This is a genomic window from Novosphingobium sp. NDB2Meth1 (assembly GCF_900117425.1).
Taxonomy (GTDB): Bacteria; Pseudomonadota; Alphaproteobacteria; order Sphingomonadales; family Sphingomonadaceae; genus Novosphingobium.
Window position 1 is genome coordinate 324533 of record NZ_FPEH01000014.1, and the last position, 187413, is coordinate 511945.

Genomic DNA, 187413 nt, shown 5'->3' on the forward strand with positions numbered 1-187413 from the left:
GTTCTGGCCGAAGCGGGTGAGGAACATCTTCATCTGCATCGGCGTGGTATTCTGCGCCTCGTCGAGGATGACGAAAGCATCCGCCAGCGTGCGCCCGCGCATGAAGGCGATAGGTGCGATCTCGATTTCGCCCGAAGCGAGCCGCCGCTCGACCTGTTCGGGCGGCATGCAATCGTAGAGCGCATCGTAGATCGGGCGGAGATAGGGATCGACCTTCTCCTTCATGTCACCGGGCAGGAAGCCCAGCCGCTCGCCCGCTTCGACCGCGGGGCGTGAGAGGATCAGGCGCTGGACGCTGCCGCTGATGAGCTGCGCCACCGCCTGCGCGACCGCCAGATAGGTCTTGCCGGTGCCCGCTGGCCCCAGCGCGAAGATCAGATCATCGCGGACCAGCGCGCGCATGTATTCGATCTGCGTCGCCGAGCGCGGGACAATCGTCTTCTTGCGGGTGCGGATCATGATCGGCGGCGCGCCATCGGGCGCGCCGGTGATGATCCCCTCGAGCGTCGGCTCGTTCGACATCATGATCAGCGATTCGACAGCGCCCGAGTCGACCTCATGCCCAGCGAGCAGCCGTTGGTGCATGCCTTTCAGCACATCGCGCGCGCGGGCGACAGCATCGTCCGGCCCTTCGATCACCGCCTTGTTGCCGCGCGCCGAGATATAGACGCCCAGCCGGTTCTCGATCTGCACCAGATTCTGATCGAACTGGCCGAACAGCGCGCCGAGCACGGTCTGTTCCTCGAACGCGATCTCGATCCTTGCCCTTCGTTGCTGGTCGCTGCGCGCGGCCTCGCCCTTTTGCGGATCGTTGCGGAAGGCGCCCTGCCAATCGCTGCGGGGACCTTCATCGTGCGAGCGGGAAAACTTGCGGGCCATGCGCTCCTTTCAGGATAGCTGTGCCCAGATTAGGCACCGATGCGACAGGCGCAAGACAGGTGGGGCCGAAATCGGATGATTTGCACTGTCCTGTGTCCGCAGGGGCTGATCTTGCGACACTTTGCGACCAAGATAACGGCTCGCTTAAGCAGCTGTTCCCGGCCTGTTAAGCTGATCAGGGGCAATGTGCATCGGTGGTCGCAAGCCATGCGAACCCGCTTGAAGGAGAATCCGATGCGCAAGTTTCTGCTGGCAGCCGCGTTCCTCGCGCTGACCCCTGCCATTGCCCCCGCTGCCGCCTCGGCTCACGCCGGTCCGGATGCGCGAGTCCATGCCATCCACCGCGAAGTGGTGCAGGACCGCCGCGAAGTGCGCGAGGAGCGCCGCGAGCTTCGCCATGCCCGCCGCGAGCTGCACCGCGATCATCGACAGCTTCACCGGGCCCGGGTTGCCCGTGCCCGAGCCTGGCATCGCCACCACCACGGCTGATCCTTGAGGTCCGTGCCGCCGTTCAGGCGGCGGCGCGCGCCACGAGCCGTCCACCCATCGAATTGGGTCCGGCTTCGACCAGATCGACCTCGACGAGGTCGCCCAGCGCGGCATCGCCGGTGAAGTGAACCGATTGCAGCCAGGGCGATTTGCCGAGCCACTGCCCGGCATGACGGCCCTTGCGCTCGACCAGCACTTCGCAGCGCGTGCCGACGCTGGCCTTGTTGAACGCGAGGCTGTCACGTTGGAGTGCCGCAATCAGGCGCTGCAGGCGGTCGTCCATCACCTCGGAGGCGATCTGGCCGCCCATCGTGGCGGCGGGCGTGCCGGGCCGGGCGGAGAACTTGAAGCTGAAGGCCTGCGCGTAGCGGGCCTCGGCGACGATCTGCAGCGTTTCCCCGAACTCGGCCTCGGTCTCGCCGGGGAAGCCGACGATGAAATCGCCCGAGAGCGCGATATCAGGCCGGGCGGCGCGGACGCGCTCCAGAATGCGCAGGTAGCCCGCGGCGGTGTGGCTGCGGTTCATGGCTTTCAGCACGCGGTCGCTGCCCGATTGCACCGGCAGGTGGAGAAACGGCATGAGCTTGGGATTGAGCCCATGCGCCTCGATCAGCGCGTCGTCCATGTCCATCGGGTGGCTGGTCGTGTAGCGGATGCGGGCGAGTTCATCGATCTTTGCGAGTTCCTCGGCGAGGCCCGCGAGGCCAACCTTGCGGCCCTTGTCGTCTTCACCCGACCACGCATTCACATTCTGACCCAGCAGCGTGATCTCTCGCGCGCCGCCTTCGACGAGGGCGCGCGCTTCGCTGACGAGATCGGCCCAGGGGCGCGAAAGCTCGGCGCCGCGGGTATAGGGGACGACGCAATAGGTGCAGAATTTGTCGCAGCCTTCCTGCACGGTGAGGAAGGCGGACGCGCCCACCTTGCGGCGCTTGGGCAGCGCGGCAAACTTGGCTTCCGCCGGCATGTCCGTCTCGGTCGCGCGGCCACCGGCGGCGGCCTGCGCGACCATCGCGGGCAGGTGGTGATAGGCCTGCGGGCCGACGACGACGCGCACCGAGGGCGCGCGGGCCATGATTTCCTCGCCCTCCGCCTGTGCCACGCACCCGGCGACCGCGATCAGCGGCACGGCGCCCGCCTCGCGGCCATCCTTCACGATGCGGCCGATATCGGAATAGACCTTTTCGGTCGCCTTCTCGCGGATGTGGCAGGTGTTGAGGACGACGAGATCGGCCGCAGAGCCTTCGTCCGCTGCGCGCATGCCTTCGGCGGTGAGCAGCTCGGCCATGCGCTCGCCGTCATAGACGTTCATCTGGCAGCCGAAACTCTTGACGTGGAAGGTGCGGGGCGGGGTCGCGGTCATCGTGGGCGCTTACGCCAATTTGCCCAAGGATAGAAGGGGGTCAGGCGGCCACGACGGCGCGGACCAAACGGTCGATCCTAGTGGTGAGCACATCGGCATCGGCCGCGCGATTGGCGATGCCGTTCGCGGCGGAAAACAGCAGCTGTGCGGTCTCCGCAGCCCATGCGCGTTCTTGTCCAGCTCGGACCAAAGCTTCGGTCAGGCCGGTCAGGATCGCCTCATCAAGCGCGGCGAAGCGGCGGGTGACGTGGGCGGCCTTGGCCTGAAACAGCTCGCCGGCGAAGGCGGAGCGCTGGACCCGCTCCTGCACGATACGGTGCTTGGCGGTGAGCGCGGCGGCGAGCGGCGCGGGGAAGGGCGCGTCTGCCGCGAGCGCGGTATGGACCGCGCTTTCCAGCGCATCCGCGATGCGTTCCGCGACCGCGACGAACACCGCCTCCTTGTCGCGGAAATAGCCGTAGAGCGTTACTTTGGACATGCCCGCCGCCTCGGCGATGGCTTCGATCGAGGTGGCCCGGAAACCCTGGGCTACGAACAGCGTTTCGGCGGCATCGAGCAGCCGTTCCCGGCGCGCGGCGCGGACCGGGGTGAGGGTGTCTTGCGCATTTGAACGAATAGGCATAGAAACGTTCATATCGTAAGAATCATACTCCTGCAAACGGGATTGCTGCCATGGTCCGGGTTCTGCTGCGTATCGTTGCCGTGGTCGGCATTCTCCTCGGCCTCTTCGTGGTGTGGTTCTATGCGAGCTATGGCGGGACAGGGCAGCCGTTCCCGCGCATCGGCGATCCGAAACCGCGCCTGCAGGCCGAACTGATCGCAACCCTGCCCGAACCGCCCGGCAACATTGCCGTCTCCGCGACGGGCCGCGTGTTCTTCACCTATCACGCCGAGGGGCACCCGGCGATCAAGGTGCTCGAGCTGGTGAACGGCAAGCCGATCCCCTACCCGAACATGGAAATGCAGAGCGGGGACCGCAGCAAGCCCTCCTACGGCGCGGTGTTCAACATCCGCATCGACAGCCGGAACCGCCTGTGGAGCATCGATCACGGCGAGCACGGCCTGTTCGGGGCCCGGCTGGTCGCGGTCGATCTGGGCACGAACAAGCCGATCAAGCAGATCTGGCTGCCGCGCTCGGTGGCGGGGATCGGCTCCTACGTGCAGGACATGCAGATCGATGCGGCGGGGCGGATGATCTACATCGCCGATATCGGCGTGTTCAGCGGGCATCCGGGACTGATCGTGGTCGACAGCGAGACCGGCAAGGCGCGCCGCTTGCTCGACAGACATCCGGCGATCATGCCGGAGCCTTATGCCGTCAAGGCGCAAGGGCGGTTGATGCAGCCGCTTGGGAACAGCCTGTTCTGGTTCCACCCCGGCTTCGATCCCATCGCGCTCGATCGGCAGGGCACGTGGCTCTACATCGGCCCGATGTCGGGCAAGATGCTTTCGCGCGTGCGGGTGGCGGATTTGGGCAATGAAAGCCTTTCGCCCACTGAGCTTGCGGCCCGCGTCGAGCCCTATGCCGAGCGCCCGCAGGCGGACGGCCTGACCATCGACAATGAAGGCAATATCTACCTCACCGGAATCGAGGACGGTGTGGTGTGGAAGCTGGGGCCGGACCGCAAACTGACGGCACTCGCGGGGCATCCGAAGATGCGCTGGCCCGATGGCCTGAGCTTCGGGCCGAACAACATGATCTATGTGGCCGACAGCGACATCCCTGATGTGATGATGCAATCGAACGCGCACATGCGGGAGAAGGCGCCCTACTACCTGTTCCGATTCCCGGCGGACGGGACCGCAGTAGCGGGGCAGTGAGCATGCCGGTGCGACACTGTGTCGCTTTCAGCGTCACGCTCGAAGCAATTGTTCCAGAAGGATAAAATCTCCAAAAATGGTCAAAGGCGACACCTGCCAGAAAAGCGCTGCGGATGATCTGGCCAGACGATGTGAAAGAGCGACCAGCCCCGTGAAGGGGCCTGCGCACTGATCGCAGATCATGGTGATGTAGGAAACTCTTGCCTTGCCGCAGTGCCGCACGGCAGCGCGCGGACCAGGTCCGGAATCTGGCAGAAAATGCTTCAAAATCAAACAGTCTGAGCAGATGCAGCAGCCGAAGTGAACACGATATGTGGCGCCGTGTGCGGAATCCGGCTTGTAATCCAAACTAAATAAGTAGAGTTTTGGCAAACCCCATAGGGAGGTTTGCCCATGCATCGCCAAGTCGTTGTTCGGAGCGTTTCCACCATCATTCTGGGAGGCAGCCTGCTGGCACTGGCCGCCTGCAGCGAAAAGGCGCCGGAGTCTGCTGCTGCGCCACAGAACAAGTATGCCATTGCAGCCGAAGAGCCCGCCACCGATGTTGCAGCGGCGCCGCCGCCAGCGATGATTCCGGCACCGCGCGCGGTCACGAAGAAATCGGAATGGAATGTCGGCGGCCTGGTCACCGGCAAGACCGAGACGACCACGACCGAACCCGTCGCCCCGCCGCCGGTCGTGATCGAACCGCCGGCCATGCCCCGCAGCAAGGTCCAGCCCCAATCGGGCCTGCTTACCGCAGGTGATGTCGATGATCTGCTCAATCCGCAGCAGTATGCCGCCTATGCCGGGCGCTTCCTGCAGGCGAGCGGGCAATCGCTGCCGTTCTACGATACGCGCAGCCGGGTCGTGATCCGCGTGGTCGATGCGCGCGGGCGGCCGGTTCCTTTCGCCAGGACCGAAGTGGGCCGCCCCGGCGCACCGCTCCGCCTCGTGACGGCGGCGGACGGGACGGCCTCGTTCTACCCCCGCGCGGACCACATTCCGCAAAAGACGACAGTCGCCGTCAACGGCAGTGCAGGTGCGGCGCGCAAGGCCGTCGCCTTGTCCAACGGACGCCTCATCGACGTGACACTGCCCGGCCTCGCCGCCGCGCCGCGCGCGATGGATCTGGCGCTGGTGATCGACACCACCGGCAGCATGGGCGACGAAATGGACTACATCCAGGCCGAGCTCGACACGATCGTCGCGCGGCTCAAGCGCAATGCCGGCCAGCTCGATCTGCGCATCGGCGTGGTGCTCTACCGCGATCAGGGCGATGACTATGTCGTCCAGTCGGCGCCCCTCACCGAAAACATCGGTTCGATCCGCGCCCTGCTTGCCCGGCAGGACGCGAATGGGGGCGGCGACATGCCCGAGGCGATGGACCGCGCCGTGGCGGAGGCGGGGCGCCTGCAGTGGCGCCCGGATGCGGCCAAGGCGGTGCTGCTGGTGACCGACGCGCCGCCGCATTAGGATGCGATCGGCGCCACGCTCGACGCGACGCAAGTGCTGCGCAGTCGGGGCGTGCAGATCGTGCCGGTCGCGGCGAGCGGGGTGGAAGACAGCGCGCAATATGTCATGCGTTCGATGGCCGCGCTGACGCAGGGGCGCTACATCTTCCTCACCGACGACAGCGGCGTGGGCGACAGCCATGCCGAACCCGATGTCGCCTGCTATCTGGTCAGCCGGCTCGATACGCTGGTTGCCCGCGTGCTTTCCGGCATCGCGACCGGGCGGCGGGTCGAGCCTCGGGAGGGCGATGTCATCCGCGCGGTCGGCGATTATGATCGGGGGCGCTGCGCCATCGCGCGGCAAGGCGATGACAAGCAGCGGCGACAGCAGGGCTGAACGTGCCGATCAGTCCCGAACGATGCGGTAAACCGAAGCGGGGGGCACGTTGCGCCAGATGCGCGTGGTGCGCTGCGCCGACAGTCCCAGCTCTGCACGGATCGCCTTGCTGACCGGGCACTTCGGGCCATACGTGAACTGGTAGAGTGCCGCTTCGGGCGTGCAGACCGCGAAGGCGGCGGCGATGATCCGCTCGACTTCCTCATCCGGGAAATTGAGCAGAGGCAACCCGCTGACAACGGCGGCCGGGCGGCGGCCTTCGAGGAGGTCTGCCGTCACGCTTCCGGCCTTGCGGCACAGGACGAGCGCCTCGGGGAAAGCGGTTCGCAGGCGCTCGGCCAGCTTGGGATCGAGCTCGACGAGGATGAGGTCGCGTTCCGCCACGCCGCGGGCGATGAGGGCGCGGGTGAACACGCCGGTCCCGGGGCCAAGCTCAAGCACGGGGCCGGCGGCCGGTTCGATCTCGCGGGTGATCGCCTCGGCGAGGGCTGGGCCGCTGACGAAGCCGCCGAAGCGGCGGGGATTGGCGACGAAGCGGCCGAAGCCAAGCAGGGCCTCGGGCGGGCCCTTGCGCAGCGGCTTTGGCTTGCCGCGGCGAAGGGGCTTCTTGAGCGTGATCTTGCGGCGCACCGCGCTCGCCAGCTTGCCCACGACCTGGCGCGGCTTCTGCGCGATGCCGGGCTTCAGCTTCAGCTTCACGCCGCGCTCTTGGCCGCTTCGTAGCGAACCGGCGCCACATCGAAGGCGAAGGGCCGCAGCGGCTCACCCAAAGCGGCTTCGAGCGCGGGCTCGATCCGGCGGCGGGCTTCGGCAGCAATCGCCTTGCGCCCGGCGAGGCCCTGCGGATCGAACGGTTCGAGGAAGTGCACCTCGAGCCGGAACGAGCCGCGCCGCGACATGATGCGCTTGCCGTTGGAGACGCCGTCCTCGGTGCCGATCCAGCCGATCCATTCGGCGACCCGGCCGTAATCTAGCACCACCGGCTGCACCATCACGCCCGGCGGCGGCGGCTCGAGCACGCGCAGCATCGAGGTCTTGAACGGCAGCAGCGACTTGCCATCGGTGCAGGTGCCTTCGGGGAACACGGTGATCGACCAGTTGTCGGCCAGCGCTTCCTTGAGGCGATTGATCTGGTCGGCCACGCCCATGCGGTCTTCGCGGCTGACGAAGACGGTGCGGTTGATGCGGGCAAGCCAGCCGACGACCGGGGCCTGCGACAATTCGGCCTTGGCGACGAAGGCGGTCCCGCTTGCCCCGCCCAGTGCGAGGATGTCCACCCACGAAAGATGGTTGGAAATGTAGAACACGTCGCGCTTGAGCGGCACGCCGTGGACCCGCACCCGCGCGCCGATGATGCGCGCGGCGCAGAACAGGAACAGTTTGGGGAAGGGCGAGCCATAATGCACGATGCGGTAGAGGTAGTGCAGCGGCACGCAGACCAGCATCAGCAGCACGAGCAGCACGCCGCGCAGGCAAATCCGGCCCCAGCCCATCCAGGTGACGGGAGCACCGCGTTCCGGGCCGACCTTGCGGCGGGCCCTACGCCTCGCGATCAGACTTGACACCATAGAGCTCCATGCGGTGGTCGACGAGGCGGTAGCCGAGCCGTTCGGCGATCTGGCGCTGCAGCGCTTCCAGCTCGGGATCGACGAATTCGATGACCTTGCCGGTCTCGACGTCGATCAGATGATCGTGATGAGCCTCGGGCGTCGCCTCGTAACGGGCGCGGCCATCGCCGAAATCGTGGCGGTCGAGGATGCCTGCCTCTTCGAACAGGCGCACGGTGCGGTAGACCGTGGCGATGGAAATGCGCGGATCGCGCGCCGAAGCCCGCTCGTGCAGCTTCTCGACGTCCGGGTGGTCGTCGCTCTCCGAGAGCACCTGCGCGATCACGCGGCGTTGCTCGGTGATCCTCAGACCCCGCTCTGCGCACAGCGCTTCAATGTCGATTGCCTGATGCAAGCTTGCGGCCCATCCCGGTTAGGTTGCGCGCAGCATAGTTTGCTGCGCCAATTCTTCAACCGCTGCGCAGCCGATTTGCCGGATGGATCGCGCCCGGATCGGGGAAAAGTGGACTCAGCGAGGCCCTTAGCAGATGCCGTTCAGGCCTCGCTGGTTCCAGACCGCGTGCCGTTTGTTCAGCCGGCGGCCTTGGCGGGGCGGCCGCGCTTGGGCGCAGGCTTGCGACCGAGGCCGATCTTCTTGGCCAGTTCGCGGCGCTTTTCGGCGTAGGCGGGGGCGACCATCGGGTAGTCCGCCGGCAGGTTCCAGCGGGTGCGGTACTGTTCCGGGGTCATGTTGTAGCGCGTCATCAGATGACGCTTGAGCATCTTGAGCTTCTTGCCGTCTTCCAGACAGACGATGTGGTCGTTCTTGACCGAAGCGCGGATGGACACCGCAGGTTCAGGGGCCGGTTCTGCAGCCGGTTGCGCGGGATTGAGACCAGAGAGCGCGGCATAGACGTTGCTGATGAGCACCGGCAGGTCGTTTACCGCGACACTGTTGTTGCTCACGTGAGCGGCGACGATGTCCGAAGTGAGCGTGATCAGCGTTTCCCGCATATCGTTTTCGATTTCACTCATTGTACCCATACCTTTTACGGTTGTTATCTTCTTGTTTGCCCAGTCAAGGCTCGGTGAGTCTAGAGTAGACTGGTCCGCATATACGCTTGTGCAACAGGGATACAACCATTCCGGAGCATTCCGGTCCCTTTTCTGTCAGAAACTTCACAAATAAGGCTTCTGACAGGTAAATATGCCTAGTTATCTGCAAGATGCAGTTCCTGACTGAGGGCGTCGAGGCGTTCTCCGCTCGCTGTCCGATAGTAGCCGGGGCGAACACCTACCGTCCTGAAACCAAATCCTGTGTATAACTTGCCGGCAGGATTGTTCCGCCGCATCTCGAGAAAAAGGCGCCGAATGCCGCGCAGGCGGGCGCGAGCGATCACTTCGGTCAGCAGCGCGGCGCCGAGGCCCCGGCCACGGTACTGGGGCAGGACTGCGAAGAGCAGCAGTTCTTCCTCGTCGAATATTGATCGGGTCAGCGCAAAACCCGCAGTCGCTGCTTCGGGATCGGGATCGATCGAGCCCTCGGCGCCAATCAGACAATAGGCGGTGCCGGTGAGCAGCAGCGAGTCCGAAACCTGACGGCGGTTCCATGCCTCGCCGAATTCGGGAGCAAAGGCACCGGCCATGACTTCCATGATCCGGTCGATATCATCGCTGCAGTCGGGTGGAACGCGGCTCATCGCGGGGCGGACCTCAGGCTGCCGCCATCATGCTGCCGGCAGCCGCGCATCGGGGGCACGGCCATAGCGGGGTACGGGATCGGCGCGCAGGCTGTCGCGGCCGAGAAGGCCAAACGCGCGCGCATCAGGCCATAGCGGATGGGCCGAGGGTTGGCTGCCACGCCGCGCTGCGAGCGCTTCGGCCTGGCTGCCGACCACGACGGGAGCCTGCGAGCGCGCCGCGACGGCCTCCGGCAGCAAGGACGCCGGATCTGCCAGCGCCGTGCCATCGGCTGCGAAGGGCTGGAAGAACCATTCGCCGTGCCCGCCGCTCATCACCACGTCGATCGCCGCGCCGCGATGCGCCGCGCGGGCCATCGCGCCGACGAGGGCAAGGCAGGCATAGCCTTCGATCGGCACGCGCCATGCGAGCGACAGCGCGCGGGCAGCGGCAAGCCCGACGCGGATGCCGGTGAAGCTGCCGGGACCGGTGTTTACGGCGATGCAATCCGCGCGGCCCTTGCCGGGCAACGCGGCGATCATCGGCACGAGTTGTTCGGCATGCCCGCGCCCGAGCATCGCGTGGTTGCCGGCAACCATGTCGCCATCATCGAGCAAAGCGACCGAACAAGCCTCTGTCGCGCTGTCGATCACCAGCCTGCGCAACCCGCGTCTCGCCTCAGGCCAGCGTGTTGAACGTGGCGAAATCGGGGCGGGGGCTGCGCGGGAAGATGGTTGCCGGATCGCCGTAGCCCAAAGTCGAGATGAAGTTCGACTTCACGCGCGTGCCCGCGAAGAAGGCCTCATCGACAGCAGCATTGTTGAAGCCCGACATCGGACCCGTATCGAGCCCGATCATGCGCGCGGCGATGATGAAGTAGGCGCCCTGCAGCGTCGCATTGCGCATGGCCGATACTTCGCGCAGCGCTTCGTTGCCTTCAAACCAGCTCTTTGCATCGACATGGGGGAACAGCCAGGGCAGCTGCTCGTGGAAATCGATGTCCATGCCGATGATCACGCTGACGGGAGCCTTGCGGATCTTGTCCGGATTGGTGCCGCCGGCGCAGGCCGCCAGCTTTTCCTTTGCCTCGTCGCTCACGCACCAGACGAGCCGCGCGGGCATCTGGTTGGCCGAGGTCGGCCCCATCTTCATCAGGTCCCAGATCGCGTGGAGCTGCACCTCGCTCACCGGCTTGTCGAGATAGCCGTTGTAGGTGCGGGCGGTGCGAAACACCTGATCGAGCGCGGCGTCGTCGAGCGGCTGGGACATCGGTGGAAACTTTCGCGGGAGAAGGCGGATCAGGCGGCGCGGACTTCGCTCACTTCGGGCACGTAGTGCTTGAGCAGCTGTTCGATGCCGTTCTTGAGCGTCGCGGTGGACGAAGGGCAGCCCGAGCAGGCGCCCTGCATCTTGAGGTAGACCACGCCCTCGCGGAAGCCGCGGTAGGTGATGTCGCCGCCGTCGTTCGCGACGGCGGGGCGCACGCGCGTCTCGATCAGGTCCTTGATCTGCTCGACGATGTCCGCGTCGGCGGGATCGTCGCCGTAGTCCACCTCGTCGTCGGCCTCTCCGGGGACCACGAAGTCCGCGCCTGCCGACGTGAACAGCGGCGCCTGCGCCACGAAATGATCGAGCAGCAATGCCAGCACCTGCGGCTTGAGCGGCGCCCATTCCGATCCCGGCGCGATCGTCACCGCGATGAAGTCGCGCCCGTAGAGCACGCCTGTCACATCGCCCAGCGCGAAGAGCGCTTCGGCCAGCGGCGAGGCGGCGGCAGCTTCGGGCGAGGTGAACTCGCGCGTGCCGGAGGCCATGACGATTTCGCCCGGAAGGAACTTCAGCGTGGCGGGGTTCGGAGTGGTTTCGGTTTCGATGAACATGCCCCAGCATGTAGGCCGCCAAGGCCGGGGGTCAAGGGTTCAATCGGCCCGGTTTCACGCGCTGCGGGAGACGAGCGAGCCGCCTGAGGGCGCCAGCGCGCCGGCATAGGCGGCAGCGATGGGCGAGACAGGGGCGGCGCGCCGTTCGCGGTAGAGCGCTTCGAGGCGCTCGGCATCGCGGGCTTCGGCGGAAAAGTGATTGGCGGGTTTTGCGGCCTTGCCCGGCTTGTGGCTGCCGTTGACGCCGAACGGGCCGGCGGCGGGGTCCGCCGGATCGATATGGCGCTTGGCCCGGTCGACGTCGCTGCAATTGCGGCAGACGAAGCCGTTGACCGTGACCGGGGAGGAGTAATCGCCACTGATCGCCATGTCGACAGCAGTAGCATGCCCCTTGTCGATGGTCGGTTGGCAGGCCTTAGGCGTTAATGCGTAGGCTCTTGGCGGCGTGCAGCGTTCCGTGCTGGCACGTGTAACAAGCCTCGATTAAAGAAGCGCGCCATGATCATCATCCCTCGCGGCCTCAGCCGAATCGCCCTTTCCCTGTCCCTTGCCGCGCTGGCAGCCGTGCCGGCGCTGGCCGCGCCCGCGCCTGCCGCGCCCGCGCCGGATCCCGCTGCCGAGATCCTGCCGGTGCCGCTCACCCCGGCGATTCCTGCCGTGCAGCGCGTGTGCAATGCCGCCACCGCGTCGGGCCTCGGCACGCGCGTGCTCAAGGATGCCCAGGGCCCCAAGCCCGGCGCGACGGACTACGTGCTCGTGAATTACATCGGCTACCTTTCCGCGAACGGCAACGTGTTCGATCAGAACACCTCGCAGGCGTTCCGCGCCTCTGGCGTGATCAAGGGCTTTTCCGAAGGCCTGCAGCTGATGAGCAAGGGCAGCGTGTGGCGCTTCTGCATCCCGGCCGCGCTTGGCTATGGCGACAAGGGCACCGGGCCGATCCCCGCGAATTCCGATCTCGTGTTCCAGGTCGAACTGGTCGATTTCAAGACCGAGAACGAAATCGAGGCGATGCGCGCCGCAGCTACCAAGCAGGCGGAGCAGCAGGCCGCAGCGCAGCAGGCGGCCGAGAAGCAGGCCGCTGAAGCACAGGGCGCCGCTCCGGCCGCTCCGGCAGCAAAGAAGCCCGCTCCGGCGGCGAAAAAGCCGAAGACGTAATCTTCGCTAGGGCACGGGAATGAGGGACCAATTCACTGGTCCTTCATTTCTTGCCGTCCTATACAGCGTTCATGGCTTTTCTGTCCCGGTTCGCCCCGCGTTCGCCCCGTGCTCTCGCTCCCGTTGTTTCCGCCGTCCTGATCGGCCTGCTCGGGGTTCCTTCACAAGTCCTTGCCAAGGCCCCCGCACGGCCCGCGGCGGCCCCGAAAGCGGCGACCGGCTCCGTCCCCTGGCTCTATCGCGGCAGCGATGTGCCGCAGGACAAGGCGTGGATCTTCGGCGTCCTCCCCAATGGCCTGCGCTATGCGGTGCGGCGCAACGGGGTGCCGCCGGGCCAGGTCTCGGTGCGCGTGCTGGTCGATGCGGGCTCGCTTTACGAGACCGATCCGCAGCGCGGTTATGCCCACCTGATCGAGCACCTCACCTTCCGCGATTCGAAGTATCTCAAGGCGGGTGAGGCGATCCCGGCATGGCAGCGGCTGGGCGCCACCTTCGGCAGCGACACCAATGCCGAGACGAGCCCGACGCAGACCGTCTACAAGCTCGACATTCCCGATGTTTCGCCCGCCAAGCTGGATGAAACCTTCCGCCTGCTTTCGGGCATGATCACCGCGCCCATCTTCACCGACGTGGGCGTCAAGACCGAAGTGCCGATCGTGCTCGCCGAGATGCGCGAGCGCTCCGGCCCGCAGACGCGCATTCTCGACGGCACGCGCGCGGTGTTCTTTGCCGGGCAGCCGCTTGGCGTGCGTTCGCCCATCGGCACCGAGGAAACGCTGAACGCGGCGACCCCGGCCAAGGTCAAGGCCTTCCACGATGCGTGGTACCGGCCCGACAATGCGGTGGTCGTCGTCGCCGGCGATGCCGATCCGCAGGCGCTGATCGCGCATATCAAGCAGTGGTTCGGCACGTGGAAGGGCACTGGCAAGCGCCCGCCGCTGCCCGATTTCGGCGCGCCCAAGCCCCCCGTCGGCGGTGATCCTGCCAATCCGGTGGGCGAGGCCAAGGTCATGGTCGAGCCCGACCTGCCGCGCGTGTTCAACTATGCCGTGCTGCGTCCGTGGCACAAGGTGAACGACACGATCGTCTACAACCAGGGCCTGATGATCGATCGCCTCGGCATCGCGATCATCAATCGCCGGCTCGAAGGCCGCGCGCGCGCCGGGGGCAGCTATCTGGCCGCCTCGGTCGAACAGCAGCGCATCAGCCGCTCTGCCGATGCGACGCTGGTGACGGTGACGCCGCTGACCGACGACTGGAAAGCGGCGGTGAAGGACGTGCGCGCAGTGATCGCCGATGCGCTCGCCACCCCGCCGACCGAGGAGGAAATCGCCCGCGAAGTCGCGGAGTTCGACGTTGCCTTCAAGGTGCCGGTCGAAACGCAGGAAACGCTCGCCGGATCGAAAGTGGCCGACGACATCACCGATGCGGTCGATATCCGCGAGACGGTGGCCAATCCTGATACGGTCTACAGCATCTTCCGTTCGTCGATCCCGCTGTTCACGCCTGCCGCCGTGCTCGAACACACCCGTACATTGTTCAAGGGTACGGTCGTCCGCTCGGTGATGATCACGCCCAAGGCGTCGGACGGGACCGAGGCGGACTTGCGCACCGCGCTGCTGGCGCCGGTCGCGCCTTCGTCGGCCAGCCGTCTGGCGGCGAGTTCTTTGAGCTTCAAGGATCTCCCGGCGATCGGCACGCCGGGGACCGTGACCAATGCGGAAGGCACCGGCTTGCTCGGGATCGAGCGGATCGAGCTTTCCAACGGGGTCAAGGCGCTGCTCTGGGCCAATCAGGCCGAACCGGGCCGCGTGATCGTGCGCGTGCACTTTGGCGGCGGCTATGCGGTGATCGATCCCAAGGATGCGGTCTATGCCTCGCTGGGCGAGACCGCGCTGATGGACAGCGGCTTCGGCAATGTCGGCCGCGAGGATCTCGACCGGCTGGCGACGGGCCGCAAGCTCAGCCTCGATTTCGATATCGACGATACGAGCTTCAAGTTCTCGGCCGATACGCGCCCGGCAGATCTTGCCGACCAGCTGTACCTGTTCGCCGCCAAGCTGGCGATGCCGCGCTGGGACCCCAATCCGGTCGTGCGCGCGCAGGCGGCGGCCCGGCTGGGGTACGAATCGACCAATGCTTCCGCGGCCTCTGTGCTGCAGCGTGATCTGGGCTGGCTGCTCAAGGACGGCGATCCGCGCTATGCCGTGCCCAATCCGGCGGAGATTGCCAAGGCGAGCCCCGAAGGCTTCCGCCGCGTGTGGTCGGCGCTGCTCAAGCAGGGGCCGATCGAGGTCGATCTGTTCGGCGATTTCAACCGCGAGGAAGCCGTCGCTGCGCTTGAGCGGACGTTCGGAGCGCTGCCGCAGCGCGATCCGGCACCGGCCACCGGCTTTGCGCCCAAGGTCCCCGCACCGGTCGGCGATCCGTTGACGCTGAACCATCACGGCGATGCCAACACGGCGGCTGCCCTCGTTGCCTGGCCCACCGGCGGCGGCAGCGCGGGTTTCCATGAAGCGCGCCAGCTCGAACTGCTCAGCCAGGTGTTCAACAACCGCCTGTTCGATGCGATGCGCGAGAAGATCGGCGCGAGCTATGCGCCGCAGGTCAACTCGAGCTGGCCGCTCGATCTGCCCTCGGGCGGCTATCTCGCGGCGACCACCCAGCTGCGCCCCGGTGATCTGACGGCGTTCTTTGCCGCCTCCGACAAGATCGCCGCCGATCTCGCCGCCACCCCCGCGACGCCGGACGAGATTGCGCGCGTGACCGAGCCGATGAAGCAGCTGATCACCCGCGCCAGCACCGGCAACGGGTTCTACATGTACCAGCTTGAGGGCGGAGCGCTGGAGCCGGAGAAGTTTGACCAACTGCGCTCGATCCTGACCGACTACAGCGCGATCACGCCCGAGCGGCTGCAGCAGCTGGCCAAGCGCTATCTGGTGCCGGGCAAGGCGTGGCGGCTGAGGGTCGTGCCGGGGAAATGACGCAGCGCCGCGCCACGTGCCGGTGCGGCCAGTTGACCGCGACCTGCACGGGCGAGCCGGTGCGGGTTTCGGTGTGCCACTGCCTCGAATGCCAGAAGCGCAGCGGCAGCGCGTTTGCGGTGCAGGCGCGCTGGCCGCAGGAGCAGGTCGTGCTTGCCGGCACGTTCCACGAATGGACGCGCGTGGGGGAGAGCGGCAAGCCCGCCACGTTCCGCTTCTGCCCGACCTGCGGGGCGACATTGACGTTTGTCTCCGCCAGCATGCCCGAGCTGACCGCCGTTCCGGTGGGCGCCTTTGCCGATCCCACCTTCCCGCCGCCGCGGTTCTCGGTCTACGAAAGCCGCAGGCATCCGTGGACCTGCGTTGCGGGTGAGGACGTGGAGCGGTGGGACTGATGCGTGCTGTCCAAGGGGTTGCTTGACCTGACAGAGGCGCCGGTTAGGCATGGCTGCCATGGTCTTCAGGGAGCATCCTCATGCAGCGCTTCGTCCTTCTCGCGGCGATGGCCTTGGCAGCCACGACAGCCCGTCCAGCGCTGGCGCAAGCCGTGGCTGAGGCGCCCGATCCCTATATCTGGCTGGAGGAGATCGACTCCCCGCGCGCGATGGCGTGGGTGGAGGCGGAGAACGCCCGCTCGCTCGCCGTGCTGGAACGCGATCCGCACTACGCCGGGTTCTATGCCGATGCGCTGAAGATCGCGGAAGCGACCGACCGTATCGCTATGCCGCGCCTGATCGGCGGGCAGATCGCGAACCTGTGGCAGGATGCAGGGCACGTCCACGGCTTATGGCGCATGACCAGCCCGGCCGACTACGAGAAGGCGGAACCTGCTTGGCAGACGCTGCTCGATCTCGATGCGCTGTCCGCGGCGGAAAAGGCGAACTGGGTCTGGGCCGGTGCGAACTGCGAGCCGGTGGCCGAGAAGCGTTGTCTTGTCGCGCTGTCGGACGGGGGCGAGGATGCCAACACGCAGCGTGAATTCGATCTGGCGAGCCGCACGTTTGTCGATGGCGGCTTCGTGCTGCCCAAATCGAAGCAGTGGGTCAGCTGGGAAACGCCGGACAGCCTGATCGCCGCGCGCGACTGGGGCGCGGGGACCATGACGGCGAGCGGCTACCCGTTCGTCGTCAAGCGCGTGCGGCGCGGGGCGGCGCTTTCCGCCGCGACCGAAGTGTTCCGGGGCAAGCCGGACGACGTCTTCGTCATCCCGCGCAGCTTCGCCGATGGCGCCGGCCATACCGAAGTCGTCATCACGCGCGGGATTACTTTCTTCGAGGCGGAATTCGTGCGGGTGACGCCCGGCGGCACCGCCCGCATAGCGGTCCCGGCCAAGAGCGAACTCAAGGGCCTGCTCGATGGACGCCTGATCTTTCAGGTCAACGAGGACTGGACCCCTCAAGGCGCAGCGCCCGTCAAGGCGGGGGCACTCGTCGCGGTTGATCCCGCCGGCAAGGCCGCGCCGGAAGTGATCTTCACGCCCGGTCCGCGCCAATCGGTTGACTCGGATGAAGTTTCGGTCACGCGCGGACATGTGCTTGCCGCCGTCTACGACAACGTGCGCGGCCGGGCGATGCGCTTCACCCGCACCGCGAACGGCTGGCAGCAGGCCGTGCTCCCGCTGCCGGACAATGCCGCCGTCAGCATCGTCGCCAGCGACCGCACCTCGGACACCGCTTATCTCTCGGTGCAGAGCTACCTGCTGCCGACCTCGCTCTGGAAGGTCGACGCTGCCGCCGCCACGGCGGTCCAGATCAAGCAGACCCCGGCGCGCTTTGCAGCGGACGGCCTCGTCACCGAGCAGTTCGAGGCGACTTCGAAGGACGGGACGAAAGTACCCTACTTCATCACCCACCGCGCCGACATGAAGCTCGACGGCTCGACGCCGACGCTGATGACGGCCTATGGCGGTTTCCAGGTTTCCTACACGCCGCACTACAGCGGAACCACCGGCAAGCTCTGGCTCGAGCGCGGCGGCGCGTTCGTGGTCGCCAATATCCGCGGCGGGGGCGAGTTCGGCCCGGCGTGGCACGAGGCGGGGCTCAAGACGAAGCGGCAGGCGATCTACGACGATTTCGCCGCGGTCGCCGAAGACCTCATGGCGCGCAAGATCACCAGCCCGAAGAAGCTCGGCATCTATGGCGGCTCCAACGGCGGACTGCTGATGGGGGTGGAACTGACCCAGCGCCCGGACCTGTTCGGCGCGGTCAGCATCCAGATCCCGCTGCTCGACATGCTGCGCTATGAAAAGCTCTCGGCCGGGGCCTCGTGGGTCGGCGAATATGGCACGATGGCCAATCCGGACGAGAAGGCGTTCTGGCTCAGGACCTCGCCCTATTCGAACCTCAAGCGCGGCGCGGCTTATCCCGAAACGCTGATCTGGACGACGACCAAGGACGACCGCGTCGGCCCGGTGCAGGCGCGCAAGTTTGCGGCGCGGATGAAGGAGTATGGCCTGCCCTATCTCTACTACGAGAACACGGCGGGCGGGCACGGCGCCGGGGCCAATCTCAAGGAGTCGGCACGGACCATCGCGCTCGAAATGGTCTACTTCCAGCACCGCCTGATGGAACATTGATTCAAGGCCGCCCCCAAACCTTTGCATTTGTGTCCCGGTACCGCTAAACGCGCGCGTCTTTACGAAAGCGAGTACCGTGGCAACGAACTGGAATGCGAACAGCTGGCGCGCGGCAGAGGCCAAGCACCTGCCCACTTATCCCGATGCGGCAAAGCTTGCCGCGGTCGAGGAAACGCTGACCCGGTTTCCCCCGCTGGTGTTTGCCGGTGAAGCGCGCGCGCTGAAGGCCGATCTTGCGGAAGTCGCGGCCGGCCGTGGTTTTCTGCTCCAGGGCGGGGACTGCGCCGAGAGCTTTGCCGAGTTCCACCCGAACAACATCCGCGACACGTTCCGCGTGCTGCTGCAGATGGCGGTTGTCCTCACCTTCGCCAGCAAGCAGCCGGTGGTGAAGGTGGGCCGCATGGCCGGCCAGTTCGCCAAGCCGCGCTCCTCGCCGGTCGAGAAGATCGGCGATCTGGAGCTGCCAAGCTACCTCGGCGACAATATCAACGGCATCGAGTTCAACGCGGAAAGCCGCATCCCGGACCCGGAGCGCATGCTGCGCGCCTATTCGCAGGCGGCGGCCACGCTCAACCTGCTGCGCGCGTTCTCGACCGGCGGCTATGCCAACTTGCGGCAGGTCCACCAGTGGACGCTCGATCACATCGGCAAGAGCCCGTGGGCGGCAAAGTTCGGCGAGATGGCCGACAAGATCGGTGAAAGCCTCGACTTCATGGAGGCTTGCGGCGTCAATCCCGCCACGGTCCCGCAGCTGCAGGGCACCAAGTTCTACACCAGCCACGAAGCGTTGCTGCTCCAGTACGAACAGGCGATGACGCGGCAGGATTCGCTCACCGGCGAGTGGTACGACACTAGCGCGCACATGCTGTGGATCGGGGATCGCACGCGCTTCGAAGGCTCGGCCCATGTCGAATTTCTGCGCGGCGTGGGCAATCCCATCGGCATGAAGTGCGGGCCGAGCCTGACGCCCGATGCGCTGCTGCGCATGCTCGATACGCTGAACCCGGGCCGCGAGCCGGGCCGGATGACGCTCATCAGCCGCTTCGGGCATGACAAGGTCGAAGCCGGCCTCCCGCCGCTCGTCCGCGCCGTCGCGCGTGAAGGCCATCCGGTGGTGTGGTCCTGCGATCCGATGCATGGCAACGTGATCAAGGCCGACAATGGCTACAAGACCCGCCCGTTCGACCGCATCCTCAGCGAAGTGAAGGGCTTCTTCGCCGTCCACCGCGCGGAAGGGACGCATGCCGGCGGCATCCATATCGAAATGACCGGGCAGGACGTGACCGAGTGCACCGGCGGCGCGATCGCCATCACGCAGGACGCGCTGGCGGACCGCTATCACACCCACTGCGACCCGCGCCTCAACGCGGCGCAGTCGATCGAGCTGGCATTCCTGCTGGCCGAGGCGATCAACCTCGAACGCGCCGAGCGCAAGGCCGAAGCCGCCTGACTTTCAGATCCTCCCCATTTTCACGAAGTGCAAATGGGGAGGTGGCAGCGCGAAGCGCTGACGGAGGGGTGTGTCTAAACCGGCGGCAGCGGGGGCCTGAAATCCCCCTGCCGCCACGGTGCGCCGGGCATCTCCTCCGCATCGGGCACGGCGAACCGCACATAGCCGAAGAACGTCGCGATGGTCCGTTCCGTGGCATCCACGATGGCGCGGCGGCCGTGGAGGAAGCGGGTGTTGTCGAGCACCAGCACATCGCCCGCCTGCCAACGCACCTCGGCGGTCAGCGCCTCGCCTGTGGCATGGATGGCCTGCAGCCAGTCTTCCGGAACCGGGGTGAGATCATCGAGCAGCGGGAAGTTGCCGCGTCCGTTGTTGAAGCGGGCAAACAGCAGGAAATTGCCGAAAGCAGGCCCTTGCGCGAACATCGGCTTGTGCAGCGCGGGCCGTGAGAATTCGCGCGCGATGCGGCCGTCCGGCACGCGGAAGAAGCGGTAGGGCAGGGGGCGCGGCGGGCTGGCCAGCAGCGCATCGTCCGGCGTCTCGGTGCCGAACCAGAAGCGCAGCAGTTCGGGCCAGACGCCCATGACATGCACCAGCCGCCGCCCTTCCAGCCCTTGGCGCACGGCTTCAGGCAAGGCAGCGGCCAGTGCGATGCCGTCGCACAGCGTCGTCTCGCCGCCTGAACCCGGCGGGCTGAGGCAGCCGAACAGCGCGGCATCGGGCTTCCATGGTTCGCGTGCGAGTTCGGGGTGGAGCGCAAAGGCATTGGTCCCGCCGTCGACGCCCTGAATGGCCTCCACCGCATCGAGCACCGCGCGGCCCGGCGTTTCGTTGATCACGGCGGTGGCGCAGAGGCTGCGGGCAAAGCGCCGGAAGCTGTCGAGATCGGCGCCGAAACCGCGCAGCAGCATGGCGCCGTGGGCTTTGTAGGTCGCTTCGATCAGCGCCGGATCGACTGTGCCCAGCGCCTCGGTGCCCGAAGGCGTGACGACCGCGTAGGGGCGTCCGGGGGCGGGGGGATCGATCTCGGCCATTGTGTCTGCGGCCTAACCCACCCCCGACCCCTCCCGCAAGCGGGAGGGGAGTGCGGTCAGCAGCAAACGCGGCTAAGGCAGTGCGATGCGACTGACCCCCGCCATCATCGCGGCCTCGCCCGATCACTACCTCCATTCTTTCGAGGCCGCGAATGCGGTGATCGTGCCGATGGACCGGGCAGCCTATGCGCGCTCGATCTTCCTCGATGCGCGGATCTCGCCGGCGCGCGACGGCGCCGCGCTGGTGCCTGCCGCGCAGCTTGCCGATGCCGCTCCGCAGGCGGCGACCACCGCGTGGATCTTCCACGTCGCCCATTGCGGCTCGACGCTGCTGGCCCGCGCGCTGGAGGCGATGTCGAACGGCCTCGTCCTGCGCGAACCGATGGCGCTGCGGCAGCTGGCCCTTGAGCCCGATCCCGCCCGGCTGCGGCTGGTCCTTGCCATGCTGTCGCGGCGCTACGGCGGTGAGGAGCCGACGCTGGTCAAGGCCAACGTGCCGGTCAATGCCTTGCTCCTACAGATCGCGGCGGCTGATCCGGCTGCGCCTGCGGTTCTTCTCCATCTTGGCCTGGAGGACTATGCGCTGGCCGTGCTGCGCAGCCCGCAGCATCGCGGCTGGGTCCGCGATATTGCGGCGCGCTTTGCCGGCGCCCCTGCTGCTGCGAGCGATGCGGAATGTCTGGCCGCGCTGTGGCTGTGGCAGATGCGCGCTTTCCTCGCCGCGCTGGAAGCCATGCCGCAGGCGGTCATGCTCGATGCCGAACGGTTCTACGCCGACCCTGCCAGCACGCTGACCGCGCTCGCCCCCCGGCTTGGGCGGCCTGCAGTCCCCGCGCGGATCGCCGAGGTCGTGGCCGGGCCGCTGTTCAGCACCTACTCCAAGCGTCCCGGCGTCGCGTTCGACAATGCGGCCCGGCTGGAGCGGCGCAGCGCCTTGCTGCGCGAGATGGCGGGCGATCTTGCTGAGGTACGCCGCGCCGCGCGGTCCGCCGCGCCGGATCTGGCCGAGCTGGAGCACCGGATCGCCGCCGCCGCCTTGTAGTCCGCGCGATCCGGCCAATTCCGATGCGTCACGGACTTGAGTGCTGCCGCAAGAGGGCATAGCCTATCCGCTCCGGAAGGAAACGCGGGGGCGTCATGGTGGTGGGCAAAAGTCTTGTGGTGGGCCTCGTCCTCGCCGCCTGCGCGGGGCTGGCGCCGGTCGCTGCGCTGGCAGCCGATCCGCCCGCGGCGGCCGCGCCAGCCGCTGCCGCCAGCGCGCCTGCCGGACCGGTCGAGCGGATTTCGACCGACGTGTTCTCGCAGCTGTCGTTCATTTCGGATCCCAAGCTCTCGCCCGACGGCAATCTGATTGCCGCCAAAGTCGCGCTTGATGGCAAAACCCTGATCGGCGTGTTCGATCCGGCCACGGGCAAGAACAAGATGCTCAATCCCGGCAAGGTGGTCGAGCTCAACTGGTTCCGCTGGGCGGGCAATGACCGCATCCTGATCAGTCTCGGGCAGACCGTGAAGCTGTTCGGCGACGAATACTGGTCGACCCGGCTGCTGGTCTATGACGTCTCCACCCAGGCGCAGCGCTTCATCGGCTCGAAGCAGGAGGGCCTGATCGGGGATGACGTGCTCTGGGTCGATCCCGAGGGCAAGACCGCGCTGCTCTCCTACGCCCAGACCATCTTCGATTACCCCAGCGTCTCGCTGGTCGATCTGGCCACCAACAAGGCCCGCGAGCTCATCCGCGAGCGCGACGGGGTGCTCAAGTGGATCGCGGACGATGCCGGGGTGGTGCGCGCCGGGCTGCAGTTCGGCGGGCAATCGTGGAAACTGCTCTACCGTGCCAAGGACGGCGAGACATTCCGCACCGTGGTCAAGGCCGATTACGACGATGACGACGCGTTCTATGACGTCGCGCGCATCTTCCGCGGCAGCGACGAAGGCTATCAGAAGCTGCTGAACGAAAAGACCGGGCGCTATGCGCTGTGGCGGTTCAACTTCGCGACGCGAAAGCCCGGCGAGATGGTGTTCGAGGCACCCGGCGTCGATATCGATGATTTCGATACCAAGCCGGACAGCCCCGATCTCTGGGCCGCCTACTACACCACCGATCGCCCGCGCGCGCACTGGTTCGATCCCGAACTCGCCAAAGTGCAGGAATCGATCGACAAGGCGGTGGCCGGAGCGGTGGGGGACCGCGCCGCGACCATCGTGAGCTATTCGAAGGATCGCAACCGGATGCTGGTCCGGCTCGGCGGCTCGAACGATCCCGGCCGCTATTACCTGTTCGATCAGACCGACGGCGTGATGCAGCTGTTCGCGCAGGCCAACGAGCAGCTGAAGCCCAGGATGCTCGCGCTGACCCGCTACACCTCCTACACCACGCGCGACGGCCTTGAGGTGCCCGCCTATCTCACGCTGCCGCCCGGTCGTCCGGCCAAGGCGCTTCCGCTGGTGATCATGCCCCATGGTGGACCCTACGGCGTGCGCGATGATGGCACGTACGATGTCGAGGTGCAGTTCCTCGCCAACCGCGGCTATGCCGTGCTGCAGCCGGAGTATCGGGGCTCGGGCGGCTACGGCAAGACGTTCAGCGAGAAGGGCGAGGGCCAATGGGGCCGCGCGATGCAGGACGATCTCGATGACGGGATGGACTGGCTGGCGAAGCAGGGCACCATCGATCCGAAGCGCGTCTGCATGGTGGGCAGTTCCTATGGCGGCTACGCGGCGCTGTGGGGCGCGGTGCGCAATCCGGAGCGCTATCGCTGCGCGGCCAGCTTCGCCGGGGTGACCGACCTCAAGCGGCAGATGAAGTTCTGGGATGGCAACGCGAGTTCGAGCAAGGATCGCACCGCGTGGCGCAAGACGATCAAGGGCGAGGATGCCAAGTTCGATCTCACCACCGTCTCGCCGCTCTATGCCGTCGAGCAGCTGAAAGTGCCGCTGCTGCTGGTCCACGGCGATGAAGACCAGCGCGTGCCCTACCAGCAGTCCAAGCTCTATGCCGATGCCCTGGCCAAGGCTGGCAAGCAGCACGAGTTCGTGACGCTCAAGGGCGAAGGGCACGGCTTTTCGAGCAATGCGAACCTGAAGCTCTGGCTCGACAAGCTCGACGCGTTTCTGGCCAAGAACAACCCGGCGGGCTGACGCGCAAGCTTGCTCTCGCCAATGCGGTCCGGATCGGGCAGGTTGGCGGGCATGATCCGCATCCTGTTTGCCGCCGCCGCGCTGGGCCTGCTCGCCAGCCCTGCTCATGCCGAAACGCTCTATGTCCGCGCCGGGCATCTCGTTGATCCGGAAGCGGGCACGGTGCTGGGCGCGCGGCTGCTCCGCGTCGAGGATGGCCGGGTGGCGGCAGTATTGCCCGCTGGCGCGGTGCCCAAGGGCGCGAGGCTGATCGATTGGTCCGCCTTCACCGTGCTGCCGGGCCTCATCGATTGCCACGTCCACCTTGCCGATACCGGGCAGACGTCCAACGTGGCCGAACCGCTGCTCCATTCGGCGATGGAGATCGCCTATATCGGCGCGCGCAACGCCCGCACGACGTTGATGGCCGGCTTCACCACGGTGCATGATGTCGGCTCGTTCCGCGCCTTCGCCGATGTCGAGCTGCGCGAGGCGATCAACCGGGGTGACGTGATCGGCCCGCGCATGCAGGCGGTCGGCGCCTATGTCACGGTGCCGGGCGGCGGGGGCGAGGTGACGGGTTTCTCGCCCGATGTACGCATCCCCGAGGACTTGCGCGCGGGCGTCGTCACCGATGCGGCGGATGCGCGGGCCAAGGTCAACTACCTGTTCCAGCACGGCGCCGACTCGATCAAGCTGATCGCTACCGGTGCGGTGCTGGCAAGCGGTACCGAGGCGGGCCAGCAGGAACTGACCGAGGACGAAATGCGCGCGGCGGTCGAGGTGGCGGCGGCGCGCAAGTCCTGGGTGACGGCGCATGCCCACGGGGCGGAAGGGATCAAGTCCGCCATCCGCGCCGGGGTGCGCGCGATCGAGCACGCCAGCCTGATCGACGACGAAGGCATCGCGCTCGCCAAGGCGAGGGGCGTGTGGCTCGACATGGATATCTACAACGGCGACTACATCGCCGATGTCGGACGGCGCGAGAAGTGGCCCGAGAACTACCTGCGCAAGAACGACGAGACGACCGAGGCGCAGCGGCAGGGCTTCCGCAAGGCGGTGAAGGCGGGCGTGAAGCTCTCGTTCGGGACCGATGCCGGGGTGTTCCCGCACGGCGAGAACGCGCGGCAATTCGCCTACATGGTGCGCTACGGGATGACGCCGATGCAGGCGATCCAGGCGGCCACGACCAGCGCGGCGGAGCTGATGGGCTGGAGCAAGGATGTCGGCGCGCTGTCTCCGGGGCACTATGCCGACATGATCGCGGTACCGGGCGATCCGACAGTGGACATCACGGTGTTGCAGAAAGTCACTCACGTGATGAAGGGCGGCGAGGTGGTGCGCTGACGGCGCGATCACAGTTAATGCCCCTCTCAGGGTAATTCTACACAGGCCGGTTACCGCCGCACGGCTACCCCTGCCGGGCGGCGGGTCAATATCGAATGCCAATACATCTGAAATGGTGAGGACGTTCTTCTTGATGTCGTTTTGATGACATCACCAAGGATCGAATTCGCTGCGATGGAAAAGGCGTCTAGGGGTAGAATATATGAAGTATAACAATAAAAGTGCCGCTCTGCGCCGACAGGTCAGCACATCCACAATCATCGCGCTCGCCGTGGCGGCGATGACCTGTGTCGGGGGCGTCGATCCGATGCCGGCGGCCGCACAGAGCGTCCCGGCGGCGTCTGATGGCTCGGCCACCTGCGCCGCTGTCGGCACGCGCAGCGGCACGAGCAGTTCCACCAACGTGACCTACGCGGCCTATGCGGGCGGGGGCTCCAGCGATGCGCTGAATGTGGCGCAAGTGGCGGACAATTGCCACGTCTATGCGGGAGGCAAGATCAGCACCGCTGTGCCGGTCGCGGCGCGAAAGATCGGCGCGGCGACCACGGACAAGTCGACCGGCGTGCTCACGCTGGCATGGCCACAGAACGGACAGATCGTGGCGGCAGTGCGCTTCGGCAATGCGATCAACGATGCGCAGCTGCGGCGCAGCAACGGCGACATCGTGGTGGCGTCGGATGCCGGCCTCGCCGTGCTGTCCTCCGATCTTGCCACGACGCGCTGGCGGCAGGACGGCAACTTCACCCGCGCCGCGGTCGGTACGGACGGCACCGTCGCCGGGCTTTATGGATCGGGGGGCAAGCAGCTTGCCGTCTATTCTGCCGGCGGCACGGCGATCTTCAGCCGGACGTTCACGGATTCGATGGTGAACGATGTCGCGGTATTTACCGGCGCCACGGCAGCAGACACCCGCGTCATCGTGACGGGCATGGCCCAGCGTGACGGCGGCGGCTGCACCAAGCTGCAGGTCGCGTGGATCCGGGCCTACAACCTCAAGAACGAACTGGTCTGGAAGAGCTACGACTGGACCCATGCGCAGGCCTTCGCGCGGTCGTCGTCGTGCGCCGACACGCGGGGGTACCGGGTCGAGGTCGGGCTGGACGGCAAGCTCTACTTCGCCGGCGAGGCGGCCGGGGGCAACAGCATCTACCGCTTCGGCAGCGCCGATCTGCAGGCCGCCGCGCCCAATGTCACCAGTGATGCCTACAACAATCCCTACAATACCCGCTCCAACCACATCACCTACTTCACGCGGCTCGACCCGCTGACGGGTGCGCAAAGCGCGGGGTCGTTCCTGCTGGCGCGGCTGACCAACGGATCGGGCAATACCATCCGCCCCCGCGCCATCACCGCCGACCAGAGCGGCGCGGTCTATGTTGGCGGCATTTCGGCGGCGCATATCCAGAACCGGCCGAACATCGTGCTCAATGGCAAGAAGCTGCAGGTCTACACCGGCGGCGACCCGTGGCTGCTGATCCTTTCGCCGGACTTGCGCCAGCGGCGGCTGTGGATCGCGCTGGCCGATGGTGGGCAGGGCGAAGTGCAGGCCATCGGGGTCGGTGGCGGCGCTGTCGCAGTGGCGACGCGCGCGGACAAGAAGGACGTGAACGGCTTCGCGCTCTACACCACGCCGGGCGCGGCGACGACCTACAGCGGCACCAAGGCGGGGCATCTGACGGTCATCCCAAGCAACTGATCGGTCGAGGGGGCGGCTGGGCACCGCCCCCTTGCTCCGGCGAGCGGGTCGCGCTGCGATTTTTGTGGGGGGCGTTCCCTCGCGCCTTGCCCTACCCTCCCGCCAAACCACGCTGGGAGGGAGAACCCAATGCAGGACGTGATCATCCGGGGCGGCAGGATCGTCGACGGTTCGGGCGCCGCGCCGTTCATCGGTGACGTCGCGTTCAAGGACGGGGTGATCACCGAAGTCGGGACCAGGATTTCCGGCACGGCGAAGCGCGAGATCGACGCGGACGGCCATATCGTCACGCCGGGCTGGGTGGACATCCACACCCATTACGACGGGCAGGTGAGCTGGGACGACGAGCTGGCGCCCTCCTCGCACAACGGCGTGACCACGGTTGTCATGGGCAACTGCGGCGTGGGCTTTGCGCCGGTGCGTCCGGGGCAGGAGAAGGACCTCATCGAGCTGATGGAGGGGGTGGAGGACATCCCCGGCACCGCGCTCTACGAAGGCATCGAGTGGGGGCGGTGGGAAAGCTTCCCCGAATACATGGACTACATCGCCTCGCGGAAGTACGCGATCGATGTCGGCGCGCAGATTGCCCACGGCGCGGTGCGCTACTACGCGATGGGCGAGCGCGGGCGGACCAACGAGGACGCGACGCCGGAGGACATCGAGCGGATTGCCGATCTTGTCGAAGAGGCCGTGGCGGCGGGTGCGGTGGGCTTTTCCACCTCGCGCACCATCGGCCACCGCGCGCTGTGGGGCGAGCCGGTGCCGGGCACTTTCGCGCCGGAGGAGGAACTGCTCGCCATCGCCCGGCGGTTCAGGAAGCTCGGCAAGGGCGTGATCGAGGCGATCCCGGCGGGCACGGTCGGCAAGCTGGAAGCGCTCGGCGGAGAACGCAGCGAACCGCTGGCGGAACTGGAGCTGTTCCGCAAGATTTCCGAAGAAAGCGGGCGGCCGCTGACCTTCACGCTCGTCGAGATCCGCGAATATGCGCCCGACTTGTGGCGGCAGATGCTGGACCGCTGCCGCGAAGCGAACGAAGGCGGGGCGCACCTGTTCCCGCAAGTGCCTTCACGCATCATCGGGTTCATCCATGGGCTTTCGAGCTACCACGTGTTCATGCGCCGCCCGACTTATCTGGAGAAGCTGGCACACCTGCCGCTGGCCGAGCGCGTCAAGGCGATGCGCGATCCCGAGATCAAGCGGCAGATCCTCTCCGAACGCGATGTGCCGCATGAGGCGCCCGGTTCGATGCAGAACGTCTACGGCCTGTTCCGGCGCGGGGCGGCGAGCCTCTATCCGCTGACCGAGCCGATCAATCTGGAGGCGGAAAGGTCCGCCTCGATCGGCGCGAAGGCCAAGGCCGAAGGGCGCGACGCGCTGGAGTATCTCTACGATGCGATGCTGGAGGACGAGGGGCGCAGCTTCCAGGCGCTGACCCGCGACAACCAGCCCAAAAGCCTTGCCGTGCTGGAGGAAATGCTGCGTCACCCGGACACCGTGACCGGCCTTTCCGATGCGGGTGCGCACGTGACGCTGATCTGCGACGCGACGATGCCGACGACGCAGCTGAGCTACTGGACCCGCGACCGCAAGAGCGGGCCGACCCTGCCGCTGGAGTTCCTCGTCCACAAGCAGACCGCGCGCAATGCCGCGCTCTATGGCTTCAACGACCGCGGGCTGCTGCAGCCGGGCAAGCGGGCGGACATCAACGTGATCGACTACGCGGGGCTGACCGTCTCGCCCCATGTCGCGCACCATGACCTGCCGGCGGGAGGCACGCGGCTGATGCAGCCGGTGAAGGGCTACCGGGCGACGTTCTGCAACGGCGCGATGATCCGCGAGAACGACGCCGATACCGGTGCGCGGCCGGGGCGGCTGGTAAGGAGCTGACGGGCGGCGTGGGCGGACAAGTTGACGGTGTTGACACAGTCCAGAGCGAAAACTCCGGGGCCCGGTGTGTGCCGTTTCGGCACCCTCGGAGGGACCAGAGAACGGCGGAATTGCGTTGGATTCGGCGGGCATGTCGGGAACATGCCCGAAGGCGGTGCTTGTAGGACAGCGCTTTATAAATAACAGACGCGTCTGTTATTTATGAGCAGGCTCTCCTGCTTTCGCAGTATCTTTACCCGGTCCCGCTAGGCAGCCGACGTGTGCCTTTGCCGGGGAGTGGATCATGTCGGGACTTGTCAGCGGTCTGATCGCCGCGGTTGTCGTCTATGGCGCCTACCGTTTCCTCAGGCCGAGCGCCGGTGTGGCGTTCGAGCGGGACGATCCGCGCCTGCTTGCCGCCAAGCAGGAGGCGGTTGGAGCATTGCCGGAGTTCTGGGCCGCGCTGGAGGCGAAGGCGCAAGGGGACGAGGACTTCGCGATCAAGTTCAACCTGTTGCATGGGACAGACAGCGCGAACAACGAATCCATCTGGGCGGGGGACGTGGTGCGGCGCGAGGGGCGGATTTTCGGGCGGCTGCTCAACCGTCCTGTGAGCCCGGGCTTTGCCGAGGGCGACGAGGTGGAAATCGCACCCGAGGCGATCGACGACTGGGGGTTCTATCGCGGCGGCGTGGCGCAGGGCCATTTCGTGACGCGGCTGATGCTGGAGAGCGCACCCGCCGGGGTAGCGCGGCAGCAGCGCAAGGTGCTGGGCTGGGATTGAGGGGGGCGATTGGGGGTTGGGTGGGAACCCCCCAATTTCCAGCCATCATGGCTTACAATCGCCAATAGAAACCTACCGTCGCCCCGTGCTTGACACGGGGCTTGGCTAACTTTGGGCCTCGCCGCTCGGCACCGCGCCTGCCGGATACCACTGATCCCAAAGGTCGAGCCAATCAGGATTGTCTGCCTCGATCAGCGCAAACTTCCATTCGCGGCGCCATTTCTTGACGAGCTTTTCCCGTGCAATGGCTGGTTCGATTTCCTCGTGCCGTTCGGCGAAGACGGGCTTGGTCTTTCCGAAGTCCTTGACATGCATCGAGCCTTTATTCTCCCGATGCTGCCAAACCCGCCGGAACAAATTGGAAGTAACGCCGACATACGTCCCGCCACGATAGCGGTTCGCCATAATGTAGACCCAGCCGCCCTTCTCCATTGCTACCTTATGCCAACGCGAGGCTGCGAGGAAAGCCAAGCCCCGTGTCAAGCACGGGGCGACGGACAGGGAAGTGGCAGAGAAGTCCACGCTCCACTCGATCATCGTCATTCCTGACCGCTGGCCCACCCCAACCCCTCCCCCCTTCGACAAGCTCAGGATGAGCGGGAGGGGCGTTAGGGCCTTGCGCCGACTGAACCCTCGCGCTTCAATGCGCCGATGGTGCAAACTCCCCGCCTGACACGGCGATCCGCTCTGGCGCTTGGCGCTGCGTCTGCTGCTGTGCTGGCGGAGGCGCGTGTTAGGGCCGCGGCGCCTTCCGGCGAGATCACGGCATTGCCCGCGCACCAGCTGGCCGGGATGATCGCGGCGCGGCAGGTTTCGGCGGTCGAGGTGATGGCGGCCTATCTGGACCGGATCGAGCGTTTGAACCCCAAGGTCAATGCGGTGATCGCGCTGCAGGACCGGGCAGGGCTGCTCAAGCAAGCGGCTGCGGCGGATGCGGCGGTTAAGGCTGGCGGGCCGCTGGGGGCGCTCCATGGGTTGCCGCATGCGGTGAAGGACCTCTCCGCCGTCGCGGGGCTGCCGTTCACGATGGGCTCGCCGATCTTCAAGGATCAGATCGCGGCGGCGGACGGGCTGATGGTCGAGCGGCTGCGGAAGGCGGGCGTGGTCTTTATCGGCAAGACCAATTCGCCCGAGTTCGGCCTTGGCAGCCATACCTTCAATCCGGTGTGGGGGACGACGCGCAATCCGTGGGACCTGACGCGATCGGCAGGCGGGAGCACTGGCGGCGGGGCGGTGGCGCTCGCGCTCGATCTGGTGCCGCTGGCCGACGGCAGCGACTATGGCGGATCGCTGCGCAATCCGGCGGGGTGGAACAGTGTGTTCGGGCTGCGGCCGAGCCTCGGCAGGGTGCCGAACGACACGCAGGACGACTGGCTGGTCTCGATGGGCGTGGCGGGGCCGATGGCGCGGAATGCGGCGGATCTGGCGCTGCTGTTTTCGGTTCAGGCGGGGTTCGATGCGCGAAAGCCGATGATGCTGGAGGGTGGCGGCGAGGCCTGGCGCGCGATCCGGCCCGAGGCGATGAAGGGCAAGCGGATCGGCTGGGCGGGCGATCTGGGCGGGGCGGTACCCTACGAGCCGGGCGTGCTCGAGACCTGCCGCAAGGCGCTCTCGCGGTTCGAGGACATGGGCGCGGTGGTCGAGGATGCCGTGCCCGACTTTCCGGTCGAGCAGGCATGGCAGGCTTTCGTGAAGCTGCGGCACTGGCAGCAGGGCGGCAATCTGCTGGCATTCTACCGCGACCCCGCCAAGCGGGCGCTGCTGAAGGAGGCGGCGGTGTGGGAAGTGGAGGGGGGCCTCGCGCTATCGGCGTTTGATGTGAACGCTTGGAGCGCGGTGCGCTCTGGCTGGAGCCGGGCGGTGGCCAAGCTGTTCCGGCGCTATGACTACTGGGTCATGCCCAGCTCGCAGCTGTTCCCGTTTCCTGCGGAGTGGACTTATCCGAAGGACATCGGCGGGCGGCAGATGCGGACCTATCACGAGTGGATGATGGCGACCTGTCTCGTCACACTGACTGGCTGTCCGACTGTGGCGGTGCCGGCGGGGTTTGGTCCGGCGGGGCTGCCGATCGGGTTGCAGATTGCAGCGCCTGTGCATGCCGATGCGGAATGCCTTGGGGTGGCGGCGGCATGGGAAGCCGCGAACGGGGACCTGCTGAGGCGCAGGCCGGTGCTGGCCTAGTGCCCGCCCTTCACCACATGGAGCACGCCCGCAATCACTGCACCTAAAGCAAGGCCGATGGTGCCGCTGATCGCGACGTCTGCCAGCCACGCAGTGAAGCCTTCGTGGAGGCCGAGCCATTCAGGCGGATGCATCCCCGCGCCGTGGACCACGATCTGGCCGCCGACCCACAGCATCGCCGCCGTGCCGATGGCGGCGAGCGCGGTGAGGACATGGGGCATCGCCTTGACGAGACCGCGGCCGAGCGCGCGCGTGGCGGCGCCTTCGCGCTTGGCGAGGTGGAGGCCGATATCGTCCATCTTCACGATCAGGCCGACGACGCCGTAGACCGCAGCCGTGATCGCGATGGCGACGATGACGAGCGCCGAGGCGCGCAGCGCCAGACCCTTGGCGGCGACTTCATTGAGCGCGATGACCATGATCTCGCCCGAGAGGATGAAATCGGTGCGGATCGCGCCCTTGACCATGGTTTCCTCGTGGCCGGGCGCGGCCATTTCCTGCGCTTCGGCGGCGAGATCTTCCTTGTGGGTGAGCGCGTGGATGACCTTCTCGGCGCCCTCGAAGCAGAGGAAGGCGCCGCCGGCCATCAGGATCGGGGTGATGAGCCAGGGCAGCAGAACGGAGAGCAGCAGGATCACCGGGGTGATCACCACCAGCTTGTTGAACAGCGAACCCTTGGCGATGCGCCAGATGATCGGCAGTTCGCGGTCAGGTGTGAAGCCGGTGACGTAGCGCGGGGTGACCGCGGTATCATCGACCACCACGCCGGCGGACTTGGCGGCCGCCTTGCCCGCCGCGCCGCCGACATCCTCGAGGCTGGCGGCGGCGACTTTGGCGATGGTGGCGATATCGTCGAGAAGGGCTGCTAGTCCGCCGGGCATGTTCGGTCCTGTTGTGGTCAGGCCGGACGGTAGCGGGGGCTCGGGGGCGAGGGCAAGGGGGCGGTGTGCCTGATCAGCACCACCCGCGGACCCCCTCCTCTGAAGAGGAGGGGGCTCTTCGGTCAGATGCGCAGCTGGCTGCCGAGTTCGATCACGCGGTTGGTGGGGAGCTTGAAGAAGTCCATCGCGCTTTCGGAGACCTTGAGCATCCATGCGAAGAGGTGTTCGCGCCACAGCGCCATGCCGGGGATGGCGCGGCAGGCGATCAGCTTCTGCCGGCTGAGGAAGTAGCTGGTGTGGAGCGGCTCGAAGGTGAGGTCGGTGCCGGTGCAGGCGGCGGAAAGCTCGCGCGGGATGTCGATGTCTTCCATGAAGCCGTAGTGAAGCACCATGCGGTAGAAACCGTGGCCTTCCGGGTGGAACTCGGCGCGGCGCTCGGGGCTCACTTGCGGCACGTCCTCGACCTGCACGGTGAGCAGCACGATCTTCTCGTGAAGCACCTGGTTGTGCTTGAGGTTGTGCAGCAGGGCGGCGGGCAGCGCGTGGGTCGAGGCCGAGAGGAACACGGCCGTGCCCTGCACGCGCTTCACCGTGGTTGCGACCGACTTGATGAAGACGCCGAGCGGCAGGCTGTCTTCCAGCATGCTGGTGCGCATCAGACTGCGGCCGGTGGCCCAGGTGGTCATCACGGTGAAGATGATCAGGCCGATGAAGATCGGAAACCACGCGCCTTCGAACAGCTTGGCGAGGCCCGAGGCGAGGAGGACGGAGTCGACCGCGACGAAGGTCACGAAGCCGGGGATGCTCTGCCACAGCGGCGCGCGCCAGATGCGGAAGACGACGATGTATTGCATCAGGGTGGTGATCAGCATGGTGCCGACGACGGCGAGGCCATAGGCCGGAAGCATCGCGGCGGAGGCCTGGAAGCCGATCACGAGGACCGCGACCATGAAGGCAAGCGCCCAGTTGATCGCGGGCACGTAGATCTGGCCCTGCGCGTGGCTGGAGGTGTGGAGGATGCGCAGGCGCGGCAGGAAGCCGAGCTGGATCGCCTGCTGGGTGACCGAGAAGGCGCCGGATATGACGGCCTGGCTCGCGATGATCGTGGCGAGCGTGGCGATGATCAGGAGCGGGATGGTCAGGCTGGGCGGGACCATGTGGAAGAAGGGGTTGTCGGCGAATTCGGGGTGCTCGATCAGCATTGCGGCCTGGCCCATGTAGTTGGCCATCAGTGCGGGGACGCAGATGGCGAGCCATGCGGTGGTAATCGGCACGCGGCCGAAGTGGCCCATGTCCGCATAGAGCGCCTCGGTGCCGGTGATCGCGTAGACGATGGCGCCCAATGAGAGGAACGAGAACAGCGGGTGGGCCTGGAAGTAGCTCACCATGTAGAGCGGATTGAGCGCCATGAGCACGGCGGGGTGCTGGATGATGTGGTGCACGCCCATCGCCGCGATGGTCGAGAAATAGACCAGCATGATGGGGCCGAACAGGCGGCCGACCTTCTCTGTGCCGCGGCTCTGGATGGCGAAGAGGCCGATGAGGATGGCGAGCGCGATCCACACGATCCACGGCTTGAAGGCGGAGCTGACGACACCGAGGCCCTCGACAGCCGAGATGACGGAGATCGCCGGCGTGAGCATGGCATCGGCAAAGAACAGCGCAGTGGCGAAGAGCGCGCCGGTGAGGAGCCAGCGCTTGGGCGCGTTTTCGCCGAGCTGGCGGTGGATCAGCGCATAGAGCGCAAGGCTGCCGCCTTCGCCCTTGTTGTCGCAGCGCATGACGATGAAGACGTACTTCACCGTCACCACGAAGACGAAGAGCCAGAAGATCAGGCTGACCACGCCGTAGAGGTCCGTGACCGAAGTGGCGAGGCGGTAGCGCGGATCGAGCGTGGCCTGCAGCGCATAGAGCGGGCTGGTGCCGATATCGCCGAAGACGACGCCAAGCGCGCCGAGGGTGAGCGCGGCGCGGTTGGAGGAATGGGCGGGTGATGCCGCAGAGGCGGCGGAGTCCGGGGCTGTCATGCCGCGCCAAGTGCGCCTGAAGGGCATTAAGTTTCCATGTGGATTGCAAACGCAGGGCGCGACATCGCGGCGCGGCGGGCCTAGGATGGCGCCATGAACCCCGGCCCCTTCACACCCGCTGCTCCGCCGCGCCCGACATGGCTGGGCGCGGGCGCGGTGCTGGTGATGTTCGCGCTGGCGACAGCGGCAGGGCTTGCCATGGCGCCGCGCTGGGAAAGCTTCCCGGTGGTGCTGGTCTATCTGCCGCCGGTGCTGGCGGCGGCGGCCTTTGCCGGGCGCTGGCTGGCGCTGCTGGCGGCAGTGGCGGCGACGCTGGCGTACAATTTCTTCTTCACCGAGCCTTACTATACGCTGCTGGTCCACGATACCGGCGACATCGTGACGGTGGCGATGCTCCTGCTGGTGGCGCTGGTGACGAGCCATCTGGTCACTTCGCTAAAGGCACAGGGCGAGATCGCGGCGTTCCATGCCGGGCGCAATGCGACGATCGCGGGGTTCGCGCGGCGGCTGCTGTCCTGCGCGGATGAAGTGGCGATTGCAGAGGTCGCGGCGGGGGAACTGGCGCGGATCTTCGATTGCCATGCCTGCGTGGTCTGCGGCGTGGGCGAAGTGCGGATGATCGCGGGGACGGCGGGAGTCGGCCGGCTGACCGCTGCCGATCTGGCGGTGGCGGCGGGGACGCTGGAGCATGGGGTGACGGCCGGGCGCAACGTTTCGGGCGGGAGCCTGACGGACTGGCAATTCCATCCGGTCTGCGGCGCGGCGGGCACGTTGGCGGCGGTAGGTCTCGCCCGCAGCGACGGGATGGTGCCCGTGGAAGCGGAGCGTATCTCGCTGCTGGAAAACCTGCTCGATCAGGTGGCGCTGGCGCTGGCGCGGGCGCGGCTGGAAAGCGCAGGCCGCGAGAATGTGGTGCTGCGCGAGCGGGATGCGCTGCGCTCGGCACTGCTTGGTTCGATCGGCAGCGATGTGCGACCGCATCTGAACAGCATTGCCGCCGGTCTGCGCAAGTTGCAGCGGGCGGGCGGCGGTGATGCGGAAGTGCTGCACGAGGTTGCGGGCGAAGCGGCAAGGCTGACCGGCTTTATCGACAATCTGGCCGATCTGGACCTCACGCAGAATCAGGACCCGGTGACAGTCGGCGCGGTGGCCATCGATCTCTATCGGCGGACGGTGACGCTGGGCGGCGAGCCGGTGAAGCTGACGCCCAAGGAATTCGCGGTTCTGGCCGAGCTCGCGCGCAATGCGGGCCGCGTGTTGACACACCGTTACCTGCTGCGCGCGGTGTGGGGGCCGGCGCATGAGGACCATGTCGATTACTTGCGCGTGGCGGTGAGCGCGCTGCGCAAGAAGCTGGGCGAGGGCGTGATCCTCAATGAGCCGGCGGTGGGCTACCGGCTGCCGGTTCAGTCGGACCAGTAGAGCCGCATCGGGTTGTCGACGAGGAGTTTGCGCTGGAGCTCCTCGGTCGGGGCGATGCGCGGGATCATGTCGACGAGATGACCGTCGTCGGGAATCTCGGTTTCCATATTGGGGTGCGGCCAGTCGGTGCCCCAGAGGCAGCGGTCCGGATAATCGGCGACGAGTGGGGCGACCGCGGCGGCGAAAGCATCCCACGGATCACCCGCGCCGCCTTCCTTGATCGCGTCCAGACGGTCGGGGCAGGTGGCCTTGAACCAGATGTCCTGACGCGCATCGAGCAGGGCGCGGAAGGCGCGCATGTCGGGGCCGTCGGGGCCCTGGCGGACATCGGGGCGGCCCATGTGGTCGATGACGAGGGGGACGGGAATGGCGTCCATGAAGGGGCGCAGTTCCTCGAGGATATCGGCCTCGAAATAGATCACCACGTGCCAGCCCCTGGGCAGGCGATTGGCGACTTCGAGGAACTTGTCCTTGGGCGCATCGTCGACGAGGCGCTTGAGGAAGTTGAAGCGGATGCCGCGAATGCCGCCTGCATGAAGTGCTTGGAGCTCGGCTTCAGAGATGGCGGGGTCGACGACGGCGACGCCTCTTGCGAGCCCGTTCGACTTGGCGATGGCATCCAGCGTGGCGGCGTTGTCGGTGCCGTGGCAGCTGGCCTGCACGATGACATTGCGCGCAAAGCCGAGATGATCGCGCAGGGCAAAGAGCATGTCCGGCCCGGCGTCTTCGGGCAGGTACTTGGCCTTGGCGCTGAAGGGGAACTGGGCCATCGGGCCGAAGACGTGGCAATGCGCATCGACCGCGCCGGGGGGCGGGGTGTAGCGGGGCTTCGAGGGGGCGGCGTGCCAGCTGGTGATGCGGTTGGTCATTGTTGCAATCTCACTTCTTGAACGCTGGCGCGGCGAATGCCCACCCCGCTGCGACTAGGCTCACTGCGTTCGCCAAGTCTCGCTCCCCTCCCGCATGCGGGAGGGGTTGGGGGTGGGTTTCTGCCTCAGCCAAAAACCACCCCGTCCATCAGCTTGCGCGCGGTGCGCAGGAGGGCAGCGGTGCGGACGGCGCCGGTCTCATCCACTTCGAGGACGCAGCTCATTTCGCCGGTGGGGTGCTCGACCGAGAGGGTCTTGCGCGGGCCTTCCGGAATCACGGCAACCTCGGCGGCAGGGGAGCCGGGGATCAGGCACGCGGTCGCAACACTGACCGCGCCGAGGACGCCGATCGTGGCGTGGGCGCGGTGCGGGATGAAGCTGCGCACGGTGACCGCGCCGCCGTTTTTGGGTGGGGCGACGAGCATCATCTTAGGGACGGATTTGGCGGTCACGTCGCCGAGGTTCATCCGTTCGCCGACGGTGAGGCGGATGGCTTCGATCTTCGCTTTCAGGTCGGCCGCGTTGTCCAGCCAGTCGCGATCCTCATAGCCGGTGATGCCGACATCTTCGGCCTTCATCACGACGCATGGCATGCCGTTGTCGATGAGGGTGACGGCGACGCCATTGACGACATCGAACGCATTGCCGGTGGGGAGCAGCGCACCGCAGGAAGAGCCGGCGGTGCCCGTAAATTCGAGGGGGACGGGGGCGTGGGTGCCGGGGACGCCGTCGATGGCGGCATCGCCCTTGTAGGTCACTTGGCCGCCCGGGGTCTGCACAGTGGCGACGGCAACTTGCCCGGTGTTTTCCATGTAGATGCTGACGCGGGTTTCATCGCCGGTGGGGGCGACGAGGCCGCGCTCGATGGCGAAGGGGCCGATCCCGGCGAGGATATTGCCGCAGTTCTGGGCATCGGTGACGATGGCCTGATCGACGAAGACCTGCAGGAACAGGTAATCGACGTCGATCCCGTCGCGGGAGGATTTGCTCACCACCGCGACCTTGCTGGTGAGCGGATCGGCTCCGCCCATGCCATCGATCTGGACGGGATCGGGGCTGCCCATCATCGCGAGGAGGAAGGCGTCGCGATGCGCGGTGTCCTGCGGCAGATCGTCTTTCAGGAAGTAGCCGCCCTTGGACGTGCCGCCGCGCATCCACATGCAGGGGGCGGAATGGGAACTCATGCGAACTGCTCCGTTCGTGTCGAGCGAAGTCGAGACACCTGCGCGCCCGTGTCTCGACTTCGCTCGACACGAACGGATGAGGGGCGTTCCCCCCTTTGTTACACGTACTTCAGCCCTTCCTTCTCCAGCCGTTCGCGCATCTTGTACATGTCGAGGCCGAGGACGCCGGTCGCCAGCTTTTCGCGCTTTTCGCCTTCGTTGGCTTCGCGGGCCTGTGCGGCTTTCAGGACGGCCTCGGCATTGGCGCGGGGGACGACGCAGACGCCGTCGTCATCGGCTACGATCACATCGCCGGGGTTCACGAACTGGTTGGCGCAGACGACGGGGACGTTGACGCTGCCCAAAGTGTTCTTGACCGTGCCCTGCGCGTAGATCGCCTTGGACCAGACGGGGAACTGCATTTCCGTGAGATCGCGCACATCGCGCACGCCGGCGTCGATGACGAGGCCGCGGCAGCCGCGCGCCTGCGCGCTGGTGGCGAGGAGATCGCCGAAGTAGCCGTCCTCGCACGGGGAGGTGGGAGCGAGGAGGAGGATGTCGCCTGCCTTGAGCTGTTCGATGGCGACGTGGACCATCCAGTTGTCGCCCGGAGGGGCGCTGATGGTGAGCGCGCTGCCTGCCACGCGCGCGCCGCGGTAGATGGGGCGCATGTAGCTGGCGAGGAGGCCGGTGCGCCCTTGCGCTTCGTGGACCGTGGCGACTCCGCAGGCGGCGAGGCCGTCGATCACGGCGGGATCCGCGCGTTCGATGTTCTGGACGACGATACCGGACATGGGCTTCTCCCGTTCGAACTGGTTTGGGCTTCCTTCGGCTTCGTGTGCGCGGGGGGCCAATGCAATGTTTGGCGCAGGCCATAAGGAAATGCTAAGCGAGTGCAGTGACCGAGCCTGCCTACAATATCCGGCACTATGCCGCGTTCGCTGCGACAGTACGGCATGGGAGCGTGACGCGCGCGGCGCGAGCGGTGAACCTGACGCAGCCGGCGCTCACGCAGGCGATCGCGCGGCTGGAGGCGGAACTCGGCTGTGCGCTGTTCGAGAGGGGGTCGGGCGGGATGGCGCCGACCGAGCCGGCGCGGTTGCTGGCACCGCGGGCTGAGGCGGCGATTGCGCAGATCGGTTCGCCCAGGGTGACGGGCACGCAGGTGCGGGCGTTTCTGGCCCTGGCGCGCAGCGGTTCCTATGCGGGGGCGGCGGAGGCGACGGGGCTTTCGGCGGCTTCGCTCCACCGCGCGGTGGCCGATCTGGCGGTGGCGCTGGGCACGCGGCTGGTCGACCGGCGCGGGCGGCGGGTGCTGCTGACGCCGCAGGGCGAGCGGCGCGCACGCGGGTTTGGCCTTGCCATGGCGGAGCTGCGCAGCGGGCTGGCGGAAGTCGCGGCGTGGCAGGGCAAGGCGGCGGGGCGGATCGTGGTCGGGGCAATGCCGCTCTCCCGCGCGCGGTGGCTGCCGGAGACGATCTTGCGGTTTCATGGGGCGCATCCCGGGGTGGCGATTGCGGTGGTGGAGGGGAGCCATGCCGAACTGGCGGGACCGCTGCGGGACGGCGAGATCGATCTGATGCTGGGGGCATTGCGCGAAGGCGTGGTGCTGGAAGACCTGGCGCAGGAGCCGGTGTTTGAGGACAGTCCGCAACTGGTGATGCGCAGCGGGCATCCGTTGACGCAGGTGGCTGATCCGGTCGGCGCGCGGCTGGCGGACTATCCCTGGGTGCTGCCGGCGCGGGGGACGCCATTGCGGCAGTATTGGGAGGGGATGATGCGCGCGGCGGGGGCGGAGCCGCCGGAGGTGGGGATCGAGTGCGGTTCGGTGCTGACGGTGCGGCAATTGCTGCTGGGATCGGATGCGCTGACCTTGCTCAGCCCGGCGCAACTGGCGGTGGAACTGCAGGCAGGCGTGCTGGCGAGCCTGCCGACGCCTGCGCCGGTGCGGCGGCGGATCGGGATCACCACGCGTGAGGGGTGGGCGCCGACCGGGCCACAGGCGGCGTTTCTGGAATTGCTGCGCGAGGTGGCAGCCGAGGAATTCGCATAAAGTTATGGCAGGTACGTGAATTGCATTTGTTTGCCCCGGCGCCGCGACGCAGGAGGGCGGGCATGGAGAGTCTGATTGCCCTGATCGGTTTCGGCGAGGCCGGATCGACCTTTGCGCAAAGCGCTGGCTGGGAAGCTGGGGCTGCAGCTTACGACATCCTCACGGCACGGCGCGCGGCGATGGAAGCGGCGGGGGTGCTGGTCTGCGCGACCGCGGAATGCGCGCTTTCGGATGCCGATCTGGTGCTCAGCCTCGTGACGGCGGATGCGGCGCTGGCGGCGGCGAAGGACTACGCGGCGCTGCTGAAGCCGGGTGCGCTGTGGTGCGACATGAATTCGGTGGCGCCCGATACCAAGCGCGCGGCGGCCTTGGCGGTTGAGGCAGCGGGCGGGCACTATCTGGATGTGGCGGTGCTGGCGCCGGTGAACCCTGCGCGCATGAATGTGCCGCTGCTGGTTTCGGGCGCGGCGGCGGAGGAAGCGGCGCAGGCCCTGCGCGGCGCGGGCTTTGCGAACGTGCGCGTGGTGGGGGCCGAAGTTGGCCGGGCCAGCGCGATCAAGATGATCCGCTCTGTGATGGTCAAGGGCATCGAGGCGCTGACGGCGGAGATGATGCTCGCGGCGGAAGCGGCGGGCGTGACCGATGAAGTGCTGGCCTCGCTCGATGCCAGCGAGAAGGCGCAAGGCTGGGCGGCGCGCGCGGCCTACAATCTGGAGCGCATGACGACGCATGGGGCGCGCCGCGCGGCCGAGATGGAGGAAAGCGCCAAGACGCTGATTTCGCTCGGCGTGGCGCCGGTGATGACCAGCGGCACCGTCCAGCGCCAGCGCGACATGGCCGGGAAGGCCGCACCAGTTTCCGCAGAAAAGGTAGCTGCAGAATGACGATGATTATCGACTGCCACGGCCACTACACCGTGCTGCCACGCGCGCACGACGAATGGCGCGAGGCGCAGAAGGCGGCCTTCAAGGCGGGGACGCCGTGCCCGCCCTATCCGGAGATTTCCGACGACGAGATCCGCGCGACGATCGAGGCGAACCAGCTGCGCCTGATCAAGGAGCGCGGGGCAGACATGACGATCTTCAGCCCCCGCGCGAGCGCGATGGCGCCGCATGTGGGGGACCAGTCGGTGGCGGTGCCGTGGGCGCAGGCGTGCAACAACCTGATCGCGCGGGTGGTGGGGCTGTTTCCCGAGACCTTTGCAGGCGTGTGCATGCTGCCGCAATCGCCAGAAGCGGACCTGACCAGCTCGATCGCCGAGCTGGAACGCTGCGTGACCGAGCTCGGCTTTATCGGCTGCAACCTCAATCCCGATCCGGGCGGCGGCTTCTTCAAGCATCCGCCGCTGACCGATCCCACCTGGTTCCCGCTCTACGAGAAGATGGTGGAGCTGGACGTGCCGGCGATGATCCACGTCTCGGGATCGTGCAATCCGGCGCAGCACGCGACGGGGGCCTATTACATCGCGGCGGATACCATTGCCTTCATGCAGCTGCTGGAAGGCGACCTGTTCAGCCGGTTCCCGACGCTGCGCTTCATCATTCCGCATGGCGGCGGCGCGGTGCCCTATCACTGGGGGCGCTATCGCGGCCTCGCGGACATGCTCAAGAAGCCGGACTTGCAGAGCCACCTGATGAACAACGTGTTCTTCGATACCTGCGTCTACCACCAGCCGGGAATCAACCTGCTGGCCGACGTGATCGAGACCAAAAACATCCTGTTCGGCAGCGAGATGGTCGGCGCCGTGCGGGGCATCGATCCCACGACCGGGCACTATTTCGACGACACCAAGCGCTATGTCGACGCGCTCGATATCAGCGACGCGGCACGCCACGCGATCTTCGAGGGCAATGCCCGCCGCGTCTATCCGCGCCTCGACAAGCGCCTCAAGGAGATGGGCAAGTGAGCGAGCAGACCAGGCCCAGCACGGATATTCATGCCTATCTGGCCGAGCTGGAGGATATCCCGGGCACGCGCGTCTATACTGCGGCACGGGCGCGCAAGGGGTACCACATCAACCAGTTCGCGATGAGCCTGATGACGCACGAGAACCGGGAGCGGTTCAAGGCGGACGAGCGGGCCTATCTCGACGAATGGCCGATCTCCGAGGAAGCGAAGCAGGCGCTGCTGAAGCGCGATTACAACACGCTGCTCGACCTTGGGGGGAACGTCTATTTCCTCTCGAAGCTGTTCTCGACCGATGGCCTGAGCTTTGCCGAGGCGGTGAGCACGATGACCGACATGACGTTCCCGGAGTATCGGGACATGATGCTGAAGGGCGGGCGCTCTCCCATCGGCAATCGCTCGATCAAGGGAGGGTATTGAGATGGCGCGTCTTACTGCTGGCGTCGGTTCCAGCCACGTGCCCTTGCTGGGTGTGGCGGTCGATCAGGGCAAGACCGGGGACGACTATTTCGGCCCGATCTTCGCCGGGTATGAGTGGACCCGCGAATGGGAGAAGGCCGAGAAGCCGGACGTGGTGGTGTTGGTCTACAACGACCACGCGAGCGCCTTCGACATGAAGATCGTGCCGACCTTCGCAATCGGCTGCGGCGAGCGCTACAAGCCGGCGGACGAGGGCTGGGGCCCGCGCAAGGTGCCCGATGTGGAGGGCCATGCGGACCTTGCCTGGCATATCGCGCAAAGCCTGATCCTCGATGATTTCGACATGACGATCATCAACGAGATGGACGTCGACCATGGCCTGACCGTGCCGCTCTCGATGATGTTCGGCCAGCCGGACAAGTGGCCGTGCAAGGTCGTGCCGCTCGCGGTCAATGTCGTCACCTACCCGGTGCCCTCGGGGAACCGCTGCTGGGCGCTGGGCGAGGCGATTGCCCGCGCGGTGGCGAGCTTTCCGGAAGACCTCAATGTGCAGATCTGGGGCACGGGCGGGATGAGCCACCAGCTGCAGGGTCCGCGCGCCGGGCTGCTGAACCGCGAGTGGGACAACAGGTTCCTCGACATGCTGGAAAGCGAGGACGACGCGGTGCGGTGGATTCCGCATATCGAATACCTGCGCGAGACCGGCAGCGAGGGCATCGAGATGGTGATGTGGCTGATCATGCGCGGCGCGCTGGGCAAGAAGGTCAAGACCCTGCACCGGCACTACCACATTCCGTGCAGCAACACGGCCATCGGCCATATCGTGCTGGAGCCAGCGGACTGACCAAATGGGGACTGTCCCCTTTTTATTGATCGAGAAACAACAAGTTGATCGCCAAACGGGCCTTCCCGAAAAATAGGGACTGTCCCCATTTTGTGAGGGTGAAATGAGAATAGCACTCGCTGGTGCCGGCGCCTTTGGCGAGAAGCACCTTGATGGCCTGAAGAAGATCGAGGGGGTGGAGATCGTCTCCATCATCTCGCGCACCGCCGAGCAGGCCGCCGCCGTGGCCGCGAAGTATGGCGCGAAGCATAGCTCGACCGAGCTGGATGATGCGCTGGCGCTGGGCGACGTCGATGCGGTGATCCTCTGCACGCCGACGCAGATGCATGCGAGCCAGGCGATTGCCTGCATGGATGCGGGCAAGCACGTGCAGGTGGAAATCCCGCTGGCAGACAGCTGGGCGGACAGCGAGGCGGTGCTGGCGAAGCAGAAGGAAACGGGGCTGACCTGCATGGTCGGCCACACGCGGCGTTTCAATCCTTCGCACCAGTACGTGCACAACAAGATCAAGGCGGGCGAGTTCAACGTCCAGCAGATGGACGTGCAGACCTACTTCTTCCGCCGCCGCAACATCAACGCCAAGGGCGAGCCGCGTTCGTGGACCGACCACCTGCTGTGGCACCACGCCGCGCATACGGTGGACCTGTTCGCCTACCAGGCGGGCCGGATCGTCAAGGCCAATGCGCTGCAAGGGCCGATGCATCCCGAACTGGGCATCGCGATGGACATGTCGATCCAGCTCTTGAGCGAGAGCGGCGCGATCTGCACGCTTTCGCTTTCGTTCAACAACGACGGACCGCTGGGGACGTTCTTCCGCTACATCGGCGATACCGGCACCTATATCGCGCGCTACGACGATCTGGTGAACGGCAAGGAAGAGCCGATAGATGTCAGCAAGGTCGACGTTTCGATGAACGGCATCGAGCTCCAGGACCGCGAGTTCATTGCTGCCATTCGCGAGGGGCGTGAGCCCAATTCCTCGGTGGGCAAGGTGCTCGATTGCTACCGCGTGCTGGGCGAACTGGAGACGCAGCTGGCGGGGTAGAGACATCCCGGGCTTCGTCACCCGCGAGCGGAGCGAAGCAATCCAGAGCGGTTGCTCTCTGACGCTCTGGATTGCTTCGTCACTCCGCTCCTCGCAATGACGAGGGGTGAGTGTTGGCGCCGGGTTTGGGGAGTCTGAGCGATGGAAGCCCTGATTGCCTATTCAGGACGCAAGTTTGCCCGCCCGCGCTATTACGCCAATGCCCATGAACGGGATGAAGTCGATATCGCGCCGGTGATGATGCCGGTGCTTGATGGGCGCGCGGCTGGTACGGGCATTGATCGCGAGGGGTTCCAGCTCGTTTCGCATCGGAGCGCGGTGCGCGATTTCCGGGATCGCGACGAGGTTGCGCGCGTGCACATGCGCGAGATCGAGGAACTGGTTCAGGCGGAGACGGGGGCCGACTTTGTGCATGTCGGCGCGCCGGGGCTGCTGCGTTTTTCAGAGCGGTCGGGGCTGGCGGGCAGCCTGAACAATTCAATGCCGGCGCGCTTTGCGCATATCGATATTTCGGATGGAACGGCGGCTCAGTTCGCCAAGCGGGGCGCTGAGGGCCGTCCCTATGTCCGCTGCGCGCACTACAACGTGTGGCGCGCGCTTTCGCGGGCGCCGCAGGACGTGCCGCTGGCGCTGTGCGATGCGCGTTCGCTGGCACCCGAAGACCTGATTGCGGCCGATGCGGTGTTCGACGAGCCGGGCAAGCCCGAATGGTCGTTCGAGGGGCTGGTGGTGGCGCACAATCCGGCGCACCGCTGGCATGCGTTCCTCGATCTGAACCCCGACGAGGCGATCCTCTTCAAGACGCATGACGGCGATCCGGCGCGGGCGCATCACGTGCCCCATGTCGCTTTCGACCTGCCCGGTTGCCCCGCCGATGCGCCGCCGCGGGTGAGCATCGAGATGCGCGCGACGGCGTGGTGGTGGCGTTAAGGCAACAGTTTGTGTTGCATACGACCAGGCTCGCAGAAGCCTGTTGCGCTACCTAACAGAATTGTTATGAGTCATACCAGATCGGCCGGGGAGCCCGGGCGACACAAGGGAGGGTGACCATGGCCAGATTGATGGCCGCGCGGCGCGTTGCGCGCTTGCTCGGCATGACCGCAGCTATTGTTTCCGTGCCTGCCATCGCGCAGGAAACCGCTCCGCAGACGGCGGGCGATGCCGCTGCCAAGGACGTGACCACGCAGGAAATCGTCGTCACCGCGCAGTTCCGCGCGCAGAAGCTGCAGGATACGCCGCTGGCGATCACGGCGGTCAACTCCGCAACGCTTGAGGCGCGTGGGCAGACCGACATTTCGCAGATCACCAACCAGGCACCGAACGTGGTGCTGCGCAACCAGCCGCAGAGCGGCGGTATCGGCCTGATCGCGTTCATTCGCGGCATCGGCCAGACCGACTTCAACTACGCGCTCGAGCCGGGCGTCGGCATCTATGTCGACGACGTCTACATCCCGACGCTGTCGAGCTCGCTGCTTGACCTGATGGATCTGGAGCGCGTCGAAGTGCTGCGCGGTCCGCAGGGCACGCTGGCCGGGCGCAACTCGATCGGTGGTTCGATCAAGCTGTTCTCGAAGAAGCCGACCGGTGATGGCGGCGGCTTCCTGCAGGCGACGTATGGCGCCTACAACCGAATCGACGTGCGCGGCATCGCGGACTTCAAGATCACCGACACGCTTTCCGCGCGCGTTTCAGGCGCGACCAAGAACACCGACGGCTATGTGAAGCTGCTCGATTATGGCCTGTCGCACCCCAATTCCAACGTGCCGGCCAACAATGCCAAGGGCGACGGGATCGAGCGCGGCACGCTGGGCGGTCGTTCGTTCGCGGCGGGGCGCATCGCGCTGCGCTGGGAAGCGACGCCGGATATCGAAGTGAACATTGCGGGTGATTACACCCGCGAACGCAACGATTCCGGCGCGCAGGTGCTATTGTTTGCAGGTGCACGGGACGACAAAGGGAGGGAAGTCCCAAGGCCTGCCACCACGCCCGACGGCATTCCGTGGCTGGTTGGCAAGGATGGTACTTCGGTGCCGCTGAGCAACGCGTTCGTTCCCTTCACCACGCGCTTCGGCACCGCGGGCAGCACCACGCCCGCCGGCTATGACCCGCGCTTCATCAACTACGCCAACTTCCTCGATGCGCGCACGCCGACAAGCCAGGCACCCTACAAGCCCTACTCGGCGACCAACGGACAGAACTTCGACGGCTGGGGCGTGACGGGCAACGTCACGGCGAAGCTTGCCGACAATCTGAGCGCGACGTGGATTTCCTCGTTCCGCCGCTACAAGATGAGCTTCGGCTTCGATCAGGACGGCTCGCCGATCCCGGTCGCGCAGCTCGACAACGTGCTGCGCCACCGCGCGTGGAGCCAGGAACTGCGTCTCAACGGCAGCTTCATGGACAAGCGCATCGAGTACACCGTCGGCGGGTTCTACTTCGACCAGAACGGCACCTACAATGCGCGCGTCGACCTGAACTACGCGGGCATCGACTTCATCCACGGGCCGGACAGCACGCCGTCGACCTCGAAGGCGCTGTTCTTCAACGGCACGTTCCACATCACCGACGCGTGGGGGATCACCGGCGGCGTGCGGCATACGTGGGACAAGAAGGACTACACCTACTTCCGGTCCAACCCGGATGGCACGGTGCCGTTCGCGAACTGGACTCCGGCGGTATCGCCGGCTCCGATCTGCGAATTCTTCCTTGGCGCACCGACGGCTGGTCCTACGGGCATCGGCAATACGCCGAACTGCCTGCTGACCGGGCTCTACAACGTGACCGGTTCGTTCAAGGGCCAGCGCACCGACTGGCGCATCGAGACCGACTACCGGTTCAGCCCGGAAGTCTTCGTCTATGCTTCGGTTGCGACCGGCTACAAGGCGGGCGGTGTGAACCCGCGTCCGTTCTTCGGGCCTTCGGCGGGCGAATGCTCGGCTCTGCCGCCGGGCGTGCTGGCGCCGTGCAACCAGATCAAGTCGTTCCAGCCCGAAACGCTGACGACCTATGAAGCGGGCATCAAGACCGACCTGTTCGATCGCAGGCTGCGCTTCAACGCATCGGCCTTCTATAACAAGTACGACAACATCATCCTTACGCTGACCCGCTGCCCGGACGCGCCGTGCCTGCTGCCGGCCAACGTCGGCAAGGCCAATGTCTGGGGTCTGGAAGGCGAGACGACGATCCGCCCGGTCGAGGGCCTGACCATCGACGGGTCGATCAGCTACATCAACTTCAAGTACACCGACACCGGCACGACCAATGTTCCGCTGAGCAATGTGACGCCGTTCACCCCGAAGTGGAACTGGAGCTTCGGCGCGCAGTACGACTACGCGATGAAGTCCGGCAGCGTGATCAGCGCCCGCTTCGACGGAGCGTACCAGTCGTCGATGTATACCGAGGCGTTCAATGCGCCGACCAATCTGGTCGACGGCCGCTTCCTCGGCAACGCACGGGTCAGCTACACCAGCCCGGACAAGGGCTGGCAGCTCGCGGTCGAAGTGCAGAACCTGTTCAACAAGTACTACTACAACACGGTCGAGGACGTGAACGCCGCGCTGGGCGTGATCACGGCCAACCCCGGCCTGCCGCGCACCTGGGCGGTTTCGATCAAGCGCACGTTCTGATCGTAGCGCTCTGACCAAGGCTTGAGGGCCGCTCCACTCCGGTGGGGCGGCCCTTTTGCTTGGGGTTGAAATCGGCTTCGCGCGTGGTAGACCTATTCTAACAATTGATAGAATGGGGTGAGGCTGATGGGCGCGTTTCCGCAGACCCAATTTCCGCAGACGATGTATTTCACCGGCCTCAATGCGCCGGTGGGCGAGGAAGTGAGCCTGACCGGGCTGCCGGTCGAAGGGGCGCTGCCGCCGGAAGTGCGCGGCAGCTTCTACCGCGCGGTGCCCGATCCCGCCTATCCGCCCAAGTTCGAGAATGACCATACGCTCTCGGGCGACGGGATGGTGAGCCGACTCTCGTTCAATGATGACGGGACGGCGGATTTCGCGATCCGCTTCGTGGAGACGGCGCGCTATCTGGCGGAGAAGGAAGCGGGGCACGCGCGCTTCGGCAAGTATCGCAATCCCTTTACCGATGATGCCGATGTTCGCCACGTGGACCGCACCGTCGCCAATACCACGCCGATCTGGCATGCGGGGCACTTGCTGATGGCGAAGGAGGACGGGCGGCCCTACCGCGTCGATCCGAGGACGCTGGAGACGCTGGGTTCCCATGACTTCGGCGGGGCGCTGAAATCGGAGACGATGACCGCGCATGTGCGGATTGATCCCGTCACGAAGGAGTTGTTCTTCTATGGCTACGAGGCGGATGGGCTGGCTTCGACCAAGGTGGCCTACTGCGTCGTTGGGCCGGACGGTGCGCTGAAATCGGAGCAGTGGTTCGACGCGCCCTATTGCGCGATGATGCACGATTTCACGATCAGCGAGAACTACGCGCTGTTTCCGATCTATCCGACGACGGCGGAGCTCGAACGGCTCAAGGCGGGCGGCGAACACTGGCACCACGAGCCGGACACGGATTCGTGGCTGGGCGTGATGCCGCGCTATGGCGACGTATCGGAAATCCGCTGGTTCAAGGGGCCAAAGGGCGTCCATTCCTATCACATGATGAACGCGTGGGAGGATGCGGACGGGCTGCTGCACTTCGATGCGTGCCTCAATTCGACCAATGCTTTCGCCTTTATCCGCGAGCCTTCGGGCATCTTCCTGCAGCCGTGGGAAGTGCAAGGCGCGCTGACGCGCTGGACGGTCGATCCCAAGGCCGATGGCGGCGAGGTGAAGGAGACCGTTATCGGGCCTCCGGGCGATTTCCCGGTCATCCCGGCAGCGTGTCAGGGTCGGCCTTATGGCCATGGCTGGATGCTGACGATGAACCCGCAGCTGCAAGGACCGCCGCTGCTCGGCGGGCCGGTGGGGGCTATGTTCAACCTCCTGCTGCGGCTCGATATGCGAGGGGGGCCACCGCAGGCTCTGGCGCTGCCGCCGATGGCGGGGTTCAACGAGCCGGTGCATGTGCCTGCGAGCAATCCGGGGCATGAGGGCTGGCTGGTGACCATCGTCGACCAGCAGATCGGTGAGGCCGCGTTCCTCCATCAGGCGTGGGTGCTGGATGCGGGCAATGTGGCGGCCGGGCCGGTCGCCAAGGTGACGATCCCGCATCGCCTCCGCCCGCAAGTCCACGGCTGGTGGGTGCCGCAGGCCGAACTGGATGCCGCCGCATGAGCCGCATCGTCATTACCGGAGCTTCGGGAAACTATGGCCGGGGGCTGACCGACTTGCTGATCGAGGCGGGGCGGGCCGAGGACCTTATCCTGATCACGCGCTCGCCCGAGAAGCTGGCGGACCGCGCGGGGCAGGGCTGCACGGTGCGCTATGGTGATTTCGACAAGCCGGAGACGCTGGCCGAGGCGGTGCAGGGCGCTCAGAAGATGCTGCTGATTTCCGGCACACGGGTCGGCGCGCGCGTGGTGCAGCACAAGGCGGCGATCGATGCGGCGGCGGCGGCAGGCGTGAAGCACATCGCCTATACGAGCTTCATCGGCATCGACGATCCGGCGAACCCGGCCGAAGTGCGCCACGACCATATCGAGACCGAGCGGCTGATCCGCGCCTCCGGCATGGCATGGACCATGCTGCGCGATGCGCATTACGCGGATTCGATGATCGTGATGGCCGGGCCCGGCGTGATGCAGAGTGGCCAGTGGGTGAGCAATTCGGGCGAAGGCTTGGAAGCGATGGTCTGGCGGGACGACTGCGTCGCCAGTGCTGCCGCCGTGCTGCTCGGCGAGGGCCATGAAGGCAAGATCTACAACATCACCGGGCCGGAACTGCAGACCTTCCGCGAAGTGGCGGCGATCATGGCCGAAGTGACCGGTCGGCCGGTGACCTACGTTGCGACCACCGACGACGAGCAATACGCGATGTTCGATGCCATGGGCATCCCGCGCCGCCCGGTCGACGACCAGAGCGTGGGCGGCATCCCGTGGAACAGCGACGACATGGTGAGCTTCGGCCGCGCGATCCGCGAAGGGTTCCTCGAGCTGTGCACCGACGATGTCGAGCGGCTGACGGGGCGCCCGGCGCGGTCGGTGCGGGCGCTGATCGAGGCGAACGCGGAAATGCTGCGCAGCGCCTGAGCGCGTGGTAGAACGGCACTCTCTGGCAAGGGGGCGCTTCTTGAAGCTTTCGACGCGGTTCGGGCTGGTGGGGCTTGGCGGACTGGCGCTGCTTTCGGCGGTGCAGTGGGCGCGCCAGCACCACCTGCAGCACGGCGCAGCGCTGACCTATCTGATCGGCGTGGGCCCCAATTTTGCCGCCGCCATCGCGATAACCTTCGTCCTGCTGGCAGCATGGCTCGATATGCGGCCGGTCGCGGATGCGGCGGCAGTGGGGCGGCGGTTCCGGATCAGCGCCGCGGTGAGCGCACTGGGATTGATCGGCTGGGAATGCGTGCAGATGACCAGCCATGCGCTGGTGTTCGACTGGCACGACGTGCTGGCGACACTGGCCGGGATTGCGGTTTCGGTTGTGCAGTTTCGGATAGTTCGCGGCACCACCCCCAACCCCCTCCTCTGAAGAGGAGGGGGCTTTCGGCTCAGTGCCAGGTCGCCTTCATCGCGCGCACGACGTCGGCGGTCTGCTTGAGGATGTCTTCGAGCTGGTCGGCAATGAAGGATTTGGGATCGCGGTACGACATGGCCAGCCCGCCATAGCGGCGCGCCACCAGCGGTCCGTCGGCGAGCACAGTCAGGCCACGATGGCGCGGATCTCCGATGATGCGGCGGAGCACCGTGTGCACCGCGTCTTCCGGACCTTCGAGCACTTGCGCGAAGCGGCCCTTGTGCACCGTTGCGATGCTGGAAATGCCGACCAGCGCGTTGCGTTCTCCAGAGCGCGCGCAGATGTCCCGAAGCTGCCGCAAGGCTTCCTCAGGCGCGGCTACCGCAGTGCTGATGTAGGACAACTTCCACAGGCGCATGGGCGGAACGGTCCCTTCCGGACATCTTCGGCTCCTATGCGCCTGCGCCGGTTCATTGCACGATTAATATTGCAGCCTGCTGATGGAATGTGTCTGCACTGTTGCCGAAGCGCCGCAACAGACGTACGTCAGAGGCTCGCCGCGTAGAGCGCCAGCATCCGGCTTCCGGCCTTCTCGGCTTGCACCTTGTCGTAGATCGGGGCGTCGATCGTGCACCAGCCGTGCTGGGCGGGATAGACTTCGACCTCGGCCGGGCGGCCCGCGGCCTTGGCGGCGGCGGCGAGTGCGGTCTTGTCGTCCGGCGCGCTGGCGTCGTCGTTCTGGGCAATCGCGAAGAGGAAGCTGGCCTTTGTTTTCGCAAGGAGATTGACCGGGCTGTCTGCCTCGGAACCGACAAGGCCGCCCCCATGGAACGACGCGGCGGCGCCGACGCGGTCCGGCACGGCAGCGGCGGTGCGGACGGTGTAGGGGCCGCCCATGCAATAGCCGCAGGTGCCGATCTTCTTCGCGGTATCGACTTCCGGCTGGGCATCGAGCCACCCCACGAAGGCCTTCGCATCGCTGGTGGTGGCGGCGGGCGTGATCGCGGCGATCAGCGGCTTCAGCTTGGCCTGCCCCTCGGGCGTGCGCCAGGCCACCAGCGAATCGAGCACCGGGGCGACCGCGCCGCGGTAGTAGTGGTTGACGACGAGGACCGCGTAGCCTGCCGAGGCAAGCCGCGAGGCCATGGTCTTGTATGCTTCGCGCAGGCCGGCGATGTCGGGCCACATGATCACGGCGGGGTGCTTGCCGGTCTCGGGTGCGTAGAACCAGGCATCGGCCTTGCCATCGGGCGTGGTGACGGTGACGGCGCGGCCCTTGACCGCGAGGTTGCCGGGGGCCGATTGCGCCTCGCTGCAGCCGGGGATCGTCGCCATCACCACCAGCCCAGCGCCCGCCGCGCCGAACTGGCGGCGGCTGAGCCAGGCGGCGTTCTGGGCTTCGGTCTGTTCGTCACACATGGGTCTGGGCCTTTCGCTGGGGGCGCTCGCGAGGTGCAGACTATCGTGGCCAGCGAGCCTTGCAAGCGCCTGTCAGCTCGGTTCGTCACGTCAGCTCATGCGGGTTCCTGCAAGCGTTTGCCTGCCGTCTCGGGCAGGCCGAAGATCGCGACGACGGCGGCGAAGACGACCATGATGAAGGGATAGGCAAATCCGGTCATCACGCTGCCGGTCGTGGCGACGGTGGCCTGCACGATGAACGGCATGAAGCCCGCGAAGATGCCGACGCCGAAGTTGTAGCTGGTGGCGAGCGAGGAATAGCGCGTGCGCGCGGGGAACTGCTCGCACAGCCATGCGCCCATCGGGCCATAGGTGAGGATGCCGGGAAGGCCGACGACGACCATGGCGATGACGATGACCACGAGATTGCCGAGCGGCGGGCTGACCGGCGCGGTGGTGTAGCCTGCGGCCTTCAGCGCGGCATCGAGCGTTTCGGGCGTGGTCGGCTGGCCGGCGATGGTGACGACAGGGGCCGAACCGGCGGGGGCGTCCTGCTTGGTATAGGGGACCCCGGCGCGGGTGAGGGTATCGAGCACCTTGCCGCAGGCGCTGGCCTGGCCGCGCTGCGCGAAGGGATTGAAGGTGCAATTGGCGCCGGAAACGACGACGGGGCGCTCCTTGGCGGCGCGGGCGAGGGCCGGGTTGGCCTGATCGGCGATGAGCTGGAAGCCGGGAAACAGCACCACCAGCATCATCGCATAGCCCGCGAGCACGACCGGCTTGCGCCCGACATGATCGGAAAGCCAGCCCGCGAGCACGTTGGTGAAGGCAAGGACAGCGAGCACGCCGATCAGCAGCGTGCGCGTCAGCACCGGGTCCATGTGGACCGAGACCTGCATGAAATTGAGCAGCTGGATCATGCCGATATAGCCGCAGATCGATTGCCCCACCGCGCCGCCGAACGTGGTGGCAAACAGGCGGCGCAGCTGCTTGGGCGTGGCATAGGCTTCGCGCAAGGGGGTGCGGGCAAGCTCGCCGGCCTTCTGCATCGCGGCGAAGACCGGGCTTTCGGAAAGCTTGAGGCGCATCCACACCGAGACGGCGAGGAGCACGAGGCTGGAGATGAAGGGCAGGCGCCAGCCCCATGCGATCCACGCTTCCTCGCCGACGAGGGTTTCGGTGGCGAGCACGACGAGGAGGCTGAGCGAGAAGCCCGCCGAGGCGCCGATCTGGATCCAGCCGGTGTAGAACCCGCGCTTCTTGAGCGGGGCGTGTTCGCAGACGTAGATCACCGCGCCGCCATATTCGCCGCCGACCGCGAGGCCCTGCAGCGCGCGCAGCACGACCAGGAGGATCGGCGCGGCGATGCCCCACTGCGCATACGTGCCGAGCAGGCCGATCGCGGTGGTGGCAAGGCCCATCAGCGTGATCGTGACGAGGAAGGTCACCTTGCGGCCAAGGCGGTCACCGAGCGTGCCGAAGATGGCGGCACCGATGGGCCGCACCGCAAAGCCGACGCCGAACGTGGCGAGGGCGAGGAGGAAGCCCGCTGCTGGGCTGGAGCCGGGGAAGAACAGCTTGCCGAACAGCGGGGCGAGCGTGCCGTAGATGTAGAAATCGTACCACTCGAACGCCGTGCCCGCCGCCGAAGCCGCGATGACCGTGCGGATATCGGCGGGCGTAGGCTCCCCTTTCGAATCCATTCTTCTCTCCCCTTTTGCGCAGCATGGCGCGGCGGGAGGCGATTGCCAATCGTTTCGAGAATTGTTAGCCTTACTTACAAATTTCCGCGGAGGCGGATTGGAGGGGAGTGGGATAAATGTCTGATCTGGAAGCGCGTCTTGCCGCGCTGGAAAACCGCGTCGGCGAGCTGGAGGACATCAACGCGATCCGCCGCCTGCAGTGGGCCTATGGCTATTACATCGACTACAACCGGCCCGAGGAAGTGGCAGGCCTCTTTGCCGAGGACGGCGCGGTGGTGTTCCTTTCGGGCGAGTATCGCGGCCACGCCGGGATCATGCGGCTCTACGGAACGTGGTTCCAGAACCTGTTCACCGGCGGGCGGCGCGGGCCGGTCAAGGGCCTGCTGCTCGACCATTTCCAGCTGCAGGACGTGATCACCGTGGCGCCCGACCGGCAGACCGCGAAGGCGCGGTTCCGGGGCATTCTGGCGGGCGGCTGGCACGATGACGTGCTGCACGAAAAGCCCGAAGGCCCGCCGCAGCAATTCTGGGAAGCGGGCATCTACGAGAACGACTACGTGCGCGAGAACGGCGTGTGGAAGATCAAGCGGCTCGACTACCTGATGCAGTGGCAGGGCGACTATGAGACCGGCTGGGCGCACACCGTGGCGCACCTGCAACCGGCGGTGGTGTGCTATCCCGAGAACCCGCTGGGGCCGGACGTGATCCTGCCCGGCGACAACTACCGCCCGACCTGGCCGCACCGGCAGGAAGTGCCGATGAGCTTCGCGCACCCGGTGCTGGCGGAAGCGTTCCGGGTGGAGGCGTTTTCGGGGCTGATGGGGAAGTAGGGGGTTTCGCCTAGCCGGGACCGCCCTTGCAATCGGCAAGGACTTGGGCCTTCAAGCGGATGAGATCGGCCTGTGACGAGGCGACGAGATTGACGAAGGTCTTCCCTTTGTAGAACTGATCATGAAAGTCGAAGTGTTCCTTGTAATAGAGATCTTCGTCGTCCTGATTGATGAAGACAAATGAGCTTCCGCCGAGAAAGCGTTGAACTTCATAACCTCCGCCATCATCAAACGGGATGATGAAGTAGCCAATCTCACCCTTCAGGCAGACGTTCAGTGATCCGACGGTCCTGTCATACAAGAAAAAGAAGCGAAAGGCGTAAGCGCAGAAAAGAAGTACGGCGACTGTAGCCAAAGCGCGGATAGCAAAAGATCCAATCGCAGAGTTCCGCATGTAGCAATGGTTGCATGGTTGCGTCGTCTCGGCAACCTCAGCCCTTCACTCCGGCCTAACCCCCCGTCATCCGCGCCAGAATCGCCTGTGCCGCTGCGTGGAACACCGCGCGTTGCTTGGGGGTGAAATCGGCGAACAGGTGCCCGCCGATCTTTGCCATCGCGGGGATGGTCTGGCGGAACAGGTCCATCCCAGCATCCGTCAGGCGCACCGGTTTGCGGCGGCGGTTGGTGGCGTCGGGGGCTTGTTCGACGAGGCCGCGTTCGGAAAGCGCGGCGATCGCGCGGCTCACGTTCATCGGGGGCAGGCCCATGATGTCCGACAGCTCATGGCCCGCCAGTTCGCCTTCGCCGCCGAGCGCGAGGATGATCTTGAGGTCGTTCTGGCTGAGCCCCATCGGCTCGGCCACGCCTTCGCGCATGGGGCGCGCGATGAAGGTGCCGAGCTTCAGCAGATCGACGAGGAGGGCGGCGTCCTCGCCCAGATCGAGTTCGGGGCGGGCGGCTTGGGGCGCGGCTTGGGTTTGGGCAGAGGTGGTGGCCATCGCGCGCTTATCGCGCTCGTCGCACGGGACGGCAAGAGGGGCTTGCCAAGCGCAAATTTGTATGTCTAACTAACAATCGGTACGATCAATTGTTACGATCAGGCCGTACCGGCAAAGCTTATCGGGCCTCGCAGAAGGCCGTGCACGGAGAGGGGATCACCCATGGCAAAGTCACCTACGCTATCATTGCGTCTGCTCGCCGCCGGCAGCATGAGCGCCCTTGCGCTCGGCATGGCCGGGCCTGCCCTTGCCCAGACGGCTCCGCAGGATGCGGCGCAGGCCTCGGACGATACCGGTGCGATCAAGGAAATCGTCGTCACCGCGCAGTTCCGTTCGCAAAAGCTGCAGGATACGCCGATCGCGATCACCGCAATCACCGGCGACGCGCTCGAGCAGCGCAGCGCCAATGCACTGACCGATATCGCCAACTCGGCGCCGAGCGTGGTGCTGCGTCCGGCTTCGGCGGCGTTCGGCAACTCGATCACCGCGAGCATCCGCGGCTTTGGCCAGATCGACTTCAACCCGGCCTACGAGCCTGGCGTCGGCCTCTACATCGATGATGTCTATTATCCGCGCCTGACGGGTGCGAACTTCGATCTGCTCGATGTCGAGCGCGTCGAAGTGCTGCGCGGTCCGCAGGGCACGCTGACGGGGCGCAACTCCGAAGGCGGCGCGATTCGGTTCATTTCGCGCAAGCCGACCGGCGACGGCAGCGGCTATCTCTCGGCCACGTACGGCATTCGTAACCGCATCAACCTGCGGGGCAGCGCCGATTTCACGCTGGCCAAGGATCTCTACGCGCGCATTTCGGGCACCTTTGCCGAACAGCAGGGCTTCGTGAACGTGCTCGACTATGGCTGCGCCAATCCCGGCAGCGGCCAGCCTTCGACCACCGGCGGCACCAAGTGCACGCGCTACAAGCTTGGGGATGTCGGATACCGGGCGCTGCGCGGAATCCTGCGCTACAATCCGTCCGACAAGCTCGATGTGATGATCAGCGCGGACTACACCAAGGACAGCCACAACAACGGCGCAGAAGTGCTGCTCTATGCGAACAACCCGAACCCCAACGTGCGGACAGTGGGCGGGCTTCCCTATGATTCGCGGTTCATCTGCGGGCGCTGGTGCAACTACACCTCGACCGGGCAGGAAGCGGGTTCGTTCGTCGCGGGGCTGATTCCGCCGCTCAACGGCCTGCCGCTGGCGGCGACCACCGGGCAGCAGTCTTCCGACTACGAGGGCTGGGGCGTTTCGGGCAACATCGATTTCAGCCTGAACGATGCACTCAAGGTGCAGTCGATCACCGCCTATCGCGGCTGGAAATCGAGCTTCTCGATCGACAACGACCTGTCCCCGGCGCGCGTGGGCTTCGGCAACAACGAGCTGACCCACTGGTTCTGGAGCCAGGAACTGCGGCTCAACGCCAAGCTGGGCGAAATCGCCGACGCGACGGTGGGTGGTTACTACTCGGACGAGAAGACGACCTATTACACGCTGCAGGATATCCGCTATGTCGCGGCGAACATCCCGGGCGTCGGCCTGCTGCCGATCTTCCCGCTGCAGTTCATCGGCAACGACCCGGTACGCACCAAGTCGAAGGCGGTGTTCGGAACGGTGATCGTGCGGCCGACCAGCGCGCTGACGCTGACGGCCGGCGTGCGCTACACCAAGGACGAGAAGGCCTACACGTTCTTCCGCTACAATCTGGACGGGACGACCATCAACCCGTTCCTCGACCGGGTGGGCGCGCTCAACGGGGCGGGGTATGACGGCCCTAACGGCACCGCGCTGACGGGTCGTACTGCGCTGTTCAGCGGCGACCGGGTCGATTACCGCGTCTCGCTCGACTACCGCTTCTCGCCCGAAGTGCTCGCCTATGCGACGGTTTCAACGGGCTACAAGGCGGGCGGCGTCGGTCCGCGTCCGTTCAATGCGGCGCAGGCGCGCGGGTTTGGGCCGGAAAAGCTGACCTCCTATGAAATCGGCCTGAAGACCGACTTTTTCGACCGCCGCGTGCGCCTGAACCTCGCGGGCTTCTTCAACGACTTCAAGGATGCGCAGCTCACCTTGCTCTCGTGCCCGCAGTTCGGTGGCCCTGGCCCTTGCGCGCTGCCGCAGAATGCCGGCAACGCTCACGTCAAGGGTGTCGAGGCCGAACTGTTTGCCCGTCCGATCGACGGGCTCCAGATCGATGCGTCGGCCAGCTACATCGACTGGAAGTGGAAGTGCGTGAACCCGGCCGTGGTTGGCGGCGCTTCGGGGCCGTGCTCGAGCGATCCGGCGGTTGTCGGCCTGCTTTCGCCCAAGCCGCGCGGGCTGATCAAGACCAAGTGGAGCTTCGGAATCCAGTATGACGCCGAAGTGAACAACATCGGCACGTTCACGCCGCGCTTCGACATCTCGTATCAGTCGAGCCTTGCCGGCGGTGACGTGGCGCCGACGCCCGGTTCGCCTTCGGAGCTGTTCGGGCAGGTGCCGGGCTTCACCATCGCCAATGCGCGCCTGACCTGGCAGAACGTGAAGAAGGACCTGTCGATCGCGTTCGAAGTGACCAACCTGTTCGACAAGTACTACTTCCTCAGCAAGTTCGACCTGACGGGTGCGGGTGCCGGTGCGATCACCGGCCAGCCGGGCCGTCCGCGCGAGTGGGGCGTGACGATCAAGAAGAAGTTTTGAGCTCAGAACTCAGTCCCGATCATGGGGGGAAGGGGCGGTCCCGCGCGGGCTGCCCCTTTTTCATGAAGCTGCCGGGCGTGCTTGCGCTGATCGTATCATTTGTTAGTGTTTATGGGAGCCGAATCCGGCCATAGCCAAGGGAGAGTCAGCGAGATGCTCGATAGAGCCGCCTACGACCGCTATCTCACCGCGTTCAACGCACGCGATTATGACAAGGTCGCGGACTTCTATGTCGATCCGCCGCGCATGGAATTCTTCGGGATCGTGATCACCTCGCGGCAGGAACTGAAGGACTTCTACGCCTGGCTGCACGACAATGTGGACGAGCATGTGCGCGTGTTGAACTTTGCGGCGGGCGAGACCTGCACGGCGATCGACGCGATCGTGCGGATCACCGCGAAGAAGGACCTCACCCGCGAGGCGCTGGATGCCAAGGGCGCGACGGGGTTCTTTCCGATCACGGCAGGTGAGAGCCAGGAAATCCGCCAGTTCATTTTCTACACCACGCGCGGCGGGCTGATCGAGAAAGTCGAATGCGCCTTGCCGCCGCCGCTTGATGCTTCTGCCTGAAAGGACGTTTTCTCCATGACTTTGCTTCCGCAGGGCGTTTCCATTGCGCATCCCGAGATGCTCTACATCGGCGGCGCGTGGGTAGCTGCGAACAGCGGGCGGCTGATCGAGCTGATCTCGCCCGATACCGAACAGGTCGTGGCGCGGGTGGCCGAGGCGGACACAGCCGATATGGACGCGGCGGTCATGGCGGCGCGCGCGGCGTTCGACCATGGACCGTGGCCGATGATGGCACCGGCGGAGCGGATCGCGGCGTTCCGGCGCATGGTGGGACACCTGCGCGCGCGGGTGGACGAACTGGCGAAGTGCTGGACGGCGCAGATGGGCGGCCTCGCCAGCTTTGCCGGGCCGATGCATGCGGGTTCGGTGGCGGTGCTGGAGGGGCTGGCGGCGATGGCGGAGGGCTTTGCGTTCGTCGAGCAGCGGCCGAGCATGGGGGCGGCGGCGGGGTTCGTCGCCTATGAGCCGGTCGGCGTGGTGGCGGCCATCGCGCCGTGGAACGGGCCGTTCGGGATCATGGCCAACAAGGTCGCCTATGCGCTGCTGGCGGGCTGTCCGGTGATCATGAAGCCTTCGCCGGAAACGCCGCTGGAGGCCTATATCATTGCCGAGGCGGCGGAAGCGGCGGGACTTCCGGCGGGGGTGGTGAACCTCGTCACCGGGCACCGCGAGGCGAGCGATCACCTCGTGTGCAATCCGGGCGTGGACAAGGTGAGCTTCACCGGATCGACCGTGGCGGGGCAGCGCATCGCCTCGGTCTGCGGGGAGCGGATCGCGCGCTGCACGCTCGAATTGGGCGGCAAGTCGGCCGCGCTGGTGCGGGATGACTTTCCCATCGATGTGGCGGCGAAGATGCTGACGGGCACGATCACGATGATGAGCGGGCAAGTCTGCGCCATGCTGAGCCGTGTCATCGTCCCGCGCGCGCGGCATGACGAACTGGCCGAGGCGATTGCGGGCGAGATGGCGAAGGTGGTGATCGGGCATTCGGATGACCCGGCGGCGCACCTGGGGCCGCTGGCGATGGAGCGGCAGCGGGACCGCGTGGAGATGTATATTGCAGAGGGGCGCAAGGTGGCCGATCTGGTCAGCGGTGGCGGGCGGCCCGCGCATCTCAACCAGGGCTTCTTTATCGAGCCGACGCTGTTCGCCAATGTGCCCAACGACAGCCGGATCGCGCAGGAAGAGATCTTCGGACCAGTGCTCAGCCTGATCCCGGCGGAGGACGAGGAGGACATGATCCGCATCGCCAACGAGAGCCGCTTCGGGCTGAATGGCTCGGTGCTGACGCACGATGTCGATGCGGCCTACCGGATCGGGCGGCGGGTGCGCACGGGCGGCTTCGGGCAGAATGGCCTGAGGATGGATTTTGGCCTGCCTTATGGCGGGTTCAAGCAGTCCGGCATCGGGCGCGAAGGCGGGCGCGAGGGGTTCATGGCCTATCTGGAGGTGAAGACCTTGCTGCTGGATGGGGTGCCTTCCAGACTCTAATTGTACCCCGTTCGTGTCGAGCGAAGTCGAGACACCGCACGCCGCGCAAGGTGTCTCGACTTCGCTCGACACGAACGGAAGTGAGTGGGTCAGCCCAGTTCGACGCAGCCGCCGTCGACGTACAAGTCCACGCCGTTGATGAAGCTGGCTTCCTTGCTGGCGAGGAACAGGACGGCGCGGGCGACTTCTTCCGCCTCGCCCATGCGGCCCATGGGGACCACGCCGCCGAGCATCGCTCGGGTGGCCTCGATTTCGGCCTCGCTGGCGCCGCGCTTGAAGATTTCGGTTTCGGTCGGGCCGGGGCTGACCATGTTGACGCGGATCTGGCGGGGGAGGAGCTCTTTGCCCACCGTCCGGGCCATCGCGCGCAGGCCCGCCTTGGCCGCAGCATAGGCGACGTTCCCCGCCAGCGCGAGTTCGCTGCCGATCGAGCCGGTGATGACGATCGCGCCGCCGTCGCGCAGCAGTGGCAGCGCGGACTGGATCGCGAAGAACGCGCCGCGCAGATTCACGTTGTGGATGCCGTCCCAGAAGTCCTCGGTCACATGCGGCATCGCGGCGAACCCGCCAACCCCGGCGTTGACAAAAAGGACGTCGATCCCGCCGAGGCTGTGCTCGATTTCGGCAAGCGCGGCCTGCGTCTGCACCACATCGCCCATGTCGCTGGCTATGCCGAGTGCGCCCAACTCTTCGGCGGCGGCGGCCAGGGTATCGCGGTTGCGGCCGGTGATCGCGAGTTTGGCGCCCTCGGCGGCGAACATCCTTGCGGCGGCGAGGCCGATCCCGGCATTGCCGCCGAGGATGACGACGCATTTGTCGGTAAAGCGCATGGGCCCCCCTCAGAACATCGTGTTGGTGTTTGCGGCGGTTTCGGGGACCGGACTGATCACGTCCCAGTGTTCCATGACCTTGCAGCCCTCGACGCGGAAGATGTCCACCACCGCGAAGCCGCGCTTCTGTTCGGGGGTGCCATCCTCCTGCCAGCCATGGCTGTGCACGGCGACGAGGTTGCCGTCCGCGATGATGCGGCGGATATCGGTTTTCTGACCCCGATTGCCTTCGACGAACTTGGTGAGGAATTGGATCGCGGCTTCGCGGCCGGTCTGGGCGTAGGGATTGTGCTGGATATAGCCCGGATCGACCCACGTCTCGAACGAGGAGCGCACTTTCTTCTCGATGTAGAATTCCTGCATGAACTGGGTGACGACCTGCTTGGGGGTGAGCTTGCAGGTTTCCGCGTGGGCAGAGGGGGCAGCGAGCAGGGCGAGGGCGATGAGGGCGCGGCGCATGGGGTTTCCTTTCAGAACATCGAGTTGGGATTGACGGGATGGGCGGGTACGTCCTGCAGCACATCCCAGTGCTCGACGATCATGCCGCCTTCGCAGCGGAAGATATCGACAACGGCAAGGCCGGGATCGCCAGGCCAGCGTTCGACATGGGTGTGGACGATGACGTGGTCGCCGTCGGCAAAGCTGCGGTGGATGGTCTGCTTCGCATCAGGGGATTCCACCTTCACATGATCGAGGAAATCCTTGAGCGCCTGCACGCCGGGCGGTGCGAGCATCGAGTGCTGGATGTAGTCCGGCGCAATGTAACGATCGACCGCGCTGCTATCCATCGCGATGAGGACCTTGTGGTACATTGCGATCACGAGGTCATGGTTGGCCTGTTCGGCGGCGGTTCGCGCCATCGACTCTCTCCCCTTTTATTCTAACATTTGATACGGTATGCCGGAAAGCGAAGGGCGGTAAAGCCCCCATGGGAGAGATTATGGACCGCGTTGGTCTCTATGCCGCACTCGATCAGTTCCTGGCCGCTTTGAACGCGCGGGATCATACCCGGCTGACCTGGGCCAAGGGCGCACAGCATAGCGAAAACAATGTGATGCTGGAGATCGGTGACGGGGTTTGGGGCACGATCCAGCGGCTGGGTGACTACCAGCTGCGCTTTGCCGATACGCGCACGGGCCAAGTCGGTTACTTCGGCACGGTGATCGAGGCGATCGAGGAATCCGCCTTCACGCTGCGGCTGAAGATCGGCGATGCGGGGGCGATTGCCGAGTGCGAGATGCTGATCGTGCGGCAGTCCGACAGCGGCATCAAGTTCGAGAACCCGCGCTACTGGGACAAGCCGATCCTGCACCGAGAAGTCGTGGCGCCGGTGCCGCGCGATGAGATGGTGCGGCTCTCCAACGGCTATTTCGATACGCTGCAGCGGAATGACGGGACGATCCACACGAAGTTCCATCCCGATTGCAACCGCGTCGAGAACGGCGTGCAGACCACGCGCAATCCGGAGTTTGCCAAGATCGTGCCGGTCTCCGCGCTCGGCTGCGAGGAGCAGTTCCGCATGGGCAACTACCGCTATGACGACGACTTGCGCGCGCGGCGCTTTCCGCTGGTGGACGAGGAGCGCGGGCTGGTGTTGGCCTATGGCTTCATCGACCATTCGGGGCGCATCGACGAATACCAGCTGACCGACGGGCGGACGGTGAAAAGCCCGGTGCGGCGGCCGCACAGCTTCTACATTTCCGAGCTGTTCAAGATCGACCACGGCATGATCGAGCAGATCGAGGCGAACTTCATCACGGTGCCGTACCGGATGCCAAGCCCATGGGATTCGCTGTGATGCGGGTGTTGGCGCGGGCGTCTGTGCGGGCATGCTTCGACAAGCTCAGCATGAGCGGGGTTGGGAGAGTGCGGCTTAAACAAACCCCGCTCACCCTGAGCCTGTCGAAGGGTGCTTGCGCGATGCTGGCGGCATTGGCCCTCGGCGCCGCGCCGCCGATGGTAGGGGCAGGGGCCGAATGGACGAGCCCGGGCGGGGACGCGGGCAAGACGCATCATTCGGTGCTGACGCAGATCAACGCGGCGAACGTCGGCTCGCTTGGGCTGGCGTGGCAGGCTGAACTGGGCACCGCGCGGGGGATGGAAGCGACGCCGGTCATGGTCGGCGGGGTGCTCTATACTTCGGGCGTGGCGGGCCGCGCCTATGCCTTCGATGCGGCGACCGGCAAGCAGCTCTGGGCGTTCGAGCCCGATATCGACATGCAGCTCAATCGCACCGCCTGCTGCGACATGGTCAACCGCGGCGTTGCGGTGGCGCGGGGCAAGGTCTTTGTCGCGACGCTCGACGGCTGGATGTACGCGCTCGATGCGAAGACCGGCGCGGTGGTGTGGAAGACCGACTTCATCGAGAACCGCCGGAAGGGCGACAATTCCACCGGCGCGCCGGAAGTGGCGGGCGATGTCGTCGTGATCGGCATGGGCGGCGCGGAATACGATGTGCGCGGCTATGTGACCGCGCTCGATCTGGAGACGGGCAAGCTGCGCTGGCGCTGGCATGTGGTGCCGAAGGATCCGGCATTGGGTCCGCAGGAAACGCCCGAACTGGAAGCGGCGCTGGGGACCTGGGACCCCAAGAGCCGCTGGGACATCGGCGGCGGCGGCGCGCCTTGGGATGCCATCGCGTTCGATCCCGAGACGGGCTTTCTGCTGGTCGGCACCGGCAATGGCGGGCCTTATGCCACCTCCAAGCGCAGCCCGGCGGGGGGTGACAACCTCTATCTCGGCAGCCTTGTCGCGCTCGATCCGAAGACGGGCCGCATGGTCTGGCACTATCAGGAAACGCCGGGGGACAACTGGGACTTCACCTCGACCCAGCCGCTTATCCTGACGCACCTGAAGGTGGATGGCGCGGACCGTTCGGTGATCCTCCATGCGCCCAAGAACGGCTTTCTCTATGTGATCGACCGGGGAACCGGCAAACTGCTCAAGGCCAATCCGCTGGTGCGGATGAACTGGGCCAAGGGGATCGACCAGGCGACGGGCCGGCCGATCCTGACGCCGGGGGAAAGCGACTATACCAATGGGCCGAAGATCGTGTTTCCGGCGACACCCGGCGCGCGCAACTGGCATCCCGCGTCGTTCGATCCGGCGACGGGACTCTATTATGCGGCGGTGCTCGATCTGGGGAACCTGATCTTCATGACGCCGGGGCAGAAGCCCTTGAAAGCGCGCGGGCTCAACAACGATGCGGCACTGATCTTCACCACCGATGTCAAGGACGCGCTGGGCGCGTTCCCCGCGCCGATGGCCGATGCGGTGCGTGCGCTGCCGGCCTATGCCGAGGCGCTGAAGGACCCGGGTACTGCGCAGATCCGGGCGATCGAACCGCTGACGGGCAAGACCGTGTGGGCGGCGAACACAGCCGGATGGCAGGACCGCGCAGGCGTGCTGACGACGGCTTCGGGGCTTCTGATCCACGGCGATGTGGGCGGTCGGCTCTACGTGCGCGAGACGAAGACGGGCAAGGTGCTCAAGACCATCGAGACGGGCACGCCGATCATGGCCGCGCCGATGACCTATCAGGTGAACGGCGTGCAGTACGTGGCGGTCATGGCCGGGTGGGGCGGGGGCGGGTTCCCGTTCGTGCCGCGCTATGCGGCCGCCTATGACCGAGGGAACATGAACAGGCTGCTGGTGTTCAAGCTGGGTGGGGGGAAGGTCACGCTGCCGCCGCTGCTGCCGCCCCTCGAAGTCGCGCCCGAACCTCCCGCGCAGGCGACGGGCGTCACGGCGGAGACCATCGCGCGCGGGCAGGGGCTGTTCTTCGGCAATTGCGCGATCTGCCATGCCAACCGGCACCGCTCGATCACCCCGGACCTCCGGCGCATGCAGCCGGGGACGCACGCAATGTTCCGCGAGATCGTGCTCGAAGGCGCGCTCGTGCCGGGGGGGATGCCCCGCTGGGACGATGTGCTCTCGTCCGGGGATGCCGATGCGATCCACGCCTATCTGATCGACCAGCAGAAGCAGACGCGGGCCGACGAGCTGGCGAAGCAGAAGGCGGGCAAGCCGCTCGACGGGCCGAGCCTGACGATCTTGAGCAATTATTGAACCCCATCCCCCCGTTCGTGTCGAGCGAAGTCGAGACACCGAGCGCCGCGTGTGGTGTCTCGACTTCGCTCGACACGAACGGGGTGAGGGCTGGTCTAAGGAGAGGTGCGCACATGGACTTTTCGACGCTCGACAATCCCCGGCTGGAGTTCGCTTTTGCCTGCACCCTGCAGTTCACGCGGGTGCAGGCGGTGCCGGATGTGCCTTCGGGCGGCATGCGCAGCGCGGTCTATGTCGATAGCGGGACGTTCGAGGGGCCGCGGCTGAAGGGCCGGGCGGTGCCCAATTCGGGGGGGGATTATGCTCTGTTCCGGCCTGATGACACGGCGGTGTTCGACGCGCGCTACATGCTCGAAGTCGATGACGGCACGCTGATCTACATGCAGAACAAGGGGTTCCTGTGGGGACGTGAGCCGGGGACGATGGACCGGCTGCGGCAGTGGGCCTTTGCCGGGGGCGCGCCGGTGCCGCATGCCGAATACTACCTGCGCGCGCAGCCGACCTTCGAGACGAGCAAGGGCCCGCACGACTGGCTGACGCGGCACGTGTTCATCGGCGTCGGCGAGCGGCGGCCGGATGGCAACCACGTGCGGTATTATGCGCTGACGTGAGCTTTTCAAATCCGTTCGCCCCGAGCGAAGTCGAGGGGCCAGTTCGAGCGAAGCCGAGAACACCGCGCGAGGCCTCGACTTCGCTCGGCCAATGTCCCTCGACTTCGCTCGGGACGAACGGGGTTGCGAGACCGCTTGACGGACTGCCTTGTTCTCGCCACAACGATAACAAATGGTAGAAAATAAGCATGGGAGAATCTGCCGGTGAAGCTGCACCTGCCGCCGCGCGTCAGCCCCAGGACCTTCGATGCCATGCTCACCGCTGCGGCGGGGGTGGTCGGCAAGGACTGGGTCATGGCGAGCGATGCCGACCGCGACGCCTATTCGGATGTCTATGCGCCGGGCTCTCCGGAGGAATGGCCCGCCAGCGCCGCGATTGCGCCTGCGAGCGTCGAGGAAGTGCGCGCGATCGTGCGGCTGGCGAACGAGCACAAGACGCCGCTCTGGCCGGTCGCGCGTGGCAAGAACCTTGGGTACGGGACGGCGGCGCCACGTATGGCGGGCTCCATCGTGCTCGATCTCGGACGGATGAACCGGATCCTCGAGCTTGATGCAAAGCTCGCCTATTGCGTGGTCGAGCCGGGGGTAGGTTTTTTCGACCTGTATGAGGCGGTTCAGCGCGAGAAGCTGCCGCTGTGGCTTTCGGTGCCGGGCAATGCCTGGGGTTCGGTGCTGGGGAACGCGCTTGAGCATGGCATCGGGTATACGTCCTACGGCCTTCATGCGCGCAACTTGTGCGGGATCGAGGCGGTGCTGCCCGATGGCGATCTGGTGCGCACCGGGATGGGCGCGATGACGGGCAATCCGGCCTGGCATCTGTTTCCGATGAGCTACGGGCCGACGTTCGACCTCGCGTTCTCGCAGTCCAACCTCGGCATCGTGACCAAGGCGGGCGTGTGGATGCAGCCCGCGCCGGAGAGCTCGCTCGAACTGGTGTTCGACATCCCGGCGGCGGAAGATATCGGCTGGGTGATCGACACTATCGCCCCGCTCAAGATCTCCGGGCTGATCGACCAGAACGTGTTCGTGCCCTCCTGGCTCGGCAAGATGGTGCTGAAAGGCCAGCGCAAGGATTTCTGGGACAAGCCCACGGCGATCCCGGAAGCGCGGGTGCAGGAACTGCTCAAGGAGCACAAGCTGGGCTACTGGCAGGTGGCGCTGCGGCTCTACGGCGAGGAAGGCGTGGTCAAGGCCAAGGCCGATGTGGTCAAGGCGGCGATGAAGCGCAATCTGGCCGCGCCGCCGGAGGAGCACTGGTGGCACCCGGGCGACTACATCCACGGGGTCGAGATCACGATGGGTGTGCCGTCTGCCGTGCCCTTGCAGATGAGCGACTGGATCGGCGGGCGCGGGGCGCACATGGGCTTTTCGCCGGTGGTGCCGGCGACGGGCAAACATGTGCTCGATCAGATGCACCGCAGCCGCAAGATCATCGCGGACTTCGATGTCGATTTCTACGCGAGCTTCACGATCGGCGGGCGCTTTGCCAACAACGTCAACATGCTGATGTACGACCGCGACAATGCGGCGGAAGTTGCGAAGATGCGGCGCCTGTTCGACACCTTGATCACCGAGACGGCGAAGGCGGGCTATGCCGAATACCGCACGCATCTGGGCTGGATGGACCCGGTGATGGATACCTTCGATTTCAACGGCCACGCGCTGCGCCGGTTCGGCGAGAAGGTGAAGAACGCGCTCGATCCCAATGGGGTGGTGGCGCCGGGCAAGCAGGGGATCTGGCCTGCCGCCTATGCGGATCAGAGAGGAGGCAAGGCATGAAGCGGTTTGTCTTCGCTGCCGCGATGCTGACTTGCGCGGCTTCGGTTGCCGCCCTGCCGCCCGGTCCTCCGCCGGGACCGCCGCCGCCCTACCAGATGCGGCCCGTGGCACCTGCGGGTGACCGGCTGAAGCCGGGTGGGGACGGCAAGACGCTGTTCGAGGTGCACTGCGGCTATTGCCATCTGACCGGAGGGATGGGCACCAACCTGCTCACCAAGCAGCGGATGATGATGGGCGAGACACCGGACAAGGGCCTGCTCGCCAATCGCACCGACCTGACGGCGGACTACGTCAAGAGCGTGGTGCGCATGGGCAAGGGCGCGATGCCGGGACAGACCAAGGTGGACGTGACCGACGTCGAGCTGGACGCGGTTGCCAGGTACCTCGGGAAGGCGGGCTGATGCGGACGGATCGGCGCGGGGTGCTGAAAGGCGGGGCGCTGGCGGGCGTTGCTGTGGCGGTGCCGGTGGGCGCGCGGGCGGCTCAGGGTGCAGCCTTGGTGGTCTATGATAGCCGTCTGCCCGAATCCGCGAGTTTTGGCGGCGGTCACGGGATCGACCTTGCGCACGTTTCGCTGCGGGATGCCCATGGCCTGCTGGCGAGCGCGGTGCAGGTCGAGGGGCTGACGCGGTGGAGCGATTGGACCGTGCTGCGCGGTCTGCTCGAAGAACAGGGGCTGCGGCGGACGGCGGAGACGCGCTTGCAGGCGCCGCTTTCCGGGCATGACGGGCTGCTGCGCTGGACCATGACGGCGCGCTGACAGCATATTTCCCCACGTGAAACTTGACCGCCCCGGAGCGTTTCGCTGTGCGCCCGGTCCGCGCCTAGAGGGAAGGGGTTGCTCCTGCCTCTGCGGGCAGGGCTGCTTGAACCGCCGGGCAAGCTGATTTAGTATGCAACACTAACAATCGGCGCCGGATGATCGGAGTCGGGAGAGAGCTTGCTGTCATGGCCGGCACGGCGGAACCGCTTGGGCCAAGCGGCCCCCGGCCCGGACATCAACCTTTGGGGATAAAAGCACAATGCGTGCCATCGACTATTTCGACCGCGGCCATGACCGGGATCCTTCGCGTCTGGCGATCATCGATACCGCGACCGGCCTCAAGCTGACTTTTGCCGAGACCAAGGCGCTCTCCGAACGGATCGCCGCCGCGCTCCAGAAGCACGGATTCGAGAACCAGGACCTGCTTGGGCTTTATGGCCCGAACGACGGGATGCTGCTCGTGGTGCTGCTCGCGATGTGGCGGGCCAATGGGAAGTGGATCCCGGTCAACACGCGCAACGCGATCGATGCCAACGCGGGCTACATCAATTACGTGCGGCTGAAGTGGCTGGTCTATCACTCGTCGAAGGCGGATGAAGTCCAGCAGATCAAGGACCTTTGCCCCACGCTCCAGCATTTCGTGTGCCTCGACAAGCGCATGGGCGATGACCCGAGCCTCGAGGAGTTCATGGCCGGGACCAGCGAGGCCGATTTCGTCGAGCCCGCAATCGATGCCTTCGCCAACCTGATGGACATGGTCGGCATTTTCCCGACCGGCGGCACGACCGGCCCTTCGAAGGGCGCCAACGTGACCAACCTCGGCTGGGGCACGATGATCGAGACCGCGGCGGACGGCATGGGCGGGCGGACGGACAGCCCGGTCGCGCTGGTCTCCGCGCCGATCACCCATGCGGCGGGGCCGATCGCGCTTTCGACGCTTAGCCTGGGCGCGACGCAGGTGATCCTGCCCGGCTTCGATGCCGAGGACGTGCTGCGCACGATCGCGGCGTACAAGGTCACGCACATGTACCTCCCGCCGACGGCGATGTACCAGTGCCTTGCCAGCCCGGAGATCGGCCAGCACGACTATTCGTCGCTGAAGATCTTCATCCTCGTCGGTTCGCCCTGCAGCCCGGAAAAGCTGCGGCAGGCGGTGGAAATCTTCGGGCCCTGCATGTGCCAGGCCTATGGGCAGGTGGAGTGCCCGATGATCGTCGCGTGGTTCCCGCCCGAGGACGTCGCCAAGTTCGCCTATGAAGCGCCGGAAAAGCTGGCCGCCTGCGGCAAGCCGACGCGCTCGATCAAGGTCACGCTGATGGATGACGACGGCAATCACATGCCGGTGGGAGAAGCGGGCGAAATCTGCGTGCGCGGCGCGCTGGTGACGCATTCCTACTTCGAAAAGCCCGAGGAAACCGCCGAAATCCGGAAGTTCGGCTGGCACCACACCGGCGACGTCGGCAAGTTCGACAAGGACGGATATCTCTACATCGTCGACCGCAAGAAGGACATGGTCGTCTCCGGCGGGTTCAACGTGTTCACCGCAGAAGTCGAGGCAGCGGTGACCGAACTCGCCGCCGTGCGCGAGGCCTGTGTCTTCGGCATCCCGCACGAGAAGTGGGGCGAGCAGGTCCATGCCGTCGTCGTGGCGGACGGGATCACCGAGGCGGAGATCATCGCCCATGCCAAGGAGCGGCTGGGCGGGGTTAAGGCGCCCAAGTCGGTCGAGTTCATCTCCGCTATCCCGCGCACCGCTGCGGGCAAGATGGACAAGAAGGAACTGCGCAAAAAGTACTGGGGCGATGCGCAGCGTATGGTGAATTGATCCCAGCTGGTTTAAACACCCGATTAAAGAGTCCCTGCGGCAGGCAGGGCCCGCAAGGAGAGGCACACAGGTATGCGCGTTTCGTTGGTTCGCAAGCTGGCCATGGCATCGGTTCTCGCGCTGGGTGTCGGGGCTGTCGCGCAATCAGGCGCGGTGGCCGGGGTGACCGACGCGATGCTGCGGAATGTGCCGGCGGGCGAATGGCTGAGCTATGGCCGCGATTATGCCGAACAGCGCTATTCGCCGCTGACGCTGATCAACGAGTACAACGCCGACCAGCTGGGCCTCGCCTGGTATGCAGATATGGACACCGCGCGCGGGCAGGAAGCCACCCCGCTGGTGCATGACGGGGTGCTCTACGTCTCGACCGCATGGTCGATGGTGAAGGCCTACGATGCGAAGACCGGCAAGCCGCTGTGGGCCTTCGATCCCAAGGTGCCGCGCGAGACGCTGGTGCGCACCTGCTGCGACGCGGTGAACCGGGGCGTCGCGCTCTATGGCGACAAGCTCTTCGTCGCCGCGCTCGATGGCCGCCTGATCGCGCTCGACCAGATGACCGGGAAGGTGATCTGGTCGAAGGTGACGGTGCCCAACCAGACCGATTACACCATCACCGGCGCGCCGCGCATCGTGAAGGGTCGCGTGCTGATCGGCGCGGCGGGTTCGGAATACAAGGCGCGCGGGTATCTGGCGGCCTATGATCCGGAAACGGGCAAGGAAGTCTGGCGCTTCAATACGGTGCCGGGCAACCCTGCCAAGGGCTTCGGCGTCGAAGGCGTCAACAAGGCAGCGCATGAGGCGGCGGCCAAGACCTGGGGCAACAAGTGGTGGACCCTCGGCGGCGGCGGCACCGTGTGGGATTCGATCACCTACGATCCCGAAACCAACCTCGTCCTCTTCGGCACGGGCAACGCCGAGCCGTGGAATCCTGCCGCCAATGGCCGCGAGGGTGACAGCCTCTACACCTCCTCGATCGTCGCGGTGAACGCGGACACCGGGCAGTACGCGTGGCACTTCCAGGAAACCCCGGAAGACCGCTGGGACTTCGACTCCGACCAGCAGATTACCATCGCCGACGTGATGATCGGCGGCGAAAAGCGCCATGTCGCCATGCATGCGCCCAAGAACGGGCATGTCTATGTGCTCGACGTGAAGACCGGCAAGTTCCTCTCGGCCACGCCGTGGGTGCCGGTGAACTGGGCGACGAAGATCGATCCCGAGACGGGCCGCCCGACGATCAACCCGGATGCGCAGTACGAGAAGACTGGCAAGCCCTTCGTGAGCCTGCCCGGTGCGGTCGGCGCGCATTCGTGGCAGCCGCAGAGCTACAGCCCGAAGACCGGATACCTTTATATTCCGACCAATCTCGCCGCATTCCCCTACATGGCGGCAGCGGGCTGGAAGCCGACCGACATCGGGTTCCAGACGGGGCTCGACGGCTATGCCGTGGCCATGCCGGCGGATGCCAAGGTGCAGGCCGGTGCCAAGGCCGCGACGACCGGCCAGCTGGTGGCGTGGGACGTCGCGAACCGGAAGCCGGCGTGGAAGGTCGATCTCAAGGGGCCGTCGAACGGCGGCGTGCTCTCGACTGCGGGCAACCTCGTGTTCCAGGGCACAGCTTCGGGCGAATTCGTTGCGTACACGGCGAACAGGGGTGAGCGACTGTGGTCGTTCCCGGCGCAGACCGGCATCATCGCCGCGCCGATGACCTATGCGATCGACGGCGAGCAATATGTCGCGATCATGGTCGGCTGGGGCGGCGTCTGGGATATCGCCACCGGTGTGCTGGCCGACAAGGCGGGCACGACGCGCAACATCAGCCGCCTGCTCGTATTCAAGCTGGGTGCCAAGGGGCAGCTGCCCGACGCGCCGCCGATGAACCAGATGGTGCTCGATCCGCCGCCGTTCACCGGCACCGTGGCGCAGGCGACCAAGGGCGGGCAGCTCTATGGCCGGTACTGCTCGGTCTGCCATGGCGATGCGGCGGTTTCGGGCGGGCTGAACCCCGATCTGCGTCACTCGGCGATCATCAATTCGGCCGATGCGCTGAAGGCCGTGGTGATCGGCGGACAGCTTCACGAGCTTGGCATGGTTTCGTTCAAGTCGGCGCTCAAGCCGGCTGACGCGGAGGCGATCCGGATGTATCTTGTGAAGCGTGCCAACGAGGACAAGGCGCTGGCATCGCGCTGACAAACTGCTATACGTTAGAACAATACTAGAGGACGGAGAGACTCATGACCAAACTCTACCCCAATCTGATCGATGGCGAACTGGTTACCACGGCGAAGACCCTCGACGTGGTGAACCCGGCGAACGAGCAGGTGATCGGCCAGGTGCCGGCCTGCGGCGCCGAAGAGCTTGACCGCGCCGTGGCCGCCGCCCGCCGCGCCTTCAAGACCTGGTCGAAGACCCCGGTCGACGAGCGCCGCGTGGTGATCCAGAAGATGGCCGCCGCGATCGACGCCAACTTCGACGAACTCTTCCGCCTCCTCACCTCGGAGCAGGGCAAGCCGCACCAGCAGGCCCAGTTCGAAATCGGCGGCTGCTCGGCGATGATGAACGCGCAGTCGACGCTGACCCTCGAAGAGACGATCAACGAGGACAGCGAGACCCGTCTCAGCCGCACCCGCCGCGTGCCGGTCGGCGTTGTCGGCGGCATCGTGCCGTGGAACTTCCCGCTGCTGATGGCGGTGCAGAAGATCGCCCCGGCGATGCTTGCGGGCTGCACCATCGTGCTCAAGCCCTCGCCGTTCACGCCGCTGACCACGCTGCGCTTTGCCGAACTGATCGCGGACATCGTGCCTGCCGGCGTCGTCAACATCATCACCGGCGAGGATGCCCTCGGCCCGATGATCACCGCGCACCCGGATATCGACAAGATCACTTTCACCGGCTCGACCGCGACCGGCAAGAAGATCATGGAAGGCGCCTCGAAGGACCTCAAGCGCATCACGCTCGAGCTCGGCGGCAACGACGCCTCGATCGTGCTGCCCGACGCGGACGTGCAGAAGGTGGCCGAGCAGCTGTTCTGGTCGAGCTTCACCAACGCGGGCCAGATCTGCGTGGCGGCCAAGCGCATCTACATCCACGAGGACATCTATGACGAGCTGAGCGCGGCGATTGCCGAATACGCGAAGAACGTGAAGGTGGGTGACGGCTCGGAGCAGGGCACCGGCGTGGGCCCGATCCAGAACAAGAAGCAGTTCGAGCGCGTGTGCGAACTGATCCAGGACGCCAAGGACAACGGCTACAAGTTCCTCGTCGGCGGCGATGTCGATCCCTCGGGCTCGGGCTACTACGTGCCGATCACCATCCTCGACAACCCGCCGGAAGACGCGCGCATCGTGGCGGAAGAGCAGTTCGGCCCGGTCATGCCGCTGATGAAGTTCTCGAGCGACGATGAAGTGATCGCGCGCGCGAACAACTCGGAATACGGCCTTGCCGGTGCGGTCTGGACCAAGGACACCGAGCGCGGCGTCAAGATCGCCGAGCAGCTCGAAACGGGTACGGTGTGGATCAACGAGTTCCTCCACCTCTCGCCCTTCGCGCCCTTCGGCGGCCACAAGCAGTCCGGCTTCGGCGCCGAGTACGGCATCGAGGGCCTGAAGGAGTTCACCTACAGCCAGGTGATCACCGTCAAGAAGGACGCGCTCGTCTGAGAGCCTGTTGAGTGACGTTGCGGCCCCGCCGACCCGGCGGTCGGCGGGGCCGTTTGTTTTGAGGACTACCCCGATGCCCATCGATATTTCGAAGATAAAGGCCATCGACGTGCATGTGCATGCCGAGGTTTCGTGCCACGATCCGGAAGATCCGGTGATGGGCAAGTTCTTCGATGCGGCGTCGGCCTATTTCAAGGCCCCCCGCGAGCGGCCCAAGATGCCCGAGATCGTCGAGATCTACCGCGAGCAGCAGATCGCCTTCTGCATGTTCACGGTGGACGCTGAAAGCGGCATGGGCGCCAAGCGGGTCTCGAACTATGAAGTCGCCGAAATGGCGCTCAAGAACGACGACATCTGCATCGCCTTTGCCTCGATCGACCCGCACAAGGGCAAGTTCGGCGCGCGCGAGGCGCGCGATCTGATCGAGAACTACGGGGTCAAGGGCTTCAAGTTCCACGGCATCGTGCAGAACGCGCACCCGGCCGACCGCATGGCCTACCCGATCTACGAAGTGATTGCCGAGCACAAGCTGCCCGCGATCTTCCACACCGGCCATTCGGGCATGGGCACCGGCATGCGCGGCGGCGGCGGGATGCGGCTCAAGTATGGCCAGCCGATGCTGATCGACGATGTCGCGGTCGATTTCCCCGATATGAAGATCATTCTGGCGCACCCCTCGTGGCCGTGGGTCGACGAGAGCCTGTCGATGGCGCTGCACAAGGACAACGTGTTCATCGACCTCTCGGGCTGGTCACCGAAGTATTTCGCGCCGCAGATCATCCAGTATGCCAATACGCAGCTGAAACATAAGATGCTGTTCGGCAGCGATTTTCCGCTGATCCACCCGCAGAAGTGGATCGAAGCCGCGCTCAAGGTCGGCTTCCGCGAGGATGTGCTGCCCGGGATCATGAAGGACAACGCGGTGCGCCTGCTGGGGCTGGCCTGAGCGCCATGACCGCAGACCCGGCCGATATCCGCGGCTGGCAACGGCTGAGCGGAGAGATCACCACTTCGGGGCGGCTTGAAGAGGCCGATGTCGCACGGCTGGCAGCGCTCGGGGTCAGGCAGGTGGTCAACCTCGCGCTCGACAGCCATCCCGAAGCGCTGGCGGAAGAAGGCGTGAAACTTGCTGCCGAGGGGATCGCCTACACGCACATCCCGGTGCCCTTCGATGCGCCGCAGGAAGCGCATTACGAGGCGTTCCGCGCCGCGCTGGAGACCGGGCCGACCCCGGTCCACGTTCATTGTATCATGAACTGGCGCGTCTCGGCGTTCTTCTATCGGCTGAACCGGGATGAGCGCGGGATGCCGGAGCACGAGGCGCGCGCGCTGATGGTGCAGCAATGGGAGCCCGACGCTTCGGACAAGCCCGAATGGGCGGTCTGGGCCGACTTTATCGCATCGAAGGCAAGGTGATGGATTTCGCAGGCCAGCACCTGGTCATCACCGGCGCTTCAACCGGGATCGGCAAGGCGACGGCGGCGCGCGTTGTGCGCGGCGGTGCGCGGGTGACGCTGATTGCGCGGCGCGGGGAGTTGCTTGCCGATCTGTGCGCGGAACTCGGCGCGGGCGCGGGCTGGGCAGCGGCGGATGTCGGCAGGCAGGACCAGCTGATCGCGGCGCTCGACAGCGCTGTTGCGCAGCATGGGCCAATCGATGCGCTGTTTCTGAATGCGGGGACGGGCGGAACATTCGCGCCGCTGGAGCACTATTCGGACGACGCTTTCGATGCGCTGATGGCGGTGAATATGCAGGCACCGTTCTGGGCGGTGCGCCACGTGCTGCCCGCGATGAAGGCGCGTGGGCAGGGTTCGATCCTGATTACCGGCAGCCTTGCTTCGGAACGGGGCATGGCGATGAACGTGGCCTATGTGATGAGCAAGCACGCGGTGCTTGGCCTTGCGCGGGCTGCGGCGCTGGAAGGGGCTGCACATGGCGTGCGCGTGAATTGCCTCGTGCCGGGCTTCATCGATACGCCGCTGCTCGATGGCGTGCCCGCCGAGCAGCTGACCTCGCTCGCCGCCAATGTGCCGCAAGGGCGGCTGGGTTCGCCGGAAGACGTGGCGGAAGTCGCCGCCTTCCTGCTTTCGAGCGCCGCCGCGCATGTCACCGGCCAGAGCTGGGCGGTGGATGGCGGCGTGCTAGGTACTCTTGCCGTCAGGTAACTCTATGACCCTCAAGTATTATCACGCCGAACCTTTGGCGAACTCCTTGAAATCCATGGCTCCGCTCAAGGAGAAGGGGCTGGATTACGAGAGCGTGTACGTCGACCTGCACAAGTTTGAGCAGCACCAGCCGTGGTTCACCGCGATCAATCCCGAGGGGCAAGTGCCGGTGCTCGATCATGACGGCACGATCATCACGCACACCACGGTGATCAACGAGTATCTGGAGGACGTCTTCCCGGATGCGCAGCCTGCCGATGGCCCGCTGCGCCCGCGCGATGCGGTGGGGGCGGCGCGGATGCGCTACTGGAACAAGTTCGTCGACGAGCAGGTGATGAACTTTGTCTCGATGCACGGTTGGCACCGCATGGTCGGCGTGATTGCTCGCAATATCGAAAGTGGCGAGTTCGAGAAGTTGCTCGAAAACATCCCGCTGCCCGATCAGCGCAAGAAGTGGGCGACGGCGCGCTCGGGCTTCTCGAAAGCCGACCTCGCGCATGCAACTAGCAAGATCGAATACGCGGTGGACAAGGTGGAGAAGCAGTTGGCCGAAACGCCGTGGCTGGCGGGCCAGACCTACACGCTGGCGGACATCAACTTCTATTCGCATTGCGGGATGATGGTGGAGCGAATGTTCCCCGAAATGGAGATCGGCAAGCGTGCGCAGCGGCTTGTCGAATGGCGCGAGCGGGTGACGGCGCGGCCAGGCATGGCGGCAGCGCTCAAGTCCGAGGACCGGACGGCGCCGGGCCTGCGCAACCGGTCGGGGCATGTGCGCTGATGGCCGGGTTTGTTCTGATCCATGGCTCTTGGCATGGCGGCTGGTGCTTCGATCCGGTTGCAGCATTGCTGCGCGCGCGGGGGCACACGGTTGTGGCGCCGACGCTGCCGGGAATGGGCGGCACGGCGGAGGAACTGGCGGCGGTGACGCTGGGCGAGTGGGGTGAGTTTGCTGCGCAGCATTGCCGCGATCTGAAGGCGCAGCTGGGCGGCGGCCCGGTGGTGCTCGGCGGGCATTCGCGCGGTGGTCTGGTCGTCAGCACGGCGGCGGAGCGCGATCCTTCGGCCATGGATGCGCTCGTCTATGTCTGCGCGATGATGCTGCCTTCGGGATCGTCGCGCGCCGAGTTCAAGACGATGGAAGAGCCCAATCCGGATTTCGATGCGATTATCAGCAAGGTGCATGATGGCGCGGCGACCGTGGTCGATCCGGCGCTGGCAGGGCCGATCTTCGCGCAGCTTTCGCCGCCGGAGCTGGTCGCGGGCGTGCTGCCGCGCCTTGTGGCGGAGCCGCATGGGCCGCGCTCGGAGCCATTGGTGCTGACGGCGGAGCGTTGGGGCTCGCTCCCGCGCACTTATGTCGAATGCACCGAGGACCGCACGATCCCCATTGCCAGCCAGCGCCGGATGCAGGCGATGTCGCCCGGCGCGCGGGTGGTGACTTTGGATGCCGATCACAGCCCCTATCTCTCGCGTCCGCAGCAACTGGCGGACGCGCTCGAGGGGGCGATTCCGGCCTGATGGATACAAGCTGATGCGCGAAGTGAGGCTGAGCCCGCAGGGCGATTTCGACAATGCCGCGCAGGAGCACCGCCACATCACCGCGCATCCGCTGAGCGCTGCGATGGGGGCCGAGATTACCGGGGTACGGCTGGGCCATGACCTCTTGCCCGAAGCCTTCGACGAAATCCGCGAGGCGCTGTGGCGGCACAAGATGGTGTTTCTGCGCGATCAGCATCTGACGCATTCGGAGCATGAGGCGTTCTCCGCGCGGTTCGGGCCCTTCGCGGTCGATGCCTATACGCAAGGGGTGGAGGGGCATCGCAACGTCCACCCGCTGATCAAGGAAGCGGACACGAAGACCAAGGCGCTGTTCGGCAGCGGCTGGCACACGGATTCGCCGTTCCTCGACGAGCCGCCCTCGGTGACGATCCTGCGCGCGGTCGAGGTGCCGCCCTATGGCGGGGACACGGTCTGGGCCGATACGCAGCTGGCGTGGCGGATGCTGAGCCCCGCGATGCAGGCGCTGCTGCGGCCTTTGAAGGTCCATATGTCAGCCGAGGCGAACGTGGCGACGCAGGAGCGGATCACCGGCAAGCCGATGACCTTCGCCAGCGAGGATCGGCGCACGGCGGCGGTGCAGGGCAATTTCCACCCGCTGGTGCGCACGCATCCCTTTACCGGGCTGCCCTCGCTCTATGTGGACGAAGTCTATGCCGTGGGGATCGAGGGGATGACCGAGGCGGAGAGCCGGCCCATCCTCGATTTCCTGACGCGGCATATCACGCAGGCGGGCTTCACCTGCCGCCTGCGCTGGGAGCCCGGGATGATCGCGATGTGGGACAACCGCGCCGCACTGCATCTGGCGCCGAATGATTATGATGGGTTCCGGCGCGAGATGTACCGCACAACGATGGCGGGGGAGCGGCCGGAGTAGGGTGGACACTTCCGATGACGCCAAACTCGATGGTGATCCACTAGCCTCGCATCGCAGACCGCTCTAACCTTCGGCTTTTCCAGTCGCTGCGCGGGGCACCATGCGGGTACTGCTGTTTCTTGCTTTGCTGGTGACAAGCTCTGCGGCCCATGCGGACTCCTGGGCACCTGCAGTGACGGAGGTCTATGAGGCTCCGGATCACTCGGCACGGTTGACCGTAGTGCCCCGCGCGTTGACCAGCACACTCGACTACTTTTCCGATAAGCTGGACGGCAAGGAACCAGCGGGAGCGCCGCCCGGCTCCGCGGCGGCGAGTGCCACGGCGAAGCTTGAAGTCCGCAGTCCCGCAGGCGGCTGGGTGACCAAATGGACAAAGTCGCTCGTCAATGAAGTGGCACTCGTCTACGTTGTCGTTGCGCCAGAGGGAAAGGCGTTTGCGACATTCGACAACTGGTATTCAGTGGGCGTCGGTCCATCCGCGATCGTCGTTTACGACGGGAGCGGGGAGGCTACCAAGGCGTTCGCGCTCGACAGCATTTTTCCCGACTGGTTTGTAAGCGCGCTTTCGCGATCGGTCAGTTCGATCCAATGGCGTGGCCAGCCTCGTCTGTCCGGCGACGGCACAGAGGTATTGGTGCCAATCGACTTACCAGAGCTCGAGCGCACGCCCGGGCAGAGCGGCCCGCAACTGGACCTTCGCATCCGACTTGCCGACGCCGCGATCGTCGGGCTTGACGATCCTGTCTGGCGCGATGCGCTCAGGAATGCAGCGAAGGTCGCGCATGAACAGTGCATCGCGGAACTGGCTGAAACAAAAGCGTGGAACGCCCCGATTTCGGCACCCGTGCAATGGGATGAGGTGGCATGGCATCACTATCTCAATGAGATCGGCTTTCGCACAGTGCCGGGCGCTATGGGCGATGATGGGCCGGTTATCGGGACGACGGTCCTGCGTCCCGGAAATGCGTCCGATTTTCGTGCGTCGCTGAAATGGCTTCGGGAGGCTGTCACCGAGCGGCCGTTTTCGCCGGGATATGATGTTCGGGTGATCGGATCGCCGGACATGCAGTCGCTCAGAGCGCGGATCGTCGAAATTGCTGCGCGCATAAAGCCCAAACGACTGGCGGGCGTCCGGTTCATCGTTGTCGTGGACCCTGCAACCGGACAGGCGATTGAAACGGCGCTGTCGCGGACTGGTGCGACGGTAACCATCATGGATCCGAACCGTCAGCTTCCGCAAATTGAGAGCCGGATGAACAAGACGACCGAAAGCGAACGCCCGACTTGCCGCGCTCCCATTGGCTGACTTTCCTCAATCCCCGAAGAAATTGAGTTCCAGCAGCACGTTGTTGGGATCGCTGACGAAAATCTGCCTGAGGCCGATGGAGTCCACGGTGTTGAGCTGGAAGGGCGTGCCGAGCGCTTCCACGCGGGTCATCAGTTCCGCGTAGCCCGAGCAATTCAGCGCCACGTGGTGCACCGCGCCGGTCAGCGCGCCGGGTTCGACATGGCGGTCGAAGGCGCGGGGGCAGTCGACCGAGTTGATGTGGACGATAGCCTTGCCGCCCGCGTCATACATCCACTGGGCGTTTTCGGGCGTCAGTGGCGGGGGCGCGTTGCGGCGTTCGAGGTTCAGCAGCGCCTTGTAGAACTCGGCGGTTTCATCGAGCTTGTCGGTGATCACGTTGACGTGATCGAGCCAGTTGACCTGCATTGCGCGCTCCCTTGTCCATCGGGTCTGACGACCACACGTTCATCCGTCTTCCGTCGCCCCGTGCTCGACACGGGGCTTGGCTGTTCTTCCGGCGCAGCGCTCGAAAAAAGGAAGCCCAGGCCCGGATCAAGTCCGGGCCGACGATACTGTCTAATGCATTTCCAATCCAACGCTCTCTCCCCTGAAGCGGAGAGAGCAAGGGGAGATTCGCAGCGCTGCCTGTAACCGCAAGCCGCACGCGGCCGAATTTCACGGCATGGCACTGCACCCCACCGCATTCATCGCCGGACCCAGCGGGCAATGGCGCGTCACCAGCATCCGCTCGTTTCGCGGCGAGAGCTTGCCGATGGCGCCCGCCTTGCGCATCAGCGAGGCTTCGCGCGCCGGGGAAAGCGATGGCTGGATGCTGCGCGGCACGGCGAGCAACTTGCGCTACACCTCGCAGGAAGGCGTGAGCGAACTGCGCGCGGTGCAATCGGGGCTCGGCCGTCCGCAAGCGACTTGCGCTGCGCTGCTTCCGATCACCAAGTCTGCCGCGTGGTGGGCTTTGGCGCAGGACGAGCGCATGGGCGTGTTCCAGCGGGCCAAGCACCACGCCATCGGCCTGCCCTATGTGCGCCCGATCGCCCGCGCGCTCTATCATTCGCGCGATCTGGGCGAGCCGTTCGATTTCCTGACGTGGTTCGAATTCGCACCAGAGGATACGCCCGCGTTCGACCATCTGCTGGCCGAACTGCGGGCAAGTGAGGAATGGGGCTACGTCGAGCGCGAGGTGGACATTCGTCTCACCCGCGCCTGACGCGAAAGATCAGCTGCGGAACACCACCGTCTTGTTGCCGTTGAGCAGCGCGCGGTCCTCGAGGTGGAGGCGCACCGCTTCCGCCAGCACGCGGCGTTCGACATCGCGGCCCTTGCGGACGAGGTCGTCGGGCGTGTCGGCGTGGGTGACGGTCGTCACGTCCTGGTGGATGATCGGGCCTTCGTCGAGGTCGGTCGTCACGTAGTGGCCGGTCGCGCCGATCATCTTCACGCCGCGCGCGTGGGCCTGGTGATAGGGCTTGGCGCCCTTGAAGCTCGGCAGGAACGAGTGGTGGATGTTGATGCAGCGGCCGTTGAGGAACGAGGCCATGTCGTCCGAGAGGATCTGCATGTAGCGCGCGAGGACGACGAGCTCGGCGCCGGTCTCGTTCACGATCGCCTTCACCTGCGCTTCCTGCTGGGGCTTGGTGTCCTTGGTGATCGGCAGGTGGTGATAGGGCACATCGCCGAGCAGCGTGATGTTGAGCGCTTCCTTGGGGTGGTTGCCGATGATCGCGACGACTTCCATCGGCAGCTCGCCGATGCGGGTACGGTAGAGCAGATCGCCGAGGCAGTGATCGAACTTGCTGACCATGAGCACGGTGCGGCGCTTCTTCGAGGCATCGCGCATCTTCCATTCCATGCCGAACTGTTCGGCCACCGGCGTGAAGGCGCTGCGCAGCGTGGTCTCGTCGCCCGAGCCGGGATCGAGCACGACGCGCATGAAGAACTGGCCGCTTTCGGTATCGTCGAACTGCTGTGCCTCGAGGATGTTGGCGCCGGCCTCATACAGGTTGCCGGTAACCCGGGCGACGATTCCGGGCTTGTCCTCGCACGAAAGCGTCAGGATCACAGGTGCAGTCATTCAAATCTCTCCCGTCCATTGGTGGGCAGCGCGCCCCCATAGGCGCCGCCGCCGTTCACCGCCAGCCGTGCTTGTGCCCCGCATGGGGGCTGCACAATTTGGCATTGCGAATCTGGTTCGATATTGTATGTGTTGCATACAAATTTCAACCAGCCATTTGCAATCGGGAGAGACAGCGTGGCAGCGAACCTCGAAGAGGTCCTTCAGGGCCAGTCCAACATCGTTGAAATGCTGCGCAATTCGCAGCTTGGCGCCTATGTCTATCCGGTCGTGGCGCCGGAGTTCTCCAACTGGCGCAGCGAGCAGTGGGCCTGGCAGCACTCGGCGGTGCTGTTCGACCAGTCGCACCACATGGTGAACCTCTATATCCGTGGGCGTGATGCGGCGAAGCTGCTGAGCGACACGATGGTCAACAGCTCGAAGGGCTGGACGGTCAACAAGGCCAAGCAGTACGTGCCGACGACGCCTTATGGCCACGTGATCGGCGATGGCATCATCTTCTGGGAAGAAGAGGAAAGCTTCACTTACGTCGGCCGCGCGCCGGCTTCGAACTGGCTGCGCTATCACGGCGCGACGGGTGGCTATGATGTCGAGATCGAGCTCGATGACCGTTCGCCGATGCGCCCGATGGGCAAGCCCGTCACCCGCAAGGAATGGCGCTTCCAGATCCAGGGTCCGCAGGCATGGAACGTGATCGAGAAGCTGCATGGCGGGCCGCTGGAGCAGCTCAAGTTCTTCAACATGAGCACGATGAACATCGCCGGCAAGACCGTGCGCACGCTGCGCCACGGCATGTCGGGCGCGCCGGGCCTCGAAATCTGGGGCCCTTATGCCGAGCAGGAAGAAATCCGCGCCGCCATTCTGGAAGCGGGCAAGGAATTCGGCCTGATCGCTTGCGGCAGCCGTGCCTATCCTTCGAACACGCTGGAATCGGGCTGGATTCCCTCGCCGCTCCCGGCGATCTACACCGGCGAGAAGCTGAAGGGCTTCCGCGAATGGCTGGGTGCCGACAGCTATGAAGCGACCGGTTCGATCGGCGGCTCCTTCGTTTCGGACAATATCGAGGACTACTACCTCAATCCGTGGGAGCTGGGTTACGGCCCGTTCGTCAAGTTCGACCACGACTTCCATGGCCGTGAGGCGCTGGAGAAGCTCAACCCCGCCGAGCAGCGCAAGAAGGTGACGCTGGCGTGGAATCCTGAGGACATGGCGAAGATCACCGCCTCGCTGTTCAACCCGGATGGCGAGCAGTACAAGTTCTTCGATGTGCCGCTGGCAAACTATGCCTCCTCGAACTACGACCGCGTGGTCGATGCGGGCGGCAAGACGGTCGGCATCTCGATGTTCACTGGCTACTCCTACAACGAGAAGCAGGCGCTTTCGCTCGCCACGGTCGATCCGGAAATCCCGGTCGGCACCGAAGTGCGCGTCGTCTGGGGCGAAGAGAACGGCGGCACGCGCAAGACCACGGTCGAGCCGCACAAGCAGATCGAAGTCCGCGCGATCGTCTCGTCGGTGCCGTACAGCCGCGTGGCACGCGAGAACTACGCCGAAGGCTGGCGCACCGGGCGCTGAGGCAAGAGGCCCCTCCTTCCCGCCAAGAAGGAAGGAGGGGCGCCTTTGAAGGGGAGCCTGCCATGGCAGCTGCATTGATTCATCCCAACTGGGATAAGCCGCCGCTCGGGATCACCGACGGTTTCAGCCTCGAAATGACCGCGAAGGACGAAGCCTCACTGCGCGAGGCCGCGCCGCTGATTCCGGTCGATACACCGATTGCCGTCACGTTCCTGCCAGGCGAGGATGTGGCCGCGCGGGTCAAGGCGACGGTAGCCGTGCGGGAGCTGGGCTTCGAGCCGATGCCGCATTTCTCGGCGCGCCGGATCACCTCGGAGGATGATTTCGAGGGCTATCTCAAGGCCGTGGTCGAGCAGGCAGGCGTTTCCCGTGCGTTCATCGTCGCAGGCGATCCGCCCGAGCCGGTGGGGCCCTATTTCGATACCTCGACCCTGATCGCGACGGGTGCGTTCGAGCGCAGCGGGATCAAGGCCATCGGCATTGGCGGGCATCCCGAAGGCCACCCCAACATGAGCGAGCAGCAGTGCTGGGACGTGCTGGTGAAGAAGGTGCGCGAGATCGAGGCGCGCGGCATGGCGCCCTTGATCGTGACGCAGTTCGGGTTCGATCCCGATGCGTTTCTGGCGTGGCTGCTGAAGCTGCGCGCGCTGGGCATCGATGCGCCGGTGCGGATCGGTGTGCCCGGGCCTGCGGGGATCAAGCGATTGCTGGCGTTCGCCGCGCGCTGCGGGGTGGGGGCTTCTACGGCTGTGCTGCGCAAGTACGGGATTTCGGTGACGAACCTGCTCGGCAGCGCCGGGCCGGACAAGTTGGTCGATGCCTTCGCCAAGGGCCTCGGGCCGCAGCATGGCCGCGTGCGCCTGCACTTCTATCCCTTCGGCGGGATGGTGAAGACACTGGAGTGGATCCACAGCTACAACGCGAAGCATGGGATTGCAGGATGACCGACTACGTTCTCGTTCACGGCGCGTGGGGCGGCAGCTTCGGCTATGACCGCGTGGCGGGCGAACTGCGCGCTGCCGGGCACCGCGTGGTGCTGGCGCAGCTGACCGGCCTCGGCACGCGCAAGGGCGAGTTTCATCCCGGCATCACGCTGACCACGCATATCGACGACGTCTGCAACCAGATCGCTTCGGCCGGTTTCGACAAGTTTGTCCTCGTCGGCCATTCCTACGGCGGCATGATCATGACGGGCGTGGCAACGCGGCTGGGCGGAAGGATCAAGGCACTGGTCTATCTCGATGCGTTTCTGCCGCAGGACGGCCAGTCGCTGTGGGACCTCACCGGCGATTTCGAGCACAACCACTACATTGGCAGCCAGAAGTTCACGCCGGGCGCGGTGGCGCCGTTGCCGGGGCTCGAAAGCCCGGTGCTGACGCGGCACCCGCTGCTGACCCTGCTCGAAGCGGTGAAGTTCACCGGCGAGGAAGCCAAGGTGGGCCGGCGGATTTATGTGTTTGCCAATGCGTGGGAACCGACGCCGTTCCGCAAGTTCGTGAAGCGCGTGACAAGCGAGCCGGGCTGGGAATATCACGAGGCCAAGGCGAGCCATAACGTGATGGGCGATCAGCCCGAGCAAACGCTGCAGATCCTGCTGGGCTGCGCCTGAGCCGCGGGCCATCCGATGAACCCGTCGGCCCGTGCTTGACACGGGCCTTGGCTTTTCTTTCGTGCGCCGCGCTACAAGAACAGCCCAACCCCGTGTCAAGCACGGGGTGACGGGCGGAGGTGGAGGGCTAGAACTTCGCTTCCCGCGACTTGCGCCGCGCCTCGGCAAAGGCATCGCGGCGGAACTTCTCGAAGGCGACACGCTGGTCGTGGCCGGGGTCCTTCGGGTAGTCCTGATATTCGGCAATGATCTCGTCGAAAATCTCGCGCAGCTCTTCCTTGTGGTCGGGGTGGCTGAAGATGTGGAGGCGGTTGGCCTTCATCGCCTCGATCACGCGCGCGCCGATCACGTCGGGCTCCATGCCGAATTCGTGGATGCCCGCAAGGCGCTCGACCGCTTCGGCATTGACCGGCTTCATCGCGCCCTTCAGCTCGTCCGGGCGGATATCGTCGCTGGCATAGATGTAGCTCTTCACGAGGCCCGGGCAGAGCACCGAGACGCCGATCTCGTACTGCAGCAGCGAATAATGCAGCGACTCCGAAAGGCCGCGCACGGCGAACTTGGTGGTGTTGTAGATGCCCGGCGTACCGGCGGCGAGGAACGCGGCCATCGAAGCGGTGTTGACCACGTGGCCGCCCTTCTGCTCGCCTGCCTTCACCCGCGCGACCATGCGGGGGACGAAGGTCATCACGCCGTTGATCACGCCGTGTAGATTGACCCCCATCAGCCAGTCCCAATCGTCGTAGGAGCTTTCCTCGATCGGCTGGAACAGGTTCACGCCTGCATTGTTGCACAGGATCGAGACGGGGCCGAACCGGGCCTCCACCTCGTCCGCCGCCGCCTTGAATCCGTCTCGGCTGGCAACATCGAGCTGGACGCCCATGACCTCGCGGTTGTCGAGGCTGGCGAGGGCCTTGTCGATCGAGTCCTGGCGTATATCGGCGATGGCAACCCTGCAGCCTTCGTTGAGCAGCTGCCGGACGAGCCCGATGCCGACGCCATTGGCGCCGCCGGTGACGAAGGCGGTGCGGCCTGCGAAGTCCTTCATAAAATCTCCCCTCCCGCTTGCGGGAGGGGCCGGGGGTGGGCCTCTCCCTGAGATGTGGTTCTGTGGGGCTTGCCCACCCCTAACCCCTCCCGCAGGCGGGAGGGGGACTGGTAGCGTTAGCCTGCGCGTGCAGCCTTCAGCGCCGCCTGCCGCGCAATCTCGGCAGTGATCGCCGGGTTGCGGAACAGCATCGCGAAAGTCTGCTTGTAGTCGGGGTTCTCGGGGAGGTGCGTCTGCACCGCCGCCGTGGTCGCCTCACCGCGCTCGCGCACGCCGGTGAGGAATTCGCTGTGGGTGAGTATGTAGAGTTCGTCGTTCAGGATGCCCTGGAGCACGCGCTCGCCGACCTCTTCCTTGGTCTGGTAGAGGTGCATGAAGTTGCCGCCCGAAGCGCGGCGCTTGTCCGCCTCGGCGTAGCCGGTGTCCGCCAGATCGGCGGGGCGGGTCTTGCCGGCCTCGGCTATGTTCGATTGCACCGCGCCGGGGCAGAACGCCGAGCAGATCACCCCGCGCGCCTCAAGTTCGGGGCGCATGCATTCCATCATCGCGGTGACCGCCGCCTTGCCGCACGAATAGATCGTCGTGCCGCCCACCGGCACCAGCGCCGACATCGAGGCGGTGTTGACGACATGGCCGCCTTCGCCATGCGCGAGGATGCGCGGCAGCACGGTCACGATGCCGTTGATCGTGCCGCCGACGTTCACGCCCATGACCCAGTCCCAGTCGGCGAACGTCGCCAGCTCGGTCGGGCCGACGACGGCGACGCCGGCATTGTTGCACAGGATATGGATCTTGCCGAACTTCGCTTCGGCCGCATCGGCGGCGGCGGCAAAGGCGGCGCGGTCGGTCACGTCAAGCTTGAGGGGGAGAACCTTGTCACCACCCGCCAGTTCAGCCTCGGCAGCGGCGAGATGGTCGTCGCGGATATCGGCGATCGCCACGTTCATCCCCGCGCCGAGCAGCGCCCTGGCAATGCCGAGGCCGATGCCGCTGGCACCGCCGGTGATGAACGCGGTCTTGCCGGGGAGGTTCTGCATGATCGCTCTCCTGCGGTGGAGCCTTTTGCGATTCCACCACTTGTTAGATTGGCATTTGTATTCACCACGTCGAGATTGTATGCAAGACTAACAATTGTTCGAGACGAAAAAGGCCCGGCGAATCCAACGCTGGGGCCGCCGGACGAGAGGAGAGATGATGGCGGGTCCCACTCTGATGGCGGAGCCGGGCGAGGCTTTGACGGTCGAAACCGGCGCGCCGGCGACGCGCGAATGGCCTGCCGCCGGATCGGCCTACTGGGCGCTGCTGGTGATTGTTCTCGCAACCTTCATCACCTTCTTCGATGCGGTGACGTTCGGCATGCTGGCCGAGCGGATCAAGCACGATTTCGGCCTCACCGATTCGCAGCTGGGTTTCCTTGCCGGGCCGGCGAGCATAGTCTGCTACCTCTTCGTCGGCATTCCGCTGGCGCGCCTCGCCGACATCTACCCGCGCAAATATGTGCTGGCGGGCGGCGCGGCGGCGGTGGGGCTGGTGATCTCGCTCGGGGGCCTTGCACAGACGTTTACGCAGTTCGTGGGCAGCCGGGTGTTTCTGGCAGCGGGCGGCTCGGCCCACGCGCCATCCTCCTACTCGCTGCTTGCCGATGCCTTTCCGCCGAAGAAGCTGACGCGCGCCTTTGCGCTGCTGCAGTTCGGTTTCATCGGCGGGACGGTGCTGGGGCCGCTGATCGGCGGCAAGCTGGTGGTGATGAGCGCAACCTGGGCGCCGACAGTGATCGGTCCTCTGACGATCCGGGGCTGGCAATGGATCCTGATCGTGATGGGGCTGCCGGCGGTGCTGATCGGGCTCTTGTTCCTCACGGTTAAGGAGCCGTCGCGCATGGCCCCTGCCGTTGATGCGCCCAAGGTTCCAGCGGATGCCGGGTTCGGGCGGCGGGTGCTGACCTTCATGGGCCTCGATGCGCTGAAGGCGATCAATGCCAAGCCGCGCGTCTACTATCCGCTGTTCGGCGCGCTGGCGCTGAGCGCGGTGGAGGTTTTCGGCCTGCAGTTCTGGCGCGTGCCGTTCATGGTCCGCACCTTCGGCTGGGACGAGGCGCAGATCGGCGCCGCGCTGAGCGTGACGGTGCTGATCGGCTCGCTTTCCGGCCTCCTGCTGGGCAGTGTGATGGTGGAATGGCTGGCGAAGCGCCACAAGGACGCCAATGTCCGCGCCGCCGCGATCTGCGCCTGCGGGGTGATGGTCTCCACCATTGCCGCGATCCTGATGCCGACGCCGTGGGCTTCGCTGATCCTGTTCGGCATTTCCGGCATGTTCGGCATGGCAGGCGCGGTGCCGCAGAACGCCGCCGTCCAGCGCGTCGCCCCCAACGAGATGCGCGGACAGGTGACGGCGTTCTACCTGTTCATGTTCACCTTCTTCGGCGCGATGGGCAGCTTTGTCGTCGGGCGCGTGCAGGACGTTGTCGTAGGTGATCCCACGCAGCTGTGGAAGGCGCTGCTGATCACTGCCGGCACGCTGCTGCCGCTCGCGACCTTCCTGATGATCCGCGCGATCCGGCCCTACCGCGAGGAAGTGGAACGGTTGGAAGCCGAAGGGCGTTGACACGCCGTCGCTCCATCGTGATTGTTAGGTATACGAACTAATTGGGAGAGTCCGATGTCCGAAGACCGTATCGCCGCGCTGGAAGGCAAGCTGGCCGAACTGGAGCGCCGCCTGACGGTGCGCGAGGACGAGCTCGATATCCGCAAGCTGCAGCACCTCTATGGCTATCTGATCGACAAGTGCCTCTACCTCGAGACGGCGGACCTCTTCACCGACGACGGCGAAGTGCGCTTCTTCGGCGGCATCTGGAAGGGCAAGGAAGGCGTCAAGCGGCTCTATTGCGAGCGGTTCCAGAAGCGCTTCACCTATGGCAACAACGGCCCGATCGACGGCTTCCTGCTCGATCACCCGCAGCTGCAGGACATCATCCATATCCTGCCCGACGGCGTCACCGCGCTCGCCCGCGCGCGCTCGATGATGCAGGCCGGGCGCCACAAGGACTACGAAGGCGATGCCCCGCACCTCAAGGCGCGCCAGTGGTGGGAAGGCGGCATTTACGAGAACACCTACAAGAAGGTGGACGGGGTGTGGCGCATCCACATCCTCAACTACATGCCGCAGTGGCACGCCGATTTCGAACATGGCTGGGCCAACACGCCGCATGAATATTTGCCGTTCCCCAAGGTGACCTATCCCACCGATCCGACCGGCCCCGACGCGCTGATCGAGGACCACTGGCTCTGGCCGACGCACAAGCTGGTGCCCTTCCACATGCCGCACCCGGTGACGGGCGAGGAAATCGTGGCGCAGCGCTGGCAGGGTGATATCGACCGGGAAACGGCGCGGGGCTAGAAATCAAAGGCAATACATCCCCGTTCGTGTCGAGCGAAGTCGAGACACCACACGCAGCGCATGGTGTCTCGACTTCGGGTCTTCGACCCGAAGTTTATCCCGAGCCAGTCGAGGGGCTCGACACGAACGGTTGGGGGATTGTTGCTCCCTTAGGAGAGGTTGTGTGACCGCATACCCATCGCTGCACATGATGATCGCCGGGGAGCGCGTTTCCGGCGGAGGGCGCCGCACCCATGCGGTGGTGAACCCCGCGACCGGCGAGACCATCGGCGAACTCCCGCTCGCCGAACCTGCCGATCTCGACCGCGCGCTGGAAGCAGCGCAGCGCGGGTTCAAGCTGTGGCGCAAGTCCACGCCGCAGCAGCGTGCCGCCGTTCTCAACGGCGCGGCGCGCCTGCTTCTGGAGCGGCAGGAAGACCTCGCGCGGATCGCCACGCTGGAGCAAGGCAAACCGCTGGCGGAAGCACGGATCGAAGTGCTGATGAACGTGGGGCTCTTCCAGTTCTACGCGGGCGAGGTGTTCCGCATCTATGGGCGTACGCTGGTTCGGCCCGAGGGCATGCGCTCGACCGTGACGCACGAGCCGGTGGGGCCGGTCGCGGCCTTTGCGCCGTGGAACTTCCCGCTGGGCAATCCCGGGCGCAAACTGGGGGCGCCGATTGCGGCGGGCTGCTCGGTGATCCTGAAGGCGGCAGAGGAAACCCCCGCCTCGGCGCTCGGCGTCTTGCAGTGCCTGCTCGACGCGGGGCTGCCGGGCGAAGTCGCGCAAGCGGTATTCGGCGTGCCCGATGAAGTGAGCCGCCACTTGCTTGGTTCTCCGATCATCCGCAAGCTGAGCTTCACCGGCTCGACCGTGATCGGCAAGCATCTCGCCAAGCTGGCGGCAGAGGACATGAAGCGCACGACGATGGAACTGGGCGGCCACGGCCCGGTGCTGGTGTTCGGCGATGCGGACCTCGACCGCGTGCTCGATACGGTGGTGACGCAGAAGTACCGCAATGCCGGGCAGGTCTGCGTGAGCCCGACGCGCTTTATCGTCGAGGAAAGCGTCTACGACCGGTTCCGCAATGCCTTTGCGGAGCGCGCGAAGGCGATTGCCGTTGGCAATGGTCTCGACGAAGCCACCCGCATGGGACCGATGGCGAACCCGCGCCGGCCCGAGGCAATGGACCGGCTGATCGGCGATGCCGTGCAGCGCGGCGCGAAGCTGCATACGGGCGGTGAACGCGTCGGCAATGCCGGGTTTTTCTATGCGCCTTCGGTGCTTTCGGACATTCCGCTGGACGCCGCGATCATGAACGAGGAGCCGTTTGGCCCCGTCGCGCTGATCAACGCCTATGCGGGCGAAGAAGCGATGATCGCGGAGGCGAACCGACTGCCCTATGGCCTCGCTGCCTTTGCCTGGACGCAGGACAGCAAGCGCCAGCAGCGCCTCGCGCGCGAGATCGAGGCCGGGATGGTGGGCATCAACACCAACATGATCGCCGGTGCGGATTCGCCCTTCGGCGGCGTGCGCTGGTCGGGCCATGGCGCGGAAGACGGGCCAGAAGGCGTGCAGGCCTGCATGGTGACCAAGGCGGTGCACGAGGGGTGAGCCGCTTTCCTGCGACCTGCGTGCCGATACAAGCCATGGCGGGGCCGGTGCGAGGCTGGTATGGCACCATTCTTTCCCACCCCTATTGCCGAGGCCACGATGTATCGCGCAGCCAAAGCCGTCCTGACCGCACTCGCGGCGAGCCTTGCCGTGCCAGCCTGCGCGGCGGAAGAGGATACGCAGCTCTGGCTGGCAGCCACCGCCATGGTCGATGTGCCGCACGGCGAGGGTCGGCCGCCGCTCGTGGTCATGGCAGATACGCAGTACCGCTATTTCGGCAATGCTTCGCGCCTCGGCCAGAACCAGCTGCGCGCCTCGCTGGGCATTCGGGTCAACAAGACCACGGTGCTTTCCCAAGGCTATGTCTACACCCGCACCTCCCCCTTGCCGGGCGTGATCACGCACGAGCATCGTCCGTTCCAGCAGGCGATGTTCCGCATTGCGGGCAACGGCAAGGGGACAACGCTGATCGGGCGGACTCGGCTCGAGGAGCGCATACTCGAAGGCTCGGGCGATGTGGCGCTGCGCGCGCGGCAATGGGTGCGGATGAACCAGCCGCTGGGCGGGGGCTTTGTCGGGATCGGCACGGCGGAAGTGTTCGTGAACGTCAACTCGGCCGATTGGGGGCCACGCGCGGGGTTCGATCAGTTCCGCCTGTTCGGCGGGATCGGCGTGCCGCTGGCGCGCGGTCTGTGGATCGAGGCCGGTTACATGAAGCAGTATGTCGCGCGCCATCGGCGCCCCGACCGAATGAATCACAATATCAGCCTGACCCTGTCACTGATCCGGTGACAGCACGCGGGCTGGCAGACGCGAGAATCAGCCCATGACGAGCGAACTCAGGACCGGCGGCCAGTACGGCTATCTGCGCATTGCCACAGAGGAAGCCTTCGCCACGCAGGAACAGATCGACGTTTTCCTGCGCATGATCCGCGAGGGGCAGGCCGACAAGGGCATGGTCTCGCTCTGGGGCTTCTATGCGACCAGCCCCTCTGAACGCGCGATGCAGATCATGGAGCGGCTGCTCGATCTGGGCGAGCGCCGCATTGCCGACATGGATGCGACCGGGATCGACAAGGCGATCCTTGCGCTGACCTCGCCGGGCGTGCAGCCGATGCTCGATCTCGACGAGGCCAAAGGCATCGTCACCCGCGCCAATGACCGGCTGGCAGAGGCTTGTGCGAAGTATCCCGACCGCTTCATCGGGCTTGGCACCGTGGCGCCCCAGGACCCGGAATGGTCGGCAGCGGAAATCCGGCGCGGGGCGAGCGAGCTGGGCTTCAAGGGCATCCAGATCAACAGCCACACGCAGGGCGAATATCTCGACGATCCGAAGTTCGATCCGATCTTCCGCGCGCTGTGTGATGTGGGGCAGCCGCTCTACATCCACCCCGCGACGCCGCCGGACAGCATGATCGGCCCGATGCTCGAATCCGGGCTCGACGGCGCGATTTTCGGCTTCGGGGTCGAGACGGGGATGCATCTCCTGCGCCTCATCACCATCGGCATTTTCGACAAGTATCCCGACCTGCAGATCATGGTCGGCCACATGGGCGAGGCGCTGCCCTACTGGCTCTACCGGCTCGACTACATGCACCAGGCGGGCGTGCGCTCGCAGCGCTACGAGCGGATGAAGCCGCTGAAGAAGACTATCGCCGAATACATGCGCTCCAACGTGCTCATCACCAATTCGGGCATGGCGTGGGAGCCGGCGATCAAGTTCTGCCAGCAGGTGGTGGGTGAGGACCGCGTGCTTTACGCGATGGATTATCCCTATCAGTATGTGGCGGATGAAGTGCGCGCGATGGATGCGATGGACATGAGCCCGGACCTCAAGAAGAAGTTCTTCCAGACCAACGCCGAGAGGTGGTTCAAGCTGTGAGCGAGGCCGGCGCGCTAAAGCTGCCCACTGTCGTCGCCAAGGGCGGGCGCTACGCGCTCCTCCTGCTCGCGCTGACGCAGGCGATGAGCCTGCTCGACCGCCAGATCCTCGCGATCCTGGCTCCGGCGATCAAGAAAGACCTCGGTGTCGGCGATGCGGAGATGGGGCTGCTTTACGGCACCGTCTTCGCGCTGTTCTACGCGCTTTTCTCGCTGCCGGTAGGGCGGCTCGCAGATGGCTGGGTGCGCACGCGGCTGCTCGCGATCAGCCTGCTGTTCTGGTCTGCCGCGACCGGCCTTGCGGGCCTGACCACCAGCTTTGCCATGCTCGCCCTCTCGCGGCTGGGTGTGGGGATCGGCGAGGCGGCGATGTCTCCGGCGGGCACATCGCTGCTCTATGACTACTGGCCGCGGCAGCAGCGCGGGTTCGTGATGGCGATCATGGCCTCCGCGATTGCGCTCGGGCTTGGCGGTTCGCTCATCCTTGGCGGGCTCGCAGCAAACTGGTGGGATGTCGCGCATCCGGGTACGGCGCTCAGGGGCTGGCAGTTCGCGTTCCTTGTCGCGGCGGCGCCCGGCTTCGTGCTTGCGGCTTTCCTGTGGACGTTGCGCGAGCCCGAGCGCGGGGTGATGGACGGCATCGCGACGCCGCCCGATCCGCGCCCGTTTGCCGCCAGCCTCGAGATGCTCGGCGCGGTGACGCCGGGCTTCCATCTCATCGTGATGCGCGCCCGCAAGGCCGGGGCCGCGATGATCGCCCGGAACCTTGTGCTGATCGGGGTGATCGCAGCAGCCATGGCCACGCTCACCATCACCAGCACCGCGATTTCGCCGCGCCCGCCGCTCGTGTTCGGCAGCGTGGCCATCAACCCGCATGCGCTGCAGTGGTCGGTGATCGGCTTCGGACTCGTCGTGATCGTCAACCTTGTGCAGGGTGTGAGCCTGTCCGACCCGCAGGCGAGCCGGGTGATCCGCGGTTCGCCCACGGTGATGATGTGCATGGCCGTCGGCACGCTGCAATCGGTGATCAACTACGGGATGATGGCGTTCAACCCCACCTTCCTGATCCGCACCTACCATCTCTCGCTGGGCGAGACGGCGCTGAAGTTCGGCTTCCTGTCGGCGGGCCTCGGCGTGGTCGGCCCGCTGCTGTGGGGCCCGCTCTCGGACTGGCTGCAGAAGCGCTATCCCGGTTCGGGCCGCGCTGCCGTGGCCGCGTTCGCCATGCTGACATCGCCGCTGCTGTCGGTCTGGGTCTATTCGGCGCCTGATGCCGAGACCTTCTTCTGGCGCTTCGTCCCCTACAGCTTCATCCTGACCGGCTGGCTGCCGCCGCTCTACGCGATCATGTACGAGCAGGTGCTGCCCCGCATGCGCGGGCTGACCTCGAGCCTCTACCTCCTGATCATGACGATCCTCGGCCTCGGCATCGGCCCCTATGTGGTCGGGCTGCTCTCCGATGCGACCGGCAACCTGCGCCTCGCGATGATGACCATCCAGTGGGTTGCGGTGCCGATCGCGGTGCTGCTGCTGCTGATCGCGCGGCGGGCGGAGCGGGATGAGCAGGGGTTGCTGGCGCGGGCGGAAAGCTGAGCCGTCAGCTTTCACCCCGCGAGCGCGGCATCCAGCGCAGCCGTATCGCTCAGCACCCAAAGCGCGCCGATCCGATCACCGGCGAATTCAAACAGTGCCGCGCCCTGCCACTCCACCCGCTGGCCGGTGGGCTCCACCCCGCGGAACGGCGCGGTGTGCGTGCCGGCAAAGCGCATCCGGGCAAACGCCTTGCCCTCTTCGGTGACGCAATCGACAATCGTGCAGTGGTAATCCGAAAGTGCCCCGCGCACGAAGCTGACCATGCCCCAGAACGCATCGCGGCCGATCACCGGGGCACCGAGCGAGCCCTGGAAATGGAAGTCGTCGGTGACCAGATCGTCGAGCGCGCCGCGTTCGCCGGCATTCCACACCCGGCCGTAGAATGCGGAAACGAGGGAGTGCGTGCTCATCAACGCCCCTTCTTCGCGATGCTCGCGTTGAAGTCGGGGTCCTTGTTCGCCACCCAGTCGACGAACTTGCGGATCGTGGGGTTTGCCAGCAGCTGCTCCACATCCATCCCGGCGCGCTGCAGTTCGGAATTGGTGAAGTTCGCGATCAGGGTGTTCTGACAGATCGGGTGCATCGGCACCGTCTCGCGCCCGCCGCGGCTCTTGGGGATCGGGTGGTGCCACACCACCGTCTCGCCGCAAGGGCGGCCGCAGAGCCAGCAGGGCGGCGGGGGCGGGGCCTCCGCGGCCTCGTCCTCATCATCGTCGCGCCAGCCGCCCTTGTTGTGCTTTCTTGCCATGCGCGCCGCCATAGCGCGGCATCGGCAAGCGCGCCATCACTTCGGCGCAGGCGCATTGGCGATGGCGTGGAAGTAGCTCAGCACTTCGCCCGTCAGCCATTCCGGCTCTACCGGCGGATTGTAGCTCAGCTTCACAATCACCGTCCGCGTGGTCGGGTGGACATAGATGAACTGCCCCGCCAGCCCGACCGCGCTGTAGGCGCCGGGTTCCTTGTCGACCTGCCAGGTCTGGTAGCCATAGCCCTCGAACTCGGCCTTGCGGCCATAGACGGCGGGGAAGGGGATCATCGTGGTCATTTGTCCCACCCAGCCCACGGGAATCACCTGCTTGCCGTTTGCCTTGCCGCCGTCGAGCATCATCTGGCCGAGGCGGGCAAAATCGCGCAGCACGGCGTTGTAGCCCATGCCGTTGAGCGCACGGCCCGTGCCATGCGGGCCGTCGGCCAGCCAGAAACCGCCTGCTTCGGCGCCGAGCGGCCCCCACAAGTGGCTGGCGGTGTAGGTCTCCAGCTTCTCGCCGGTGGCGCGCTCCAGAATCCACCCCAGCACGGCGGTATCGAGCGTGGCGTAGTTGAAGGTGCTGCCGGGCACGGTCTTCTTGCCGATGGTTACGGCCGGATCGGCAAAGCGCATCTTGTTGCGCACGATCGCGTTCATGTGGATCGTCGCGGCAAGGCTGGGATGCTCGCCGAAATCGTAACGCTCCTCGTAGTCGACGCCCGAGCGCATCTGGAGGATCTGGCGGATCGTGGCATCGCCGTAGCCGCCCGCCTTGAGTTCAGGCACGTAGTCGCCTGCCTTGTCGTCCAGCGAGCGGATCTTATGTTCATCGAGCGCGATGCCCACGAGCAGCGCGGTGATCGTCTTGGCCATCGAGAACGAGATGAAGTGCGTGGTGGCATCGGACTTGTTGCGATAGTCCTCGAAGACCACCTTGCCGTCCTTCATCACGAGGAGCGCGTTGGTGAAGGTGCGGTCGGCCCAGCCATCGTAGCCCATCACCATGCTGCCGGTGCTGTGCGCAGGCATGGCGAGCTTGGCGCCTTGTTCCAGCGGCCAGACCGGGCCGGAACGCGGCACGGCGCGGCTTTCGAAGACCTTGTCTGTGTCGCGGAAAGTGAAGCTGTTGACCGCCGGATTGAGCCACTGCTCGCGCATGGCAATGACAGCGGGGGAGGGGCCTGCGGGCGCGCTCTGCGCCGCCGCGGCCAAGGGGGACAGGGCAACACTCGCAGCCAGAACGGCATGCCAAAGACGCAAGGACATCAGACTTCCTCTCTCCGGTTATTGTTATGTGTAATAGCAATGGCCGAAGCAGGGGAAAACCCCTTTCAGGCGGCGAGGCCGATTTCGGCCGCATCGGCCCAGTTGCCATGGAGGCCGAAGCGCAGACGGATGGGGATCTGCACCGTGGCGACCGGGCCCTTGGCGATGTCCAGCGCGTCAAAGATCAGGAGGTCGCTGCGGTGTTCTTCCAGCCGGTTGCAGACTTGCAGGATCCAGCCGTCACCTTCGGGCGCGTCCTTGCGGCGGGGCACGAAGCAGGGTTCCTGCAGGCTCGAGACGGGGCCGCACCACCAGTGCTGCTCCGCGCCGGTCTCCAGGTCCTTGTGGAACAGGCAGTTCATGATGAGCCCGCCCGCGCTGCCGCCTTTCAGCTCGACCGGGCGGCGCACGTCCATTTCGAGGAACCAGCCGTGGCGGGTCTTCTGGCCCGTGAAGCGGTCGTCGATGCGCGGGAACTCGCCCATCGAATCCGAGAGCTTGTTGATTTCGGCAAAGTCCTCGCCGTTCGAGGCCATGTCGACCACCCAGTCGGTGGGATAGCTCATCGCCTCCATCCCGTTGAACGGCGCGCCGTGCACGTCCGGGAAGAAGGGGAACATGTTGTTCTTCGCCTCGCAGGTGACGAAGTGGACCTTGGTGCCCTCCTGCCAAGCATTGAGGACGTGGCTGGCGAAGCAGTTGCCGCGCTTGAACCAGCGGATATCCGCGTCCGTCACCCCGTCCCGGCGGGGGATGATGCCGAGGTACACCGGCATCGTGGTGTCGAAGCCGAAGTGGGGGAGGCCCGCCTCGAGCCGCTCCCAGCTGCCGATCGAGGGCACGATATGGAGCACGAGGTAATCCTCGGTGATCCCGAAATCGTGCATCATGCAGTAGTAGGGCGCCTTGAACCACACTTCGCGCACCAGCTCGCCCTCGGGGCTGACTTCCATGTAGGTCACATCGTCGGTGCAAAGGCCGCTGGCGGCATAGCCGATGGCGACCATGTTGCCGGTCTTCGGATCGACCTTGGGGTGGGCGGTGAAGGTCTGTCCGGCCATCTTGCCGCCGAACGTCTCGTAGCCATGGGTTTCCATGGTCGCCGGGTCCATGACGAGGCCGGGGCTGTCTTCCTTCAAGGCCCAGAGCTTGCCGCCGAAGACGAAGGCGTTGGTGTTCGCCGTGCCGCGGATTTCACCCTTCACCGCCTCATCGTCGGTCAGCGGATTGCGGTAGGCGCCGAACAGGGCCTTGCCGGCCGCCTTTTCCAGCTTCCATTTGTCGGTCTTCGCCCAGCGCTGGCAGAAATCGACCTGACCGTCATGGATGTGGAAGCGGGTGATCATGCCATCGCCGTTGAAGGCGATATCGTCGCCCAGACGCGGTGGAAATTGCGGGTCGGGCTGGACGCGGAAGAACGCGCCGTTTAGCTCTTGGGGGATCGTGCCTTCGTGCGCGAGGTCGGCAATGTCCGCCTCGATCCGCGAGGGTGTGTTGAACCCGGTGAAGCTTGGGCTTGAGGGGAATTGGGCCATGGTCGGGTCCTCTCTTCGCGCATTTTCGCTTGGGGTTTGATTGTAAGTGTTGCTAACGAATAGGCAAGGCGCAACTAGTGCCACAAACGGGGATGCGGCATTGATCAAGGACAAGTTTGCCGACGCAGTGACAGCACCGCCGCCGCCCGAGGGCGATGCCGACATCGGCGCGATCAAGGACATTCTGGGCTTTCACATCCGCCTCGCGCATGGGGCGTGCCTCAGGCACTTCACCGAGACCTTCGCCGATCTCGATCTCACGCAGAAGCAGGTCTCGGTGCTGTGGCTGGTCGATGACCATCCCGGCATCGCGCAGACCGACCTCGCGCAGCGCCTGCGCATGGACCGCGCCACCACCATGGCGATCATCAACCGGCTGCAGGCCAAGCATTTCCTGCGGCGCGACCGCTCGGACCTGGACGGCCGCAAGCAGGCGCTGTTTCTCGAAGAGCCGGGCAAGGCGATGCTGGCGCGTGCCAAGCAGGCCATCGGCGAGCACGAGGCCTGGGTGAAGAGCCGCTTCAGCGAGAAGGAAGTGCGCCAGCTGATCGAACTGCTTTCGCGGATCCATGAGTGAAGACGCATTTGCTTGCTGACTTGCACACCACTCCGCTCACCCTGAGCTCATCCTGAGCTTGTCGAAGGGCGAAGGGTGCTGGCGCGACCGCCGGGCATGATGCTTCGACAAGCTCAGCATGAGCGGTTGGGGAAATGGCGAGAAGCGGGACCCCGGATCAAGTCCGGGGTGACGAAGACATGATCGGACAGCAATGTCCTCGGGGAGAATGAAATGACCAATGATCCGCGCGAGATCATTCGCCAAACGCCGATGAGCGCGGCGCAGTGGATCGCCGTCGTGCTGATGATCGCGCTCAATGCGCTTGACGGGTTCGACGTGCTCTCCAGCGCCTTTGCTGCGCCCGGCATTGCCAAGGAATGGGGCATTGCGCGCGATGCGCTGGGCGTCGTGCTGGCGATGGAACTGGTCGGCATGGGCGTCGGCTCGATCCTGCTCGGCGGCGTGGCGGACAAGCTGGGCCGGCGGCCGACGATGCTCGGCTGCCTTGTCGTCATGGCGGGCGGTATGTGGCTCGCCACTACGGCACAAAATCCCCAGATCCTCGGCCTGTGGCGCTTCGTCACCGGGCTCGGCATCGGCGGCATGCTGGCGGCGATCAATGCGGTGACGGCGGAACTTTCGAGCGCCAAGGGCCGCAGCCTCGCCATGTCGCTGATGGTGATCGGCTATCCCCTGGGCGCGACCATCGGCGGCACCATCGCTGCCATGCTGCTCAAGAGCGGCGACTGGCGCGTGGTGTTCGAATTCGGCGCGATTGCGACCGTGGTGTTCATTCCGCTGATCTGGTTCTTCGTGCCCGAAACCCCGGCCTACCTGCTCGCGCGGCGACCGGAGGGTGTTCTGGCGCGGATCAACGCCTCGATGGCCAAGCTGCGTCTGCCGGGGATCGAAGCCCTGCCGCCGGTCGATCAGCGCGACAGCAAGGCAAGCGTGCTCGACATCCTGAAGCCCGGTCTGATCGGCACGACGATGATCCTCACGCTGGGCTATTCGCTCCATGCGATCACCTTCTACTACATCCTCAAGTGGTCGCCCAAAATCGTCGCGGACTTCGGCTTTGCCGCGCCGCAGGCCGCCAGCGTGCTGGTCTGGGCCAACATCGGCGGGGCGACCGGGGGCGGGCTGTTCGGCTTCCTCATGCACCGCTTCGGGATCAAGTGGCCGACCATCGTGATGCTGCTGCTCGGCGCGGCGGCAGTCGCCGTGTTCGGGCTGGGCGGACAGGAGACATCGCTCGTTGGCTGGCGCTTTGCGGTGTTCTGCACCGGCTTTGCCACCAATGCCGCGATTGTCGGCTTCTACAGTGCGTTTGCCCATGGCTTCCCCGCGCATGTCCGCGCCACCGGCACCGGCTTTGCCATCGGCGCGGGGAGGATCGGTTCGGCGGGCTCGCCCATTCTGGCGGGCACGCTGTTTACCGCCGGCGGCCTCAGCCTATTTTCCGTTTCGGCGATCATGGCATGCGGTTCGGTCATGGCCGCAGCGCTTATGCTCATGCTTGCCTTAAGAGAGGCTGATTGAGCCGCGAACCCGATTGAACACTTGGCCCGCTTTGCCTATCGGCATTGCAGACTTTTTCCCTGGGGGAGGATACACCCATGAAGACCCGCGCCGCCGTTGCGTTTGAAGCCAAGAAGCCTCTCGAAATCGTCGAGCTTGACCTTGAAGGCCCCAAGGCGGGTGAAGTGCTGGTCGAGATCATGGCGACCGGCATCTGCCACACCGATGCCTACACGCTTGACGGTTTCGACAGCGAAGGCATTTTCCCCTCGGTGCTCGGCCATGAAGGCGCAGGCATCGTGCGCGAGGTCGGCCCCGGCGTCACCTCGGTCAAGCCCGGCGATCACGTGATCCCGCTCTACACGCCCGAATGCCGCCAGTGCAAAAGCTGCCTCTCGGGCAAGACCAACCTGTGCACCGCGATCCGCGCCACGCAGGGCAAGGGCCTGATGCCGGACGGCACCAGCCGCTTCAGCTACAAGGGCCAGACCGTGTTCCATTACATGGGCTGCAGCACCTTCTCGAACTTCACCGTCCTCCCGGAAATCGCGGTCGCCAAGATCCGCGAGGACGCGCCGTTTCAGACCTCGTGCTACATCGGCTGCGGCGTCACCACGGGCGTCGGCGCGGTGATCAACACCGCCAAGGTGCAGGTGGGCGACAACGTCGTGATCTTCGGCCTCGGCGGCATCGGCCTCAACGTGATCCAGGGCGCGCGGCTGGCCGGCGCGAACAAGATCATCGGCGTCGACATCAATCCCGACCGCGAGGAATGGGGCCGCAAGTTCGGCATGACCGACTTCCTCAATTCCAAGGGCATGAGCCGCGAGGACGTCGTCGCGAAGATCGTCGCGATGACCGACGGGGGCGCGGACTACACCTTCGATGCGACCGGCAACACCGAAGTGATGCGCATCGCGCTCGAAGCCTGCCACCGCGGCTGGGGCACCTCGATCATCATCGGCGTGGCCGAAGCGGGCAAGGAAATCGCCACGCGTCCGTTCCAGCTGGTCACGGGGCGCAACTGGCGCGGCACCGCGTTCGGCGGCGCCAAGGGCCGCACCGACGTGCCCAAGATCGTCGACATGTACATGCAGGGCAAGATCGAGATCGATCCGATGATCACCCACGTCATGGGCCTCGAGGAAATCAACACCGCGTTCGACCTGATGCACGCGGGCAAGTCGATCCGCTCGGTCGTCGTGTTCTAAATCAGGGGGTTATCGATGTTCACTCATACCGTCCTCGGCACCAACGATATCGAAAAGTCGCGCGCGTTCTACACTGCGGTGATGGGCGCGCTCGGCCATCAGGCCGTTCCGCTGCCGATTGGCACCGTGTTCCCCTCCGCCGCCGGCGCATTGATGATCCGCACGCCCCTGAATGGTGAGCCGCACACCCCGTCCAACGGCTTCACGCAGGGCTTTGCTGCCAAGACTTTTGCCGAAGTCGATGCCTTCCACGCCGCGGGCCTTGCCAACGGCGGCACCTGCGAAGGCCCTCCGGGCGTGCGCGAGAACGCGCCGGGCAAGCAGTACGGCGCTTATCTGCGCGATACCGACGGCAACAAGATCTGCGCCTTCGCGCCGAACCCGAACGCCTGATCCTTTGACGTGACACGCAGCCCCCGTCGCCGCATGGCGGCGGGGGTTTGCTATGCCAGCCTGAGCAGCATCGCTCCGCAGGCGATGATCACCGCCGCCGCAATCCGCGCCGGGCCGACCCGTTCACGCAGCACCAGCGCCGAGATCGCCGTCGCGAACAGGATCGAGGTCTCGCGCAGCGCCGCGACCATAGCGATCGGCGCCATCGTCATCGCCCAGAGCGCGATGGAGTACGAGACGATCGTGCCCAGTCCGCCGAACAGCCCGATGGGCCAGTTCTGGCGCAGATAGCCCAGCGCCGCGCCCCCGCGCGCGCGGATCGTCCACACGGCCATGGCGAGTCCCGTCAGCAGCGACAGCCACAGCGTATAGGCCGTCGGCGAACCCGAAGCCCGAGCGCCGGTGCCGTCGAGCAAGGTGTAACCGGCGATGATCGCGGCATTGGTCAGCGCCGCCGCCAGACCCGCCGGCTTCAACGATCCGCGCGCGCCCAGAGTCATCGCCAGAATGCCGAGGCAGATGGTGCCGACGCCGATCCAGGCAAGGAACGGCACCGCTTCCCCCAGCCAGAAATGGCTGACCAGCGCCACTGCCAGCGGCGCACACCCCCGCATCAGTGGATAGGCCAGGCTCATGTCCACCGTGCGATAAACCCGCACCAGCAAGCCCAGATACCCCACCTGCAGCAATGTCGAGGTGGCCAGATAAGGCCAGCTCGCCGGCGCCGGCATGGGCAGGAAGGGCAGCGCAACCAGCGCGATCAGCGCTGCCCCGCCCATCACCAGCGTAGTGGAAAGCAGCGTATCGCCGCTCCCCTTGAGGAACGCATTCCAGCTCGCGTGCAGCGAAGCCGCGAACAGGATGAGGAGGAAGACGGGCCAATCGATCATGACGAGTCAATCATCAGCGAAGGCCCAGCCAGGGCCCACTCACATCGCCGAGATGCCGCCGTCCAGCTTGAGCTCGGCCCCGGTCATGAAACGGCTCTCGTCGCTCGCGAGGTAGAGCACGCCGTTGGCAATCTCGTTTGGCTCGCCCACGCGGCCCAGCGGGATCTGGCGGGCAAGCTTGCCCATGACGATGTCCTTCTCGATTCCCGCATTCTTGCTGATTCCATCGAGGATCGGCGTGTCGACGAAGGTCGGGTGCACTGAATTGCAGCGGATGTCCCACCCGCGCTTGGCGCAGTAGAGCGCGACCGACTTGGTCAGCATCCACACCGCCGCCTTGCTGGCGTTGTAGCCGGGCATCGTGTGCGAAGCGATCAGGCCCGCGATCGAGCTGATGTTGATGATCGAGCCCGGCTGGTTGTCCTTCAAGAGCGGCAGCGCCTTCTGGCAGCCGAGGAACACCGAATCGACGTTGATGGCAAAGCCCCGGTGCCATTCCTCCAGCGTGCAGGTCTCGATATCCCCGCGCACGCCGACACCGGCATTGTTGACGAGCACCGACAGCCCGCCGAGCTTGTCCGCCGCCATCGCGATGGCCGCATTCCAATCGGCTTCCGAGGTCACGTCATGCTGCATCGAAAAGGCGGTGCCAGCGCCCATTTCGGCGTTGATCGCCTCGGCCTGCGCGGCGGCGCCTTCGCCGTTGATGTCGGTGAGCAGTACCCTGGCGCCTTCCCGTGCCAGCAACGCGGAATGCGCCGCACCCAGCCCCTGCGCCGCGCCCGTCACCAAAGCCAGCTTGCCCGCAACTCTGCCCATTTTGCCCCAATCCTCTCGTTCTTATTCCTTGAACCAGAAGGGGCTTAGCAGGAGGAGCAGGCGCACGTCGATGCCATAACCGGCTGCGCGCTTCGCATCGAGAAACTGCGGCAACTCGCGGCGCGGCACATGCAGCACCGTGATCCCTTCGCCCTCGACCCCGCCGCCCGGGCCGACGCGTTCCAGGTCGTAGGCGCGAAACAGCGTGAAGCTCTCGCTGACCATGCCGGGGCTCGAATAGTATTCGCCCAGATCCTCCATGCGGCCAGCACGGTAGCCGGTCTCTTCCTCCAGCTCGCGGATCGCCGCCGTGGCCGCGAGTTCGCCTTCCCCGCCATCATCATCGCCGATCAGGCCGGCAGGCAGTTCGACGCAGGGCTTGCCCAGCGGAATGCGGAACTGCTCGACCAGCACGACCTCATCCTCCGGCGTGATCGCCAGGATCACCGCCGCCTTGATCCCCCGGGCGCGGGAGACGTATTCCCAGCGGCCGCGTGTCTTGGCGCTGATGAAACGTCCCTGCCACTGCGTCACTTCGGGATCGACGCGGTATTCGTCTTCAAGGCTCACGGCGATATCCATCTGAAAGAGCCGTTCGTGTCGAGCCCCTCGCCTTCGCTCGGGATAAACTTCCGGGCTGAAGGCCCGGAAGTCGAGACACCGCGCACTGTGTCTCGACTTCGCTCGACACGAACGGGAAGGAGGAGGTCAGGGCGCTAGACTTCGATTACCCGGTCCGGCAGTTCGTTTTCATCATCATCCGCGCGCGGCAGGTGTTCGGCCAGCACGGCACCGACTTTGCCGATGGCCGCGACCATGCCCTCGCCCGCCTGTCCCGCACGTAGCGGGGCGAGCAGCGCATGCATGGCATCACCCCAGACTTCGGGCGAGACCTTGCTGGCAATCGCCTCGTCCGCGATGATCTCGGCGCGGTGCTCGGCAAGGCTGAGGTAGATCAGCACCCCGGTGCGCCCGGTCGTGCGGCCTTCCGCCCCGATGCGGAAGCAGGTGAGGGCGCGGGCATGGACGCGGGCGGACTTGATCGGGGCGGGCGTCAGCAGAAGGCGCAAGGGCCGCCAGGTCAGGATCAGCAGCATGCCGAGGAACTTCAGCACCGCGACCGTGAGGGCGATTCCCAGCACTTGCCGCGGCGTCCAGTCATGGTCCCACAGGCCCAGTACACGCTCGATCAGGCCGAGATAGAAGTTCGGCGCCAGTTCCAGCGCGGCGAGCGCAAGAAAGGCGATCGAGATGCTCCACGCCAGCGCCACATCGCGGTAGGGATCGGACTGCGGCGTCACGATGGTCACGATCTCGCCCGCGCTGCGCGCCTCCGCCGCCGCAACGGCTTCGGCAATGCGCTTGCGGTCTGTTTCGTTCAGCATGGTCTACCAGCTCCCTGACGAGCCGCCGCCGCCGAAGCTGCCGCCGCCGCCCGAAAAGCCGCCGCCACCGCCGCCCCAGTCGGACCCGCCACCCCAGCCGCCGCCACTGCCCCAATCCGAACCGCCGCTGCCCCAGCCGCCCGTTGGGAAGATCATCACACCCGGTGCGCCATAGCGCCGCCCTCCGCCGCGCATTGCGCGCAGGAAGGGAAGGACGAAGAAAAAGAAGAAGATCAGCAGGAACACCACGGTGCCGAAATCGAAGCGCGGCTCCTTGGCTTTGCGCTGTTTCTGCTCGGCATTCGCCGCCACCTTGCGCGCTTCGTCCTCGGGCAGCTGCAACTGCGCGACGAGCTTGTCGGCCGCGGCGATGATGCCGCCGGCATAGTCTCCGGCCTTGAAGCGGGGGACGATCTCGGTGCGCCGGATATCGCTCGCCACCGCATCGGACACGATGCCTTCCAGCCCATAGCCGACCTCGATGCTGACCTGCCGGTCGTTCGGCGCGACGATCAGCAGCAGTCCGTCGTTGCGCTGCTTGTCGCCGATGCCCCAGGTGCGGCCCAGCCGGTAGCCATAGTCCTCGATGTCATAGCCTTCGAGGCTCGGGATCGTCGCGATCACCATCTGCCGCTGCGATTGCTGCTCCAGCGCGGCCAGCTTGCCATCGAGCGCCGCGATCTGCTCGGGCGAGAGGAGATGCGCCTCATCGACCACGCGGCCGGTGAGCTTGGGAAAGGTCTGCGCGGCGGCCTGCCCTGCCAATAGGGCCAGCAGCATGAGCAGCGCAAGAACAAGGCGCTTCATCGGCGGCGCTCCGCCGCGCCGGCTCAGTTCGTCGCCGCCTTGCTCGCCGGTGCGGCCCCATTGTCATTTGCCGCCGGGGCCGCAGCAGGTGCTGCCGGTCCGTCAAAGCTGACCGTCGGTGCGGTATCGGCGCCCGGAGTGGTCGCGGTGAAGGGCACCAGCGGCTTGGCGCCATAGATCACCTTGGCACCGATCACCGCGGGGAAGGTGCGGATCGTGGTGTTGTAGCTCTGCACGGCATCGTTGTAATCGCGCCGGGCGATCGCGATGCGGTTTTCGGTGCGCTCGATCTGGTCCTGCAGCGTCTTGAAATTGTCGTTGGCCTTGAGCTCCGGATACGCCTCAGCCGCGACCAGCAGGCGCCCGAGGCCGCTGGAAAGCTGCTCCTGCGCGGCCTGGAACTTGGCCATCTTGTCGGGATCGCTGAGGTCTTCGCCCGAAATCTGGATGCTCGTCGCCTTGGCGCGCGCTTCGGTCACCTTGACCAGCGTGCCCTGCTCGAAATTCGCGGCGCCCTTCACCGTCGCGACGAGGTTGGGGATCAGGTCGGAGCGGCGCTGGTACTGGTTCTGCACTTCGGCCCACTTGGCCTTGGCGGCTTCTTCGGCGGTCGGGATCGCATTGACCCCGCATCCGGCAAGGCCTGCGGCGGCAACCGCAGCGAAAGCGAAACGGGAAAAGCGGGCAAGCAGCGAAGCGGCCATCGAAAATGTTCCCTCTAGATCCCCGCCAGCGGCGCCGCGGGATGGATCGCGCTCAGATGTAGCGCCTTGCCATGACCGTTCAAGGGCTGGCCCGCTTCGGTGCAACCGACCACTTGTTACAAAGGGTTGCAACTGGCACGAAGCAGCCGGGTGTAAATGCTTAATGGAGAAATAAGCATGGGCATGATGGGAGAGTTCCGGGACTTCGTTGCGCGCGGCAACGTGCTGGATCTGGCGGTCGGCGTGATCATCGGCGCCGCTTTCGGCAAGATCGTCACCTCGCTGACCGAAGACATGATCATGCCGGTAATCGGGGTTGTCTCGGGCGGGGTCGATTTCACCAACAAGTTCATGATCTTGGGCGCGGTGCCCGATAGCTACAAGGGCTCGCTCACGGACTATGCGGCGCTGAAGGCGGCAGGCGTGCCGATGCTCGGCTACGGCGCTTTCGTCACCGCCGTGATCAGCTTCCTGCTGATGGCCTTCGTGATCTTCCAGCTCGTGCGCGCGGCCAACAAGATGATGCCCAAGGCGCCCGAAGCGCCCGCCGCTCCGGCTGGTCCGAGCGAGGTCGATCTCCTCACCGAAATCCGCGATGCGCTGAAGAAGGGCTGAGATCGGACGGAAGGGGCCAGTCTACACGCTGGCCCCTTCCATTCCCCGCGCGCCGTGCCTATATCGGACTTGCCGGTTTCGACCGGCTATGACGATAAAGTGTGTCGTGCAATAGGCGCAGCGGACCCGGGGGCGGTACCCGGCGGCTCCACCATCACCACCGGCCTATGCTCATCGGGCGTAGGGCCGGGCTCTGTTGTCGCAGAGGTGTTGATGGGGCCGAACTAGGATCGACGTGTGTTGAAAAGCGGTGCTTTCGTCCGGGCTGAGTAACCCGTTAAAGGCTCAAAACCCACAAGTGCCAACGACAACGAAGCACTCGCTCTCGCGGCGTAATCTGACGGCCTGACGGCCTGATCTTACAAAGCTAAAGCGCGGTTGAACCCACCGGGCAACAGAAGGGAATTCAGCGGTTCGGAGGCGTACCGGGCAACAGAAACGCCTCCACTCAATTCATACGCTGCGAAAGCCCGCCCCCAGCCCCTCCCCCCTTCGACAAGCTCAGGATGAGCGGGAGGGGAGATGCGTCGTGCTTTTCGGAGCCGTTTTTTGCCCTCCCGCTTGCGGGAGGGCCGCGAGACTTGGTGACCCTGAGCTTGTCGAAGGGGAAGCTAGTCGCAGCGGGGTGGGCTACCCGTGGTGCTCCGCCTCGACCGGAACCGGCGCCGCCTTCGCCTCGCGCTCATACTTCATCGCGTCCATGATCTTGGCGCCGGCCATGAACACCGCGAGGCAGCTGGCGAGGAACAGCAGCTTGCCGCCGAAGCCCGGATACTGCGACAGATAAATTTGCCCGCGCTCCGCCGAACCCAGCGCCAGCGCGTAGATGATCGCGCTCGCCTCGAACCGGTTCTTGATCACGAACAGGCGGCCGGTCTTGCGTAGCAGGGAAGGCTTTTTCTGCATCACCGAACCTCCTCCGCAACCTTCGTGCCAGATCAGCAATCACGAGGGCCGCACACATGGTTTAGCCGAGCGCTTGTAAAGCACGGCGACATGCCATGGTAAAGCGAGGCTTAACCTCCGAGAAAGGGGCCGTACCGTTTCAGGCCAGTTCGGAAAGTCCGAGTGCTTCGAGCAGCGCGGCGCGCGCGGCAATCACGCTGGAAGCCAGCGAGTCGCTGCCAAGATCGGTCGGGTCGATCTGCTCGGGCCACGCCTTGGCAATCAGCGTTTCCAGCATGTCCGCGCGCGCTTCCGTCAGGAGGAAGCGCGGATCGACAGTGGCAGGATCGGCGACAACGCGCAGGCGCAGGCAGGCCGGACCGCCGCCGTTGGCCATCGACTGCCGCACGTCGACCGGCAGCACGCGGCGGATCGGGCCGTTCGAGGCAAGCATTCCGTCGAGCCACGCCCGCACCCGCGGATGTTCCCAGGCCTCGAGCGGGATGACGAGTCCCATCTCTCCGCCCGGAAGGGTGAGCAACTGGGCGTTGAACAGATAGCTGGCGATGGCGTCGGCAAGGCTGACCGCGCTGGCCGGCACGATCACGATCTCCGCCTCGGGCAGGCGCTCGCGGATCGCGGCGTAGGTGCCCTCGGGATCGGCAAAGGCCTGCTCATGCGTGAACAGCACGCGCTCGTTGGCGACGGCGACTACGTCGTTGTGGAACGCCCCCGCTGCGATGGCATCGGGCGACTGCTCGACAAACAGGCAGCGCGCCGGGTCGAGGCGATGCCGGCGGGCGACAGCCCGGCTCGCCTGCTCATGCTGCCGCGCCGGAAAAGCGCCGCCGGGGCGCCCATACACGAAGATCTCCAGCCCCGTTGCGGCATGGCTGGTCCCCATGCGCATATGGTTCGCCGCGCCTTCATCGCCAAAGCACGCCGGCACCGCGTCATGCACCGCAAAGTGCGCGCTGTCGGCAAAGGCCACCCGCAGCTGCCGCACGGTATCGGGCCATTCCTGCGAGCGGTGCGGCATGGTGACGAGGTTCGCCGCCGTCAGGTGGCAGCGCCCGTCTGCCGTATCCGGGGCAGGGGAGACGGTGGCGGCGTTGGCCGTCCACATCGAGCTTGCCGACCAAGCTGCGGCGCGCAGGCGGCGTTCGGACTCGTCCGCGGGCTCGCTGATGGCCAGCGCATCGAGGAACCCATGGTTGGGGCGCGGCAGCGGGCAGAGCAGCCCTTGCGTCAGGCCAAGGCCCATGTTGTGACGCATCTTGGCCACGCCCTGCAGCGCCGCCGCGCGCGGGTAGGACGCATCGCCGCCATGCTTGGCGGAGGCGAGATTGCCGAGGCTGAGCCCCGCATAGTTGTGGCTCGGCCCGACAAGGCCGTCGAAGTTGATCTCGACCAGAGTGTTCATTTGGGTGTCCTTCAGCGCGCCACGTGCCACACGGTATCGCCCGCACAAACGCCGAGCGCCTGCGCGGCATCGGGATCGAGCGCCACGCCCTCTCCATCCGCCATGATGCGGGCGAAGGTGCAGCGGAAATCGGCGAGGCGTCCGGTTGCGACGAGCGCGCGGCTGGCGGTTGCATCCGGCGCGCGCACCTCCTTCACCGGCACCATCTTGGCCGAGGCGATCGAGTGCACCTTGTCCGTCCGCGCGGTCATCGTCGGACCGCCGTCGAAGATGTCGAAATAGCCTTCGGACGCGAAGCCTTCCGTCTCCAGCATGCGCATCGCCGCGCGGCCGCTGGGATGCGGCAGGCCGATGGCGGAGCGCGCGGTTTCGGGCAGCATGGCGATATAGACCGGGTGCTTGGGCATCAGATCGGCGATGAACTGGTTGCCGTTGATCGCGTTGAAATAGTCGGCCTCCTGGAAGTTCATCCCGAAGAAGCGGCCCGCGACGCCGTCCCAGAACGGCGATCCGCCGCGCTCGTCGATCACGCCGCGCAGTTCCGCCAGAATGCGGTCGGCAAAGCGCTTGCGGTGCATCGCGATGAACAGATAGCGGCTGCGCGCCAGCAGCATGCCGAGCCCGCCCGCGCGCTCGTTCGGATGGAGGAACAGGCCGCCGACTTCGCTCGATCCTTCAAGGTCGGTCACGAGGTTCAGCATCTCGGCGCGGAAGGTGCGACCCAGTTCCTTGGAATGCTGGGTCAGCGTCGCCATGCGGTAGGAATAGAACGGCCAGGTCTGCCCGACGCGGGTGAAGATCTGGCAGGTGCCGCGCACTTCGCGGGTGGCCAGGTCCTCTAGGATGAGGACGAACAGCTCATCGCGCTGGGTTTCCGGATCGCCTTCCTCGGTGTTGGCGAAAGCAGCCGCGGCCCGCTCCAGCTTCGCGGTGAGCGCGCGGCGGTCGGGCGGCAGGTTGGTGAAGCCGCCGCCGGTCAGCTTGGCCATCTCGTACAGATGGTCGAGATCCGCGGCGCGGGCCGCGCGGATGACATGGGTCACGCTTCTTATTCCCCTCCGGAAAGCCGGTGCAGCACGAGCGCCGAGAGTGCGGCGCGCTCGGCCAGCGACGGCACGATCATGTATTCCTGCGGCGAGTGAATCGCCCCTCCGCGCACGCCCATGGTGTCGACGACGGGCACGCCGAGCGCGGCGATGTTGTTGCCATCGCAGACCCCGCCGGAGCTCTGCCAGCGGATCGCTTGACCCAGCGCCGCGCCGCAGCTGCGCACCAGTTCGAAGAGCTGTTCCGCCTCGGGCGTGAGCGGCTTGGGCGGACGGCTGATCCCGCCATGCAGATGGATGCGCACCTCATGCGCCAGTTCCACCTCGCGCAGCAGCGGTCCGATCGCCGCGGCAAAGCGCGCCGCATCCTCCTCGCCGCGCGGGCGGATATTGAAGCGCAGCACCGCGTGATCGGGCACGACATTGTTGGCCGAACCGCCATCGATGCGCGCAGGGTTGATGGCGAGGCCATCGCCGGAAAGCGCCTTGAGGCCGAGCGCGAGATCGGCGGCGGCGACCACCGCGTTGCGCCCATCCTGCGGATTGCGCCCCGCGTGGGCGGATCGACCGGTGACGATGGCGCTGTAGTTCCCGCTGCCGCCGCGTGCGCCGGCGAGCGTGCCGTCGGGCAGGGCGGATGGTTCGTAGGTCAGCGCCGCCGCCTTGCCGCGCGCCAGTTCCGCAATCAGCGGCGCAGAGGCTAGGCTGCCGGTCTCCTCGTCCGAATTGATCAGCACGTCATAGCCGACACCGGCTGATTGCGGGCTTGTCTCGAAGGCCTTGAGCGCGGCGAGGATCACCGCGATGCCGCCTTTCATGTCCGCCGTGCCCGGTCCGCCGAGCGTACCCGCATCGAGCCATGTCAGCGTCTGGAACGGATGATCCGCCGGGTAGACGGTGTCCATGTGGCCCGTGAGCAGATAGCGGCGCGGCGCGTCGGGCCGGACGCTGAGCACCATGTGCGCGCCGTGCTCGATCTGCACCGCACGGCCATCGGCGGCAATCGCCTCGACCGGGGCAGGCTCCGCTAGGCGGACTTCGCCGGGCAGCGCCGCAAACGCATCGGCCAACAGCGCGGCCTGTCTTGCAAGCCCCGCGATGTTACGCGTGCCGGTGTTGATCGCACACCATTGCTCGACGTTTGCGAGCATTTGTGCGGCTTCGATCCCTTCGACAAGGGCGGCCTCGGTGGCGGCAAGTGTTCCCATGTCCGCCCGCTCTAGCCTGCCCACGCGCCGGGGTGAACCCCCAGCGGAGAGGGATTGTTTCATCTGCAACCGGAAGTCTGTCCTGGCACCACGCCATTGCCCCTTGTGTAAGGAAAGAAGGTTCTGGAAAGATGGGGCCCAAGGTGGGATTGCGTGGAGATACGCGGGACACCGTGGGATAACACCTTAAAAAAATTGGCGTTTCGGTGCTCTTCGATGTGGCCGAAACCGACCCTCGCTGTTTCTGCATTAAGATGGGGATTGGGCCAATTTTGGCCTTTTCGCCATCTTTCAAGAGGCCCCGTCGCTGACCCTCTTAGGAACCGCCTAAAACGCCTCTGAATGGCTGTTTACCGCCATTTTAACGGCCTCGCAATCGGCCTCTGAAATGCCTCCTGGCGCTGTGATTTCAATTTCTTTCAGGAAATCTGTGTTTCGCGGCCTCCGAGTGCGGGATTTTGCCTGTAAGACATTTTGAATATTGGATTTTTTGTCATCCGCGGCGGTCTGCCGAAGTTGGCGAAAGATGGGGAGATTTTTGACGCCTGGGAGGCCGGTTCGGGCCTGCTTGCCGGTGCGATCGGGACGGGGTAGAACTGCCATGTCGCACAACGTTTCGGACGTGAGGCCTTGGGCTCCATCGAGCATGTAGGCAGCGGCACTTCCCGACGGTTGAACGCGTGGCTAGGGCGCGCTATTTGCAGTGCAGCCGCCTGACGTTTCGGACGTGGGGCCTTGGGCTCCATCTTCGGATCGAGCATGTAGGCACGCGGTCAACCACAACCTTGAACATGCACACTGCGGCTGGTAAATCGCCCTCAGCCGTCTCACGTTTCGGACGTATTGCCTTGGGCTCTGTCCTATGGATCGAGCATGTAGGCCAGCGGTGCAGATCGGATTGAACCGGCTCCCCTTTCGGCGTATCGATAGCGCAGCTGTCCGACGTTCCGGACGTTCCGCCTTGGGCCTTCGGGCATGTAGGCCGGCAGCACGCTACCCCTGCCATTCTAGGCGGCGCGGAGGCCCTCCAGGATACGATAGACCTGTCGCTCCGTAATATGCAGCGCGCGGGCGATCTCACGGTTACTCTTGTCGCCCTGGCGCACCATTTCGGCAACGCGGCGTGCGGTGATCAGGCGGATCGGGATGCTGATCGTGAGGCGATAGAAGGTATCGCATAGCTTCTCTGTCAACTCCTGGCCGATCGCCTTTGCGATGCGAGGATCGGTTGATGGCGATCGCGGCACGTAGAGCCGTTCACCGCCAAATTCCTCCGCGAGCCGCCAGGTCGCTTCTTCGCCGATCACTTCGGCGATCTCGTCTAGCACTCGCGAACCCATTTTGCTGACACTCGCAGCGCGGGCAGGCGAAGCGGGCGGCGAAGGAACCGGCGAGGCAGGCGCAGCAATCGGCGCGGCTGGGAAGGCGATGGTATGGCCTCCCAATTCCTCACACAGACAGGCGGCGGCGATCGGGCCGATGGCGGCTTCCAGGCGCGGCTCTTCGGCGGGATCGGCGGGCAGGCAGAGCGACTGGCCGGCGAAAGCGCGCGCGAGCTCGCCGGCCGTATCCTCGCCGATCAGTGCGGCCAGCTGCGCAGGGGTGGCCAGGGCGCTCAAATGAGCTTCTCCGCAGGACCGGGATTGAAGTAGTCCTTCGGGCTGAGGCCCATCTTGGCCAGCGCGTCCTTGACCTGCCACTCGATATCGCCGGCGAGGAGAAGGAAATCACACAGCGGCAGGTCGCGGATGTCTTGCGGGAGCACGCCGCACAAGGCGGCAACGACGTGCTGCATCATCGCGATCGGGCGGCCCCGGTGCCGATCGAGCAAGGCGAGATCAGGTGTTTCGAAGGCGCGCATGCCGATCAGATCGGTCTCGCGCTCCTCTCCATCGATCCACCAGCGCACGGGCCGGGAAAGCTTGAACATGGCCAGATCATCCTGCGTGGCAGTGCGATCGGCGGGGGCGGGGGATGAAGCGAAGCTAGCCATGGCACCATGGCTAGTCTTGTGCATGTCGCGCGTCTGTCTGTCAGGTAACAGGTAGCGCTGCTTTATTTGTGCTGCCGAGTGGCAATTTTGCCGTCGTCAGAGGATCAACTCCTAGACGGTTCGCCTTCTCGGGCTTCATTAAGCGCGATGATTTGATCTGCCGACCGCTGTTCTTCAATGTCGATATAGATTTCGTGTGTGAGTTCCGCGAGCGTCCGGTGGGGAACAGAGTATTCAATGGCGATCCTGGCGAGCCGGTCCATAACCGAATGATCGGGCTGGTATGGTGAGCTATTGAGCCAAATCTCCAGCAATTCCGCCTCATCTTCGCGCTGAATGCGAGCCTGATTGAAATCGGCCGCGCGAAGCAGAGCGAGCCGCTGTGGATCATTTGCCGCCTGTAGCAATGCTTCCGCGCGCTCAATGATTTCAGGCGAATACAAAGCCCTACAAATTGGGGCAAGAATGCCCTCAAGCCTGCGGGTTGCTTCTTTCAGGACACGAGCCTCTGCTTCTGCGTCGCTCTCATTTGGTCCCTGCACCCGCGCCGGTTCGATGAGTTCCCGCTCAAGGTCATCGAGATCAAGCTTTGCTTGCTCTTCGTCGGAGTAGGTTGTGCCTTGGGGCAGCCGCTTCCCTGTCAAAACATATACGGCGTCAATTCCCGCAGTTGCGAGTTTAACCAAAGCGTCGGCCGTTGGGGATGAAGCGCTTTTCTCCCAGTTAATCGCTGTGTTTTTCGCCACTCCTGCGATCACCGCCAACCGCCCTTGGCTGAGGCCAAGCCGCTTCCGCTCTTCCCGAAGGCGCAAACCAACGCTCATTATTTGCGCTTCGCGCTTGCAGAGATACCAATACGTTGGTACACAGTTCCATCCTTTTGGTCTTTGTGAGACATCATATGCCAGAATCAGCTAGTCTGGAAGAGGTAAGAGAACGTCTGAACCGTATCGGGAAGACGGTGGCAGATGTGGCGCGAGAGCTTGGTGTTTCGCAGTCCATCGTGCGGGGCGTGCTAAGCGGCCGGTTCAAGGGTGCACACGGCGATGCGCACAAGGTTGCTGTGGCGCTTGGGCTGAAGAACGGGATCATCGTTGCCGATGGCATGTCGATCAGCGATGCCATGAAGGCTGCCGCTGCGTGAAGGGCGCGCGTGTCTCAGCTGACAGCGCGGCTCAAAGTGCGGGGCCTGAGCGCCTGATGCTCCCGATCGCGGAGATCAGCGAGCTTGATGACGCGAGCTATGTCGGCTTCATTGTTGACGACGCGGTGACGCATCTGGTTGCCCGCATGGCGGCGGAAGGCCAGCACAATCCCATCTGGGTCCGGCGCAATGGCAACGCGGCCAAGGTGCGCCACAGTGTGATTGCAGGGCGGCACCGTTTGCGCGCTGCGAAGTTGCTCGGCTGGACGGAGATCGCCGCCGAAGTGCGCGCGGGGCCGGATAGCGACGTACCGACGCTGAAGCGGCTCCAGCTGGCGGAGAACCTTGACCGGCGCGTGTTGCGCCCGATCGAGCGCGCATGCTTCATCATGGAGCGGTGGGCGGAGGCGGCGCGCGCGCTGCCCCGATCGGAGCCGACAAGCCAGCAATCGAAGGCGATCAGGGCGCGCTGGGACGTATTGGCAGAAACTGCCAATACGCAAGGCATTGACCGCAAGGCGGCAGATCAGGCGACGGCAGAACTCACCGGCGAAAATGAGCGCAACGTCCGGCTCTTCCGTTCCCTTTACGACAAAATCGTCATCGCGCTCCCCGACCTCTTTGCGGACATCAATGCGCATCCGTTGTGCACCAACTTGGAGGCGGTCAAATCGCTTGCCCAAGTCCCCACCGTTGAAGCGCGGCGCAATGCGGCAGTGGAGCTACTCTCTAAGCCTGACTGGGACAATATCACCGAGGTGTTGGTGGCAGTGGGTCAGCAAGCATCCCCAGGTAATCGCCCCAAAGGTGCCGCGCACTTCAAGATCAAGCTGGAGCTCGCTTGGCAGAAGTTGGGAGTTGATGACAAGGCGGAGCAGCTGATCAAGCTGGCGGCTGACATTCCGCCCTACAAGGTCAGTGAAGCGATCGCGAAGCTTCAGGAGCTTCTGCCGTGACGCGCCTTCCGCCTGACATCCTTGGTATTGGCGGCAGGCTGAAGGCGGAGCGCGATCGCCTTGGGCTCACACAAGCCGGCCTCGCGAAGCTCGCCGGAATTGTAAAGGGCACGGTCGGAGAATGGGAAAAGGGGACATCCTATCCCAATGCCGCCGCTCTGGCTTGCTTCGCACACGCTGGCGTTGACTTGCTCTACATCGTGACTGGGCTGCGCCAGGAAACACCGGGGGCGCCGCCGGAGAGCCCCGAGCTCACTGCCGCCAAGGCTGCACTGGCGGCGCTGGAGCCGGCCGATCGCCGCCAGCTGGTTTTTGAACTGCTGTTCGGAGGGACGCGCTCTTGATGACAGCATGCGCCCGTCCGAAGGCTCGCATCGCGACTTCACTGCGCGGGGACGCTGGCCTCACCGGCTGGCAGCTGGCGGGGAGCTTTGGCGGGCACAGTGAAATAAAAGGCAAGCGCCACCACCTTCTGCCCCCACGTCAGCGGATTACCTGCAAGGCCAAGCACTCTCGCTTCCTCATTGCCGGAAATGCGCCAGAGCGTATGGCTTGGTTCGCCTTCCTGCATTTCGAGTTGCACCCGCTCTGCAATGACGTCTTCGGGCGGCCGACGCTTCAATTCGAGATCAAGCTTCAGCCGCTGGTAAGCTTCGGACCGGCCGGCAAAGAAGGTGGCCTTCTCGCGCCATTTGAAGATGAGCGCGGCCAGCGGCATGACAGCAGCCGCGACGCCAGCCATGAGCGCGGCAGGCTGCCAATTCTGCAGGACAGACAGGACTACGCCTGTGCCGGATACCAAGCCGACAAGCGTCTGCAGGTTCTCAAGGGTCTCGTAGCGCCGCGCCATCTTGGCAGTGTACCGGACCGAAACCGCCACTCCCCATCGCAGCGCCCAAGGGGCTTCTATTTCCGCTCTGTCGGCGGTGGCGGAGGCGGCGGGTCCATGTCCCGGATCACGTCCGACCTCTTCCCCATGTCGTCGGGCCACCGGTCGTTGACGATGCTTCGGTCCTCTTTCGGGCGCTCCGGTGTTTTCTTCCATACGTCGTCCCTGTCGCTCACGCGAGCCTCCCTTGCTGAGCCTGTGAGGATGGCGGGCGGCAGCCTGTCCAACCGGGCTGCCGCCGATCCATCCGCATCCAATCTGACAGAGCGTGCCCCGGAGCGCAAACGCGCTGTTTGTCCTCAGGCGGTGGCGGCATGAGCGCGCAGCGGGATCACTGGTGGTATACCGCAAGCGAGCTAGCGCAGCTGGGCCTGCCCGGCTTGCCCGCCGACGGCCGTAAGCTGCGCGACCTGGCGAAGGCGGAAGGCTGGGCCGATCGCACAGACGGCCGGGGCCAAGCGATGGCACGCCGCCGCAATGCGCGGGGCGGCGGGACCGAATTTCATGTGAGCGTGCTTCCGGTCCAGGCGCAGGAAGTGCTGACCGCGCGGCGCAATCGCGAAGCGGAAGCGCCGATCGCGGACAACGACACGATGAGCGCGGCTGCTGAAGCCTGGGACAGGTTTAACCGGCAGCCGGACGCGATCAAGAACAGGGCCAAGAGGCGCATGGCGATCCTGGCTGAAGTGGACGAACTGGTTGCGATCGGCACGGGCCGGACGGCAGCAACAAAGAGCGTTGCCAGCAAACACGGCGTTTCCCCAAGCGCAGTGGCCGGGTGGTATTCTTTGGTGTCGCAGTTCCCGAACAATCAATGGCTGCCTCGGCTTGCCCCCAATTACAAGGGCGGTGGGAAGCTGGCGGAGATCGATCCTGAAGCATGGCAAATGCTCAAGTCCGAATGCCTTCGCAAGTCGCAGGCATCGTTCGCGTCTGCGTACTACCACGTGCTTGAAAACTACTGCCGGCCGCGGGGGCTGACACTGCCTTCGATCAAGACAATGAGGGCGCGCTATGAGCGCGAAACCCCGGTGCTCTTGAAGAAGCTTCGGCGAGAGGGCTTGGAAGCCGTCCGCAAGACTGTCCCGCCGCAGCGGCGCACAGTGAAGGACCTCTATGCAATGTACGGTGTGAATATCGACGGTCACACCGTCGATGTGCGGGTCCAATGGGAGGACGGGAAAATCGGCAGGCCTGTCCTAGTTGGCATCCAAGACATCTACAGCCGCAAGATACTGGCGTATCGGATTGACCGGACAGAAAGCACAGTTCTAGCCAGGATGGCCCTGGTTGACCTTTTTCGCCAGTACGGCATTCCCAAGTACCTTGTCGCGGACAACGGCCGCGCCTTTATGAGCAAGGCGCTCACTGGCGGGCAGAAAACCCGGTATCGCTTCAGGATCAAGGATAGCGACCCGATTGGTGTGCTGACCCAGCTTGGTATCAAAGTTGGGCCGACGCTGCCGTACCGGGGTTCGTCCAAGCCGATCGAGCGCGCATGGAAAGACATCTGCGAGAACGTTTGGAAGAGCTCGAGCTTTGAAGGTGCCTACACTGGCAACAAGCCAGACGCGAAGCCGGACAACTATGGCGAGCGGGCCATCCCGATCGCCGAATTTGAGAGGCTGATGGCGCGAGGCTTTGCCAATCACAATTCCCGCCCCGGCCGTCAGACCGAAATAGCAAAGGGGCGCAGCTTCGATGCGGCTTTCGCGGAGTCCTATGCGGCTTCGATAATCGAGAAGGCTACCGAGGCGCAGATCCTCGTGGCGCTCCTGGAGGCAGAAGAGAAGCGCTGCAACCGTGAGAACGGTTCGATCAAGATTGCGGGGAACCTCTACTGGTCGCAAGCGATGATCGAGCTTGCCGGGCAGAAGGTGACGGTTCGCTGCGATCCAGACGACTTGCATAGTGGAGTGCATATCTACTTGCAGGACGGTCGGTACTTCGGATTTGCACCGTGCGAGGAACCCGTTGGGTTCGAAGACAAAGCCGGGGCCGCGCGCCGCGCCAAAATGGAAAAGGCTCTCCGTCGTCACGCGCGACAACTGGAGCAGAGCGCGGCTCTGCTTGAGCAAGACCAATTGCGCGAAATCTATGAAAAGTCAGTCGAGCCCGAACCTGAGCCGCCTCTGGTACCAGCCGCTACCCGGCTCGTTCGCCACCGGGGCCACAGCGCCGCCGCACAGAAGCTTCTCCAGGAGGGCACTTCAGAGCCCACTGAAGACGCATCCATCATCGATTTCAGCGACGCGCTCACGGCCGGAATGAACCGGCTGCGGGTGGTTGAATGAAAGTTGGCCGCGCCGGGATGGCAGTCCCGACGCGGCCGTTGTTGCCCCTGTAAGAGCAAGGAAGCCGTAGCATGGAAGTGGTTTCAGACAACAGCCCCCAGGAAGCCGAGGCGCGCGCCTGGCTGAATGGCCACAAGGAAGAGAGCGGGCTCAGCTGGCCGCAGATCGGCAAGCTGACGGATGTCGCCTCTTCGACCCTGTCGCTGTTCGCGGCCGGCAAGTACGGCGGGAACAATGCCGGCGTCGCGGCCAAGGTCCTGGCGTATCGCGATCGCAAGGAAAGCCAGGCGCAGATCGCGGCCGGCGCGCCGACGGTGCCGGATTGGTATGACACCCCTACTTCAACGCGGTTCATGTCGCGGTTCAGCTGGGCACAATCCGGCAGGATGGGCCTGATCGTCACGCGGCCAGGCATTGGCAAGACAAGGGCAGCCGAACGGTTCGCCGCGCAGGACCCGAATGTATGGCTGGCGACAATGTCGCCTTCCACGGCGGGTGTCGGGCCAATGGCGATCGAGGTTGGCGAGGCGCTCGGCCTTGGCGAGATCACGGGCAGCCCGCAGCAACTCTCGCGCCAGATCAAGGCGCATGTGCGCGGGAAGAATGGCCTCCTGATCATCGACGAAGCGCAGGAGCTCACCGACAAGGCGGTGAACGAACTGCGCGGCTGGTACGACAAAACCAACGTGGGGATCGTGCTGATGGGCAACGAAACCGTGATCGGCCAGATCACGCGGGGCGGCCCCGCCTTCACGCAGTTGTCTTCACGCTTTTCGTTCCGCGAAGTGCAGGAGAAGCCGAGGCCCGGCGACATCGAGGCCTTGCTCGATGCGTGGAACATCCAGGACCCGGCGCAGCGGGCATACCTTGAAAAGGTATCGGAGCTTCCCGGCGCGCTGCGCGAAGTGACGCATATCATCGAGATCGCATTGGTCGCCGCTTCGGGGCGTGGCCGCGCGCTGGCACTGGCGGACCTGAAGAGCGCCACCATGCAGCGCAAGCCCAAGGCTGTCAGGCCGTGATGCGCGCGGACCTTCATCGCGCGGCCCGGCAGCTGACCATGGGCCGCAGCCGCAAGGCGCTCCTGGCGGAGACGGCGGGCGTCATCGTTGCCGCCCTGGCGCTGTGGGCCATCGCTGCCGCGTTCGTGCTTCTGGAGCCTGAACGGAGACCGGCACACAGCGCGCTGGGAGCGGCTTCAGGAGCGCAGCGGGCGCTGGCGTACGGCGCGGAGGCGCAATCGTGCTCTTATGGCCTCTTAAACCGCTCCATGGGCCTGTTTGCCGGGCGCGCCTTTCCCCGTTCGGGGATGGGAGGCGGGAATGCTTAAGCTCGCCGTCAACAACGAAGCCGCGCCGGCCGTCTCGCCGCAGCGCCGCGCGCTCCTCGCGCAAGTGCATATCGCGCGCAAATCGCTCGCCATGGAAGAGGACGATTACCGCGCCGTGATCGAACAGATCACAGGGCGCAAGAGCGCGAAGGACTGCACCGATCGCGAGCTCAGCGAAGTTGTCGCCAAGTTCGAAGAGCTCGGCTTCCGTCCCTTCGGCCGTCCGGTGAAGCGCCGGGCGATGGGAACAAGCAAGACGGTGCGCAAGGCGCGGGCGATGTGGATCTCGCTCTATCAGCTTGGCGCGATTGCCGACGGTTCGGATGTGGCGCTGGAAGCCTTCGGGCACCGGCAACTTGGCGTGCAGCGGCTCCAGTGGGCCAACGAGCGCGAGGGCTTCAAGCTGATCGAAGCGCTGAAGGCGATCGGGACGCGGCACGGCTGGGATCAGCGGCTTTCGTCCAAGCTCTCCGCTGCCGAGAAGGTGCGGACGCTGAAAGAGCGCCTGATCGGCGCGCAACGGACGCGGCTGGAGGCTGCCGGCGTTGCCGTGCCCGAAGCGCTGGCAGGCGATTGCACCGGCTGGCCGGACAAGCGCCTGGAGCGCGCGGCGGCCGAGCTTGGCCAGCTGATCCACGAGCACCTGAAGAAAGACTGAAGCGGATTGCCGGGCGCACGATCGTGCTCGCCCTGCCGAGCCACAAAGGAGATAACCATGGAATTGCCATACCCGGAGAATGTGCTGTCGAGACCGCAGGCAGTGCTGGATCGGCTTATCGAGCTTGATGAGATGATCGAGACTGTCTGCTTGACCCTGGTTGCAATAGACGGAGTCGATAATCTCAACATGGCGCAAGCTCTCGCTTGCGCCGCGCGCGCCGCGCTCAAGGCCTTCGAAGACATCAACATCGAGCTTGCCGACTATGTCCGCGCGGCTGACGTCTTTCGCGAGCGGAAGGGCGTGCCCGGTCCGCGCCGGGTGACACCTGAAGAGGCCGTTGCCAATTTCGAAGCGTCGTTTGCGAGACCTGTTGACGGGGATGACGAGGTCGAGGCGCAGGGACTTAGCCTTGCCGAGATTTTCTCGCGTCTCGGGCCGCTGTTGGAGGCGGCAGGCGTCAAGCTTGCGCAGACTGGCCCTCATGCCGGCGCAGCCACTGATCCAGGTCCCCAAAAATCCGCGATCGCAATGGGCGGTTGATCTCGCCCGCCGCAATCGAAATTCAACCAGGAGCAACTTGTATGGAAATCGGTGAAAAGCCCGCAGCGACAAACGTTGGTGCGTCGCTGCAAGCAACTATCGCGGTCAATGCCCTCGATGCCGTGCGCGATCTCTGCATGGAAGCGGGTGGACACCAGGCGAGCGGCACTCTGCCCGAACTGAATGCCGAGAACTTTTCCTGCCTTCTCGGCATCATTGTCGACAACATGCGCGAAGCCCTGGAGCACCTGCGGTGAGCAACAGCGGGCGGCATTCGGGCGATGATGCGATGGCCGAAATGGCGGCTGCGCTCGGACCCGAAGCCGCGCGCACGGTTGCCCGGCTGCTTGGCGGCACGACGGTTCGGCCGCCACGGCAGATCACGCCCGATCACTACCTAGTCCAGAAGCTGGGAGCCGAGCTCGCCGGGGAGCTTGTCCGCTGGTTGAACGGCGACCGCTTCTATGTGCCCATGCAGTGGGAGCGGCGGCGGCGCTGCCTCGACTTGCTGGAGGCCAAGCAGATGACAATCACGCAGATCGCGTTGGAGCTTGGCCTGACGGAGCGGGCGGTCTACAAGATCAAGGCGGGTGCCGCACCGAAGCCGCTTCCGCCTCGCGACGATCGCCAGATGGATCTGTTCGCGTAAAAATGTGGCCCGCCTGACACGCGTCAGACAGCCTGCGATTTCATGACATCCTACACGGTCCAAAGTGCGCTGCGGGGGCTTGCCTCCTACTCCTGCCAATCCTCCGGAGTGCACGCCTTGGAATTTTCCGCGAGGGTGGACCATGACGGCTTCTGTTTCCGAAATCCTTTCTCAGACGCAAAGCGCGATCGAACAGCGCCGTGCCGAAGTGCGCGAGATCAACCAGGAGCTTGAAGGCCTGGAGATGGAGCGGCTGGCAGTAAGCAAGCGTCCGCCGCACACGGATGACATCGTCGCGCTGTACCGGCGCGGGCTCGATGAAGAGCGCAAGGCATTCGAGCGGGAATTGAAGACCGGGCTTGGCGCGCTCTTCGTTTCGGCCGACGATGCGGCTCAGGCCTCCAGCGCCCCGCAGCGGAGAGACATCCTTCGCTTTGAGGGCAAGCTGGAAGAGCGCGAGGTCCATGACCGGGCACTTCGGCGCGAGGGTCCCGCTCTCAACATTTCGGCCCTGAGCTACTTCCTTGCCGACATCATCGGGCAGGAACTTCCGGGGCTGATCGAGCGCCACTGCCCGGCCGCTGCCAACGGCATCAAGGCAGCCGATCGCGCAGAGCAGCTTACGCAGCTGGATCGTGAGATCGCCACGCTCACCAAGCGCCGCGATGAACTCCTGGGCGAGCTCACGGCGCTGCGCCAGGCCGCAAGCATCTGACCACCTCACGAGCAAGGATCAAGACATGTCCCGAATTCTCGGAACCTACGCCCTGAAGTATGCAATCGTGCGCGAGACGCGGGCGACGGATGGAGAGACCCGCGAGGAAGTTCTGAAGCCTACCGGCTTCGAGGTGATCGTAAGGCGGCCGCAAGCGCGCCACATGAAGCTGATGGACGGCTATCAGGATCGCGAAATCCATGGGTCCATCGCCCTCCTGGCGCAGATCAGCAATCTGGACGCGGATGAGCTCGACCTGATCGATGCCGAGGATTTCGGCGCGCTGGGAAACTTGCTCGGCTCGGGCAGCGGGAGTGGCCAGCCGACTGGCGTCGCTGCCTAGGCATCCTTGCCCGCAACGACACCTTCGCCATCGCCCCGAGCGAGCTTTGGGCGATGGACTGGGATGAGATCGAATTCTGGCTTCAGCAGATCGAAGACCAGTTCTTCCGGAAAGAGTGACAGCCAATGACCAGCAAGCCCAATTTGCTCGCGATCATCGCGGGGTTCGCAAGCGAGTACGAAGGCCTTCGGGTGCGGGCGGTGATGCCCTATCCCAACGGGGTCGGCGGGTGGACCTATCGCCGCCTGGGATTTGTCTTCGGCAAGGAGCCGGTGGACATCGATCCTGCCGAGCTCGGCTCCGATCCGGTCAAGCTGGCGGATGCATTGTTGCTTCTGGCGGCCGACAAGCGCGAGGGCGCCGCGACATGTCATCTTGCCGTGTCGCTGGTGCTTCCGGACGGCACTGAGATCGCGCTCGGCTATGAAGAACAGGCGCTCCTCAGATCATACGTGGCCGCGCGCGGCGTGATCGAAGGCTGATGATGGCCGGCCGGATGAGCACGGGCAACGATACCTTCGTCCATGACGGGCTGCGCCGATGACGGCCAGCTTCAGGATCGATAGCGAGGGCGGCCAGGAGCTTGAGCGCAAGCTTGGCCGCGTCGTCCGCGCATTCGAGGGGCTTGAGCCCTTGATGGCCGGTATCGGCGTATACTTGGAGGGTTCGGCGCAGCAGCGCTTTCAGGATCAGAAGGGGCCGGACGGCCGAAGGTGGAAGCCGTCGCAGCGCGCTTTGCGTGATGGCGGCAAAACCCTGATCCAGTCTCACCTCTTGGAGCAATCGATCACGTCGGCTGCGACCGGCCGACGTGTCGAAGTCGGCACCAACCGGGTCTATGCAGGCGTTCACCAGTTTGGCTTCAGCGGCACGGTCACTGTCGGAGCGCACACGCGCACCCGCCGAAGTTCAACCTTGCCTGGCGGGCTGACATACGCGGTGCAGTCGTTTGAGCGGCAGATGAACATGCCCGCGCGGCCGTTCCTTGGCGTCTCGTCGGAAGACGAGACCGAAATCGGCCTCCTGATCGATGAATTCCTCATGGACGCGTTCGGCGCAACCGCGCCTGATTGACCGCTGAAAGGCCGCTGCGATGTCGTTCAAGTACTCGATGATCCTGGAGGCGGTCGACAAGGCGTCTGGCCCTGCAAAGCGCGTCAAACAGAACATGAGCTCGCTTGTCCAGGGCACGCGCGCATGGGGCCAGCAGGTCAAGAAAGTCTCGCGCGATGTCGAGAGCGGGGCGCGTAGCCTTCAGTTCTATGAGACCCGCGCGCGGCGGCTGCGGCAGGTGGCGTTGGGTTCATTCTTCCGCGCAGCGAGCATGAGCGCGCGGCAGCTGTCGGACAACGTCCGCGCCGCTGTCCGAAATCTCAACATCATGGAACGCGCCGGGAAGGCGGCCCGCGCCGGGGTCGGCTCATTGCTTTCGCGCGGGATCGGCATGGCCAAGTGGGGCGTTGCCGGCGCGGCCGGCGCAGCTGGCCTTGGCCTGTTCGACCTCTTCAGCACCGCAGGGAAGTTTGAGCAGTATCGCATCGCCTTCAAGGTGGCGGAGGGCTCTGCCGACAAGGCCAAGGCCAAGCTCCAGTGGATCAGCCAGTTTGCGACTGACACACCCTATGAACTGGACCAGGTGATTGACGCGTTCCGCACCCTGCAATCCGTGGGCGGTGTAGATCCAACGGATGGAGCCTTGCGCATCGTCGGCGATACGGCGGCAGGAACGAGCAAGGATCTGCAACAGGTCGCTGAAGCGTATTCCGACGCCGTCAATCTTCAGTTCGAGCGCCTTTTAGACCTTGGCTTGCGAGCAACTCGCCAGGGCGAGAAGGTGACTTTCTTCTACAAGAAGAATGGCCAGGAGCTGAGCAAAACGGTCCAGGCGCAGTCGCTGGCTGTCAAACGCGCGCTCGATGAGATATGGGGCGCGCAGTTCGGCGGTTCCACCAGCGCGCAGAGCCGCTCTTTCTTCGGCATCATTTCGAACCTGAAGGACCAGTGGAACGGTTTCCTCTTGCAGGTTGCCGACGCGGGCATCTTCGACCTAGTGAAGTCGAAGCTTCAGGGCCTGCTAGAAAAGGTCAACGAAATGGCGGCGAGCGGCGAGCTCAAAAAGTGGGCCGAAGCGATCTCCGCAAAGATGGAAGAAGCTGTCAATTGGGTTTCGAGCCTGACCAAAGCCGACTTCGACCACTTTACGCAGGAGCTCTCCGACGTGGCCAAGGCGGCCGGCGCGGTTGCTTCTGCGATCGCGCGCGCAGCTGAGGCGTACAACAGCCTGAACCGGTACAACGATGCTATCAGCATGGGCAACACGCCCGGCTCCCGGCTCCAGAATATGTGGCGGGTCTACAACGGGCAGAAGCCGCTGAAGTATTCAGGCACGCCAACACTGATGGAATACTTGTTCGGTGGAAAGCCGGACGCGGGACAGAAGGAGGCTTGGGATCGAGCCCCATCGATCCCGTCGGCCGTTGGCGGTAGCCGGCCTGGGCCAACGACGCGGCCCGCCACACAACCAGCAAAGCCGATCAGCGGACGACTGGACATCCACATCACGACTGATCCCGGCACAAAGGCACGGGTGAAAAACCTTTCGAGCAACAGCCGGGATTGGGACTTCGCGGCGAACTTAGGCCGCAGTATGGGCACGCCGCAGTAGGTGCCGATGATGGGTAAAGAAACACAGCTGCGGGGTTCGATGCCCGCCTCGTCAGAGCAGCGCCCAGAGCGCGTGTGTGCAGAGCGCCTGGAGCGCCCACGGTTCAACATGCAGGGCATTGTCGGGGCGGCGGCGGCGATCGCGCTGGCGGAGGCGCTGGGAGGAACTCGCATCTATGTGCCGGCCAAGATGAAGGCGAGCCATCGCCTCGCCAGGATCGCCGGCATAGAGGCTGCCCGCGCGCTGTCAGAGGCGTGCAAAGGAAGCTGCATTCGCGTGCCGCTGGAGAGGGAATTGAGGGCGGTACACTATCGCTCACAGGGCCACAGCCAGGCGCGTATCGCGCACCGCTTGGGGCTTACAGAAAACGGCGTTCAGAGCCTCTTAAAGCGGCTCGTGGCGCGCCAGGCAGAAAGGAAGTAGGTCCGACGATGGACGTTGACGTAACCATGCAGCCCGTTGCGCTGGATACCGCTGGCCAAGCCGCTTACCCGCCCCGCGAAGTGAAGCTGCTCCCATTTGGCAATCCGTTCTACGGCAGGGATGGCAGAGGGCCGTGGGTGCTGCGCGATCGAGCTCAGGCGGAACGCGTCCTGGCGTTGACAAAGCAAGTGCTGGGCGGCGTGGATATGGTGGTTGACTACGATCATGCTACCGAGCTCGCCGCGCCACAAGGCAAGGGCCGTGCGATCGCCGCTGGTTGGGTCCGCTCTCTCTACATTGCTGACGATGGTATCTGGGCATCGATCGAATGGACGGCGCAAGCTTCTGCCGAAATCCTCGCGCGCCAGTATCGCTACATCAGTCCGCATTTCAGGGTGGACAAGCTCACCCGCGAAGTCACCCGGATCGTCAACGCGGGGCTCACCAACACACCGAACCTTGAACTGCCCGCGCTCGCCTCATACCGCGGCAAGCAAGTGACAGAGGAAGAGCGTGCGATCTGCGCAGCGCTTGGTGTGACGGAGGCGGACTACCTCGCGCAGAAGATCTTGGACAGCGCGCCGTGGCGCGAGGCGGTGGGAGGCGGTCTCACTTCAGAAGAAATTGATATCCTCGCGCGGACCGGTGTCTCCGAAAAAGACTACCTCGCGACCAAGGCTAAGATGGCGCGTTAGAAGGTGGGAACAGGGCGTATGTGCAGAGCGGAAGCGCCCGTCTCCGGGGCTATGTAGCGCAGCTTGCAACATACTCTCACAGGCCGCTAAATGGCCTTTCAGAGATGGCTTAGTGGGTGCCGAAACCGCTACCCGAGTTATGCAAAACCTTGTTTCCCAAAATTGCAAAACCTAGTTTCCCGCTACACCCCTCCCGCTTGCGGGAGGGGGTGGGGGGTGGGCCAGCAACGCCACAACCAAGCGCAGCGCTTCCACCCTTGACAAAACGAACCATATAGGTTATACGTCCCGCCCAGATCGGGAGCAGGCTAGGCCGGCCTCGCCCTCGCTCCTTTGGCCGTAAAACGCCAACGCGACCGGTGCGGGCTGCGGGTTCAAGGTGGGGCGGTCTCCCCCAAGTCCTTGGCCAGGCAACCTACCGCGCCAGCACGCAGATCATGGCTCCCATCGGCTTCGTCCCGGTGCGAGCAAAGACCGGCACGCATGCGAGCCGCTACCCCGGTCCCGGGCCATGATCGACACAAATGGCTGCGCCGGACCTCTTCTGCCCATCCGGCCACTCGCACCCGGCGGAACACGACGCCCTCCCCGCAGCGCCAGTGCAGGCGCCGCACCGGTCGCGCGATCACCCTCCACTGCCCGCACACCGCAGCGCCGCGCCGCCAAATCCAACACGTTTCTCGCAGAGACGCAAAGGGGAGCAGAGGGCGCAGAGACGTACTGCCCCACCCTCGTCATTCCCGCGCAGGCGGGAATCCAGAGCCCCAACCGCCGCAATGCCCCCGACCGCGAAACCCGCTTGTCAGCGCGTGCATTCGGGATGACACTCCCCCCATGGTCCCGATCCCCTTGCGCAGGTCCACGCTCGGCCTGCTCTGCGCCCTTGGCATCACCGCATCGTCGCTGCAGGCGGCCATGCCCGGCTTTCCCGCAGCAACGCATCCTGTGGCGGGGGGTGAATGGCACTACGTCGGCGGTGATGAAGCCGGCACGTGGTTCTCCTCGCTGACTGACATCAACGACAGCAATGCCGCGCAGCTCGGCTTCGCCTGGGCCTATGACATGGGCACCGAGCGCGGGCAGGAAGCGACGCCGCTGGTCATCGACGGGGTGATGTACACCTCGGGCGTCTGGGGCATCGTCTATGCGCTGAACGCCGCGACGGGCGAAGTGCTGTGGACGTTCCACCCCGGCATCGACCCAGCCTCGGCGCGAAACGCCTGCTGCGACACGGTGAACCGCGGTGTGGCAGTCCGCGACGGGGTGGTGTTCGTCGCCAGCGAGGATGGCCGGCTCCACGCGCTCGACGCGAAGACCGGCGCCGAAAAATGGAGCGCCGACACGATCATCGACCGCGCCAGGTTCACCTATGCCTCGACCGGCGCGGTGCTGCTGACCAGCGATTCCGTGGTCATCGGCAATTCCGGCGCAGACCTCGGCGATGGCTCCACGCGCGGCTACATCTCGGCGTGGGATATCAGGACCGGCGCCTTCAAGTGGCGCTTCTTCACCGTCCCGCCCGCACCGGGCCAGCCGTTCGAGCATCCCGAGCTGGAAATGGCGGCGAAGTCATGGGCGCCCGATCACGATGGCCGCTACCAGAACGGCGGTACCGTATGGGACGGGCTTTCCTACGATGCCGAAACCGACCAGATCGTGTTCGGCACCGCCAATGCCTCGCCCTATTCGCGGGTGAAGAACGCCAGCGAGCGGCACGACGACTTGTTCAATGCCTCGATCATTGCGGTGAACGCGAAGACGGGCCGGATGAACTGGTACTATCAGGAAACCCCCGGCGATGCCTGGGACTACGACGCGGTGCAGAAGTTCGTTTTCGCCAATCTGCCGGTGGGCGGGGGGCAGCCGCGCCGGGTGGTGATGCAGGCGTCGAAGAACGGCTTCTTCTACACGCTCGATCTCAAGACGGGGAAGCTGCTGGCCGCCGATCCGTTTGCCTATGTGAACTGGGCCAAGGGCGTCGATCTCGCGACCGGGCGCCCCGTCTTCACCGAAGTCGCCGACTATTCCGCCAAGCCCAAGAACGTCTACCCCTCATGGGCGGGGGCGCATACGTGGAACCCGATGTCGTTCAGCCCTAAGACGGGCCTCGTCTATATCCCCACGGTCGACCAGCCCAATGTCATGGTCAATCTGGAAGCCAACAAGGGCAAGCTCCGGCACCTTGAAGGGTTCTTCAACGCCAACGGGATCATCCCGGACGACACTTATGACGAAGCCGCGCTGAGCCGCCTGTTCGGCCCGCTGCCGACCAAGGCGGAACTGCAGAAGGAGCGCGGCAAGACCTCGCTGGTGCGCGAAGTGCTGAAAGCTTGGGACCCGGTTTCGCGGAAGGTGGTGTGGGAGCAGGTCACGTCCGACCGCAATCGCGGCTATGATGGCGGCGTGCTTTCCACCGCCGGCAATATCGTGGTGCAGGGGCGCGGGGACGGCACCTTGCGCGTCTACAACGCCGCCACCGGCGCCGAACTCGCCGCGATCCAGACCGGCTCGCATATCATGGCAGCGCCGATGACCTACCGCATCGGCGGAGTGCAGTATATCGCGGTGCAGGTGGGTTACGGCGGGGTCGGGATCAGCTATCCGATCACCCCGGCGGATATCGCCTACAGGAACCGCAACACCAACCGCATCCTCGTGTTCAAGCTGCGCGGCGGACCGGTCCCGCAGCCCGAGCCGCGCCCCGATCCCTTCACCTATCCCGCCCCGCCCCCGAGCCGCGCGACCGCCGCCAGGATCGCGCATGGCGAGGCCAAGTTCACCGAATACTGCTCGCGCTGCCATATGTTCGGCCCGGGTGTGACCCCGGACCTCTCGCGCCTGCCGAAGGACATCCACGGCATGTTCAACGATATCGTGCTCGGCGGCGCGCTGGCGGGCAACGGGATGGCGCCGATGGGCGACATGGTGAGCAAGTACGATGTCGAGGCGATCCACGCCTACCTGATCGACACCCAGCGCAAGGGCTACGAAGCGCAGCGGAAGGCGAAGCCTACTTCGTAAGCGCCCGAGCGATTGCGACGAACTCCGCCACGCTCAGCGTTTCGGCGCGGCGCTGCGGATCGATACCGAGCGCGTCCAGCGCATCGAGCGCGCCGGGGAGGCCCTTCAAGGATTGGCGCAGCATCTTGCGGCGCTGGCCGAACGCCGCTTCGGTCACGCGCTCCAGCATCCGCGCCGATACGCCTTCGGGCATCGCGGCGGGCTCGACATGGACGATCGCCGACATCACCTTGGGCGGCGGAGTGAACGCGCTGCGGTGGACGCGCATCGCGATACGGGCGGCGCTGCGCCACTGGGCGAGGACGGCGAGGCGGCCATAGGCGTCGCTGCCCGGCGGCGCGATGATCCGCTCCGCCACTTCCTGCTGGAACATCAGGGTGAGCGAACGCCACTGCGGCGGCCATTCCTGCCCGGAAAGCCAGCCGGTGAACAGCGCGGTGCCGACATTGTAGGGCAGGTTCGCCACGACATGCCACGGCGCGTCGAACAGGTCCGCGGGCGCGATCTTCATCGCATCGCCTTCGATCACGCGGAGCTGGCCGGGGAAAGCTTCGGCAAGCTCGGCGAGCGCCGGGAGGCAGCGGCGGTCCATTTCGACGGCGGTCACGTTGGCTCCCCGCCGCAGCAGCGCCCGCGTCAGCCCGCCGGGGCCGGGGCCGACTTCGAGCACGTTCTCGCCCTTGAGATCGCCGGGCACCGCAGCGATGCGGGAGAGCAATTGCTCATCGAACAGGAAGTTCTGGCCCAGCGCCTTGGTGGCGATCAGGCCGTGGCGCTGGACGACATCGCGCAGCGGAGGCAGCTCGGTCATCCGTTCGCTGCTCTCCGCGCAGCGCACTCGCCCGCCATGCGGATCGCGGCGATTGTCGCACCGGGGCGCGCCGTGTTGGTGCCGGCGATGCCGAACGCGGTGCCGTGATCGGGCGACGTGCGGATAATCGGCAGGCCGAGCGTGACGTTCACGCCCTCGTCGAAATCGAGCACCTTGATCGGGATCAGCGCCTGATCGTGATACATGCAGATCGCCGCGTCATAGGTCGCGCGGGCCTCGGCATGAAACATCGTGTCGGCCGGCAGCGGCCCGCGCGCGTCGATCCCGGCGGCCTGCAGCGCGGCAATGGCAGGCGCGATTACGTCGCGGTCCTCGCTGCCCATCCGGCCATCCTCGCCTGCATGAGGATTGAGCGCGGCGACAGCGAGGCGGGGCGCCGGGACGCCGAAATCGCGCGCCAGCGCAGTGGCCGCGATGGCCGAGCGGCTGCGGATCAGTTCGGCTGTCAGTAGTCCGGGCACGTCATGCAGCGCGACGTGGACTGTGATCGGCACCACGCGCAGGCTCGGCCCTGCCAGCATCATCACCGCGTTTTCCGGCGTGATCCCGCAGGCTTCCGCCACGAATTCGGTCTGGCCCGGCTGGTTGAAGCCGATGCGGGCGAGCCGGCTCTTGGCGATCGGGCCGGTGACGAGCGCGGCGGCCGCACCTTGCTTGACGAGGCTCGTGGCGACCTCAAGCGCCCGCAGCGCCAGTGCGGCCCCGGCATCATCGGGCTGGCCGGGCGTGTAGGGCGCGCTGCCCACGTCCAGCACCGGCAGCGCGTGCGGGAATACGGCGGCAGCCTCATCCGGCGCAGCGATGGCGACGACTTCCATTGTCAGGCCGCGCGAGCGGGCAGCCGCCTCGATCAGATCGCGGTTGCCCACCGCGAAGAACGGCGGCAGCCCCTCTGCATCGCTCAGCGCCCAGGCGGCGGCGATCAGCTCGGGGCCGACGCCGGCGGGGTCACCGAGGCTGACGGCCAAGGGCGGGGGCGGCGGGGGCGTGGTCATGCCCCGCGCCTCAATTGTATTCGATCACCGCGTCGCGGCGGAGGTCGCGCAGGTAGGTCTGGGCGCGCTTGTTGACGCGCTCGTCTTCCATCTGCGACTGGATCGCCTCGAAGCTGGGGCCGCCTTCGACCTTGGGGTCATCGCGGCCGCAGAGCATCAGCACGCGCACGCCGTCTTCGACCGAGCCGAACGGCGGGGTCGATTCTCCCACCGAGAGCTTGAGGATCGTGTCCTGCAGCGCGGTCGGCAGATCGCGCACGCGGATCTGGTCGTTGCCGACGACGGTCGCGCCCAGCGTGACGGCGGCGGCATCGACCGCCCCGCAGCCCTTGATGGTCTTGACCGCGGCGGCGAAGGTCGAGGCCTTGCCGGCAGCGTCCTTCTCGGGTGTGCCCTTGGGGAAGCTGATCGAGATCTGCTTGAGGCTCAGCACCGCATCGCGCGGATCGGCCGTCAGCACCTGGCGCTTGTCGATCAGGTAGAGCAGCGAATAGCCCGAAGCGAGCTCGACCGGGCCGACCAGCTGGCCGGGCGCCATCTGCGCGGCAGGGGTCGAAAGCTCGGGCGGCAGCTGGGCAAGGCGGATCCAGCCGAGATCGCCGCCGACCGAAGCGCTCGACGACTGCGAATACTGGCGCGCATAGGCGACGAAGCTGCCGCCGCCCTTGAGCTGTTCGAGAATCTTCTCCGCATTGGCGCGCACTTGCGGTTTGGTCTCCTCCGTGGCCGAGAGGAAGATTTCGCCGATGCGGTATTCCTCGGTGCCCTTCGCCGCGGTCATGCGTGCCATGACTTCGCGCACTTCACCGTCCGAGATGTTGATGAAGGGCTGGACGTTGCGGCGCAGCAGGCGTTGCCAGGCGAGTTCGCCCTTGATCTGACGCTTGAGCGAGGCCGAGGACGAGCCGATCGAGGTCAGGTATTTTTCGAGTGCGGCCGGATTCTGGCCGAAGTTCTGCTGCGCGACGCGGTTGAAGGTCTGGGCGACTTCCTCCTCCTCGACATCCGAACTGGCGGCCTTGGCTTCCTGGATCTGCAACGTCTCGTCGATCAGGTTGCGCAGCACCTGCATGCGCAGGCGCTCCATTTCCTCGGGCGGGACCTTGCCGCCATTGGCGCTGACGATGAGCGCGAGGCGCTGGTCGACATCGGTGCCGGTGATGATCTCGCCGTTGACGATGGCAGTGGCGCGGCGGACGTGCGGATCGGCCTTGCCGAAGATCGTCGGGTTCGCGGGCAGGTTGAGCGCGCCACCGGACGTGACAGCATCATCCTGATCGAGCAGGGTCTGCGCACTGGCAATGGGAGCAGCGGCGACGGCAAGGGCGCCCAGAGCAAGCGCGGCGCGCGCCGGAGCAGAAAGCAAACGAAACCCGGTCTTCATGGCAGTTCGATATTCCTGTCTATCGGCCCCGTCCGGCATCTGCGATGCTTTTTGATACGGTTTTGGCCGCCCTTCCCTTGCACAGTCCGTCTGAACCCGAGGTGAGTGGCCCAGAGGCTGACGGGGCGATAGACCGATTGCAACGGTGATGGAAGCAAAACACAAGGAAAAGTCGGTCGCCATGTGCCACTTCGGCCTGTCTGGAACTGCGCGGGCCGTTGTCGCCGTCTCCGTCAGGGGATCAGATCAGCGCGCGCCGAGGCCCTTGAACGAGAGATTGAACTGGATCGTGTTGCCGCGCGTCACGTCGCCGATCGTGATGTAATCGCGGCGCCAGGTCAGCGCGAGATCGAGGCAGTCGTCGGCATAGGCGAAGCCTAGCCGGTGGCGCAGCAGCTGGAAACCGTCCTTGGTCTTGGTCGGATCGTCGATGCGGCTGGTGAGGTTGGCCACCGCCGAGCCAAACACCGACCAGCGCCGCGCGAAAGCGACGCGGCCCGAAAAGCGCAGTTCCTCTCGGTCGCGCAAGTCCTCGAACGTGGCCGGGATATCGCGGTTGAGCCGGAGGTAGCCGACCTCGGCATAAGTCCGGTGATTGCCGATCGTCGCGTCGATTTCGTTGCGGCGCAGCTTGAAGCTGTCCTTGTCGAGCCGGAACCGGTGGGTGAACTGGACAATGTCGCGAAAGCGCAGCTCGCTGCGGCCGACAATGTCCGATGCGCGCGAGGAGAGACCGGTGCCGTCGGGCAGCAGGGTGTTCTGCGTCGAGAGGCGGTAGCTCTGCCCGACCGTGGTGGAGACGCGCCAGCCGGGCCGGGTCAGTTGCCAGTCGGCACCATAGGTCACCCGCACGCCGTCTTCGATGCGGTCGTAGCCGGGAAAGCGATTGAGCGCGAAAATGTTCGAGGCCTCGAGGTCGACCGAGCGCGAATCCTCGTTGGGTATGGCGAGGTTGCGGATATGCGGGATCGCGACGAGCTGGACGCGCGGGGTGAACACTTGTGTGCCGCCGAAGAGCGAACCGATCAGCGGCCACTTGACGTCGATGGCGGCGGTGGCGATGCCGCGCCCCTGCCAGCCGCGCATGCCGCGATAGAGCGCGTTGGTGGTGAGATCGTTCTGCGCGGAATGATAGACATCGCCGCGCGCCAGAGCGGTGAAGGTCACTTCCTGCCCGAGGCCGGTGATCGTGCGCAGGTCCCACTGCGCCTTGGCGAAGGCGCGCTGGGTGTCCTGCCCGGCGGGGCGGGTGATCGCGAGGCTGTTGACCTGCAGCTCCAGCGTGCCCCCGATGGCCGGCGGCACAAGCCGGCGGCGATACTCGACGGCCGGCAGCGCGATCGGCACCAGCCCCTGCCGGTCGCCAGTGCGCAAGGTCTGCACCGCCCAGCCGGCAAGGCTGAAGTAGCTGTTGTCGTCGATCCGCTCGAGATTGATCGTCGAACGCAGCCGGTCATCGCGGCTGATGTCGTAGCGGCGCAGGAACGTGCGGTCGCTGGCATAGCGGCCATAACCGGTCAGGCTCCAGTGCTCGCCGAACTGGAACCGGCCGTTGGTTTCGAAATAGCCGCGAAAGACCTGCTCCTGCGCATTGGCATCGGTCACGTTGCCGCCGCCGACGTTGATGCGCGCGCTGCGGGTGAGATAGGCGGTGGCTTGGAATGCGCCCTTGTCGGTCAGCTGGCGGTAGCGAGCGGAGATCATCGGCAGCGCCTCGGTGAAGATATAGCCGGTAAGCGCGAGGTCCTTGTTGTTGGCGAGGCGCCAGTAATAGGTGTCGTTGATCTGAACGCCATTTGCAGCGCTGAAGCGGAAATCGGGGATCAGGATGCCGCTTTCGGCGCGGAAGTCGGAAGTGTGCGCAAGACCCGGCAGCGGCAGGATCGGCAAGCCGAACACCCTGAGCAGCGCGCCCTTGTAGCGCACGCGCTGGTCCTTGGCATCGTAGGTGACCTTGACGGCAGTGACTTCCCAGCTCGGGCGCTTGGGGCAGCCGTCTTCGTCCTCCACCGCGCAGCCGGAGAACGCCGCATCGCGCAGCACCATGTCGCCATTGGCCGCCCGCGTGCCGCTCCGCGCGGCAAGGCGACCGCCTTGGCGCAGCACCAGCAGCAGGTCCTCGATCGCCCCGGCCTTGAGCTCGTCGGTCAGCTCCACCTTGTCTGTGTAGAGCACGTTGCCGCCTTCATCGACGAAGCGGATATTGCCGCTCGCCTCGATCACGCCGGTCTTGCGGTTCCATGTGACGACATCGGCGCGCACCGTCTGCTCGGCGCGGCGCAGCACGACATTGCCGGTGGCGGTGACGGTCTCCGCATCGCTGGCATAGGTGACGCGGTCGGATTCGAAGCGGACTTCGGCGGGCTGGCTTGCTGCCGTGCTGCTTGCCTCTTGGGGCGGCGGCACGGCGTCGACCGCCTGGGCATGGGCCTGCACTGCGCCAAGCACAACCGCGCCAAACACGGCGATGAACGGGGAAATCGCAGCGACGCGGACGGGTCGCAAGCATCGGGAAAAGGCTTGCGGCAGGGGCCGCGGGGGGGCGCGCATGGCCTTGCCTATCGCACCGGCGCCGCTTAACTGCAAACCCACAATTCACCTTGCGACAAGCTGAGCCGCGCAGGTGTGCCCTTTTTCCGGCAGGAGCCTTGAATGATCATCGAATTCGCCGCCGCAGAAGCCGCCCGCCCGGCCGTTGTCGCCAGCTTCGTGGTGCAGGACGGGCTTCCCGTCGATGCCGATGCGCTGGTGAAGGGCGCCGCCGCCGCCGCGCGCTTTACCGGCAAGGCAGGCCAGTTGTTCGAGGCATTGGTGCCGGCGGGCGAAGGTGTGCAGCGTCTGGCCTTCGCGGGCATCGGCGAGGCGGGCGCGGCTGGCCGCACCGCAATGCTGGAACGTGCAGGCGGCGGGATCACCGCGAAGTACCTCACCTCGGGCGTCACCGAACTCGCCATCGATTTCGCCGGCAGCGGCCTGACCGCCGAGGAAGCGACCGCCGTGCTGCTGGCGGCGCGGCTGCGCGCGTGGCGGCACGATGTCTACCGCACCAAGCTGAGCGACGAGCAGAAGCCTTCGCTCGCAAAGATCGTGGTGCTGGGTGCGCCGGAAGGCACTGCCGAGCTGTGGGAGACCGAGGCGGCCATTGCCGAGGGCGTGGAGTTTACCCGCGAGTTGGTGACCGAGCCCGCCAACGTGATCTACCCCGCCAGCTTCGTCGAGCGCTGCAAGGCGCGGCTCGAGGGCACCGGGGTCGAGATCGTCGTGCTCGGCCTTGCCGAGATGACCGCGCTCGGCATGGGCGCGCTGCTCGGCGTGGCGCAGGGTTCGGTGCGCGAGCCCCGGATCATCGCGATGCGCTGGAAGGGCAAGGCGGGTACCAAGCCCACCGCCTTCGTCGGCAAGGGCGTGACGTTCGACACCGGCGGCATCTCGATCAAGCCCGCCGCCGGCATGGAAGACATGAAGTGGGACATGGGCGGCGCGGCGGCGGTCGCGGGCACGATGCTCGCGCTCGCCAAGCGCAAGGCGCAGGCCGACGTGATCGGCGTCTGCGGCCTTGTCGAGAACATGCCCGATGGCAACGCGCAGCGCCCGGGCGATGTCGTCACCACGATGTCGGGCCAGACGGTCGAAGTCATCAACACCGACGCGGAAGGCCGCCTCGTGCTGTGCGACGCGGTGACATGGGTGCAGAAGGAATATGCGCCCGCCACGATCATCGACCTTGCCACGCTGACCGGCGCGATCATCATCTCGCTGGGGCATGAGCACGCGGGCATGTTCTCGAACGATGATCTGCTCGCAGGCCAGCTCGATGCGGCGGGCAAGGCCAGCGGCGACAAGCTGTGGCGCTTCCCGATCGGCCCGGCCTACGACAAGCTGATCGACAGCCCGATCGCCGACATGAAGAACGTGGGGCCGCGCTATGGCGGCTCGATCACCGCGGCGCAGTTCATCCAGCGCTTCGTCGAAAAGGGCGTGGCCTGGGCGCACCTCGATATCGCGGGGACCGTCTGGGTCGACAAGCCCGGCGCGACGCATGACAAAGGCGCGACCGGCTTCGGCGTGCGCCTGCTTGATCGCTACGTGCGCGACGTGCTGGAAGCCTGATCGGTGCCAAAGATGCGCCGCAAGGCGGACCTGCCGACGAAAGTCTGCGCGTCTTGCGGCCTCCCCTTCACGTGGCGCAAGAAGTGGGAGCGCGATTGGGACAATGTGAAATATTGTTCCGACCGCTGCCGGATGGGGAAGGGCAAAAGCGCATGAGCGGACTATCGCGGCGAGGATGGCTGGCGGGCGCAGGCGGTGCTGCGGCGCTGGCAGCTCTGCCCGTATCGCTGCGGGCCTTGCCGCCCCCCGTCAGCCAGTTTGCGGATGCTGCGGCGCCGATCAGCCGCGCCGAACGGATGGCCCGCATCGCCAAGCTGCAGGGCCTGCTGCAGGAGCGCGGCCTTGCGGCGCTGCTGGTCGAAAGCGGCAGCAGCCTGACCTACTTTACCGGCGTGCGCTGGTCGCGTTCCGAGCGCATCACTGCGGCAGTGATCCCGGCGAGCGGTCAGCCCATCGTGGTCACACCGTTCTTCGAAGCGCCTTCGGTCAAGGAAACGCTGGCCGTCCCCGCCGATGTCCGCACCTGGCACGAGGATGCCAGCCCCTTCGCGCTGATCGCCGACGCGCTGCAAGGTCTGACCGGCGCGGTCGCGGTCGAGCAGACGACGCGGGCCTTCATCACCGAAGGGCTGAAGCGCGAGGGACGGTTCGAGGTCGTCTCCGGCGCGGCGCTGGTCGATGCCTGCCGCCAGATCAAGTCGCCCGCCGAACAGGCGCTGATGAGGCAGGCCAATGCCATCACGCTGGCGGCCATGCGCGAGGCGCGCGGCATGGTGCGCCCGGGCATGACAGCGAGCGATATCGGTGCGCTGATCGAAAAAGCCACGGTGCGGATGGGCGCCGAGCACGATTTCGCGCTCGTGCTCCTCAACGAGGCGAGCGCCTACCCCCACGGCTCGCATCAGCCCCAGACCGTGCACGAAGGCTCGGTCGTGCTGATGGACTGCGGCTGCGTGCTCGAAGGCTACCAGTCCGATATCTCGCGCACGTTCGTCTTTGGCGAACCCAACCCGCGCCAGCGCAAGGTGTGGGACACGATCCGCCGCGGGCAGGACATGGTGTTCGGCGCCGCCAAGGTCGGCGTGCCGGTCAGCAAGCTCGATGCGGCGGTGCGCCGGTTCTACGAGCGCGAGGGCTGGGGCCCCGGCTTCACACTGCCCGGTCTGCCGCACCGCGCCGGGCACGGCATCGGCATGGACGGGCACGAGAGCCCCTACCTCGTCGGCAGCGACCAGACCCCGCTTGCCCCCGGCATGTGCTTTTCCAACGAGCCGGGCCTCTACATCCCGGGCGAGTTCGGCATGCGGCTCGAGGACTGCTGGGTGATGACCGAAGCCGGCCCGCAGAGTTTCACGCCGCTGGCGCGCTCGCTCGAAGATCCGATCTGACCATGCGGGTCGATTTCTACCAGCTCTCGCGCGATCCGGCAGAGCTCGTGCTGCCCCGGCTGGCGCAGGGTACGCTCGGCGCGGGCGAACGCCTGCTGGTGGTCTCCGAGGATGCGGAGCAACTTGGCCGGATCAGCGAGACGCTGTGGGCGCGCATTCCCGAGAGCTTTCTCGCCCATGGAATGGCCGGAGGCGAGCACGACGCGCGCCAGCCGATCCTGCTTTCGCACGAGCCGCTCCCCGCCAACGGCGCGCGCTATCTGGCGCTGGCGGACGGGGTGTGGCGGGAGATGGAGGGGGTGACGCGCGTCTTCCTGCTCTTCCCGCCGGACCGGATCGACGACGCGCGCGGCACCTGGCGCATGCTCGGCAAGCGCGAGGGCGCCGAACGCAAGTACTGGCGGCAGGAAGGCGGCAAGTGGCTGGAGGGGCCGTAATTCCTCCCCGGCACGGGGAGGGGGACCACCCGCAGGGTGGTGGAGGGGCACCCTCGGAGAATCCCGAACTGTTCGATAAGGCTGCACCTGCCCCTCCACCATCCTTCGACAAGCTCAGGATGGTCCCCCTCCCCCGGTGGGGGAGGAACCTTGCAGTGCAGCAAAATCCCCGCTAGGGGCGCGGCCAACAAAAGCCTCCCCCAAACTCGCAAGGAAGATCCCATGGCGGTTACCCGCACCTTTTCGATCATCAAGCCCGATGCCACGCGCCGCAACCTGACCGGTGCGGTCACCAAGATGCTCGAGGAAGCCGGCCTGCGCGTCGTCGCCTCGAAGCGCATCCACATGAGCCGCGAGCAGGCCGAAGGCTTCTACGGCGTGCACCGCGAGCGTCCGTTCTTCAACGATCTGGTCGAGTTCATGATCTCGGGCCCGGTCGTGGTGCAGGTGCTCGAAGGCGAAGACGCCGTGAAGCGCAACCGCGACATCATGGGCGCGACCAACCCCGCCAACGCCGAGCCGGGCACGATCCGCAAGGAACTGGCCGAATCGATCGAAGCCAACTCGGTCCACGGTTCGGATTCGGACGAGAACGCCGCGATCGAGATCGCCTTCTTCTTCAAGCCTGAAGAAATCGTCGGCTGATCTGGCGAAAAGCGCTGCTATAGCAAGGGCCGCCGGGGCGATCCGGCGGCCCTTTTGCGTATCGGGAGAGGTTATGCTGGGAATGGGGGACGGGTCATGCCCGTTCGAATTCAATTTCGATCCCGCCACGTTCAAGGTGGGTGATTATGTGAGCTACCGGGTGACAGGCAGCCTCGAAGGCATGCCCTTCGTCGGCACCCTGCTCGAGGTGCATGACGATTACGTCGTGATCTCGCCCGGCGAAAGCGAACCCGATGCGCGCTATCGCGGCACGCGCGAGGATCGCCCGGTGGTAGACATCAGCGAGATCTGAAAGAGCAATAAATAGGGACAGTCCCCTTTTTATCGTTCTGTCCCAGCCGATCCCGAACGATTCTGGTTCTCGATAAAAAGGGGACTGTCCCTATTTATCGGGCCCTGCTTTTTCAGGCCACCGTCGGCTGCCGCGCGTACCAGCGGTCGAGCATCGAGGCCATCGCGGCAATCGCAGCAAGGCCGATCAGGATCGGCAGGCGGAAGCTGGCGCCCGATGCCAGCAGCGCGGCGGAAATCAGGCAGGCGGAAGCGCAGCCGAGGTCCCAGCCGCCTTCGGTCGCCATCGAGAAGCGCAGCACGCAGGGGCTCTGCCGCGCCATAGCGTAGAGCGGCGCGAGCATCGCAGTCGCCGTCATCGGGACGACGAGCGCGCCGAGCGCAGTGGCGACGATCGCCAGCACCGGGTGCGCGAAGGCCGCGCCCTTGAGGATCAGCGCGAAGGCTGCCGCGCCATAGGCAACGGCGAGCGAGTGGCGCGGGCGGCCGGTATCGATCAGGCGCCCGACGACAAGGCTGCCCACAGCCGCCGCCACCCCCGCCGCCGCGATCGCGCCGCCGAAGGCATCGAAATGCTCGCCGAGCGAAGCAAACAGCGCGAGGTTCCAGATCATCACGCTGCAGCCCGAATGGAAGCCCTCGCCGAGATAAAGCCGCCGGGCATGGGCCTTCACCGCAGGGTCGAGCGCCGCTTCAGGCTCGACCGAGGGATTGGGCGCGCCGATCAGCGGCAGCGCGGTTGCCAGTTGCAGCGCGGCGATGGTCAGGAAGGCGGGGACGGGGCCCGCGACCGCCAGCAGCACGCCGCCGACCGCAGGCGCGACGATGCCGACCACCGCGCTGGTCGCCTGCTGGATGCTCACCTGCCGCCCGCCCTTGCCGGTTTCCATCAGGCTCGGCATCACCGCGTGCCACGAGGTCCAGTAAAGCACGCCGCCCACGCCGCTGACGCCGAGGAACAGCGCGAGCAGCGGGCCTACCCCGGTGACGAACGGGAGCAGCGCGAAACTCACCGCGCGGATCGCGACGCCCGTCAGCAGCGTGCCGAGCAGTCCCCAGCGCAGCGCCAGCGGCAGCACCAGCGGGCGCAGCACGAAGCGCGAGAGCACGATCATCGCAAAGCTCGCCAGCGCGGCGGGATAGGTGAAGCCCCGGCTCACGAGGAACCCGGCGATGAAGATGCCGCCGCTCGCTTCCACAAACGATTGCAGCCCCGAGTGGAGATAGACCCGCTGGATCGGACTCAGGACAGGGGCAGGCATGGGTTTCCCCTAGAATTCCATCATCGCAGCGAGCTTGCGCGGCGCGACGGCCAGCCACGAGCGGCGCAGCCATTCGCCGATGTCGTCCCAGTCGACGTCGCCAAGGTCAAGCCGAATACCTATCCACCCGTCGCCGAAATAGGCGGGACGAAAGAAGCGCTCAGGATCGCTTTCGATGAGCTGTTCCTGCTCGTCCGCCCCGCTGATCTTGACAAGGAGGGCGGTGCGGCCATCGGCGTGGTGGTTGGTGGGGACCCAAGCAAATTTCTTGCCTTTGACGATGCCGAAGCAGGCGATGCCGTGGCTGAGGCTTTCCTCCGCTTCGGGCAGTTGCATGGCGCGCTGGCGCACCTGCTCGGTCAGCCACGCTGGATCGGTCTCGCGCGTCACCAGTTCGGCGAGGCATCGTGCGTAGAGCTGGTGTTCGGCAAACAGGACCCGCGCCGCAATCGTGTCGGGCGTATCACCCGGCAGGATCGCCACGGGGATTTGCCCGAGGATCGGGCCTTCGTCGAGGTCCGCTGTCACGAGGTGGACGGTGCAGCCGGCATGGCTGTCCCCGGCGGCAATCGCGCGCTCATGGGTGTGGAGGCCAGTATACTTCGGCAGCAGCGAGGGGTGGATATTGACCATCCGTCCCTCCCAGCGCGCGACGAACTCCGGGCTGAGGATTCGCATATAGCCCGCGAGCGCGATCCATTGCGCGTGGTGGCGGCGGACCTGCGCTTCCATCGCCGCATCATGCTCCGCGCGGGGAATGCCCTTGTGGGGGAGGACGAAAGTGGGAATGCCCTCTGCCGCCGCGAGCTTGAGGCCGCCGGCGTCAGGGTTGTTGGAGAGGACGAGGACGATCTCGTAGGGGCAGTCCGGCAAGCGGCTGGCATAGAGCAGCGCGGCCATGTTGGTGCCGCTGCCGGAAATGAAGACGGCGACTTTGGCTTTCATATCGTCCTCTCCATTTTTCCCCTGAGCTTGTCGAAGGGGACAAATGGGGAGGTGGCCCGCCGCAGGCGGGTCGGAGGGGTAAAGGCGGCAAAGAAGAACCCCTCCGTCAGCCCTGCGGGCTGCCACCTCCCCATTTGTGCGTCGCAAAAATGGAGAGGGAAAAGGTCACCCATAATGCACTGCTTCCCACGCCTCGCGCGCAGACCACGCCTCGGCGCTGCCGTAGACAGTGCAGCCCTTCTCGCCCGCGACGATCTCACCCACGGTGAAGGCCGTCTCGCCCGCTGCGGTGAGGTCCGCCAGCAAAGTGGGCACTTCCGACGGGCTCACCGCCAAAACCATACCCACGCCGCAATTGAACGTGCGGGCCATTTCGCCGGGCTCGATCGCACCCTGTGCCTGAAGGAAGGCCATCAGGCGCGGCTGCTCCCACGCATCCGCGTTGATGCGGGCGTGCAGTCCATTTGGCAGGACGCGCGGCACATTCTCCAGCAGGCCGCCGCCGGTGATGTGCGCGAGGGCGTTGATCCGGCCAGCGCGAATGAACGGCAGCAGGCTCTTCACATAGATGCGCGTCGGCTCGATCAGGTAGTCGATCAGCAGTCGCTCGTTGTCGAACAGGGCGGGGCGCTCCAGCTTCCAGCCCTTGTCGGCGGCGAGGCGGCGGACCAGCGAATAGCCGTTGGAATGGACGCCCGACGAGGCAAGGCCGATCAGCACGTCGCCTTCAGCAACACGGCTGCCGGTGAGCTGTTCGCCGCGCTCCACCGCGCCGACGCAGAAGCCGGCGAGGTCGTAGTCTCCGGCGGCGTACATGCCGGGCATTTCCGCGGTCTCGCCGCCGATCAGCGCGCAGCCGGCCATGCGGCAGCCTTCGGCGATGCCCGCCACGACGCGTTCGGCCACGCCCGTATCGAGCTTGCCGGTGGCGAAATAGTCGAGGAAGAACAGCGGCTCGGCGCCCTGCACGATGAGATCGTTGACGCACATCGCGACGAGATCGATACCGATCGCGTCGTGCCGGTTGTGGTCGATGGCGAGCTTGACCTTGGTGCCCACGCCGTCGTTGCCCGCCACCAGCAGCGGGTCCTTGTAGCCCGCCGCCTTGAGATCGAAGAACGCGCCGAAGCCGCCGAGTTCAGCGTCCGCGCCGGGGCGGGCGGTCATCTTTGCAAGGGGGCCGATCGCCTTCACCAGCGCATTGCCGGCGGCGATGTCCACCCCGGCCTTGGCGTAGGAATAGGACTGCTGCGTGTCGTCGTTGGAAGCCATGGCGCCCCCGCTAGCGCTTTCCCGCTTGGATTTCCACTTGCCTTTGGGCAAAAGCGGCGCAAGCCGAATACCAGCGCATGCTTGCGTCCCCGATTGGAGTTCCCTTGGCCGCCCTGCGCCCCACACTGCCCAAGCTGACCCTGCTGCCCGACTTGTCGCGCAAGGCGCGGCTGGGTCTGTTCGCGGCGCTTGGCCTTGCGCTCGCAGGCGGCGGCGCGGCGATCTATGCGCAGATCGAGGGCGACCGCGGCATCGCGCCGATTGCCAGCAACGGCGATTTCGAAGTCTCGGGTATCGAGGTCAACACCACCGGCAAGACTGCCGAGGAAGCCCGCGCCAATGGCTGGAAGGAAGCGCAGCGCCTCGCGTGGGAGAAGCTGTGGAAGTCCAACGGGCTGGGGGGCGGCGCGGCGCCCGCGCTGGATGCGGGGACGCTCGACGGCATGGTCTCGGCCGTCGTGGTGGGGCAGGAACAGATCGGCCCGCACCGCTATATCGCGACACTGGGCGTGATCTTCGACCGGGCACGGACCAGCGGCTACCTCGGGATGCAAGGCCAGATCGCGCATTCGGCGCCGCTGCTGGTGATCCCGGTGCTGATCCAGGGCGGGGTGACTTCGGTGTTCGAGACGCGCACGCCGTGGCAGAAGGCCTGGGCCGAGTTCCGCACCGGCGCCAGCGTGATCGATTATGTCCGCCCCAACGGTGCGGGCGCGGACTCGCTGCTGCTGACGGCCGGGCAGATCAGCCGCCGCAGCCGCAACTGGTGGCGGCTGGTGCTCGATTCGTTCGGCGCGGCGGATGTGATCATGCCGATCGCGCGGCTCGAGCGCAGCTGGCCGGGCGGGCCGGTCCACGGCATCTTCACCGCGCGGCGCGGGCCGGACAACACGTTCATCGGCAGCTTCGAACTGACCGCGCCGAGCGAGGACAAGCTGCCCCAGATGCTGGCGGAGGCGATCACCCGGCTCGACGGGCTCTATGCGGGTGCGCTGGCGGCGGGCCAACTGTCGCCCGATCCTTCGCTCTCGATGCGGCCCGATCTCGATCCTGCCCTGGTCGAGAGCATCGTTGCCAAACTTGGCCCGGCACCGAGCGCAACGACGGCGGCAGGACCCGATGCGGCGGCGACAACGGCCGCCGTGCCGACCACCGCGATCACCGTGCAGTTTGCCACGCCGGACGCGGCGTCGGTCGATGCAGGCGTAGCGGCCGTCCGCCGGGTCGACGGGGTGAAGGAAGCGGCGACGTCCAGCCTTGCCATCGGGGGCACTTCGGTGATGCGCGTGACGTTCGCCGGCGATATCGACGCGCTCGCCGCCGCGCTGCGCGCGCAGGGCTGGCGCGTGACCCAAGGGGCCGGCGCGCTCTCCATCCGCAAGTAAGCCATGAGCCAGATTGCCCTGCCTCTCGTAACGGCCAGCAGCGCCGATACGGTGCTGACCGGTCCTAGCCTCGAGCCGGTGCTGGCGCTGCTGGCGGGCGCCTCCGAATGGCCGTTCCGTGCCGCCGTGCTCGCCGGGCCGCCGCGTTCGGGCAAGAGCCTGCTGGCGCGGTGGTTCGCCGCGAGCGGGCTCGGCGATGTGCTGGATGATGCCGACAGCCTGCCGGAAGACGCCGTGTTCCACCGCTGGAACCGCGCGCAAGCGGATGGGCGGCCGCTGCTGATCGTTTCGAACAAGGCGCCGGGCCAGTGGCAGGTGGCGCTGCCGGACCTTGCCTCGCGGCTCGGCGCGGCGCTGATGATCGAGATCGCGGCGCCCGACGACGAGCTGCTGCGCGCCTTGGTGGAAACCCATGCGGCGCGGCGCGGCCTCGCGCTGGGGGACGCTGTCGTCAGCTATATTCTGCCCCGGCTGGAACGCAGCCATGCCGCCGCCGAGGCGCTTGTCGAAACAATTGATCGCCTGTCCCTTGAGCGGAAGGCCGCCGTCACCATATCTCTCGCGCGCGATGCGCTGGCCGAACGGATCCATGGGGTTCCCGAGGCGCAGAGGCAGCCGCGCTTGCTTTGAAGCGGCAAAAAGAGGAAAAGCGCGGTCATGTTCGACAGCCTCATCGCCTATCTGGACTCGATCCGCGCCCGCGATCCTGCACCGCGTTCGCGCTGGGAAATCCTGCTTTATCCGGGGCTTCACGCCGTCGGCCTGCACCGCGTGGCGCATTGGCTGTTCGTGCGCGAGTTCTATTTCCTCGCCCGCTTCGTGAACCATCTGGCGCGGTTCCTGACCGGGATCGACATCCATCCGGGCGCGAAGATCGGGAAGCACCTGTTCATCGACCACGGCTTCACCGTGATCGGCGAGACGGCCGAAATCGGCGACAACGTGACGATCTACCAGTGCGTGACGCTGGGTGGCACCAACCCCGCGAACGGCGTTCCCGGCAAGCGGCACCCCACACTGAGCGACAATGCGATCATCGGTTCGGGCGCGCAGATCCTGGGACCCATCACCGTCGGCCCGCGTGCCCGCGTCGGCGCCAATGCCGTCGTCACTGAGGACGTGCCCGAAGGCGCGACGATGGTCGGCCTCAAGGCGCGCTCCACGCTGGTGCCGGTCGAGACCTGGCTCAAGGACTTCATTCCCTACGGTACGCCCTGCAAGGAACCGTGCGAGCCTTCGGGCGGAACGCGGGTCGATGAGCTTGAATCCGAAGTCGCCTTGCTGAAGGCGCAAGTTGCGGCCTTGCTGGCTGCGCAGGGCGAGAACACCGATGCACCCGCGCCGGTCGGCGGCGGCAATCGCCGGCGGAACCGCAGCTGAGCGTGATCGGCACCGGTGACGGGGCAAGCGGCCCCACGGTTCTGAGCTTTCCCAATGTGCGCGGTGAGCCGCAGGTCGGTTTCGACCGGGCGGAACTGCAGCGCATCCTCGATCTCTATGGCCGCATGGTCGCTGCCGGCGAGTGGCGCGACTATGCCATGAGCTTCGGCAAGGATGCCGCCAGCTTCGCCGCATTCCGCCGCACGGCCGAGCGGCCTACCGCGCGGATCGAGAAGCGACCCGCGCTGCGCACCAAGCAAGGCATGTGGACGTTGTTCGGCGAAGCGGGCCAAGTGCTCAAGCGCGGACACGAGCTGGCGGGCGTGCTCTCTGTGCTCGAGCGCAAGCTGCTGAAGATCGTCGAGGATTGAGGCGCTCGCTCTCGTTGGCTGGCGTGCTGACGCTGGCTGCATGCAATGCTGCGCCGTCCGCGCCCCAAAAGCCCGATCAGGGCACACCGCTGCTGCGCGTGGTCTACCGCAATGCGGACTCCGAAATGGTGCTGATGGTGCCGGATGAAGGCCGAGAAATGCTGCGCGGTGATTGCGCTGCGCCGCTTCTGATCGATAACCGCAGCGGGCAGGCACGAGTGCTTGGCGAGGCCGAGGTTCAGGCCCGGCTCAAGACTATGCAACTGGCTGGCGCAACGCGCGGCGTGTGTCCGTGAGCCGATGTGCGCCCCTCCCGGGCGGGGAGGGGTAGGGGGAGGGGGCTCGGCCTATCTGGCAAGTGCCGCAAACCCCCACCCGCTCTCCCCCTTGAGGGAGAGGGCAAAACACGCCTTAGCGCTTCATCGCGGCCTGCAGTTCGACGAGGATCGCCTGGCTCTGCTGCGCGCCCGACTGGGGGACGAAATCTCCGGTGCGGTCAGAAATCTGGTCCCAGTGCGCCGCAAAGTCCTCGACTGAGCGCGCGTCGGGCGCGAGCAGGACGGGCTTGTTCATCGTCACCCAAGCCGAGTGGTAAGCGCCCGCGCCCGCGCCGACGATGGCATTGGTGGGGGCATCGTCGGAGACGAGAAACAGTGCCGCCGGGACGACGTTCTCCGGGCCGAACAGCTTGAAGGCTTCCTCGGGGAAGATGTCCTCGGTCATGCGCGTGGCGGCAACCGGGGCGATCGTGTTGACCTTGATGTTGTTCTTGGCGCCTTCGAGATAGAGCGTCTTGGTAAGGCCCGCGAGGCCGAGCTTGGCGGCGCCGTAGTTGGCCTGGCCGAAGTTGCCGAACAGGCCGGTCGACGAGGCGGTCATCAGGATGCGGCCGTAGTTCTGCTCGCGCATCGTGTCCCAGCAGGCCTTGGTGGCGAAAGCCGAGCCGATCAGGTGGACCTTGATCACCATCTCGAAGTCTGCCGGGTCCATCTTGGTGAAGCTCTTGTCGCGCAGGATGCCGGCATTGTTGATGAGGACGTGGACGCCGCCCCACTTCTCCTTGGCCTTGGCGACCATCTCGACCATTTGCTCGTATTCGCTGACCGAGCCGCCGTTCGACATGGCCTCGCCGCCCGCCGCCTGGATTTCCTCGACGACCTTGAGCGCGGCGTCTGAATGGCCGGTGCCATCGCGCGCTCCGCCGAGATCGTTGACAACGACCTTGGCGCCGCGGCGGCCAAGTTCGAGCGCGTATTCACGGCCGATACCGCCGCCCGCGCCGGTGACGATGGCGACCTTGTCCTTGAAGGAAATGCTCATGGCATGCTTCTCCCTAGCACCCTAACCGGGCGATTAATGGGAGGGCGATGCCATGGCGCAAAGGCCTTGGCAACCGGCTCGTCAGCCGATCCGGTGCACCCAGCCATGCGGGTCCGCCGCTTCGCCGCGCTGGATGGCGACGAGGCGGGCGCGCAGCTTCTGGGTGATTTGCCCGGGGCCGCCGCTGCCGATCACGAAGCTTTGGGTAGCGCTCGTCACCTTGCCGACCGGCGTGACCACGGCCGCAGTACCGCAGGCGAAGGTTTCGGTGAGCGCGCCCGAAGTCGCGTCGGCCTGCCACTGCGCCAGCGAATAGCGCTCCTCGCGCACGGTAAGGCCTTCCTCGCGCGCCAGCTTGATCAGGCTTTCGCGGGTGATGCCGGGGAGGATCGTGCCGCCGAGCGGGGGCGTGATCAGCGAGCCATCGGCCATCACGAAGAACAGGTTCATGCCGCCCAGTTCCTCGATCCACTGGCGCTCGACGGCGTCGAGGAACAGGACCTGATCGTGCCCGCGCGCAAAGGCTTCGGCGGTGGGGACGAGGCTGGCGGCATAGTTGCCGCCGCACTTGGCGGCGCCGGTGCCGCCGGGCGCGGCGCGGCTGTAGTCGCTGACCCACAGCGAGACGGCGGGGGCGCCGGACTTGAAGTAGTTGCCTGCGGGGCTGGCGATCACGAGGAACTTGTACTGCTTCGAGGGGCGCACGCCGAGGAAGGCCTCGCTCGCGAACATGAAGGGGCGCAGGTAGAGCGAGCCGCCCTCGACGGTGGGGAACCAGTCCTTGTCGGCCTTCACCAGTTCCTCGACGGCCGAAACGAACAGACCCTCCGGCAGCGTCGGCATGGCGAGGCGCTCGGCCGAGGCGTTGAAGCGCGCGGCGTTGGCTTCCGGGCGGAACAGGGCGATGCCGCCATCCGCGAGACGGTAGGCCTTCAGGCCCTCGAAGATTTCCTGCGCGTAGTGGAGCACGGCTGCGGCGGGATCGAGCGGGATCGGGCCATAAGGCACGACTTCTGCACTGTGCCAGCCCTTGCCCTCGTCATAGGTCACCTGGACCATGTGATCGGAGAAAGCAGTGCCGAAGCCCGGATTGGCGAGGATCTGCGCGCGCACGTCGACCGCGCGGGGCGCGGGATGGGGCTGGTGCGAGAAAGCAAGCGGTGCGGCGGTAGCGGGCGTCGCCATCGGGCGGTCCTTCGGGATTGTTGGCTCGTGCGACGCGCCGTGAACTATTGTTGCGCAAATGGCAAGCGATTTGGAACAAATGTGAAGGGCCGCTTCCGGCGATCGGAAGCGGCCCTTCGCATGGTCAGCGGCCGGAAGTGCCGCCCACGGTGCCTTTATCGCTTGAACAAACTAGCGATAATGCTCCGCGATGCGCAATGCCGACCCCTCTGCTGAACCATGAGACATCGGATCACCTCCTTTCGCGCTGTTGAGCCAAGTGCCGCCTCCCGACCCTGTCAAAATCGATGCGGCTCGACCGGAGGATTGCAGCCCTGTTCCGGCCTTGGATCGAATGTGATTCATCCGGGGGCCAAGAACAAGTCTTGCATTGATTTTTTTTGCCGTCAGAATTGAGGCTTCGCGCCCGGATTGGTGGATAACTCAGCCAACCGCGCGGCAATCCTCGATCACCCGCCCCAGTTCGGACCAGACCGGCAGGACAAGCGTCTGCGCGCCGCCCATTTCCAGCATGAACCGGCCTCGGCTGAAGGCGATCGCATCGAGCAGCGGATCGCGCACGGCGAAGGCGATTTCGAACGGGATGGCGGCATTTTGCGCGCCACTGGCAGCTGCCGGCGTGGCGGTCAGGCGGCGCTGGGTGCTGCTGGTGGTGATCGTGGCGGGGACGGCGCCCGTGCCGAAACCGGCGCGCTGCAGGATGATCGCCGGGCGCTTGCGGTCGCAGCGGATCAGCACTTGCGAGCCGGCGCCGGGCTCACCGAAGCGGACAACGCTGCCGGCGGGTTCGGCCGCGTAAGTCCATGCGCCCGGGGTCTGCGGCAAGTCGCGCCAACTGGCATCGGCGCGCGGTGCAGGTTGCGGCGGCGGCGGTGCGGGGCGTGGTGTCGCAGTGGGCACTGGCAGGGGCTTGGGCTGGGGTGCGGACGTGCTCCCCTGCGCCGCCGGAGAGGGCTGCGGCGGCACGACGGTGCAGGCACCGAGGGCGAGGACCGGGGCAATCAGCAGGGCCGCAAGGTTGATCTTCATGCCCCGGGTATGGAAGAGAGCGGCGGTGACCTCAAGCCGCTCCACCACCACATCCGGCAGATCGAAGCTCAGGATCGACCAGCTCCTCGTCGAGCGCGGTCTCGCGGAGAGCCGCGCGCGGGCGCAGGCGCTGATTCTGGCGGGACACGTCTATTCGGGCGAGACCAAGCTGACCAAGGCGGGTCACGCGCTCGCGCCCGATGCGCCGATCGAGGTGCGCGGGCGGGATCATCCGTGGGTCTCGCGCGGAGGGATCAAGCTGGCGCATGCGCTGGAACACTTTTCGCTCGATCCGGCGGGGGTGACTGCAATGGATATCGGCAGTTCGACCGGGGGATTTACCGACGTGCTGCTGACCAACGGCGCAAGCCATGTGTTCGCGGTCGATTCGGGCACCAACCAGCTGGCGTGGAAGCTGCGGCAGGACCCGCGCGTGACGGTGCTGGAGCAGACCAGCGCGCGGATCCTGACTCCGGCGCAGATCGACCGGCCCGCGACGTGGGTGGTGTGCGATGCCAGCTTCATTTCTCTGCGCAAGGTGCTCGAAGTGCCGCTCGCGCTGGCGGCGCGGCCGACGCGGCTGGTGGCGCTGATCAAGCCGCAGTTCGAGGTGGGGCGCGGCGAAGTGGGCAAGGGTGGCGTAGTGCGCGATCCTGCGTTGCACGAACGCGTCTGCCGCGAAGTGCAGGACTGGTTGGAGGGCGAGGGCTGGCAGGTTCAAGGCATCGCCACGAGCCCGATCACCGGACCTGAAGGCAACGTGGAATTCCTGATTTCGGCGCTGCATTCCGGCGCCTAGAGCATCACGTGTCCCGCGATGGTGCAGGCGCACCCTGCGGAGATTGCCTAGTTGGCCCCACCCGGCCAATATCGCCATCCAGATTGGCAACGAATCGCTTTTTACCGGAGCGCTCCGGGGGACATTTCGAGCACATGCGTTACCTCGCTTCTCCTGCCCAGTTGCGCGCCAGCCTGCTGCGCTGGTCGTTGTTCACGGTGCCGGCAGTTCTCGGGCTCGGGTTCCTTTCCAGCATCGTCGCGGACGCAGGGCCGCAGAATCCCTGGTTTGCCGCGCTCGACAAGCCGTCGCTCTATCCGCCGCCGGCGACCTTCGGGATCGTGTGGTCGGTGCTTTATGTGCTGATCGGCGTGGCGCTGGCGATGGTTGCCTCGGCACGCGGCGCGTCGGGACGCGGCATCGCGGTGGCGGTCTTCGCGCTGCAGCTGGTGCTCAACCTCGCGTGGAGTCCGGTGTTCTTCGCGATGCACCAGATGACCGCCGCGCTGGCGATCATCGGGGTGATGATCGTGCTGACGCTGGCGATGATCCTGCTTTTCTGGCGCGTGCGGCCGACGGCGGGGGCGCTGCTGCTGCCCTACCTTGCGTGGATCTGCTTTGCCTCGGTGCTCAATTACCAGTTCCTTGCGATGAATCCGGCGGCGGACGGCGCGGCTGGTTCTGGTGCAGCGGTTCGCGTGCAGATCTGATAACCGCGGATAGCGATTTGCCCCGGATCACGCCTTGCGTCGGCGGCCTTGAAGCGCCATCTGCGGCGCAGTGAATACGCAAGCGAAGGCCAGAGCCATGCAGTCCGAAAACCCGATGATCGCCGATTTCGTTAAGCTGCTCAACAGCGCTGCGGGCACGCTGGCCGGCATGGGCCGCGAAGCGGGCGAGACCGCGCGCGAGAAGCTGCGCGAGACCTTCGGCGGCATGGATTTCGTCAGCCGCGAGGAATTCGAGGTGGTGAAGGACATGGCCACCGCCGCGCGTGAGGAAGCTGATGCGCTGAAGGCGCGGGTTGAGGCGCTTGAGGCGAAGCTGGGCGGCTGACTCAAAGTCCTGCCGCAAGTCCCTAACCCCAGTCCGCTCACCCTGAGCTTGTCGAAGGGTGTTGGCACAACCGTCCCGTATAATGCTTCGACAAGCTCAGCATGAGCGGGTGGTGGGAGATTTTCTCGAGCTTAGTCCTAAAGCCCCGCCGCTTTCAGCGCCTGATCCAGATCCTCGATCACGTCATCGGGATCTTCCAGCCCCACGTTGAGCCGCAGCATGCCTTCGCCCACGCCCATGTCGGCGCGGGTTTCGGGGCCGACGCCGTGGTGGGTAGTCGAGGCCGGGTGGCACATCAGCGAGCGCGAATCGCCGATGTTGTTCGAGATATCGACGAGGCGCAGCGCATCGAGCAGGGCGTGGGCCTGCGCCCGCCCGCCCGGAACGTCGAGGCTCATGATCGAGCCGCCGGCGAGCATCTGCTTCTGCGCCAACGCGAACTGCGGGTGGCTGGGAAGGAACGGATAGCGCACCGTCGGCACGCGGCCTTCGATGAACTGCGCGACTTTCAGCGCGTTCTCGCTCTGGCGGCGGATGCGCAGGTCGAGCGTTTCGAGGCCCTTGAGCACGACCCATGCGTTGAACGGCGCGATGTTCGGCCCGGTGTTGCGCTGGAAGGGCAGGAGTTTGCCGTCGATGAATTCCTTGGAGCCCACGACCGCCCCCGCCAGCACGCGGCCTTGCCCGTCCATCATCTTGGTGGCCGAATAGGCGACGACATCCGCGCCGAAATCGAGCGGGCGCTGGAGCGCACTGGTCGCAAAGGCGTTGTCGACGACGGTAGTGATGCCATGTTTGCGCGCCAGGGTGCAGACGAACTCGAGATCGACGAGGTCCATCGTCGGGTTCGCAGGGCTTTCGAAGAAGAACACCTTGGTGTTGGGCCGGATCGCGGCTTCCCACGCGGCATTGTTGCCCGCGTCGATGGTCGTGCCTTCGATGCCGAAGCGCGGCAGCAGGTTGTCGACCAGCCAGCGGCACGAGCCGAACGCGGCCTTGGCGGCGACGATGTGGTCCCCGGCGGACAGCTGGCAGAGCAGGGCGGTGGTCATCGCAGCCATGCCGCTCGCCTGCGCGCGGCAGGCCTCGGCGCCTTCGAGGAGGGCGATGCGTTCTTCCAGCATCTGCACCGTGGGGTTCTGCAGGCGCGAATAGGTCATGCCGTCGTCCTCGCCGGCAAAGCGCGCGGCAACGGTGGCGGCATCGTCGTAGGAATAGCCGGAGGTGAGGAACAGGGCTTCCGAGGTCTCGCCCATTTCCGAACGCCACGTGCCGCCGCGCACGGCCTGCGTTGCGGGGCGCCAGTTGGCGGTGATCGAGCGGTCCTGACCGGTGGTGCGTTTCATGGGCCAAGGCCTTAGTTTTGTGGGGGCAACGGTGCAAGCACTGCCATTGCCCTAATGGCCCGGAACGGGGTATGCGCGCGCCTTCCATGACGCTGCTTTCCCGCATCATTTCGCCGCTTACTGCACCGCGCCGCGCGGACGGCGATCCCTTGGTGTGGTGCTGGGTGATCACGCTGGCGTTCCTGGTGGTGGTGCTGCACCGGCTGGGCACGCCATCGAAGATCATGTTCGACGAGGTGCACTACCTACCGGCTGCGCGGCGCCTGATCGCGCTTTCGAGCCGGTTGAACCCCGAACATCCGCTGCTGGGCAAGGAGTTCATCGCGCTGGGCATGCTGGTGGCGGGTGACGGGCCGTTCGGCTGGCGCCTGCCCAATGCGCTGCTGGGCACGCTCGGGCTGTTTGCCGCGATGCGCGCGCTGTGGTGGGCGAGCTTGTCGCGGCCTGCCACGCTGCTGTTCGGGTTCCTCTTCGCGACCAATTTCATCTGGTTCGTGCTGAGCCGGATCGCGATGCTCGACATGGCGATGGCGAGTATGATGGCGCTCGCGTTCTGGCAGGCGGCACTGGCGTGGCGCAGGGGAAGCCGCCTGCATCTGGCGCTCTGCGGTATGTTTCTCGGCCTCTCGCTCGGCGGCAAGTGGAATGGCGCGCCGATCCTTGCGCTGCCGGGGCTTCTGTTCGCGTGGGACCGCTGGTGGGCGCTCGCCGGGCGGCGGCGCGCGTTCCTGATCGCGCGCGATGCGGGGCCGATCCCCGGCGTCTCGCTGCTGGAAGCGGCGGTCTGGCTCGGCATGGTGCCGCTGATCGCCTATTTCGCAACCTTTGCGCCCGCGTTCTTCTACAAGGTGCAGCCGCTCACCCTGCAAGGGCTGATCCCGTGGCAGGGCTACATGCTGAAGCTGCAGGACAGCGTGGTGAAGCCGCATCTCTACCAGAGCCGGTGGTGGCAGTGGGTGTTCAACATCCGACCCATCTGGTTCTTCTATTCCCCGTGGGACGGGGCGCAGCGCGGGGTGCTGTGTCTGGGCAATCCCTTCACGATGCTGGCCGGGCTCCCGGCGCTGCTGCTGTGCCTGTGGGCGGGCGTGCGCAAGGGGGACCGGCTGCGCGGGGCGGTGGTGGTGCTCTATGTCGCCAGCCTGATCTTCTGGGCGATCAACGGCAAGCCGGTGCAGTTCTACTACCACTATGCGCTCGCCAGCGTGTTCCTGATGGCGGCGCTGGCCCTGGTGCTGGCGCAGTGGTGGGAGCAGAGGCGGCGCTGGCCGGGGGCGCTGGTCGTGGTGCTGTCGGGGATGCTGTTTATCGGGTTCTACCCGATCCTCTCGGCAGGCGCGCTGCCGGGGAAGCTTTCCTATCGGGATTACACGTGGCTCGATAGCTGGCGTTAGGGCTTTGGCCCTCCCCATTTTCGCGAAGCGCAAATGGGGAGGTGGCAGCCCGTAGGGCTGACGGAGGGGTTCTTCCCTGCCGCATTTGCCCCTCCGACCCGCCTGCGGCGGGCCACCTCCCCGTTTGTGCCTACGGCAAAAACAGGGAGGACCTTCAGGCTCAGTACTTGCCCCAGACGAACTTGCTTGAAAGCGCGAAGTTCCAAACCGAGCCGACGACAATGCCGATGATCGCGGCGGGATAGGCATGGAAGCCCATGCGCATCAGCGCGGCGGCGGCGCCGACATTGGCGAGGAGGCCGACCGAGCAGGTGGCAGCAAATTTGAGCCAGCCGCGCAGCAGCGGCATGAAGCCGCGCAGGCGCTTGTCGGCATAAGTCAGCTCGTTGTTGAGCATGAAGTTGAACGTCATCGCGACCACGGCGGCACTGGTCTGCGCGATGATGAATTCGATCTGGTCCGACCAGTTGTGGTACAGCACCTTCTGCCCGAACGCGCCGAGCACAGAGGCGAGGACGGCCATGTGGACGATCACGCCGAGGCCGCCGATCGTGCCGAACAGGGCAAACCGCGTCGGGATGATGCGGCCAAGCCACTTGTCGTAAAGGCCGATCAGGAACTCGAACACCACGGTGCGGTCGAGCTTGCTCTCGCCTTCGGCGCGGGCGGCGAAGTTCATCGGGAATTCCTTGACGCGCAGCGGCGCGTCGACCGTGGCGAGGATGTCGAGCAGGATCTTGAAGCCCACGCCCGAAAGGCGGTGCGCATCGGCGCGGAGGGTTTCGGCGCGCAGCATGAAGAAGCCGCTCATCGGATCGGAGAGCTGCACACCGGTGACGCGGCGCGCGATGCGGTTGGCAAGGCCGGATGCCTTGACGCGGTCGGGCCGGCCCCAGGCTTCGGTGCTCGCGCCTTCGGCGAAGCGCGAGGCGTAGGCGACGTCGTAGTCCCCGCCGCTCACCGCTTCGTACATGCCGGGGAGGAGCGCGGGATCGTGCTGGTGGTCGGCGTCCATCACCGCGACGACCGGCGCGGCGGTGGCGCACATGCCCTCGATCGCGGCGGAAGCGAGGCCGCGGCGGCCGATGCGCTCGATCACGCGGACGCGCGGATCATCGCGCCCAATGCGGCGCGCTTCCTCGGCGGTGCCGTCCGGGCTGTTGTCGTCGACGAAGATCGCCTCCCACGCGAGGCCCTTGAGCGCCGCATCGAGGCGCTCGACCATCGGCGCGATGTTCTTGCGTTCGTTGTACGTGGGCAGAATGACGGCAAGTTGCAGCATGACGGGCGCGCTTACAGCCTTGCGAGCACCGCGTCACCAATTTCCGTAGTTCCCGCCGTTCCGCCGAGATCGCGGCCAAGAATGCCATCCGCCAGCGTGCGCGCGACGGCGGCTTCGACGCGGTCTGCCGCATCGGCCAGGCCGAGCGAGTGGCGCAGCAGCATCGCGAGCGAGAGGATTGTCGCCATCGGATTGGCGAGACCCTTGCCGGCGATGTCCGGCGCGGAGCCGTGGATCGGTTCATAGAGGCCGAAGGTGCCGTGCGCGGTCTGCCGTTCGCCGAGCGAGGCCGAGGCGAGCATGCCGATCGAGCCGACGCACATCGAGGCGAGATCGGAGAGGATGTCGCCGAACAGGTTGCCGGTAACCATCACGTCGAACTGGCCGGGGCTCTTGACCAGCTGCATCGCGGCATTGTCGACATACATGTGTTCAAGCGCGACGTCCGGATAGTCCTTGGCGACTTCGATCACCACGTCGCGCCAGAGCTGCGAGGTCTCAAGCACGTTGGCCTTGTCGACCGAGCAAAGGCGCTTGCCTCGGCCCTGCGCGGCGCGGAAGCCGGCGTGCGCGATGCGGCGCACTTCGCTTTCGTTGTAGGACATCATGTCCCAGCCTTCCCGCTCGCCGCTCGCCGTCGTGCGGAAGCCCTTCTCGCCGAAATAGACGTCGCCATTGAGTTCGCGCACGATGAGGAGGTCGATCACGCCGGCAACTTCAGGGCGCAGCGCCGAGTGGCTCTCGAGCCCGGCAAAGACCTTGGCGGGGCGCAAGTTGGCAAACAAGGTCAAGGCCTTGCGCAGGCCGAGGATCGCCTGCTCGGGGCGCAAGTGGCGCTCCAGCGCGTCGCAGGCCGGATCGCCGACCGCGCCGAACAGGACGCCGTCCGAGGCTTCAGCCAGCGCCAGCGTCTCGGGCGGCAGCGGATGGCCTTTGGCGTGGTAGGCTGCGCCGCCGACGAGCGCCTCCTCGCGTTCGATGCCGAGATCCATTGCATCGAGCACACGCAGCGCTTCGTGCGTGACTTCGGGGCCGATGCCGTCGCCCGGCAGAACTGCAATCTTCATCAGGTCATCCTTGGGATATCAGTGCGCGCCGCCATCGATCCGCCTGAATCGCTCGATCAGGATGGCGCGCGCCGCCATACCATCGCGGCGCGGATCGGCAAGCAGGTGCTTGGCAAGCGCAAGGCCCTGCCGGTCGAGGCGGGCGAGCAGGCGCTCCCACGGCTCGTCCGGCGGCGGCGGCTGGGCATGGCCATAGCCGATCTCCTGCAGCAGCAGCGCCTCATACCCTGCGACCGCGCGGGCCCACCCGCGCGCGGAAGGCGCGTGGCAGATCGCGTCGAGCACGGCTTCGAGTGCGCCGTGGATCGCCGGGAAAGGCTGGCCTTCGGGGAGCGCGCGCGCGGTGAGCGTGGTGACCCAGCCGATCCCGGCACTTGCCAGCGGCTCGGTCAACCAGGGGCCGCGGCTGGTGACAAGCTCCAGCCTCGCCGAGGGCAGCTGGCTGGCGGCGCGTGCGATGATCTCTGCGGCAACGAGATTGCCCGGTATGATCACGGGTCGCAGCGTACGACCGCGTGCACCGGCGACATAGCCGGCAACAAGGCCGTGGTCCGCCGTCAGCAGCCGCACGACCGCGCCATGCTCGCCATGGGCGCGTACGGCACAGACAATCGCGGGGGCCCTTATGAGCATGGGGGGATCAGCATGGCTTGCGTGTGCAGTTTACCACAGGTGGCGGCAAGGCGGCGAATGGATGAATCCCCCGTTGGAACCCGGGCCGACTTGGGTTAGCTTGTCGCATATGAAACAGCTCTTCCAGCATGCTGCCGTGACGGAGGGAGTGACCGTGCGTGTCGCGGTCAATTTCCTGCCCGAACAGTCGCGCATCGATGCCGGCAAATGGTTCTGGGTCTATCATATCCGGATCGAAAACGGCTCCGACCAATCGATTCGCCTGCTCACGCGGCACTGGCGCATCACCGACGGGCGGGGGATGATCAACTTCGTCGATGGTGACGGCGTGGTCGGTGAACAGCCGCTGCTCGCGCCGGGCGCCTCGCATGATTATGTGTCGGGCTGCCCGCTTGGCACGCCGCATGGCAGCATGGAAGGCCACTACACGATGGAGCGGGCCGATGGCTCGCTGGTCGACGTGGCGATCCCCTTCTTCCCCCTCGCTGCGCCTGCAACTGCGAACTGAGCTGGCAGGATGAAGCGGACCCATCTGCCGCTCAATGGCTTGCGTGTGCTCGATGCGGCGGCGCGGCACCTGTCGTTCACTCGCGCGGCGGATGAACTGGCCGTCACTCCCGCGGCGGTCGGCCAGCAGATTCGAGCCCTCGAAGACCTGCTCGGCGTGGTGCTGTTCCGCCGCACCACCAAGGGCTTGGTGCTGACGGACGAAGCGATCTCCGGGCTCGATGCTATCCGCGAGGGCTTCCTGCGCTTCGAGGAAGGCGTGCAGGCGATGCAGGCCGGGCAATCGAGCCATGTCTATACCGTGGCGTGCCCGCGCGATTTCTTTGCTGCATGGCTCTCTCCGCGCCTCGCCGCGTTCCGCCTCGCCAATCCGGGCCTGCGGTTCGCGCTGGTCGGCAGCGACGGCGATCTCGACTTTACCGAGGCCAATCTCAATCTGGCGGTGCGTTGGGCGGAAGGGCCCGGCGATCTCGAAGGCATCGCGCTGGGCGAGCCGTTGATGCAGATCGTCGCGGCACCGGGTGCTGGTCAAGACGCGCCTTGGATCGCCTGGCCCGGTGACCCTGCTCCGGAGGGCGAGGCGCGCGAGACGCAGTTTTCGGTGGGCGATGGCGGCACGGCGATCAGTGCGGCGGCCGCAGGACTCGGCAAGGCGCGCGTGCCGCTCATGCTGGCGGAAAGCGCGATCGCAGCGGGCAAGGTCGTCCCGCTCGGGCAGCCGGTTCGTTGCCGACGCTCCTACTGGCTCGTCGCCCCGCTCCCACAGTGGCGCCAGAAGAAGGTCAAGGCGCTGGTGGCCGCGCTGACGGGCACTGCGGGGTAAGTTCGTATCGCGGCAGTTTCTATCCGCTCCGGGTATTAAAGTTCTCCAATTGCGCCGATAATTCGTCCCCGACCTTGAGAAGGCGTTAACTCTCCGCGCCGTAAACCGCCGCGATGGTGAGTAGCGAACCTAGATCCGGTGTGCATGGGCGCGCTCGGCGCTGGCTGCGCGGATTTGTCCGCAGCTTGCGGTGCTACGGGCGCCATTGGCAGCAGCGTCCGGGCGATGCCTTCACCGAAGCCTACGCGCTCAGCGTCTCGCATCGCGCCCCGCTGCTTTACCTTGTCGTGGTGTTCAACACGCTGCTGGTGGCAAGCTGCTTCTATGGCACTGCGCCCCGATTGCTGGTGCTGATGGGCCCGGTCCTGAGCCTCGTCGCAGTGCAGCGCGCGTGGCACTGGATGCCGGACAAAGTCGCCGGACGGCCGGTCGAGGGGCTGCGCAGCGATCTCGACGGGATGCAGCGGCTGGGTGGCTGGGCGGCGCTGCTGTTCGTCGCCTGGTCACTCGGGCTCTATCCCTATGGCGATCCCGGCCAGCGCGAATTGCTGCATTTCGTCATCGCGGTGACGATGTTCTCGGCGGTGCTCGGCATGGCCAATTCTCCGCAGACCGCGCTGCGGCTGGGGACCGCCTTCACCCTGCCATGGAGCCTGTTCTTGCTGGCGAGCGGGCATCCCGATGCGGTGCCGATCGCGCTCGCACAGGTGTTCATCACCGTGATCCTGCTGGCGATGACGCAGATCCAGCACCGCGATTTCGTGCGGCTGGAACTGTCTCGCCAGTTGCTGGTGCGGCGCGAACGCCAGACGGCGGAGCTTGCCAGCGCGCACTACCGGCAGGCGACTGTCGACCACCTCACCGGAGGGCGCAACCGCCGGGCCATTCTCGACAGCCTTGAAGAGCACCTCGCCGCGCCGCACGATGTGGTGCGGCCCTGGCTCGCGCTGTTCGATCTCGACGGTTTCAAGCACGTCAACGATACCTATGGCCATGCGGCGGGCGATCACGTGCTGCGGACGGTCAACCAGCGCATCGGGCTGATCGAGGGCGTGACCGCGCATGGCCGGCTTGGCGGCGATGAGTTTGCGATCCTGTTCGACGGGGCCTTCGATGCCGAAGCGGTGGTCGCGGCGGCTCGCGTGCTCTCGCTCGCCATTCGCCAGCCGATCCCGTTCAACGGCGCGACCTTGCGGCTGTTCGGTTCGATCGGCCTCTACCGCGCTGATGGCGATACCGTTTCCCACTGCCTCGAACGGGCCGACGCGGCGCTCTACAAGGCCAAGGAATTGGGCGACGGCGCCATTGCCAAGTTCGGCCCGCATGATGAAGTCGCGCTGCAGCGCCGGATCGCGGTGATGCGCCAGTTCAATGACTGCCCGCTCGAGGACCGGCTGCGGCTGCTCTACCAGCCGATCTTCGATTGCCGCGACGGCCGCGTGGTTGGCATGGAAGCGCTGGCGCGCTGGTCGCCGGATGGAATCGAATGGCAGACGCCGGGCGAGTTTCTGGCGATCGCCGATGCGACCGGACGGACCGGCGAGCTCACCCGGCTCGTGCTGGCGCGGACCTTGGCGGAATGCCGACCTTGGGAGACCGGCCTCGAAGTCTCGATCAACCTCGCCGCGCGCGATGTGGTGCGCGAGGGGATGGCCGAGACGATTGCCGCGATCGTGGAGGATGCCGGGGCGAGCCCGGCTTCCGTCATGCTGGAGGTTACCGAGCGCGCGCTGCAGATCGATCCGCGGCGCGCGGCGGCGCAGCTGGCGGCTTTCCGTGACAGGGGTTTCCGCATCGCGCTCGATGATTTCGGCGCGGGCTGGTCAAGCCTGTCGCAGCTGCGCGACCTGCCGCTCGACCGGATCAAGCTCGACCGGGCACTGGTCGGCGCGCTTTCCAGCGATCCCGGGGCGCGGGCGGTGACGGGCATGATCGTCGCGCTGGCGTGGCAGCTGGGAATTGGCTGCTCGATCGAGGGCGTGGAAAGCGAAGCGCAGGCGGATGCCGCCCGCGCGCTCGGCATTCACCTGATGCAGGGGTATCATTTTGCCCGGCCCGAGCCTGCGGTACAGGCACTTCGGCTCTATGCCGGTCTCCTCGGCCCGGCCTCAGCAGTGGGTATCCGGTAGCGGCACTTCGCGAAGGGTTCCGCGCGGATTGATCCGGCGGAACAGGCGGCCATGCTCGCTCCATAGCACCAGCACCAGCGCGCTCAGCCCGCACGCGAGAAACGCGAGCGCGAGCGGCAGCGCGGTGCCATCATAGGCCAGGCCGATCACCATGCCGAGGCCGGAGCCGATGATCATGCGCAGGAACGCCTGTACCGAACTTGCCGCGCCGGCCATGTGCGCAAAGGGCTGCAGTGCAATGGAGCTGAAGTTCGCGCCGATGAAGCCCACCATGCAGATGTTGAGCGCGATGACCGGCATGAACTCGAGCAAAGTCTCACCCGGACGGGACGCATTCCAAACCTGAAGCGCACTTAAGGTCAGGGACATGAGCACTGCGGCGTGGCTCACCCGGCGCGCGCCAAAGCGTTCGACGATGCGCGAGTTGAAGAAGCTGGCGAAGGCCATGCACAGCGCCGTCGCGCCGAAGATGAGCGGGAACCACGTGCCCGCGCCGAAGTGCTCGCCCACCAGTTGCTGCGCGCAGTTCACATAGCCGAACAGTGCACCAAGAATGAGGCCGCCGCCGATGACATAGCCGAACGAGCTGCGGTTCGACGCGGCGGTGACCATGTTGGTGGCGATCGTCATCGGGCGGATCGGCTGGCGGTTGGCGGGATCGAGCGTTTCCTCGAGGCGGAACCAGACCCAGAAGCCAAGGATCACCGAGAGCACGGCGAGCAGCGCGAAGATCCAGCGCCAGCTCGCGACGAGCAGCACAAGCAGGCCAATGCTGGGCGCGACCATCGGGACAAGCATGAAGATGACGGTAATCGTCGACATCTGCCGCGCCATTGCATCGCCGCCGTGGCGGTCTCTGATGATCGCGGAAGGCAGCACCGAGAGGCCCGCGCTGCCGATCGCCTGGGCGGCGCGCAGCACGAGCAGCGTGGTGAAATCGTTAACCAGCGCGCAGCCAAGCGAGAGCACGACATAGATGGCGAGCCCGACGAGCAGCACCGGACGGCGCCCGTAGCGGTCTGCCAGCGAGCCGGGAATGAGCGCACCGATCCCGCCGCCGATCAGGAAAATGCCGACAATCAGCTGGCGCCGGTTGGGGTCGGTCACCGCGAGATCCTGCGCAATTCCGGCGAGCGCGGGAAGCATGGCATCGATCGCCAGCGCCTGCAGCGCCATCGACATCGCCATCAGCACCACGAATTCACGCGGGCCCATGCGGGACGCGCCGGGTCGGCTGGTTGAGGCGGAAGGGACGGACGTCATGACATCAGCCTATAGGCAGGTCGGACACTTGTTCCCAGCGCTTTATGCTGCACTGCGAAAAGGGGTAGGGTGCGCGCGATGTCCGTGCAACCGCCCCATGATCCGGATGACGAGGAGACCGCAAGCGGTCTGCGCAAGGTGATCCATATCGACATGGACGCCTTCTTTGCGAGCGTCGAGCAGCGCGACAATCCCGAATTGCGCGGCAAGCCGGTGGCGGTGGGCGGCTCATCGGCGCGGGGCGTGGTGGCGGCGGCAAGCTATGAAGCGCGCGTGTTCGGGGTGCGCTCCGCCATGCCCTCGGTCCGTGCGGCGCGGCTCTGCCCGGAGTTGATTTTCTGCAAGCCGCGGTTCGATGTCTACAAGGCGGTTTCGCAACAGATCCGCTCCGTTTTCCTGCACTTTACCCCGCATGTCGAGCCGCTTTCGCTCGACGAGGCCTATCTCGATGTGACCGATGACTTGCGCGGCATCGGTTCGGCGACGCGGATTGCCGAGCTGATCCGGGCTCGGATCAAGGCAGAGACGGGGCTGACCGCGAGCGCGGGTGTCTCCTACAACAAGTTCCTCGCCAAGATCGCCAGCGACCAGAACAAGCCCGACGGGATGTGCGTGATCCGACCGGGCGAGGGGGCGGCGTTTGTCGCCAAGCTGCCGGTGAAGCGCTTCCACGGCGTCGGTCCGCGCGGGGCGGAGAAGATGGCGGCGCTTGGCATCGAGACAGGTGCGGACCTCGCGATGCGCGACCTTGCCTTCCTGCGCCAGCATTTTGGTTCGCAGGCCGATTACCTCTACCGTGCAGCGCGGGGGATCGACCTCAGGCGGGTGCGGGCGGACCGGCCGCGCAAGTCGGTCGGTGGCGAGCGCACGTTCGAGCGCGACATCGGCAGCGGCCCCGCGCTGCGCGAGGTGCTCGAGCGGATCATCACGCTGGTGTGGGAGCGGATCGAACGCAGCGGCGCGCGCGGGCGGACGGTGACGCTCAAGCTCAAGGACACCGGCTTTCGCACGATCACGCGGGCGAAATCGCTCCCCGCGCCGGTGGCGGATGAAGCGCAGTTTGCCGAGGCAGCGCGGGCGCTGCTCGACAGCGTGCTGCCCTTGCCGCAGCCGGTGCGGCTGATGGGGTTGACGCTCTCGGCGTTGGAGGAAGAGGGCAGCGGGCCTGCACCGGCGGGCACCGATGCGGCCGAGCAGGGCAGTCTACCGTTCTGAGGCCAGCCACTGGTCGCGGATCGCAAGCGCGGTGTGGACGACCTTGCCGGTGCTGGCCGGCAGGGCATCGAGCGCGAAGAACGCGGCTTCGGCAATCTCGCGCCCGTCAGCGTGGGGTGTGCCCTCGCTGGTGCCGGAGACGAGTTCGATCCGGTTGATCCAGCCGCCGGGCATGCGGCGCAGATCAGTGCCGACCCATGCAGCGTCAACCAACTGGCAGCCCGCTTCTTCGAGCAGTTCACGTGCGGCGGCGCTGGCCGGGTCTTCGCCGCGGGCGAGACCGCCGCCCGGCAAGAGCCAGCGGTCTCGTTCATGATAGCTGTGGCGGACGAGCAGCAGGCGCCCGGCGTGATCGAAGGCCAGCACGCCGCAACCACGCATTTCGCGCCGCATCAGGCCCCATATGCGCAAGCGGATCGGTTGGCCGATGCGCAGCAGCGCGCGGTGGAGCGGAGGCGGCAGCCGTGAAAGCACCGACTAGCCGAGGATCGAGCTCAGGAACCAAACCCGCTGCTCGGCCTGGTCGGTCCAGTCGTCGGCCATGCCTTCGGTGGCGTTGTCGCCCGCTTCGGTCGCGGCGGCCTTGGCGGCGCGGATGCGCTTCACCAGCGCGGCGTTGTCATCGCGCAGCGCGGCGACCATCGCCATGGCATCGACACCGCTGCGGTCGTCGTCGGCAATCGCGGTGCGGCCGGCAATGGCGCCGATCGAGGTTAGCGTATTGCCGCCGTTCTTGCGCACGCGTTCGGCGATCACGTCGGTCAGCGCGAAGAGTTCGGTTGCTTGCCTATCGAACAGCAGGTGCAGATCGTGGAACTGCGGGCCCTTCACGTGCCAGTGGTAGTTCTTGGTCTTGAGATAGAGCGCAAAGTAATCGGCGAGGAGGCCGTTGAGCGTATCGATGAGGGCCTTGGCGGCATTGTCACCGGGCATGGGCTGCGTCCTTCCAAAAGAGGTGTTGGCTTGCGGATGGTTCTACACCCGTTGCGCGCGGAAGTTTCACGCAAGTTTCGGGTTTGGGTGATCGCTGTTGTCGATCAGTCCGCATTGGCGCGCGGGGCCATGCGCAGCACCGCCGCGCCGGCAAGCGCAGAGATCAGCGAGCCGCCCAGCACGCCGAGCTTGGCATCCTCGACCAGCTGCGGTGCGGCGGTGAAGGCGAGCCCGCCGATGAACAGGCTCATGGTGAAACCGATGCCGCATAGCAGCGCCATGCCCCACAGGTGGAGCAGGCCCGCACCCGCCGGCCGGGCAGCGATGCCGAGCCGTTCGCAGCCGAGCACCGCCAGCATGACGCCCGCCTGCTTGCCGAGGATCAGGCCCAGCGCGATGCCGAGGGGGAGCGGCGCCAGCGGATCGCCTGCCCCCAGCGCCACGCCCGCGTTGGCTAGACCGAACAAGGGCACGATCAGGAAGCCGCTCACCCCGACGAGCGCGTGTTCGAGCCGCAGCAGGGGACTGTCCCCATGGCGATCGAGCGCGACCGGGATGGTGAACGCGGCGAGGACGCCGGCGACGGTGGCGTGGATGCCCGAGTGAAGCACCGCGAACCACAGCGCTGCGGCAAGAACCAGATAGGACACAAGCGCGCGTACACCGAATCGGTTCAGAGCAACCATGGCCGCGAACAGGACGAGTGCCAGTACCAGCCAGATCAAATGCAGGGATGTCGTGTAGAAAACAGCGATGACAGCAATTGCGCCGATGTCATCGACGACCGCAACTGTGAGCAGGAACAGCCGCACCGATCGTGGCACGCGGCTGCCCAGCAAGGCGAGTACGCCGAGTGCGAAAGCGATGTCGGTCGCAGCCGGGATGGCCCATCCGCCGCGCAGTTCCGGATGGCTGCCTGTCACTGCGATGTAGACCAGCGCGGGCGCTGCCATACCCGCCATTGCGGCAATCACCGGGAGGCGGCGGCGGGCGCTGTCAGCCAGCGCGCCCATCACGAATTCTCGCTTTATTTCAAGGCCAACGACGAAGAAAAACACGGCCATCAAGCCATCGTTGATCCATGCATGAAGGCTCTCGAGCTTCGCCACCGGACTCCACGGCAGGGCGTGCAGGAAGAGCTCGTGCCAGGCATGCGCGAGCGACGAATTGGCGAGTGCGAGCGCCACGCCGGCACAGGCCATGAGCACGAGGCCGGGTGCCGCCTCGCTCGCCGCGATCTTGCTGCGCAGGCCGCCGGAACCACTGTTTCTCGCCATTCTCGAACCAATCCTTCGGCCTGGTAACGTTGCAACTATAGGTGTTCGAGCGTAATTTAAAGAAGGGGGAATAGTGCCTCTTTTGGCGCGAGGGCAAGGTCATGGCGCCGTTTTACACGGCATTCGAGTGGCTCGGTCGTGTCGAGCATGAACTCCTTCTTTTCGCTGCGATCTGGTTCGCGGTGGGTTCCCTTGATGAACTTGGCGTTGACCTCCTCTGGCTCTGGCTGCGCATGACGGGGCGCGTGCGCACCGGCAAGGCGCCCGCGGATAGCGATGCGCCGCTGCGCGGGGTTGCGGTGGTGCTGGTTCCGGCGTGGCAGGAAGCAACCGTGGTCGGCGCTATGCTGCGCCATACGCTGAAGGTCTGGCCTCATGCCCAGTTGCGCGTCTACGCCGGGTGCTATCGCAACGATCCCGCCACGCTGGCCGCCATGGTGGCGGCGGCGGGCGATCCGCGGCTGCGGATCGTGGTGCATGATTGCGCCGGGCCGACGACGAAGGCCGATTGCCTCAACCGGCTCTATGCCGCGCTGATCGAGGATGAGAAGCGAGGCGGTTTCCGGGCGCGGAGCGTGATCCTGCACGATGCCGAGGACATGGTGCACCCGTCCGCGCTCGCGGCGCTCGACCGCGGGCTTGACGATGCCGACTTTGTGCAGTTGCCGGTGCGGCCCGAACCTCAGGCGGGATCGCGCTGGATTGCCGGGCACTACTGCGACGAATTTGCCGAATCGCATGGCAAGGCGATGGTGGTGCGCGACTGGCTGGGGGTTGGCCTGCCGTCCGCCGGGGTCGGCTGCGCGTTCAGCCGCGCATCGGTCGAAGCGATCGCGGCGCGGCGCGGCACGGCGGAGCCCTTCGCTGCCGAATGCCTGACCGAAGACTATGAATGCGGCCTGCTGGTTGGCCAGATCGGCGGCGCTGCGAAGTTCCTGCGCATGCGCGATGCCGAGGGGCAGCTCGTCGCGACGCGGGAGTTCTTTCCGGCGGGCCTCGGTTCGTCGGTCCGCCAGAAAACGCGGTGGATGCACGGGATCGCGTTCCAGGGCTGGGACCGGCTGGGCTGGGAAGCGCACCCCCTCGAGCTGTGGATGCGGCTGCGCGATCGCCGTGCGCCGCTGACGGCCATCGTGCTGGCGGCGGCCTACATGCTGCTGATCATCTCGCCGGTGCTGCTGATCGCCGCGCATTTCGGCGTCTATCACCCGCAGCCGATCGATCCGCTGCTCAAGCTGCTGCTGGTGGCCAACTTTGCCGGTCTGGCCTGGCGCTGCCTGCTGCGCGCAGTGTTCACGACGCATGAATACTCGTTGGCCGAGGGGATCATGGCCGTGCTGCGCATGCCGCTGGCCAACGTCATCGCCATCATGGCCGGGCGCCGCGCTTTGGTGGCATACCTTGCGTCGCTCCACAGCGGGCGGGTGAAGTGGGATCACACCGTGCACGTCAAACATCCGGCACTGGCGGCCTTGCCCGCCTCCTCGCCTGCCCCATCTTTCGCCTCTCCGTTCCGCTCCGGGCGCTGACCAGGGGACGGGATGACACCGCGCCCTGCAACGCCGGAGCGCGGTAAGAAGGTTGCCCGTGGCCAGCCGGTGATCGCCCTCGCGATGGTCATTGGCCTTTGGATCGCGGTGCGCGTTTCGTTCATTGCACTTGGTGGCGATCCGGTGCCGGGTGGCAGTTCCGTGGCGCAGCACGCGCGCCCGTTGCCGGGAAATCATTCAGCCAGACGACCGATCGTGCCGCCGGCTCCCGGCCGGCAAAGCGCCCGGATTGCTACGCTGGCCGTGCCCTATGTGCGGGGCAGAAATGGCGGCTCCGCTGCCCGCCGACCTGTAGCGACCCGACTTGCACATGGGTTCGCAGCGACCGGGAGCGGGGGAGCCCTCCTCGTTTCGAGCAGTGGTCCCGATGCGGCGATGATGCCGCCGGAAGAACTGGCTGCGGCCTACACACTGCCACAGCCTGCCGATCCATCGTTCGGCAGTCCATCGACCGGCAGGTCACGCTTGACCTATCTCGCGCCCGCGTTCCGCGCAGGCGGCGGACCTGCGGCCGAGCCGGAACCGCACCGTCTGGCGCCCCCACACCGGTCGCACTGGTCGGCAGACGGCTGGCTGCTGCTGCGCGGCGGCAGTGAACTGCCCGCACTTGCAGCGGGGACTGCAGCTTATGGCGGCAGTCAGGCAGGTGCGGTGCTGCGCTACGCGTTCGCGCCAGCCAGCGCGCTGCGACCGCAGGCCTATGTGCGGGTCTCGGGCGCGCTGGGGGGCAGGGTGCGGCAAAGCGAAGCCGCGCTGGGCCTGATGGTGCGGCCGGTGAAGGGTCTGCCGCTCGCGGTGCTCGGCGAAGCGCGGCTGCTGGATCAGCCCGGCCAGCTTCGCACCCGTCCGGTGGTCTTGGCGATCACCGAATTGCCGCCGCTGCGCCTGCCGCTGGGAACCGAGGCCGAGGCCTATGCCCAGGGTGGCTGGGCGGGCGGGCGCGATGCGACGGCCTTCTTTGATCTGGCCGCGACCCTGCAACACCGGGTGGTGCATCCGTTGCCGGGCTTGCAGCTCAGTGCGGGCGGCGGCGTATGGAGTGGCGGTCAGCGCGGGGCAACGCGGCTCGATGTAGGTCCGCGGGTGGAGCTGCGAACCATGCTCGGCCCGCCCTCGCGGCGGATCGGGGTGCGTGTCGGTGTCGACTGGCGCTTCCGTGTCGCCGGGCGGGCCGAGCCTGGATCCGGGCCGGCATTGACCGTGGCGGCGGGATTCTGATGGGCAAAAACCGGCGTCCAAGCGTTCCCAAGCGGCGGCGGAGCGGCTAGCCTGCGCTGCAGGATGGATGTCTACCTCCCCATCGCGAATCTTTCGGTCAATGGCCTTGTCATCGTCATGCTGGGAGCACTGACGGGGCTGCTTTCGGGCATGTTCGGCGTGGGCGGCGGGTTTCTGACGACTCCGCTGCTTATCTTCTACGGCGTTCCCCCCACGGTTGCGGCAGCTTCTGCGGCCAGCCAGGTGACCGGTGCCAGCGTTTCGGGCGCCTTCGCGCATGCCCGGCGCGGCGGGATCGACTATCAGATGGGCGGGGTGCTGGTGGCAGGCGGGGTGATCGGCACCGGACTCGGCGCGCTGCTCTTTCGGCTGCTCCAGGCGCTTGGCCAGATCGATACCGTGATCAACATCCTCTACGTGCTGATGCTGGGCGGGATCGGCGGACTGATGGCGCACGAAAGCCTCGGCGCGCTCAGGGCAGAACGCAGCGGCAAGCCCCAGCCGCCGCGCAAACGCCGCCACCATCCGCTCGTCGCCAGCTTGCCGCTGCGCTGGCGGTTCTACCGTTCGGGGCTCTACATCTCGCCGCTGGCGCCGCTGCTGCTGGGCATCTTTACCGGCATCCTGACCATGCTGATGGGGATCGGCGGCGGGTTCATCCTTGTCCCCGCGATGCTCTACATCCTCGGCATGGGGGTGACGGTGGTGGTGGGCACCTCGCTGTTCCAGATCCTGTTCGTGACGATGGCGACGACGATGATGCATGCGCTGACCACGCGTGCGGTCGACATCGTGCTGGCGGTGCTGCTGCTGATCGGATCGGTGACGGGTGCGCAGCTGGGCGCGCAGTTCGCACAGAAGGCGAAGCCCGAGCAGTTGCGGCTGATCCTGGCCATTATCGTGCTCGGCGTGGCGATCCGCATGGCGCTCGGGCTCGGCTATCGCCCGGACGAGATCTACACCGTGGTGACGCAATGATGCTGCGGCTAGCAGGCTTGCTGCTTGCGCTGTTCCTGTGTGCCGGCGCGCGTGGGCCGATCCTTGTGCCCGAGATTTCGCAGCACGAGATCCAGGTGCGGCAGGGTTTCACCGGCGCGGACCTGCTGCTGTTCGGCGCCATCCTGACACCCGAAGGCGCACGCGCGGCGGGGGACTACGATATCGTCGTCCTGCTGGAAGGCCCGGCGCGGTCGATCGTGGTGCGCGAGAAGCGCAAGGTGGCGGGCATCTGGGTCAATGCCGACAGCACCGAGTTCCGCTCTGCCCCCAGCTTCTATGCGCTCGCCTCCTCGCGTCCGGTCGCCTCGCTGGTCGATGGCAAGACGGCGGCGATCTACGAAATGGGCCTCAAGTGGCTGCAGCTTTCGCCGGTCGGAGTGATCGATCCGGTGGAGCAGAAGCGCTTTTCGGATGGTCTTGTCGATCTGATGCGGCGGCAGAAGCTCTATCAGGAAGACGAGAAGGCGGTGAAGATCAGTGGGCAAGTGCTCTATCAAGCGCGCATTTCGCTTCCCTCGAACGTGCAGACCGGGAACTATACCGCCGAAACCTTTGCGGTGCGCGAGGGGCGGGTTGTCGCCTCGGCGATCTCGCGCGTCACCGTTCGCAAGGAAGGTTTTGAACGGCTGGTGGCTTACAATGCGCAAGTCAACGGGTTCTTCTATGGCCTGTTTGCGGTGATCGTCTCGATCTCGATGGGCTGGATTGCGGGCCGACTTTTCGCGCTCGTCTAGCCGGTCCGCACGGTTGAGGGGCAGAACTTGGGCTGCTCTGGATGTTTAGCCAGTTTTTAACTGTCAAAGGTTAGGTCTGTTCCCCACGATGCCGTTCAAGGCGGGGAACAGGTGGCAATGAGCGATATGAGCATCAACGGCCTGGAAAGCGCCGGCAGGGCCAGTCCCGCCGACCTTGCGGCCAATGGTGCGCGTCCGGCAGTCAGCAATGACGCGCGCGGTGCGCCGCGCACCGCAGCGGACAATGCCCGCCGCCCCATCGGCTATGTGCTCGATGTGTCGGGTGCAGGCAGCTCGATCGCGCTCGATCTCACACGCCTCGAGGAATGCATGGCGGACGGCGATCCGTCGATCTCGCTGGCCGGCCAAGTCGGCAGCCAGCTCAAGATCCGCGTCGGTACCGGCTGGCTGCTCGCCAGCGTGCGCACGCAGCGGCAGGACATGACCGCCGGGCATGACGGCGTGATCATCGCAGCTGTCGACTTCCTCGGCGAAGGCGACGAGGAACGCCTGACCGGCAAGATCTACGGTTTCCGCCGCGGTGTGACGCGCTATCCGGTCCCCGGCTCGCCGATCTATCCCGCCACCAGCACCGACCTTCGCCAGATCTACGCCAGCGACGGGCGCACCAACGTGACCATCGGCACCGTGTTTCCGACCCGTGATATCCGCGCCGGGCTCTATGTCGACGCGCTGCTGGGCAAGCACTTCGCGCTGCTGGGTTCGACCGGTACCGGCAAATCGACCAGCGCCGCGCTCATCCTCCACCGCATCTGCGAGCTGGCGCCCGAGGGTCATATCGTGATGATCGACCCGCATGGCGAATACATGCAGGCCTTCCGCAATCACGGCCAGCTGCTCGACGTCACCAATCTCAACATGCCGTACTGGCTGATGAACTTCGAGGAGCACTGCGAAGTGTTCCTCACCTCGATGGGTACCGACCGGCAGATCGATTCGGACATCCTCGCCAAGTGCCTGCTGCAGGCGCGGCACCGCAACCGGCTCGCCGAGCAGATCGGCAAGATCACCGTCGATTCGCCGATCCCGTACCTGCTTTCGGACCTGCTCAACATTCTCAACAACGAGATGGGCAAGCTCGACAAGGGCCACACCTCGGTTCCCTATCAGCGGATCAAGACCAAGATCGAGGAACTGCGCGGCGATCCGCGCTATCAGTTCATGTTCTCCGGCATGCTGGTTGGCGACACGATGGCTGAATTCATCGGCCGCGTATTCCGCCTGCCCTCGCACGGCAAGCCCATCTCGATCATCGACGTCTCGGGCGTGCCGTCGGAGATCACCTCCACCGTGGTCGCGGTGCTCTCGCGCCTCGTGTTCGACTACGCGATCTGGTCGCGCGACGAGGAAACCCGCCCCATCCTGCTGGTCTGCGAGGAAGCGCACCGCTACGTGCCGGCGGAGAAGAACTCCAACGGTTCCTCGGTCGGCCGCATCCTTTCCCGCATCGCCAAGGAAGGGCGCAAGTACGGCGTTTCGCTGGGCCTCATCACGCAGCGTCCTTCCGACCTTGCCGAAGGCGTGCTGAGCCAGTGCGGCACGATCATCGCGATGCGCCTCAACAACGAGCGCGACCAGGCGTTCGTGAAGGCGGCGATGCCCGAAGGCGCGCGCGGCTTCCTCGATTCGATCCCGGCGCTGCGCAACCGCGAATGCATCATCTGCGGCGAAGGCGTTTCGATCCCGATCCGTGTGTCGTTCGACGAGCTGCACAATGACCTGCGCCCGGCCTCGGCCGACCCCTCGTTCTCCGAGCTGTGGGGCAAGACGGGCGGCGAGGAAATGGCGGTCGAACGGACCGTGCAGCGCTGGCGCGCGCAATCGCGGTAAGTCGACTTTCTCTTACCCTTCGTCATTGTGGACGTAATGAAGCAATCCGGAGCGGGTGTGCGCAGCCGCTCTGGATTGCTTCGTCGCTGCGCTTCTCGCAATGACGAGGAGTGGGGGCGGGACGGCAGCTTTGATCCGCCGAGGTTGACACGGTTGACACTGTCCAGAGTAAATGGGCCGGGCCGGGAAGTTCAGTCCGCACCGCACTGATTTCACGACATATTTGCCAGAATCGCGTCGAACACGCCGCCGGAATAACTGACGTGCGTGTCTGTTATGGACTGGACGGACACACCGCGCCTGCCTCCCGGGCTTGGGAGGGGCAGGCCGGATGCGACCTTTGATGGAACCACGGTTCAAAGAGCGCGGCGATCATGCGCGCATTGGCGGTGTGTAGGAAAGTTGTTTTGCGGCAGCCGATACCCCTCCGCCATCGGCTGCGCTGCCGCCAGTTCCCCATTTGTGGAGCAGCAGTCTCTCGTCGCAGCACCTGAATGCTGGTAAATGGAGCCGCAGCGTAAGGAGATCGACACAAATGGCACAGGCCCGCAAACCGTGGTTCGCGCCCAAGCGCTATGGCTATGGATCGGGATTGCCGATTTCGTGGGAAGGCTGGACGGTTTTCATCTCCTATCTGGTCGGCGTGATCGTGCTGCCGCCGCTGCTGGCACCGTTCATCGGCTTCTGCCTGATCATGGTGGCCACCGCGGCCCTGCTTTGGGTCTGCGCAACGCGGACGAAGGGCGGCTGGCGCTGGCGTAATGGAAGCGACTAGAGCGCCGGTGCCATCCGGCCCGAGCAATCGCCGTCCGCCTGTGATTCCTCGGCGCATTCGTCCTGATCGACCGCGCGGGCCTTCTGGCGCCAGCCGGGGCGGCGGTAGGCGATGGTGGCCATGATTGTCGCTGCGGCCGAGCCGACCGGGAAGGAGAGCCAGAGCGCATCGGGGCCCAGTGCCGGATAGGCAGCGAAGTAAAAGCCGATGCGCACCGGGTACATCGCGATCGCGAGCACGATGATCGGAGCGATCACCACGCCGCCGGCGCGCATCGTGCCGAACAGGACGATCGTCATGCCGAACAGCACGTAGCTCCAGCTTGCGAGGAACTGGATGTGGCGGGCAGCGTCAACCGCAGGGCTGGCGGGGCCGAGGAACAGCGACAGCACCGGGCGATCGAAGCCGAGCAGGAGCAGGGTGAGCGTGCCGGTGATCGAGATGTTGAGGATGAGGCCGGCGCGGGTGATCTTGCCAAGGCGGCTGCCGAGCCCGGCGCCGATGGTCTGTGCGGCCATGGCGCTGAGCGCGGCGGAAATCGCCATCGCGGGCATCTGGAGATAGGTCCAGACCTGGAGCGAGGCGCCGTAGGCTGCGCTGATCACCGCGCCTTCGTGGTTGACGAGGCCGATCATGATGATTCCTGCAGCCGAGATCATGAGCATCTGTGCGCCCATCGGCAGGCCCTTGACGAGGATGTAGCGCAGCTCCGCCGGGTGAGGGATGAGGTAGGCGAGTTCCCGTCCCCGCAGGCGCAGCGGCAGATTGCGCGCATAGACGAAGACGATGAGGCCGAGCGCGGCGGCGTAGGACGCGATGGCCGTGGCGAGCGCGGAGCCAGCGATGCCGAGTGGGGGGACGGGGCCAAACCCCGCGATCAGCAGCGGGTTGAGCGCGATATCGAGCACGACCGAGACGATCATGAAACGTAGCGAGGTCTGCGCATCGCCCGCACCGCGCAGACCCATGCCGACGATCACGGTGATGGTGGAGGCAGGCATCGCGACGAAGATCAGCCGCAAGTAGGTGAGCGCGTAGTCGAAGATTTCGGGCGGCGTGCGCATCGCGTGGAGCAGCGCCGGGGTCAGCACCCAGCCCAGCGGGGCGAGAACGAGGCTCAGGCCAAGGCAAAGGCCGATCGCAGTGCCGAACGTGCGGCGCGCGGCATCGACCTGCCCGGCACCGAAGGCCTGTCCGACCTTGACCGTGGCGGCCATGCCGAAGCCGAACACCGCAGCAAAAACGAGGAACATAACGACATTGGCGTTGGCCGTGGCGGCGAGCGCGGAATCGCCGAGCAGGCGGCCGACCCAGACCGAATTGACCGAACCGTTGAGCGCCTGAAGGATGTTCGAGGCAAGTGTGGGCGCAGAGAAGACGAGCAGAGTCGAGAGAATCGGACCCTTGGTGAGGTCGCGGTGACCTTGGCCGGGGCCGCGTTGGGGTCCGTCTTCGCGCATCGAGTCAGTCCTGTTTCTTGAGCGCGGCGAGGGCGGCGAAGGGGCCGCTGGGGGTTTCACCGGTTAGTCCGTGTTCGGCACGGAAGGCATCGGCGTTCGGGCCCTCGGCGAAGGGATCGATAGCGAGCGCGAGGGTCTGCGCCAGCGCTTCGCCGAGATCGAAGGCGGTGCCTTCGTATTCGATCTCATCGCAATCATCGGCGGTGAGCTCGATTTCCTCGTCCGGCGTGATCTCGCCCATCGGCGGCACGAAGCGCAGGTGGACGGGTTCGTCGATATGAACGGGGAAGTCCTCAGCCGAGACGCGGCAGGCCTGGATGACATCGGCAACGAGGCGGCCGGTGGCGGTCACCCGCTCGCCCTCGCGTACGAGCTGTACCGTGGCCTCCATCGCGGGAATGGCGGTGATCCCGAAGCGGCCGGCGAGGCGGCGGCGGGCGGCTTCATCCGGCACGAGCTTGAGCGGCACATCGGTGATCTGGCGCAAATCGACCGGGTAGCTGTATTCGGGCGCGGGCCCGCTCATCGCCCGATTTCTCCCGCCAGCACGCGGAAGCCGGGCACGAGCGCGAGGCCGGCGGCAAAGGCGCGGGCGCGCTGGGCAACCAGCAGCGGATCGGTGCCCGAGGTGAGCGTGACATTGCGGCGGACGGCGTCGGCCATGGCGACTTCACCGCCAGCCAGGCCTTCGCGGTAGGCGCCAAGACGGCCGCCGAGCGTGCCCATGAGCTTGCCGATATGCTTGCCGACGACGACATCGCCGACGCCCTGTTCGCGCAACTGGCCGTCCATATCCTCGACGAACAGTTCGGTCAGGCGCGCGCTGGGCGCGATCAGCGCTTCCTCGTGCTCCATGCGCAGCATGACGATGCTCAGGACGAGCGTGATCATGTCGAACCGTCCGGCAAGCGTATCGGCGACGCCGCAATCGCGGTACCATTCCTTCTCGCGCGCGATGGCGACGGTGCGGTGCCAGAGTTCGCGCACGGTATCGCGATCATCCTGACGGGCTCCGAACAACCGGGCGAGGAATGACATGGGATGGCGTCCTTCTTGGCTGGCGGCGCGGTTCAGGGCCGGGAACTGGCTGAGCGCCATTGCAGTAACGCGCCGTGCACCGTAAGGCACGTGGCGATAAGCGGCGATATAGGGTGCGCGGGCCGATTGGCAAACGTCCCGATGGGCACGGTGCCAGCATGGCGATGACTGCGGAGTGACAGATGCGTGAGTATGGTCGGATGAAGAGGCTGCGGGCGGTGACGGCGCTGGGCGTGCTGGCGCTGATGTCCGGCGGCTGCGCCAGCATCAAGGACCACCGCGGCTATCTGATCGACCCCGCGCTGACGGGTTCGGTGCAGCCGGGCATCGATAACCGCACCTCGGTCGAGCGTGCGCTGGGCCAGCCGACCTTCAAGAGCGAGTTCGGCAAGCAGATCTGGTATTACGTCTCGATCGACACCCGCCAGCGTCCGTTCAAGCGTCCGCAGGCGAAGGCCGAAAACGTGCTGATGGTGAGCTTCGACGAGAAGGGCAATGTCGCCAGCGTCGAGCGGCGCGGGATGGAGAAGGTCGTCTCGCTCAACCCCGACGGGCACAAGACGCCGACGCTGGGCCGCAACCGCAGCTTCTTCGAGGATCTGTTCGGCAATATCGGTTCGGTCGGTGCGACGCCGGGCGCGACGGGCCGGACCGGGCCGACGGGTTCGGGTCCGAACGGCAGCTGATCGCCTCGGCTTGAACCGCGGTTTGTGCCACCCATATCGGTGGCATGAACGACCAACATTCAGCCCACGGGCTCGTGCAGTGGCACGGCACCACGATCATCGGCGTCAAGAAGAACGGCCGCACCGTCATTGCCGGTGACGGGCAGGTTTCCATGGGCAACACCGTGATGAAGCCCAATGCGCGCAAGGTGCGGCGCATCGGGGAAGGCAAGGTTATTGCCGGCTTTGCGGGCGCGACGGCGGATGCCTTCACGCTGTTCGAGCGGCTGGAGCGCAAGCTGGAGCAGCATCGCGGGCAACTGATGCGCGCGGCGGTCGAACTCGCCAAGGACTGGCGGACCGACAAGTACTTGCGCAACCTCGAAGCACTGATGATCGTCGCGGATGCGGAGACGATGCTGATCCTGACCGGCAATGGCGACGTGCTGGAACCCGAAGGCGGGATCGCGGCGATCGGTTCGGGCGGCAACTTTGCGCTGGCGGCGGCGCGAGCGCTCGATCCTTACGAGGACGATGCGGAGAAGATCGCGCGGCGGGCCATGCAGGTGGCGGCCGAGGTGTGCGTCTTCACCAATGATCGCGTGACGCTGGAAGAGATTTGAACCTTCTCCGTTCGTGTCGAGCGAAGTCGAGACACCATGCGCTGCGTCAGGTGTCTCGACTTCGCTCGACACGAACGGCCCATTGGAAATTGAAATGAACGAAACCCTGACTCCCAAAGCCATTGTTGCCGCGCTCGATGCGCATATTGTCGGCCAGCATGATGCGAAGAAGGCGGTCGCTGTTGCCCTGCGCAATCGCTGGCGGCGGCAGCGCCTGCCCGCCGAACTGCGCGACGAGGTGAGCCCCAAGAACATCCTGATGATCGGGCCGACGGGCTGCGGCAAGACCGAGATCAGCCGGCGGCTGGCCAAGCTGGCGGACGCACCGTTCGTGAAGGTGGAGGCGACCAAGTTCACCGAGGTCGGCTATGTCGGCCGCGATGTGGAGCAGATCGCGCGCGATCTCGTCGAGGAAGCGGTGCGGCTGGAGAAGGACCGGCGGCGCGAGGCGGTGCGCGAGGCGGCGAGCAAGGCGGCGATGGACCGGCTGCTCAAGGCGCTGGTCGGTGATGGCGCGAGCGAGGCGACGCGGGAGAGCTTCCGCCAGCGCATCACCGAAGGCTCGATGAACGACGTCGAAGTCGAGGTCGAGGTGGAGGATACGCCCGCGCGGTCCATGGAGATTCCCGGGATGCAGGGCGGGATCGGCATGATCAACTTGTCCGAGATGATGGGCAAGGCGTTCGGCCAGAAGCCGCTCAAGCGCCGCAAGCTGCGCGTGGCGGACGCGTGGGACAAGCTGGTCGACGAAGAGGCCGAGAAGCGGATGGACCAGGACGACGTCGCACGCGCGGCGCTGGTGAATGCGGAGACCAACGGCATCGTGTTCATCGACGAGATCGACAAGATCGCGGTGAGCGACGTGCGCGGCGGGTCCGTCAGCCGCGAGGGCGTGCAGCGCGACCTGTTGCCGCTGATCGAGGGCACGACGGTGGCGACGAAGTACGGGCCGATGAAGACCGACCATGTGCTGTTCATCGCCTCGGGCGCGTTCCATGTCGCCAAGCCCAGCGACATGCTGCCCGAATTGCAGGGGCGTCTGCCGATCCGGGTCGAACTGGCAGCGCTGAGTGAGGATGACTTCGTGCATATCCTCTCTTCGACGCGGGCCAACCTTGTCGAGCAGTACCGCGCGCTGCTGGCGACCGAGCAGGTGGCGGTGGAGTTCACCGAGGACGCGATCCGCGCGGTGGCGAAGACGGCGGCGCAAGTGAACGAGACGGTCGAGAACATCGGCGCGCGGCGGCTGCAGACGGTGATGGAGAAGCTGCTCGAGGAAGTGAGCTTCGAGGCCGAGGACCGGCGCGGGACCACTGTGACGGTTGATGCGGCCTATGTGGGCGAGCGGCTGGCGGGGCTGGCGGGGAACGCGGACCTTTCGAAGTATATTCTTTAGGCTAAACACCAAACCCAGCTCAAACCCGCTCACCCTGAGCCTGTCGAAGGGTGTTGGCGCGGCGGTTGTGCATGATGCTTCGACAAGCTCAGCATGAGCGGGTTTGGGGGAGGCTTGCGGCCTTGTCTTCATCCTGCGCCAGCAGCCGGTTCAGCAGCGGCGCGCCGAGCGCGATGCCGAGGCCGGCGCCGGTGCAGATCGCGGCGTTGAGGAGCCAGAAGGGGGCGGGGCCCATCGATTCGTAGAGGCCGCCCATCCACCCGCTGAGCACGCTGCCGGCAGCAACGGCCATGTAGTTCACGCCGACGAGCGTGCCGCGCAGGCTCTGCGGGGCGCGGGTGCCGTAGAGGCCGAGGACGACCGGGGCATAGTACATCGCGCCGAAGTTCGAGGTGACGTGGAAGAGCAGCGGCAGCGCGATCGGGGCGCGGCCCTGCGCATTGGCGAGCAGCGGTCCGGCGGCGAGCAGGCCGACGCTGAGGCCGAAGATCACGCTGCCGATGGCGAGCTTGGTGAGCACATCGGGTTCGCGTCCGCGTTTGGCCTGGAGGCTCCAGATCCACAGCACGAGCGGGATGAACAGGCCCGGCGCGAGGCCGTCGAGCGACTGGAACCACGGGACGGGGACCTCGAAGCCGCCGACGTTCAGGTTCACCGTGTCGCGCAGCCAGATGTTGTAGACATTCCAGATCTGCGCCTGCGCGGTCCAGTAGCCGACGACCATTGGCCAGATGAGCAGGAGGCCAAGCACGCGGCGGCGCTCGCCGGGGGTGAGCGGCGGGCGCTTGCCGGATGGCTGGCGGGCGCGCTGCCGTTCGGCGGGGAGCCAGCGCTGGCCGGCGAGGTATAGCGCGAGGCCAATCAGCATGCCGAAACCCGCGACGGCGAAGCCTGCATGCCAGCCCCAGATCGCGGCAACGCTGCCGCTGAGGATCGGCGCGGCGGCCGCGCCGAAGTTGATGCCGAGGTAGTAGTACTGGAAAGCGTTGACTTCGCGCGGGTCGCCATCGGCGTAGAGCGACTTGATCTGCGCGGAGAGATTGCCGCGCAGGAGCCCTGCGCCGCACATCAGGAGGACGAGCGCGATGAGGAAGGTGCGGTCGAAGGCGAGGGCGAAGTGGCCCGCCGTCATCATCGCCGCGCCGCCGCCGACCGCGAGCTTGCGCCCGATCACGCGGTCGCCCATCCAGCCGCCGACGAGCGGCAGGCCGGTGACGCAGGCGTAGTAGTAGCCGAAGGTTTGCAGCGCGAGCGCCTGCGGACTGAGCGTGCCGGACAGGGCTTCGAGCGCGGCGCGGTAGGGCGCAAAGCCGATGATCGTGGCGACGCGGTCCGGGTGCAGCAGCAAGTCGCCGGTCATGTAGAGCACGAGCATGGCGACCATGCCGTGGAACGAGATGCGGTCCCAGAATTCGGTGCCGGAGAGGATCCACAGGCCCTTGGGCTGGCCGAAAAGATCCGTCTTTTCAGGGGTTCCTGCTGCCGCTGTGCCGTCCATCGCTGCCCTCCGCGCGGCGGAACGTGCCCGATGTGGCGGGGAATGCAAGGTTGGACGGTGCGCAGGCCGGTTGTTTGCCCTATGGTACGGGCATGTACACGACCCCCGAAGACCGCCCGATCTACCGCCTCCTCACCGGCAAGGACGACCGCGCCTTTTGCGAGCGCGTGTCCGAAGCGCTGATGCAGGGCTGGCGGCTCTATGGTTCGCCCACGATCACGTGGGACGAGGAAGGCGGCTGCATGAAGGCGGCGCAGGCCGTGGTGTGGCACGAGGCGGACGTGGTGAAGTGAGGGTTTGGGCGGCGTTTGGCCGCTCTGGCTTCCCGCCTGCGCGGGAATGACGACGTGGGTGCGGGGAGGCTGGTCAGCTGCCCGGTTTGTAGACCGTGAGGCTTGCAGGATCGAACTCGGGCCGGTCGCCGGCGGACTGGTAATAGACGCCGATGCCGCCGAACAGGCGCCAGTAGGTATCGGGCCAGGCGGAGCGGCTATAGGGGCCGCAGGGCTGGTCGAGCGCGGCGGACCGGCTCGCATCAGCAGTCGCGAGATCGAATACGAAAGCGTCGGCAGGATAGCCGTCGCCGCGCGGGTTGCGTAGGGCGCAGCGCTGGACCTGTTCTTTCGGCAGGCCGGTCATCACAAGCGTATAGACGCCGAGATGCGGCGCGGATGGGGGCCCGTCGACAATGGTGAGCGCCTTGCGGCCGATGACTTCGGTGTTCCGGGCGGTGTCGGCGTAGCGCAGGACGAGCGCGCCGCCTTGTTGCGGGGTGACGGCGAGGCGGGCGGTCTTCTCGCCGCAGCGCTGTGCGACGTAGAGGAGCCAGCGGCCTCCGGTGAGTTGGGCCTCCTGCGCAGTGACATCGCAGCCTTGCGGGGGCGTCCACGGGCCGCGTGGCAGCCGGGCAAGCGCATCGGCGCGGCAGAGGCCAGTGCCGGGGAGAAGGCCGCCGGTCTCGGCGCAAGGTCCGGCGGGGGGCGCGGGAACGGCTGCCACCGGCGCATTCACCGCCGACTGCGCCTGTGCAAGTGGCCCCGCCGCCAGCATGGCAAGGGGGACGAGCCGCTTCATTGCCCGGCTGAGAGTGGCAGGCGCGCGGCTAGCCAATCGACCAGCTGGCGCCCTTCGGCTTCGTCGAGCGAGGATGCCATGTGGATCGTCTTCGCGCCGTAGTGGAACTTGATGACGCCGATGCGGCCATAGGTGAGCAGCGGAGTCTGGAACTGTGCGCCTTCGAAGAAGGATGGCCCGCGATCGGGCGAAAGGCCGCGGATCTGGGCGACGTCGTAGGCCAGTTCGCGGTTCCACAATGGCGCGCGGCAGGAATGGATGAGCTTGCCTGCTTCGACGCGGATGGTCTCCTCGCCGAACAGCTGCCAGGCGATGGTCGAGGCGGCATAGAGCCAGCCCAGCGCCCAGCCGCAGAGCCAGACGAGAAGGAACAGCTGGAACTCGGTGAACAGCGCATAGACAGCCACGATGCCGCCAAGGGACCACAGCGCCAGCCAGATGGGCAGGAAGCTGAGTGCGAACCAGTTGCGGCGGGCCGGGATGACGATTTCCTCGGTCAGGCCGGTGTGGATGATCCGCGCACGGCCATCGGGCACTGCAACCTGCTTGATGGCCATGGCTCGCTATCCTTTCAGGGTTATTCCGCCGCTTCGCTGAGGTCAGCCTGCTCGGCGGCCTGCCGGTTCCACATTTCGGCGTAGAGGCCGTCGCGTTTGAGGAGTTCGAGGTGGCCCCCGCTTTCGACGAGGCGGCCCTGATCGAGCACGAAGATGCGGTCGGAATCGGCGATGGTCGAGAGGCGGTGCGCGATCGAGATCGTTGTGCGCTGCTCGGCAAGGCCGCGCATGGTCGAGAGGATGTCCTGCTCGGTGCGGGTATCGAGCGCGCTGGTGGCTTCGTCGAAGAGGACGATGGGCGGGTTCTTGACCAGCGTGCGGGCGATGGCGACGCGCTGCTTCTCGCCGCCGGAAAGCTTGAGGCCGCGTTCGCCGACTTCGGTGTCAAAGCCCTTGGGCAGGCGCTCGATCAGCGGCATCAGCGCGGCGGCGCGGGCGGCGGCTTCGACATCGGCGAGGGTGGCGCCGTCGCGGCCATAGGCGATGTTGTAGCCGATGGTGTCGTTGAACAGCACCGAATCCTGTGGGACGATGCCGAGCGCAGCGCGCAAGCTGACTTGCGTCACTTGGGCAACGTCCTGCCCGTCGATCAGGATGCGGCCCGCCTGTGGATCGTAGAAGCGGAAGAGGAGGCGCGCGATGGTGGACTTGCCGGCGCCGGAGGGGCCGACGATGGCGACCTTGCTGCCTGCCGGGATCTCGAGGCTGAGGCCGTGGAGGATCGTGCGGTCCGGCTCGTAGCCGAACACGACATTGTCGAACACGACGGCGGGCTGGCGGATGAGCAGGGCTGGGGCGCCGGGGGCGTCGGCGACTTCCTGCGGCTCGTCCATCAGGCGGAACATCGCGGCCATGTCGATCAGGCCCTGGCGGATCGTGCGGTAGACCATGCCGAGCATGTCGAGCGGGCGGAACAGCTGGGTGAGGTAGGTGTTGACGAAGACGACGTCGCCGACGGTGAGGCGGCCCTGCGACCAGCCCCACACAGTGTACGCCATCGCGCCCGCCATGAGCAGGTTCACGATCAGCGCCTGCGCGATGTTGAGCAGGCCCAATGAGTTCTCGCTCTTCACCGCAGCATCGGCATAGGCGCGGGTGGCCTGCGCATAGCGGGCTTCCTCCCGCGCTTCGGCGGCGAAGTACTTCACGGTCTCGTAGTTGAGCAGCGAATCGACCGCGCGGGCCATGGCCTGCCCGTCGAGCCGGTTCATCTTCTCGCGCAGGGCGTTGCGCCATTCGGTGATGGTGCGCGTTGCCCAGCCGTAGAGAACGACGGCAAAGGCGGTCGCAATCACCAGCGGCCAGCCGAAGCTGATGTAGAAGATCACCGCGACGGCGACGAGCTCGATCACCGTGGGGGCGATGTTGAAGAGGAGGAAATAGAGCATCACGTCGATGCTCTTGGTGCCGCGCTCGATCACCTTGGTGACTTCGCCGGTGCGGCGGGCGAGGTGGAAGCGCAGCGAGAGCTTGTGGAGGCGGCTGAACACGTCTTCGGCGAGCGCGCGGGTGGCATCCTGCCCGACGCGTTCGAACACGATGTTGCGCATGTTGTCGAAGGCGACGCCGCTGAAACGACCAAGGGCGTAGGCCAGCACGAAGGCGAGCGCGACGGCATAGGCGCCGCTGGTGGAACCGGGTGCGGTGCCCGGCAGGCTCATCGCATCGATGGCCTTCTTATAGGCATAGGGGAGGGCGAGCGTGGTGGCTTTCGCCGCGAGGATCAGCAGCGTGGCGCCGATGATCCGCCGCCGCAGCGCCGGGTTATCGCGGGGCCAGAGATAGGGCAGGAAGCGGCGAAGCGTGCCCCAGCCATCGTGGCGGGCATCGGCACTGTTGGTTGCGGTATCAGGCGGCATGCATCCCCAGATAGGGGCTTTGGCGGGTTTCGCCAGTGGGAATGGGCTTTGACCGCCAGTTACTCCCTGATCCAAACCTCGCTCACCCTGAGCTTGTCGAAGGGTGCTGGCCCCACCGCCGCGTGTGATGCTTCGACAAGCTCAGCATGAGCGGGGTGGGGATGGGGGCAGCTGAACAACGAACGCGCCTCAGAACCGGAACGGAATCTCCGCGCTGTCGGGCAGGTCGAACAGGATCCGCTTGGTCGAGAAATCGATGGCGACGCGGTGGAAGAGCTTCAACTGGTTCATGCCCATGAACATTGCCGGGCGCTTGACCATCTCGAGCTTTTCGAAGGCGGGAGTGTCCGCGAATACAAGCACGGAATTGCTCATCGTCATCGTGCCGAGCTTGAGCGTCTTCGCCATGGCAAGGTCGGCCATGATGGTCTGACCGGTGACGGACTGGAGCTGCGTAGTCTCCCCCTTGTGTCGGCGCGCGAGCGCTTTCTGCAGCGCGCGGTTGCCGATCGAGGTATCGGAGCCGGTGTCGATCACGATATCGGTGCGCACACCGTCGATCACCGCGTTGGTCATGATCAGCTGGCCAGAGCGGCGGCGGGCCTGGACCACGATCTCGAACCCGCGGCTGCCCCCCAGTTGCACGGCATCGCCGATGGCCATGCGCTTCTTGTCGAAATCTAGGAGGACGCGCTGGTCTTGCAGGCTGTCGAGTCCGATGATGCCGTCGGCACCGATGTTATAGCCGTCCAATAGCGGTGCGGTGAGGCCGTAGAAGCTGCGGCGGCCAAGGTTGATCTCGTCGACTTCGACCAGATCGACGCTCTGCGTTCCGGCAATGCCGATGAGAAGGCCCTTGCCCGACATCGGCAACTGCAGCCGCGTGGCGATATCGCGCGAAAGCACGGTGCGCTCGGCGCCGGTATCGACGAGGAAATCGTAAGGGCCGGCCTGGCCGCCGCTATGGCCGATGCGGACGGGCACGGTCATGCGGTCGTGCCGGTCGATGTCGGCCTTGACGATGTCGACTGTGCCGGGTCCGGTCTGGGCCGGAGGCAGCGGTGCGGGCGTGGCCAGCGCCAGCGCGCCGGTTGATACGAATGCGAGCAGACCCATGGCGTCCTTCTCCTACCGCAGAGCATACGCCTTTCTGCGGAGACTGCCTATGGAATTCAGGGCCTTGCGGGTTCAACTCGGCGCGAACGCAAGGAGCCGAAGAGTTCGCCGAGCAGGCCGGTGATCTCGTCGAACAGCGAGTGGCCGATCAGGCGGAGTATGACGAACCAGAGCAGTGCGCCCGCGCCCGAAGTGACGAGCATCTGCAGTGCCCCGGCGTCAGACGGCGGAGACCAGAAGTGATAGCCGGCCAGAACCGGCGCGACCGCGGCGACGGTAACGACGACGCTGCGCAAGTAGATCACGGCCAGTTCGCGCCAGCGGAAGCCCAGCATCTGCCGCATGAACGGGGCATAGATCGCAATGAACACAAGGCCGTGGGCAAAGCGCGAGATGGCCACCCAGATAAGGCCGAACGGCGCAGCGATGGCCAGCAGCAGCACCGATGCTGCAGTCTCAAGCACATTTCGGCGGACGAGGCTGCGCATCCGGTCCAGCAGCACGGGCAGATCGCCGTTAAGCGGCACGGCAACATAGCAGAGCTGCGACAGCGCGACCCAGCTGAGCAGCGGCGCCGCGGCGATCCAGCGCTCCCCATAGAGAAGATGGATGATCGGCTCGGCAAGGACCGCGATCCCGGCCATCGCCGGCCAGGTGATGCCGGTATAGGCGCCGACCACGCGCAGATAGGGCGGGCCGAGCGGGTCGCCGCTGTCACGCACGCGGCGGAACGCGGGGTAGAATACGCCGGATACGGCGCCGGCCACCAGCATGCGAAGTTGCCCGGCAAGGCCCGAGGCACGCGCAAACAGGCCGACGGCGATGTTGTCGATCAAGCGGCCTATTACGAGCTCAGGCGCGCGGGCGGTGATCGAATTGCACATCGCCTGCGCGCTGTTGGTACCGCCCAGCCTGAACAGCGGCGCGGCGCCCTCGATGCGCAGCGGCCAGGGCAGCAACAGCCCTGCGCGCCACTGGCTGACGAGAAGGCGCGCGGCCTGCTGCGCGAATGCGCCCCAGGCGAGAGCCAGCGCGCCATAGCCGAAGATCGCGAGGGCAATGGCAACGACGGCATTGGCGAAGGCCGAGCCGACTTCGATCATCGTGTTCGACTTGTAGTCCATGCGCCGCTGGCAGGTGGCTTGCGGGACGATCGCAAGCGGCACCAGCAGATAGGAGCAGGCGATCACCAGCGCGACCGGTCGCATCGCAGGATCGCGATAGAAGGAGGCGATGGCACCGGAGGCGAGGATGGCAAGGAGCGCGATGCCCCAGGCGAAAGCGACCGAGATGGTGAAGGCGGTGTAGATCTTGCCTGCCGTCAGATCCCGCTCGCCATTGATGTAGCGGGTGACGCCAAAGTCCTGCAGGAAAGCGACCAGCGTGACTGCCGCGAAGGCGACCGAAAACAGCCCGAGTTGTGCCGGGGTGATGAACCAGCGCGCCAGCACGATGCTGGTGGCAAACTGGAGCGCGAAGGAAGCATATTGCGAGACAAGCGCCCAGGCAGCGGCCGTGCGTACCGACATGACCGGGGGGTGTTCGGTGAGCTCGGCAACGAGGCGCTCGGTGCGGGTCATGCTCAACCCTCGGTCTCGAGAAAGCTGGGATAGAGTGCCGGATCGGTTGAGCCCCGGGTATGCGCGCGGCGACGCCAAGTCAGCATCGGCCGTGCAAGCGAGGGGAAGAGCAGCCAAAGCGAGAAGGACGCCCCCCACAGGAAGCCACCAACCTGTCCGCGTGCGCTGCGCAGAGACGCAAGCCCGCGCTGAGTATCGCCATCGACAATGGCATCGATCGCATGCTCGAAATCGAGCGCAGCGCGGGTATCGGCAAGAAGCTTGTCGAGCAGCGGAATCTCGGGTGCGCCGGGTGGAAGGGCTTTGCGCGCCTTCTCGTACGTGCGGAGATTCCCGAGCAGCATGCGGCCGCCGTTAGCCGAAGCACTGCCGTGGCGGACGCGATATTCGCCGAGCACGGCGTCGATGTGACGCGCTCTCCCGCCCAGCATCATCAGGCGCACCCAGAAGTCAAAATCCTCCGATTGGGCCATGCGGGTGTCGAAGCCGCCGATTGCATCGAAGTCTGCGCGGCGGAAGGTGGTGCCGATGTAGACGTTGAACGAGCGGTCGAGAATCTGCGCAAGGGTTCCGTTCCTCGGCTGGGGTCGGTCGACGCAAGTGCGCAGACGGGTGACCGCGCCGAAGATCAGCGCATTGCAGGTGACGAGCCGTACCGATGGATCGGTTTCGAGAATCGGCACGACAGTGGCGAGGTAGCCGGGCCGGAAAAGATCATCGCCATCGAGCAGCGCCACCAGCGGCGCCGAGGAAGCGGCAATGGCGGTGTTCCGCGCGGCAGAGACGCCATGGTTCGCCGTGGCGAGGAAACGGATGCGCGGATCGGACAGGAAGGGCGCGACGGCACCAGCGACATCGTCGGGCGCGCCATCATCGATGACGACGCACTCCCACTGCGTGAAGGTCTGGCGCTGCAGCGAGGTGAGTGCCTCGCCAAGGAGATGGGCGACACCATACGCGGGCACGATCACGGCAACGCGCGCATGTTCCTGCGGGCGCGCGGGAGCGGCGCTCGCCGTTCCTGCCGCTGGCGCAGGAGGGGGCACGTGGGAAGAGTCGCAGGTCATCTCCGATCCGGACTAACCTGAGGCGCTTAAGGTTTCGCTTACGAAACCGAGTCGGACGGCAAATCTGCGCGAATCTGGCCTTGTGGGGTGATTCTGGCAGGGGAGCGGCGGAGAAGTCGATTTGGGACCCGCTGATGGATCAGCCAAAGCTCCCGGTTTCCGGGCGATTTGGGAGTTGTTTCAGAAAAAATGCAAAATCCCGTTGACGGGCCGGAACCCCCTCCATATATGCCCATTCACCGGCAGGGACGGCGGCATCGCTTCCATTTTTGCTGGTCGCCAGCATAGTCGGACACCAGGTCCCCCGGTAGCGAAAATCGGGGAACGTTGGTTGTCCGCCAAATTCTGTCTGGTGGTTCTTTGA

Annotated in this window: 190 protein-coding genes and 1 other RNA gene (1 of these 191 running past the window's edge); 111 read left to right on the plus strand and 80 right to left on the minus strand. The window is 65.8% G+C overall.

The window, feature by feature from the left end:
- A protein-coding gene (locus tag NDB2M1_RS08660) for a PhoH family protein (protein WP_054122242.1) crosses the window boundary here: on the minus strand, positions 1 to 879 show its 5' portion. The gene continues 195 nt to the left of window position 1, outside the view; the window shows 879 of its 1074 coding nt (coding positions 1-879); it begins with the start codon at positions 877 to 879; the stop codon falls past the left edge of the window.
- Between the two features lie 234 nt (positions 880 to 1113).
- On the opposite strand from NDB2M1_RS08660, the gene NDB2M1_RS21990 reads away from it, so the two are divergent.
- The gene (locus tag NDB2M1_RS21990; RefSeq protein ID WP_143146683.1) at positions 1114 to 1368 is read left to right on the plus strand and encodes a hypothetical protein; all 255 of its coding nucleotides are present in this window, start codon (positions 1114 to 1116) and stop codon (positions 1366 to 1368) included.
- Between the two features lie 22 nt (positions 1369 to 1390).
- Here the strand turns inward: NDB2M1_RS21990 and miaB are convergent, their stop codons facing one another.
- Positions 1391 to 2731: a tRNA (N6-isopentenyl adenosine(37)-C2)-methylthiotransferase MiaB gene (gene miaB, locus NDB2M1_RS08670; RefSeq protein ID WP_072381376.1), complete on the minus strand. Its 1341-nt coding sequence runs from the start codon at positions 2729 to 2731 to the stop codon at positions 1391 to 1393.
- Positions 2732 to 2771: 40 nt separating this feature from the next.
- On the minus strand, positions 2772 to 3353 hold the full coding sequence (locus NDB2M1_RS08675; RefSeq protein ID WP_072381379.1) for a TetR/AcrR family transcriptional regulator: 582 nt from the start codon (positions 3351 to 3353) through the stop codon (positions 2772 to 2774).
- A gap of 50 nt (positions 3354 to 3403) precedes the next feature.
- Here NDB2M1_RS08675 and NDB2M1_RS08680 point away from each other — a divergent pair, with 50 nt between their 5' ends.
- On the plus strand, positions 3404 to 4552 hold the full coding sequence (locus NDB2M1_RS08680) for an L-dopachrome tautomerase-related protein (protein WP_072381381.1): 1149 nt from the start codon (positions 3404 to 3406) through the stop codon (positions 4550 to 4552).
- A 33-nt stretch (positions 4553 to 4585) separates the two neighbouring features.
- Here NDB2M1_RS08680 and NDB2M1_RS22605 read toward each other — a convergent pair whose 3' ends face one another.
- The gene (locus NDB2M1_RS22605; protein ID WP_171955347.1) at positions 4586 to 4900 is read right to left on the minus strand and encodes a hypothetical protein; all 315 of its coding nucleotides are present in this window, start codon (positions 4898 to 4900) and stop codon (positions 4586 to 4588) included.
- A 45-nt stretch (positions 4901 to 4945) separates the two neighbouring features.
- Here NDB2M1_RS22605 and NDB2M1_RS21995 point away from each other — a divergent pair, with 45 nt between their 5' ends.
- Both NDB2M1_RS21995 and NDB2M1_RS22000 read left to right on the plus strand, forming a co-directional pair.
- Complete coding sequence (locus NDB2M1_RS21995; protein WP_143146684.1) at positions 4946 to 6007, plus strand: vWA domain-containing protein; 1062 nt, start codon at positions 4946 to 4948, stop codon at positions 6005 to 6007.
- Between the two features lie 33 nt (positions 6008 to 6040).
- Positions 6041 to 6382, plus strand: coding sequence for a hypothetical protein (locus tag NDB2M1_RS22000; RefSeq protein ID WP_143146685.1), 342 nt, complete (start codon positions 6041 to 6043; stop codon positions 6380 to 6382).
- A 9-nt stretch (positions 6383 to 6391) separates the two neighbouring features.
- On the opposite strand, the gene NDB2M1_RS08690 is transcribed toward NDB2M1_RS22000, so the two are convergent.
- The 9 genes from NDB2M1_RS08690 to NDB2M1_RS08730 all read right to left on the minus strand — a co-directional run bounded on the left by NDB2M1_RS08690 (position 6392) and on the right by NDB2M1_RS08730 (position 11858).
- Positions 6392 to 7081, minus strand: a complete 690-nt coding sequence (locus NDB2M1_RS08690; protein WP_143146686.1) for a class I SAM-dependent methyltransferase — start codon at positions 7079 to 7081, stop codon at positions 6392 to 6394.
- Complete coding sequence (locus NDB2M1_RS08695; protein WP_054122248.1) at positions 7078 to 7950, minus strand: lysophospholipid acyltransferase family protein; 873 nt, start codon at positions 7948 to 7950, stop codon at positions 7078 to 7080. Before NDB2M1_RS08695 ends, NDB2M1_RS08690 begins: the two co-directional genes overlap by 4 nt.
- The gene (locus NDB2M1_RS08700; RefSeq protein ID WP_054122249.1) at positions 7922 to 8344 is read right to left on the minus strand and encodes a Fur family transcriptional regulator; all 423 of its coding nucleotides are present in this window, start codon (positions 8342 to 8344) and stop codon (positions 7922 to 7924) included. The genes NDB2M1_RS08695 and NDB2M1_RS08700 overlap by 29 nt, the downstream gene beginning before the upstream one ends.
- A gap of 176 nt (positions 8345 to 8520) precedes the next feature.
- Positions 8521 to 8964, minus strand: a complete 444-nt coding sequence (locus NDB2M1_RS08705) for a Ros/MucR family transcriptional regulator (protein WP_054122250.1) — start codon at positions 8962 to 8964, stop codon at positions 8521 to 8523.
- 176 nt (positions 8965 to 9140) lie between these two features.
- Entirely contained in the window at positions 9141 to 9584 is a 444-nt protein-coding gene (locus tag NDB2M1_RS08710) for a GNAT family N-acetyltransferase (protein WP_083554768.1), read from the minus strand.
- Between the two features lie 72 nt (positions 9585 to 9656).
- Entirely contained in the window at positions 9657 to 10274 is a 618-nt protein-coding gene (gene tsaB, locus NDB2M1_RS08715) for a tRNA (adenosine(37)-N6)-threonylcarbamoyltransferase complex dimerization subunit type 1 TsaB (RefSeq protein WP_072381386.1), read from the minus strand.
- A gap of 13 nt (positions 10275 to 10287) precedes the next feature.
- A complete protein-coding gene (locus NDB2M1_RS08720) occupies positions 10288 to 10878 on the minus strand; it encodes a malonic semialdehyde reductase (protein WP_072381388.1) in 591 nt (196 codons plus the stop codon).
- A gap of 29 nt (positions 10879 to 10907) precedes the next feature.
- On the minus strand, positions 10908 to 11489 hold the full coding sequence (locus NDB2M1_RS08725; RefSeq protein WP_072381390.1) for a NifU family protein: 582 nt from the start codon (positions 11487 to 11489) through the stop codon (positions 10908 to 10910).
- A 54-nt stretch (positions 11490 to 11543) separates the two neighbouring features.
- Positions 11544 to 11858 carry a hypothetical protein gene (locus NDB2M1_RS08730; RefSeq protein WP_072381392.1) on the minus strand — a complete coding sequence of 105 codons (315 nt, stop codon included), beginning with the start codon at positions 11856 to 11858 and terminating at the stop codon, positions 11544 to 11546.
- 129 nt (positions 11859 to 11987) lie between these two features.
- Here NDB2M1_RS08730 and NDB2M1_RS08735 point away from each other — a divergent pair, with 129 nt between their 5' ends.
- The 5 genes from NDB2M1_RS08735 (at position 11988) to NDB2M1_RS08755 (ending at position 19656) form a co-directional block, all read left to right on the plus strand.
- Positions 11988 to 12647, plus strand: coding sequence for an FKBP-type peptidyl-prolyl cis-trans isomerase (locus NDB2M1_RS08735; protein ID WP_072381394.1), 660 nt, complete (start codon positions 11988 to 11990; stop codon positions 12645 to 12647).
- A 71-nt stretch (positions 12648 to 12718) separates the two neighbouring features.
- Positions 12719 to 15631, plus strand: coding sequence for a M16 family metallopeptidase (locus NDB2M1_RS08740; RefSeq protein ID WP_083554742.1), 2913 nt, complete (start codon positions 12719 to 12721; stop codon positions 15629 to 15631).
- Between the two features lie 32 nt (positions 15632 to 15663).
- Complete coding sequence (locus NDB2M1_RS08745; RefSeq protein ID WP_253185820.1) at positions 15664 to 16026, plus strand: GFA family protein; 363 nt, start codon at positions 15664 to 15666, stop codon at positions 16024 to 16026.
- 80 nt (positions 16027 to 16106) lie between these two features.
- A complete protein-coding gene (locus tag NDB2M1_RS08750) occupies positions 16107 to 18206 on the plus strand; it encodes a prolyl oligopeptidase family serine peptidase (protein WP_072381399.1) in 2100 nt (699 codons plus the stop codon).
- A gap of 76 nt (positions 18207 to 18282) precedes the next feature.
- Entirely contained in the window at positions 18283 to 19656 is a 1374-nt protein-coding gene (locus tag NDB2M1_RS08755) for a class II 3-deoxy-7-phosphoheptulonate synthase (protein ID WP_072381401.1), read from the plus strand.
- Between the two features lie 74 nt (positions 19657 to 19730).
- Here the strand turns inward: NDB2M1_RS08755 and NDB2M1_RS08760 are convergent, their stop codons facing one another.
- Positions 19731 to 20690, minus strand: a complete 960-nt coding sequence (locus NDB2M1_RS08760; protein ID WP_072381403.1) for a TauD/TfdA family dioxygenase — start codon at positions 20688 to 20690, stop codon at positions 19731 to 19733.
- 85 nt (positions 20691 to 20775) lie between these two features.
- Here NDB2M1_RS08760 and NDB2M1_RS08765 point away from each other — a divergent pair, with 85 nt between their 5' ends.
- The 6 genes from NDB2M1_RS08765 (at position 20776) to NDB2M1_RS08790 (ending at position 29500) form a co-directional block, all read left to right on the plus strand.
- The gene (locus tag NDB2M1_RS08765; protein WP_072381405.1) at positions 20776 to 21732 is read left to right on the plus strand and encodes a hypothetical protein; all 957 of its coding nucleotides are present in this window, start codon (positions 20776 to 20778) and stop codon (positions 21730 to 21732) included.
- A 101-nt stretch (positions 21733 to 21833) separates the two neighbouring features.
- Entirely contained in the window at positions 21834 to 23828 is a 1995-nt protein-coding gene (locus NDB2M1_RS08770) for an alpha/beta hydrolase family protein (RefSeq protein ID WP_171955348.1), read from the plus strand.
- A gap of 51 nt (positions 23829 to 23879) precedes the next feature.
- Positions 23880 to 25154: a Xaa-Pro dipeptidase gene (locus NDB2M1_RS08775; protein WP_143146687.1), complete on the plus strand. Its 1275-nt coding sequence runs from the start codon at positions 23880 to 23882 to the stop codon at positions 25152 to 25154.
- A 202-nt stretch (positions 25155 to 25356) separates the two neighbouring features.
- The gene (locus NDB2M1_RS08780) at positions 25357 to 26850 is read left to right on the plus strand and encodes a hypothetical protein (protein WP_072381409.1); all 1494 of its coding nucleotides are present in this window, start codon (positions 25357 to 25359) and stop codon (positions 26848 to 26850) included.
- Positions 26851 to 26979: 129 nt separating this feature from the next.
- A complete protein-coding gene (locus NDB2M1_RS08785; RefSeq protein ID WP_072381411.1) occupies positions 26980 to 28737 on the plus strand; it encodes an N-acyl-D-amino-acid deacylase family protein in 1758 nt (585 codons plus the stop codon).
- Positions 28738 to 29020: 283 nt separating this feature from the next.
- Positions 29021 to 29500, plus strand: a complete 480-nt coding sequence (locus NDB2M1_RS08790; RefSeq protein WP_072381413.1) for a DUF2314 domain-containing protein — start codon at positions 29021 to 29023, stop codon at positions 29498 to 29500.
- Positions 29501 to 29605: 105 nt separating this feature from the next.
- On the opposite strand, the gene NDB2M1_RS08795 is transcribed toward NDB2M1_RS08790, so the two are convergent.
- Complete coding sequence (locus NDB2M1_RS08795; protein ID WP_072381415.1) at positions 29606 to 29932, minus strand: GIY-YIG nuclease family protein; 327 nt, start codon at positions 29930 to 29932, stop codon at positions 29606 to 29608.
- Positions 29933 to 30151: 219 nt separating this feature from the next.
- Between NDB2M1_RS08795 and NDB2M1_RS08800 the strand changes: the two genes are divergently transcribed.
- Complete coding sequence (locus tag NDB2M1_RS08800) at positions 30152 to 31681, plus strand: amidase (protein ID WP_072381417.1); 1530 nt, start codon at positions 30152 to 30154, stop codon at positions 31679 to 31681.
- Here the strand turns inward: NDB2M1_RS08800 and NDB2M1_RS08805 are convergent.
- Both NDB2M1_RS08805 and NDB2M1_RS08810 read right to left on the minus strand, forming a co-directional pair.
- Positions 31678 to 32562: a DUF808 domain-containing protein gene (locus tag NDB2M1_RS08805; RefSeq protein ID WP_072381419.1), complete on the minus strand. Its 885-nt coding sequence runs from the start codon at positions 32560 to 32562 to the stop codon at positions 31678 to 31680. The two genes, NDB2M1_RS08800 and NDB2M1_RS08805, sit on opposite strands and share 4 nt — an antisense overlap.
- 122 nt (positions 32563 to 32684) lie before the next feature.
- Entirely contained in the window at positions 32685 to 34589 is a 1905-nt protein-coding gene (locus tag NDB2M1_RS08810; RefSeq protein WP_072381753.1) for a potassium transporter Kup, read from the minus strand.
- A 93-nt stretch (positions 34590 to 34682) separates the two neighbouring features.
- Between NDB2M1_RS08810 and NDB2M1_RS08815 the strand changes: the two genes are divergently transcribed.
- Positions 34683 to 36011, plus strand: coding sequence for a DUF4118 domain-containing protein (locus NDB2M1_RS08815; RefSeq protein WP_072381421.1), 1329 nt, complete (start codon positions 34683 to 34685; stop codon positions 36009 to 36011).
- Here NDB2M1_RS08815 and NDB2M1_RS08820 read toward each other — a convergent pair.
- The 3 genes from NDB2M1_RS08820 to ligK all read right to left on the minus strand — a co-directional run bounded on the left by NDB2M1_RS08820 (position 35996) and on the right by ligK (position 38837).
- Positions 35996 to 36880 (minus strand): amidohydrolase family protein, encoded by an 885-nt coding sequence (locus NDB2M1_RS08820; RefSeq protein ID WP_072381423.1) that lies wholly within the window; start codon positions 36878 to 36880, stop codon positions 35996 to 35998. The genes NDB2M1_RS08815 and NDB2M1_RS08820 overlap by 16 nt on opposite strands.
- A gap of 125 nt (positions 36881 to 37005) precedes the next feature.
- Entirely contained in the window at positions 37006 to 38064 is a 1059-nt protein-coding gene (locus tag NDB2M1_RS08825; RefSeq protein ID WP_072381425.1) for a 4-oxalomesaconate tautomerase, read from the minus strand.
- Between the two features lie 98 nt (positions 38065 to 38162).
- Positions 38163 to 38837, minus strand: coding sequence for a 4-carboxy-4-hydroxy-2-oxoadipate aldolase/oxaloacetate decarboxylase (ligK, locus tag NDB2M1_RS08830; RefSeq protein ID WP_072381755.1), 675 nt, complete (start codon positions 38835 to 38837; stop codon positions 38163 to 38165).
- A 104-nt stretch (positions 38838 to 38941) separates the two neighbouring features.
- Between ligK and NDB2M1_RS08835 the strand changes: the two genes are divergently transcribed.
- The 11 genes from NDB2M1_RS08835 (at position 38942) to NDB2M1_RS08885 (ending at position 50900) form a co-directional block, all read left to right on the plus strand.
- On the plus strand, positions 38942 to 40096 hold the full coding sequence (locus tag NDB2M1_RS08835; protein WP_072381427.1) for an aromatic metabolism transcription factor LigR: 1155 nt from the start codon (positions 38942 to 38944) through the stop codon (positions 40094 to 40096).
- Between the two features lie 62 nt (positions 40097 to 40158).
- A complete protein-coding gene (locus tag NDB2M1_RS08840) occupies positions 40159 to 40980 on the plus strand; it encodes an NAD(P)-dependent oxidoreductase (RefSeq protein ID WP_072381429.1) in 822 nt (273 codons plus the stop codon).
- A complete protein-coding gene (locus NDB2M1_RS08845) occupies positions 40977 to 42002 on the plus strand; it encodes an amidohydrolase family protein (protein WP_072381431.1) in 1026 nt (341 codons plus the stop codon). Before NDB2M1_RS08840 ends, NDB2M1_RS08845 begins: the two co-directional genes overlap by 4 nt.
- The gene (gene ligA, locus NDB2M1_RS08850; protein ID WP_054122276.1) at positions 41999 to 42421 is read left to right on the plus strand and encodes a protocatechuate 4,5-dioxygenase subunit alpha; all 423 of its coding nucleotides are present in this window, start codon (positions 41999 to 42001) and stop codon (positions 42419 to 42421) included. Before NDB2M1_RS08845 ends, ligA begins: the two co-directional genes overlap by 4 nt.
- A 1-nt stretch (position 42422) precedes the next feature.
- Positions 42423 to 43265, plus strand: coding sequence for a class III extradiol dioxygenase subunit beta (locus NDB2M1_RS08855; RefSeq protein WP_072381433.1), 843 nt, complete (start codon positions 42423 to 42425; stop codon positions 43263 to 43265).
- A 103-nt stretch (positions 43266 to 43368) separates the two neighbouring features.
- Positions 43369 to 44310, plus strand: a complete 942-nt coding sequence (locus NDB2M1_RS08860; RefSeq protein WP_072381435.1) for a Gfo/Idh/MocA family oxidoreductase — start codon at positions 43369 to 43371, stop codon at positions 44308 to 44310.
- A gap of 141 nt (positions 44311 to 44451) precedes the next feature.
- On the plus strand, positions 44452 to 45240 hold the full coding sequence (locus NDB2M1_RS08865) for a CmcJ/NvfI family oxidoreductase (protein ID WP_072381437.1): 789 nt from the start codon (positions 44452 to 44454) through the stop codon (positions 45238 to 45240).
- A 119-nt stretch (positions 45241 to 45359) separates the two neighbouring features.
- Complete coding sequence (locus NDB2M1_RS08870) at positions 45360 to 47936, plus strand: TonB-dependent receptor (RefSeq protein ID WP_253185821.1); 2577 nt, start codon at positions 45360 to 45362, stop codon at positions 47934 to 47936.
- A gap of 126 nt (positions 47937 to 48062) precedes the next feature.
- On the plus strand, positions 48063 to 49547 hold the full coding sequence (locus tag NDB2M1_RS08875; protein ID WP_072381441.1) for a carotenoid oxygenase family protein: 1485 nt from the start codon (positions 48063 to 48065) through the stop codon (positions 49545 to 49547).
- Positions 49544 to 50461: an SDR family oxidoreductase gene (locus NDB2M1_RS08880; RefSeq protein ID WP_072381443.1), complete on the plus strand. Its 918-nt coding sequence runs from the start codon at positions 49544 to 49546 to the stop codon at positions 50459 to 50461. Before NDB2M1_RS08875 ends, NDB2M1_RS08880 begins: the two co-directional genes overlap by 4 nt.
- Positions 50462 to 50501: 40 nt before the next feature.
- A complete protein-coding gene (locus NDB2M1_RS08885) occupies positions 50502 to 50900 on the plus strand; it encodes a hypothetical protein (RefSeq protein ID WP_072381445.1) in 399 nt (132 codons plus the stop codon).
- A gap of 19 nt (positions 50901 to 50919) precedes the next feature.
- Here the strand turns inward: NDB2M1_RS08885 and NDB2M1_RS08890 are convergent, their stop codons facing one another.
- From NDB2M1_RS08890 to NDB2M1_RS08900, 3 genes are all read right to left on the minus strand, one after another.
- On the minus strand, positions 50920 to 51303 hold the full coding sequence (locus tag NDB2M1_RS08890; protein WP_072381447.1) for a BLUF domain-containing protein: 384 nt from the start codon (positions 51301 to 51303) through the stop codon (positions 50920 to 50922).
- Between the two features lie 128 nt (positions 51304 to 51431).
- The gene (locus tag NDB2M1_RS08895) at positions 51432 to 52304 is read right to left on the minus strand and encodes a dienelactone hydrolase family protein (protein ID WP_072381449.1); all 873 of its coding nucleotides are present in this window, start codon (positions 52302 to 52304) and stop codon (positions 51432 to 51434) included.
- 95 nt (positions 52305 to 52399) lie between these two features.
- Entirely contained in the window at positions 52400 to 53986 is a 1587-nt protein-coding gene (locus NDB2M1_RS08900; protein WP_072381451.1) for an MFS transporter, read from the minus strand.
- 116 nt (positions 53987 to 54102) lie between these two features.
- Between NDB2M1_RS08900 and NDB2M1_RS08905 the strand changes: the two genes are divergently transcribed.
- Complete coding sequence (locus NDB2M1_RS08905) at positions 54103 to 54816, plus strand: nuclear transport factor 2 family protein (RefSeq protein ID WP_072381453.1); 714 nt, start codon at positions 54103 to 54105, stop codon at positions 54814 to 54816.
- A gap of 10 nt (positions 54817 to 54826) precedes the next feature.
- Here NDB2M1_RS08905 and NDB2M1_RS08910 read toward each other — a convergent pair whose 3' ends face one another.
- Positions 54827 to 55210, minus strand: coding sequence for a hypothetical protein (locus tag NDB2M1_RS08910; protein ID WP_143146688.1), 384 nt, complete (start codon positions 55208 to 55210; stop codon positions 54827 to 54829).
- A 55-nt stretch (positions 55211 to 55265) separates the two neighbouring features.
- Positions 55266 to 55754, minus strand: a complete 489-nt coding sequence (locus NDB2M1_RS08915) for a MarR family winged helix-turn-helix transcriptional regulator (protein WP_072381457.1) — start codon at positions 55752 to 55754, stop codon at positions 55266 to 55268.
- Between the two features lie 210 nt (positions 55755 to 55964).
- Here NDB2M1_RS08915 and NDB2M1_RS08920 point away from each other — a divergent pair, with 210 nt between their 5' ends.
- From NDB2M1_RS08920 to NDB2M1_RS08930, 3 genes are all read left to right on the plus strand, one after another.
- Positions 55965 to 58430 (plus strand): TonB-dependent receptor, encoded by a 2466-nt coding sequence (locus NDB2M1_RS08920; RefSeq protein WP_253185822.1) that lies wholly within the window; start codon positions 55965 to 55967, stop codon positions 58428 to 58430.
- 153 nt (positions 58431 to 58583) lie between these two features.
- Complete coding sequence (locus NDB2M1_RS08925) at positions 58584 to 59000, plus strand: nuclear transport factor 2 family protein (RefSeq protein WP_072381461.1); 417 nt, start codon at positions 58584 to 58586, stop codon at positions 58998 to 59000.
- 15 nt (positions 59001 to 59015) lie between these two features.
- Positions 59016 to 60491 (plus strand): aldehyde dehydrogenase, encoded by a 1476-nt coding sequence (locus NDB2M1_RS08930; RefSeq protein WP_072381463.1) that lies wholly within the window; start codon positions 59016 to 59018, stop codon positions 60489 to 60491.
- Positions 60492 to 60580: 89 nt separating this feature from the next.
- On the opposite strand, the gene NDB2M1_RS08935 is transcribed toward NDB2M1_RS08930, so the two are convergent.
- Genes NDB2M1_RS08935 through NDB2M1_RS08945 form a run of 3 tightly spaced genes read right to left on the minus strand, consistent with a single transcriptional unit; the run spans position 60581 to position 62181 of the window.
- Positions 60581 to 61321: an SDR family oxidoreductase gene (locus NDB2M1_RS08935; RefSeq protein WP_072381465.1), complete on the minus strand. Its 741-nt coding sequence runs from the start codon at positions 61319 to 61321 to the stop codon at positions 60581 to 60583.
- Positions 61322 to 61330: 9 nt separating this feature from the next.
- Positions 61331 to 61780: a nuclear transport factor 2 family protein gene (locus tag NDB2M1_RS08940; RefSeq protein ID WP_072381467.1), complete on the minus strand. Its 450-nt coding sequence runs from the start codon at positions 61778 to 61780 to the stop codon at positions 61331 to 61333.
- An 11-nt stretch (positions 61781 to 61791) separates the two neighbouring features.
- Positions 61792 to 62181: a nuclear transport factor 2 family protein gene (locus tag NDB2M1_RS08945; RefSeq protein ID WP_072381469.1), complete on the minus strand. Its 390-nt coding sequence runs from the start codon at positions 62179 to 62181 to the stop codon at positions 61792 to 61794.
- 80 nt (positions 62182 to 62261) lie between these two features.
- On the opposite strand from NDB2M1_RS08945, the gene NDB2M1_RS08950 reads away from it, so the two are divergent.
- The 16 genes from NDB2M1_RS08950 to NDB2M1_RS09025 all read left to right on the plus strand — a co-directional run bounded on the left by NDB2M1_RS08950 (position 62262) and on the right by NDB2M1_RS09025 (position 79934).
- Positions 62262 to 63119, plus strand: coding sequence for a DUF8021 domain-containing protein (locus NDB2M1_RS08950; protein WP_072381471.1), 858 nt, complete (start codon positions 62262 to 62264; stop codon positions 63117 to 63119).
- 122 nt (positions 63120 to 63241) lie between these two features.
- A complete protein-coding gene (locus tag NDB2M1_RS08955) occupies positions 63242 to 65389 on the plus strand; it encodes a PQQ-dependent dehydrogenase, methanol/ethanol family (RefSeq protein ID WP_072381473.1) in 2148 nt (715 codons plus the stop codon).
- Between the two features lie 113 nt (positions 65390 to 65502).
- On the plus strand, positions 65503 to 66000 hold the full coding sequence (locus NDB2M1_RS08960) for a DUF3237 domain-containing protein (protein ID WP_054122415.1): 498 nt from the start codon (positions 65503 to 65505) through the stop codon (positions 65998 to 66000).
- Positions 66001 to 66204: 204 nt separating this feature from the next.
- Complete coding sequence (locus tag NDB2M1_RS08965) at positions 66205 to 67779, plus strand: FAD-binding oxidoreductase (RefSeq protein ID WP_083554744.1); 1575 nt, start codon at positions 66205 to 66207, stop codon at positions 67777 to 67779.
- The gene (locus tag NDB2M1_RS08970; protein ID WP_054122417.1) at positions 67776 to 68180 is read left to right on the plus strand and encodes a c-type cytochrome; all 405 of its coding nucleotides are present in this window, start codon (positions 67776 to 67778) and stop codon (positions 68178 to 68180) included. Before NDB2M1_RS08965 ends, NDB2M1_RS08970 begins: the two co-directional genes overlap by 4 nt.
- Positions 68180 to 68539 (plus strand): hypothetical protein, encoded by a 360-nt coding sequence (locus tag NDB2M1_RS08975; protein ID WP_072381475.1) that lies wholly within the window; start codon positions 68180 to 68182, stop codon positions 68537 to 68539. The genes NDB2M1_RS08970 and NDB2M1_RS08975 overlap by 1 nt, the downstream gene beginning before the upstream one ends.
- Before the next feature lie 262 nt (positions 68540 to 68801).
- A complete protein-coding gene (locus NDB2M1_RS08980; RefSeq protein ID WP_072381476.1) occupies positions 68802 to 70367 on the plus strand; it encodes a class I adenylate-forming enzyme family protein in 1566 nt (521 codons plus the stop codon).
- 102 nt (positions 70368 to 70469) lie between these two features.
- Positions 70470 to 72557, plus strand: a complete 2088-nt coding sequence (locus NDB2M1_RS08985; RefSeq protein WP_253185823.1) for a PQQ-dependent dehydrogenase, methanol/ethanol family — start codon at positions 70470 to 70472, stop codon at positions 72555 to 72557.
- A gap of 44 nt (positions 72558 to 72601) precedes the next feature.
- Positions 72602 to 74026 carry an aldehyde dehydrogenase family protein gene (locus NDB2M1_RS08990; protein WP_054122421.1) on the plus strand — a complete coding sequence of 475 codons (1425 nt, stop codon included), beginning with the start codon at positions 72602 to 72604 and terminating at the stop codon, positions 74024 to 74026.
- 73 nt (positions 74027 to 74099) lie between these two features.
- Complete coding sequence (locus NDB2M1_RS08995) at positions 74100 to 74972, plus strand: amidohydrolase family protein (protein ID WP_083554745.1); 873 nt, start codon at positions 74100 to 74102, stop codon at positions 74970 to 74972.
- 5 nt (positions 74973 to 74977) lie between these two features.
- Positions 74978 to 75442 carry a protein tyrosine phosphatase family protein gene (locus tag NDB2M1_RS09000; protein ID WP_072381480.1) on the plus strand — a complete coding sequence of 155 codons (465 nt, stop codon included), beginning with the start codon at positions 74978 to 74980 and terminating at the stop codon, positions 75440 to 75442.
- Positions 75400 to 76191: an SDR family NAD(P)-dependent oxidoreductase gene (locus NDB2M1_RS09005; RefSeq protein WP_072381482.1), complete on the plus strand. Its 792-nt coding sequence runs from the start codon at positions 75400 to 75402 to the stop codon at positions 76189 to 76191. The genes NDB2M1_RS09000 and NDB2M1_RS09005 overlap by 43 nt, the downstream gene beginning before the upstream one ends.
- Before the next feature lie 4 nt (positions 76192 to 76195).
- Positions 76196 to 76972, plus strand: a complete 777-nt coding sequence (locus NDB2M1_RS09010; protein ID WP_072381484.1) for a glutathione S-transferase family protein — start codon at positions 76196 to 76198, stop codon at positions 76970 to 76972.
- Positions 76972 to 77712: an alpha/beta fold hydrolase gene (locus NDB2M1_RS09015; RefSeq protein ID WP_072381486.1), complete on the plus strand. Its 741-nt coding sequence runs from the start codon at positions 76972 to 76974 to the stop codon at positions 77710 to 77712. The genes NDB2M1_RS09010 and NDB2M1_RS09015 overlap by 1 nt, the downstream gene beginning before the upstream one ends.
- 13 nt (positions 77713 to 77725) lie before the next feature.
- A complete protein-coding gene (locus tag NDB2M1_RS09020) occupies positions 77726 to 78628 on the plus strand; it encodes a TauD/TfdA dioxygenase family protein (RefSeq protein WP_072381488.1) in 903 nt (300 codons plus the stop codon).
- 100 nt (positions 78629 to 78728) lie between these two features.
- On the plus strand, positions 78729 to 79934 hold the full coding sequence (locus tag NDB2M1_RS09025; RefSeq protein ID WP_072381490.1) for a hypothetical protein: 1206 nt from the start codon (positions 78729 to 78731) through the stop codon (positions 79932 to 79934).
- Between the two features lie 6 nt (positions 79935 to 79940).
- Here NDB2M1_RS09025 and NDB2M1_RS09030 read toward each other — a convergent pair whose 3' ends face one another.
- Positions 79941 to 80342: a VOC family protein gene (locus tag NDB2M1_RS09030; protein WP_072381492.1), complete on the minus strand. Its 402-nt coding sequence runs from the start codon at positions 80340 to 80342 to the stop codon at positions 79941 to 79943.
- Positions 80343 to 80598: 256 nt separating this feature from the next.
- Here NDB2M1_RS09030 and NDB2M1_RS09035 point away from each other — a divergent pair, with 256 nt between their 5' ends.
- A complete protein-coding gene (locus NDB2M1_RS09035; protein ID WP_072381494.1) occupies positions 80599 to 81141 on the plus strand; it encodes a chlorite dismutase family protein in 543 nt (180 codons plus the stop codon).
- A 9-nt stretch (positions 81142 to 81150) separates the two neighbouring features.
- On the opposite strand, the gene purU is transcribed toward NDB2M1_RS09035, so the two are convergent.
- Positions 81151 to 82005, minus strand: a complete 855-nt coding sequence (gene purU, locus NDB2M1_RS09040; protein ID WP_072381496.1) for a formyltetrahydrofolate deformylase — start codon at positions 82003 to 82005, stop codon at positions 81151 to 81153.
- 228 nt (positions 82006 to 82233) lie between these two features.
- Here purU and NDB2M1_RS09045 point away from each other — a divergent pair, with 228 nt between their 5' ends.
- The 3 genes from NDB2M1_RS09045 (at position 82234) to NDB2M1_RS09055 (ending at position 85189) form a co-directional block, all read left to right on the plus strand.
- Positions 82234 to 83580 carry a vanillate/3-O-methylgallate O-demethylase gene (locus NDB2M1_RS09045; RefSeq protein ID WP_072381761.1) on the plus strand — a complete coding sequence of 449 codons (1347 nt, stop codon included), beginning with the start codon at positions 82234 to 82236 and terminating at the stop codon, positions 83578 to 83580.
- A gap of 62 nt (positions 83581 to 83642) precedes the next feature.
- Complete coding sequence (locus NDB2M1_RS09050; protein WP_072381498.1) at positions 83643 to 84524, plus strand: methylenetetrahydrofolate reductase; 882 nt, start codon at positions 83643 to 83645, stop codon at positions 84522 to 84524.
- Positions 84521 to 85189 (plus strand): alpha/beta fold hydrolase, encoded by a 669-nt coding sequence (locus NDB2M1_RS09055; RefSeq protein WP_072381500.1) that lies wholly within the window; start codon positions 84521 to 84523, stop codon positions 85187 to 85189. The genes NDB2M1_RS09050 and NDB2M1_RS09055 overlap by 4 nt, the downstream gene beginning before the upstream one ends.
- Before the next feature lie 127 nt (positions 85190 to 85316).
- Here NDB2M1_RS09055 and NDB2M1_RS09060 read toward each other — a convergent pair whose 3' ends face one another.
- Both NDB2M1_RS09060 and NDB2M1_RS09065 read right to left on the minus strand, forming a co-directional pair.
- A complete protein-coding gene (locus tag NDB2M1_RS09060) occupies positions 85317 to 86237 on the minus strand; it encodes an SDR family NAD(P)-dependent oxidoreductase (protein WP_072381503.1) in 921 nt (306 codons plus the stop codon).
- Positions 86238 to 86353: 116 nt separating this feature from the next.
- Positions 86354 to 87274: an SDR family NAD(P)-dependent oxidoreductase gene (locus tag NDB2M1_RS09065; protein ID WP_072381504.1), complete on the minus strand. Its 921-nt coding sequence runs from the start codon at positions 87272 to 87274 to the stop codon at positions 86354 to 86356.
- 157 nt (positions 87275 to 87431) lie between these two features.
- Between NDB2M1_RS09065 and NDB2M1_RS09070 the strand changes: the two genes are divergently transcribed.
- From NDB2M1_RS09070 to NDB2M1_RS09095, 6 genes are all read left to right on the plus strand, one after another.
- Complete coding sequence (locus tag NDB2M1_RS09070) at positions 87432 to 88841, plus strand: MFS transporter (RefSeq protein WP_253185824.1); 1410 nt, start codon at positions 87432 to 87434, stop codon at positions 88839 to 88841.
- 54 nt (positions 88842 to 88895) lie between these two features.
- Positions 88896 to 89633 carry a nuclear transport factor 2 family protein gene (locus NDB2M1_RS09075; protein WP_072381506.1) on the plus strand — a complete coding sequence of 246 codons (738 nt, stop codon included), beginning with the start codon at positions 88896 to 88898 and terminating at the stop codon, positions 89631 to 89633.
- A gap of 163 nt (positions 89634 to 89796) precedes the next feature.
- Positions 89797 to 91227 carry an NAD-dependent succinate-semialdehyde dehydrogenase gene (locus NDB2M1_RS09080; protein ID WP_171955349.1) on the plus strand — a complete coding sequence of 477 codons (1431 nt, stop codon included), beginning with the start codon at positions 89797 to 89799 and terminating at the stop codon, positions 91225 to 91227.
- Positions 91228 to 91326: 99 nt separating this feature from the next.
- Positions 91327 to 92019, plus strand: a complete 693-nt coding sequence (locus NDB2M1_RS09085) for a DUF2490 domain-containing protein (protein ID WP_171955350.1) — start codon at positions 91327 to 91329, stop codon at positions 92017 to 92019.
- Between the two features lie 34 nt (positions 92020 to 92053).
- Entirely contained in the window at positions 92054 to 93109 is a 1056-nt protein-coding gene (locus NDB2M1_RS09090; RefSeq protein ID WP_072381512.1) for an amidohydrolase family protein, read from the plus strand.
- Positions 93106 to 94701, plus strand: coding sequence for an MFS transporter (locus tag NDB2M1_RS09095; protein WP_253185825.1), 1596 nt, complete (start codon positions 93106 to 93108; stop codon positions 94699 to 94701). The genes NDB2M1_RS09090 and NDB2M1_RS09095 overlap by 4 nt, the downstream gene beginning before the upstream one ends.
- A gap of 11 nt (positions 94702 to 94712) precedes the next feature.
- Here NDB2M1_RS09095 and NDB2M1_RS09100 read toward each other — a convergent pair whose 3' ends face one another.
- The 4 genes from NDB2M1_RS09100 to NDB2M1_RS09115 form a co-directional block, all read right to left on the minus strand.
- Positions 94713 to 95111, minus strand: a complete 399-nt coding sequence (locus NDB2M1_RS09100; protein WP_083554748.1) for an ester cyclase — start codon at positions 95109 to 95111, stop codon at positions 94713 to 94715.
- Positions 95111 to 95449, minus strand: a complete 339-nt coding sequence (locus tag NDB2M1_RS09105; RefSeq protein ID WP_072381765.1) for a hypothetical protein — start codon at positions 95447 to 95449, stop codon at positions 95111 to 95113. Before NDB2M1_RS09105 ends, NDB2M1_RS09100 begins: the two co-directional genes overlap by 1 nt.
- A 36-nt stretch (positions 95450 to 95485) precedes the next feature.
- Positions 95486 to 96715 carry a serine hydrolase domain-containing protein gene (locus NDB2M1_RS09110; protein ID WP_072381516.1) on the minus strand — a complete coding sequence of 410 codons (1230 nt, stop codon included), beginning with the start codon at positions 96713 to 96715 and terminating at the stop codon, positions 95486 to 95488.
- A gap of 65 nt (positions 96716 to 96780) precedes the next feature.
- Positions 96781 to 98250, minus strand: coding sequence for a carotenoid oxygenase family protein (locus NDB2M1_RS09115; RefSeq protein ID WP_072381518.1), 1470 nt, complete (start codon positions 98248 to 98250; stop codon positions 96781 to 96783).
- A 100-nt stretch (positions 98251 to 98350) separates the two neighbouring features.
- Here NDB2M1_RS09115 and NDB2M1_RS09120 point away from each other — a divergent pair, with 100 nt between their 5' ends.
- The 4 genes from NDB2M1_RS09120 to NDB2M1_RS09135 all read left to right on the plus strand — a co-directional run bounded on the left by NDB2M1_RS09120 (position 98351) and on the right by NDB2M1_RS09135 (position 101934).
- Positions 98351 to 98827, plus strand: coding sequence for a MarR family winged helix-turn-helix transcriptional regulator (locus NDB2M1_RS09120; protein WP_072381520.1), 477 nt, complete (start codon positions 98351 to 98353; stop codon positions 98825 to 98827).
- 213 nt (positions 98828 to 99040) lie between these two features.
- Positions 99041 to 100351, plus strand: coding sequence for an MFS transporter (locus tag NDB2M1_RS09125; RefSeq protein WP_083554749.1), 1311 nt, complete (start codon positions 99041 to 99043; stop codon positions 100349 to 100351).
- A 77-nt stretch (positions 100352 to 100428) separates the two neighbouring features.
- Positions 100429 to 101541 carry an S-(hydroxymethyl)glutathione dehydrogenase/class III alcohol dehydrogenase gene (locus NDB2M1_RS09130; protein ID WP_072381522.1) on the plus strand — a complete coding sequence of 371 codons (1113 nt, stop codon included), beginning with the start codon at positions 100429 to 100431 and terminating at the stop codon, positions 101539 to 101541.
- Between the two features lie 15 nt (positions 101542 to 101556).
- On the plus strand, positions 101557 to 101934 hold the full coding sequence (locus NDB2M1_RS09135) for a VOC family protein (RefSeq protein ID WP_054121139.1): 378 nt from the start codon (positions 101557 to 101559) through the stop codon (positions 101932 to 101934).
- Between the two features lie 50 nt (positions 101935 to 101984).
- On the opposite strand, the gene NDB2M1_RS09140 is transcribed toward NDB2M1_RS09135, so the two are convergent.
- The 6 genes from NDB2M1_RS09140 to NDB2M1_RS09165 form a co-directional block, all read right to left on the minus strand.
- Positions 101985 to 102824, minus strand: coding sequence for a DMT family transporter (locus NDB2M1_RS09140; RefSeq protein ID WP_072381524.1), 840 nt, complete (start codon positions 102822 to 102824; stop codon positions 101985 to 101987).
- A 39-nt stretch (positions 102825 to 102863) separates the two neighbouring features.
- On the minus strand, positions 102864 to 103643 hold the full coding sequence (locus NDB2M1_RS09145; RefSeq protein WP_072381526.1) for an SDR family oxidoreductase: 780 nt from the start codon (positions 103641 to 103643) through the stop codon (positions 102864 to 102866).
- Between the two features lie 21 nt (positions 103644 to 103664).
- Positions 103665 to 104213 carry an NUDIX hydrolase gene (locus tag NDB2M1_RS09150; protein ID WP_072381768.1) on the minus strand — a complete coding sequence of 183 codons (549 nt, stop codon included), beginning with the start codon at positions 104211 to 104213 and terminating at the stop codon, positions 103665 to 103667.
- A gap of 146 nt (positions 104214 to 104359) precedes the next feature.
- The gene (locus NDB2M1_RS09155) at positions 104360 to 105028 is read right to left on the minus strand and encodes a TPM domain-containing protein (protein ID WP_072381528.1); all 669 of its coding nucleotides are present in this window, start codon (positions 105026 to 105028) and stop codon (positions 104360 to 104362) included.
- Positions 105029 to 105031: 3 nt separating this feature from the next.
- The gene (locus NDB2M1_RS09160; RefSeq protein ID WP_072381530.1) at positions 105032 to 105835 is read right to left on the minus strand and encodes a TPM domain-containing protein; all 804 of its coding nucleotides are present in this window, start codon (positions 105833 to 105835) and stop codon (positions 105032 to 105034) included.
- Positions 105836 to 105858: 23 nt separating this feature from the next.
- Complete coding sequence (locus tag NDB2M1_RS09165; protein WP_072381532.1) at positions 105859 to 106539, minus strand: LemA family protein; 681 nt, start codon at positions 106537 to 106539, stop codon at positions 105859 to 105861.
- 183 nt (positions 106540 to 106722) lie between these two features.
- Between NDB2M1_RS09165 and mscL the strand changes: the two genes are divergently transcribed.
- Positions 106723 to 107154, plus strand: coding sequence for a large conductance mechanosensitive channel protein MscL (gene mscL, locus NDB2M1_RS09170; protein WP_072381770.1), 432 nt, complete (start codon positions 106723 to 106725; stop codon positions 107152 to 107154).
- Between the two features lie 32 nt (positions 107155 to 107186).
- Positions 107187 to 107603: a transfer-messenger RNA gene (gene ssrA / locus NDB2M1_RS09175) on the plus strand.
- Positions 107604 to 107784: 181 nt separating this feature from the next.
- Here ssrA and NDB2M1_RS09180 read toward each other — a convergent pair.
- The 8 genes from NDB2M1_RS09180 to NDB2M1_RS09210 all read right to left on the minus strand — a co-directional run bounded on the left by NDB2M1_RS09180 (position 107785) and on the right by NDB2M1_RS09210 (position 114533).
- Positions 107785 to 108042 carry a hypothetical protein gene (locus NDB2M1_RS09180; RefSeq protein ID WP_072381773.1) on the minus strand — a complete coding sequence of 86 codons (258 nt, stop codon included), beginning with the start codon at positions 108040 to 108042 and terminating at the stop codon, positions 107785 to 107787.
- Positions 108043 to 108199: 157 nt separating this feature from the next.
- Positions 108200 to 109462 carry an N-succinylarginine dihydrolase gene (locus NDB2M1_RS09185; RefSeq protein ID WP_072381775.1) on the minus strand — a complete coding sequence of 421 codons (1263 nt, stop codon included), beginning with the start codon at positions 109460 to 109462 and terminating at the stop codon, positions 108200 to 108202.
- A gap of 11 nt (positions 109463 to 109473) precedes the next feature.
- Complete coding sequence (locus NDB2M1_RS09190) at positions 109474 to 110505, minus strand: arginine N-succinyltransferase (protein ID WP_072381535.1); 1032 nt, start codon at positions 110503 to 110505, stop codon at positions 109474 to 109476.
- Between the two features lie 5 nt (positions 110506 to 110510).
- Entirely contained in the window at positions 110511 to 111716 is a 1206-nt protein-coding gene (locus tag NDB2M1_RS09195; protein WP_072381537.1) for a hydrolase, read from the minus strand.
- A gap of 327 nt (positions 111717 to 112043) precedes the next feature.
- Positions 112044 to 112319 (minus strand): hypothetical protein, encoded by a 276-nt coding sequence (locus tag NDB2M1_RS22010; RefSeq protein ID WP_143146690.1) that lies wholly within the window; start codon positions 112317 to 112319, stop codon positions 112044 to 112046.
- Between the two features lie 404 nt (positions 112320 to 112723).
- Positions 112724 to 113335, minus strand: a complete 612-nt coding sequence (locus NDB2M1_RS09200) for a helix-turn-helix domain-containing protein (protein WP_072381539.1) — start codon at positions 113333 to 113335, stop codon at positions 112724 to 112726.
- Positions 113332 to 113709 (minus strand): phage tail assembly protein, encoded by a 378-nt coding sequence (locus NDB2M1_RS09205; protein WP_072381541.1) that lies wholly within the window; start codon positions 113707 to 113709, stop codon positions 113332 to 113334. Before NDB2M1_RS09205 ends, NDB2M1_RS09200 begins: the two co-directional genes overlap by 4 nt.
- A gap of 104 nt (positions 113710 to 113813) precedes the next feature.
- Complete coding sequence (locus NDB2M1_RS09210; RefSeq protein ID WP_072381543.1) at positions 113814 to 114533, minus strand: helix-turn-helix domain-containing protein; 720 nt, start codon at positions 114531 to 114533, stop codon at positions 113814 to 113816.
- Positions 114534 to 114610: 77 nt separating this feature from the next.
- Here NDB2M1_RS09210 and NDB2M1_RS23105 point away from each other — a divergent pair, with 77 nt between their 5' ends.
- The 3 genes from NDB2M1_RS23105 to NDB2M1_RS09225 are packed head-to-tail and all read left to right on the plus strand — an operon-like array spanning position 114611 to position 116153.
- The gene (locus tag NDB2M1_RS23105) at positions 114611 to 114853 is read left to right on the plus strand and encodes a helix-turn-helix domain-containing protein (RefSeq protein WP_072381545.1); all 243 of its coding nucleotides are present in this window, start codon (positions 114611 to 114613) and stop codon (positions 114851 to 114853) included.
- Positions 114854 to 114909: 56 nt separating this feature from the next.
- Positions 114910 to 115809: a ParB/RepB/Spo0J family partition protein gene (locus tag NDB2M1_RS09220; protein ID WP_143146691.1), complete on the plus strand. Its 900-nt coding sequence runs from the start codon at positions 114910 to 114912 to the stop codon at positions 115807 to 115809.
- Positions 115806 to 116153, plus strand: coding sequence for a helix-turn-helix transcriptional regulator (locus tag NDB2M1_RS09225; protein ID WP_083554751.1), 348 nt, complete (start codon positions 115806 to 115808; stop codon positions 116151 to 116153). Before NDB2M1_RS09220 ends, NDB2M1_RS09225 begins: the two co-directional genes overlap by 4 nt.
- Before the next feature lie 38 nt (positions 116154 to 116191).
- On the opposite strand, the gene NDB2M1_RS09230 is transcribed toward NDB2M1_RS09225, so the two are convergent.
- A complete protein-coding gene (locus tag NDB2M1_RS09230; protein ID WP_072381549.1) occupies positions 116192 to 116659 on the minus strand; it encodes a hypothetical protein in 468 nt (155 codons plus the stop codon).
- Positions 116660 to 117012: 353 nt separating this feature from the next.
- On the opposite strand from NDB2M1_RS09230, the gene NDB2M1_RS09235 reads away from it, so the two are divergent.
- From NDB2M1_RS09235 to NDB2M1_RS09305, 15 genes are all read left to right on the plus strand, one after another.
- Positions 117013 to 118992: a transposase domain-containing protein gene (locus NDB2M1_RS09235; RefSeq protein ID WP_072381551.1), complete on the plus strand. Its 1980-nt coding sequence runs from the start codon at positions 117013 to 117015 to the stop codon at positions 118990 to 118992.
- 71 nt (positions 118993 to 119063) lie between these two features.
- Positions 119064 to 120014, plus strand: coding sequence for an AAA family ATPase (locus NDB2M1_RS09240; protein WP_072381553.1), 951 nt, complete (start codon positions 119064 to 119066; stop codon positions 120012 to 120014).
- The gene (locus tag NDB2M1_RS09245; RefSeq protein ID WP_143146692.1) at positions 120011 to 120322 is read left to right on the plus strand and encodes a hypothetical protein; all 312 of its coding nucleotides are present in this window, start codon (positions 120011 to 120013) and stop codon (positions 120320 to 120322) included. Before NDB2M1_RS09240 ends, NDB2M1_RS09245 begins: the two co-directional genes overlap by 4 nt.
- Positions 120315 to 120980, plus strand: a complete 666-nt coding sequence (locus NDB2M1_RS09250) for a regulatory protein GemA (RefSeq protein WP_072381557.1) — start codon at positions 120315 to 120317, stop codon at positions 120978 to 120980. The genes NDB2M1_RS09245 and NDB2M1_RS09250 overlap by 8 nt, the downstream gene beginning before the upstream one ends.
- A 57-nt stretch (positions 120981 to 121037) precedes the next feature.
- Positions 121038 to 121523, plus strand: a complete 486-nt coding sequence (locus NDB2M1_RS09255) for a hypothetical protein (RefSeq protein WP_143146693.1) — start codon at positions 121038 to 121040, stop codon at positions 121521 to 121523.
- A gap of 41 nt (positions 121524 to 121564) precedes the next feature.
- Positions 121565 to 121780 (plus strand): hypothetical protein, encoded by a 216-nt coding sequence (locus tag NDB2M1_RS09260; protein ID WP_072381561.1) that lies wholly within the window; start codon positions 121565 to 121567, stop codon positions 121778 to 121780.
- On the plus strand, positions 121777 to 122172 hold the full coding sequence (locus tag NDB2M1_RS09265; protein ID WP_072381563.1) for a hypothetical protein: 396 nt from the start codon (positions 121777 to 121779) through the stop codon (positions 122170 to 122172). The genes NDB2M1_RS09260 and NDB2M1_RS09265 overlap by 4 nt, the downstream gene beginning before the upstream one ends.
- A 142-nt stretch (positions 122173 to 122314) precedes the next feature.
- Positions 122315 to 122887, plus strand: coding sequence for a hypothetical protein (locus NDB2M1_RS09270; protein ID WP_072381565.1), 573 nt, complete (start codon positions 122315 to 122317; stop codon positions 122885 to 122887).
- Positions 122888 to 122912: 25 nt separating this feature from the next.
- Entirely contained in the window at positions 122913 to 123230 is a 318-nt protein-coding gene (locus tag NDB2M1_RS09275; protein ID WP_072381567.1) for a hypothetical protein, read from the plus strand.
- Between the two features lie 125 nt (positions 123231 to 123355).
- Complete coding sequence (locus NDB2M1_RS09280; protein WP_072381569.1) at positions 123356 to 123712, plus strand: hypothetical protein; 357 nt, start codon at positions 123356 to 123358, stop codon at positions 123710 to 123712.
- Between the two features lie 58 nt (positions 123713 to 123770).
- The gene (locus tag NDB2M1_RS09285; RefSeq protein ID WP_072381571.1) at positions 123771 to 124304 is read left to right on the plus strand and encodes a phage virion morphogenesis protein; all 534 of its coding nucleotides are present in this window, start codon (positions 123771 to 123773) and stop codon (positions 124302 to 124304) included.
- Positions 124305 to 124323: 19 nt separating this feature from the next.
- Positions 124324 to 125895 (plus strand): hypothetical protein, encoded by a 1572-nt coding sequence (locus tag NDB2M1_RS09290; RefSeq protein ID WP_072381573.1) that lies wholly within the window; start codon positions 124324 to 124326, stop codon positions 125893 to 125895.
- Positions 125896 to 125904: 9 nt separating this feature from the next.
- Entirely contained in the window at positions 125905 to 126318 is a 414-nt protein-coding gene (locus tag NDB2M1_RS09295; protein ID WP_216233985.1) for a hypothetical protein, read from the plus strand.
- Between the two features lie 8 nt (positions 126319 to 126326).
- A complete protein-coding gene (locus NDB2M1_RS09300; protein ID WP_083554754.1) occupies positions 126327 to 127013 on the plus strand; it encodes a phage protease in 687 nt (228 codons plus the stop codon).
- A gap of 834 nt (positions 127014 to 127847) precedes the next feature.
- A complete protein-coding gene (locus NDB2M1_RS09305) occupies positions 127848 to 130034 on the plus strand; it encodes a PQQ-dependent dehydrogenase, methanol/ethanol family (protein WP_072381577.1) in 2187 nt (728 codons plus the stop codon).
- Here NDB2M1_RS09305 and rsmA read toward each other — a convergent pair.
- From rsmA to NDB2M1_RS09325, 4 genes are all read right to left on the minus strand, one after another.
- Positions 130024 to 130845, minus strand: coding sequence for a 16S rRNA (adenine(1518)-N(6)/adenine(1519)-N(6))-dimethyltransferase RsmA (gene rsmA / locus NDB2M1_RS09310; RefSeq protein WP_072381579.1), 822 nt, complete (start codon positions 130843 to 130845; stop codon positions 130024 to 130026). The genes NDB2M1_RS09305 and rsmA overlap by 11 nt on opposite strands.
- The gene (pdxA, locus tag NDB2M1_RS09315; protein WP_072381581.1) at positions 130842 to 131861 is read right to left on the minus strand and encodes a 4-hydroxythreonine-4-phosphate dehydrogenase PdxA; all 1020 of its coding nucleotides are present in this window, start codon (positions 131859 to 131861) and stop codon (positions 130842 to 130844) included. The genes rsmA and pdxA overlap by 4 nt, the downstream gene beginning before the upstream one ends.
- 10 nt (positions 131862 to 131871) lie before the next feature.
- Positions 131872 to 133245, minus strand: a complete 1374-nt coding sequence (locus NDB2M1_RS09320; RefSeq protein WP_072381583.1) for a peptidylprolyl isomerase — start codon at positions 133243 to 133245, stop codon at positions 131872 to 131874.
- Positions 133246 to 133491: 246 nt separating this feature from the next.
- A complete protein-coding gene (locus NDB2M1_RS09325; protein ID WP_072381585.1) occupies positions 133492 to 135795 on the minus strand; it encodes an LPS-assembly protein LptD in 2304 nt (767 codons plus the stop codon).
- 102 nt (positions 135796 to 135897) lie between these two features.
- On the opposite strand from NDB2M1_RS09325, the gene NDB2M1_RS09330 reads away from it, so the two are divergent.
- From NDB2M1_RS09330 to NDB2M1_RS09355, 6 genes are all read left to right on the plus strand, one after another.
- Positions 135898 to 137355: a leucyl aminopeptidase gene (locus NDB2M1_RS09330; protein WP_072381587.1), complete on the plus strand. Its 1458-nt coding sequence runs from the start codon at positions 135898 to 135900 to the stop codon at positions 137353 to 137355.
- Positions 137356 to 137367: 12 nt separating this feature from the next.
- Positions 137368 to 137511: a DUF2256 domain-containing protein gene (locus NDB2M1_RS09335; protein ID WP_216233991.1), complete on the plus strand. Its 144-nt coding sequence runs from the start codon at positions 137368 to 137370 to the stop codon at positions 137509 to 137511.
- Positions 137508 to 138743 (plus strand): M24 family metallopeptidase, encoded by a 1236-nt coding sequence (locus NDB2M1_RS09340; RefSeq protein WP_072381591.1) that lies wholly within the window; start codon positions 137508 to 137510, stop codon positions 138741 to 138743. The genes NDB2M1_RS09335 and NDB2M1_RS09340 overlap by 4 nt, the downstream gene beginning before the upstream one ends.
- 2 nt (positions 138744 to 138745) lie before the next feature.
- Positions 138746 to 139180 (plus strand): DNA polymerase III subunit chi, encoded by a 435-nt coding sequence (locus NDB2M1_RS09345; protein WP_072381593.1) that lies wholly within the window; start codon positions 138746 to 138748, stop codon positions 139178 to 139180.
- 222 nt (positions 139181 to 139402) lie between these two features.
- The gene (ndk, locus tag NDB2M1_RS09350) at positions 139403 to 139825 is read left to right on the plus strand and encodes a nucleoside-diphosphate kinase (protein ID WP_054120613.1); all 423 of its coding nucleotides are present in this window, start codon (positions 139403 to 139405) and stop codon (positions 139823 to 139825) included.
- 73 nt (positions 139826 to 139898) lie between these two features.
- Positions 139899 to 140138, plus strand: coding sequence for a hypothetical protein (locus tag NDB2M1_RS09355; protein WP_072381595.1), 240 nt, complete (start codon positions 139899 to 139901; stop codon positions 140136 to 140138).
- 112 nt (positions 140139 to 140250) lie between these two features.
- Here the strand turns inward: NDB2M1_RS09355 and NDB2M1_RS09360 are convergent, their stop codons facing one another.
- The 3 genes from NDB2M1_RS09360 to purM all read right to left on the minus strand — a co-directional run bounded on the left by NDB2M1_RS09360 (position 140251) and on the right by purM (position 143616).
- Positions 140251 to 141399, minus strand: a complete 1149-nt coding sequence (locus NDB2M1_RS09360) for an MFS transporter (protein ID WP_072381597.1) — start codon at positions 141397 to 141399, stop codon at positions 140251 to 140253.
- Between the two features lie 9 nt (positions 141400 to 141408).
- Positions 141409 to 142344 (minus strand): phosphoribosylglycinamide formyltransferase, encoded by a 936-nt coding sequence (gene purN, locus NDB2M1_RS09365; protein ID WP_072381599.1) that lies wholly within the window; start codon positions 142342 to 142344, stop codon positions 141409 to 141411.
- 165 nt (positions 142345 to 142509) lie between these two features.
- On the minus strand, positions 142510 to 143616 hold the full coding sequence (gene purM / locus NDB2M1_RS09370; RefSeq protein WP_072381601.1) for a phosphoribosylformylglycinamidine cyclo-ligase: 1107 nt from the start codon (positions 143614 to 143616) through the stop codon (positions 142510 to 142512).
- 104 nt (positions 143617 to 143720) lie between these two features.
- Between purM and NDB2M1_RS09375 the strand changes: the two genes are divergently transcribed.
- The 5 genes from NDB2M1_RS09375 to NDB2M1_RS09395 are packed head-to-tail and all read left to right on the plus strand — an operon-like array spanning position 143721 to position 147048.
- A complete protein-coding gene (locus tag NDB2M1_RS09375) occupies positions 143721 to 145001 on the plus strand; it encodes a heavy-metal-associated domain-containing protein (protein WP_253185827.1) in 1281 nt (426 codons plus the stop codon).
- Between the two features lie 3 nt (positions 145002 to 145004).
- On the plus strand, positions 145005 to 145631 hold the full coding sequence (locus NDB2M1_RS09380; RefSeq protein WP_072381605.1) for an HdaA/DnaA family protein: 627 nt from the start codon (positions 145005 to 145007) through the stop codon (positions 145629 to 145631).
- Positions 145632 to 145658: 27 nt separating this feature from the next.
- Positions 145659 to 146381, plus strand: a complete 723-nt coding sequence (epsC, locus tag NDB2M1_RS09385) for a serine O-acetyltransferase EpsC (RefSeq protein ID WP_072381607.1) — start codon at positions 145659 to 145661, stop codon at positions 146379 to 146381.
- A gap of 5 nt (positions 146382 to 146386) precedes the next feature.
- Positions 146387 to 146752: a DUF2794 domain-containing protein gene (locus tag NDB2M1_RS09390; protein ID WP_072381782.1), complete on the plus strand. Its 366-nt coding sequence runs from the start codon at positions 146387 to 146389 to the stop codon at positions 146750 to 146752.
- Positions 146753 to 146775: 23 nt separating this feature from the next.
- Positions 146776 to 147048, plus strand: a complete 273-nt coding sequence (locus NDB2M1_RS09395; RefSeq protein ID WP_083554755.1) for a hypothetical protein — start codon at positions 146776 to 146778, stop codon at positions 147046 to 147048.
- Between the two features lie 115 nt (positions 147049 to 147163).
- On the opposite strand, the gene NDB2M1_RS09400 is transcribed toward NDB2M1_RS09395, so the two are convergent.
- The 3 genes from NDB2M1_RS09400 to NDB2M1_RS09410 form a co-directional block, all read right to left on the minus strand.
- Positions 147164 to 148072 carry an SDR family NAD(P)-dependent oxidoreductase gene (locus tag NDB2M1_RS09400; protein ID WP_072381611.1) on the minus strand — a complete coding sequence of 303 codons (909 nt, stop codon included), beginning with the start codon at positions 148070 to 148072 and terminating at the stop codon, positions 147164 to 147166.
- An 81-nt stretch (positions 148073 to 148153) separates the two neighbouring features.
- Positions 148154 to 149257: a branched-chain amino acid aminotransferase gene (locus NDB2M1_RS09405; RefSeq protein WP_072381613.1), complete on the minus strand. Its 1104-nt coding sequence runs from the start codon at positions 149255 to 149257 to the stop codon at positions 148154 to 148156.
- Positions 149258 to 149680: 423 nt separating this feature from the next.
- Positions 149681 to 150286: a hypothetical protein gene (locus NDB2M1_RS09410; RefSeq protein WP_054120623.1), complete on the minus strand. Its 606-nt coding sequence runs from the start codon at positions 150284 to 150286 to the stop codon at positions 149681 to 149683.
- A gap of 25 nt (positions 150287 to 150311) precedes the next feature.
- Here NDB2M1_RS09410 and NDB2M1_RS09415 point away from each other — a divergent pair, with 25 nt between their 5' ends.
- The 3 genes from NDB2M1_RS09415 (at position 150312) to NDB2M1_RS09425 (ending at position 152120) form a co-directional block, all read left to right on the plus strand.
- Positions 150312 to 151085: a TlyA family RNA methyltransferase gene (locus tag NDB2M1_RS09415; RefSeq protein ID WP_054120624.1), complete on the plus strand. Its 774-nt coding sequence runs from the start codon at positions 150312 to 150314 to the stop codon at positions 151083 to 151085.
- Between the two features lie 134 nt (positions 151086 to 151219).
- Positions 151220 to 151774 carry a TspO/MBR family protein gene (locus tag NDB2M1_RS09420; protein ID WP_072381615.1) on the plus strand — a complete coding sequence of 185 codons (555 nt, stop codon included), beginning with the start codon at positions 151220 to 151222 and terminating at the stop codon, positions 151772 to 151774.
- A 97-nt stretch (positions 151775 to 151871) separates the two neighbouring features.
- On the plus strand, positions 151872 to 152120 hold the full coding sequence (locus NDB2M1_RS09425; RefSeq protein WP_054120626.1) for an accessory factor UbiK family protein: 249 nt from the start codon (positions 151872 to 151874) through the stop codon (positions 152118 to 152120).
- A 137-nt stretch (positions 152121 to 152257) separates the two neighbouring features.
- Here the strand turns inward: NDB2M1_RS09425 and NDB2M1_RS09430 are convergent, their stop codons facing one another.
- Positions 152258 to 153466, minus strand: coding sequence for a trans-sulfuration enzyme family protein (locus NDB2M1_RS09430; RefSeq protein ID WP_072381617.1), 1209 nt, complete (start codon positions 153464 to 153466; stop codon positions 152258 to 152260).
- A gap of 71 nt (positions 153467 to 153537) precedes the next feature.
- On the opposite strand from NDB2M1_RS09430, the gene NDB2M1_RS09435 reads away from it, so the two are divergent.
- Entirely contained in the window at positions 153538 to 154860 is a 1323-nt protein-coding gene (locus tag NDB2M1_RS09435; protein ID WP_253185828.1) for a phospholipid carrier-dependent glycosyltransferase, read from the plus strand.
- Positions 154861 to 155020: 160 nt separating this feature from the next.
- Here the strand turns inward: NDB2M1_RS09435 and NDB2M1_RS09440 are convergent, their stop codons facing one another.
- The 3 genes from NDB2M1_RS09440 to NDB2M1_RS09450 are packed head-to-tail and all read right to left on the minus strand — an operon-like array spanning position 155021 to position 157842.
- On the minus strand, positions 155021 to 156142 hold the full coding sequence (locus NDB2M1_RS09440) for a glycosyltransferase (RefSeq protein WP_054120628.1): 1122 nt from the start codon (positions 156140 to 156142) through the stop codon (positions 155021 to 155023).
- 11 nt (positions 156143 to 156153) lie between these two features.
- The gene (gene leuB / locus NDB2M1_RS09445; RefSeq protein ID WP_072381619.1) at positions 156154 to 157209 is read right to left on the minus strand and encodes a 3-isopropylmalate dehydrogenase; all 1056 of its coding nucleotides are present in this window, start codon (positions 157207 to 157209) and stop codon (positions 156154 to 156156) included.
- Between the two features lie 18 nt (positions 157210 to 157227).
- On the minus strand, positions 157228 to 157842 hold the full coding sequence (locus NDB2M1_RS09450; protein WP_072381621.1) for a DNA repair protein RecO: 615 nt from the start codon (positions 157840 to 157842) through the stop codon (positions 157228 to 157230).
- A 109-nt stretch (positions 157843 to 157951) separates the two neighbouring features.
- On the opposite strand from NDB2M1_RS09450, the gene apaG reads away from it, so the two are divergent.
- From apaG to NDB2M1_RS09465, 3 genes are all read left to right on the plus strand, one after another.
- Complete coding sequence (gene apaG / locus NDB2M1_RS09455; RefSeq protein ID WP_054120631.1) at positions 157952 to 158350, plus strand: Co2+/Mg2+ efflux protein ApaG; 399 nt, start codon at positions 157952 to 157954, stop codon at positions 158348 to 158350.
- A 9-nt stretch (positions 158351 to 158359) separates the two neighbouring features.
- Positions 158360 to 159172 (plus strand): LysR family transcriptional regulator, encoded by an 813-nt coding sequence (locus NDB2M1_RS09460; protein WP_072381623.1) that lies wholly within the window; start codon positions 158360 to 158362, stop codon positions 159170 to 159172.
- A gap of 113 nt (positions 159173 to 159285) precedes the next feature.
- Complete coding sequence (locus NDB2M1_RS09465) at positions 159286 to 161301, plus strand: putative bifunctional diguanylate cyclase/phosphodiesterase (protein WP_083554757.1); 2016 nt, start codon at positions 159286 to 159288, stop codon at positions 161299 to 161301.
- Here the strand turns inward: NDB2M1_RS09465 and NDB2M1_RS09470 are convergent.
- Positions 161281 to 162516: a multidrug effflux MFS transporter gene (locus NDB2M1_RS09470; protein WP_253185829.1), complete on the minus strand. Its 1236-nt coding sequence runs from the start codon at positions 162514 to 162516 to the stop codon at positions 161281 to 161283. The genes NDB2M1_RS09465 and NDB2M1_RS09470 overlap by 21 nt on opposite strands.
- A 126-nt stretch (positions 162517 to 162642) precedes the next feature.
- Between NDB2M1_RS09470 and dinB the strand changes: the two genes are divergently transcribed.
- Complete coding sequence (gene dinB / locus NDB2M1_RS09475; protein WP_072381628.1) at positions 162643 to 163779, plus strand: DNA polymerase IV; 1137 nt, start codon at positions 162643 to 162645, stop codon at positions 163777 to 163779.
- On the opposite strand, the gene NDB2M1_RS09480 is transcribed toward dinB, so the two are convergent.
- The 3 genes from NDB2M1_RS09480 to nhaA form a co-directional block, all read right to left on the minus strand.
- Positions 163768 to 164253, minus strand: coding sequence for an NUDIX domain-containing protein (locus tag NDB2M1_RS09480; RefSeq protein WP_072381630.1), 486 nt, complete (start codon positions 164251 to 164253; stop codon positions 163768 to 163770). The genes dinB and NDB2M1_RS09480 overlap by 12 nt on opposite strands.
- Positions 164254 to 164256: 3 nt before the next feature.
- Positions 164257 to 164712, minus strand: coding sequence for a Dps family protein (locus NDB2M1_RS09485; RefSeq protein WP_072381632.1), 456 nt, complete (start codon positions 164710 to 164712; stop codon positions 164257 to 164259).
- A gap of 104 nt (positions 164713 to 164816) precedes the next feature.
- Positions 164817 to 165989: a Na+/H+ antiporter NhaA gene (gene nhaA, locus NDB2M1_RS09490; RefSeq protein ID WP_072381634.1), complete on the minus strand. Its 1173-nt coding sequence runs from the start codon at positions 165987 to 165989 to the stop codon at positions 164817 to 164819.
- 101 nt (positions 165990 to 166090) lie between these two features.
- Between nhaA and NDB2M1_RS09495 the strand changes: the two genes are divergently transcribed.
- The 6 genes from NDB2M1_RS09495 to NDB2M1_RS09520 all read left to right on the plus strand — a co-directional run bounded on the left by NDB2M1_RS09495 (position 166091) and on the right by NDB2M1_RS09520 (position 173116).
- The gene (locus NDB2M1_RS09495) at positions 166091 to 167518 is read left to right on the plus strand and encodes a glycosyl transferase family protein (RefSeq protein WP_072381636.1); all 1428 of its coding nucleotides are present in this window, start codon (positions 166091 to 166093) and stop codon (positions 167516 to 167518) included.
- A gap of 12 nt (positions 167519 to 167530) precedes the next feature.
- Positions 167531 to 168757 carry a hypothetical protein gene (locus NDB2M1_RS09500; protein ID WP_143146694.1) on the plus strand — a complete coding sequence of 409 codons (1227 nt, stop codon included), beginning with the start codon at positions 167531 to 167533 and terminating at the stop codon, positions 168755 to 168757.
- A 63-nt stretch (positions 168758 to 168820) separates the two neighbouring features.
- A complete protein-coding gene (locus NDB2M1_RS09505) occupies positions 168821 to 169735 on the plus strand; it encodes a sulfite exporter TauE/SafE family protein (protein WP_054120639.1) in 915 nt (304 codons plus the stop codon).
- Entirely contained in the window at positions 169735 to 170490 is a 756-nt protein-coding gene (locus tag NDB2M1_RS09510) for a TIGR02186 family protein (RefSeq protein ID WP_072381784.1), read from the plus strand. Before NDB2M1_RS09505 ends, NDB2M1_RS09510 begins: the two co-directional genes overlap by 1 nt.
- 117 nt (positions 170491 to 170607) lie before the next feature.
- Positions 170608 to 172341 (plus strand): ATP-binding protein, encoded by a 1734-nt coding sequence (locus tag NDB2M1_RS09515; protein WP_072381640.1) that lies wholly within the window; start codon positions 170608 to 170610, stop codon positions 172339 to 172341.
- A 535-nt stretch (positions 172342 to 172876) separates the two neighbouring features.
- Positions 172877 to 173116: a hypothetical protein gene (locus NDB2M1_RS09520; RefSeq protein WP_054120642.1), complete on the plus strand. Its 240-nt coding sequence runs from the start codon at positions 172877 to 172879 to the stop codon at positions 173114 to 173116.
- Here NDB2M1_RS09520 and NDB2M1_RS09525 read toward each other — a convergent pair.
- From NDB2M1_RS09525 to NDB2M1_RS09535, 3 genes are read right to left on the minus strand one after another with little or no spacing between them, the layout of a single operon-like run.
- Positions 173113 to 174576 carry an MATE family efflux transporter gene (locus NDB2M1_RS09525; protein ID WP_072381642.1) on the minus strand — a complete coding sequence of 488 codons (1464 nt, stop codon included), beginning with the start codon at positions 174574 to 174576 and terminating at the stop codon, positions 173113 to 173115. The genes NDB2M1_RS09520 and NDB2M1_RS09525 overlap by 4 nt on opposite strands.
- A gap of 4 nt (positions 174577 to 174580) precedes the next feature.
- Positions 174581 to 175102, minus strand: a complete 522-nt coding sequence (locus tag NDB2M1_RS09530; protein ID WP_054120643.1) for a YceD family protein — start codon at positions 175100 to 175102, stop codon at positions 174581 to 174583.
- Positions 175099 to 175614 (minus strand): ubiquinol-cytochrome C chaperone family protein, encoded by a 516-nt coding sequence (locus NDB2M1_RS09535; RefSeq protein ID WP_054120653.1) that lies wholly within the window; start codon positions 175612 to 175614, stop codon positions 175099 to 175101. Before NDB2M1_RS09535 ends, NDB2M1_RS09530 begins: the two co-directional genes overlap by 4 nt.
- 182 nt (positions 175615 to 175796) lie before the next feature.
- Between NDB2M1_RS09535 and NDB2M1_RS09540 the strand changes: the two genes are divergently transcribed.
- The 3 genes from NDB2M1_RS09540 (at position 175797) to hslU (ending at position 178298) form a co-directional block, all read left to right on the plus strand.
- The gene (locus NDB2M1_RS09540) at positions 175797 to 176300 is read left to right on the plus strand and encodes an outer membrane protein assembly factor BamE (protein ID WP_054120644.1); all 504 of its coding nucleotides are present in this window, start codon (positions 175797 to 175799) and stop codon (positions 176298 to 176300) included.
- Positions 176301 to 176344: 44 nt separating this feature from the next.
- Positions 176345 to 176902: an ATP-dependent protease subunit HslV gene (gene hslV / locus NDB2M1_RS09545; RefSeq protein WP_054120645.1), complete on the plus strand. Its 558-nt coding sequence runs from the start codon at positions 176345 to 176347 to the stop codon at positions 176900 to 176902.
- Positions 176903 to 176996: 94 nt separating this feature from the next.
- Positions 176997 to 178298, plus strand: coding sequence for an ATP-dependent protease ATPase subunit HslU (hslU, locus tag NDB2M1_RS09550; RefSeq protein ID WP_072381644.1), 1302 nt, complete (start codon positions 176997 to 176999; stop codon positions 178296 to 178298).
- 88 nt (positions 178299 to 178386) lie between these two features.
- On the opposite strand, the gene NDB2M1_RS09555 is transcribed toward hslU, so the two are convergent.
- Positions 178387 to 179796, minus strand: coding sequence for a peptide MFS transporter (locus NDB2M1_RS09555; protein WP_072381646.1), 1410 nt, complete (start codon positions 179794 to 179796; stop codon positions 178387 to 178389).
- Positions 179797 to 179888: 92 nt separating this feature from the next.
- Between NDB2M1_RS09555 and NDB2M1_RS09560 the strand changes: the two genes are divergently transcribed.
- Positions 179889 to 180089, plus strand: coding sequence for a DUF1737 domain-containing protein (locus NDB2M1_RS09560; protein ID WP_054121679.1), 201 nt, complete (start codon positions 179889 to 179891; stop codon positions 180087 to 180089).
- A gap of 73 nt (positions 180090 to 180162) precedes the next feature.
- Here the strand turns inward: NDB2M1_RS09560 and NDB2M1_RS09565 are convergent, their stop codons facing one another.
- From NDB2M1_RS09565 to NDB2M1_RS22870, 7 genes are all read right to left on the minus strand, one after another.
- Complete coding sequence (locus tag NDB2M1_RS09565; protein WP_072381648.1) at positions 180163 to 180870, minus strand: hypothetical protein; 708 nt, start codon at positions 180868 to 180870, stop codon at positions 180163 to 180165.
- Positions 180867 to 181427 (minus strand): hypothetical protein, encoded by a 561-nt coding sequence (locus tag NDB2M1_RS09570; protein WP_072381650.1) that lies wholly within the window; start codon positions 181425 to 181427, stop codon positions 180867 to 180869. Before NDB2M1_RS09570 ends, NDB2M1_RS09565 begins: the two co-directional genes overlap by 4 nt.
- 20 nt (positions 181428 to 181447) lie before the next feature.
- Positions 181448 to 183286 (minus strand): ABCB family ABC transporter ATP-binding protein/permease, encoded by a 1839-nt coding sequence (locus NDB2M1_RS09575; protein ID WP_072381652.1) that lies wholly within the window; start codon positions 183284 to 183286, stop codon positions 181448 to 181450.
- 189 nt (positions 183287 to 183475) lie between these two features.
- A complete protein-coding gene (locus NDB2M1_RS09580) occupies positions 183476 to 184402 on the minus strand; it encodes a retroviral-like aspartic protease family protein (protein ID WP_072381654.1) in 927 nt (308 codons plus the stop codon).
- A 56-nt stretch (positions 184403 to 184458) separates the two neighbouring features.
- Complete coding sequence (locus tag NDB2M1_RS09585; RefSeq protein WP_083554759.1) at positions 184459 to 185982, minus strand: lipopolysaccharide biosynthesis protein; 1524 nt, start codon at positions 185980 to 185982, stop codon at positions 184459 to 184461.
- A gap of 2 nt (positions 185983 to 185984) precedes the next feature.
- Positions 185985 to 187049, minus strand: a complete 1065-nt coding sequence (locus NDB2M1_RS09590; RefSeq protein ID WP_083554761.1) for a glycosyltransferase family 2 protein — start codon at positions 187047 to 187049, stop codon at positions 185985 to 185987.
- Positions 187050 to 187188: 139 nt separating this feature from the next.
- A partial coding sequence (locus tag NDB2M1_RS22870; protein WP_216233987.1) for a hypothetical protein occupies positions 187189 to 187413 on the minus strand: 225 nt, incomplete at its 5' end.

Excerpts from the sequence above, each read along its gene's own strand:
- NDB2M1_RS21990 (WP_143146683.1), top strand. The coding sequence starts at position 1,114 with ATGCGCAAGTTTCTGCTGGCAGCCGCGTTCCTCGCGCTGACCCCTGCC.
- miaB (WP_072381376.1), bottom strand. The coding sequence starts at position 2,731 with ATGACCGCGACCCCGCCCCGCACCTTCCACGTCAAGAGTTTCGGCTGC.
- NDB2M1_RS08675 (WP_072381379.1), bottom strand. The coding sequence starts at position 3,353 with ATGCCTATTCGTTCAAATGCGCAAGACACCCTCACCCCGGTCCGCGCC.
- NDB2M1_RS08680 (WP_072381381.1), top strand. The coding sequence starts at position 3,404 with ATGGTCCGGGTTCTGCTGCGTATCGTTGCCGTGGTCGGCATTCTCCTC.
- NDB2M1_RS21995 (WP_143146684.1), top strand. The coding sequence starts at position 4,946 with ATGCATCGCCAAGTCGTTGTTCGGAGCGTTTCCACCATCATTCTGGGA.
- NDB2M1_RS08695 (WP_054122248.1), bottom strand. The coding sequence starts at position 7,950 with ATGGTGTCAAGTCTGATCGCGAGGCGTAGGGCCCGCCGCAAGGTCGGC.
- NDB2M1_RS08705 (WP_054122250.1), bottom strand. The coding sequence starts at position 8,964 with ATGAGTGAAATCGAAAACGATATGCGGGAAACGCTGATCACGCTCACT.
- NDB2M1_RS08710 (WP_083554768.1), bottom strand. The coding sequence starts at position 9,584 with ATGGAAGTCATGGCCGGTGCCTTTGCTCCCGAATTCGGCGAGGCATGG.
- NDB2M1_RS08720 (WP_072381388.1), bottom strand. The coding sequence starts at position 10,878 with ATGTCCCAGCCGCTCGACGACGCCGCGCTCGATCAGGTGTTTCGCACC.
- NDB2M1_RS08725 (WP_072381390.1), bottom strand. The coding sequence starts at position 11,489 with ATGTTCATCGAAACCGAAACCACTCCGAACCCCGCCACGCTGAAGTTC.
- NDB2M1_RS08730 (WP_072381392.1), bottom strand. The coding sequence starts at position 11,858 with ATGGCGATCAGTGGCGATTACTCCTCCCCGGTCACGGTCAACGGCTTC.
- NDB2M1_RS08735 (WP_072381394.1), top strand. The coding sequence starts at position 11,988 with ATGATCATCATCCCTCGCGGCCTCAGCCGAATCGCCCTTTCCCTGTCC.
- NDB2M1_RS08740 (WP_083554742.1), top strand. The coding sequence starts at position 12,719 with ATGGCTTTTCTGTCCCGGTTCGCCCCGCGTTCGCCCCGTGCTCTCGCT.
- NDB2M1_RS08750 (WP_072381399.1), top strand. The coding sequence starts at position 16,107 with ATGCAGCGCTTCGTCCTTCTCGCGGCGATGGCCTTGGCAGCCACGACA.
- NDB2M1_RS08760 (WP_072381403.1), bottom strand. The coding sequence starts at position 20,690 with ATGGCCGAGATCGATCCCCCCGCCCCCGGACGCCCCTACGCGGTCGTC.
- NDB2M1_RS08765 (WP_072381405.1), top strand. The coding sequence starts at position 20,776 with ATGCGACTGACCCCCGCCATCATCGCGGCCTCGCCCGATCACTACCTC.
- NDB2M1_RS08775 (WP_143146687.1), top strand. The coding sequence starts at position 23,880 with ATGATCCGCATCCTGTTTGCCGCCGCCGCGCTGGGCCTGCTCGCCAGC.
- NDB2M1_RS08780 (WP_072381409.1), top strand. The coding sequence starts at position 25,357 with ATGAAGTATAACAATAAAAGTGCCGCTCTGCGCCGACAGGTCAGCACA.
- NDB2M1_RS08785 (WP_072381411.1), top strand. The coding sequence starts at position 26,980 with ATGCAGGACGTGATCATCCGGGGCGGCAGGATCGTCGACGGTTCGGGC.
- NDB2M1_RS08790 (WP_072381413.1), top strand. The coding sequence starts at position 29,021 with ATGTCGGGACTTGTCAGCGGTCTGATCGCCGCGGTTGTCGTCTATGGC.
- NDB2M1_RS08795 (WP_072381415.1), bottom strand. The coding sequence starts at position 29,932 with ATGGAGAAGGGCGGCTGGGTCTACATTATGGCGAACCGCTATCGTGGC.
- NDB2M1_RS08800 (WP_072381417.1), top strand. The coding sequence starts at position 30,152 with ATGGTGCAAACTCCCCGCCTGACACGGCGATCCGCTCTGGCGCTTGGC.
- NDB2M1_RS08805 (WP_072381419.1), bottom strand. The coding sequence starts at position 32,562 with ATGCCCGGCGGACTAGCAGCCCTTCTCGACGATATCGCCACCATCGCC.
- NDB2M1_RS08810 (WP_072381753.1), bottom strand. The coding sequence starts at position 34,589 with ATGACAGCCCCGGACTCCGCCGCCTCTGCGGCATCACCCGCCCATTCC.
- NDB2M1_RS08815 (WP_072381421.1), top strand. The coding sequence starts at position 34,683 with ATGAACCCCGGCCCCTTCACACCCGCTGCTCCGCCGCGCCCGACATGG.
- NDB2M1_RS08820 (WP_072381423.1), bottom strand. The coding sequence starts at position 36,880 with ATGACCAACCGCATCACCAGCTGGCACGCCGCCCCCTCGAAGCCCCGC.
- NDB2M1_RS08825 (WP_072381425.1), bottom strand. The coding sequence starts at position 38,064 with ATGAGTTCCCATTCCGCCCCCTGCATGTGGATGCGCGGCGGCACGTCC.
- ligK (WP_072381755.1), bottom strand. The coding sequence starts at position 38,837 with ATGTCCGGTATCGTCGTCCAGAACATCGAACGCGCGGATCCCGCCGTG.
- NDB2M1_RS08840 (WP_072381429.1), top strand. The coding sequence starts at position 40,159 with ATGGAGAGTCTGATTGCCCTGATCGGTTTCGGCGAGGCCGGATCGACC.
- NDB2M1_RS08845 (WP_072381431.1), top strand. The coding sequence starts at position 40,977 with ATGACGATGATTATCGACTGCCACGGCCACTACACCGTGCTGCCACGC.
- NDB2M1_RS08855 (WP_072381433.1), top strand. The coding sequence starts at position 42,423 with ATGGCGCGTCTTACTGCTGGCGTCGGTTCCAGCCACGTGCCCTTGCTG.
- NDB2M1_RS08860 (WP_072381435.1), top strand. The coding sequence starts at position 43,369 with ATGAGAATAGCACTCGCTGGTGCCGGCGCCTTTGGCGAGAAGCACCTT.
- NDB2M1_RS08865 (WP_072381437.1), top strand. The coding sequence starts at position 44,452 with ATGGAAGCCCTGATTGCCTATTCAGGACGCAAGTTTGCCCGCCCGCGC.
- NDB2M1_RS08870 (WP_253185821.1), top strand. The coding sequence starts at position 45,360 with ATGGCCAGATTGATGGCCGCGCGGCGCGTTGCGCGCTTGCTCGGCATG.
- NDB2M1_RS08875 (WP_072381441.1), top strand. The coding sequence starts at position 48,063 with ATGGGCGCGTTTCCGCAGACCCAATTTCCGCAGACGATGTATTTCACC.
- NDB2M1_RS08880 (WP_072381443.1), top strand. The coding sequence starts at position 49,544 with ATGAGCCGCATCGTCATTACCGGAGCTTCGGGAAACTATGGCCGGGGG.
- NDB2M1_RS08890 (WP_072381447.1), bottom strand. The coding sequence starts at position 51,303 with ATGCGCCTGTGGAAGTTGTCCTACATCAGCACTGCGGTAGCCGCGCCT.
- NDB2M1_RS08895 (WP_072381449.1), bottom strand. The coding sequence starts at position 52,304 with ATGTGTGACGAACAGACCGAAGCCCAGAACGCCGCCTGGCTCAGCCGC.
- NDB2M1_RS08900 (WP_072381451.1), bottom strand. The coding sequence starts at position 53,986 with ATGGATTCGAAAGGGGAGCCTACGCCCGCCGATATCCGCACGGTCATC.
- NDB2M1_RS08905 (WP_072381453.1), top strand. The coding sequence starts at position 54,103 with ATGTCTGATCTGGAAGCGCGTCTTGCCGCGCTGGAAAACCGCGTCGGC.
- NDB2M1_RS08910 (WP_143146688.1), bottom strand. The coding sequence starts at position 55,210 with ATGCGGAACTCTGCGATTGGATCTTTTGCTATCCGCGCTTTGGCTACA.
- NDB2M1_RS08915 (WP_072381457.1), bottom strand. The coding sequence starts at position 55,754 with ATGGCCACCACCTCTGCCCAAACCCAAGCCGCGCCCCAAGCCGCCCGC.
- NDB2M1_RS08920 (WP_253185822.1), top strand. The coding sequence starts at position 55,965 with ATGAGCGCCCTTGCGCTCGGCATGGCCGGGCCTGCCCTTGCCCAGACG.
- NDB2M1_RS08925 (WP_072381461.1), top strand. The coding sequence starts at position 58,584 with ATGCTCGATAGAGCCGCCTACGACCGCTATCTCACCGCGTTCAACGCA.
- NDB2M1_RS08930 (WP_072381463.1), top strand. The coding sequence starts at position 59,016 with ATGACTTTGCTTCCGCAGGGCGTTTCCATTGCGCATCCCGAGATGCTC.
- NDB2M1_RS08935 (WP_072381465.1), bottom strand. The coding sequence starts at position 61,321 with ATGCGCTTTACCGACAAATGCGTCGTCATCCTCGGCGGCAATGCCGGG.
- NDB2M1_RS08940 (WP_072381467.1), bottom strand. The coding sequence starts at position 61,780 with ATGCGCCGCGCCCTCATCGCCCTCGCCCTGCTCGCTGCCCCCTCTGCC.
- NDB2M1_RS08945 (WP_072381469.1), bottom strand. The coding sequence starts at position 62,181 with ATGGCGCGAACCGCCGCCGAACAGGCCAACCATGACCTCGTGATCGCA.
- NDB2M1_RS08950 (WP_072381471.1), top strand. The coding sequence starts at position 62,262 with ATGGACCGCGTTGGTCTCTATGCCGCACTCGATCAGTTCCTGGCCGCT.
- NDB2M1_RS08955 (WP_072381473.1), top strand. The coding sequence starts at position 63,242 with ATGCTGGCGGCATTGGCCCTCGGCGCCGCGCCGCCGATGGTAGGGGCA.
- NDB2M1_RS08960 (WP_054122415.1), top strand. The coding sequence starts at position 65,503 with ATGGACTTTTCGACGCTCGACAATCCCCGGCTGGAGTTCGCTTTTGCC.
- NDB2M1_RS08970 (WP_054122417.1), top strand. The coding sequence starts at position 67,776 with ATGAAGCGGTTTGTCTTCGCTGCCGCGATGCTGACTTGCGCGGCTTCG.
- NDB2M1_RS08975 (WP_072381475.1), top strand. The coding sequence starts at position 68,180 with ATGCGGACGGATCGGCGCGGGGTGCTGAAAGGCGGGGCGCTGGCGGGC.
- NDB2M1_RS08980 (WP_072381476.1), top strand. The coding sequence starts at position 68,802 with ATGCGTGCCATCGACTATTTCGACCGCGGCCATGACCGGGATCCTTCG.
- NDB2M1_RS08985 (WP_253185823.1), top strand. The coding sequence starts at position 70,470 with ATGGCATCGGTTCTCGCGCTGGGTGTCGGGGCTGTCGCGCAATCAGGC.
- NDB2M1_RS08990 (WP_054122421.1), top strand. The coding sequence starts at position 72,602 with ATGACCAAACTCTACCCCAATCTGATCGATGGCGAACTGGTTACCACG.
- NDB2M1_RS08995 (WP_083554745.1), top strand. The coding sequence starts at position 74,100 with ATGCCCATCGATATTTCGAAGATAAAGGCCATCGACGTGCATGTGCAT.
- NDB2M1_RS09000 (WP_072381480.1), top strand. The coding sequence starts at position 74,978 with ATGACCGCAGACCCGGCCGATATCCGCGGCTGGCAACGGCTGAGCGGA.
- NDB2M1_RS09005 (WP_072381482.1), top strand. The coding sequence starts at position 75,400 with ATGGGCGGTCTGGGCCGACTTTATCGCATCGAAGGCAAGGTGATGGAT.
- NDB2M1_RS09010 (WP_072381484.1), top strand. The coding sequence starts at position 76,196 with ATGACCCTCAAGTATTATCACGCCGAACCTTTGGCGAACTCCTTGAAA.
- NDB2M1_RS09015 (WP_072381486.1), top strand. The coding sequence starts at position 76,972 with ATGGCCGGGTTTGTTCTGATCCATGGCTCTTGGCATGGCGGCTGGTGC.
- NDB2M1_RS09020 (WP_072381488.1), top strand. The coding sequence starts at position 77,726 with ATGCGCGAAGTGAGGCTGAGCCCGCAGGGCGATTTCGACAATGCCGCG.
- NDB2M1_RS09025 (WP_072381490.1), top strand. The coding sequence starts at position 78,729 with ATGCGGGTACTGCTGTTTCTTGCTTTGCTGGTGACAAGCTCTGCGGCC.
- NDB2M1_RS09030 (WP_072381492.1), bottom strand. The coding sequence starts at position 80,342 with ATGCAGGTCAACTGGCTCGATCACGTCAACGTGATCACCGACAAGCTC.
- NDB2M1_RS09035 (WP_072381494.1), top strand. The coding sequence starts at position 80,599 with ATGGCACTGCACCCCACCGCATTCATCGCCGGACCCAGCGGGCAATGG.
- purU (WP_072381496.1), bottom strand. The coding sequence starts at position 82,005 with ATGACTGCACCTGTGATCCTGACGCTTTCGTGCGAGGACAAGCCCGGA.
- NDB2M1_RS09045 (WP_072381761.1), top strand. The coding sequence starts at position 82,234 with ATGCTGCGCAATTCGCAGCTTGGCGCCTATGTCTATCCGGTCGTGGCG.
- NDB2M1_RS09050 (WP_072381498.1), top strand. The coding sequence starts at position 83,643 with ATGGCAGCTGCATTGATTCATCCCAACTGGGATAAGCCGCCGCTCGGG.
- NDB2M1_RS09055 (WP_072381500.1), top strand. The coding sequence starts at position 84,521 with ATGACCGACTACGTTCTCGTTCACGGCGCGTGGGGCGGCAGCTTCGGC.
- NDB2M1_RS09060 (WP_072381503.1), bottom strand. The coding sequence starts at position 86,237 with ATGAAGGACTTCGCAGGCCGCACCGCCTTCGTCACCGGCGGCGCCAAT.
- NDB2M1_RS09065 (WP_072381504.1), bottom strand. The coding sequence starts at position 87,274 with ATGCAGAACCTCCCCGGCAAGACCGCGTTCATCACCGGCGGTGCCAGC.
- NDB2M1_RS09070 (WP_253185824.1), top strand. The coding sequence starts at position 87,432 with ATGGCGGGTCCCACTCTGATGGCGGAGCCGGGCGAGGCTTTGACGGTC.
- NDB2M1_RS09075 (WP_072381506.1), top strand. The coding sequence starts at position 88,896 with ATGTCCGAAGACCGTATCGCCGCGCTGGAAGGCAAGCTGGCCGAACTG.
- NDB2M1_RS09085 (WP_171955350.1), top strand. The coding sequence starts at position 91,327 with ATGTATCGCGCAGCCAAAGCCGTCCTGACCGCACTCGCGGCGAGCCTT.
- NDB2M1_RS09090 (WP_072381512.1), top strand. The coding sequence starts at position 92,054 with ATGACGAGCGAACTCAGGACCGGCGGCCAGTACGGCTATCTGCGCATT.
- NDB2M1_RS09100 (WP_083554748.1), bottom strand. The coding sequence starts at position 95,111 with ATGAGCACGCACTCCCTCGTTTCCGCATTCTACGGCCGGGTGTGGAAT.
- NDB2M1_RS09105 (WP_072381765.1), bottom strand. The coding sequence starts at position 95,449 with ATGGCAAGAAAGCACAACAAGGGCGGCTGGCGCGACGATGATGAGGAC.
- NDB2M1_RS09110 (WP_072381516.1), bottom strand. The coding sequence starts at position 96,715 with ATGTCCTTGCGTCTTTGGCATGCCGTTCTGGCTGCGAGTGTTGCCCTG.
- NDB2M1_RS09115 (WP_072381518.1), bottom strand. The coding sequence starts at position 98,250 with ATGGCCCAATTCCCCTCAAGCCCAAGCTTCACCGGGTTCAACACACCC.
- NDB2M1_RS09125 (WP_083554749.1), top strand. The coding sequence starts at position 99,041 with ATGACCAATGATCCGCGCGAGATCATTCGCCAAACGCCGATGAGCGCG.
- NDB2M1_RS09130 (WP_072381522.1), top strand. The coding sequence starts at position 100,429 with ATGAAGACCCGCGCCGCCGTTGCGTTTGAAGCCAAGAAGCCTCTCGAA.
- NDB2M1_RS09135 (WP_054121139.1), top strand. The coding sequence starts at position 101,557 with ATGTTCACTCATACCGTCCTCGGCACCAACGATATCGAAAAGTCGCGC.
- NDB2M1_RS09140 (WP_072381524.1), bottom strand. The coding sequence starts at position 102,824 with ATGATCGATTGGCCCGTCTTCCTCCTCATCCTGTTCGCGGCTTCGCTG.
- NDB2M1_RS09145 (WP_072381526.1), bottom strand. The coding sequence starts at position 103,643 with ATGGGCAGAGTTGCGGGCAAGCTGGCTTTGGTGACGGGCGCGGCGCAG.
- NDB2M1_RS09155 (WP_072381528.1), bottom strand. The coding sequence starts at position 105,028 with ATGCTGAACGAAACAGACCGCAAGCGCATTGCCGAAGCCGTTGCGGCG.
- NDB2M1_RS09160 (WP_072381530.1), bottom strand. The coding sequence starts at position 105,835 with ATGAAGCGCCTTGTTCTTGCGCTGCTCATGCTGCTGGCCCTATTGGCA.
- NDB2M1_RS09165 (WP_072381532.1), bottom strand. The coding sequence starts at position 106,539 with ATGGCCGCTTCGCTGCTTGCCCGCTTTTCCCGTTTCGCTTTCGCTGCG.
- mscL (WP_072381770.1), top strand. The coding sequence starts at position 106,723 with ATGATGGGAGAGTTCCGGGACTTCGTTGCGCGCGGCAACGTGCTGGAT.
- NDB2M1_RS09185 (WP_072381775.1), bottom strand. The coding sequence starts at position 109,462 with ATGAACACTCTGGTCGAGATCAACTTCGACGGCCTTGTCGGGCCGAGC.
- NDB2M1_RS09195 (WP_072381537.1), bottom strand. The coding sequence starts at position 111,716 with ATGGGAACACTTGCCGCCACCGAGGCCGCCCTTGTCGAAGGGATCGAA.
- NDB2M1_RS22010 (WP_143146690.1), bottom strand. The coding sequence starts at position 112,319 with ATGGCAGTTCTACCCCGTCCCGATCGCACCGGCAAGCAGGCCCGAACC.
- NDB2M1_RS09205 (WP_072381541.1), bottom strand. The coding sequence starts at position 113,709 with ATGGCTAGCTTCGCTTCATCCCCCGCCCCCGCCGATCGCACTGCCACG.
- NDB2M1_RS09210 (WP_072381543.1), bottom strand. The coding sequence starts at position 114,533 with ATGAGCGTTGGTTTGCGCCTTCGGGAAGAGCGGAAGCGGCTTGGCCTC.
- NDB2M1_RS23105 (WP_072381545.1), top strand. The coding sequence starts at position 114,611 with ATGCCAGAATCAGCTAGTCTGGAAGAGGTAAGAGAACGTCTGAACCGT.
- NDB2M1_RS09220 (WP_143146691.1), top strand. The coding sequence starts at position 114,910 with ATGCTCCCGATCGCGGAGATCAGCGAGCTTGATGACGCGAGCTATGTC.
- NDB2M1_RS09230 (WP_072381549.1), bottom strand. The coding sequence starts at position 116,659 with ATGGCGCGGCGCTACGAGACCCTTGAGAACCTGCAGACGCTTGTCGGC.
- NDB2M1_RS09235 (WP_072381551.1), top strand. The coding sequence starts at position 117,013 with ATGAGCGCGCAGCGGGATCACTGGTGGTATACCGCAAGCGAGCTAGCG.
- NDB2M1_RS09240 (WP_072381553.1), top strand. The coding sequence starts at position 119,064 with ATGGAAGTGGTTTCAGACAACAGCCCCCAGGAAGCCGAGGCGCGCGCC.
- NDB2M1_RS09250 (WP_072381557.1), top strand. The coding sequence starts at position 120,315 with ATGCTTAAGCTCGCCGTCAACAACGAAGCCGCGCCGGCCGTCTCGCCG.
- NDB2M1_RS09255 (WP_143146693.1), top strand. The coding sequence starts at position 121,038 with ATGGAATTGCCATACCCGGAGAATGTGCTGTCGAGACCGCAGGCAGTG.
- NDB2M1_RS09260 (WP_072381561.1), top strand. The coding sequence starts at position 121,565 with ATGGAAATCGGTGAAAAGCCCGCAGCGACAAACGTTGGTGCGTCGCTG.
- NDB2M1_RS09270 (WP_072381565.1), top strand. The coding sequence starts at position 122,315 with ATGACGGCTTCTGTTTCCGAAATCCTTTCTCAGACGCAAAGCGCGATC.
- NDB2M1_RS09275 (WP_072381567.1), top strand. The coding sequence starts at position 122,913 with ATGTCCCGAATTCTCGGAACCTACGCCCTGAAGTATGCAATCGTGCGC.
- NDB2M1_RS09280 (WP_072381569.1), top strand. The coding sequence starts at position 123,356 with ATGACCAGCAAGCCCAATTTGCTCGCGATCATCGCGGGGTTCGCAAGC.
- NDB2M1_RS09285 (WP_072381571.1), top strand. The coding sequence starts at position 123,771 with ATGACGGCCAGCTTCAGGATCGATAGCGAGGGCGGCCAGGAGCTTGAG.
- NDB2M1_RS09290 (WP_072381573.1), top strand. The coding sequence starts at position 124,324 with ATGTCGTTCAAGTACTCGATGATCCTGGAGGCGGTCGACAAGGCGTCT.
- NDB2M1_RS09295 (WP_216233985.1), top strand. The coding sequence starts at position 125,905 with ATGGGTAAAGAAACACAGCTGCGGGGTTCGATGCCCGCCTCGTCAGAG.
- NDB2M1_RS09300 (WP_083554754.1), top strand. The coding sequence starts at position 126,327 with ATGGACGTTGACGTAACCATGCAGCCCGTTGCGCTGGATACCGCTGGC.
- NDB2M1_RS09305 (WP_072381577.1), top strand. The coding sequence starts at position 127,848 with ATGGTCCCGATCCCCTTGCGCAGGTCCACGCTCGGCCTGCTCTGCGCC.
- rsmA (WP_072381579.1), bottom strand. The coding sequence starts at position 130,845 with ATGACCGAGCTGCCTCCGCTGCGCGATGTCGTCCAGCGCCACGGCCTG.
- pdxA (WP_072381581.1), bottom strand. The coding sequence starts at position 131,861 with ATGACCACGCCCCCGCCGCCCCCGCCCTTGGCCGTCAGCCTCGGTGAC.
- NDB2M1_RS09320 (WP_072381583.1), bottom strand. The coding sequence starts at position 133,245 with ATGAAGACCGGGTTTCGTTTGCTTTCTGCTCCGGCGCGCGCCGCGCTT.
- NDB2M1_RS09325 (WP_072381585.1), bottom strand. The coding sequence starts at position 135,795 with ATGCGCGCCCCCCCGCGGCCCCTGCCGCAAGCCTTTTCCCGATGCTTG.
- NDB2M1_RS09330 (WP_072381587.1), top strand. The coding sequence starts at position 135,898 with ATGATCATCGAATTCGCCGCCGCAGAAGCCGCCCGCCCGGCCGTTGTC.
- NDB2M1_RS09335 (WP_216233991.1), top strand. The coding sequence starts at position 137,368 with ATGCGCCGCAAGGCGGACCTGCCGACGAAAGTCTGCGCGTCTTGCGGC.
- NDB2M1_RS09340 (WP_072381591.1), top strand. The coding sequence starts at position 137,508 with ATGAGCGGACTATCGCGGCGAGGATGGCTGGCGGGCGCAGGCGGTGCT.
- NDB2M1_RS09345 (WP_072381593.1), top strand. The coding sequence starts at position 138,746 with ATGCGGGTCGATTTCTACCAGCTCTCGCGCGATCCGGCAGAGCTCGTG.
- ndk (WP_054120613.1), top strand. The coding sequence starts at position 139,403 with ATGGCGGTTACCCGCACCTTTTCGATCATCAAGCCCGATGCCACGCGC.
- NDB2M1_RS09355 (WP_072381595.1), top strand. The coding sequence starts at position 139,899 with ATGCTGGGAATGGGGGACGGGTCATGCCCGTTCGAATTCAATTTCGAT.
- NDB2M1_RS09360 (WP_072381597.1), bottom strand. The coding sequence starts at position 141,399 with ATGCCTGCCCCTGTCCTGAGTCCGATCCAGCGGGTCTATCTCCACTCG.
- purN (WP_072381599.1), bottom strand. The coding sequence starts at position 142,344 with ATGAAAGCCAAAGTCGCCGTCTTCATTTCCGGCAGCGGCACCAACATG.
- purM (WP_072381601.1), bottom strand. The coding sequence starts at position 143,616 with ATGGCTTCCAACGACGACACGCAGCAGTCCTATTCCTACGCCAAGGCC.
- NDB2M1_RS09380 (WP_072381605.1), top strand. The coding sequence starts at position 145,005 with ATGAGCCAGATTGCCCTGCCTCTCGTAACGGCCAGCAGCGCCGATACG.
- epsC (WP_072381607.1), top strand. The coding sequence starts at position 145,659 with ATGTTCGACAGCCTCATCGCCTATCTGGACTCGATCCGCGCCCGCGAT.
- NDB2M1_RS09400 (WP_072381611.1), bottom strand. The coding sequence starts at position 148,072 with ATGAGCATTTCCTTCAAGGACAAGGTCGCCATCGTCACCGGCGCGGGC.
- NDB2M1_RS09405 (WP_072381613.1), bottom strand. The coding sequence starts at position 149,257 with ATGGCGACGCCCGCTACCGCCGCACCGCTTGCTTTCTCGCACCAGCCC.
- NDB2M1_RS09410 (WP_054120623.1), bottom strand. The coding sequence starts at position 150,286 with ATGAAGATCAACCTTGCGGCCCTGCTGATTGCCCCGGTCCTCGCCCTC.
- NDB2M1_RS09420 (WP_072381615.1), top strand. The coding sequence starts at position 151,220 with ATGCGTTACCTCGCTTCTCCTGCCCAGTTGCGCGCCAGCCTGCTGCGC.
- NDB2M1_RS09425 (WP_054120626.1), top strand. The coding sequence starts at position 151,872 with ATGCAGTCCGAAAACCCGATGATCGCCGATTTCGTTAAGCTGCTCAAC.
- NDB2M1_RS09430 (WP_072381617.1), bottom strand. The coding sequence starts at position 153,466 with ATGAAACGCACCACCGGTCAGGACCGCTCGATCACCGCCAACTGGCGC.
- NDB2M1_RS09435 (WP_253185828.1), top strand. The coding sequence starts at position 153,538 with ATGCGCGCGCCTTCCATGACGCTGCTTTCCCGCATCATTTCGCCGCTT.
- NDB2M1_RS09440 (WP_054120628.1), bottom strand. The coding sequence starts at position 156,142 with ATGCTGCAACTTGCCGTCATTCTGCCCACGTACAACGAACGCAAGAAC.
- leuB (WP_072381619.1), bottom strand. The coding sequence starts at position 157,209 with ATGAAGATTGCAGTTCTGCCGGGCGACGGCATCGGCCCCGAAGTCACG.
- NDB2M1_RS09450 (WP_072381621.1), bottom strand. The coding sequence starts at position 157,842 with ATGCTCATAAGGGCCCCCGCGATTGTCTGTGCCGTACGCGCCCATGGC.
- apaG (WP_054120631.1), top strand. The coding sequence starts at position 157,952 with ATGAAACAGCTCTTCCAGCATGCTGCCGTGACGGAGGGAGTGACCGTG.
- NDB2M1_RS09460 (WP_072381623.1), top strand. The coding sequence starts at position 158,360 with ATGAAGCGGACCCATCTGCCGCTCAATGGCTTGCGTGTGCTCGATGCG.
- NDB2M1_RS09465 (WP_083554757.1), top strand. The coding sequence starts at position 159,286 with ATGGTGAGTAGCGAACCTAGATCCGGTGTGCATGGGCGCGCTCGGCGC.
- NDB2M1_RS09470 (WP_253185829.1), bottom strand. The coding sequence starts at position 162,516 with ATGGGCCCGCGTGAATTCGTGGTGCTGATGGCGATGTCGATGGCGCTG.
- dinB (WP_072381628.1), top strand. The coding sequence starts at position 162,643 with ATGTCCGTGCAACCGCCCCATGATCCGGATGACGAGGAGACCGCAAGC.
- NDB2M1_RS09485 (WP_072381632.1), bottom strand. The coding sequence starts at position 164,712 with ATGCCCGGTGACAATGCCGCCAAGGCCCTCATCGATACGCTCAACGGC.
- nhaA (WP_072381634.1), bottom strand. The coding sequence starts at position 165,989 with ATGGCGAGAAACAGTGGTTCCGGCGGCCTGCGCAGCAAGATCGCGGCG.
- NDB2M1_RS09495 (WP_072381636.1), top strand. The coding sequence starts at position 166,091 with ATGGCGCCGTTTTACACGGCATTCGAGTGGCTCGGTCGTGTCGAGCAT.
- NDB2M1_RS09500 (WP_143146694.1), top strand. The coding sequence starts at position 167,531 with ATGACACCGCGCCCTGCAACGCCGGAGCGCGGTAAGAAGGTTGCCCGT.
- NDB2M1_RS09505 (WP_054120639.1), top strand. The coding sequence starts at position 168,821 with ATGGATGTCTACCTCCCCATCGCGAATCTTTCGGTCAATGGCCTTGTC.
- NDB2M1_RS09510 (WP_072381784.1), top strand. The coding sequence starts at position 169,735 with ATGCTGCGGCTAGCAGGCTTGCTGCTTGCGCTGTTCCTGTGTGCCGGC.
- NDB2M1_RS09515 (WP_072381640.1), top strand. The coding sequence starts at position 170,608 with ATGAGCGATATGAGCATCAACGGCCTGGAAAGCGCCGGCAGGGCCAGT.
- NDB2M1_RS09520 (WP_054120642.1), top strand. The coding sequence starts at position 172,877 with ATGGCACAGGCCCGCAAACCGTGGTTCGCGCCCAAGCGCTATGGCTAT.
- NDB2M1_RS09525 (WP_072381642.1), bottom strand. The coding sequence starts at position 174,576 with ATGCGCGAAGACGGACCCCAACGCGGCCCCGGCCAAGGTCACCGCGAC.
- NDB2M1_RS09530 (WP_054120643.1), bottom strand. The coding sequence starts at position 175,102 with ATGAGCGGGCCCGCGCCCGAATACAGCTACCCGGTCGATTTGCGCCAG.
- NDB2M1_RS09535 (WP_054120653.1), bottom strand. The coding sequence starts at position 175,614 with ATGTCATTCCTCGCCCGGTTGTTCGGAGCCCGTCAGGATGATCGCGAT.
- NDB2M1_RS09540 (WP_054120644.1), top strand. The coding sequence starts at position 175,797 with ATGCGTGAGTATGGTCGGATGAAGAGGCTGCGGGCGGTGACGGCGCTG.
- hslV (WP_054120645.1), top strand. The coding sequence starts at position 176,345 with ATGAACGACCAACATTCAGCCCACGGGCTCGTGCAGTGGCACGGCACC.
- hslU (WP_072381644.1), top strand. The coding sequence starts at position 176,997 with ATGAACGAAACCCTGACTCCCAAAGCCATTGTTGCCGCGCTCGATGCG.
- NDB2M1_RS09555 (WP_072381646.1), bottom strand. The coding sequence starts at position 179,796 with ATGGACGGCACAGCGGCAGCAGGAACCCCTGAAAAGACGGATCTTTTC.
- NDB2M1_RS09560 (WP_054121679.1), top strand. The coding sequence starts at position 179,889 with ATGTACACGACCCCCGAAGACCGCCCGATCTACCGCCTCCTCACCGGC.
- NDB2M1_RS09565 (WP_072381648.1), bottom strand. The coding sequence starts at position 180,870 with ATGAAGCGGCTCGTCCCCCTTGCCATGCTGGCGGCGGGGCCACTTGCA.
- NDB2M1_RS09570 (WP_072381650.1), bottom strand. The coding sequence starts at position 181,427 with ATGGCCATCAAGCAGGTTGCAGTGCCCGATGGCCGTGCGCGGATCATC.
- NDB2M1_RS09575 (WP_072381652.1), bottom strand. The coding sequence starts at position 183,286 with ATGCCGCCTGATACCGCAACCAACAGTGCCGATGCCCGCCACGATGGC.
- NDB2M1_RS09580 (WP_072381654.1), bottom strand. The coding sequence starts at position 184,402 with ATGGGTCTGCTCGCATTCGTATCAACCGGCGCGCTGGCGCTGGCCACG.
- NDB2M1_RS09585 (WP_083554759.1), bottom strand. The coding sequence starts at position 185,982 with ATGACCCGCACCGAGCGCCTCGTTGCCGAGCTCACCGAACACCCCCCG.
- NDB2M1_RS09590 (WP_083554761.1), bottom strand. The coding sequence starts at position 187,049 with ATGACCTGCGACTCTTCCCACGTGCCCCCTCCTGCGCCAGCGGCAGGA.